Origin of the sequence: Actinosynnema sp. ALI-1.44, from assembly GCF_001984155.1 — a bacterium.
Lineage (GTDB): Bacteria > Actinomycetota > Actinomycetes > Mycobacteriales > Pseudonocardiaceae > Kibdelosporangium.
This window is the reverse complement of the sequence record NZ_MTQO01000043.1, coordinates 57,672-288,357: the sequence shown is the minus strand read 5'-3', so window position 1 is coordinate 288,357 and position 230,686 is coordinate 57,672. Positions and strand designations below refer to the sequence as shown.

Genomic DNA, 230,686 nt, shown 5'->3' with positions numbered 1-230,686 from the left:
CTGATCAGAGCCCACCCGTGTACCGGTACGGGGTAAACTGGGATGCCAGTGGGCGACGAGGGAGACAAAGGGACATGCGGGGATACACCGGAGACAAGGACGCGTTCCTGAAACGCCTGCGGCGCATCGAGGGCCAGGTTCGCGGGCTGCAGCGGATGGTCGAGAACGACGAGTACTGCATCGACGTGCTGACTCAGATCTCCGCCGCGACCAAGGCGCTGCAGGCCGTGTCGCTCGGCCTGATGGACGAGCACCTCAAGCACTGCGTCGCCGAGGCGATCGCACAGGGCGGCGAGGCCGCCGACGAGAAGGTCCGTGAGGCCAGCGAAGCCATCGCCCGCCTCGTGCGGTCCTGAATCCCGCCACGAAGGCGCGGTCACCCCGTGACCGCGCCTTCTCGCCGTCAGCCGAAAGCGTGGATGTCACGCGGTGAGCGCGGCAGCACCTCGTAGTGCGTGTCGAACTGCCCGCTCAACCCCGTCACCAGGACGACCTGGCCGAGCTTGAGCGGTCCGACGTCGATCCCGGTCTGGGTGTTGACGAAGATCTGCACCTCGCCGGAGCCGTCGTCGATCCAGAACTTGTAGCCGTACGGCAGGTCGCTGATCGGTGCCTGGCTGATCCGGCCCGCGACCCGCACCAGCACCCCTTCGGTCCGCTCACTGACCTTCCCGGTCCGCACCCACCGCGGGTCCACTTGCGGGCCGGTGCCGCCGAGGTCGACATCGGACGGGACAAGGACGAGGAACCCGGAGCTGTCCTTCAGCGTGCCGGTGACCCTGGCGCGCCTGCCGGGCTGGGCGCCGAGGTCGTCCGGGGTGCTGACGTAGATGCCCGCGCCCGCGTCCTGCAGGCCGAACCCCTTGTCGAAGAAGCTGGACTCGAACGCACCGGACGGCGTCGTCACGGTGCCGCTGACGGTCACGACCGTCCCCAAGGGCTGTGATCGTGCCTTCGAGATGGCAGACGTCTCCCCCGCTGCCGAGGCGGGCGGCGCGATCAGCGTGAACGTCATCAGAGTGGCGAACAACAGCGTACGCAAGGCCATCGCCCCACCCTATTGGAGTTCGCTAGGCCAGTGCGCGGAATTCGCCGGGGAAACCGGTCCAGCGCAACTCGGCGGGCAGGTGCCCCATGTCGTTGAACACGAGCAGGGATGTCGCGCGGTCGGGGCTGTAGCGGATGACGCTGAGCGCCGCGTTGGCGTGGTTGAGCGCGAGCCACCGCCACGCGGGCGCGTCCTGCGCCTGGTTGACCAGCCATCCTGCCAGGTAGTTGTGGGTGACGAGCAGTTCGTAGCGGTCCTGCTCGCCCTCGACCGGACCGGTGAACCGGGCGGTGGCCTCCCTGAGGAGCTTCGCGCCGCGCTGGCGTTCCAGGATGGTGAACTGGTCGAGAAAGCAGGACCACTGGTCGGCCGAGTCCTCAGGCAGTTCCGCGCGGTCCGGGAAGTACGGCAGGTAGTCGCCTGCCGCGTCGACGGCGTGCGTCGGCACGTCGTCGAGCTGCTCGGCCACCAGCTTCGCCGTCTGCTCCGTCCTGGCCAGCGGACCGTGGTGGATCGCGTCGAACGGCACCTGTTCGAGCCGGTGACCGAGCAGGACGGCCTGCCTGCTGCCCACGCCGGTCAACGCCGACTCGTCCGGGAGCGCTTCCCCGTGCCTGGTCAGAAAGAGGTAGCGGCTGCCCATGATGTCCTCCCAGATCGTGACGCCTGCGTTCTGGTGGACGTGTCGCCGGTGGATCGGTTGCCCAAGATCATCCGGGTGGGGTGTGACGGTGACCGCGTCCGGCGGCGTTCACGGCCGTTCGGACGATCTGAGCTGCGTGAGCGTGTACCCGTTGCCCGCCGGGTCCAGCGCCCTGGTGGCCTGCTTGAACAAGTACTCGGCGCGCGGGTAGGACAGCCTGCCGCGTCCGGTTTCCGGGCAGATGTCCTGCGGCGCGGGCATCCGCGCGGGGACAGGACGCCGGTCGGCCAGGAACACCGGGCCGCGTGCACGGCCGTCCGTCAACCGCACCAACAGTTTGGCTGTTTCCGACCGCCAGGTGACCCAGGTGTCCCCGGCACGGGCGCGACGGTCCTCCACGTCGATGTCCTCCACGTTCAACGACAACACCGTTGTCACCGCGGCACCGGATTCGTGCAGCAAGCGCCACAATGTCCGTTCACGTAACGCGGCGTCCAGGCTCCACACCAGGTCCAGCCGCAGCGGGTCCAGCGCGTCCTGCCGGGCAGGCGGTTCGGCACGCCGGTCCAGGCCGCTGTCCAGGTCCGGCACCGATGCCCACGCGGCGAACGACCGGATCGCCGACCGGTGCCGGTTCCACGTCCTGGCCGCCGCGCCGGGCCACGCCGCCGCGAAGACCCTGGCCACCTGGTCCGCGGTCAGCGACGCCAACGGCAACTGCTCCCCCAGCGCCCGGCACAGCCGTCGCACAGTCTGGCCGTACGACCGAAGTGTGGCAGTGTCCAAATCGGAGCGTTCGAGGAACTCCCGTGCCGCTTCGCCGAGCGTCGGTCCACTTGTCACCAGAACGATGGATGACGCGCGGCGCAACAGGAACGCGCGCTCGGCCGCGTTCCTGGTCAACGACGCGGCCCGTTCGTACTCCAGGCGGGCCTCGTCGTGCCGTCCGACCTGTTCGAGCAGGTCCCCGCGTACGCTGGGCAGCAGGTGGTAGTCGCGCAACGCGGAGTTGCCCACGAGACTGTCGACCAGGGCCAGTCCGGCTTGCGGGCCTTGGGCCTTGCCGACCGCCACCGCGCGGTTGAGCCGCACGACCGGTGTCGGCAGGAGCCGGTCCAGCGCCGTGTACAGGTTCGCGATCCTGGCCCAGTCGGTGTCGTCGGAAGTCCTGGCCTGGGCGTGGCAGATGGCGATCGCGGCTTGCAGGACGTACGGGCCCGGCGTGCCGCCGATGTCGCGTGCCCGCAGCATCGCGGTGAACCCGCGGCGGATCAGCACCGGGTCCCAGCGACCGCGGTCCTGCTCGTGCAACTGGATCGGCTCGCCGTTCGGGCCGGTGCGGGCCGCTTGGCGGGACGCCTGGATCTCCATCAGCGCGACCAGGCCGTGCACCTCGGCCTCCGTCGGTGCGAGCGTGGCCAGCATCCGCCCCAGCCGCAACGCTTCCAGGCACAGCCCCGGTCGCATCAGGTCGTCGCCGGACGTGGCCGAGTAGCCCTCGTTGAAGATCAGGTAGATCACTTCGAGGACCGCGGGGATGTCGGCGGACGGAGACCGTTCGCGCGCGGCCAGTGTCCGCTTGGCCACGGCGATGCGCTGGGTGACGTTGAGCTCGGTGGTCAGCAGCGCCCTGGCGATCTCCGCCGCGCTCAGGCCACCGAGCAACCGCAGTGTCAGCGCGGCGCGGTCGCGGGCGGGCAGGACGGGATCGCAGGTGATGAACATCAGCCGCAGGACGTCGTCGTCCTGCGGCTGTTCTTTCTCGTCGTAGTCCCTGGCCAGCTCGGCCTGCTTGCTGTCGGCCAGCTTCTCGCGCCGGATGTGGTCGACGGCGCGGCGTTTGGCGATGGCCATCAGCCAGGCGCCCGGATTGTCCGGGACGCCTGACCGTGGCCACTGCTCCAGTGCGGCGACCAGCGCGTCCTGTGCCAGTTCCTCGGCCAGTCCGACGTCGTGCACCATGCGGGTCAGCCCGCCGATGATCTTCGCGGCCTCGAGCTTCCAGACCGCGTCGATCGCCCGGTGGGCGTCGGTCACCCGAACACCTGGTGCACCCGGCTGACGCCGTTGCCGGTGATGGCGAAGAAGCGGCGGGCGACCTCGTTGAGCTCGTCCTGGTCACGCACGTCGACGAGGGCGAAGCCGCCGACGGTCTCCTTGGCCTCGGCGTACGGGCCGTCGGTCACGGTGATCTCGCCGTCGGTGTAGGTCATCTCCACCCCGGCCGGGTCGAGGCCGCCGCTGGCCACCAGGATCCCGGCCGCGGACAGCTCCGCCACGAACTTGCCCATCTCGGCGAACATCTTCTCGTCGGGCGTGGCCTGGCTGTCGTCCCGCATGGTCATCATCAGGTAGCGCATCGCTCGGTCCTTGTCTCGGTGTTCGGATCGATGTGGTGGTTCTGCCCGCACGTCGAACCGGACATGTGACAGGGAATGTACCCGTTCCCTGTCACATCGCCGCCGCTGAGCACGCTGGCCGTCGGGCCGCTCGGCTGGATCCAGATCGCCAACTTCGTCGTCGCCGGTGTGCTGTCCATCCTCGGCGCGATCGGACTGCGCCGGGTGCTCGGCCGCACTTGGGCTCCACGGTTGGTCCTCGTCAACGGCATCGGCATGGTCGCGGCCGGGGTGTTCACGATGGACAGCCAGCCCTACGCCCACATGGCGGCGGGCAAGATCACGTTCGGCTGCCTCATCGCGGCCTGCTACCTGCTCGGCAAGCGGTTCGGCTGGCGGTCGTGGGCCGCGGGCAGCGCGTTGCTCGTCGGCGATCTGTGGGCGATGAGCGGGGCGCCTGCCGGGTCGTTGACGCTGGCCGTGGGAGCGATTGCGGCGATGATGTGGATCTCTGTCGTGATCAACAGGTACCGTCAGGATCTCGCTGTGGCGGTCTGAGAGGGCGGTTGCGCATGGTCGAGATCATCGGAGCTGGTTTCGGTCGCACCGGCACGGCCTCGCTCAAACGGGCGCTGGAGCTGCTCGGGTTCGGCCCGTGCCACCACATGAGCGAGGTCCTCAAGCAGCCGAGGACCACAGTGGGGTGGACGGCCGCGCTCAACGGCGACCCCAGCGTGCTGCCCGAACTGCTGCGCGGCTACCGGGCCACACTGGACTTCCCCGCTTGTCTGCTGTGGCGCGAGCTGTCCGAGCTCTACCCCACGGCGAAGGTGCTGCTCAGCGTGCGCGACCCCCAGTCCTGGTACGACAGCGCCCGCGCGACGATCCTCAACCCGATCCGCGGTGAGAATATCGACGAGCAGCTCGCCGCGCTGCTGATGCCGTTCTCCGAGGCGATGGCGGGCCGCGGTTTCCGCCGTGACCTCGACGAAGCGGAGACCATCGCGGTGTTCAACCGGCACAACGAGGCCGTGCGGGCGGGCGTGGAGCCGTCCCGGCTGCTGGTCTACGAGGCGGGCGCGGGCTGGGAGCCGCTGTGCGCGTTCCTCGGCGTGGACGTCCCGGACGTGCCGTTCCCGCAGTCGAACGACTCGGCGTCGTTCCGGGAGAACGTCCGAAAGGTCCTCAGCGGCAGCGCTGAGGACCTGGCCAATTAGCCTGCGGCGGGCACGTACGCGCCCGTAGTGTGGTCTGGTGAGCGACGGTTCTCCCTTTCTCGAAACCTCCCCCAGCGCACGGCAGGCCAAATTCGCCGAACTGGTCGAGTCCGGTCCGGTCCACCACACGACGTTGTTCACCGGTGTTCCGGTGTGGCTGGTGACCGGGCACGCGGAGACACGGCAGCTGTTGACCCACCCGAACGTCGTCAAGTCCCTCACCGAGGTGCCGCACAGGGAGCACACCTCGGACGACCTGATCAGGGCCACGAACACGCACATGCTGGCGAGCAACCCGCCGGACCACACGCGGCTGCGCAAGCTGGTGTCCGCGGCGTTCACCCGCCGCCGGATCGACGAACTCGAACCGCGGATCAAACAGCTCAGCGCATCCCTGCTCGACGAGATGGCCACCCAGGGCGGACCGGTGGACCTGCTCGCCGGGTACGGCTACCCGCTGCCGATCACGGTGATCTGCGAGCTGATCGGTGTGCCGTCGATCCGGCGTGACGAATTCCGTGAGCTGTCGCAGATCGCGATGACCGGGCCGATGCGGACCGTCGAGGTCTACCTGGCCGCGGTCACCAAGCTGATCGAGCTGATCCGCACGATGATCGAGGTGAAGCGGGCCACCCCGGCAGACGACCTGTTGTCCGCCCTGATCGCGGTCCGCGACGACGGCGACAAGCTCACCGACGACGAGCTCACCTCCATGATCTACCTGCTGCTGATCGCGGGCCACGAGACGACCGTCAACCTGATCGTCAACGGCGTGTACACGCTGCTGAAGCACCCCGAGCAGCTAGCAGCCCTGCGCGCGGACCCGTCACTGGTCGCGTCGGCCGTCGAGGAACTGCTTCGCTACGACAGCCCGGTCATGGTGTCCATCCCGGCGGTGACCAACGGGCCCGTCGAGATCGGTGACGTGACGATCCCGCCTGGCTCGGTCGTGCTCGCCGCACTGGCGTCGGCCAACCGCGACCCGCACCGGTTCGCCGCACCGGACACAATGGACATCACGCGGCCGGACAACTCGCACGTGACGTTCGGGCACGGCATCCACCACTGCCTCGGCGCCCCGCTGGCCCGGCTGGAGGCCAGGATCGCGTTCACCGACCTGCTCGACCGGTTCCCGTCGTTGCGCCTGGCCGACCCCGCCGAGGAACCTGCCCGTTACCCCGGCCTGCTCCTCAACGGGATGGCGCGTCTGGACGTCCTCATCGATTGACCGCTTCGCCCGCGTCCTCGTCGAGGAAGCCGCCGGACTGGTGCTGCCACAGCCGCGCGTAGGTGCCGTTCAGCGCCAGCAACTCCGTGTGGCTGCCTTGCTCGACGATCTGGCCGCGGTCGAGCACGACCAGCTGGTCCATCTTGGCCACCGTGCTCAGCCGGTGCGCGACCACCAGTGCCGTCCGGCCTTCCATCACCTGCCAGAGCGCCTGCTGGACAAGGATTTCGCTCTCCGAGTCCAGTGCGCTCGTCGCCTCGTCGAGCAGCAGGATCGGCGCGTCGCGCAGGACGGCTCTGGCCAGTGCGACGCGCTGTCGTTGCCCGCCGGACAGTTTCACGCCGCGCTCACCGACGAGCGTGTCGAACCCGTCCGGCAGATCCGCCGCGAACTCCGTGACGTGCGCGATCTTCGCCGCGCGCAGGACGTCCTCCTCCGACGCACCGGGACGGGCGAAGGCGATGTTCTCCCGGAGTGTCCGGTGGAACATCGCTGGTTCCTGTGGCACGTAGGCGATCAGGCCGCGCAGGTCGGCCTGCCGCAGCGCGCTGATGTCCTGGCCGCCGATGGTGATGCGGCCGCTGTCGATGTCCATCAGGCGCAGCAACAGCTTGGTGAGCGTGCTCTTGCCCCCGCCGGACCGGCCGACCAGCCCGACCTTGGTGCCGCTCGGCACCGCCAGCGTCAACCCGGTGAACAGCTCCGACGTGCCCGAGTGCGCGAAGACCACGTTGTCGAACCGCACGTCGGCGGCGGTGGCCGGAGTTTCTCCGGGTTTTCCGGGTCGAGCACGGTCGGCGGCTCGAGCAGCAGCTCGGTGAACTGCGCCGCCTCGGTGAGCGAGCTCTCCAGTCTGCGGTAGATCTGGTTGAACTCGAACATGATCCGCGTGGCGTTGGCGAAGTACGCGAACGCCACCACGACCCCCTCGACACCGAGGTTGCCGAGCTTGACCGCGAGGTACAGGCCAAGGACGTTGGTCAGCACCGAGAGCGGCGCGGCGACGACGTCGATCCTGAGGTTGGCGTAGTCCCACGACCGGATCGCCAGCCGCCGGTGCTCCCGGACCCTGGCCTGGTGTTCGACGGCCTCGCTGTGCTCGGCGGCGAACGCCCGGACGGTCTCCATGTTCGTCAGGCTGTCGGCGATGTGGCCGGAGACCCGCGCGATCGCGGCTTCCCGCTTGTCCACAATCGCCTGCCGCCGCTTGACCAACGGTGTGACGACGAACCCGGTCACGGTGATCATGCCGATGAGGACCAGCACGAGAACAGGGTGGTAGTTCCACAACACGACGGACGCGAAGCCGAGCGGAACGAAGTTGGCGACGACGTTGAACGACATCGTGTCCGCGATGTCGGTGAACCGCCAGGCGAAGCTGTGCACCCGCTTGGTCAGCGAACCGGCGAAGTTGTCGTGGAAGAAAGCCGCGTCCTTGGCCAGCAACGCGTTCATCCCGAGCACACTGAGGTTCTCCCCGCCCAGCCCGTCCACCCGGCTCAGGCAGTGGATCCCGATTCGCCACACGAACTCGGCGAACACCAGCAACCCGGCGAAAACAACCACATAGGACAGGACATCCGTCCCACCGCCGGCCAGATGACCGGCCAACTGCGCCACCACCAAGGGCGCGACGTAGTAGAGACATGTGTTACCCAGAGCCGGCAGCAGCATCGCGGGAATCGAGAACCGCCGCAACCGGCTGAATTCCGACCAGTAGTACCGTATTGCCAGGAAAACCGCTTGTCGGCGCGCTGTCATCCTTCCCCTTCCAACAGCGAGCTGCCCATGCTGCCGGTAACGAAACGAAACAGCGACCGAATATCGGTGGCGCGTCAGGCCTGGCACAGCCGCAGTGCGGACGCGACCAGCGTCGCCATGCCGTCCCGCGCCGGCAACCGGCCCGCGGCCACGGCCTCGCCCGCGGCGTGGCCGAGCGCGATGACCGCCGTGGCGAGCCACCATGCCGACGACTCGCAGTGGAACTCCCCGGACGCCTGGCCACGGGTGATCACCTGCTCCAGGTAGTCGACCACCGGCACGTGCCGGCGCCGGTCGGCCGAAGGATCCGGCACGGCGAGCGCCGCCGAGTGCAGCAGCAGCGAATAGCGGCTGGTGGCGGCCCAGGTGGTGGCGAGAAGGCGGGCCAGCGCGTCCGACGCGGAGCCGTCCGCCAAGTCCACGGCCGCCATTTCGGCGACCGTCTCGGCGGAGATCGCGTCGACCACCGCACTGACCAGGCCCTCCCGGGACTTGAAGTGCGCGTACACCGTCTGCCTGCTGACCGCGGCCGCGTCGGCGATCTCCTCGACACTCGCGTTCGGTTGGCCCGCAAGGATTTCTTTGGCCGCCTTGAGGATCGAGCCCGCGCTCCGGTCGGCGTCGGAGCGCCGCCTGCGCCGAATTACCTCTGACACGTTGTCAAGCTTAACGCAGGCGGTTATGTTGGACAGCGTGTCAGAGTTAAACGTCTTCCGGCACGTCACGCCGGTTTCCCCGAACACCGCCACCGGACCGGTGGCGGCCGTCTACGACCAGGTCGATCGGGACTTCAGCACCATCGGCCCCGCGGTGATGATGCTGTCGCCCGCCCCCGAACTGCTGGCCCCGTGCTGGGCGCTGCTGCGCGAAGCACTCGTGTCCGGATCGGTTCCCCGGTGGCGCAAGGAAATCGTTGCCGTGTCGGTGTCCAGGACCAACGGATGCGAGTACGACATCGCTGGTCACACCGTGTTCCTGCACCTCGCCGGCGCACCGGCCGACGCGGTGGAACGCAACCAGGAACTCGTGCGTTGGGCGCAGCACGGTGGCCCGGCGCCGTTCAGCGTCGGCGACACGCCGGAGTACGTCGCAACAGCACTCGCCTTGCACTTCGTCAACCGGCTTGTCTCGATCCTGCTGGACCCCGGCCTGCGTCCTGGCGGGATGCGCGACGGCTCGGCGTTCGACGGAGCCCCCATCGCCCGTGCCATCCGTGCGGACCACGAACCCGGCGAGAGCCTCGCGCTGCTGGATTCCGTTCCCACAGAAGGCATTCCCACATGGGCAGGAGACAGTCCTGCCGGTCCCGCGTACGCCGCGCTGCGTGACGCGGCCCGGCGGGGCGGATTCCTGCTCTCGGAGCGAGCTCGGCAAACCGTCCAGGACGCGATCAGCCGTGGCGACACGACCCCGGTCGACGAGCCCGGTGCACGGCTGGCTGTCCTGGCCGGACTGGCCCCCGGCCGGATCACGGAGACCGACGTCAAAACCTGGCGCTCGGACAAGTACACGGACCATTGCCTGCTGCACCTGTTCGCGTACGGCGCCATCACCGCCATCGAGCGGATCGAACACACGCTCGCGTAGGAACACCGGTTGGGGCCGCATGCCGTGCGGCCCCAACCGGTCGGAGTCAGCTACCGACGTACAACAGCCGGTTCGACGAACCGCTGCCGACGTTGCTGAGCACGTTCTTCGTCGACGAGTTGACGATCAACTGCTTGGCCTGCGCCAAGGTCAGGTGCGGGTTGGCTGCCTTGGCGACGGCCACCGCTCCGGACGCCAGCGGTGCGGCGAACGACGTGCCATACCAGCCTGACTGCACAGCGGTGTCGCTGGACTTGCCCGCACCTGCCACGTTCGCGCCTGGGGCGAACGCGGTCACACAACTGCCGTAGCTGGAGGCGTTGGTGCCGGTGTTGCGGCTGTCCGTCCTGGTCGTGGCTCCCATGATGATCGCCCGGGAGTCCTTGGGCGAGTTCTGGCAGTCGCCCTTGTCGAAGTTGCCCGCGATCAGCACCACCAGCATGCCGTTGTCCACCATCTTCTTGGCGGCGGCGTCGAGCACGCGGTCGGTGCGCCCGCCCGAGCTCTGCAGGCTGACGTTCACCACCGACCCGGCCGGGGCGTTGAGCGCCGTCCAGTTCATGCCGTCGGCCATGTCCTCCGTGGTGCCGGAATTGTCGCACTTGAGCACCCGGACCGCCTTGATGGTGGCTTTCTTGGCCACCCCGTACGTCCTGCCCGCGATGTGGCTGGCGACGAACGTGCCGTGGCCCGCGCAGTCGGTGGTGCCGTTGCCGTCGCCGACTGTGTTGTACACGCTTTTGGCTCGGCCCTCGAACTCGCGGTGCGTCGTGCGCACTCCACTGTCCACGACGTACACGTCGACGCCCGCACCGCTGCCGGACGGGGCGAACGTGCCGTCGAGCGGCAGGTTCCGCTGGTCGATCCGGTCCAGCTGCCAAGGCGCGGCGGCGTGCGCCTCGGCCGGGGCGGCCTCCATCCGGTGCACCTGGTTCTGCTGGACGAACGCGACAGCGGGGTCGCGGCGCAGGCGCTCGACCTCGTCGCGGGACAAGTCGGCCGAGAACCCACCGATCGCGTCGAAACGTTTGCGGACCACCACGCCGGTGGGCATCTTCGACGCCAAGGAATGGCCGTCCTTGAGCACCACTATGTAGCGTGCGGTGTCGTCCGCAGTGACATCCGTTGCGGCGGCGGACCCGCCCGGTGCCAAGGTGACTCCCGTCGCCACGGCGAAAACAGCCGCCAACAGTCGCTTACGCATCTCCGGCTCCAATGGGTACAAACTGCAGGGGCCACTGAGCCTAGGGAGGTCGTTCACCCCGGAGAACGGCACGGTACCCGCACCGGCCAATTCCGTGGACGACCGGCCAATACTGTGGCTGAGCGAGAGGATGGACCGCCATGACCCGTGTCCGCAACCGCCTCGAAGACCGGGAGCTGGCCGGGATCCTGCGGTCGGGCCCGTTCGAACTGGCGCTGAGGACAGCGGTCCGGTCCAGCGGTCTGAGCCTGGACAGGCTGGCGTACCACCTGTCCGCCAGAGGCATCCAGGTCAGCGCGTCGAGCCTGAGCAACTGGCAGACCGGGCGCAGCCGCCCGGAGCGACCCGAATCGGTGCACGCGGTACACGCCATCGAGGAGATCCTCGGCCTCACCCCGGACGCACTCGTCCAACTCCTCGGGCCGCGCCGTCCACGCGGGCGCTGGCTGGGCCACGTCCCCGGCGCGGTGCCGCACGGCGCGATCTTCGACGACCACGACAGGCTGACCCGGATCCTGACGGACGCGGAACTGCTCGACCGGCAGCGGTGGTCCTGGCTCAACATCGAGGACCGGGTGGTGTTCGACAGCGCGGGCCTGATGCGCACGGTGGAAGTGCGCCTGACCCTGTCGGCATTGGTGGACGGCCTGGACCGGTGCGTGATCTTCTACCGCACCGAGGACGGCAACCAACCGGAGGTGTACCCCGGCGACGGCTGCCGCCTCGGTCGTACGAGGCTGGACGACGACGCCGGGTACCTGGTCGCGGAACTGCTGTTCGACCACGCGCTCAACCGGGGTGATGTGCACTTCCTGACGTTCGAGCAGCGGTTCACCCGCGACCTCCCACGCCCGGAGCCCGGCGACCACTACTACAAGGCGTTCCGCGCGCCATGCCGGAACTACCTGATGCGGGTCGTGTTCCACGCCGACGCGGTCCCCGTGCGGATGCACGCCTTCCAGAGCAGCAAGTGGGGCGTTGAGCCCACCGAGACCCGCCCTCTGCCGTGCCAGCGCAACCGCGTGGTGCACCTTTACGCTTCCGACGTCCGGCCGGGGATCGTCGGGGTGCAGTGGGAATGGTCGTGACGGGCGGTCATTCGAAGGCGCGCAGCTGTTTCTCGACCAAGTCGAGGAAGGTGTCCACCTCGTTCTCGTTGTAACCCCGCTTGCCCGTAGGCGGCCTACCGAACGCGACATTGTGCACATCGGTAGCCTTGAGCTTGGTTTTCGGGTTTCTCAGCTCAGTCGCCACGAATTCGAGGAACTCATCGACCTCCTCCTCGTTGTATCCCCTTTTGCCCAGACGAGCTTTGGCGAAGGTTGCGCTACGCACGGCTTCCGGGGCGACGTACTTGTACAGTCTCTGCGGAGTCGCCGGGCTCGGCCGTTGGGCATTGGCCGCAGGTGCTGTCCGCTCTGCGATGGGCGGTGGGGTCCAGTCGAGGACCGGGGGCTCCACCTCGGGCCAGCGCGGGCTGGTCAGCCACGCGCGGTTTCGGGCCAGTGGGAGTTCCCCCGCGGTATTGCGGTCGCGTTTCTGGGGCTGGGGCCGGGATTTCGCCCGCAGCGCCGCTCTGGTCAACCGGTACAGGGAATTGAGATCCCACAGTTGCGGCCCTTGCGGATCGCCCTGCTGCAGGAGTTTCACCAGTTCCCCGGTGAACGCGGTGTATTTCTCGCCGGGCGGCGCGAGGGCCCGTTTGTTCTCCGCGGACGCGGCGAGCAAGAACGTTCCCTCTGCCTCGGCTTCATCGGCCACCTCGGAGCCGGACATCGTTCCGAGCGCGCGCCCGCTGTAGCAGCAGTCGAGGATGACGATCCGCCGCCGGGCCGGGCTGTCGATGATGGCGTCACGGATCCAGTCGTACAGCGTGGCCGTGTGGAATCGTCCGGGAATCGACCCCGACAACGCCAGTTGGAGATTGGTGCGCCGGTCGAGCAGGCCGTGCCCCGAATAGTAGATCAGCAGGGTGTCGGCAGCGTCCTCCGCTGCCGTGTGGATGGGGTCGAGCATGTCCGAATGGGTTCTGGGGTTGTTGACAGCGCTGATGTTGCGCTGATCGACACCCCAGAGCTCACTGTCGGAAAAACAACGGACCAGCGCGTCGACATTGGCGGCGACCGCAGGCAGGTTCGGCAGGTGGTCGTACGAACTCGTACCCATTATGACGGCGCGGGAGGCGCGTGGATCAGGAAGAACGCGTGCACCACCGATGCCTGACACGCGCGACAGCCTAGCATCGCAAAGAGGTGGCCTGTGCGCACGCATTCCGTGCGCACAGGCACCTCGAACCGCGTTAACCGCCTGTGACAGTGAAGCTGGAACCCGGTTCCACCACCACGTTGCCCTGCGCCGAGTTCGTGATCGTCACGGAGTTCAGCGTGGCGCTTCCCCGTGCGCTGCCTTGGGCCAGGATTCCGGCTCCGTTGTTCGACTTGTCGATTCGGACGCCGGTGATGGCCACGTTCGGCATGGTTCCGCCGCCGCCCTTGAACTGGATGCCGTCGTAGGTCGAGTCCACGATTTCCGTGTCACGGATCGTCACGCCGGTGATATCCCTGTTCTGGGCGAAAAGGGTGATCGCACCGAACTTCTGGGCCTCTCCCCAGAAAGCTCCGCCCGTGCGGTACAGACCGTTGCCCGCGATCAGCGTCTGGCCGCTGAACGGCAGCGGATCGTGGTCTGTCGCCAGCATGATGCCCGGGTAGTTCATCGTGTCGTACACCAGGTTGTTCTCGATCTTGTTGGCGTAGCCGCCGTAGACGGCCACGCCGTTGGCACGCCACGGCAACTGGATCGTGTTGTTGACGAAGCTGTTGTCGTGTGCGATGTCCACCGCCGGGTCCTTGACGTACCTGTTGGCCCACACCGCCAGCGAGTCGTCTCCCGTCGTGCGGAACGAGGAGTTGAACACCTTGGAGTTGCGGGTTCCGTTGGTGAAGTTGATGCCGTCCGCGTAGGTGTCGCGGATCCGCATGCCGCTGAACTCCAGTCCGTCGGCCGGTCCCCACAGCTCGGGGATGTTGTCGAAGTCCCTGCCGACCCAGACACCCGCGTTGGCGTGCTCGATCCAGACGTTGCTGATCTTGGTCCCGGTGCCGAAGCGGCCGTTGAGGCCGACGCCGCCCTCGGCTCCACCGCCTCCCCTGATCCGGCCGGAGCCGAAGATCGCGATGTCCGAGATCTGCACGTTCCTGTCGATGTCGAAGCCGAAGTTGCCTTCGTGCGGGTGGTTGATCCCGCCCGCGTTCTGCGGCTCGATCAGCGAGTACAGCTGCGAGTGCCACATACCGGCACCCTTGATCGTCACGTTGCTGATGCCGACCTGGTTGTACTGGCCGCGGTTGAGCGGGTCGTCGGTCAGGATCTTCTGCTCCTGCCGCCACTGCCCCGCGGGGATCCACACGCAGTCGATCACACCGTTCTGGTCGTCGGTCACCGCGCGCTGGATCGCGGCCGCGTCGTCGATGCCGTCTCCCGCGATCGCGCCGTACGAGGTGATCGACGTGCACCCGGCGGGCTGGCTCGCGGGCGGCGCGACCTGCTCCAGGTCGATCATGTCGATCACGTAGAACGCCGCCGTGTCACCGGAGTCCCGTTGGAGCTTGAACTTCGTTCCCGGCGGGTATGAAGTGGACAGCAGCGCGTGCGACTCGTCGAACAGCCTGCGCGCGTCGGACTGCGGCGAGTTCGTCAGGCCCTCCGGGTCGTCGGTGGTCCCGTACAGCCAGCTGTGCTTCGACGAGAGCGACAGCTTCTGCGTGAAGGCCCCATTGACGTACAAGCTGATCGTCGCGTCGATCCCACCGCCGCCCGGCGCGTCCGGGATCGAGTTGCGGACCACGATCGAGTTCGCCGCGTTGGTCGACGTGAACTCGACGAACTGGCCGGTGTTGTTGAGCCGCACGGACTGGCGACCTGAGGACTCCGTGGCGAAGTTGGTGTGCCCGAACGTCCGCAGCGGGTCCGTCTGCAACAACACGCCCTGGTAGTTGGCGGCTTCCGCCTCGTATTCAACGTACGGCACCGCGGCGCCGCGCCCGACGACGATCGACTTGGACAACGAGTTGTTCGCCTCGTTGGTCTCGGCGACGACGCTGGTCGCGTCGGCGGTCGCGGTGATCGTGGCGCCGCCGTTGGTGGCGGTCCAACTACCCGAGACAGGCACGGTGACCGTCGCCCCTGCCGCGATCGACGCCGTGTTGGTGTTCAACGTCGTGCTGCCGACCGTCAGACGCGTCACCGTGGTCGCGCCAGTGGCGGTCGTCCCTCGGTTGTCGACCGTCACGGAGAACGTGACCTGCGCACCCACGGCAGGGTTGGGTGGGCTGGCGGTGATCGCGGTGATCCGCAGGTCAGGGCCTGGTGCCTGAGCCACGACGAGCTGCGACGGCGCCGTCAGGCTGTTGTTGTCGTTGTTCTGTTCAACAATTGCGTTCGTGGGGTCGACGACCGACGAGACGCTGTAGCTGCCCATCGGGCGCCTGCCGACGTCAACACTGACCGTGGCCGACGCACCCGCGGCGAGGCCTCCGACAGGGGCGCTGCCTGCGACAACACCAGCGATGCTGACGTTGACCGTGGTGGCGCCCGCTGCCGCCGGACCGGTGTTCCGAACAGTCGCGTGAACCGTGATCGCGTCGGTTTCCGACGGCGACGCGGGAGCCCAGGACAGCGCCGAGACCGTCAGGTCCGGGTTGGGCGAGGCCGTGCCCAGCACCTGCAGCTCACCGACTTGACCACCCGGTGCGCCGGTGTTGGCGGTGAACCGCAGCCGCAGATCCGCGACGCGGCCCGTCACCGGGATGGTCGCCGTGTTGCCGGACGACGGGTTGAACGCATACTGCGCCAAGGCTTTCAGCGAGGTGAACGAGGTCGCTGACTGCTCGCGGCCGAGGACTTCGAGCGTCTGGGTGCGCGGTCCCCAGACCGGATCCGGGTTCAGCTTGACGACCACCGAGCTGACGTCGGCGTTCGAGCCGAGCTTGACCGTCAGCGCGCCGTCGTACCCGGCGGACTCCCAGTACGTGCCGACGTTGTTGTCGTTGGCGTTGGCCGCGACGAAGCCGTGCACGGACGAGTTGGCCTCGATCGGTTTGCCCGCGGCCAGGTTGGCCTCTCCCCCGCCGGGCGGCGGGTCGCCGTCGGTGCCGTAGATCTCCAGCTCCGACAACTGCGCGGCAGGCCAGCCGGTGTTGCCCGTGACGTGCACGCGTACGTATCGGACAGTCGTGGCGTCGAAGTCGATGGTCACGGCGTTGGCCGAGGACGGCGTGAACAGACGGCTCGCCGATGGCGACAGCGTGGTGAAGCCGGTGCCGTCGCCACTGCCCTGCACACTGAGGGTCTGTGTGCGGGCGCCCCACGAGCTGGGGAGTCTGAGCACCACCTGGTTGACGCTGACGCTGGCGCCGAGGTCGATCCGCACCCACTGCGGAAGGGTGTTGTTCGTGCTCTCCCAATAGGTCTGGGTGTTTCCGTCGTTGACGGCGACTGCCGGGAACCCGCCTTGGGTCCCGCTCGCCGCGGCCAGCTTGCCGAGCGACAGGTTGGGGCCTGCGGCCGCTGCCGGGGTCGCGGCGATGCCCGCGGCCAGCAGTCCGGCCGCGAGGATGCCGCTGAGCAGGCGCAAGCGACGCTGCTTACGGTGCATGGTGTCCTCTGTTCTGTTGTGCGGGCAGGGTGATTCAGCGGGTGTCGAGGACACACCCGCCGCAAGGTTGGATCTTTGCGCGAAGTTCGTTCAGTTTTTGCAGGGTCGAGGTCACAGTTTTCAGACCGACCGGGGTTAAGTCAACGGTTCAGATCTGCCCGCGCAACCGCGACCAGGCGAGGACGAGTGCACGCGGTCGGAGACGCCGAGCTTGCCGAGGATGTGCCTCCGGCGCGAGCCCGCCGGGTACGCCAACGAGACTGCCTGCGCGGGCGCGGCCCGAGCGGGCCCGGTGACGTCGAACGTTCCCGGGATCAGGAACGCGGCGCTTTCGGCACATACGGCTCGGGTACGACCTCACTGGTTCCCGGGCACTACTTCTTGGCCGGAGGCACCAGGGAACTCCAGGTGAGGTCCGCCAGGGCACCGCCGGTGACGTGCAGGTAGGCGCGAGCACAGGCGTAGAACTCGTTACGCAGGCGCATGGCCTTCTTGTAGGCATCCACGAACGTCGCTTCGTCCTGGCCCTCGTCACGGAGGATGTGTTCGAGCTGCCAGACCTGTTCGTGCCACGCCCGGGCGGCCACGACCGTCGCCGGGTCGCCGAGCAGCAGCACGGTTTCCCACTTGAGGGCGCGTTCGGTCTCGGCCTCGGCGATCGCGTCGAACCCCGCGTCCACGTCGATGGGTGTTCCGGTGGGCAGCAGGTTCTTGGTCTCGGCGATCCGGCGGCATGATCGGACCATCTGCTTCACCGCGTTGGCGTACTCCGTGTACGCCTGCAAGCGTTTGTCATCCCACCGAGCTGTCTGCGCACGTCGCCAACGCGTCCGCTCGGTCAGTGTCGTGACGACGAACGTCGCACCCGCGCCGAGTAGAACACCCGCGATGGTCAGGATCTGAGCGACGACCGGGTTCATGCGTGCCAGTCTTTCACTTCCCCCGCAACGCCTCCGCTGTCGCGGTGCCGCTGATGTCGCCGACCGGGCCCTGGTACAGGATCTGCCCGCCGTGCCTGCCGGGGCCCGGTCCCAGGTCGATCAGCCAGTCCGCCTGCCGGATCACGTCGAGGTTGTGCTCGATGACGACAACGGTGTGCCCTCGATCGACGAGGTTGTCGAGCACGCCGAGCAAAGTGTCGATGTCGCTCAGGTGCAGCCCTGTCGTGGGCTCGTCGAGCACGTACAGCGTCGGGCTGACGGCCTCGCGCAACTCCTTGGCGATCTTGACGCGCTGGCACTCGCCACCTGACAACGTGCTCAGCGGCTGGCCGAGCCGCAGGTAGCCGAGGCCGACCTCGTCCAGGTGCCGCAACGCCTTGCTGATCCCCGCGTCCGGCAGCCGTTCGATGGCCGCGGCGATAGTGAGGTCGTCGACGTCGGCGATGGACAGCCCGTCGACCTTGTGTCGCAACACGTCCGGCGTGAACCGCCGTCCCTGGCACGTCTGGCACACCGTTTCCTGGCCGTCCATGAACGCCAGGTCGGTGTAGATGACGCCGAGCCCGTCGCAGTCGGGGCACGCGCCCTCGGAGTTGGCGCTGAACAGGCCGACCGAGACGTTGTTGCGGCGCGCGAACAGCTTCCGGATGGGCGTGGCGATGCCGGTGTACGTGATCGGTGTGGAGCGGCGGTTCGTGCTGACGGGTTTCTGGTCGATCACGACGGCGTCGTGCTGGGCGACGAGCTCGGCCGCGAGGCTCGACTTCCCCGAGCCCGCGACGCCGGTGAGCACGGTCATCACACCGGCCGGGACGTCCGCGGTGACGTTCTTGAGGTTGTTGCGGGTGGCGTTGGTGACCTTGATGGTCCCGCGCGCTGTGCGCGGACTGTCCTTGATGGACCGATCCTGGGCCAGTGCGGCGGCGGTGGGCGTGTCGGCCTCACGCAGTTCGGCGAACGTGCCCTGGAACACGAGTTCACCGCCCTGCTCACCCGCACGGGGCCCCACTTCGACGATCTGGTCGGCGATCGCCATCACCGCCGGGTCGTGCTCGACCACCAGCACGCTGTTTCCCTTGTCCCGCAGCTGGTTGAGCAGGGTCGTCATCGACGAGACGTCGTGCGGGTGCAGGCCGACGGTGGGCTCGTCGAACACGTACAGCATCTCGATCAGGCTGCTGCCCAGGTGTTTCACGGTCTTGATCCGCTGCGACTCGCCGCCGGACAGCGTCGTGGTGGGGCGGCCGAGGTGCAGGTAGCCGAGCCCGATCGTGACCATCGCGGCCAGCCTGTCCGTCAACGCCGCCACGACCGGCGCCACCTGCGCGTCGGTCACGTCCGCCACCAGGTCGGCCAGTTCGCTGATCTCCATGCGGGACATCTCGCCGATGGTGTGGCCGAGCACTGTCGCCGTCCGGGCGGCTTTGTTGAGCCGGTCGCCTTGGCAGTCCGCGCACACCTCGGACCGGGTGAACCGCGCGATGACTTCCTTCTTGCGGTCGGACAAGCTGTCAGAGGTGTGCAGGTAGATCCGTTCGAACCGTTCGACGATGCCCTCGTAGTCCTTGGGCGCCCTCTCGCCGAGGCGCGCGGCGTACTCGCCGCCGTACAGCAACGCGTCCCGCTCGGCCTGGGTCCAGTCACGCAACGGCGTGTCGGCGTCGAACGTGCCGATGTCGGCGTACTGGGCGTACCAGTAACCGCCGTTGCCCGCGCCGGGCAGCAGGATCGCGCCGTCCTTCAACGACTTGTCCAAGTCGACGAACCGGTCGACGGCACTGGCCACGACCTCGCCCAGCCCCGAGCACGTTTCGCACATGCCCGCCGGGTCGTTGAACGAGAAGTGGTTCGACTCGCCGACGTGTGGCGTGCTCACGCGGGAGAACAGCAGCCGCAGGTACGTCCACGCGTCGGTGATCGTGCCGACCGTCGAGCGGGCGTTGCCGCCGAGCCGCCGCTGGTCGATCACGACGACCGGGGACAGCCCGTCGATCTCGCCGACGTCGGGCCGCGACCACTTCGGCAGCCGGTTGCGCGTGAACGGCGGGAAGGTCTCGGTGAGCTGGTACCCGGCCTCGGCCGCGATGGTGTCGAACACCAGCGACGACTTGCCCGAGCCCGACAGTCCGACGAACACCACGACCTGCCCCCGGGGGACGTCGACGTCGAGCGACTTCAGGTTGTTGGTCCGGGCGCCCCGGATTCGGATGTCAGCCATGACTTCGACCGTACGAGCAGATGTGGCCGGAAACTGTCCGCGATTGATGCGACGATGGACCCATGGCCGATGTGATGCGCCGAGTCCTCGGGTTGCTGGCGGCGTTGCAGACAGGCAAGCCGTTCAGCGGTGACGAACTCGCGACCCGCCTCGACGTCACCCCGCGCACACTGCGGCGGGACGTCGACCGGCTGCGCGGGTACGGGTACCCGGTGGAAACCCAGCCTGGACCAGGGGGTTACTACCGGTTGGCGGCCGGGCGGGCCATGCCTCCCCTGCTGCTCGACGACGACGAGGCCATCGCGACCCTGCTGGGTCTGGCCACCCTCGCAGCCACCGGGAGCGCCAGCGAAGGCAGCGTGGACGACGCGGCGACCCGCGCGTACGGCAAGGTCGACCAGTTCCTGCCCAAACGCCTGCGGCCCCGCGCGGTGGCCCTGCGGGCGAGCCTGGAGACGTCCCCGATGCTCGCGCCGAGCACCAGCGCCGACACGATGAGCACCCTGGCCGAGGCGATCCACCACCGGCACGTCGTGACGTTCGACTACGTGGGCGCGACCGGGACCGCGACCGCGCGGCGGGTCGAGCCGCACCGCCAGATCCACCTGCACCTGCGCTGGTACCTGTTGGCGTGGGACGTCGAGAAGGACGACTGGCGGGTTTTCCGCACCGACCGCGTCACGGACCTCCGGCGGCTGAGTCAGCCCTTCGAGGTCCGCCCGCTGCCAGCGGACACCGGGATCGACTACCTCCGTCAGGGCCTGGCCAAGGAGAAGCAGCGAGTCGTGGTGACCGTGGACGCCCCGGCGACCGCCGTGGCCGACGCGTTCAAATATCAGGACGTGGAGCTCACCGCCATGGCCGGGAACAGAACGCGTGCCGTCCTGGTGCTCGACACATGGCAGTGGCTGCTGCAAAGCCTGGCGTTCCTCGACGCCGACTTCACCATCGACGAACCCGTCGAGTTCCGCGAGATGTGCCACCGGTTCGGCACACGCCTCACAAGGCTTTCCGATCGAACCACGTCACGGTAGCGCCGTTGTCGAACGACAGCCGCTCGGTCGGGACGAACTGCGTCGGCTGGAACTCACCACGCACCGCGGAGATACCCGCACCAGCTATCACCGGGTAGCTCTTGATCACCAACTGGTCGATCTCCGGCAGCAACGAAGCCGCCAGCTTGCCGCCGCCTGCCAGCCAGACGTCCAGACCGTCCTGCTGCTTGAGTTCACGAACCAACGGCAACGGATCACGCACCAACGTCACCGCCGGATCGTCGATCCTCTCCAACGACGTCGACACGACGTACTGCTTGACGTGCCCGTACGGACTGGCGATGCCGACGTCCAGCGCGGGCTGGTACGTGCCGAGGCCCATGACCAGGGTGTCGAAGGCCTGGTTGGGCAGTTCGTCGAAGCCGACGTGCTTGCGCACGTGGGTCGGCAGGGTCTCCGGGTAGTTCCGGCCCATCCAGGTCATGAACTCCTCGCTGACCGGGTAGAAGTCGATCTCGCCGTTCGGTCCGGCGATGTAGCCGTCCAGCGAGATACCGACGTAGTACACGAGCTTTCGCACATCGTCTCCTTGAAGTACTCTGTTCGAAGTGGTTCAACCATAGTACTTCACTTGAAGTGGTGTCAACGGAGGTTCGAGCATGCGGCAGAACCCGGAGCGGCGCGCGGCGTTGCTTGACGCGGCGATAGAGGTCCTGGCCAGGGAAGGTTCACGCGGTCTCACCCTGCGCGCGGTCGACAAGGAAGCGGCCGTCCCGATCGGCACGGCGTCCAACTACTTCGCCAGCCGGGACACCCTGCTCACCCAGGCAGGCGCCCGGGTCTACGAGCGACTCCTGCCGGACGAGGCATCGATGACACAGCAGATGACGTCCGTCGAAGACACAGCGGGGCTCGTCGCCCTGATGCACGAGACAGTCACCCGCGTCGCCGGCTTCCGCACCGGCTACCTCGCACTGCTGGAACTGCGCCTCGAAGCAACGCGCCGACCGGAGTTGCGCGAGGTACTCACCAAACGGGTACGCGCGGACATGGACGAGAACGTCGACCGACACCTCGCGTCCGACTTGCCCGGCGACGCCATCTCCGTGCGACTCCTGCAGCTGACCCTGAGCTGGCTGGTGCTCGAGCAGCTCACGTTGCCGGACATCATGACCGACGAGGAACGGCACAAGCTGGTCACCGAGGCCGTCATCCGACTCACCCGGCCACAGGACGAGTGATACCCGCGCATGTCGCGGGACGCAACGAATGCCACATTGGTTGCGTTCTTCGCAACGAAGGCCACATTGGTTGCCAACAAAGCGGCTGTGCGTTTCGGCGCGCGCCACCGTCCACAGTGCCGCCTGGACCGGGTGGAACTAACCGCCCATAAGGTACGTTCATCGGAACGAGAGGCCCGTACCCGATCGAGAGAGGATCATGGACCCCTCCCGAAGTACCAGCCGCGCACGCCCGGAGCGTGCGCGATGATCGTCTTGCTCGGCATTGTCGTCGTTGTCGCGTTGACGGTGCTGACCGGCTATTTCGTGGCCCAGGAATTCGGCTACATGGCCGTCGACCGTTCCCGGCTCAAGGCACGCGCCGCCCTGGGTGACGCCGGTGCCACGCGCGCCCTCGGCATCACCCGCCGTACGTCGTTCATGCTCTCCGGTGCCCAGCTGGGCATCACCGTCACCGGTCTGCTCGTCGGTTACGTCGCCGAGCCAATGATCGGCGCCGGTCTCGGTGATCTGCTTGGTGGCGTGGGAATCCCGCAGGGCGTGGGGATCGCTGTCGGCACTGTGCTCGCGCTGCTGTTCTCCACCGGTGTGCAGATGGTGTTCGGCGAGCTCGTCCCCAAGAACCTCGCGATCGCCAGGCCGGAGCCGGTCGCCCGCAGGCTCGCGTTGTCGACCGACGTGTACCTCAAGGGCTTCGGCTGGCTGATCCGGCTGTTCGACCACGCGTCGAACCTGCTGCTCAAGCTGCTGCGGATCAAACCGGTGCACGACGTGGAGCACGCGGCGACACCCCGGGACCTCGAGCACATCGTGGCGGCCTCCCGCGTCAGCGGGGACCTGCCCGCCGAGCTGTCCACATTGCTGGAGCGCACTCTCGATCTGCACGAACGCACGGCCGAACACGCGATGATTCCGCGTCCGTTGGTCACCACGGTCAACGCGAACGAGCCGGTCAGCCGCGCGGTGGAGCTGATGGCGTCCGGGTTCTCCCGGCTACCGGTGCTCGGCTCCGACGTGGACGACGTGATCGGCGTGATCTGCCTGCGTGACGTGCTCGACCTCGACGACCGGCTGGACATCGCCGTCCGCGACGCCGCACGGCCGGCCGTCATGGTGCCCGCCTCCTTGCCGCTGCCGACTGTCCTGGCGCAACTGCGGTCGGCCGGTGAGCAGTTCGCGTGTGTCGTCGACGAGTACGGCGGCTTGGCCGGGGTGATCACGACGGAGGACATCGCCGAGGAACTCGTCGGCGAGATCACCGACGAACACGACCCCGCTGACGACGGCGTCGCCCGACCGTCGGACGACGGTTGGCTGCTGTCCGGCACGGCCCACATCGACGAGGTGGCCCGCCTGATCGGCCACGACCTGCCCGACGGCGAATACGAGACGATCGCGGGCCTGGTGATCACCGTGCTCCAACGCCTGCCGAAACCCGGCGACATGGCCACTGTGGACCTCACCGACGACCGGCACATGACCGTGACGGTCAGGACCGTGGCCAGGCACGTGCCGGAAACCGTGCTGCTGAAGGTGATGTCATGAGCGGCCTGAGCACGTGGTTGGCGTTGCTGATCTCAGTCGGTGCCGTCGCGTTGAGCGCCTTCTTCGTAGCCGTGGAGTTCGCCCTGGTGGCGGCCAGGCAGTATCGGCTCGAGGAATCGGCCGGGTCGAGTTTGTCGGCTCGTGCGGCGTTGCGCAGTTCACGTGAGCTGTCGCTGGTACTGGCCGGGTCCCAGCTGGGCATCACGCTGTGCACGCTCGTGCTCGGCGCGGTGTCGAAACCGGCTGTGCACAACATGATGGCGCCGATGGTGATCGGCTTGGGACTGTCCGAGGTCACCGCGGACGTGATCTCCTTCGTCCTGGCTCTGGTCGTCGTCACGTTCGTGCACCTCGTCGTCGGGGAGATGGCGCCGAAATCGTGGGCCATCGCGCATCCTGAGCTGTCGGCGACCGTTCTCGCGTTGCCGATGCGGGTCTTCATGTGGCTGACGCGCCCGCTCCTGCTGGGGCTCAACAGCATGGCGAACTGGTTCCTGCGCCGGTTCGGCGTCGAGCCCGTCGACGAGGTCAGCGCGGGCCGCGGCCCGGACGACCTGCGCCAACTGCTCGACCACTCCGCGAAGGCGGGGGCGCTGGACGACTCGCGGCACGAGCAGCTGGCCACCGCGCTGGAGCTGAACTCACGGCCGTTGCGGGACATCGTGCGTCCCGACCCGACGTCCGTCGCGCCGGACGTGACCTGCGCGCAGATCAGGGCAGCGGCGCGGGCCAGCGGGCATCTCAGGCTGGTGGTCCAGTCCGAGGGACACCCGGTCGGTGTCGTGCACGTGCGTGACGCCCTGCTGCGGCCCGCCGCGACGACGGCTCAGGCGTTGATGCGGCCTGTGCTCACGCTGGACGCGCGGACGCCGATCTACGCGGCGCTCAGCACGATGCGGGAGACCCGCAACCACTTGGCGGTGGTCAAGGCGGACGACGGGATCGAGGGCATCGTCACGCTGGACGACGTGCTCAACCAGCTGCTTCCGGTGGCATGAGAACACACCCGACCGGGTTTCAACGTGCCAAGTGGACGATCATCCCGGATGATCGGCGGATACGTCGGCACGGTCGAAGGTCGGGAATGCGCTATGCGGTCCATGGTCCTGCTCGCCACCCTGTGTCTTGCCGTGCTGGGAGCCCCGGCCACCCAGGCGGCGACACCAGCCAAGATCGACATCAACGGTGACCAGGTCAAGCTGCGTTACGGCCCCGGCACGCAGTACGGCGTCACAGGCAGCGCGGCCAACGGGCAGAGCGTGGTCATCGCCTGCACGACCCGAGCCGAACCCGTCGCGGGCAAAAGGGGGGCGTCGAACGTCTGGAACAAGCTCGCCGACGGCTCATGGGTGGCGAACGCGTTCGTCACCAGCGGGAAGCCCGACGCGGCCGAACCCGAATGCGGCCCCACGGGCGCACGGCCCACCACGGACGACTACCCGTACCGCGGCCAAGCGGACACAGTCGACCGCTGGCGGATGTACGCGGGCCAGTGCACGTCGTGGGTCGCGTGGCGGATGGAGCAGCTGGCCGGCTACTTCCACAACAACGGCTGGCGCAACGGAATCCAGGGCTACTGGGGCAACGCGCACCTGTGGAACGACAACGCGGTCCGACTGGGCTACCGGGTCGACCGGACGCCGGAAGTCGGCGCCATCGCCCACTGGGAAGCCAGCGCCGGTGGCGCGTCCGACCTCGGACACGTCGCTTACATCACCGCGGTGAACAGTACAGCTGCCGATGGCACGACCGTGACAGTGCAGGAGTACAACTGGAGCGTGGACAGGGGTTTCGGCACCCGCGAGGTGCCGCTCGCCGCCATCAGCACGGTCATCCACTACGCCCCCGGCACATGATGTGGGTCAGGTCGTCCGGAAGTTCACCATCATCGCCATGTCCTCGTGTTCGAGGTTGTGGCAGTGGATCATGTACCGCCCCTTGAAGTGGGTGAACTTCACCAGCACCTCGACCACACCGAACGGCCGGACGTCCACTGTGTCCTTCCAGCCCGCGTCCCGCGGCTCCGGCGCGCCGCCGTTGCGCGACACCACCTGGAAGTGTCCAAGGTGGACGTGCACGGGGTGGTGGAAGTCGCTCGTGAACTTCCACAGCTCCACCGTGTCCATCCTGGGCTCGGCCTCGTAGGCCGACACGGTGAACCCGCGGCCGTTGATCGTCCAGTCGTGGTCCTGGTTGGTCGCTCCCCTGCGGAAGTCGAACGACCGCGTGGCAACCGCCTGCGACCGGTCGAGCTTCTCGAAGTGCGACAGCCGGTCCGGGATCGAGCTCCTGTCGGTCTCCTGCCTGGTCACCCGGAAGCGCATGACCTCGGCGGTCGAGTCCGCGCCCGCCACGTTGGCCAGGACCACCTCGGTGCCGACGTCGAACTTCGAGAAGTCGACGATCACGTCGTACCGTTCCGCCGGTGACATCGGCAGGGTCGTCATGTCCTGCGGCTTCTCCAGCAGGCCGCCGTCGCTGCCGATCTGGACGAACGGCGCGCCTTCCTTCGGCGCCCGGCTCAACGCCAGCTCCAGCCTGCGTGCGTTGCAGGCGTTGAGCAACCGCAGGCGGTACCGCGTGTTCGCCACGTCGTGCGTCGGCCACGGCGTGCCGTTGACCAGCATCACGTCGCCGAGCACGCCGTCCATGTAGTCGTCCTCCACTCCCGGCAACGACTTCAGCCTGCGGTCGAGCGCCGGGTAGTTGAACGAACCGTCCTCGTTGAACGACCGGTCGCAAATCATCAATGGGAGTTCCTTGTCCCCCTTGGGCAACGGCAGAGCGTCCTCCTCGGCGTCCCGCACGAGGAACATCCCCGCCAAACCGTGGTAGACCTGCGGGCCGGAGAAGTCCATCCGGTGGTCGTGGTACCACAGCGTGGCCGCGCGTTGCGGCAGGTCGTACACGTGGGTCTTGCTGACCTGGTGGAAGGTGTAGTCCTCCGGCTTGGCCATGTGCTCCGAGTGCCCGCCGTGCATCTCGTGCACCGGATATCCCCCGGGCAGGACCAGATCCGTGGGATATCCGTCCGAATCCGGGTCGGTCACGCCGCCGTGCAGGTGCGTGGACGTCGGCACCGGGAGCTCGTTCGAGATCCGCACGACCGCACGCCGGTCACGCCGGGTCTCGAACGTCGGCCCGGGGAACCGCCCGTCGAACCCCATCACCTGCGTCCTGCGACCGGGCAGGATCTCGACGTCGCCCAGGCGTTGCACCAGTTCGTAGTAGTCGGCGCCGCGGTCCGTGCGGACCGGCCGCACCACCGGCGGCACCGTCAGGGGCCGCTCGAACTTCGCGGGCAACGGCAGTTTGCTCGCCAGGACCTTGCCGGGCCCGGACAACACCTGCCCACCCGCGCGATTCCCGCAGCCCGCGATGCCCGTTGTCACGGCGACGAGGCCCGACGCACCGAGCAGGCCGAGGAACCGGCGGCGGCCGAGTTGTGGTGTGTCGCGCCGCTTCATTTCTTGGCCTTCTTCGTCTGGATCCTGGCTTCGCGCTTGTACGGGTCGTGCTTGTACATCACTGCCCACACCACGAGGCCGACGGACAAGCCGAAGATTCCGACGCCGATCATGATGTGCGGGCCGATCAACCGCAGGTACCCCAGCGTCTTCTGCGTCTCGATCAACAGGAACAGCACCACGATCCACCACGTGGGCCCGGAACTGCCCCGCGCGGGCCGCCACAGCAGGACGGCCGGGATCAACGCGAAGAACAGCAGGGTGCTCAGGATGATGTTCGCGTTGTTGTCGTGCCACTTCAGCAGCGCGACGTCGCCGGTGATGAACAGTGCGGCCAGCCCCACCTGGACCAGCATGTCGATCAGGAACGCGACGAGGAAAACCCGCAGCCACAGTATGATCTGCCGGTTCCACCGCTGGGACCTCGCGGTGATCCGCGATGTCGCCGCGGTACCGGACGGCGCCCCCTCCTCGGCATGGAGCACATCCTGTGCGCCTGGACGCTGCCTCATCTCATCCATCTCTTTCCGCTCCGATTCGGTCGTACCGACTGCGCGGTACGGCAACTCGTCCCACCCGGTTGCCGGGCCACCAGGCCCGGTCCCCCAAATCCATGGTCGTCGCCGGGACGAGCACGGTCCTGACCACGACCGTGTCGATGACGACGCCGAGCGCCACGACGAAGCCGATCTGCACCCAGGCGACCAGCGGCAGCGAGACGAGGACCGCGAAGGTCGCCGCCAGCACCACACCCGCCGAGGTGATCACGCCCCCTGTCGCCGCGAGCGCCTTGCGCATCCCGGCCGTCGTGCCGATCCCGCGGGCCTCCTCCTGGGCCCTTCCCATCAGGAAGATGTTGTAGTCCACTCCAAGCGCCACGAGGAACACGAACGCCTGCAACGGAAGCGTCGCGTCGACCCCGGCGAATCCGAACAGCTCCTGGAACACCACGGCGGACAGACCCAGTGTCGTGGCGAACGAGATCACCACCGTCGCGATCAGCACGAGCGGGGCGACGACCGCGCGCAGCAACACCATCAGCACGATCAAGATCGTCAACAGCACCAACGGGATGACGACCTTGGCGTCGTCGAGGTTGGACTCCGCGACGTCGATCAGGATGGCGCTGTGACCACCGACGAGCGCGTTCGCACCCCGCACCTGGTGCACCCGGTCCCGTAGCGAGTGCAGGGTGCCGGTCTCCTCCCGCGTGTCCGGCGCGAACCGCAACGTCGTGGTGATCTGGCCGATGGTGTCGTTCTTCCCGGTCACGACGGCGTTCGCCACGCCTGGCGTGTCCCGCACGACCCCGAGAACCGCGTCGAGTTGGCCGGTGTTGCTGATCACCTGCACCGGCCTGGTGATGCCAGGCGGGTAGTGCGCCAGCAACAACTCCTGTGCCTCAACGGCTTCCGGCTTGCCGGTGAAGCCGTCGACCTCCTTGAGGCCGAGGTTCATGGTGAACAGCCCCGCGGCGAGCGCGCCGAGCAGGACCAGGGTACCGATCCACGCCTTGCGCGGGCGGCGTTCGATGGCATCGCCGATGCGGTGCCACATCCGGTGTTCGTCCTTCGACTCCGGCTGCCCGCCGGGCCGTGGGATGGCAGGCCACATCACCCAGCGACCGCAGATGACCAGCACCGCGGGCAGCAACGTCATCGTGGCGAGCAAAGCGAAAGCGATGCCGCCGAACCCGACCGGCCCCAGCGCCCTGTTGGCGTTCATCGACGCGAACAGCAGGCACAGCAAAGCGATCCCCACGGTCGCCGCCGACGCGATGATCGCCGGCCCGCTGCGCCGCAGCGCGGCTTTCATGGCGTCGTGCCGATCCTCGTGCCTGCGTAGTTCCTCGCGGTATCTGGCGATCAGCAGCAACGCGTAGTCCGTTCCGGCGCCGTAGGTCAGGACCACGAGGACGAACGCACTTCCCGACGTGACTGTGAAACCGGTGTGCCGCGCGATCGCCGCCGCGACCGCCTGTCCGCCCTGCGCGGCGAACGCGACGCTGATCAACGGCGCGATCCACAGGACGGGACTGCGGTAGATGATCAGCAGCAGCAAGGCGACGACGGCGATCGTCGCCAGCAGCACAGTGGTGTGCAGACCTCCGAAGCTCTTCAACTGGTCGGCCAGGACGCCGCCGGGACCGCCGACCCTGACCGTCAGACCGTCCTTGCCCTGCCCGACCAGCTCACGGGTCTCGTCGACGGCTTTCCCGGTGTTCGCCCCTTCCTTGGCGGGGTCACCCGACGGCAGGGTGAAGCCGAAGACCAGGGCGGAGCCGTCGCCCGACGGGGTCACGGACGACGCGGTCCCGGCGTTCGCCGGATAGCGCCGCACGACCTCGGCCAAGTCCGTCTTCGCCTTCGCGGTGTCCTCGTCCCGGATACCGCCGGCGCGCTCGTACACGACGACGACGCGCTGGCCCGAACCCGTGGACAACTGCTTCTTGAGCTCCTCGACCTGTGTGGACTCCGCACCACGCGACAGGTAGCCGACGAGGCTGTTGTTGGTCGAGGAGAACAGCTTCGACGCCAACGGGAAGACAGCGACCATGATCAAGACCCACACCACGAGCACAACCCACTTGGCGACTCGGCCCGCGGGCAGAGCCAGTACAGCGCGCACGATTCGGGCTCCTGACGCTCAGCGACAGCGTGTCTGTCCTTGAGCCCCAAGCTTCCTTGTTCCCGGTCAGTCTCCGCGTCGTGCCTGGGCAGACAGTTCCGGCTGGTCCCGATCCGGGGGTGAACACCACCACCCCCGGCGGAGTACTCCCGGGGATGTAGTCGAGAAGTACTTCACCGGAAGGGTTAGCGGGCTACGTATCACACCCGCCGCAACAGCCATGCGCTAGTTTTGTGACCATGCGATCGATCCGGCTGACGCGAATGGACTGGCGTGATCCGGCGTTCGCAGCCGGGTTGACGTTGTTCCTCGTCATCGGTACTCCGCTCGTGCCTCGCGGCCAGGGGATCGAGATCCAGCTCGACCCGCTCGGGTACACGCTGTTGATCGTGTCCGGACTGACGCTCGCGTTCCGTCGCGTGGCTCCGACCGCGGTGCTCGCGGTGACCTCGCTCGCCACGATCGTCTACTACTACTTCGCCTATCCCGGATTCTTCCAACCGAGTGCGGCTTTGGTTTCTCTGTACACAGTGGCCGCTTTGGGCGCGCGCTGGACGGCGTTGGTCTCCGGTGCCGCGCTGTGCGCGGGCCTGCTGCTGATCAGCTTCCGCCCGGCGGGACTGCCGGACCGGCAGGCGTTCGACGGACCGCTGTGGGTGGGCGGCTGGTTCGCCGCGGTGATCGTCGCGGCGGAGACGGCACGGCAGCGCAAGGCGTACCTCAACGAGGTCGAACAGCGGGCGGTGGACGCGCTGCGCACCAAGGAGGAAGCCGCGAAACTCCGCGCCACCGAGGAGCGGCTGCGCATCGCCCGCGAGTTGCACGACAGCCTCACACACGCCATCTCACTGGTGAACGCCCAGATCAACGTGGCGGCGCACCTGTTCGACCGAGACCCGGACCGCTCCCGCACCGCCCTGTTCGCCGTGAAGGACGCCAGCAAGCAGGCCATGGGCGAACTCCGCTCGGCGCTGGAGGTGCTGCGCCACGACGACGAGCCGGAACGGCCGCACTCCCTGCGGCAACTGCCGGACTTGGTCAAGGCGAGCGAACAGCAGGGGGTGGCGGTGAAGGTGACCGTGTCCGGCGACAGCCCTGCGGTCTCTCAGCACGTCGATCTCGCCGCCTACCGGATCGTCCAGGAGTCGCTCACCAACGCCGCGCGGCACTCGCGAGCTTCCACCGTCTCGGTCGACGTGCGGTACGACTATGACAAGGTCACTGTGCGCATCGAAGACGACGGCGAAGCGGACTCGAGCAGCGTCGTGCGTGAGGGAGTGGGGATCAGGGGGATGCGGGAACGCGTCGCGGCACTGGGCGGCGAGTTCGAGGTGGGTCCCAGACCGACCCGCGGATTCGCGGTGAAGGCCGTCCTCCCCCTCGGTCGATCCGAAGACGACAACGGGGGAACGGCATGATCCGGGTTCTGCTGGTCGACGACCAGCCGTTGCTCAGAGCCAGCTTCCGCGCGCTGTTGGACAGCGAGCCCGACATCACCGTGGTCGGCGAGGCGGGCGACGGGAGAGCGGCGGTGGCGGCGGCCGCGCGGCTGCGGCCCGACGTGGCACTGGTCGACGTGCAGATGCCGGACGTCAACGGCATCGAGGCGACCAAGACGATCGCCGACGACCCCGACCTCGCAGGCATCCGCGTGATCATCCTGACCAACTACGCGCTCGACGAGTACGTGTTCGCCGCGCTGCGCGCGGGCGCGTCCGGTTTCCTCGTCAAGGACTGCGAACCCGACGAACTGCTGCGCGCGGTGCGCACAGTGGTCAACGGCGACGCCCTGCTGTCGCCGAAGATCACCAAGCGGCTGATCGCCGAGTTCGTCGCCCACCCGGCCACCCCGCGGCCGAACACCGACGCGAGCGTGCTGACCAAGCGGGAGACCGAGGTCGTGCGCCTCGTCGGAATGGGGATGTCCAATGACGAGATCGCCGCGCACATGGTGATCAGCCTGACCACGGCCAAGACCCACGTCAGCCGCGCGCTGAGCAAGACGAAAGCACGTGACCGGGCACAGTTGGTGGTCTTCGCGTACGAGAACGGGTTGGTGCGGCCACGGCAAAGGGACGACCGGAACACCCTGCCGTGACACTCCGGTCATGGCGTGACGGGACCGCCGTCACGGATGGCTTCCAACTGGCCCCTGGTGAACGCCCAGCTGGGTGGCCAGGTCTGTTCGGCGAACAGCCGCAGGGACTGGGGGACCTCGGATCCACGGGTCTGGGAGGGCACGGCCGTGATGTCGTCGAGAAGAAGGTGGACCAAGGTGGCGAGCCTGGTGGGCCAGTCGGTGCTGCCACGGCGCCAGGGGTAACCCTGGTGCTCCTGGTCAGGGGCCAGGTGGAGAGTGCCGGACTCGGTGCGCACCCACACGAGCGAGCCCACCACCAGTTCGGCGAGCGGGCTGGTGGTGGGCAGTCGCCTGGGGATCGTCGTCCACAGGGCGTCCGCGTCGTTGGTGCGGATGACCGGGGCGTGGGTCTCCGGGTCGACGTACACCTCGGTGGCGGACTCGTGCTTGTCGAGTAGTTCGACGGCCGCGGTCCGGGCGGCGGAGCGTAGGCGGCGGGCCCACTCGGCCGCGTGCGGCTGGGTGAGGTCGACCTGCTGCTGTGTGTGGAACGGAAGAAAGTCCCGGAGTGTCTCCTCGCGGAGTGTCCCACTGACGCACGAGGACGCTGACTGGTCGCCGCGGCCGAGGATGGCCAGCCAACCGGCCAGCGAGGTGGCAGCGTCCACGTCCGCCGGTTGCCTGCCCCGAATCATCTGGTCCAGTCGTGTCAACACGCGGTGCGCGGGGTGGTTCTCGTCGTACTCGGCCGCCATCCGCAACGGCAGTGACGGACCGTGGGCGTCCCTGTGGGCCGGGTTGGGGCGGATGTACTGCGGGCACAGGCACCGCTCGATGACCTTGTACGGCTTCGACGACCCTTCCCAGCCGTCGTGCGCGTCATGCCACACCTCACTGAGGACCGCCTTGCACCCCTGCGCCCAGTGCAGGTCTTCCTCGTGATGACACCCCAAGCACTCCCGACCACCAGTCATGGCTGCCGATCATAGGGGCGCCCCGGCCTGCCGCACCGGCGACCAAGAGCTCACGGCGAAGGCCGTTGCCGCGCGACCCGCTCCACTTCGGCCAAGTCGGCGACAGTGACCAGGCGCATCTCGGCGGCCCGACGAGCGACCGCGAACCGGATGTTCTGCAACCGCCCGTCGTGCTGCGCCAGATAAGGATCATCACGAGCCCCGAAGGCGATCGCCGAGATCACTCGGATCGCGTCGTCGACGCGTTGCGGCCGTTGTAGGTTCCAGGCGTAGCCGTGCCAGTGGACCACCCGCTCGTAGATCTCCCGGTTGGAAGGCGGACGCGGATAGTCGTCCTTGCCGACCAACCACGGCTCGGTCAGGGCCAACGCCACGTACCAGTCACGGCTTTCCCTGACCAACCCCGGCCCCGCGGCGGTGACCTGCCCGGTCGGATCACCGGGAACCAGTGGCAGCACGGTCTCCAGCGACACGTCCACGCTGATCAACGTGTCGGCGAAACCACCGGCGGTCTGCCTGCCGAGCAGGACGACCAACTGGTTCTCACCGTCGTCCAGCAACGCCGACATCGACTTCGTCAGGATGACCCGACGTGCACCACCGGGCGCGTCGAACAACCCGGACAGCTGCGCCTCACCGGAACCGAGCCACGTCAGCGTGACCGTGTCCGTGGCGACGACCAGCTCACCGACCAGCCGTGAGATGTGCGGCGCACAGTCGGGCAGCGTCAACGCCACACCGCCGGGCCGTAGCGCGTAGTGCGGAGCCCGCCCGAACAGCAGCGACTCCCCCGCTTTGAGCACCACCGAGGGGATCCCGGTGCCCCGGACCACCACGCTGGGCATCAGGGACACACCGGTGTGGCGCCGCGGTCCGGTCCGAGGGCCGCCCAGTCCTCGGCGAGCCCGGCCCGGTTGAGCCGGTCGCAGATCGCGCGGACGGCGTTGTCCGGGTCGAGATCCCAGATCCGCGCGGTGCCGTCGGCCGAGGCGCTGATCGCCCGCGTGCCGTCCGCGTCGAACGTGGTGTCGTTGATCGCGTCGTCGTGCCGGTCGAGCCGGGCGACCGGTTGACCGCCGGGGAATTCCCACAGCCGCAGCACGGTGTCCTGGCTCGCGGTCAGCATCGTCCGGCCATCCGGGGTCAACCGGATCCTCCGGACCGGTGAGTCGTGCCCGGTGATCAGGCCGACCTGTTCGCCGTCGGACACCCGCCACAGCCGGACCATCCGGTCGCCGCCCGCGGTCACCAGCGTCCGGCCGTCCGGGGTGAACGCCGTGTCCATCGCCAGCCTGTCGTGGCCGGGCAGGATCCGCATCGGCCCGCGCGGGTTCGCTGTGGGCAACAGACCGACCTTCCCGCCGGACAGCGTCAACGCCAGGACTTCGCCATCCGGGCTGTACTTCACCGACGTCGGGTAGTTCACCTCGACGACGAGCTCGTTGCGCGGTTCCTTCCTGGTCGGCCTGATGGCGGCCATCGTCAGGTCCTCGGCGTTGAGGAACACGACCTCGTCGCGGTCCTGGTCCTTGCTCGCCCCTGCCGGGGTCTTGCCCGCGACAGCGATCTCCTTGCCGTCCGGGCTGAACGCCAGTTCGGTGAATTCCGTCCCAGGACGGGAATACCGGCTCGTCTGCGCGCCGGTGGCCACGTCCCACGCGACCACGGCACCGTCCAGACCGACTGTGACGACACGGGACCCGTCCGGGCTGAACGCGGCGGACGCCGCCGTCCCGCCATGGGACCAGCGCTTGATCTGGTCGCCGGTCGTGCTGTCCCACAACCGGATCGCTCCGTCCGCCGCGGCCGTGACGAACAGCTTCCCGTGGGACGCGACCGCGACCATCGGGCTGTCACGCGGCCCGAGCGCGGTTCGTTGGAAGGCCCATACCGTGATCTGGCCCGCGGAGTCGGCACTGAGGAACGTGTGCCCGTCACCGCTCATCGCGAGGCCGAACGTGGTGACCGAGCCGGTGCCGAGTCCCAGCATCTCCTGCCCCGACGCGATGTCCCACGCGCGCAGCGTCGTCCCGACCCCGCCTGCCAGGACCGCCGTCCCGGCCGGGTCGAAGGTGACCGCGTTCAGGCCCGGCTCCGACGTTTCCTTGTCCAGTGAACGAGTCCACTTCGATGTGTCCCACAGCAACAGGTGCCGGTCCTGGGACACTGTGGCGAGCGCGGTCGACGCCCGGTTGAACGCCAGGCCGGTGACGTCGTCGGTGTTGCCGGTCAAGGTCGCCACGAGCACGCCGTCGCTCGTGCGGCGCACCTCGACGTTCTTCTCGTTGGTGGTCGCGATGAGCTTCCCGTCCGGGCTCTGGGCCATCGCGAGGGACGCGGGCGCGGGGAACCGCGCGGTCTCGGTGAGCTTGGCGGTGTCCCACACCGTGACGCCCTTCTCGGTGAACGCGGTGAAGGACGAGCCGTCGCGCACGATGTGCCCGTCGACCGCGCGGCTGGGCACGGTGAAGATCCGCTTGCGCTCCGGCACGTTCCACAGCGACACCTGGGCGCCCGTCGCGTTGGCCGCCAGGAGCAACCGGCCGTCCGCGGTCATCGACACGGAGCGGTACCAGCCGTCCCCGTCGTCCAGCATAGCCAGTTCCCGGTGCCCCGGCACGTCCCAGAGGCGCAGCGAGCCGTCTCGCCCGCCGCTCACCGCGACGTCGCCGTCGTCGCTGATCGCGATGCCCGTCACCGGTCCGTCGTGGCCGAGCATTCGCCCCCGGAAATGATCGGTCTGCACGCCGAGCACAGCACTCCGGCTTTCCACGGTGTGCTCGGCCTGCCACGAGCCCAGCGCCAGCAACCCGGTTCTGGCGTGGTCGATCCCCCTGGCCAGTTCGGACTCCGCGGCCAACTGCCGGGACAGGTTCAGCTGACGGCCGAGGTCGGCCCGGTCCCGTTCGTTGCTGGCGTCCTGCCGCAGCCGGGTCGCCACCACGACCGCGCCGACGGCCACCACCAGCAACACGCTCAACGCGGCCACCATGGTGCGCAGTCGGCGCGTACGTCGGCGCGCGGCGATCACACCGGCGTGTTCGGCGTTGTTCGACCTGTGCAGGAACTCCTGTTCGGCCGGTTGCAGACCGGTCCGGCCCTGCTCGAGCCACGCGTTGACCGTCGCGAGCCGGGCACCGCGGTAGAGGTCGTCGTCCTGCTGACCCGACTCGGTCCAGACACGCACCGCGTCGGTGAACCTCCGGTGCTGGACGAGCCCGGCGCGGTCCTCGTCGATCCAGTCCCGCAGCCGTGGCCACGCGGTGAGCAGGGCTTCGTGGCTGAGCCTCGCGCCCGTCGCGTCGACGGTGACCAGGCGCGCGGCGATCAACTGGTCCAGGACCGGACCGCCGATCTCACGCGGGTCGACCCTGCGCCGGGCGACCGCGCCGTCGTCGGACACGGTCACCAACCGCAACAGCACCGCACGCACTATCTCCCGGCTGCGTGGATCGAGCCGTGCGTAGATGTCCTCGGCGGTACGGGACACCGCGCCGTCGATTCCGCCCGCCCTGCGGTACGCGGCCAACGTCAGCGTGTCGCCTTCCCGGAAGTTCCACGCCTCACGCAAGGCGTGGGCCATCCTGGGCAGCGCGCCGGGGTCGTATCCGGATTCGCCGCGCACCCCCAGGTCGGCGATCAGCCGTTCCGGCAGGCCGGGTTCGATCTCCACGCCGAAGTCCCGCGCTGGCCGCACGATCGCCTGGCGCAGTTCGTTCGCGTCCATCGCGCCCAGCAGCACCGGTGCGGTGAACGCCGGGATCAGCGGCGCCAGGTCGATGCACCGGTCGACGAGGTCCGCCCGGACGGCCAGCACGACCAGTGCGGGCCGGGCGTTGGCCAGCGCGGTGGCGAACACCCGGCGTTGCTCGTCCGGCACGCCGTGGGTGAACAGTTCCTCGAACTGGTCGACCACGATCACCAGACGTTTGCGGTCCACGGCGCACAAAGCACCGAAATCGGACGGCTCCTGCCTGATTCGCGCGGCCAGCTCGGCCGGGTCGCCGCCGGTGTGCGGGGCGACGGCCGCCGCGAGCAGGCCGATCGGGTCCAGCCCCGGCGTGAGGACGGCGTGCGGCCAGTCGGTCAGCGTGGGCAGCAGACCTGCGTGCAGCACCGAGGACTTGCCCGCACCGGACGCCCCGACGAGCACGACGGGTTCGCCGCCGTCGAGCTGCTCGGCAAGCCGCACCAGCAGATCCGTCACCACGTGTGCGCGGCCGTGGAACAGCTCCGCGTCCCGCTCGTCGAACCCGACCAGACCGGGGTACGGGGCCGTGGCGGTGATCGGCAGTGTCGGCGTACGACGTGGTGCGCTGGACCGCAGGATCGCTTTGACCAGGTCGGCCTGGCCTTCGGTGGCGGGCGCGGCTCGTTCGGTGCCCCCGGCGTAGGCGGCGGTCCGCGCGGCCGTCATGAACTCGCTCGCGGTGGCGAACCTGCGGGCCGGGTCCTTGGCCATGCCACGCATGACCACGGTGTCGAGTTCACGGGTGATCGCCGGGACGAACACCGACGGCGCGGGCGGCGGTTGCAGCAGGTGCGCGGCGATCTTGGCGGCCGGGTCGGTGCCGGGGTGGGCCTGCCTGCCGGTCAGGCTCTCGAACAGCACGCAGGCCAGCGAGTACTGGTCGCTGCGGCTGTCGACCGGGCCTGCCGACAGCCGTTCCGGCGCCATGTAGTCCCAGGTGCCGATCAGGTCACCGGACCTGGTCAGCGCGGTCGCCTCCGGCGAGGTCTCCCGTGCGATGCCGAAATCGGCGAGGTAGGCGTGGTCGTCCCGGCCGAGCAGGATGTTGGACGGTTTCACGTCCCGGTGGACCAGGCCTTCGCGGTGCGCGGCGTCCAGCGCGGACGCCACCTGGCCGAGGATCCGGAACGCCCGGTCGGGGTCGATCGGGCCCGCGCCGAGCGCGCGCCGCAGGTCGGTGCCGTCGACCAGTGCCATGTCGATGAACAGGTCGCCGTCGATCTCGCCGAAGTCGTTGACCGGGATGACGTTCGGGTGGTCCATGGCCGCGACCAGCCGGGCCTCCCGTTTGAACCGGGCGCGGTAGTCCTGGTCGGTGACCGAACCGGGCAGTCGTTTCAGTGCGACGACGCGTTCGTGCACCGTGTCGTAGGCCCGGTGGACCACACCCATGCCGCCCCGGCCGAGCAGGCCCTCGATGCGATACGGCCCGAAGACCGGCAGATCCGTGGGTTCCGCGCTGAACGTGCCCGCCACCATGGGAGAAACCTACCGATCCGGCCACCGGGCCCGCGTGGGCATCTTTGCCGACAAGTGGCCACCGTCCGGGTCCGCGCCGATACTCAAGGGTGCTATGGGAATCGTTTACTCGAGCGTCGTGGACGCTCCACTCCAGGACGTGTTCGACTGGCACGCGCGGCCAGGCGCGCTCGTCCGGCTCAGCCCACCGTGGCAACCGATCGAAGTGATCCAGGAAGCCGACTCGCTGCGGGACGGCACCGCGATCTTCAAGATCCCGGGTGGTCTGCGCTGGCGGGCACAGCACCAGCCGAGCGAGTACCGGCCGCCCGAGCTGTTCGCCGACCGGCTCGAAGGTCCGTTGTCGCTGGTCATGTCGTGGCGGCACCGGCACGAGTTCACGGCGGAGGGCGCGGGCCGGACCCGGCTGACCGACCACGTGGACACGCTCGTGCCCAGGTTCCTGCTGCAGCCCATGTTCCGCTACCGGCACCGCAAGCTGGCCGAGGACCTGGCCATCCACGCCGAGCTGGGTTCGCCGCCGTTGACCGTCGCGGTGACCGGCCCGGACGGCCCGGTCGCGACGGCGTTCACCGCTTTGCTCACCACAGGCGGACATCGAGTGGTCCGTACGCCGACTGACGAGCGACTCGACGCGACCGTCCATGTGGCCGACGACGTGACACGGATCGAAGCCGGCGGCCGGACTGTGTCGGTGCGCAACGGCAGCAGGCGCGGTGGACCGACGTGGATCGCGCTCGACGACCTGTGCGACGTCTATCTGCGCGCGATCGCCGACGACAGCCTGTCCGGCCGCGTGAACGCCGTCGCGCCGGGAAACGGTGTCATAGAGCCGGTACGGCTTCTGGCGCGCGGCCACCGGTTCCGCCATCCGAACCCTCCCGCCAGATCCATTGTGGACAGAATGTCTCGGCGCGCTTCGGGCAGGTAGGGTGGTGCACGACCGCGACCGCGGCCCGCTGGCCGACACCGCCGGGGGATCCGGCACCCGGCTCCACCCGATCACGCTGGCGGTGTCCAAACAGCTGCTGCCGGTCAACGACAAGCCGACTACGTCGACGGCGACTCGGCGGCGCAGGGAGTGCGCATCGCGTGCATCGAGGAAGTGGCTCTGCGCATGGGTTTCATCGACGCCCACGCCTGCCACGCACTGGGCGGGCGACAGGCGAACTCGCGTTACGGCCAGTACGTGATGTTCATCGCCAAGGAGTTCACCGCGCGGCTGTGAGCACGTCGAGCAAAGCGTCCTTCATCGGCGCACGGCTACCGGCGACGAGGGTGAACAGCGCCTCACGGACCAGCCGCTGGCCATGCCCTCCGACGATGACACCGGACGCGCCCTCGGCCACGACCACCGCTCCGGCAGCGCGATACGCCAGGTCGGACGCGGCGGCCCGCGCGGCGAAGATGGACGTGGGGTCGGCCAGTCCCGCGTTCAGCCCGGCGCGCACACCGATGACCTGCTCGGACAGTGCGGCCGCGGCGTCGGCCCGGCCGTGCTCCTCGAGCAACCGGACACACCGCGACGCCAGCCCCGTGGGCATGGCACCGTTGAGCCGGGCACCCACGTGCTGCGTGGCGAGGAACTGCTCGACGGGAACTTCGGCGACCACCCGCGCGTCCGGAACGAACAGCTCGTCGAACTTCAGTCGCACGGTCGCGGTGGCCTGCAACGAAACCAGCTCGAACGGCCGCGTGTCGAGGCCTTTGGCGTCGACGAGGGCGTTGACGATGGTGTCGCCCGCGTTGCCGGACAGGTGAAGCACGTCGACGATCCCCCAGCCGCTGACGAACGGCGCGTCGCCGTCGAAGATCCAGCCGCCGTCCGCCCGGGTGGCGCGCAGCCGCGGCGGGTTGGCCAGCGCACCGGCGAACGCCACGCCGCTGCGCCGCCGCCCCGTGGTGAAGTCGTCCAGGTACTCCGACTGCAACGCCTTGTTCGTCGTGTTCGCCAGGCCGATGACGGCCGCGTGGTGCTGGATCCAGGTGAACGTCGTGGCCAGGCAGCCGCCTGCCAGTGCCTCGATCACGGCGACGATCGTGTCCAGGTCCAGCCCGGCGTCCGGCCGGACGACGCCGTACAGGCCCTCAGCCGCCAGCAGGCGGAAGTGGCTTTCCGGGATGACGCCGCTCTCGTCGACTCGACGTGCGTCCGGGAAGAGAACAGTGTCGGCGATCCAGTGCGCCCGCTCAACGAGGTCCGTCACGCCGCCAGCATACCGATTCGCGAGTTAGGCTGCCCTAACTTCAGTCGAACCGGCGGATCCCGCCCTCGGAGTTGATCACCTGACCGGTGATCCACTCGGCGTCGTCGCCGACCAGCCACGCGATCAGCCGCGCGGCGTCGTCGGGAGTGCCCCACCGGCCCCGGGGTGACCTGCGGTTGACGGCCTCGATGACCTCGGGCGTGGCGTACCCGGTGTCGACCGGCCCCGGGTTGACGGCGTTCAGCGTGATCGACTGGTCGGCGAGGTGGTCGGCCAGGGTTCGCGTGATCGACGCGAGCGCGCCCTTGGCCGCCGCGTACGCCACTTCACCGCGCATCGGCCCGAGGTCCTGCCCCGAAGTCATGAACACGACCCGGCCACCAGTGCGTCCGTCGTGCTGCGCGGCGAACGCCTGCGTCAACAGGATGGACGACCTGGTGTTGACGGCCCAGTGCTTGTCGAGCATCGCCGCGTCGAGCGTGCCCAGCGGGCCGTCGCTCCCGCTCAACGCGTGGTTGCACACAAGGATGTCCACCTGCCCCAACGCGGCGACAGCCGCGTCCATCAACCGCTGCGGTCCATCGGGATCGGCGAGGTCGACGGAAGCGTTCGCCGCTCCAGTGAACGGCAGCACGGCATCAGCGCCCCACGGCTGCTCGCTGTCGTGGGGCGTGTAGTGGTGCACGAACAGTTCCGCACCCAGCCCGGCCAGCCGCTGGGCAACCGCGTACCCGATCCCCGCACGACGACTGACACCGGTCACCAACGCCACGCGCCCCCGCAACATGGGCGTCAGCCTACTGTGCCGCGCACGACCGCAAGAAAACCACAAGGGTTCGGCCTGCGAGACCGGGCCGAAGTGTCTACGATGCCTGCCGACGGTGTCCCACGAGCAGGGGGAATGTGCATGCGGGGCTTGAACGCGGGATTGGGTGCTGTGCTGGTCGCGGCCGTGCTGGCCGGGTGCGGCGGCGGGGGTGATGATGCCCGAAAAGGACAGTCCACACCGGACGCTCCGGCCGAGCAGCCGACCAGCACACCGAAGAAGCCGGAACGCAAGGCGTTCGACCCGCCGAAGGTGTTCGAGAAGACCGAAGCGAAGTTCAAACTGTCGTCGTTCAACGACGAGCAGGTGCCGACAGTCACCCTGCACGACGGCAATCTCTACGGGCTCAATGACCAGGCCGTCGTCGCGATGGACGGGTTGACGGGCGACGTGATGTGGTCGGCGCCCGCGACGATCAAGGTGTCGACAGGCGCGGACCCCACGGCGCCGGTCGTCTACAAGGACCGCGTCTACGCGGCGATCAACGGGAGCAAGCCCGCGCAGGGCACCGCGCCGTCGGTCCCGCAGGTCGAAGTGATGGCGCTCGACCTCAAGACCGGCAAGGCCGACTGGAACACGGTCATCGACATCGACCTCGGCAACAAACTCAGCACGGGCAAGGGCAGGCCGACGGTCGCGGGCGTGACCGACACGTCCGTCGTGGTCAGCTACTTCGACGACTCCGCCTCACTGGGCCGCACGTTCGCGGTGGACGCGAACTCCCACCAGGTGCGCTGGACCAAGGACATGTTCCTGGCAGCGGAGGTCGACAGCGGCGTGGTCGTCGGCAGCGGTGGCAAGCCGCTGATCGGTGAGCAACGGACGACGGCCGGGCTCGCGGAGGCCGACGGCGCGCAGAAGTGGTCGATCGACACCGGCGGGTACCCGGCCAAGCTGATGCCGATCTCCCCGAAGGTCGTGGCCAGCAGCCTCAAGATCTACAGCAACGGCGACAACAAGTTCGACATCATCGACGTCACTACCGGGAAACCGCTGTACAGCAAGACCACCGAGGTGTCGAGCATGTCGTCCTACGAGGTGACGTGCTTCTACGACGACCAGTCGTTGGTCATCTGCGACGCACGCGGCGAGCGCACATTCGCCTATGACGCGAACTCGGTCGGCGCGACCCCGCTGTGGGAGATCACGAAAACCGCGAACCGCGTCGTGCCGAACCTGACCGCCGCCTACCACGGCATGGTGTACGGATTCGGTGCCAACGACCCGGTCGCCATCGACGGCAAAACCGGAAAGGACGCGCCGGACGCACCGGGGGCCGCCCCGGCGTTGGTCGACAAGTACCTCGCCGTCGACGTCAAGAAACAGCTCTCGTACAGGCCGATCAAATGAGTGACCGATTCGTGTCTTGATCGGCGCTGACGGTCAAACCCCTCCCGGCGACAGCCAACTGGCAGTCGCACCAAACGGGAGGGGTCATGAAGGCTACATCGAAGGCGCGATCCTCGGGCTGCTGGCCGTGTTCGCACTTCTCGTTGTCGTCATCGGATGACGTGCCGCCCTGAACCGGGGCGGCACGTCGACCACTCAGGTGACCTTGAATTCCTCGTCCTTGTACTCGATTCCCAGCGACGGAACGCTGACCGAACGATCGCCTTCGACGACCTCGCCCGCGACGACGGCGTCGTATCCGGCGGCACGCGCGACCTCCACCGTCTTGTCCGCGTCGTCCGCGGGGACGACGGCGACATACCCGAAGCCCATGTTGAGCGTGGCGTACGACTCCGCGGTCGACATTCCCGCTTCGTGTGCCAGGAACTCGAGCACCTCGGGTACCTCGGGCACGGTGTCGAGCACGTACCGGACGTTCGTCGAAGCCCGCATCATCTTGAGCAGTCCGTGGCCGGTGATCGGGTTGAGGAACGTCGGGCGCACCGGCGAGTCCAGCAGTGCGCGGACGAACGCCGGGTAGAGCACCGACGGGTCGAGCAGCGCGGCGCCGAGGTCACGGCCGCTGGGCAGCTTGGTCTGGTAACCGGACGGCAGCTTGCCCGCGATCCGCCTGGCCAGCGACGAGCCGTTGGTGTGCAGGCCCGAACTCGGCAGGACGACGATCCGGTCGCCGGGTGCCACGGTGTCGCCGAACACCGGTTCCCGACCTTCCGGCACCAGCGCCAGCGCGCTGCCCGCCAGTTCGATCCCCGCTCCGGTGAGCATTCCCGGCAGCGCGGGCGACTCGCCGCCGCCCCAGGTCGCGCCGGACAGCTCGCACGCCTTCTGCCAGCCGGCCAGCAGCTCCAGCGACTTGCGCTCGTCGGAGTACCAGGCCGCGTCGCCGGTGGCGAAGTACGCCGTGACCACCATCGGGTTCGCGCCGACCGAGATCACGTCGTTCACGATCGCCGCGACCGCGTCCACCGCGACGTCGGCGAACCGGCTCTGCCCCGTCTGCGCGAGGTAGTCCTCCGCGATGACCGACTTGGTGCCGAGTCCCTCGGTGACCGTCGCCAGGGTCAGGCCGCCCACCTTCAGCACGTACGCGGTCGAGCCCCGGGAGCCGCCGACCTCCTCGGCGCCGTGCGCGGCGAGCAGGCCGCTCGTGGCCGCCGCGCGGTGCACCGCGTCCCGCTTGACCTTGTCCAGGATGGAATAGTCGACGCCCGCGCGCTGGTACTCACCCAGGTTGGACACTCTTGTAACACCTCGTCGAGAAATCGGCTCGTGGCCCCGCCGGGGTTTCCGCAGGACCTGCTCACCCTAGTGCCCCGATGGGGTGATCGCCCCGCTGCCACCAGGCGTTTTGTCTCCGTGCCCCGAAGCAGTGACCGGTATCACCCGGTGACGGTGGCAAACTGATCGCTCCGTAATGCCTGCTTCGTCCATTCTGCCTAATCAGCCCGGCGTACCTTCGAACAAGTGGGTGCGAGCCGAAATCTTCTGAAACTCGTCGGTGCCTGTGCGGTCGCGGGTGGACTCGTCGCGGGAATTCTGGCGCCGGTGTCGATTGGCGCCGGATTGGTCGCCGCCGACGTGAGCGATTCGGTCATCAGGATCGTGCCCGCGTCGATTTCGAAACAACTGCCCGGCGTGACCACGCTCACCGACCGGGCCGGCACGCCGATCGCGACGGTCTTCGACCAGTACCGGATCCCGGTCGGCGCGGGCCAGGTCTCCACCGCCATGAAGAACGCCCTGGTGTCCATTGAGGACCGGCGGTTCTACCAGGAGCACGGGATCGACCCGCAGGGCGTGGCCCGCGCCGCGATCGCGGACGTGACCGGCGGCGACCGCCAGGGCGGCTCCACCATCACGCAGCAGCTGGTCAAGAACTACCTGATCAACGTGATCGACAAGGACAACCCGGTCGCGCAGTCGGCCGACCGGGCGGACACGATCACCCGCAAGCTGCGGGAGGCCCGGACCGCGATCGAGTTGGACAAGCACCTGTCCAAGGACGAGATCCTGACCGACTACCTGAACGTCGTCGAGTTCACCGGCAAGATCTACGGTGTCGAGGCCGCCGCCCGCGCCTACTTCGGCACCACCGCCGACAAGCTGACGGTTCCGCAGGCCGCGCTGCTCGCCGGGATGGTCAACAACCCGACGACGTTCAACCCGTACGCGCACCCGGTCGCCGCCCAGCGGCGCCGTGACCTGGTGATCGACTCGATGCTGGCCACCAAGGCGATCGACCAGCCGACCGCGGCGCGGGCAAAGGCCGAGCCGCTGGGGGTCAGCGGCCCGGCCGTGCCGTCGAGCACGTGCTTCAGCGCCCAGCCGGACGCCGGGTTCTTCTGCCAGTACGCGCTGAGCTACCTCCAGTCCGCCGGGGTCGCCAAGGACGAGCTGACCAACGGGGGACTGACCATCAAGACCACGATGGACAGTCAGGTCAGCGCGGCGGCCAAGGACGCGGTGAACGCCAACGTGCCCGTCACCCAGCCGGGAGTGGCCAACACGATGGCGATCGTCTCCCCCGGCACCACGTCACACGAGGTCCTCGCGCTCGTGGCCAACCGCGGTCTCGGCACGGACGCGGCGCAGGGCCAGACCACGCGCAACCTGGTGACCGAGGTGAGCGACCCGTTCGGCGCGGGTTCGGTGTTCAAGATCTTCACGGCGGCCGCGGCGCTGGAGTCGGGCACCGCGACGCTCGACACGCAACTGCCGAACCCGCCGAGCCAGTGCTTTCCCCTGTCCGGCAACCGGAAGTGCTACACCGTCCACAACGACGGCAGCTACGCGGACCCGATCACCTTGACCAACGGCCTGGCCACGTCGCCCAACACGGCGTTCGTCGGCCTGGAGCAGAACGTGGGCGTGCCGCAGGTGGTGGCGATGGCGTCCCGGCTCGGCCTGCGCTCGTCGATGCAGACCAACAACGTCGGTCAGAAGCCCGACGCGGGCTCGACCGATCCGCAGCACAGCCAGACGCAGACCCAGTACTTCCAGGACAAGCCGTCGTTCACGCTGGGTGACAGCCCGGTGAGCCCCTTGGAACTGGCCAACGTTCCCGCGACGCTGATGAGCGGCGGCGTGTGGTGCCCGCCGTCGCCGATCCTGTCGGTGACCGACGCGGCCGGAAACGCGGTGCCCGTCAACAACGCCCCCTGCGAGCAGGCCGTTACCAGTGACGTGGCGAGCACGTTGATGACCGGTCTCAGCCAGGACACCGTCAGCGGCACGACCGCGGCGTCCGCGCGTGCCGCGGGCTGGACCCGTCCGGACATCGGCAAGACGGGCACGACGCAGACCAACCAGTCGGTCGCGTTCGTCGGCGGCGTGGACGACTACGCCGTCTCGTCGCTGGTGTTCGCCGACGGCAACAAGCCAGGTCAGCTCTGCCCCGGCAACCCGGTCCACATCGGGTCCTGCGGGCACGGCGCGTTCGGCGGCACGGTCGCCGCGCCGCCCTACTTCACAGCGATGAAGTCGATACTGGGCGGTCGCTGACGTCGGCCTTCTCCCGGGAATCGGCGATGACCAGCCCGGAGAGCAGGCCGGACATTCCTCGGTGCGAACGCGGCCACACCAGGACGAAAGCGCCCGCCAGCAGCCCGAAGCCGATGGTCCCGAACACCGAATCGGTCGACGACAGCCCCATGCACGCGAAATAGCCCGCGCCGCCGGTGAGCAACGCGATCACCACTCGTGCGCCCGCAGGCCTGCCATCAGGCCGGATACGCCGCAACCGCACCGCGCGCTGTCCGATCGTCGCCGCTTGTCTGCCCAGTGACGGCAGCACCAGCAGCAGGAACGCCGGAAGCCACAACACGAGCGCACTGCCGAGCCAGTGCCGCTGGACCGATTGTCCATGGAAGACGTAGACGACGACGGCGTCCACCACGACGCTGATGAAGGTGCCCAGCAGGTACACCGACACCAGGTCCATCACCATCCCCAGCAGCCGCCGCCACGCGGTCACCGGGCGCGGCTCGGTCGGCGGCGCGCTCGGAGTCCGGCCCGCGAACGGCCTGAGCATCGGCGCGAGCAGCACGCCGACCGCTGTGCCCAGGGTGTTGGCGATCAGGTCGTCCACGTCGAATATCCGATAGGGACACGGGAACAGGAACCAGTTCCCGGTCAGCTGCGTCAGTTCCACCAGCAGGGAGACGCCGAAACCGATGGCGATCGAGGTGAGCACACCGCGGCCGAAGAACTGCCGCAGGTACATCCCGAGCGGCACGAACAAGGCGATGTTGAAAACGGACTGCTGGACAGCGGGATTGTGCAGATATCCCCGCAAACCCGGCACGCGTTGTTCGGTGCGGATGTCCACGATGAACTGCGTCACGTTGAGCTGTGGCGTGCGGAACGCCTCGTGTCGCGCGCACCAGGCGTCGGTCAGTTCGGGCAGCGGCAGCAGCGTGTAGGTGGCGATGGCCAGCGCGTAGATCACGAACCCGACGGCGAGCAGGATCCGGCCGAACCCCAGCTCACCCCGTCGCCGGTAGCTCACCACCACGAACGGCAACGACAGCAGGACGGCGAGGAAGCACCCGCCGACGATGGCGAGCACGGCCGGAATGATCTGCGACTCCACCCGCAAGGAGATACCGTCACAGCGTTGCGGTAGCAACTCGGACACGGTGTGTCGACGGACACGATACCGTTCGCGCGTGGTCTTCAGCGGATTCGTCACCAGCTGATCGGCCAGGAGGATGAACGACCGCGCGGACCCGCTGCCCGACCTCGACGTCGGCTGGCTGACCAGCCCATAGGCGACCGTAGGCGCGGGTGTGGACAATTCGATGACAACTCCTGTCCATCGAACACGGGGCATACTGTCCCTGATGAAGGGGACACTGCCTCTGTTCGCGAGCGACGACCTCGACGCGATACACGTGCACATGAACTCGTACCTCGAGCCGGGGTCGGTTCGGCTGCGCACCCCGCCGAGGTCGCCCGGATGGTTGCGGACGTCGTTGGTCGCGGGCCCGCCTGATCCCGCCGCCCGGTCCGGCATCACGATCTACCGGATGGACATCGACCCCGAGATCAGGATGAACGCGGTCGAGCTGTCCCACGCCTACACGCTCAGCATCCCGCTGGCCGGGCGCAACGAGGTCGTGCTCGACAACGAACCCGTCGGCCCGTCGTACATGGTGTGCTCACCCGGCGCGCAGGTGAACGCCATCTACGCCTGCAGCGCGCAGTTGCTGGTTCGAATAGGACAGTCCGCTGTCGACCAGGCCGTCCTCGCGAGGACGGCGGAGATGCCGCGCCGCCCGGTGCGGTTCGACGTCGCGCTGCGAGCCGACCGGCCGGACGCCGCGGCATGGCTGCGACTGGTGCGCGCGTTCGCCGACCGGTCCTTGTCCGGGCTGCTCGACAGCTCGCCCCTGGCGGCCGCGCACTTCCAGCAGATGCTCGTCCACGGTTTGCTGGACATCCAGCAGAACAACCTCACTGCGGCACTGGAGCACGACAGCGGTTCCCTGACCACACAGGCGTTGCAGCGAGCCGTCGAGTTCTGCCACCAGAACGCCCACCGTCCGATCACCGTCGCGGACATCGCGGCTGCGGCGCACACGACCGTCCGCACGCTCCAGCGGACATTCCGCGCCGAGTTCGACATGTCGCCGCTGACCTACCTGCGGCGCACGCGGTTGCGCCGCGTCCACGCCGATCTCACCGACATCCGGGCCGGGCACGCCACCGGCTCGGTCACCGAAGTCGCGCTGCGCTGGGGTTTCACCCACCTCGGCCGGTTCAGCCAGCTGTACCGGGCCGCGTACGGCGAAATGCCGTCCGAAACGGCCAGCGCGTAGTCGCCCACATTCGCCCGCACAGCAGACATCGTACGCCTCCATTCGGCGTCACCCGGGTGCGGACGAACGCGAGCTCACACAAGCCCTAACGGCGCAAGCGTGCACACGGCGTGAGAGAACACGTTACAGAACTGACGACTCCTCAGCGGTTTCCCCGGCCGGTCGCCACTACCGGAGCCCAGCACCAGACACAAGTTACTTCCGAGTAACTAGTGACTTCGTCGCGTCACGTACGTATAACTTGTTCTAATCCCCTCAACGGTGAGGACGCTCACATGAGTGATATTCCCATGCGCGACAACGGTTTCACTGGCATATCCCGCCGCGCATTCATTGCCGGAACTGGTTCTATCTTGGGCCTTTCGGCGCTGGCCGGGCGCGCTTCGGCCGCCCCCGTCCCTGCTCCTGTCCCCCCGGGCGCCCACGTCCCCGTGCTGATCATCGGCACCGGATACGGCGGCTCGGTCGCCGCGCTGCGGCTCGCCCAGGCAGGCGTCGACGTGCACATGCTCGAGATGGGCATGGCGTGGGACACCCCGGGCAGCGACGGCAAGATCTTCGCCAACACCACCACGCCGGACTACCGGTCCTACTGGCTGCGCACCAGGACCAAGCAGCCGCTGAGCAACTTCCTCGGCTTCCCGCTGGACAAGAACGTCCCCAAGCACACCGGGATCCTCGACGCCGAGGAGTTCGGCGGCATCACGGTCTACCAGGGCCGCGGCGTCGGCGGCGGATCGCTGGTCAACGGCGGGATGGCGGTCACGCCGATGCGCGAGCGGTTCGCCGCGATCCTGCCGTCGGTGAACGCCGACGAGATGTACGGCACGTACTACCCGCGGGCCAACGCCGGGCTCGGTGTGACCAATGTGGACCAGGCGTGGTGGAACAGCGTCGACTGCTACCAGTACGCCCGCGTCGGCCGCAAACACGCCCAGCGTTCGAACTTCTCGTTCGTGTTCGTGCCCAATGTGTACGACTGGGAGTACATGAGGCAGGAAGTGGCCGGGACAGTGCCCAAGTCCGCGATCGCGGGCGAGATCCTGTACGGCAACAACGCCGGCAAGAAAAGCCTGCAGAAAACCTATCTGGCGCAGGCGAAGGCGACCGGCCGGGTGGCCATCTCAGCCCTGCACAGGGTCACGTCCGTCACCGCGGCCAACGGCCGGTACGCCGTCGTGGTCGAACAACTCGACACCAGCGGCAACGTCACGGCGACCAAGACCATCACCGCGGACAAGGTCTTCTTCGCCGCGGGCAGCGTCGGCACCAGCAAGCTGTTGACCAAGCTCAAGGCAACAGGCGCGCTGCCCGGCCTGAACAACGAGATCGGCAAGGGCTGGGGTGACAACGGCAACGTGATGTGCGGCCGGGCCAATCACCTGTGGGACGCGACCGGCACCGTGCAGGCGTCCATCCCCACCGCGGGCATCGACAACTGGGACGCGGGCGGCGCGTTCGCCGAAGTGGCGCCGCTACCGACCGGGATCGAGACGTGGGCGTCGTTCTACCTGTCCATCACCAAGAACCCCCACCGCGCCCAGTTCACGTGGAACTCGACGGCCAACCGGGCCGAGCTGAACTGGCAGACGGCGTGGAAGCAGCCGTCCATCGACATGGCGAAGTCGATCTTCGACAAGATCAACGCCAAAGAGGGCACCATCTACCGGACGGACCTGTTCGGTACCTACAAGATGTGGGGCGACCACCTGACGTACCACCCGCTCGGCGGTGCTGTGCTGAACAAGGCGACCGACAACTACGGCCGCCTGCACGGGCACGCCAACCTGTACGTCATCGACGGCGCGCTGATTCCCGGCAACACCAGTGTAAACCCGTTCGTGACCATCACAGCCCTGGCCGAACGCAACATCGACACAATCATCCGCACCGACTTCTCATCGTGAGTGTTTGGCCGGTTCCAACCGGCCGAACACTCACGAGGTGTTGGGCAGTACGCACATCGCGTCGAGGCCGTGGACTCGGTTGAGTCTGCCGAACGCCAGCCATGATCCGATGCTCATGCTCAGCTCGACGATCTCGCGCTGGCTGTACCGCGCGGTCATCCGGCCCCAGAACTCGTCGTCGAGCCCGTGGTGGTCCAGCGCGTAGCGCTCGGCGTACTCCGCGGCCAGCTTGGCCCGTTCGTCGAGCGCTTCCGTTGTGCGCCAGTTGGTCACCGCGTCGGGGAACTCGTCCTCGACCTTCACGCCGTCGCGCTCGGTGCGCCAGTCGAGGCAGAACATGCACCCGTTGATCTGGGCGATCCGCAGCCGCGCGGCCTCGAACTCACGCAGCCCCAACGTGGTGTTGGCGTACACGGCGAGCGAGAAGTTCGCGGCGGCGGTGCCGATGCCGGGCACCATCTCGCCCCAGACGTACGCGATCGGGTCCTTGCCTTCGGGAATGTCGATGTTCATCGCCAACTCCTCCGCGCCGTCACCTGCGTCAAGGACACCATGACCCCGGCCAGCATATTAGAACACGTTTCAGTTTGTCACGTGCCTCGGCCGAGTTTACCGACGGCGGGACGCAGTGGCACGTCGATCGCGTCGTACAGCCCCGGCTCGGCACCGACCAGCCAGTCGATCGCACCGACGAGCCTGCCCACAGCGGTGGCGTTGCCCCCAGCGGAGGCATTGCCGTGCTCGTCGGACGCCGAGACCGTGACCTCGATGCGCGGGTTGCCTTCGATGATCACGCGGTGCGCGCCGTCGCCGGTCGGCGGCATCGGCCAGTCCGGCGCGCAGGACGGGTGGATCCGCGTGACGTGCTCGATCACGATCCGCGGCGCACCGCCCACGATGCCCTGCACCTCGAACCGGAGCGCGCCCTGCGTGCCCTTCTCGAACTCGCCCATCCGCTCGGTCGTGACGGTGTTCGCCAGTTCCCGCCGCGCCAGCGTCTCGCGGATCTCGTCCAGCTCCACTCCGAGCGCGCGGGCCATCAGCCGGATCTGGCCGCCCCACACCATGGTCGGGATGCCCGGGGCGACCATCGGCGGCGAATAGTCCATCGGCTGCCCCATTCCGACCAGCCAGCGGACCGAGTCGGGCTGGTCGTAGGTGGTGTAGTCGAAGATCTCCTGGCAGCGGATCACGTCGATGTCCGTGGCCACACCGCTGATCAGCAGCGGCAGGATGTCGTTGCCCCACCCCGGGTCCACGCCGGACACGAGCAGCGACCCACCGCCCTGCTTGACCGCGGCCAGCAATGGATCCCGCAACTCCGGCGGCGCGTTGCGCTGGTCGTACAACGCGTACACCGACGGTGTCACGACAACGGCACCGACGCGGATCGCCTTGATGATGTCGTCGACCGCCTCATTGGGCCTGACCTCGCCGGACGCCGCGTACACAACGGCTTTCGGGCTGCCAGCCAGCACCGCGTCCACGTCGTCGGTCGCGGTGATCCCGAGTTCGCGGTCCATACCCGCCAGGTCGCCCGCGTCCCGGCCGGACTTGTCCGCGCTGTGCACGATCACACCGGACAGCCGCAGCGCGGGGTGCGCCGTCACGGCACGGATCGAAGCACGGCCGATGTTCCCCGTACCCCAGACAACTGTGTCAATCGGTGGGTCAATCATGAGGACTGAGGCTAATCACAGGACGCGCCGTGGCGCCAGATCATCGCGGAGCGTACATGATGACCAGGACACCGACGACGCAGATGGCCGCCCCGGTGTAGTCCCACGCGTCGGGACGGAACTTGTCGACGACCACGCCCCACGCCAACGAGCCCGCGACGAACACCCCGCCGTACGCGGCCAGGATCCGGCCGAAGTTCGGATCCGGCTGGAACGTGGCCACGAACCCGTACACCCCCAGGGCGACGACGCCCGCCGCGATCCACAGTAGACCGCGGTGTTCCCTGACCCCCTGCCAGACCAGCCAGGCGCCGCCGATCTCCGCCAGCGCCGCGAGACCGAACAGGACCAACGACCGAATCACCGTCATGGCTTGACATCGTAGGTGTCGACGTAGGACCGCAACCGGCGCGAGTCCACCACTTCGATGCGACGGCGGCCGGTGCGGATCAGGCCCATCCGCCGCAGTTCGCGCAGCGACCGGGCCACCGATGCCTCCGATGTGGCCGCGAGACTGGCCAAATCGGGCTGCGAGATCGGCAGCACGTTCGTGTCGAGCTGGTCGCGCAGGCCGGCCAGCAGCCCGGCCAGCCGCGGCAGCACGGCCGGAACGGACGCGTCGACCAGTTGTTGGTTAGTCACGAGCAACCGATCGGCCAGCGCCTGTTCGAGATGGGCGTGCAACGCCGGGTCGGCGCGTGTCGCCGCCGTGAACTCGACGTTGTTGATCAACAGGGCCGTCACCGGGGACGCCGCGGACACGGCGGCCGTGCGCGGGGACGCGGTCAACGCGGCGATCTCACCCAGCAGCGCGCCGGGGCCACGCAACGCGAGCACCTTCTCCAGTCCGTTGCTGTAGCTTGTGACCACTTTGACCACTCCGGCCAGAACCACCACCAGGTGCCGGTCGCGCGCGCCCTGCTGGAGTATCCGGTCACCTGTTCCGTAACGCACCCTGGTGCCGACCTGGCCGAGCAGGTCTCGCTGTATCGTCGTCAGTCCCGACCAGAAACTCACCTCGCTGTTTCCTGTCACCTGACAAGGTGCCCGTCGCCGAGACCCGCTTGGCTGAGTTTGTCCACGATCACACGATATTGGGGAGCGCAACACCGATGACAGCCGACCGAGCGACCCGGTTCGCGGCGAGTTTTGTCGCATTGCTTGCCGCCCACCAGATCGCCGACTACTGGGTGCAGACCGACCACCAGGCGACGAACAAGGGGCGCCACGGCTCCCGCGCCGAGAACGCCGCGGGCCGCGCCGCGTGCGTGGCGCACGTCATTTCCTACTCGGCAGTCAGCACGGCGGCTGTCGCGGGGATCGGCAGAGCGCTGCGGCTCGGCGCGAGCTGGCGGGGAATCCTTGCCGGACAGGCGATCTCGGCCGTGAGCCACTACTGGGCCGATCGGCGGTTCCCGTTGCGCAGGCTGGCGGGCAGGATCGGCAAGCTGGACTACCACGACCGCGGTGGCAACGCGATGCTCGACCAGAGCTGGCACATCGGCTGGCTGACGCTGGCGGCGCTGGCAACGGCGGTCGTCGCGCCCTCCACAGTGGATCGATAGGCTGTTCACCGTCGGCATACCTACCGCGGCCTGCCACACCGCGACGGCACAGCTAGGTCGGATCGGTCGCCCGCGCGATGCGCAGCTCGATCTCATGCTCGTCGGGACAACGATTGCCGTCGACTGGGCACAGGGTTTCCTCATTGGTGGAGCAGCCGGGGAGCATGGCCTCGGCCTCTTCTACACACATGGTGCAAAGGCGCTGGACACTGAAATTGATCTCGCTTGTGACGGCTCCGCAGAACGCCTTCCCCCATGACGCGTCGCGGCAGCACACCAGGTGTGTGACCTCGTCCGGCTTGGCGATGAGCTGATACCCGCCTTCGGCATGGGCCTGTTGCCCAAGCGAGGTATCCGGGATCGGTGCCCGAGTGCTCATGCGACTAGCGTAGTCGCCGTGTGCCGACCAGACGCGTCAGATCGGTGAGCCCCCGGCCCAACGGCAGATCCACGCGGATGCCCGCGTACTCGTCTCCCCTGGTCCTGCCCCGGTTGACGATCGCGACCGGCTTGCCGGACTTCGCCGCGTACCGCACGAAGCGCAACCCCGACATGACCGTCAGCGACGACCCGAGGACGACGAGCGCCTTCGCCTCGTCGACCATGCGGTAGCACTGCTCCACTCTGTCCCTGGGCACGTTCTCCCCGAAGAACACCACGTCCGGCTTGAGCACCCCGGTCTCGCAGTCGGCGCACGCCACCAGCTGGAACTCGCGCACGTGCTCCTCGGCCAGGTCCACGTCGCCGTCGGGGTTGACGCGGATCGCGGTGGCGGTGAAGGACGGGTTGGCCGCGTGCAGCCGCCGGTCCAGATCCTCACGGGGGCTGGTCGCCCGGCAGTCCAGGCACACCACCCGGTCGAGGCTGCCGTGCAGCTCCACCACCTCGGGCGTGCCCGCCGCCTGGTGCAGGCCGTCGACGTTCTGGGTGATCACGCCCGCCACGTAGCCCTCGGCGCACAACGCGGCCACGGCACGGTGCCCGTCGTTCGGGTGCGCTCTGGCGATCGTGCGCCAGCCGACGTGGCTGCGCGCCCAGTAACGCCTGCGGCCTTCGACGCTGCCGACGAACTCGTCGTAGGTCATCGGGGCGGCACGCCGGAGGCTGCCGGACGCGCCGCGGTAGTCGGGGATGCCGGACTCTGTGGACAGTCCCGCGCCGCTGAGCACGGCGACCGAGCCCCCGGCGACCACGCCGGCCAGCTCGGTCAGGTCCGTCGTGGTCGGCAACGGGTCCCCCACCGGGTTGTAGCTCAACGTCGGTCGTGTCCGCACGGCATCCAGCCTACGTGGAAAAACCGGATGCGACCGCCGTGGCGGGGCTGTTAGCGTGCCCGGCGACTCGCATCCCAGGAGGTTCCATGCGCCGAGTGACGACAGGCCCCATCCTTCGTTGCTCGCACGCACACAAGGACCTCTCACCGCATGGGGACGCTCAACCTCGGCATCGTCGCACACGTCGACGCCGGTAAGACCAGTCTGACCGAACGCCTGCTGTTCGACGCGGGCGCGATCACCCACCTCGGTTCGGTCGACGGTGGTGACACCAGGACCGACGCGATGGACCTGGAACGCCGCCGCGGCATCACGATCCGCTCGGCCGTGGCCACCTTCGACGCCGCCGGGCACAAGGTGCACCTGATCGACACCCCCGGCCACACGGACTTCGTCGCCGAGGTGGAACGCGCCCTCGGCGTGCTCGACGGCGCGATCCTCGTACTGTCGGCCGTCGAAGGCGTCCAGCCGCACACCCGGGTGCTGATGCGGACGCTGCAGGCGCTCGGTGTGCCGACGCTGCTGTTCGTCAACAAGATCGACCGCCGCGGCGCGCGCCACAAGGACCTGCTCGACGACATCCGCCGGATGCTCAGCCCGTCCGCGGTCGCGGTGAACCACCCGGTCGCCCTGGGCACGGGGCAGGCGAGTGTCGAGCCGCTGGAGCCAGGCCCTGAGCTGGCCGAAGTGCTCGCCGACCGCAGCGACGACGTCCTGCAGTCCTATCTGGACGGCCTGGACCCGGACCTGCTGCACGACGAACTGGCGCGCCAGACCGCCGCTGGGCTGGTGCACCCGGTGTTCTTCGGCTCGGCCATCTCCGGCGCGGGCATCGACGCACTGCGCCGGGGCATCGTGGACCTGTTGCCCCCGGCCGAACCGGCGCCGGGGCCGTTGGACGGCACGGTGTTCGCCATCGAGCACGACGGAACCGGTCGCAGGTTCGCGGTGGCCAGGCTGTTCGCGGGGTCGTTGACCGTGCGCGACCGGATCACGTTCACCCGGCGGGACGCGTCCGGCACGACCGTCGTCGAGTCGGGGCGGGCCACGGAAGTGCGCGACGCGGACCGGCAGCAGGCCACGGTGCGAGCGGGCGGGATCGCCCGGATCGGCGGCATACCGGTGCTCCGGGTCGGCGACCGGTTGGGATCGACCACCTCGCCGCCCGCACCGGCACGGTTCCGGCCGCCGACATTGGAAGCCGTGGTCACCTCGCCTGACCGGGACCTGTACACCGGGTTGTCCGCGCTTGCCGACGAGGATCCGTTGATCAACGTCCGGCAGGGGCCGAGGCCCGGCAGCCTGGTCGTGTCGCTCTACGGCGAGGTCCAACGCGAGGTGATCGCGGCCCGGCTGGCCGAGGAGTTCGGGGTGCGCGCCGAGTTCTCGGCACCGCGGGTGGTCTGCGTCGAACGGCTCACCGGCACCGGGCACGCGGTGAAGGTGATGGGCGAGACGCCGTTCGTCGGCACCGTGGGCCTGCGGGTCGAACCCGGCGAGGTCGATTCGGGTGTGCGGTACCGGCTGGAGGCGGAACGGGGCTCGCTGCCCGCCGCGTTCATGACCGCCATCGAGGACACGGCCCGCGCCGCTCTCGCGTCCGGCCCGCAAGGCTGGCGGGTCGTGGACTGCCTGGTGACGCTCACGCACACCGGGTACTCCAGCCCGGTCTCGGTCGCCGGTGACTTCCGCGGGCTGACTCCTCTGGTGCTGATGGAGGCGCTGCGTGAGGCGGGCACGGTCGTGTGCGAACCGATGGAACACGTGGACCTCGACGTGCCGGTGGACGTCGTCAGCGCGGTGCTGAACCTGCTCGTCCGGTGCGGCGGGGTACCCGAGATGCCCGTGGTCCGCGGCGAGGAAGCCGGAGTGGCGGCCGTGGTGCCGTCCGGCAGCCTGCGCGAGATCGAGCAGGCACTGCCCGGCACGACCCGCGGGCTCGGCACGATGACCACGCGGTTCGCCGGTTATCGTAGTGTCGGGTGATGAACCAACTGGTGTCGGGAATGATCGTTCTGGTCGCCGGGGCGAACGGGGGAATCGGCTCCGGGATCACCCGCCGGTTCGCCGAACTCGGCGCGGAAGTCATCGCGCACACCACAGGCGCCGAGGTCGACGGCGTGGAAACGTTGACAGGCGATCTGACCGACGAGCAGGTGTGCCACGACCTGGTCCGCCAGGCGGCCGAGTGGAAGGGGCGCCTGGACGCGGTGGTCAACAGCGCCGGGATCCAGCCGGTGCAGTCACTCGACGGGATGACGGCGGCGCAGTGGCGCGAGGTCGTGGACACCAACCTGACGCTGGCGTTCAACTGCACGCAGGCAGCGGTGAACGTCATGCGCCACAGCGGAGGCGGCAGCATCACGCACATCGCGTCCATCGAAGGCAGCCGACCGGCAGCCGGGCACGGTCACTACAACGCGGCCAAGGCCGCGCTGATCATGCACGCCCGTTCGGCCGCACTGGAATACGGCAAGCTCGGCATCCGCGTCAACACTGTCTCCCCTGGACTGGTCGAACGACCCGGGATTGCCGAGCAGTGGCCGGAAGGTGTCAGCAGGTGGGAGAAGTCCGCGCCCTTGGGCAGGCTGGGAACACGGGAGGACATCGGCGAGGCTTGCGTTTTCCTTGCGTCGCCGATGGCTTCGTGGATCACCGGGCACGATCTCGTTGTGGACGGCGGAATGAGCACCAACCAGGGGTGGTGAACCCGGCTCAGCCCTTGGGCAGCCGCGCCACCACCCGCTCGGTCAGCTTCACCGTCTTGGCGCAGAGCTGGTCCTCGGTGATTTTCTCCTGGGTCTCCAGCGTGACCTTGACCGTCTCCTGCCATTCCTTGTTCCACGCCACGTCCTTCTCGTAGTCGCGGTACACGACCGTGATCTCGCAGAAGTCGTGCTGGTCGTCGCCGGACTTGCCGGTCTCCTGGTAGGCATCGCGCCCGCTGACCTTGAGGTACAGCGTGTCCTCGTCCGCCTCCTCGGCAGGCACGAGCGGGTAGTCGCGGTGGAATGCCACATCCGCTTCCACCGGGTCGTCACCCCACCAGCAGGCCCAGTTGCCGAGATCGGGCTCGGGCTGGAGCTTGTCCGCCTGGTACCCGGGGACGGCTGCGATCTCCGCGACCTCGCCGGGGGTCAGCATGTCGCAGGCTTTCATGCTGCCAAGGGAGTTCGGCGGGAACGCGTCCTTGCGTCGCGGTATCGTGCCACGGCTCAACGTGGCGTACGCGTCGTTGGCCATCGCCTCGGCGACGGCGCACAACGGCGCGGGCCTCTTTTTCTTGTGTGTCGCGGCGATCGTCAACATTTTCTCATCGGACAGCAAGATGGTCCGTTTGCACTCGTTGTTCTTCTCCGGCGGCCGCTCGATGTCGCTGAGCTTCCCCTTGACGTGCGGTTGGCTCGGGAATTCGTCCGGCAAGGTGAGCTCCACCCTGGCGTCGATCAGGTCCTGCTCGTCCCCGGACTGTCTGATCAGCACTCCGCAGCGCATGAAGGCGCCGTACTCGGAGTCCAGGGTGAAGATCGTGCCGAACCTGTTGGCCGAACCGATGTTGATGAGCGCACAGGGATCCGCGGTCCTCGGGTCGCCGACGTTTCCGGTCATCACCGCGGGCTCCGGCCTGTCGATGATGTAGACCGTCCCGGCCACGACGGCGGCGAGCGCGACCGCCGCCGCGCCGATCGCGATGACGCGTCTGCGTTTGATCATGCGCTTGCGCGGCAACGGCTGCAACGGTTCGGTGTCACCCGCGATCCCGTCGAGCATCGCCTTCACCGCACGGGCCGTCGGTCGCTTGGCCATGTCCTTGTGCAGCATCCGCTGCACCACGGGCTCCAGCGGACCGGCGTTTCGTAATGGTTCCAGCTCGCTGTTGGCAGCGCGGCGCATCTGTGCGAACGGCCCGTGCTCGCCGTTGCCGGTCGGTGAGATGCCCTCGATCGCGGCGAACAGGGTCGCGCCGAGCGAGTACACGTCCGACGCCGACGTCGCCTCGTGCCCGTCGACCACCTCCGGCGCGAGGTAGCCGGGTGTGCCGACCATCTGGCTGCCGCCGGTGGCCGTCACGTCCGCCCAGCGCGCGATGCCGAGGTCCGTCAGCTTGGCCACGCCCTTGTCGCTGACGAGCACGTTTCCCGGCTTGACGTCCCTGTGCACCATGTCCAGTTCGTGCATCGCCGCCAGCGCGTTCGCCAGCTGCGCGCCGATCCGCGCGACGGTCGCGGGCGGCAACGGGCCGGTCTCGTCGAGGATCGAGCTGAGGTTGCGGGACGGCATGTACTCCATCACCAGCCAGCGCCTGGCGTCGTCGACCACCGTGTCGAACACTGTTATGACGTTCGCGTGGTGCAGGCCTGCGCCGATCCTGGCCTCCCGGCGGATCTGCCCGTTGTCGCCGTCCTGGGACTGCTTCAGCGCGACGACTCTGCCGAGCTCGAGATCCGTTGCCCGCCAGACGATCCCCATCGCGCCGGAGCCGATCTGCTCGTCCAGTCGGTAACGCCCGGCAATCACGTGGTCACTCGACACCCGTGGAACTGTACCCGGCATCGAGCGGCGCCGAGGCCGATTCGCGGGCGAAACTCCCGGACGGACCAGGGGCACGGCCTCTGTCTACCGGGAACACCCCCGCGTGATCCTGGTCGGCGTGAAGGTACTTGTCAGTAGTTTCGCCGAATACGGCCACCTCTACCCGTTGATGCCGCTCGCCGAGGCGATGCGCGACGCCGGGCACAGCGTGACGTTCGCGACCGGTGACGAGTTCACGCCGTCGTTGCGGGAACTGGGGTTCCGGACCGTCACGGCGGTCGGTTCGATCAGCGAAGCGATCAATCGAACAGACCACGACGCGCGGACCCACACCACACAGGCGCAGACGGCGGTCTGGGCGGCGGCAGGCGGCGCGGCCGAACTGCCGTCGCCGGAGGTGATCGCGGAAGTCGCGGCCGTGTCCGGGTTCTTCACCGCGAACGCGTGCCGCGAGCTGCTGCCGGTCGTCGACGAGATCCGGCCGGATCTGGTGGTCTACGAGGACGCCAACATCGGCGCGGGCCTCGCCGGGGCGGCGCGGGGCGTGCCGTCCGTCGCGGTGTCGGCCATTCTGCTTGGCGCACCGGCCTTCCTGCACGCCGCGCTGGCCAAGCCGCTGACAGCACTGTGGACGGAAATAAGCTCGGCGGAGTTCCCCGCGCCGCAGTTGCGTGTGGACACCCGTCCGGCCGGGTTCGGTGACGACCTGGTCGACGTGGTGGCGCCACGGACGCCGATGCGCCCGGTTCCGTGGGGCCGAACCGGCCATGACCTGCCCGAATGGGTCACCGAGCAGCGCACCCGGCCGCTCGTCTACGTGACCATGGGGTCCGTGCCGTTCGCCGACCACGACCGGATCCGCGCGGCCGTCGGCGGCCTCGCCACCCTGCCGGTGGACGTGCTCGTCAGCGTGGGTGACAAGAACGACCCTGCCATGTGGACCGGTCTGCCCGACTCGGTCAAGGTCACCGGTTTCGTGCGGCAGGACCTGGTGTTGCCGCACGTGGACCTGGCGGTCCACCACGGCGGCAGCGGGACGACCACCGGGTGCCTGGCGCACGGCGTGCCCCAGCTTGCCCTGCCGTGGATGGCCGACCAGTTCCAGAACGCGCTCGCCATCGACCTCGCGTGCGTCGGTCAGTGCATCCAGTACGAGGAAGTGACCGCGCAGACCGTCGCGCACGCGGTCCGCGACCTGCTGGAAACCGAGTCGTACCGGTCGTCGGCGCGGAAACTGCGGGAAACGGTCGCGGCCATGCCGCCGCCCGCCGAGGTGGTGGCGCATCTGGAGACCCTGGTGTGACCCAGGATCACTGCCCAGCCCACGCCTCGCGTGAGTCCCACGCCTGGAGCCGCAGGCCGCTGGTGAACCGCCGGGGTTGCCCGGTCAGCGGGTCGTCGAACTCGAGCACCTTGGCCAGCAGCTGCAACGGCTTGGTGAAGTCGTCGAGCGCCTTCTCCCGCAGCTCCGGGTAGAAGTCGTCGCCGAGGATCGGCACGCCCAGCCCGTTCATGTGGACGCGCAACTGGTGCGTCCGGCCGGTCGCGGGAACCAGCCGGTAGCGGCCGAGCCCGTCGCGGTGGTCGGCGAGCTCCACCCGGGTCTCGGCGTTCGGTTCGCCCGGGACCTCTTGGGCGACAAGGACTCCCCGCTCCTTGACGATCCGGCTGCGCACGGTCGTCGGCAGGTCGAGCTCGGCGCGGTGGGCCGCGATGGCCTCGTATTCCTTGTGCACCTGGCGATGCCGGAACATCTCCTGGTACTTCCCGCGCATCGGGCGGGTGATCACGAACATCATCAGCCCGGCCGTGACCCGGTCGAGCCGGTGCGCGGGCGACAGGTCCGGCAGGTCGAGCTGACGGCGCAGCCGCACCAGCGCGGTCTCCTGGATGTGCCTGCCACGCGGGATCGCCGCGAGGAAGTGCGGTTTGTCCACCACCAGCAGGTGCTCGTCGCGATGGACCACGGTGACGTCGAACGGGACCGGGACTTCGTCGGGCAGGTCGCGGTGGAACCAGATGAACGAGCCCGGCACGAACGGTGCCCCGACCCCGAGTGGCCCGTCCGCCCCGAAGACGCGTTCCTCGCGCAGCATCTGCTCGATCCGTTCGGGCGCGACTCTGGGCAGCCGCTCCACGAGGTGCTCCAGCAGCGACCCCCACTCGCCGTCCTCCGGCATCCGCAGCCGGGCGGCGTCCAACCCGAACCGGGGCGGGATGGGAGACCGGAGCCGTCGACGCACAGCAGGACTCTAGTCGACCACCCGGTGTCCTGTTTGCCCGCTTGGTCATCCAAGACGGTCGTCCGTCTTGATTCCCTTGTGAGACAAAGCACTCCGCCAGCCGCGACCTAGTGTATGCAGTATACGTTCGCCTAGACTGGCGTCATGTACTCAGTCACCAACCCGGCCACGGGCGAGCTGATCGAACAGATCCCCAACTCGACCGACGAAGAGGTCGCGGCGGCGATCGAGAAAGTCCACCGCGGTTACACGTCGTGGCGCCGCCGCACCGTCGAGGAACGCGCGAACATCGTGCTGCGCGCGGCGGAGCTGTTCGCCGAACGAGCCGACGAGCTGGCCGCGACCATGACGCTGGAGATGGGCAAGCGGATCAACGAGGGCCGCGGCGAGATCGGCATCGTCGTGGACATCTTCACCTACTACGGCACCAACGGCCCAGCGCTGCTGGCCGAGGAGCCGCTGAAGGTCAAAGGCGGCGACGCGGTGATCCGCAAGGAGCCGATCGGCGCGCTGCTCGGCGTGATGCCGTGGAACTTCCCGTGCTACCAGGTCGCCCGGTTCGTGGCGCCGAACCTCGTGCTCGGCAACACCATCGTGCTCAAGCACGCGTCGATCTGCCCGCGGTCGGCCATGGCGATCGAGCAGGTCCTGCGGGACGCGGGTGTGCCGGACGACGCGTACGTCAACATCTTCGCGTCCAGCAGGCAGGTACCGGGCATCCTGGCCGACCCGCGCATCCAGGGCGTGTCGCTGACCGGCAGCGAGGCGGCCGGGGTGTCGGTCGCCGCGGAGGCGGGCCGCAACCTCAAGCGCTGCGTGCTGGAACTCGGCGGGTCGGACCCGCTGATCGTGCTGGACACCGACGACATGGACGAGACGGTCAAGGCCACGTCCACCGCGCGGATGCGCAACTGCGGGCAGTCCTGCAACGCGCCGAAACGGATGATCGTGCTGTCGGACATCTACGACGAGTTCGTCGACAAGTTCACCAAGCGCGTCGGCGACTACTTCCAGGCGGGCGACCCGGCCGACCCGAAGACGACGCTGCCGCCGCTGGCGTCGATCTCGGCGGCCGACGAGGTGGCCGGGCAGGTCGACAAGGCCGTCGAACAGGGCGCGACACTGCGCACCGGCGGCAAGCGGGTCGGCCCCGGCGCCTACCTGGAGGCGACCGTGCTGACCGACGTCACGCCCGAGATGGACGCGTACTACGAGGAGATCTTCGGCCCGGTCGCGTTGATCTTCAAGGCGGACACCGAGGACGAGGCGATCGCGATCGCCAACGACTCGCCGTTCGGCCTCGGCGCCGCCGTGTTCGGCACCGACCCCGAGCGCAACCGCGCGGTGGCCGACCGGATCGAGTCCGGCATGGTCTACCTCAACAGGTCCGGCGGGTCACAGGCCGACCTGCCCTTCGGCGGGATCAAGCGGTCCGGCATGGGCAGGGAACTCGGTGCGCTGGGCATCGAGGAGTTCATGAACAAGAAGTCGATCCGGCTCTGATTCCAGTTGGGGGCACCTACGTGCCGGTAAGTGCCCCCAACTGGTTGTCCTGTTACAGGGTGAGCGTCCAGGTGTCGATCGTGCCGACGTCCTGGCGTGCCACGTCCCGCACCTGGAGCTTCCAGGTGCCGTTGCGGACCTCGCCGGACACGTTGACCGTGTACGTCTGGTCGACGTTGTCCGCGCTGTCCGAAGTGCTGGAGTTCTTCAGCCGGTACGCCGAGCCGTCCGGAGCGACCAGGTCGATTTGCACGTCACCGCGGTAGGTGTGCTTGATGTGCACCTCGGCGGTACTGGTCGCCGACGCGTTGCCGGTGCACCCGGCGAACGTCACCGAGCTCGTCACCGTGGTCAGGTCGGGGATGGCCACGTCGGTGCCGTTGGTCTGCGGGGTGCAGGTCGGGGTCGAGCCGACCGTCCACTGGAAGTTCGTCGATCCCGAGCCGCCCGCGGTCGCGGTGGCGGTCGCCGTCACGGTGTACGTGCCCGCGGTGGTCGCCGTGCCGGTGATCAGGCCGGTGGACGACCCGATCGACAGGCCAGGAGGCAGTCCGTTCGCGGACCACGTGTACGGCGCGGTGCCACCGGAAGCCGACAGTTGCAGGTTCGCCGACCCGCCGACCGCGGTGTTCTGCGGACCCGGGTTGGTCACGGACACACCGGGGACGCCGCCGTTGACGCGCAGCAGCTTGTTCGGCGTGTTGGCGCCCGGGTTGGTGACCTTGTTCGGCGTGGCCGCGGCGGTGATCGCGGTGTGCACCTCGGCCGGGGTCTTGCTCGGGTTGTCCGCCAGGTACAGCGCGACCGCACCGGCCACGTGCGGCGAGGCCATCGAGGTGCCGCTCATCGTCGCCGACCCGGAGTTGTTGCTGTAGGACGCGGAGATGATGTCCTGGCCGGGCGCGAAGATGTCGCTGCAGGTGCCGTAGCTGGAGAACGACGCGCGGGCGTCGGTCCGCGCGGTCGCGGCGACGTTGATCGTCTCACGGACGCGTTGCGGCGAGTACTGGCACGAGTCGTCGTTGAAGTTGCCCGCGGCCACGGCGTACGAGATGCCCTTGCCGATCGACGCGCGCACGGCGTCGTCGAGCACGCGGCTCGGCTCGTTCTTCACGCCGGTGTAGAGGCTCATGTTCGCCACGGCGGGCAGGACGGCGTTCGCGGTCACCCAGTCGACGCCCGCGGCCTCGGTGGAGATCGACCCGCCGCCCTGGCAGTTGAGCACGCGGACGGCCTTCAGCTTGACCTTCTTGGCCAGGCCGAAGGTGTTACCGCCGATGGTGCCCGCGACGTGCGTGCCGTGGCCCTGGCAGTCCTTGCCCTGCTGGCCGTCGTTGAACGCGTCGAAGCCGAACGTCGCCCGGCCGCCGAAGTCGTTGTGGTTGTAGTTGATGCCGGTGTCGATGACGTACGCGGTGACGTTCGACGCCTCGGTGGAGTAGCTGTACTTCTGGTTCAGCGGGAGGTCCGCCTGGTCGACCCGGTCCAGGCCCCACGACGGCGGGTTGTTCTGGTCGGTCAGCAGACCGACCGTGCGGTCCTGCTCCACATAGGACACTGCCGGGTCGGCGGCGAGCCTGCGCGCCTGCGTCGCGGACATCGTGACCGAGAAACCCCTGAGCGCGGCCTGGTACACGAATCCGACCTTGCCGCCGTAGCGCGCGACCAGCCCGTCGGCAGCGCCACGGACAGCAGCGGTGTCCTTCAACACCACGACATAGCTGTCCTGGATCTTGTTGGGTGCGTTCTCGGCGATGATCTGCTGCGCCGCGGCGGCGTTCGTCGGTAAGACGGCGGCCAACACGGCGACGGCGGCGATCCCCGTGCCGAGAATTCTTCCTGGCATGGCTCTGAGACGCATGAAAGCTCCTTGCGCGCAGGGGCGCCGGAACTGCCAGCCCTCGATGGCGTTGTCCCGGCGGTGGAGTGAGCTCGTGCCGGAGCATCATCCGATCCGCAAGACCACGCCGACAACGTACTTTCGTACTGTGTTCGACGGTTTTGAGCCGAATGGCCGATTCGCCGGTTCATTGCCGGGGCATCAATCCCAGATGCCGGGGTCCACCTAGGACGCCGATGCGAATGCCCCGGGCCGGTGGGAAACCGGCCCGGGGCATCCGGGGGACTTTCGGACTATCCGGTCACGCCAGGTCGTACCGGTCCAGGTCCATCACCTTGGTCCACGCGGCGACGAAGTCGCGCACGAACTTCTCCTTGGCGTCGGCGCTGGCGTACACCTCGGCGACGGCACGCAGTTCGGAGTTCGAACCGAAGATCAGGTCGACCCGGGTGCCGGTCCACTTGACCTCGCCGGTGGTGCGGTCGCGGCCCTCGAACGTCTCCGCGTCCTCGGACGTCGGCTGCCACGCCGTGCCCATGTCCAGCAGGTTGACGAAGAAGTCGTTGGTCAGCGCGCCCGGCGTGTCGGTGAAAACGCCGTGTTTGGACTGCTGGTGGTTCGCACCCAGCACACGCAGACCACCCACGAGGACAGTCGTCTCCGGCGCGGTCAGGGTCAGCAGGTTCGCCCGGTCGATCAGCGAGTACTCCGACGGCAGCCGGTTGCCCTTGCCGCGGTAGTTGCGGAAGCCGTCCGTGGCGGGCTCCAGTGGCGCGAACGACTCGGCGTCCGTCTGCTCCTGCGAGGCGTCGGTGCGGCCGGGCGTGACCGGCACGGTGATCTCGTGCCCGGCGACCTTGGCGGCCTGCTCGACGGCGGCGGCACCACCGATCACGATCAGGTCGGCCAGCGAGACCTTCTTGCCGCCGGACTGGGCGCCGTTGAAGGACTCCTTGACGCCCTCGAGCGTGGTCAGCACCCGCGCGAGGTCGTCGGGCTGGTTGACCTCCCAGCCGCGCTGCGGTTCGAGGCGGATGCGGGCACCGTTGGCGCCACCGCGCTTGTCACTGCCGCGGAAGGTCGACGCCGACGCCCACGCGGTGGACACCAGCTCCGACACCGTCAGGCCCGACTCGAGAACCTTGGCCTTCAGGTCCGCCACGTCCTGCTCGGTGACCAGCTCGTGGTCGACGGCGGGCACGCGGTCCTGCCAGATCAGCTCCTCCTGCGGCACGAGCGGGCCGAGGTAGCGCTGGATCGGGCCCATGTCGCGGTGGGTCAGCTTGAACCAGGCGCGGGCGAACGCGTCCGCGAACTCGTCCGGGTTCTCGTAGAACCGGCGGGAGATCTGCTCGTACACCGGGTCGAAGCGCAGCGCCAGGTCGGTGGTGAGCATGGACGGCGTCTGGTTCAGCTTGCCCGTGTCCGGGTGCGGAATCGTGTTGCGCGCCTTGCCGTTCTTCGGCGTCCACTGGTTGGCACCGGCCGGGCTCTTGGTCAGCTCCCACTCGTACTCGAAGAGGTTGTGGAAGAACCAGTTGCTCCACTGGGTCGGGGTCGGCGTCCAGATGACCTCGAGACCGCTGGTGATCGCGTCGGCGCCCTTGCCGGAGCCGAAGCTGTTGCGCCAGCCGAGGCCCTGCTCCTCGATCGGGGCGCCCTCGGGCTCGGCGCCGACGTACTTGTCGGGGTCGGCCGCGCCGTGGGTCTTGCCGAAGCTGTGCCCGCCCGCGATGAGCGCGACGGTCTCCTCGTCGTTCATGGCCATCCGGCCGAACGTCTCGCGGATGTCACGCGCCGAGGCCAGCGGGTCCGGGTTGCCGTTCGGGCCCTCCGGGTTGACGTAGATCAGACCCATCTGGACGGCCGCGAGCGGGCCTTCCAGCTGCCGGTCACCGGTGTAGCGCTCGTCGCCGAGCCAGGTGCGCTCCGGGCCCCAGTAGACGTCCTCGTCCGGCTCCCACACGTCGGCGCGGCCACCGGCGAAGCCGAAGGTGGTGAAGCCCATGGTCTCCAGCGCGCGGTTGCCCGCGAAGATCATCAGGTCGGCCCACGAGATCTTGCTGCCGTACTTCTGCTTGACCGGCCACAGCAGGCGACGCGCCTTGTCCAGGTTCCCGTTGTCCGGCCAGCTGTTGAGCGGCGCGAACCGCTGCATGCCCGCACCGGCGCCGCCGCGGCCGTCCTCGACGCGGTACGTGCCCGCGCTGTGCCAAGCCATCCGGATCATGAAGGGGCCGTAGTGGCCGAAGTCGGCGGGCCACCACTCCTGCGAGGTGGTCAGCACCTGGTCGACGTCCCGCGCCAGCGCGTCGAGGTCGAGGGTGCTGAACGCGGCCTTGTAGTCGAAGTCGGCGTCCATCGGGTTGGACGGGGCGCTGTGCTTGCGCAGGATCGCGAGGTTGAGCCGGTTCGGCCACCAGTCACGGTTGCTGCCGCCCTCGGTGGGGTGGCTGAAACGCCCGGTGCTCACCGGGCACCCGCCCGCCTCCGGGACGTTCATCTCGCCGACTTTGGCGTCTGGGCTGTCAGACACGGGAATCCTTCCGGGTGTTCAGGAACTGGACGAGTTCGAGCAGTCGGGGCACAGGCCCCGGTAGACGACCTCGGCCTCGTCGATGACGAAACCGCGGGCGTCGGAGGCGGTCAGGCAGGGTGCGTGACCCACGGCGCAGTCGACGTCGGCGATGGCTCCGCACGAGCGGCAGACGACGTGATGGTGGTTGTCCCCTACCCGGGCCTCGTAACGTGCGACAGAGCCCGGTGGCTCGATGCGCCGGAGCAGACCCGCGGTAGTCAACGCGCGCAGCACATCGTAAACAGCCTGGTGGGACACACCGCCGAGCTCGTCACGCACGACACCTATGATCGAATCGGTGTCGGCGTGCGGGTGGTTGTGCACCGCGGACAGCACGGCTATCCGAGGGCGTGTCACACGCAACGCGGCGTCGCGCAACAGTCGCTCGAAGTCCGAAGTCGGGGGCACGTCCCAGAGTGTGCCCTGTTTTCTGGAATCATTCAAGATAAGGCCCGGGCGTTCCTGCGTGTCGCGCCAGTTGGGCCCCGCCGACGAGCCGATCGGCGATACGTTGTCGCCCGACACGAAGACAGCCGCGACCAGGGCAGGGCAGGGTTGCCTGGTGAGCAGACGACAGCGACGACAGCACCGCGTCGAGGACTTGACCGCACTCGCTGTGCCGGGGCAGCCGGCCCTGTCGCCGGACGGGGACCGATGCCTCTACGTCCTGCGCACCACGGACACCGAGGCCGACCGCGACGACCACTCGATCTGGCTCGTCGGCGCCCGGTCAGGGCCACGGCAGCTCACCCGGGGCCGCGCGGACACGGCGCCGATCGTGATCGACCGGCTGGACTACCAGGCCGACGGCGCCGGACTGCTGCGCACAGTCCGTCTGCACCTGCACATGCTGGACGTGACCACGGCCGACACACGCCAGGTGACCAGCGGGAACTGGCACGCGGGCACCCCGTCCTGGTCGCCGGACTCGACCCGGCTCGCGTTCAGCGCCGCGACCACGCCGGACGCGGACCTGACGCTCGTCACCCCCGTGCACGTCCGGGAGATCGGCGCTGAACCCGAGGTCGTCGGCCTGGCGAACGGATACGCGGGACCGGCCGTGTGGACGGCCGACGGCACGGCGCTGCTGGTCGTGGGCGCGCCCGGAATCCAGATCGGGCACATGGGGCTGTGGCGGATCCCGCTGGACGCCCGCCCGAGCGTGAACCTCGCGGAATCGTTGGACCGCAACGTGATGCCGGGCGGCCCGGGGTATCCGGGCGCGCTGCCCCAGCTTTCAGACGACGGCGAGACGGTGTACTTCTGCGTCCGTGCTCGACCTGGACGCGCCGATCACCGACGTGCTGCCGGAACCGAAGCTGGCCGACCCAGTCGCGAACAGCGGTGACACCATGCGACACCTGCTCACGCACACCAGCGGCATCGACGGCGACGTGTTCACCGACACCGGCCGCGGCGACGACTGCCTGGCGAAGTACGCCGAGGTACTGGCGGGCGAGGCGCAGAACCACCCGCTCGGCGCCACCTGGTCGTACTGCAACTCCGACAACCAGTTCCTGATCATGGAACCGGCCAAGGGCACGTGGTTGCCGGTGACGTTCTACGACCTCCCCACAGGCGAGCGGTACGTGCACCACGACGTCCGTGCCACACCGAAAGCGAGCTGACATGGACATGGTGTCCGACATCGAGGAACTGGTGACCTGCGAGTCGCCGTCGACCGACCTGGCCGCCGTCGCCGCCAGCGCGGACGTGGTCGCGCGAGTGGGCACGCGGCGGCTGGGCGTCGAGCCGGAGCGGATCGTGCTGGACGGGCGGACGCACCTGCGTTGGCGTTTCGGCGACGGCCCGGCTCGTGTGCTCGTGCTGGGTCACCACGACACGGTCTGGCCGTTGGGTACGTTGGCCACGCACCCGTTCGCCGTGACCGACGACGTGATGCGTGGACCGGGGTGTTTCGACATGAAAGCCGGTGTGGTGATGGCGTTCCACGCCATTGCCCGCCTCGCGGACCGGTCGGGGGTGACGGTGCTGATCACCGGCGACGAGGAGATCGGCTCGCCGAGCTCACGGGCGTTGATCGAGGCCGAGGCGCAAGGATGTGTCGCGGCGCTCGTGCTGGAGGCGTCCGCCGACGGCGGTGCGTTGAAGACCGCGCGCAAGGGTGGTTCGTGGTACACCGTGCGGGCGCACGGTCTGGCGGCGCACGCGGGGTTGGAGCCGGAGCGCGGTGTCAACGTGACCGTGGAGTTGGCGCACCAGATCCTGGCGATGACCGAGTTGGGCGACGACGCTTTGGGCACGACCGTCACGCCCACGCTGCTGTCGGCCGGGACGACGACCAACACTGTTCCGGCGGTGGGCGAGGTCATGGTGGACGCGCGGGCGCGGACTGTCGCCGAGCAGAAACGGGTCGACGCGGCGATGCGAGCGCTCGAGCCCGTGCTGGACGGCGCGAAACTGGAGATCCTCGGCGGGCCCAACCGCCCGCCGCTGGAGACCTCGGCGTCAGCTGACCTGTTCGCGCGTGCGTCCACAGTGGCCGCGAAACTCGGCTTGCCGCCGTTGACCAGCACGGCTGTCGGCGGCGCTTCGGACGGGAATTTCACCGCCGGGATGGGAATCCCGACCCTCGACGGGCTCGGCGCGGTCGGCGGCGGGGCCCACGCGGCTGACGAGCACGTGCTCGTGCCGGAACTGCCCGGCAGGACAGACCTCCTCGTCGCCCTGATCGCCGATCTGCTGGCGGGGACGGCGAAGTGACCGATCGGTTCGACAGCGAGGCCGCCGCACGGGCAGCACACGTGGTTGTCCGCGAACTCACCGACCTCGCCGACCTGGACGGCGTGTACCACCTGTTCGACGAGATCTGGCGGCCCGAGCCGTCGAACCCGCCGGTGACGACGGAACTGTTGCGCGCGATGGCCAAGGCGGGCAACTACGTCGCGGGGGCGTTCGACGGGACCAAAATGGTCGGGGCGTGCGTCGGTTTCCTCGGGATGACTGAGAAAGTCGTGCTGCACAGCCACGTCGCCGGTGTGTCGGGAGCCGTGGCGAGGCGCGGTGTCGGGTTCGCGTTGAAGCTGCACCAACGCTCATGGGCGTTGCACCGCGGGCTGACCGAGATCCACTGGACGTTCGACCCGCTGGTCAGCCGGAACGCGTACTTCAACATCGCCAAGCTGGGCGCGGCACCGGCCCAGTACCTGCCGAACTTCTACGGCGGCATGCGCGACGGGATCAACGGCAGCGACGAGAGCGACCGGTTGCTCGCGTGCTGGGATCTCCACTCCCCCATCACGACGGCCGACCACCCGGCCGATGCCGTGATCGCGCTGGACCGCTCGGACGACGACAGCCCGGTCATGGGCACGATGGACGGAACGCACCTGCTGGTGGCCGTACCGCGTGACATCGAGGCGTTGCGCATGAGCGATCCGGCCACCGCGGGCCGATGGCGGTTCGCCGTCCGTGACGTGCTGGGCACGTTGCTGGCGGAAGGAGCCCGGGTCACCGGGTTCGACCGCTCCGGGCGGTACCGGGTGACCAGAAAGGACGCCGCATGAAACTGGCGGGCGTCGAGCTCAGGCTGATCGGGATGCCCGACCAGGCCGAACTGGATCGGGTCACGTCCCAGGTGGACTGGCTGGCCGCCTGGCACAACACTGGACGCGATGACACAGCACGCCGACCTCAGCCGGGTTCTCGACGACCTGGGCACCACCCTGCTCGAACTGGTGCACGGCACCCCGGACCGGCCAGGGGGCATCAGCGGCGTCGTGATCCACGACCCGCTCGAAGCACCTGTGCCGACCGAGCACGCCATCGTGCTGGGCGTGGGCCTCGGTGACCCGGCGCAGGTAGTGGCGTTGCTCCGGTCGCTGGGTCGATCCCGTGCCTCGGCGCTGGTGCTGCGCGCGCCCGTGCACCGGACTCCGGAGCTCGCCGCGGCCGCCGAGCAGTCCGGTGTGGCCGTGCTGGCGTTGGCCAGGGGCGCGTCGTGGGCGCAACTGGCCGCGTTGCTGCGGTCGCTGCTTTCCGAAGGGGACGTCGGCGGCACGGAGACGCTCGGCGGACTGCCGTCCGGTGACTTGTTCGCCGTCGCCAACGCGGTCGCCGCGCTGATCGACGCCCCGCTCACCATCGAGGACCGCAGCTCCCGTGTCCTGGCGTTCTCCGGCCGCCAGGACGAGGCCGACCAGTCCCGGGTGGAGACGATCCTCGGGCGCCAGGTGCCCGAGAGGTACTCCCGGATGCTGACCGACACCGGTGTGTTCCGCGCGCTGTACACCAGCGACGATCCGGTGTACATCGCGCCGAGCGACGACGACCCGTCGGATTTCGTCGTCCCGCGCGTGGCGGTGCGCGTCCGCGCGGGTGACGAGTTCCTCGGGTCGATCTGGGCCGCGGTGCCCGGCCCGCTCAGCGCGGAACGGGCGCAGGCACTGCGCGACGGCGCGAAACTCGTTGCTTTGCACCTCCTGCGAATCCGTGCGGGCGCCGACGTGGAACGGCGGCTGCGCCGCGACTTGCTCGCCACCGCGGTGGAAGGCGGTGCCGGGGCCCACGAGGCGATGACCAGGCTCGGCCTCGCCGATCTGCCGGTGGCCGTGCTCGCCATGACAACTATCCAATCAGGACAGGCGATGGACGCCGGGCAGCTCAACGACCGCCAGCGGCTGACCGACGGCCTCGCCATGCACCTGAGCGCCGTGCACCCGCGTTGTGCGGTCGCACTGATCGGCGATGTCGCCTATGGACTGCTGCCCGTGACGGGCGCCAACGACGAACACGCGATCCGTGTGGCCACGGACTTCCTCGACCGTGTCGGGCACAGAATTCCTGTGTACATTGGAATCGGACCTATCGCCACGGACGTGACCGGACTGGCGCAGGCTCGCGCCAGCGCTGATCGCGCGGTCCAGGTACTGCGTACCGGCACAGCGACAGGCCGTAGAGTGGCTCGCCTCGCAGACGTGTATGTCGAGGCCCTTGTCATGGAACTACGTGATTTCGTCACCGCCCGGGGCGGACAGGTGACCGGACCAGTCGCGCACCTCGTGGCGTACGACGACAAACACAAAACGAACCTCGTGGAAACGTTGCGCGCCTGGCTCGACGCGTTCGGCGACGTCATCGCCGCCGCGGCCGCGGTTCACGTGCATCCCAACACGTTCCGCTACCGCCTGCGCAGGCTCACCGAGATCAGCGGGATCGACCTGGCCGATCCGGACGCCCGGTTCGCCGCCATGCTCCAGCTACGCGTCTTCCCGGTCCGGTGAGTCACCAGGTGAACGCGGTCGCGAACTTGAACAGCTGGTCCGCGTCGAACGGCGGGACGGCGAGCGGCTTCGGCGTGGTCCGCTCCCCCACGTTGGTGACCACCTGGATGTAGGTCCCGTCCGGTCGTTGCGCGCTCATGATGCTGCTCGGCGTCATGGCCGACGGACGGGCGTTGGGCCTGGCAGCGGCCTGCGTACCGTCCGAGAGGGTCCGGCGCACGCAGTTCGACTCGCTGACCACGCACGGACCGAAGACCTGGCCGTAGTAGTGCTCGAGGGCGGTACCTGGCGGGTTCTTGAGCACCCAGATCTGGATGGTCGCCGTGCCGTCGGCGTTCGTGAGCATCCCCTGTGCGGTGTAGTCGACCTCCCCCTTGGGCCCTGGGCTGCCGATGAACCTGAGCACGTCCCCTACCGGGTGCACGGGGTTGTCCCCCACGGTGAACCCGGCCGGGATCAGGTCGGCTTTCGCCGCTGCCAGCTGGCTGTCGAACTTGTGCGCTCGCGCGTCGGTGATCGGCTGGTACGGCGGCCCCTGCTCCTGCTTCGCCGTCGTCCCAGTCGACGTGGGGCGAGCGGCGGCCGGGTCCATCGGCAGGCTGTCGCTGACCTGGACGGTGGTGTAGAGCGCACCAGCCAGCAGGACGGCCGTCGCCCCGCTCACCCCCAGCACCGCACGCCGGTTGCGCTGCTGCGCCTTGGCCTTGCCGATGACCGACGACACGTCGATCTGCCGTGGTTCGGCCTCGTCGGCCAGCTGTTGCAGGCCGTTGGTCAGTCGCTGGTTGTCCATCACAGGTGCAACTCCTCGAGTGTGTCGGTGTCGAGCTGAGCCATGGCCTCGCGCAGGGCCGCCAGTCCACGAGCTGTCTGGCTTTTCACGGTTCCTTCGGAGCACCGCAGGATCCGCGCCGTCTCCGACACCGAGTACTGCGCCCAGTACCGGAGGACGACCGCCGCGCGCTGACGCGGCGCGACCCGCGCCAACGCAGCGCGGAGCACGTCGTTGCGGTGGGCCTGACCCACCCGCATCGCCGGGTCGGCGTCCGCCGACGGCCGATCCGGCACGACACCGTCCCGTGACTCGGAGCGGCGCCAGGCGCGGCGCCACTCGTTCAACCAGCACCTCAACAGGATCTTGCGGGCGTACGCGTCGACGGAGTCGGTGTCCCGCACCCGCGGCCAGACCCGGTACAGCCTGATCAAGCAGGTCTGCACCAGGTCGTTGGCGAAATGCCGGTCCCCGCACAACAAGTACGCCAACCCGGTCAGTGGCCCGTTCGACCGGGCCACGAACGCTTCGAAGCGACCATCGTCGTCGCTTCTGCTCGGCAGGCTCATACCCCTCATACACATCGATTCACGCGATGGTTGCACGCTCGCGCGCGGCGTTTTCCAGCACGGCGGGCAAGGGCTCGGTGTGCAGCAGCCCCAGACGCTGGGTCGCCCTGGTCAACGCCACGTACAGGTCCGCGGCACCGTGCGGCCGGGCGGCGAGGATCCGCTGCGGCTCGACCAGGACCACCGTGTCGAACTCCAGCCCTTTCGCCTGTCCGGGCGTCAGGATCGCGCGGCCGACATCCAGACCGTCGGGGCCGATCACCGCTACCGAGCCGCCGTCCGGCACCCGCGTCGCCTCGTCGATCGCGGCAGCGAGGCCCGCGGGGTCGACCAGCCGCGTCCACGGCTCGATCCCGTTGCGCCTGACCGGGACCGGCGGCCGCAGGATCGGGTTCACCTCGGCGAGGACGGCCGACGCGAGCCGCATGATCTCGGCAGGAGTGCGGTAGCAGATGGTCAGCTCCCGGTAGGTCCAGCGCCCGGGGACGTACCGGTCGATCATCGTCGCCCAGGACACGGCGCCTGCCGGTGACCGCCGCTGGGCGAGGTCGCCGACGATCGTCATGGACCGGCTGGGACAGCGGCGCATGATGATCCGCCAGTCCATTTCGGAGAGCTCCTGCGCCTCGTCGACCACGACGTGACCGTAGGTCCATTCGCGGTCGGCGGCGGCCCGTTCGGCGAGTTCGCGGTGGTCCCGTTCGTCGTGCCGCTCGGCCAGGCTCTCAGGGTCAAGCAGGTCTTCGGCGCGCAGCACGAACTCCTCGTCCTGCTCCTCGCGGTCGAGCTCCAACATCCGCATGACACGCCGGGCGTATTCGACGCCGTCCCGTTCTCGCCGCCGCACCGGGTAGGCGCCGAGGAACTCGGCGGCCTCGTCCAGCAGCGGGACGTCGGACACTGTCCACGCGTCCCCGACCGGCCGGTACAGCGCGGCCCGGTCGTCTTCGTCGTGGACGGCACAGGCCAGCCTCGTGCGTGAGCTGAACAGGTCGGCCAGCAGACGCTCCGGTGTCAGCAACGGCCACAGCTCGTCGACCGCCGCGCGCAGGCCCGCGTTGCCGGCCAGCTCGAAGCGGACGTCGGCGGTGAGGTCCTCGATGAGCCCGTCGACTTCGCCGGGCCGCAGCCAGTCGCCGCCGATCCGCTCGACGACCCGCCGCGTGAGCACGTCGATCACGGCTTCCCTGAACACACCCTGCGCCTGGTTGTGCGGCAGGCCGGTCGCCCGTGCCCGGTCCCGCGCGACGGTCGCCGTGTCCTGGTCGAGCCAGACCGAGCCGTCGTCGAGTTCGATCTCGTACGGCGTCTCCAGCGCGGCCTGCCGGTCGGCGACCGCAGCGGCCAGCACGTCGACCATGGCGAGGCTCCCCTTGACCCGCTTGGTGTCCGGCGGGTCCGCCGCGGTGACCGAAAGGCCCGGCATCAGCTCGCCGAGCGCGGTGAACACGACGTCGGTCTCCCCCAGCGACGGCAGGACGTCCCCGATGTACCGCAGAAAGCCCCGGTTGGGCCCCACGACGAGGACGCTCCAGCGTGAAAGGCGTTTGCGTTGCGTGTAGAGCAGATACGCGACCCGGTGCAGCGCCACGGCGGTCTTCCCCGTGCCAGGGCCGCCTTCGATCACCACGACGCCGCCCGGGTCGAGCCGGATGGCCTCGTCCTGTTCGGCCTGGATCGTCGCGACGATGTCGCTCATGGTGTCGCCGCGCGGGGCGTTCAACGCCGCGACGAGAGCGGAGTCGTGGCCTTCCATTCCGAACAGGTCGTCGTGGAACTCGACGAGATCACGGCCGCGCGTGTGGAAATGCCGCCGACGGGCCACACCTTCCGGGTTGACCGCGGTCGCGCAATAGAACGGCCTGGCCACGGGAGCACGCCAGTCCACGAGCAGCGGCGTGTAGTCGTTCTGCTCGTCGAACAGGCCGACTCGGCCGATGTACGCGCGCCGCCCGTCAGTGGCGTCGATCCGCCCGAAACAAAGGCCCCGGTCGGCCACACGCAGCCTGCTCGCGCGCACGGTGAGCGCACCGACCGCGACTTCCCGCTGGTAGCGCTCGGTCGAGGTGTCCATGAGGGCGGTGTGGAGTTCACTCGCGGCCATTTTCCGCTCGGCGTCTAGACGCTCGTAGAGAAATGCGATATGCTTTTTCTCGGAGGTCAGTTCCAGGTCACGATCGTTGTTTGACACGAACGCCTCGCATCCGATAGACTCACATCAGTAGCCACGGCGGGTCGCGTTTTCTTGCGGCACGCCGAATTTTTATTATTGCGCGCGTGTCAAGTGCCGTGCGGGCCACGCTCCCGGCAGTTCTCATTCACGGCAGGCGGCAGCGCGGGCACTCGGCCGTGCCGAGTGGAACCGCACCGCCTCGGTCAGTCGGCTGGGATCAGCCTGCCCCGCGTTGCTCCGCCAGTTCCTTGATGCCGGTCACGGTCGCGACCATGTTGGTTCGCAGGTTTTCCATCCGCGCCGCCACGATCTGACGTTCGTGGTCCGGGTTCTCGTCGATGACGTGGTTGAGCAGCGAGGGGCCGGGCCCGATCCGCACCCATTGCCGCAGGTGGGTTCCCGCGTCCGTAGGGGCGACCTCGAAGCGCCAGGTGGCGGCCGGGTTGTCGACGTCCTCGACGACGAACGTGATGCGTTCCCGCGGCACGTATTCGGTGATGGTGCAGACGGTCTGCCAGGTACCGACCTGCGGATGCTCGTTCGTGCCCTGGAAGCGGGCACCGACACGGGGTTGCGTGTCGGGGTCCAGCCAGCGCGCCGCTCGTAGCTCGGCGCTGAACCGGGTCGGCAAAGCGATGTCGCAGACCAGCGGCCATACGTCGGTCACGTCGGCGGCCACGAGCACCTCCGCCGCGACCGATGGGCCGTCGGCGTAACGCGGCAGAGTCTCATCCATCCGGCTCTCCTTCTCGTCGGTCGGCTGTCGGATCGGATGGTATTGGCGCGGACCGGTTCCAGGGCGTCGTCGCGGTCATTTCAGACCGGCGACGAAGGTGTCGATCAACCTCAACTGGAGCCGCGGGGTGCTCGGGTGCTCCGGCAGCAGACCCAGTATCTGCAACCCCAGCGCCATGGCCAGGAGTTGTTCCGCGATCAGCTCGTCGGCGACGGTCGTGCGCACATCGCCGTCCGCCCGGCCTTCTCTGATCAACACGACCAGTTTGTCGCGCCAGCGCTGCAGTTGCGCGTCGTTCGTGCGGGCCAGTTGGTCGTCGGTCACCGTGCGGCTCCAGAACGGCAGCACGATCCGGGCCTCCAGCACGGTGATCTCTTCGGACGGCACGAGTTCGACGAGGAAAGCCCGCAGTGCCGCCACTCCGCGCTTGCCCACCGTGGCGGCCCTGGTGCGTTCGTCGGTCTGTTCGGACACGTAGACGTACGCGGCCTCGATCAGCGCTTCCTTGTTGGGGAAGTACCGCGCCAGCGCGCCGTTGGCGTACCCGGCCCGCCGCGCGATCTCCCGCATCGTCGCGGCCTCCGCTCCCCCGGTGGCGATCAGCCGCCAGGTGACCTCGAGGATCTCGCGGCGCCGCTGCGCGTGGTTCACCAGCCTCGGCACAGTGAGTCACTTCCCGTTTGCGTATACGTCGGTAGACTATCCCGCACGTCCCGGGAAGCAGGCTAAGACATGACCCCTGAGGAATTCCGCGCAGCCGCGCACGAACTGGTCGACTGGATCGCCGACTACCGCGCCACGTTGGCGCAGCGGCCGGTCCAGGCCCAGGTGAGGCCGGGCGAGGTGGCCGGCAAGCTGCCGTCCGCGCCGCCGCGGGCGCCCGAGTCGTTCGACGCGGTCCTCAAGGACCTCGACGACATCGTCGTCCCCGGGCTCACGCTCAACCAGCACCCGAGGTACTTCGGCTGGTTCCCGTCCAACGCCTCGCTGAGTTCCGTTCTCGGCGACCTCGCGACGTCCGGCATCGGCGCGCTGGGCATCACCTGGCAGTCCGCGCCTGCGCTGACCGAGGTGGAGGAAGTCGTCGTCGAGTGGCTGCGGGAGTTGACCGGTCTGCCCGCGTCGTGGAAGGGCACGATCCAGGACACCGCCTCGACCGGTTCGCTCGTCGCCATGCTGGCGGCGCGGGAACGGGCGACCGGGTTCTCCGAGACGAGACGCGGCCTGCAGGCCGAGGCCGCACCGCTGACGGTGTACACGACCGAGCAGGCGCATTCGTCGGTCACCAAGGCGGTCGCGCTCGCCGGTTTCGGCAGCGGCAACCTCCGCATGGTCGAGACGGACCCGTACACGCGGGCCATGCGCCCGAAGGCGCTGGCTGACGCGATCGCCAAGGACATCGCCGCGGGTCACCGGCCCGCCGCGATCGTGGCCAGCGTCGGCACGACGGGCACGACCGCCGTCGACCCCCTCACCGAGATCGTCCCGATCGCCAGGGAACACGACATCTGGGTGCACGTCGATGCGGCGATGGCCGGATCGGCGCTGCTGCTGCCGGAGATGCGCTGGATGATCGACGGCCTCGCGGGCGCCGACTCGCTGGCGTGGAACCCGCACAAGTGGATGGGCACGGTCCTGGACTGCGCCTTGCTCTACGTCGCCGACCCCGAGCACCTCATCCGGGTGATGTCCACGAACCCGTCGTACCTTCGTTCCACTGTGGACGGATCGGTCACCCAGTACAAGGACTGGGGTATCGCGCTCGGTCGCCGGTTCCGGGCGTTGAAGCCGTGGTTCCAGCTGCGCCTCGACGGCGTCGCGGAGATCCAAACCCGGCTGCGCAGGGACCTGGCCAACGCGCGGTGGCTGGCCGAACAGGTGGAAGCCACGCCCGGCTGGCGGGTGCTCGCCCCGGTGCCCCTGCAGACCGTCTGCCTGCGGCACGAGCCGGAGGGAATGGACGCCGACGCCCTCGACGAGCACACCCTCGCCTGGGCCGATGCCGTCAACGCGTCCGGCGCGGCTTTCGTGACGCCGTCGAAGCTCGACGGGCGCTGGATGGTCCGTGTCTCCATCGGCGCACTGCCCACCGAACACAGCGATGTCGCCTTCGTCTGGGACGTCCTACGCCGGACCGCCGAGGACCGCTGACACCACGCTTGTCACCCCGCCGCCAGATCATATACGATCTGGGCTCACCATCAGCGTCAAGGCGGGAGCAAGAGTCATGGACGGCCAGCACTCGACGGCACCCCCGCCCCATGACCGGCCCAGCGGCCTGCCCAGCCGTCCCGGCAAGATCATCGCGGTGCACATCAGCTATGCGTCCCGGGCAACGCAGCGCGGCCGAACCCCTGATCAGCCGTCCTATTTCTTCAAACCGGCGAGCTCACTCGCCGGATCGGGCGGTGTGGTCGAACGGCCGCACGGCACCGAGCTGCTCGCCTTCGAGGGTGAGGTCGCGGTGGTGATCGGCACCCCGGCGCGCTGGGTGACGCCGGAGCGGGCCTGGGACCACGTCGCCGCGATCACCGCCGCCAACGACCTGGGCATATACGATCTGCGTGCGGTGGACCGCGGGTCGAACGTCCGGTCCAAAGGCGGCGACGGCTACACCCCGATCGGCCCGGAACTGATCGACGCGCGCGGCGTCGACCCCGCCGCGATCCGCGTGCGGACCTGGGTCAACGGCGAGCTCAGGCAGGACGACTGCACCGCCGGGATGATCTTCCCGCTGCCCCGGCTGATCGCCGACCTGTCCCAGCACCTCACCCTGGAGACCGGCGACATCGTCCTGACCGGTACACCCGCGGGTTCGACCGTGATCGTCCCCGGCGACGTGGTGGAAGTCGAAGTCGGTGTGCCGGGTGCGAGCAGCGGACGGCTCGTCACCACCGTCACCCAGGGCACCACACCGTTCTCGGACTTCGGCGCCCAGCCGCGGGTCGACGACACCCAGCGCGCCGAAGCCTGGGGATCGCGGGCGGCCGCGGGTCTGCCCGAACCGTTCACCCTCACCGACGAACTGCGCGAGCAGCTCCACCAGGCGCCGGTCGCGACCTTGTCCGCCCAACTGCGCAAGCGCGGCCTGGACAACGTCGTGGTCGAAGGTGTGCGGCCCAACCTCCCCGGCGCCAAGATCGTCGGCACCGCGAAGACTCTCCGGTTCATGCCGAACCGCGAGGACCTGGCCAAGAGCCACGGCGGCGGCTACAACGCCCAGAAGCGGACGTTCGACACCGTCGGCGCCGGTGAGGTCATCGTCATCGAGGCCCGCGGCGAGACCGGATCTGCCACCCTCGGAGACATCCTGGCGACACGGGCCGTGTCCCGTGGCGCCGCGGGCGTGGTCACGGACGGCGGCGTGCGCGACTACGACGCGGTCGCCGCGACCGGACTGCCGGTGTTCTCGCTGGGCGCGCACCCCGCTGTGCTCGGCCGCAGGCACGTGCCGTGGGACGTCGATGTCGCTGTCGCGTGCGGCGGGACGACCGTGCTGCCCGGTGACGTCATCGTCGGTGACTCCGACGGCGTCATCGTGATTCCCCCGCACCTCGCGGCCGAGGTCGCCGACGCCGCGCTGGCGCAGGAGAAAGAGGACCAGTGGGTGGCCGAGCAGGTCGCGCGGGGCAACGCGATCCAAGGACTGTTCCCACCGAACGCGGAATGGCGTGCGAAGTACGAGGAGACCCGATGACGGTCGAGATCCCCGCCCGGATCCAGCACTACATCGACGGGAAGTTCGTCGACTCGGTCGACGGTGACACGTTCGACGTGCTGAACCCGGTCACCAACGAGACCTATGTCCAAGCCGCCGCGGGCAAACAGGCGGACATCGACCGGGCGGTGGCCGCGGCACGACGCGCGTTCACCGACGGGCCGTGGCCGACGCTGCTGCCTCGCGAGCGTTCCCGTGTGCTGCACCGGATCGCCGACATCGTCGAGTCGCGCAACGCCAAGCTGGCGGAGTTGGAGAGCTTCGACTCCGGTCTGCCGATCTCGCAGGCGCTCGGCCAGGCCAAGCGCGCAGCGGAGAACTTCCGGTTCTTCGCGGATCTCGTTGTGGCGCAGGCGGACGACGCGTACAAGGTGCCCGGCCACCAGGTCAACTACGTCAACCGCAAGCCGATCGGCGTCGCCGGGCTGATCACGCCGTGGAACACGCCCTTCATGCTGGAGTCCTGGAAGCTCGGCCCCGCGCTGGCCACGGGCAACACGGTGGTGCTCAAGCCCGCCGAGTTCACCCCGCTGTCGGCGTCGCTGTGGGCGGGCATCTTCGAGGAGGCCGGGCTGCCGCACGGCGTGTTCAACCTGGTCAACGGCCTCGGCGAGGAGGCAGGCGACGCGCTGGTGAAACACCCGGACGTGCCGCTGATCTCGTTCACCGGCGAGAGCCGGACCGGTGAGATCATCTTCGCGAACGCGGCGCCGCACCTCAAAGGCCTGTCGATGGAACTCGGTGGCAAGTCCCCCGCGGTCGTCTTCGCCGACGCGGACCTGGACGCGGCGATCGACGCGACCATCTTCGGCGTGTTCTCCCTCAACGGCGAACGGTGCACGGCGGGCAGCCGCATCCTCGTTCAGCGCCCGGTGTACGACGAGTTCGTCGAACGCTACGCCGCGCAGGCGAAACGAGTCGTCGTCGGCGACCCGCAGGACCCCGCGACCGAGGTCGGCGCGCTGGTGCACCCCGAGCACCACGCCAAGGTGATGAGCTACATCGAGATCGGCAAGACCGAGGCCCGCCTGGTGGCAGGTGGCGGGCGGCCGGACAACCTGCCGGACGGCAACTACGTCGCGCCGACGGTGTTCGCCGACGTCAGGCCGGACGCCCGGATCTTCCAGGAGGAGATCTTCGGCCCGGTGGTCGCGATCACCCCGTTCGACACCGAGGAAGAGGCGTTGGCGCTGGCCAACAACACCAAGTACGGCCTGGCGGCCTACGTCTGGACCAACGACCTCAAGCGTGCGCACACGTTCGCGCAGTCGATCGAGGCAGGCATGGTCTGGCTCAACTCCAACAACGTCCGGGACCTGCGCACGCCGTTCGGCGGCGTGAAGGCGTCCGGGCTCGGCCACGAGGGCGGCTACCGGTCGATCGACTTCTACACCGACCAGCAGGCCGTGCACATCACCCTCGGCGCGCCGCGCAACCCCACGTTCGGCAAAGGAGCCTGACCATGAGCACACCACCGCCGCCGGACATCCTGCGTTGCGCCTACATGGAGCTCGTGGTCACCGACCTCGCGCGCTCACGCCACTTCTACGTGGACGTGCTGGGCCTGGTCGTGACCGAGGAGGACGAGACCACGGTCCACCTGCGCGGCCTTGAGGAGTTCATCCACCACAACCTCGTCCTGCGCCTCGGGCCGGTCGCCGCGGTCGCCGCGTTCTCCTACCGGGTGCGTGCCCCGGAGGACCTGGACAAGGCGGCGGAGTTCTTCACCGCGCTCGGCTGCCGCGTGGAGCGCCGCAAGGAGGGCTTCACCAAGGGAGTCGGCGACTCGGTGCGCGTGGAGGACCCGCTCGGGTTCCCGTACGAGTTCTTCCACGACGTCGAGCACGTCGAACGGCTGGCGTGGCGCTACGACCTGCACACGCCGGGCGCGATCGTCCGGCTCGACCACTTCAACCAGGTCACGCCGGACGTGCCGCGCGCGGTGAAGTACCTGGAGTCGTTGGCCTTCCGCGTCACAGAGGACATCAGGGACGACGAGGGCACGACCTACGCGGCCTGGCTGCGCCGAAAGTCCACTGTGCACGACACCGCGATGACCGGCGGCGACGGCCCCCGTATGCACCACGTCGCCTTCGCCACGCACGAGAAGCACAACATCCTGTCCATTTGCGACAAGCTCGGCGCGTTGCGCATGTCCGACTGCATCGAGCGCGGCCCCGGACGGCACGGCGTGTCCAACGCGTTCTACCTGTACCTTCGTGATCCCGACGGGCACCGCATCGAGATCTACACGCAGGATTACTACACCGGCGACCCCGACAACCCGGTCGTGACCTGGGACGTGCACGACAACCAGCGCCGCGACTGGTGGGGAACGCCTGTCGTGCCGTCGTGGTACACCGACGCGTCGGTCGTGCTCGACCTGGACGGCAACCCGCAGCCGGTTGTCGCGCGCACCGATTCCAGCGAAATGGAAGTGACCATCGGCGCCGACGGTTTCTCGTACACCCGCAAGGGCGACGAGGACTCGATGCCGGAGTGGAAACAAGGCGAGTTCAAACTCGGCAACCAGCTGTAAGGCGATCACGGTGGATCACACGACTATCAGCGCCATCGCGGACGAGTTGGCCGCGGCCGAGGCGTCACGCACGACCGTGCCGCTGCTGACCGGCCGGTACCCGGACATGACCATCGAGGACTCGTACGCGGTGCAGAACGAGTGGCGCAGGCGTGGCATCGCCGCCGGGCGCCGCCCGGTCGGCCGCAAGATCGGGCTGACGTCCAAGGTCATGCAGGCCGCGACGGGGATCACCGAGCCGGACTACGGTGCGATCTTCGCCGACATGGTGTACGAGAACGGCTCGGTCATCGAGCACAGCCGGTTCTCCAACGTACGCATCGAGGTCGAGCTGGCGTTCGTGCTCAAGGACGCGTTGGCGGGCCCGGATGTGACGGTGTTCGACGTGCTGCGGGCCACCGAGTACGTCGTGCCCGCGCTGGAGATCCTGTCGTCCCGGATCGAGATGGCCGGACGCACGATCGTCGACACGATCAGCGACAACGCGGCGATGGGTGGCATGGTGTACGGCGGCAACCCGGTCGCTGTGGACGCAGTGGACCTGCGCTGGGTGTCGGCCTTGTTGTACCGCAACGAGACCATCGAGGAGTCCGGTGTCGCCGCGGCGGTGCTGAACCACCCCGCCAACGGTGTCGCGTGGCTGGCGAACAAACTGGCCCAGCACGGCGACCGGCTGGAGCCGGGCGAGATCGTCCTGGCGGGCTCGTTCACCAGGCCGATGTGGGTACGCCCCGGTGACACGGTCATGGCCGACTACCGCGATCTGGGGGCCGTCACATGCCGGTTCGTCTAGCGCCGACGTTCCGTGACCGGCTGGCAGAGGCGTCACGGCCGCAGGTGGGGATGTGGGTGTGTTCGGGCAGTACGGTCGCGGCGGAGATCTGCGCCGGGTCGGGCCTGGACTGGTTGTTGCTCGACACCGAGCATTCACCGCTGAGCCTGGAAACCCTGCTGACGTTGTTGCAGACGGTGGCGGCCTATCCCGTCACGCCCATGGTTCGCGCTTCGGTCGGCGATCCCGTCGTGCTGAAACGGTTGCTGGACGTGGGCGCGCAGAACCTGTTGGTGCCCATGGTGGATTCGGCCGAACAGGCCGAGGAGATCGTACGGGCCGTGCGGTACCCACCGCGTGGGGTGCGCGGTGTCGGAAGCGCGTTGTCCCGGTCCGCGCGATGGAATCGCGTACCGGGTTACCTGGACAAGGCGGACGAGTTCGTCTCGCTGTTCGTGCAGATCGAGTCGGTGGCAGGCGTCGAAGCGGCGGCGGAGATCGCGGCCGTGGAAGGCGTGGACGGGGTGTTCGTCGGCCCGTCCGACCTCGCCGCCTCCATGGGCCTGCTCGGTCAGCAGACCCATCCCGAGGTGACCGACGCCGTGCTCCGCACGTTCGAAGCCGTGCGGAGCACGGGCAAACCTGTCGGTGTCAACGCCTTCGACCCCGTACAGGCCCAGCGTTATCTGGACGCGGGCGCGTCGTTCATCCTCGTCGGCGCGGACGTCACGTTGCTCGCCGCCGGATCGGACGGTCTCGCGAAACGATTCATCCCCGGCTGACCGGGCTGGGTGACAGGGCCAGGTGGCCGCGTACCCCGGATACGGCCAGCGCGATCCCGACCAGCAACAGGCACGTGACTCCGCTGATCGTCAGCGATGCCAGCGTCCCCGTCGAGGTCAAGTCAGCCAACTGGAACCCCGTAACGGCCGCCTCCGGCAGAATCAGGGCGACATGGATCGCCAAGGCGAGTTTGACGCACGGTGGTGCTGTGCGCACCAGCACCACCGCGCCGACGAGCGCGAAGGCCCAGCTCTCCATCGACCACGGATTCCACCACAGCCCGGCCACGTCAGCGACCACGAACCTGGCGTACAGGTTCCACGCGACCACCGTCGCCGCACCGATCCCCGCTGCCCACATCCACACTCTGGGCGAAGGCGCCGGTGCCTCCCGGTGGAACCCCGCGAACAGGCAGACAGTGGCGATCCACAGTGGTGCCGAAGCGGTCAGCTGCCACAGCGAGGCGGCCACACCCGAGCCGAGCGTCTCAATGAGCCTGATCAGCGTGGGCACGACCGCGACGACAGCCAATGCCTTCGCGCTCCCGCGCCAGCGCGTGAAGATCAACGCGAACGCACAGACAGCCGCGACCGCGGTGGCGAGGGTCCAGAAGTGGGACGCGGGCTGCATTCCGAAGGCCGGAACCGTCCGCGCGCTGATCGCACGGGCGATGTCACCGACCGACATCACGGCGTGCATGAGCAGGCCGAGCATGGCGACCAGCCGGATGGTTTCGCCCAACGCGACCGCGCGCGGTGGACCATCCGAACCGGACAGTCTGGTCCGGACCGCGAGCGCGGCGACGGACCCGGCCTCCGACCATCCCGGCCAGCCGTACTCCTGGTCGATGTCGTCCTGACGGCCGCTGATGAACGTGTCGACCATCTCGTCCGCGCGCTTCTCGCGGTACCACCGGGGCAGGACCTTGAGCAGCGCCCGGTAGCGTCGTTCCAGCCTGCTGGTCATCACAGCCCTCCCAGCTGCGGTGGCGCGAATCCCGTTGCCCTGAGCACGGAACTGGCCGCACGGACGTTGGCGGTCAACCTGTTCACCTCGGCGGCCAACGCCTGGATACCCGAGTCGGTGAGCCGGTAGTACCTGCGCAACCTGCCCTGGTGCACCTCCTCGCGATCACGTTCGGCGAAACCGTCGGCCACCAGCCTGTCCAGTACGCCGTACAGCGTGCCGACCCGCAACCGCACACGCCCTTCGGACATCGCCTCGACAGCCTGCACGATGGCATACCCGTGCAGCGGCCGCTCCGCCAACGCCGTCAGGACCAGGAATGCCTGCTCGGACATCGATCGACTACTCACGCCTCGAAGTATATCGCAAAGCGATATATAGCGCGATCACGTATATGGGATGATCGGATAGGTTGACGCAATGGCCGCATCGCGTCCCTTCACCCGTCGCACCCTGCTCGCGGTGGCGGCACTGATTCCCCTGGCCGCGTGCACATCACCAGGAACTCCAGCACCACCACCCTCGCCTCTGCCGTCGACCACGCCGCCCGTACCGGATGAACACCTGGTCGCCCTTGAGCGGAAATACGACGCCCGCCTGGGCGTCTTCGCGCTCAACACGAGCACGGGCGCCTCCCTCGCACACCGGGCCGACGAACGGTTCGCGTTCTGTTCCACGTTCAAGGGCCTCGCCGCGGCCGCGGTCCTGCACCGCAATCCGATGTCGCATTTGGACACGCTTGTCCGGTACGCCAAGCAGGACTTGCTCAAGAGCGGTGTCGTCACGAGCCAGCACGTGGCGACCGGGATGACGATCCGCGACCTGTGCGACGCGGCGGTCCGCCACAGCGACGGCACAGCGGGCAACCTCCTGCTCCGCGACCTCGGCGGCCCGCAGCAGCTGACGGAATACCTGCGTGGGCTTGGCGACACCGTCACGCGCATGGACCGGACCGAACCGGCGATCGTGGAGGCCACGCCGGGCGACCCCCGTGACACGTCCACGCCGCGCTCGTTGGGCACCTCCTACCAGAAGATCGTGCTCGGCGACGCCCTCACGGAGGACAAGCGCGCGTTCCTGCGTGACCTGATGGAACGCCCGGCGACCCAGGCCGGAGCGCAGCGCGTCCGGGCTGGTCTGCCGAAGGATTGGCGTGTGGCCGACAAAACCGGGACGGGTGACTACGGCACCCTCAACGACATCGCGCTGGTGTGGCCGCCGGGAAAGGCACCGCTGCTGATCGCGATCATGTCGAGCAAGGCGGCGAAGGACGCCAAGTACGACCACCAGCCCATGCTCGCCGAGGCGGCGTCCTACGCGGCGACCACGCTCACACGTTGATGGGCGTCCTCGAAGCACTGGGCAGGCTGGTGCCCGTGGTGCTGGCGTTCGGCGCGGGCGCGGTGTTCGCCCGTCGCAAGATCATCCAGGCTCAGGAATCCCGCGCCTTCACGGACTTCACGTTCCTGTTCGCGATCCCCTGCTACCTGTTCGGCAAGATCTACAGCAGCGACCTGCGCGCCCTGTTCGACTGGCACGCCATCGGCGCGTACGCGGTCAGCATGACCGTCGCGTGCGTCCTGGTGGGCGTGGCGACGAGGCTGCTCACCAGCGGCGGCGCCCGTGCGATCGCGTTGCGGATCATGGCCGCGGTGCAGGTGAACACCGCCTACTACGCCGTGCCCGTGTTCGTGATGCTGTTCGGTGACGCGGCGCCGATCTTCCCGATCCTGCTGCTGCAGGTGTGTCTGCTGTCGACGGTCGTCATCGCGATCATGGAGTTCGGCAGCCCCGGTGGGGACAGTGGAACCGCCCGCCGGTTGCTGCGGGCGGTCTGGGCGTCGCTCAACACTCCGCTGGTGCTGGCGTGCAACCTCGCGATCGTGGCGAACCTGGTGTCGGTCAAGGTGCCGTCGGTGGTGTTGGACGGGTTGTCGTTCGTGGGTGACGCCGCCGCCCCGGTCGCGTTGTTCGCCCTCGGCCTGTACCTCGGCGGCACGGGCGTGAGCATCCGCGGCACGACACGGACCGAGCTCGCGCTGATCGCGTTCAAGTGCTTGGCTTTCCCGTTGATGACGTACGCGCTGTGCCGGTTCGTCTTCGGTGTCGGCCAGCCGTGGCTGGCGTACCTCACGTTGATCGCCGCCATGCCCGCACCGCAGAACCTGTTCATCTTCGCCCAGCGGTACGACATCGACGTGGAGCTGTCCGCGTCAGTGGTGGTCAAGTCGTCCGCCGTCACGATCCTGCTGCTGCCGTTGTGGTTCCAGTTCGCCTGACGCGTTCTAGCGGATCGAGGCTGTGGTGACCCGGAAGACCTGGTTCGGAGTTGTCCCGCAGGACCAGCGGATGGCCAACGCCCCGTCGAGCGCGCTCATCTGATTGATGTCGAGACACTGCTCTGTGGACCGGTGCACAAGCTGGACGTCGACTTGTCCGGTGCCGTTCGGGGCGATTTCGACCGCCCGCCACAGCTGCGTCTCGGCAGCGCCGCACTCCCGTTGGACCACGAGGTACGCTCCGCCACTCCGGCGTTCGTCGGAACGTGCGTCGAGGCAAAGATTCGTCGCGGTGTTGCGGACACGGTGCGACGCCCCATCCCGATCGAACGTCCAACGGCTCGTGTTCAGCCCCTTGCACCGGAACTGCGACACGGGCGCCCCCGCAGCGGGCCGCGTTGCCCGACTTGCCAGGCATTTCCCGCTGTGCGACGCGACGATCTCCGTACTCGCCGTGCTCCATACCTAGACGTTCCTGCCCGGATGAGCACCTGCCACGAGCAGCGAACCGTCCCCGCTGAACGCCAGCGGACCGAGGTCGCGGATCGGCCCGGGGATCGCCAGCGGCGCGTCCGCGCCCTGTCTGATGGCCGATGTGGGCCACAGCCGTACCTTGCCGTCCCCCGCCGACGTCACCAGCAAAGGCGGGCCTGCCGGCGCGAAGAGCGCCGCTCGAACCTCACCCTGGTGCACGGCCAGGTCCACTGGAGTGCTGACGAGGCTCGGCGGATCGCCGAGCGCCCACACGCGGGCCGTGGCGTCCCGGCTGGCCGCCGCCATGGAGGTCCCGTCTGCGCTGAACGCGACCATCTGCACAGGACCTGCGCTGCTGGCGTCTGTGCTGCGGGTCGGATCGAGGTTGACCAGCGTCGTCATGATCGCGCCCCTGGCCTCCGCGGTGCTCGCCAGGTCGTAGGCCGCCACGGCCAGTTGCCCAGCCAGGTCGGGATCCGACATCCGCAACGCGATCGCGGTGCCGGCGATCTGGCGGGACAGACCGATGTCCCGCTGCCGCACGATGTCCTGCCGGGACACGACGGCGACCACTGTCATCACCGCGGCCAGCAGGACCAGGCAGCTCAGTACCGCGACCAGTTGGCGTAGCCGCTTGGTCCGTCGTGCCGCGGCACGACGCTCGGTGTGTTCGCGCCGCACGCTCGCCCGTACGAACTCGGCCGCCGCCTCAGGCGTTTCACCTGGTCGTTCCAGCACAGCCGCAAGGCGGTGCCCTCGGTAGAGGTCGGATTCGTGGCGCCCGTCGCGTTCCCATCCCTCGGCCGCCGCGACCAGCCGCTGTCCGGCCAGCAACCGGGCACGGTCCGCCTCGATCCAGGACGCCAACCGCGGCCACGCGCTCAGGATCGCCTCGTGTGCGAGCACCACAGTGGACTCGTTCACGGTCACCAGCCGGGCGTCGACCAACGCGGCCAGCACCGGATCCGCCGATTCCCCGACGAGCTTGGCGCGGTCGAGGTGCCTGCGGGTGTCGGCGGTGCCGTCGCCGAACTGGATCATCCGCAGCAACAGCACCCGCGCGGCCTCCTGCTGGTCGGCGCTGAGCCGCTGGTAGGCGCGTTCGGCGGTTTTGGCGATGGCGCCGGAGACGCCTCCGGTCAGCCGATACCCGGCGATCGTCAGCATCCGGCCGGTCCGGTGCCGCCACGTGGCCATCAGTGTGTGCGCCAACAGCGGCAACGCACCCGGCTGGTCGCGGCCGCCGAGCTCGCCGATGATCACGTCGGCGAGCCCGGTCTGCAGGTCGAGCCCGACCGCGGCGGCCGGTTTGCCCATCGCGGCGCGCAGTTGTCCCTCGGTCATCGGGCCGAGCAGCAGCTGTCCCTGCCGCAGTGCGCCGACCAGCTGCGGGTAGGACGCGCAATGCCCGTGGAAGTCAGCTCGCATGCCCAGCACGACGCGGTCCTGGGCGCACAACGTCTCGATGAACGCCCGGCGCCGCGTCTCGTCACGGCAGAGCGTGAAAACCTCCTCGAACTGGTCGACCACGATCAAGTCCGGTCGCCCGTCGAGGCATCGGGCCAGTTCGGCCTCTGGATGGGCGGTCGGGGTGATCACCGCGCACGTCCAGTCCGCCGAGCCGGGCAGCCTGCCGTCCGCCAACCCGGGCAGGAGCCCGGCCCTCAGCAACGAGGACTTGCCCGTGCCGGACGGCCCCGACACCAGCACCGGCCCGGTCGCTCCCGCCAGGAGGTCCAGAAGCTCGGCGATCGTCTCCTCCCGCCCGAAGAACCAGCGCGCCTGACCGGCCGTGAACGCCGCCAACCCGGGATAGGGGCACTCGTCAGTGCGATCAGCGTTCGGCGTGCTGCGGGGTGTGTCGAGCAGGTACCGACGGTCGGCCAACGCGTCCCGTGCCGCCAGCCATGGCGCCACCTCGACGCCGCACGCCGTGACCATGCGTTCGACGAAGTCCCCTGTGGGCAGCCGGTCGTTGTTCAGCGCTCTGTTCGCTGTGGACACCGGCATGCTCGTGCCACGCCGGACCGCCGCCGCCTCCAACTGGTGCAACGATCCGTGCCCCGCCCAACGCATGAGGCCGCGCAGGCTTTCCCGGAACTCGGCCTGGTCCTTGGCGGCCCACGGGTCGGGCTGGCACGTTCGTGCGGGTCTGGGCACCGGCTCACGGTAACGAGATTCCGCTGCTCACGGCCTGTCCCGTATACGGGAATCCACCGAAAGTGCCCGTCTGGTCACACGCTTGGAGCACAGCCGGGACGCCCCGGCACCCACCATCCAGGAAGGACCGCTACCGTGTCCGTGATCCACCGCATAGGCGCCGCCGCGCTCGTGTCCGGCGCGATGTTGCTTGGCTTGTCCGCCGCTCCCGCCACTGCGGGCACACTCGCCACCTGCAAGTCGCACTACGCCAACACCGCCGCATGGGCCGACTGCACCGGCGGCACCGAGAAGAGCCAGGCCCGGCTGAAGGTCAAGTGCTGGTCCGGCTGGAAGCACAGCGACTGGACCAGGATCGACCCCGGCAAGCGCAAGACCATCCGCTACGAGTGCAAGATGATGGTCCGCGACGCCAAGGCCGAGGTCCGCAAGTACTGACAGGTCAGCGTGATGCCCCGATCCCATGCGGGTCGGGGCATCACCCCTCCGGGTGAAACTCGCGCATCTGTGGTCAATGCCATTGTGAGCGGTCTCGGTCAGCTCGCCCGCGACTTGTACGTGCCGACGTGCCGCAGGGCGACCGCGGCGAGCACGGCAAGCACCAGCACACCGATGCCAGCGACCAGCGCGGCGACGTTGAGCCCGCTGATCGCGGCTTCTTTGGCTTGCCGCAGCGCGGTTTCCGGCAGGCTCCCGGCGTTCGAGATCGCACCGGCCAGGCTGTCGCGCACTGGTCCGGCCGCGTCGGCGGGGACTGCGGCGCGATAGGTCGCCGCGGCGACGCTGCCCAGGATCGCGACGCCGAGCGCGAGCCCCAGTTCCTGCACGGTCTCCGACAACGCCGACGCCGCACCGGCGCGTTCCGGCGGCGCGGCACCGACCACCAGGTCCGTGCCGAGCGCGGCGATCGTCCCCAGGCTCAGGTACACCGACGCGAATCCGGCGACCACGGGTACGACGTCGTCCGTTCCGTCGACCGTCGCGAGCAACAAGTAGCCCACAGTGGACAACGCGAGGACGGCGGCGGCGACGTAGGCGGGCCGGATCCGCCTGGCGACCAGCGGAGTGGCGATCGCGGCGACGAACATCGCCAGCGCGGGCGGGCCCATCAGCGCACCGGCGCGCAGCGGGGGCAGCGCCGCGATCTGCTGCAGGTACTGGGTGACCAGCAGCATCACGCCGCCCACGCCCGTCAGGCCGACGACCATGACGCCCAGTGCCGCGCTGAACGTACGACCGGCGAACAGGTCAACATCCAGCAACGGGTCGTCCTGACGGCGCTGCCGCCGTACGAACAACGTCCCGAAGACCACCCCGGCCACGAGCGGCACCACGGTCGACAGCCCGAACCCGCTCTCGGCCACGTGCTTGACCGCGTAGACCACGGGCAGCAGCGCGAGCAGGGACAGCACCACGCTGACCATGTCGATCCGGCCGCTGCGCGGTGCGTGGTGTTCCGGCAGGACCTTCGGCCCGACCAGCAGCACCACCACGACGATCGGGACGGCGACGAGGAACGCCGCGCCCCACCAGAAGTGCTCGACCAGCAGGCCGCCGACGACCGGACCGGCCGCCATCCCCAGCGCGAACGCCGTCACCCAGCCGCCGATCGCCACCGCGCGCCGCGCCGGGTCCGGGATCATCGTGCTGATCAGCGCCAACGTGGACGGCATCAGCGTGGCGGCGGCGATGCCGAGCGCCGCCCGCGCGCCGATCAGCACCCCGGCGCTGGGGGCGAACGCGGCGACCACCGAGACCACGCCGAAGCAGGCCGAGCCGATCATCAGCAGCCGCCGCCTGCCGATCCGGTCGCCGAGCGTGCCCATGGTGATCAGGAACCCGGCGATCAGGAAGCCGTACGCGTCCATGATCCACAGGACCTCGGTACCGGTCGGGGCCAGATCCGCCGCGAGGCTCGGCATCGTCAGGTACAGCACCGTGACGTCCAGGCCGAGCAACGCCGTGGGCAACGCCAGCACAGCCAGCCCGGCCCGTTCCTTTGTGCTCATGGCGGACACGCTGGTCCAGGCCGGTTCGGGCGTGCTGACGGGCGGCTGACGGTACGCTGATCCCATGCGTTACGGGGTGCTCGGGCCGCTCGTGGTCTGGGCGGCGGACGGCAGCGCCGTGCCGGTCCCCGAAGCGAAAGTCCGCGCGCTGCTGGCGCATCTGCTGCTGCACGGCGGCGGCCCGGTCTCCGCCGACCGGCTCGTGGCGGATCTCTGGGGCGATGCTGCCCCGCGCAGGCCGTTGAACGCGCTGCAGGCGAAGGTCTCGCAGCTGCGGCGTGTGCTCGGGCGTGACGAGGTCGTGCACCAGGCCGCCGGGTACCGGCTGCGGCTGACGGCGGACGACCTGGACGCGCACCGGTTCGAGCAGCTCGTCCGGCGGGCACGGGCGGCCGAGGACGCGCAGGGCAAGGCCACATTGCTGACGGACGCTCTCGCGCTGTGGCGTGCGGCGCCGTACCTGGACGTGTCGGACGCGGTGTTCGCGCGTGGTGAGATCGCCCGGCTGGAGGAGCTGCGGCTGAGTGTCCTGGAGGACCAGGCCGAGGCCAGGCTCCACCTGGGCGAGCACGCCGCCGTGGCAGCGGGACTGGCGGATCTCGTAGAGCGGCACCCGCTGCGGGAACGGTTGCGCACGACGCAGATGCGTGCGCTGTACCAGTCGGGCAGGCAAAGCGAGGCGCTGACGTGCTTCCAGGACCTCCGCTGCCGCTTGGACCGGGAACTCGGCGTGGCACCGGGCCCGGAGATCACCGCGCTGTACGACGCGATCCTCCGCCAGGAACCCCGGTTGGCGCCGGTGCGGCAGGACTTCCGGACGAACCTGCCCGCGGCGGTGACCACCCTGGTCGGCAGGCAGGACGCGATCGACGACGTGCGTTCGCTGATCGCCGGTGCGCGGGCCGTGACGCTGGTCGGGCCCGGCGGCGTCGGCAAGACCCGGCTCGCGGTGGCCGCCGCACAGGACCTCGTCCCGCAGTACCCGGACGGGGTGTGGCTGATGGAGTTCGCGGGCGTGAGCCGGCGGGCAGGAGACGAGGACATCGCGGAACGGATCATCGCCACGCTCGGCCTGTGCGACTCGGCCGCGCACACACCGGAACCGGTCGACAACGTCGGCTTCCTGTGTACGGCGATGGTTGGCAAGCGACCGCTGCTGGTGCTGGACAACTGTGAGCACGTCGTGGAACCGGTCGCCGGTGTCGTGAGCGCGTTGCTGGCCGCGGCGCCTGGCGTGCGGGTGCTGGTGACGAGTCACGAAGCGCTGGACATCCCAGGCGAGACCGTGCGTCCAGTACCGCCGTTGCCGGACTTCGCCGCTGTGGAACTGTTCGTCCAACGCGCGGCCGCGGCGGTGCCGGGTTTCGTGCTCGACGAGGACAACGCGGACGCGGTCGCCACGATCTGCCGTCGCCTCGACGGCATCCCGCTCGCGCTCGAACTCGTCGCCCCGCGCCTGCGGGTCCTCGGCCTGGACGAGCTGGTCGCGCGGCTGGACGACCGGTTCACCCTGCCGCTGGGCCGCGGCCGGGGCAGACCCGCACGGCAGCAGACGCTGCGGTCGATGATCGACTGGAGCTGGGAGCTGCTCAGCGAGGACGAACGGACCGTGCTGAGCGGCCTGGCGGTACACCCCGACGGGTGCACGCTGTCAAGCGCGACAACCGTGTGCGTAGGGCTCGGCGTGGCGGCGGACCAGGTTCTCGGTGTGGTGTCCAGGCTTGTGGACCGGTCGCTGGTGGTGCGCGACGGGCAGCGTTTCCGGCTGCTGGAGTCCGTCACGGCCTACTGCCTCGACCGGTTGCGGGAGGCCGGTGCCCTGGACGCCACGCGCGACGTGGTTGTTCGCTGTTACCTGGACGTGGCATCGGACGCGGACAAGCACCTGCGTGGCACGCGGCAGCCGCACTACTTGCGTTTGCTGGACACGGAAACGGTGAATCTGAGGAGCGCATTGGACCACGCGACCGCCGATCAAGCCCTGCGGCTGGTCAACGCGTTGGCGTGGTACTGGTTCCTGCGTGGACGCTTCCCCGAAGCCCGCAAGTCGCTGTCGAACGCGCTGTCCATGCCCGGCGGGGCCATCGTCGACCGGACGAGCGCGCAGGCGTGGCTGGCCGGGTTCGCCCTGCGCTCCGGAATGCCCGCCGAACCGCAGCCGCCGATCGAGAACCCGCGACTGCGGTGGTTCGTCGGCTCGGCACTGGGCGGACAGGAAGGGCGGCTGATGACGGCCGGCAGCCTGGCGGACGCCCGTGCGTCCGGTGACCGCTGGTGTGAGGCCGTCGCCCTGATCGACACCGGCGATCCCGGGCGTGCGCTGGAGTTGTTCGAGGAACTCGGCGACCACTGGGGCCGCCTGCGCGCGACCCGCTCCCAGCCGCACACCGGCGACCACGAGGCCGCACTGCGGATCGCCGAGGACCTCGGACTCTGGACGGAAGTGGTGGAAACCCTGTGCTGCCTTGGCGACGCGGCACCGGACCGGCCCGCGGCCCGCGAGTTCTACGACCGCGCGTTGCGCGTCTCGGTCGAGCACTCGTACGCGCGCGGCGAATCACTCGCCCGGACGGGCCTTACCCGGCTGAGCCATTAGGCTGAGCTTGTGCCCCTTGTCGAGATCACCTACGCGTCACACGTCCCCGAGGCCACCCTCCGCGAACTCGGCTCGGTACTCCCCCATCTCGTTTCGCTCGCGGTCGAGTGCCCGGAAGAGCCCTACGACGGGGATCTCCAACCGGGTGACGTCGAACTGCGCTTCCGCGAACTCGGCCGGTTCGACCGCAGCGGCCTGGACGTCGTCGTCGAGGTGCGCTCGAAGTTCTTCGAAAGCCGGGCAGCCGACCGCCAGGACCGCGTGGACCGGCTGCACGCGAGCATCGCCGAGGCCACCGGGCTCGAGGAGTTCGGCGTCTACCTCTCCCTTCCCGTCGCCGCGTGGTCGCAGGGCCCAGAAGGCTGAACCAATCGGCACCGGCAGGCGTATCACAGTGCATGCCAAGACTTAGACGGACAGGCCTCGCGTTCGCCGTGGCCGCCCTGCTGCCCGCCATGGTCTCACCTGCCAGCGCCGACGAACCCGACGCGAACCGGCACGGCGTCCCGGTGGACCAACTCCGGGTCACCACGTCCGAAGTCGCCACCGGCCTGGTCCGGCCGGTCGCCATGACCAGCACGAACGATCGCGACGGCCGGATGCTGATCGCCGAGAAACGCGGCACCGTGCGTGCCTTCCACCCCCAGGACGGCCTGGCCGCCGACCCGGTGCTGGACATCAGCGACCGCGTGAACAGCACCGCCAACGAACGCGGCCTGCTCGGCATCGTGCCCGCACGGGACTTCGCGCGGACATCCCGGGTGTACGTGGCGTACTCGCGCCTGCCGGACGGCGCGTTGACGCTGTCCCGGATCAAACTGGGTGACCCGGCCAGCGAACAGGTCCTCATCACGCAGGACCACGCGAAGTTCAGCAACCACAACGGCGGCCAGCTCGCGTTCGGCCACGACGGCTACCTGTACTGGAGCCTCGGTGACGGCGGCAGCGCGGGCGACCCGGACGCGAACGCGATGAACCTGGGCACGTTGCTCGGCAAGATCCTGCGCATCGACGTCAACCACGCGTGCGGCGACCTGCCGTACTGCGTACCCAAGTCCAACCCGTTCGTCTCGACACCCGGTGCACGACCGGAGATCTGGGCCTACGGCCTGCGCAACCCGTGGCGGTTCTCGTTCGACGCGCTCGACGGTTCACTGTGGATCGCCGACGTCGGCCAAGGCGCGTACGAGGAAGTCAACCACACCAAGGGGTTCCGCGGCGGGCTGAACTTCGGCTGGTCCTGCATGGAGGGTCCGGCGGTGTTCAACGCCGAACGCTGCACACCGGGAGCCGAGTACCAGGCCCCGGTTTTCCACTACCAGACCAGGGTGGACGGGTGTGCCGTGATCGGCGGCCACGTCTACCGCGGCCACCAGCACGCCCGCCTGGCCTTCGGCACCTACGTGGCGGCCGACTACTGCTCGGCAGCCGCGTTCGCCGTGCGCAAGAACCGCGACGGCACGTACAGCAACGCCAAGATCGGGCAGTTCCCCGCCCAGGTCAGCACGTTCGGCGTGGACCGGGCCGGTGAGCTCTACGTGGCGACCGACCGGGCCGGACAGCTGTTCCGGGTCGGCTTCGAACGCGCGAGCTGACTCGAGTGACCCTGGACCCGGACGAACCCGGGTCCAGGACCGCGTCGTCGGCAGGTCACGGTCAAGCGCGCAGCGCCTTGGCGACCTCGGCACGCAGGACCGGCACGACCTCAGCGGCGAACCATGGATTCCTGCTCTGCCAGCGGAAGTTCAGCGGCGACGGGTGCACGAGCGGGATCAGCTCGGGCAGGTAGTCCCGATAGGACCGGACAGTCTCGGTCAGCGACGACTTGGCGCGGCCCTTGAGGTACCGCTTCTGCGCGTAACCGCCGATCAGCAGCGTGAGCCGGACGTCGGTGAGCCCGGCCAGTATCCGCGGGTGCCACTTCGGCGCGAAGTCCGCGCGCGGCGGCAGGTCCCCGCTCGCGGCCTTGCCGGGGAAGTAGAAGTCCATCGGCAGGATCGCGAACCGGTTCGGGTCGTAGAACTGCTCGTCGGTGACGCCGAGCCAGCCCCGCAACCGGTCACCGCTCGGGTCGTCGAACGGGACGCCGCTCTCCTGGGCGCGGCGGCCCGGGGCCTGGCCGATGATCGCGATGCGCGCTCCCGGCGCGGCCGCGTAGACCGGTTGCCAGCCCTGCTCGGTGGCCCACGCGTTGTCGGCCATGATCTCGGCGCGGATGTCGGCAAGGCTCATGGTTGTTCCTTGGTACGGCGCAGCAACCAGTCGGGATCCGTGTGGATCAGCGCGTACCGGACCGCGCCTTGTCTGCCGTGCAAGGTGAACAGGATGCGCCTGGCGGTCCGGTCGTGTTCCTCCCACCAGCCGATGTCCGCGATGCTCTTGTCCGCGTCCTCGTACGTCAGGTGGTCGAGATCGTGGTCCGGCACGGGCACCGCGAGCCGGTTCTCCCCCGCCTGGGGCAGTCCGCGCGGGACTGCCCATGACCTGAGCACGCCGTTCTCCTCCAGGCGCAGGTCGAAGTGCGGCCGCGGTTTGCGGTGGTCGTGCAGCACGAACGCGGGGTGGTCCACGGTCCTACTATGGACCACTTCCGCGCAACCGGCCGGACGGTGATCGGGACAGACTCGCCGCCTACGGCCGGGCAGGATCCGACCGGGTTCACAATGCGTGCCGCAACGCCTCCGCGCGGTCCGTGCGCTCCCACGGCAGATCCAGGTCCGTGCGGCCGAAGTGGCCGTACGCCGCGGTCGGCGCGTAGATCGGCCGCAGCAGGTCCAGGTCACGGATGATCGCGGCCGGACGCAGGTCGAAGACCTGGGAAATCGCTTCCTGGATCTTCGTCGGGTCGACCACCTCGGTCCCGAAGGTCTCCACGAACAGACCCACCGGGGCCGCCTTGCCGATCGCGTAGGCCACCTGGACCTCCGCCCGGCTCGCGAGCCCGGCGGCGACGACGTTCTTGGCCACCCAGCGCATCGCGTACGCGGCCGACCTGTCCACCTTGGACGGGTCCTTGCCGGAGAACGCGCCACCACCGTGCCGCGCCATGCCGCCGTAGGTGTCCACGATGATCTTGCGGCCGGTCAGGCCCGCGTCACCCATCGGACCACCGGTGACGAACCGGCCGGTCGGGTTCACCAGCAGCCGCACGTCCGACGTGTCGATGTCCAATGTGGACAGTTCCGGTGCGACGGCGTGCTCGAGCACGTCCGGTGCGAGCAGCTTGTCCAGGTCGATGCCGTCGGCATGCTGCGAGGACACCACGATCGTGTCCAGCCGCACCGGCTGGTCACCCGCGTACTCGACAGTGACCTGGGTCTTGCCGTCCGGCCGCAGATACGGCACGAGCCCGGTCTTGCGCACGTTCGTCAGCCGACGCGACAGCCTGTGCGCCACCATGATCGGCAACGGCATCAGCTCCGGCGTCTCCGAGCACGCGTAGCCGAACATCAGGCCCTGGTCGCCGGCGCCCTGCCGGTCGATGTCGTTCTCCGCCGCGTCCACACGGGACTCGTACGCGTTGTCGACGCCCTGCGCGATGTCCGTCGACTGCGCGCCGATCGCCACGTTCACGCCGCAGGAGTTCCCGTCGAACCCCTTCGCCGACGAGTCGTAGCCGATGTCCAGGATCCGCTGGCGCACGATGCCGGGGATGTCGGCGTACGCGTTGGTGGTGACCTCCCCGGCCACGTGCACCTGGCCGGTGGTCACCAGTGTCTCGACGGCCACCCGGCTCGCCGGGTCGTCGGTGAGCAACGCGTCCAGGACGGAGTCGCTGATCGCGTCGCAGATCTTGTCCGGGTGTCCCTCGGTGACGGACTCGCTCGTGAACAGCCTCGATCGCATGGCACTTCCTCGGGTGTCGAAGTCACTGCGACCAGGTTGGCTCAACGCTCTCTCAAGCCGTACTCATGTACCTGGCCAGCGGCAACAGCACGGTGAACCGGGTGTCGCCGGGCCGTGAGCTGACGTCGATGGACCCGTTGTGGTGCTGGGTGATGATGTTGCGGCTCAGGTACAGGCCGAGCCCCGTCCCCCTGCCGATGTCCTTGGTCGTGAAGAACGGCTGGAACAGCGACGGCAGCACGTCCTGCGCGATGCCCGGCCCGCTGTCGCGGATCTCCACCACCGCGTTGCCCCCTTCGACCCGGGTGCTCACCCGCAGCTCGCCCTCACCGCCCATGGCGTGGATCGCGTTGTCGATCAGGTTGCTCCACACCTGGTTGAGTTCGCCGGGACGCACCGCCACCAGCGGCAAGTCCCCGTAGTCGCGCCGGATCCTGATCCCGTTCAGGTTCGGCGCCAGCATGGCCAGGGTCGCCTCGAGCCCTTCGACGAGGTCGATGTCCTGGACGGGCGCGCGGTCCAGGTTGGTGTACGACCTCGCCGTCGCGACCAGGGCCTCGATCCGTTGTCCCGCTTCGGACACGTCCGCCACGAGCGAGCGGGTGTGCAGGGAGAAGCACAGGCACGCGACAGCGACGGGCAGCACCTCGGCACGGACACCCGCGGCGAACTCGCCGAGCAGCGCGGGGTGGACGCCGTGGTCGGCGAGGATCGTCGCGAACTCGCCCGCCCGGTCCACGTTTCGCGGCTCGAACCAGTCGATCAGGTCGTCGGCCACCTCGGCGGCGTCGAGAGCGTCCCGCGGGCGGATGACACCTTCGCCCGCGGTGACTCGTGCCGTGAAGTCGTCGAGCAGCGCGCGTTCGCCCGGGGTCGCGTGGGCTCCCCACTCGTTCGCCCACGCGGCGAGGTCGGGCACGGTCAGTTCGAGTTCACCGGCGGAACGGACAACGGCGGCGGTCGGGTTGTTGAGCTCGTGCGCCAGCCCCGCGGTGAGCTTCCCGACCCCCTCCAGCGTCGCGCGTCGTCCTGCCTGGGTCTCCTGCGAGTGGATCCGCCACGCGAGCACCGGGACCATCACCCGGCACACCTGCGGGCAGCGGACCAGCATCCGCAGGAACGTCTCCTTGTCGTACGAGATCAGCTCCGTGTCGCCGACGGCGGTGGCTTTCGCCACGTAGTCACCGCCCGCCAGCATCGGCAGCTCGCCCGTGAACTGGTGCGCCGCACGGGGTTTCGCGCCAGGACCCCGCACCGCGTGCGGGTCCGCCGCGATGGTGGCCGAGTGCCTGCTGAGCACGTGCTCCCAGCCGTCGAGCACCTGCGTGATGAGCAGTTCTCCGGCGAGCAGGACGTAGAAGTGCGTCGCTACCTGGCCGTCGTCGAACAGCACCTCGCCGTCGCGCAGCCGCAGCGGCGTGCCCGCGCGTGCCAGCCACGCGAGCTGGTCGTCGTCCAGTTCGGCGAACAGTTCGACGTCCCTGAGCCGGTCGACGGACACGTCCGTCCCCTTCACGCGTGCGGCCGGAGGCGCATTCCGTCGATCTGCTGCAGGTGCTCCTGCCGTCGCAGCGTCCAGTAGGCGTGCGCGGCGGACACCAGGCTCACGTGGTGGTGCCAGCCCGCGTACGAACGGCCCTCGAAGTGCCGCAGGCCGAACTCGTCCTGCAGCCGCACCATGTCGGTGCCCGCCTGCGGGCTCAGCTTGACCAGGCTGATCAGCTCGGGCAGCCGGGTGGCGTTGAGGTTGGTGATCCACACCGCGTTGAGCCTGCGGCCACCGCCCGACCACTCGGCCAGCACCCGGCGGGCACCGCCGTGCGGACGGCCCGGCATCAGGTGCAGCGGCCCGGACACCGATCCGGTGGACACGGGCGAGATCGCGTACTGCGAGCTGACCAGCCTGCCGTCGGTGCGGTCACGCCAGTTGAGTGTGATCCGGCCCTGCTTGGCCGACCGGATCGCCAGCTCGCCCGCGCTGAACACCCGGCCGTGCGGCACGCGGGTCATCGCGGGCAGGACCGGCGTGTTCTCCGGAACCCTGATCACGTAGGGAAGTCCGCGCTCCTCGAGGCCGCGCAGCAACGGCTGGGTCAGGCGCTGGTCGCGGGCGTGCACCATGATCGGCGGCGCGGTGAAGCCCCAGTCCATGACCATCTCGTCGATCGCGTCGAGCATGTACTGCCAACGGGGGCGGTGGCGTTCGTCCTCGGGCAGCCGGACGCGGCCGCGCCGCAGCGGGTCGTTGTCCCAGCTCTCCGGCAGCAGCAGCCGCCAGTTCGCCGCGCAGGAGGCGTCCTCGCCCACCATGAACAGCGCCACCCCCAGCTGGCAGTTCAGCGTCCGCTGCGCGGATGTCGCGTACTGCTTGGTGACACCGACCGAGCTGCCGCCGTTCTTGGGGAAGACGGCTTCCTCGATGATCCACGCCCTCGGCCGCAGCGCCGCGGCGACGTGGTGGGCCAGCACGCGCCGGACCGGCTCCCACCGCCACGGGCTCTGGTTGACGAACTGCTGCAGGCACTGGTCGGCGCGCCAGCCGACCACGTGGTCGGAGATGCGCCTGATCGACTTGCGGCCGGGCACGGTCAGCAGCCCGCGCATGTACACCTCACCCCACCGGCGCTGGTCCGAACGGGTCAGCGAGCTGAACAGCTCCTGGCAGAAGCCGGACAACTCGTCCGCCTTGTCCAGTCCGGGAAATTCGGTATCCGCAAACGTGGTCATCACGCCCCCAGCCGATCGATGTCAACACCATTTTGGTCATATTCACTAGTACTCATGACTCATTCCGTTGAACACATGGAGCTAACGAAGAAACCGCCCATATCATCCGGAAAATGAGCGCACGAAACCGTCACGCGTCACTGAAGCCCCGACACGATCGACGTGTGAAGAAATGAAAAGAAGCCCAGAAAAACTATCGAAGACCAGACTGTTCGACTTCATCCTCCTCCGGTGCGCCGTGCCACATCAATCGCGTTCCGATCATGACCGCGTACGGGGCGTAACGGACCCGCGTGTCCTGGAAAGCAGCCCAGGCCTGGTACGGATCCCGCTCGGCCGGGAGGCCCGCGGTCGTCGCCAGCTCCACCGTGTCGCCGAATGAGCATTCCTCGCGGCCGTGCAGGCTCACGGTCAGCTCGGGCACGACGACCCCGATTCGTTCTGCAAGTTGTTGCAGACACGCGGTGCCGGAATCGAGCAGGGCCCGGGTGTGCGGCGGCGCCCATTTCGGGGCGACCGCGTCGACCAGCGCCGCCGCGTCCATCACGATCATCGCCGCGTGCGGCCACCACAGATCACCGGACGGCCGGTGGTACACCAGTCCCGGGTAACAGATGTGGCTGCCGTGGACGTCGGCCAGCCAGTCCGCCCATTCGGCGAAGTGGCTGTCGAGGTTGTCGCGCGACCCCGACCGCAGGTATTCCGCGAGCACCCGGTCCCCGTCCGGGATCCGCGACGCCTGCGCGGCCAACCGGTTCACGAACCGCTCACGCCTGCTGTACGCGTCGACGAACCGGACCACGTGCGCGAGGAACACGGCGATCACGACAGTGACCGAGACCGCCGCGAACACCGCGAGCACACCGGCCGTCCCGGCCAGCTTGAACTCGAAGAACCGGATCATCGCGTCCGCGTCGAACGCCACGCCCGCGGCCAGCGCCAGCAACGCGAAGCCCAGCCCCAGCCCCAGCAACCAGCCGATCATCATCAGCAACAGGCTGACCGGGGCGCAGAAGTCCATCACCGACTCACACGCCCGGCGCGGCAACCGCCGGGCGATGGCCATCCCCACCGCCGCGGCCATCCGCGCCGTCCAACGGGCCATCCGCGACGACGTCTGTCGTGGGATCAGCACGGTCCGCAGCACGCTCGCCCACACCACCACCAGGACGAGTACGCCGCCCAACGCGGCAAGCACGCTCATATCGCCGCGCCTATCGACACTGCACCCATCGACATGTCCTCCCCGACCGCTGAACCGCATCACCGCGATGCTGACCATGAGCATGGGCCTCCCGCGCGACGGGCGGATAGAGCGCGGTTGTGGTGGTACCCCGAGTACCAGGCTGAGCGGTTCGCCCCGATAGCCCGATTCGTCCGTTCGGGTGTCATCTGCCGCTGAAAACACGGTTATCCCGATCACCGTCCCGCACGATCGACTACGCCCCTACGATGAGTCGGGTGTCCCGAGAGCTGCCGACCAGCGACCCGCACGACGTGCCGTCGCCTGGTCGGGCGCGTTGAAGCGAACGGGACGGCCCGGTGACGACGGACAGCAACAGACGCGAACTCGCGGGCTTCCTGCGCACCAGGCGTGAACGGATCACACCGAAGGAAGTCGGGCTGCCCGCGGGGCCCCGGCGCCGCACCACGGGACTGCGCCGCGAGGAAGTCGCCGTGCTCGCCGGGCTGAGCCCCACCTGGTACACGTACCTCGAGCAGGGCCGCGACATCCACCCGTCGCCCGAGGTGCTCGACAGCCTCGCGCGGGTGCTGAGCCTGAGCGAGGACGAACGCAGGTACATGCACCGGCTGGCCCACGGCCGGACCACGCCGCCGGAACCGCTGAAGGGCGAGATATCCGCCGAGGACCTCGTCCAGCGACTGGTGAAATCGTCGCAGGACACCCCGTACCCGGTGTACGGCGCCAACCTCTACTGCGATGTCATCGCGTGGAACCGCGCCGCGGCCGAGTGGTACACCGATTTCGGCGTCCTGCCGGTCGCCGAGCGCAACATGATGCGCTGGTTGTTCAGCCCGGAAGGCAAGAAGCGCATCGAGGACTGGGAGAACGACGTCGCCGACGTGGTGGCCAGGTGGCGGTCGCTGATCGCGCCGTGGGGCGGCGAGAACCGGCTGAAGGCCCTCGTGGACGACCTCAAGCGGGACCCGGACTTCCAGCGCCTGTGGGACGGGCACGACGTGCGGGAACTGCGCACCAAGGTCCGCAGGTTCCGGCACCCCCGGCTGGGCATCCAGCCGATGCGGGTGATCGTGGTGCAGGCCGCCGAATTCGCCCCCTGCCTGGTCGCCTTCCACGTTCCGGCGCAGCCAGCCGACGATTCGACACTGGGCGACCTCGGGCACGGTGACCCGGCAGGTGACGGATTCCGTTAGTTCTTTGTTGACCGAACTAGCGTTCTACGCAATGGTTTGTGACACGGTTCAGTGACACCAGTACGGTGGCATTCTCCGTAACATGGATTCTCAGCATAGCAGTGTCTTCGAAACGAGGGGAAAGCACACTCCCGCGGGTACGCCGAACGCCACGGGGGCGCCTAGTTTGGGGAAGGGTTGCCATGTCACATATGTCGGTGCACGACGGCAGGCGAGAGCCGGTCGCGATTATCGGGGCAGGCTGCCGATTACCAGGCGCTCCCACAGTCGAAGCTTTCTGGGAGATCCTCGGCGCGGGCGGGGACACCGTCGCGGTGATGTCACCCGAGCGCCGTGCCCTGGATTCGCGGAAAGCCGTCACCGACCGCGCGCACCGGCAGCCCGATGACCGGGAAGGCGGATTCGTCGACGGAATCGACGCCTTCGACGCGCACTTCTTCGAAATGTCGCCGTACGAGGCGGTCCGCCTCGACCCGCAGCAGCGACTGCTCCTCGAGACCGTCTGGGAGGCCGTCGAGGACGCCGGGCTCACACCGGAGCAGCTCGCGGGCAGCATGACCGGCGCGTACACCTGCTGTTTCGTCTCGCACTACTGGGAACTGCTCACCACCACGGGCATGACCGACATGCACGCCCTGCTGGGCGCCTCCCGCTACTCGGTGGCCGCGGGCCGGATCGCGCACCTGCTCGACCTGCGCGGGCCCGCTCTGGGGACGGAAGCCACCTGCGCGTCTTCGCTCGCCGCGGTGCACCTGGCCACGCAGGCCATCCAGAACGGCGAGATCGAGATGGCCATCGTCGGCGGGGTCAACCTGCTGCTGTGCCGTGAACTGGACATAGGTGCCGCGGAGGCCGGGCTGCTCTCCCCCACCGGGCGTTGCCGGTTCGGTGACGAGTCGGCCGACGGGTTCGTCCGCGCCGAGGGGGCGGTCACGGTCGTGCTGAAGCCGTTGTCCCGAGCTGTCGCGGACGGCGACCGGATCTACGCCACGATCCTCGGCAGTTCGCTGACCAACAACGGCAGGCAGGGTCAGTCGCTGACCGACACGGGGACCGGCGGCCAGGAGGACATGCTGCGGGCCGCGTACCGCGCCGCCGGTGCCGACTCCGCCGACCTGGACTACGTCGAGGCGCACGGACCCGGCACGACCGAAGGCGACACCGCCGAACTCGGTGCGCTGAGCAGGTTCCTGCGCGCCAGCTTCCAGAAAGCCGGGCGGCCGCTCGACCAACGGTGCGTGGTGGGGTCGGTCAAGTCGAACATCGGGCACACCGAGGTCGCGGCCGGGCTGGCCGGACTGCTCAAGACCACGCTGGCGTTGCACAACCGGGTCATCCCCAGCACGTTGCACGTGCGGACGCCGCACAGCGTGCTGCGTGAAGACGACTGTCCTGTCGAGCTGGCGCTCGACAGGCGGCCGTGGCCCGAGCGCGGACGTCCCGCGTTGGCCGGTGTCACCGCTCTCGGCACGTACGGGATGAACGCGCACGTCGTCCTGTCCGAGGCGCCGCCGCCGCACCGCACCAACCCCTCTCCGGGGCACCACGACGAGCAGCCGCTGATTCTGCCCCTCATATTGCCGCTGTCCGCCCGTGACCCGAACGCGTTGCGGCAACTGGCGTCCGCGTACGCGGACACAGTGGACAAAGCCGAAAGCCCGGCGGACGTCTGCTTCAGCGCGGGAACCCGCCGCGCCGCGCACAACGTTCGGCTGGCGGTGTCCGGCGCCAACCCGACGGCGCTGGCCGAGCAGCTGCGGGACTTCGGCTCCGGTGGCCGGGCGACGTTCCCCGTCGGCAAGGACACCCGGCTGACCGGCGCGCCGCGAGTCGTGTTCGTCTTCCCCGGCCAGGGTTCGCAGTGGACGGGCATGGGCCGGGAGCTCATGGCGGCCAGCCCGGTGTTCGCCGAGCGGATGGCCGAGTGCGACCTGGCCGTCTACGAGGAGCTCGGCTGGTCGGTGATCGACCGGCTGCGCGACGACGAGCCGATGACCACTTTGGACGTCATTCAGCCGTCGCTGTGGGCGATGCAGGTCTGTGTCGCGGCGGTGTGGCGGTCGTGGGGGATCGAGCCGGACCTGGTGATCGGGCACAGCATGGGCGAGTACGGCGCCGCGACCACGGCCGGTGCGCTGTCCGTGCGCGACGCTGCCGCCGTGGCCTGCCGCCGCAGCGTGCTGATGGCCGGCTTCCCCGGCGAGGGCGCGATGTGGTCGGTGCAGCTGACCGAGGCGCAGGCGCAGGCGGCGATCGGCGACCACACCGACGTGGTCAGCGTCGGCGCGGTGAACAGCGACCATTCGACGATGCTGTCGGGTGACGCCGAGACACTGCTGCGGATCGTCGAACCGCTCAAGGCACGCGGGGTGTTCTGCCGTCAGGTCAGGGCCAGGTTCGCCTCGCACTCCCCGCACGTCGAGCCCTTGCTGCCGGAGGTGGTGGCGGCGCTGGGGAGCATCCGGCCGACGGCGGGTCAGGTCGCGATGCACTCGACCGCGCTGGACCGCCGTGTCGACGGCGCTGAGCTGGGCGCGGCGTACTGGGGCACGAACCTGCGCAGCCCGGTCCGCTTCGCCGACGCTGTCCGCGGCGCACTGGAAGAACACGCCAACACGATCTTCATCGAGGTCAGCGCGCACCCGGTGCTGACAACGTCCATCGAGGACATGGTCGAGGCGGTCGGCGCCGACGCCGTCGCCTTGCCGTCGTTGCACCGGGACTCGGCGGAGGTGTCGTCGCTGCACGCCACGCTCAGCGTCGCGTACACACGCGGGTGTGACCCGGACTGGCGGCGGGTCAACCAGAACGGCCGATACGTGCCGCTGCCGTCGTACCCGTGGCAGCGCAGCCGGTACTGGGCCGACCCGACGCAGCAGGAACAGGTGGCGGCGGTCGCCGTGTCGCCCGTTCGGGACGGGGCTCGGACGGTCGATTCGCTCACCATGGACATGCGGTTGCAGGTGGCCGCGGTGCTGTCGATGTCACCCGACCTGATCGACCCGACCGCGCCGTTGTCGTTCTCCGGGATGGACTCCTTGTTGGCCGCGAAGCTGCGGTCGCGGATGAAGCAGGAACTCGACCTGCACATCCCGATGCGTGACTTCCTGTCCAGCCGTTCACTGAGCGACCTCGCCACCCAGGCCCACCGCGCCGCCGGTCAGGGCTCGTAGGGCGCGATGGTGAACGTTCCCGCGTACATCCATTCGCGGAACACCTCAGGGGTCATCCGGGCCCAGGTCGGCGGACGCTCGACCTGGGCCCGGCCCAGCCTGCGGCCGAGCGCGACCAGATCGTTGCCGACCGGGCGTCGGGCCTGGTCGTACGCGGCGAGCGCCTGCTGCCATGTCTCGCTTCGGCGGCAGGCGTGCTCCAACGCCAACGCGTCCTGGAGCGCCTTGGTCGCCCCGGCCCCGGTGTGCGGCCGGGTGATCGTGGCCGCGTCGCCGATCACCAGCACGTTGCCCGCCACGTACGACGATATGGTCGAGTCGTACACCGGTTGCACGGACACCGCAGGCCTCGGTGTCCGCCGGACGACTTCGGCCCAGTACGGCGGGAAGTCGTCCATGCCGCGGACCAGCTCGTCGAACAGGTCGTCGCCGACACCGCCCGGTGGCAGCGACGTGGGCGCGTCGAACCGGTCGCCCCACGGGACTTTCCCGTACACGCCCCAGTTGACTCTGCGGCGGCCGGGCGCCGGATCGGGGATCAGGTAGCACACGCCATGGCCACGCGGCAGTCCGATCCAGACCAGTCCGCGCTCCAGTTCCGGTGGTGTGCCGCCGTCCAGCAACGATTCGGGGTAGGTTCCGCGCCACAACACGTAGTCCGCAAACGTGGGTGTCGTGGACGGGTCGACTCTGGCTCTGGTCATGGCCCGGTATCCGTCTGCTCCGACGACGATGTCGTACCGCTCGCGGCCCGCGTCGCTCACCACCGTGACCCCGTCAGTGTCGTCGACGATGTCAGCAACCGCGGACGAGTCACGGTAAACCCGGTCTGGGACCCGTTCACGCAGCGTGCGCCACAGCACGCCCCAGTTGTTCAGCGCCGCTTGGAAGGAATGGTGGCAGATCTCGCGCTGGCCGCTGGGCTCGGTCGGGTCCCGGACGTAGCAAATCCGTTCGACGCAGCTGTGCACCGGCATGTCCGCGTCGACGTACCCGGCCGCGACGAGCTCTTCCCGCAGTGGTACCGGGATGGCGACACCGAAGCCTCTGTCCCGCAGTTCGCTGGCACTGCGCTCGTACACCGTGACGTCGCACCCGGCACGAGCCAGTGCGATCGCCGCCGCGCACCCGGCGATGCTGCCCCCGACGATCCCGACCCGGCTGCCTTCGACGATCGTCACCGCTCGACACTCCCCTGACCCGTCACCTGGCGGCGCAACGCCAGCATGGTGATGTCGTCGGACTGCTCGGCGGACCCGACGTGCCTGCGCAGTCGTTCGTCGACCCGGTCGAGCAGCGCGTCCGCGGACACCGCGGGCCGGGTGACCACGTCGAGCATCCGGTCGGTGCCGAACTGGCCGCCACCCGCGTCACGGGCCTCGACCACGCCGTCGGTGTAGACGAAAAGCCGGTCACCCGGCAGCAATCGCGTCTGCCGGACCTCGAAGCGGCTGTCGGCCATCATCCCGACGGCCGGACCGGTCGGCTCCAGCGGGCAGCGGCCACCCGACGCCCTGATGATCACCGGCGGGTTGTGGCCGCCGTTGATGTAGCACAACATCCCGGTCCCCGGGTCGAGCACACCGAAGAACAACGTGGCGAAATAGCCCTGCTGAAGGTGGTTCCTGGTCAGGTAGCGGTTGGTTCCGGTGACCGCCCGGTGCAACGGGTCGCCGGTGTCGGTGTGCTGCGCGGTGTGCCGCAACAAGGTCCGGATCAACGCCATGAACAACGCCGCGCCGATCCCCTTGTCGCACACGTCGGCCACGACGACACCGAGGCGTTCGCCGTCCAGCAGTTCGAACCCGTCGTAGAAGTCACCGGCGACCTGTTTGGCCGGGCGGAACCGGGCAGCCAGTTCCCAGCCCGCCGGGCTGGGCAGTGCGTCCGGCAGGAAGCCCGTCTGGATGTCCCGCGCGATGCTCAGGTCACGTTCGTACTCCCGCAGGCTGGCCATGGCCGCCATCTCCTCGACCGCCCTGGTGAGCCTGCCGCGCTCACGGCACGACGACAGCCGCGTGCGCAGGAGGTCGGGCAGGAACGGCGGGAGCACGTAGTCGAACCCGCCGCGCACGCACGACTGGAGTTCGTCCAGGTCGTCCCCGGGGAACACGACGACGGTCGGCGATCCGGCGGGTCCGGCGAGGCGCTGGCTGAGCAACGCCACCCGGTGCAGCCCGAACGACGCCGAGACCAGCACCAGGTCGGGCGGCGGCCCGGTCCGGCCAGCCGGTGTGTCGATGTCCGCGTGGCTCACGGCGAAACCGTCGTGGCGCAGCGCCCTGTCCAGCTCCTCGGTGCACGTGGCCGGGTCAGCGACCAGCAGCGCGGTGGCGGTCATCGGTTCCTCCGTCTGGGGCGTCTGCCGGTCGCCGCACCAGCAAGGTGTTGCGGTTGCGGCCGTCGAAGTAGTCGTAGGCGAAGTGGTCGATACCGGTGAAGGCGATGAACAACCCGTATCCACCTTCGTGCATGGTCTCCGGGACACCTCCCGGGCAGTGGCCGCGGGGATCGAACGGCGGCGCGTTGTCCTGGATGTGCAGCCACGCCCAGTCGTCGTCGACGCCGCCTTCGATGTCCACCACTCCGCGCCGCCCGTGGTAGCCGTGCTCGGCGATGTTCGTGGTGATCTCGTCCGCCGCCAGCCGCAGCCGGTACGCCTGGCGCCGCGACAGCCGTCCCATCCCCGCGATGGTGTCGACCAGGTCGGCGACGACCGCGCCCATCCCGTGGTCGCCGAAGAGCCGGAACCGGTCGGTGTTCCTCACGGCCGCGCTCCCGCTTCGAGCATGGTCAGGCTGCGGTCGAAGCCCGTGAGCCTGATCGTCTCGGCCACTTCGGGCCTGGTGCCGACCAACTCGATGGCGACACCGCTGCCCGCCCGCTGGTGGGCGTACACCAGGCACCGCAACCCGGCCGAGGACATGTAGGACAAGTCGGCCATCTGCAGCACGAGTCTGCGCGCGGCGGGCAGGACCGCCTGGGTGATCATCTCGTGGAACCGGGGCGCCGAGCGGGAATCCAGCTCGCCGGACAGCCGGAACGTCACAACACCCTGCGCGGACTGCACTGTGGCCTGGAAGCTCATCGTGTTCCTCTCCTCGCCGGAACCAGTTCGACGCGGACGGTCAGGTCCTCGTCGGAGTCCGGTAGTTTCACGGTCATCGACTCGGGGTCGAACGCGGCGTGCGGGCGCCCGTCGACCTCCACTGTGTCCAGTCGCACCCGGCCCGCGGGCAACGCGTCGGGCGCGACACGCAGCACGCGGTCGCGGAAACCGTCCGCCCGTGGCCGGTACCAGAGGCTGAGCGGCTCGCCACGGATCAGCAGGCGGCCGTAGACCGTCGCGAGGTAGCACAGTTCGGCCGAGTGGTACATGCTCATCGAGTGGCTGCCCTTGAGGCGCTCGTTGCCCAGCAGGTACGGCGTTCCGGCGGCGAGGACGTTGAAGTACACGCCGCCTTCGTCGTGGTCGAGGAAGAACGCGTTGTAGAACGCGGCTGATTCGCGTGCCTGCCGCAGGAACTCCTCGTCGTCGGTGTTCGCGGCCAGGATCAGGTACGCGAGGATCGCTTGTTCCTGCTGCCACCACGCTTTGCGGTCGTGCCACACGAACCGGTGCGACTCCTGGCCCTGCGCCAGCGTCCGTTCGACGACGTCGTACCAGCCGAGCCTGCGGCGGTCCGCGCCGACGGCGGGCATCGCCCGGCCGATCCGTTCGGCCAGGTCCCGATAGGACTTCTTGGGGTGGACGGCGTTCACCCGCATCAGGTTCCACGCGACCTTCAGGTTGTGGCCGACCACGGCCCTGTCCTGCTGCCAGCCCCAGGTGTGGTCGGGCGCCCAGTCGGCTTGGAAACGCTCCCGCAGCCAGACGTTCGCCGGGTCGGGGAAGTGCGCGGCGACCAGGTCGAAGCACTCGGCCAGCATGTCGGCGTGCCGCTGTTCGCCGGTGGCCAGCAACAGGTTGATCAGGTACGCCGGGGCGTGCTCGCCGATGGAGTGCCAGTTCTTGCGCGCCCGGTTCGGGCCGAGCGACTCGTGGTGCGGGCTGAGCAGGATCGGGTCGATGTGCGAGAAGAACCCGCCGTGCTCCCGGTCGCGGAAGAACTTGCCGAACAGCCGGAGGGTGGCGTCGATGTCGTCGCCGATCCGGGGGTCGCCGGTCACCCGGTAGGTCTGGGTCGGCCCGACCAGCCCGAAGATCTGCTCGTAGATGGGGATCGCGTCGTAGTCGTCGCCGAACTCGGACGTGAACAGCTTGCGCTCCTGGCAACCGCGGACGTCGATCCCGTGGTACCAGTACACGACGTCGTTGTCCCGGTCGACGAACCGCATGTGGGCACGCAGGTACTCGGTGCCGCGCTCGGCCACGTCCAGGTGGTCCTCGTTGCCGGTCAACAGGTACGACGACGCCATGCCGTAGACCAGGCGTGAGATCGTGTCGGTCTCCTGGACGTGGTGGTCGCTCTTGTCCCCGCCGAGCCGCAGCATCGTCCGGTAGTCGGCGTAGTCGACCGGCGTGCTGTCGCCGAACTGGGCACGCCGGTAGAACCGGGCGAGCTCGCCGATCTGGCGAACCCACCAGTCCGGCTCCTCCGGCGCGTACTCCCCCGCCGCGCGCCCGGCGAACACCAGCCGCTTGGCCTCGAACGAGCCGTCCGGGTAGTGGATCCCGTAGGCGAACACCAGGCGGCCCGGCACGAGCAGCTCGGCGAGGTGGGTGGTCGCGTCCAGATGCGGGTCACCGAGGTTGCGCGGGAACTCCGCGGACGTGGTGGACGTCAGAGTCACACGGACCGCGTCGCCGCCGCTGGTGCGCAGGTCGACCAGGCTCCGGTCCCGGTGGTGCGCGGTGACGTAACCCGCGACCAGGTCGGAGAACGTGAAGCCCGGCGACACGCGCTGCACCACTTCCGGCTTGGCGGCGCGGAACGGGCGTTCGTCGGCACGAGCGGCGATCAGGTCGATGATGGTCCTGGCGAAGAGGTGGCAGTGGTCGGCGGTGCGGGAGGTCACCAGGTCGTCGTCCACGACCACGTCCTGGTCGGTGTACTGGGCGCCCATGTTGCGCACGTCGCCGACCATGTTGTTGTGGCACGTCACCCGGCGGCCACGGACCACCTCCGGGATCGGCGAGGCGAGCCACATGCCGTGGCAGCTGATGCCTTTCAGCACCGACTTCATCCCGAACGCCCGGCGCAGCAGCTTGACCGCCGGGGCGGGATCGTCGACGTCCTCGGTGTACCGCAACCGGTCCGCGACCAGTCCGGACGGGACGATCAGCGCGTCGTATCCGGCCAGCCGCTCGTCGTCGACGTCGCCGACGTCCGTGTCCACGGTGAACGGCAGGCGCGATTCCTGGCCGGTGAAGGTCAGCGACCGCTGCTCCCACAGCCGGGTGAGGAAGTCCACCCGGGCGCCTTCCTCGGCGAACCGGCGTTCCAGGTAGGCCATCTCGGTTTCCGCGTACCCGCTTTCCAGCAGGATCGCGATCCGCCGCCCGGTCAGACTCACTTCGGACCTCCCGTGATCAGGTCGACGAGGAACGGCCCGGAGGCGGCCAGCATCCGGCGCACGGCGGGCCGCACCTGTGCCGGTTTCTCCACGCGGGTCGCGTCGACACCCAACGACCGGGCCAGTTCGGTGAACCCGATCTCCGGGTGGGACAGGTCGTACGCCGCGGGATGCCTGCGCGGCGCGGCACCGCGTTCCCGCCAGTACTGTTCGATGTTGTGGTCGAGCAGTTCGTAACGGTGGTTGTCGCAGACGACGAACTTCGCGGGGACGTTGTACCGCGCGGCCGTCCACAGCGCCTGGATCGTGTACATGCTGCCGCCGTCGCCGGTGAACGCGACCACGTCCGCGCCCGGCCGGGCGAGCTGGATGCCGATCGCGCCGGGGATGCCGACACCGAGCGACCCGCCCCTGGTCTGGAAGTAGCTGCCGGGCCGCCGTGGCGGCAGGTGCCGCACCAGCGCCGGTGACGAGGTCAGCGCCTCGTCGAACAGCACCAGCCGATCGCTCGCCTGGTCAGCCAGTTCGGCTGCGAACAGCTCCATCAGGTCGTCCGGATCGGGCCGCGGCGGCTGCCACGTCCAGACCCACGGGGTGTGCTCGCCCAGCCCCTCCGCGATGGCAGTGAGCGTGGGTTTGGGGTCGGCGGCGATCGCGGTGCGCACCGGGAAGTTCTTGGCGAGTTCGTGCGGGTCCGCGTCGATCTGGACAACGGTCGCGCCGGGGGCGAACGGATTGGTCAGGTACGGGAAGACCTCGGGGAAGATGGCCGTCCCGACGATCAGCACCAGATCCGCGTCACCGACGACGTTCGCGCTGACATGGCCGAACATGTGACCGAGTTGCCCGCGGAACAACGGGTGCGTCGCGTCCATGTTCACCTCGGAGCAGTCCACGCCCCACACCGGGGCGTTCATCTGCTCCGCGAGCCTGGTCAGGTCGTTCTGCGCGCCGGACACCGCGATCCCATCGCCCATCAGGATGATCGGCCGCCGGGCGGCGCGCACCGCGGCGACCACTTCGTCCACAGCGGACTGCGGCGGAGCGGTGGCCGTGACCGGGATCGTGCTCGGCACAACGGGTTCGGTGCACATCGCGTCCAGCACGTCCATGGGCAGCGCAACGAACACCGGACCACGCGGTGGTGTCATCGCGACCTTGACCGCGCGGCGCAGGACTCGCAGCAACGACCCGGGGTGGGTGACGCGGGTGGCGTGTTTGGTGACCGGTGCCGCCATCGCCACCAGGTCAGCGGCCATCTGGGCGTCCATGGCGTCGTAGCGCACACCGGCGTCGCCCGCGAGCACCAGCAACGGCGAATGTCCGCGCTTCGCCTGGTACAGCATGCCGATCGCGTTGCCGAGCCCGACCGACGAGTGCAGTTGCACGGCCGCGGGCTTCGCGGTCGCGCGGGCGTGGCCGTCGGCCATCGCCACGGCGGCGCTTTCGTGCAGCGCCAGGACGTACTCGAATCCCCGCAGGTCCTCGAGCACGTCGAGCACGCCCTGTTCGACCGTGCCGGGATTGCCGAACATCCTGGTTATCCCGTCGGCCGCGAACTGTTCGAAGATGGCGGCTTTTCCCGGTCTGCTCACCACCGGCGATCACCACCCGAACCGGCGGAGCCCGGATTCCAGCACCTCGACCAGTTTCCGGCCGGCCAGAAAGGAGTCCGGAGTGGACCGCGCGGTGATGAACGGGTAGTCGACGAGAACCGAGGTGTCCCTGCCGACATTGCCGTGGAAGAATCCGTCCGGGGCGGTCGCGTCCCGCAGGATGTATTCCAGCGGATACGGCGGCGGGCCGATCACGAAATCGGTGCCGAGAAATCCGGTGCCGTCTTTGTAGTCGTACTCCTTGGGGTGCCCGGTGACGTGCTTGGAGCGCAGGATGCTGCGCCGGTCGTCCCAGTCGCGCGCGAACGCCAGGCAGGCGACGCCGTAACACTCCGCGACGATCGGCTTGTCCGCGCGGACGAACGCGAGCACCAGATCGTGCACCCGCCCGTTGTTGGCGAGGTCCACGATCGGCCCGCTGCCGCCGACGATCACCAACGCGTCGTACCCGGCGATGTCCTCGTCCACTTCGGCCAGGTCACGGTGGTACCGCTCCAGCTCCCGCAGGTGGTCGGGGTCGCTGAGGTACGGCCGCTCCGGCAGCCACCGCCCGAGGCTCACGGGCTGGTCGAGCCTGGTCGACTCGTCGAGGCGCCTGGCCGCGACGGCGACCTCGGGCGTGGTCACAGCGCGTCCCAGCGGCGGGTCGACGTAACCGGGGTCGAGACTCGGCGGCAGCGCGTGCGGACGTTTGCCTGTCGGGGTGGCGAACACCGAGTGATATCCCCATTCGTCGCACGCCGCCAGGGGGCCGAGCAGCTCCTCGCCCCAGTACCCGTATTCCGACAGAATGAAGAGTATCTTTTTCGACATCGGCGTCTCCCCGGTTCGAAACGTCACCCTCGTGCACCGTCGAGTGAACCCGCGCCCGGTACGCGGAACAAGAAAACCGACGCTGTTTCGCCCTACTCCGACAAGTCACCAAGGCGACACCCGGCGTGAATGCCATACTCCGTCAAGTAGGCCGGGCCGAACTGCCGGAACACCAGTAGATCACCCGGGCACTACGTCACGTGGCCCGGCGAAACAGCGTGCACGAGAAGCACAATCTCCTGGTGCCGCGTTCCCGCGGACAATCGCGTCAAGGCATCGGAGTCATCATGCCCGAATCCCACCGGCCGACCATGCTGGCGGTAGACGACGACCCGCACGTGCTCCGGGCGATCCGCCGCGACCTGAGCCGGGCCTACCAGGACAAGTACCGTGTGCTGGCGTCCACCTCGGCGGCCGAGGGGCTGCGGATACTGGACAAGCTGCGTGACCGCGGCGAGGAACCGGCACTGCTGCTGGTCGACCAGCGGATGCCGGAGATGACCGGCATCCAGTTCCTCGACCACTCACTCGACCGCTTCCCCCTGGCACGCAGGGTTCTGCTGACCGCGTACGCCGACACGGCAGTGGCGATCGACGCGATCAACCGCGTCCGCCTGCACCACTACCTGGTCAAACCGTGGGAGCCGCCGGAGGAGCGGTTGTACCCGGTGGTCGACGACCTGCTGTCGGACTGGCAGGCCTCGTACCAACCGCCCTACGGCGGCATCCGCATCGCGGGCCACAGGTTCGCCCCGGCGACCCACCGGGTGCGGGACTTCCTGACCCGGCTGCAGCAACCGTTCCGGTTCATGGACGTGAGCCGCGTGGCGATGCCCGAACTGGACGGGGTGGACCCGGCCGACCTGCCGGTGGTGCTGATGCCCGACGGGACCGTGCTGACCCAGCCGAGCTACGAGGAACTGGTGGACGCGCTCGGGCTGACGGTGTCCACGTCCCGGCCGCACTACGACGTGGCGATCGTCGGTGGCGGACCCACGGGGCTGGCGACAGCGGTGTACAGCTCGTCGGAGGGCCTTTCGACGTTGCTGCTCGACGCGTACGTGCCCGGCGGGCAGGCCGGGACGTCGAGCCGGATCGAGAACTACCTCGGGTTCCCCGCGGGCGTCAGCGGTGCCGAGCTGACCCGGCGCGCGGTGGCCCAGGCCCGCAGGTTCGGCACGGACATCTTGTCACCGGTCGCCGCGGTGTCCTTGCGTCGCGCGGGGCGGGCCAGGGTGCTTGCCCTGTCGGACGGCCGCGAGGTGAGCGCCGGGTGCGTGTTGCTGTCGACCGGTCTGTCGTATCGGCGACTGGACGCGCACGGCGCCGAGCAGTTCGAGGGCGCGGGGATCTACTACGGCGCGACGGCGGCGGAAACGACGTCCTGCGTGGACCAGCACGTGTGGATCGTCGGCGGCGCGAACTCGGCGGGCCAAGCCGCGATGCACTTCGCACAGCACGCGTCCCGGGTGACGATGCTGGTACGCGCGGACAGTTTGCAGCGAAGCATGTCGCAGTACCTGATCGACGAGATCGAACGGCACCCGAACATCAGGGTGCGGTTGAACACCCGGCTGGTGGCGGCCGAAGGCGGCGACAGGCTGGCGTGCGTGACGCTGCACAACGTGCTGACCGACCAGTTCACCACCGAGCCGGCCGAGTTCCTCTTCACCTTCATCGGCGCGACTCCGCGTACGCAGTGGCTGGACGGTGCCGTGATGCGTGACAGCAACGGCTTCCTGCTGACCGGGCCCGACACGTACCCCGGCAACGTGCTCCCGGCGGGATGGGACCTGCAACGCCACCCCCTCCCGCTGGAGACGAGCATTCCCGGGGTCTTCGCGGCCGGGGACGCCAGGGCGAACTCGATCAAACGGATCGCGTCGGGGGTGGGTGAGGGGGCGATGGCCGCGGCGCTGATCCACCAGTACCGAGCCGAGAGCTGACTTTCATCGTGTTCAAGTTTCACCTGGGGTCATGAACGGAGAGGAGTTTGGGCGCAGCATTGTTGCGCGGATGGACAGTTTTTCGGATAGTCACCGCCACGGTCACTAGGCTCTGGTTCGCGACACGTCGCTGAAACCAGTCCGATACGCTCCACAGGTTCAACTATGGAGGCTTAGGTGGTCCGCACTGTCAAGAGAGTGGCACTGGCACTGGTGGCCAGTATCGCCATGGTCGGCGTAGTCCCGGCCGGCACAGCGTTCGCGATGAACGAGGTGAACTGCGCGAACAACAATGATTTTCTCTGGGTTTCCGTGCATTGGGCCAGCGGCCCCAACGTCACCTATTGTTTCGCCAACGCCGGCACGGTGAACATGCGCGACAAGTGGGGCAGGCCAGGGTGGCTCGTCAGGTTCTGGACGGGGAACAACACCGTCCAGTGGCACGGCGATGGGCGTTGGCAGCCGAGTTCGGCAGTGGGCAAGTGGACCACGTACGAATTCCCGAACCACCCCGGAGGGGTGCAGATGGATTCGATCAGCATCCTCTGATCACCCCATGAACACCATAGCGACGTTGCGCTCGATCACGTTTGTCTCGACAACGGCATAGCCCGTTCCCCCATCGGCGTGTTGTGTGCTGGATTCACCAGCAGACGACACGCCGAATTTTCGTGCCCGGTCACCGGTGTCGCCCAGTCGGTCGACCGCACACTGGATCCGCGCCAGGGTGGACACCGGAACATTCCTCTTACGCGCGGCGCCCGCCGACAGCCACAGTGTCCCAGTCCGAGTTCACAGGACGGGGAGGAAGCCTTGGAGCATCGAACCGGGCGCCGCGGGACAGTCGTGTTCCTCGCGGTCGCAGTGGGAGTACTGGTAGCCGCGACAGCGTTGTTCGTCGTGCTCTACGTGCAGAAGCAGACGGACATCGGCAAGGTGTCGGACCAGATCGGCACGAGCGAGGTCTCGCTGGCCGACCGGACCACGCGACTGGCGAGAGCCAAGTCCGCGGTGGCGGACCTGGACACCGAGCGGACACAGCTGAACACCACGAACACCAAGCTGCGCTCGTGTTCCGACGCCGCCAGGAACTCCGTCGCCGCCGCGCAACGGTCGGACAAGACGGCGTTCGAGGCCGCGATGGCCAAGGCCTTCATCCACTGCCGGAGGTGACGTCGTGAACACGTTGAGATACGAAATGAACTCCAACCCCTACGGCCCCGCCCCGGCTTTCCAGCCACCGCTCGTGCCGCCACCTGCGCCCGTCCGCAACAGCCGTACGGCGGTGACCACACTGATCGTGCTGGCGTCGTTGTTGCTGGTGTCGACCGGCGTTTTCGTGACACTGTTCCTGATGGCGTCGAACGATCACATCGATACCGTTGCGCGGCTTGACAACCGGCAACAGGAACTCACCGAGATGGACGGCAGGCTGGCGTCGGCGGAGGCCGCGCGCAAGCAGGCCGACGAGCGCAACACCAGGCTGAAGGCGAGCAACGCGACCATGTCCAGCTGCGTGAAGGCGATGCAGCACTACCTGTGGGACGGTCTCGCCGACGAGCAGCGGACCGCCGCCGCCCGTGACTTGCTCACCAAATGCAGGTAGGCGTTCCCCGTCTGTCGCCGTGCAATAGGGTTGCCGCGCAACGACTGGGAGGGCCCCAGGCCCAACGCAGGCCACGTGGCAGCCAACCGCACCTCAGGGGAACGTGGCGCGAACCAGCCACCGGTACGCACCGAACTGAACGGTGCCAGCCCAAGGTGACCAAGCGTCGAAATGTCGGGGAGGCGGAACTGTCATGACAAGCCCCCTCGGAGGGCCCGCACGGAAGAGGGTGCACTAGTGACCGACACGGTCGTGGTGGACACGGCGCCGGAGCTCTTCGGGCCGTACCGGATCGAGGAGCTGCTGGGCCGTGGCGGCATGGGCGAGGTGCACCGCGCCTTCGACACCGTGCACGAGCGGCACGTGGCGCTGAAACGCCTGCCGCTGCTGGCCGGCCGGGAGTTCGAGAACCGGTTCCGGCGCGAGGCCAGGATCGCCGAGCAGTTGCGCGCGCCGCACGTCGTGCCGGTGCACGCGCACGGCGAGATCGACGGGCGGCTGTACCTGGACATGCGGCTGATCGACGGGCCGGACCTCAAGCGTCTGCTGGCTGACGGCCCGTTGGCCGCGGAACGGACCGTCGAGGTCCTCGCCCAGGTGGGCAGCGCGCTCGACGCCGCGCACACGAACTCCGTGCTGCACAGGGATGTCAAGCCCGCCAACATCCTGCTGGACGCCGACGGTACCGCCTACCTCGCCGACTTCGGCATCGCCCGGCTGCACACGCCGGATGTCACCCGGCTGACCGCGACCGGCGAAGCCGTCGGCACGCTCGACTACATGGCGCCGGAACGCCTGACCGAGCGCGAGGCGGGGCCTGCCTCGGACGTGTATTCGTTGGCGTGCGTGCTGTTCCAGTGCCTGACCGGGCGGGTTCCCTTCCCGGCGGCCGACTCGGTCGGCAAGCTCACCGCGCAGCTCAACGACCCGCCACCGGCGGCGTCGCTGTTCGACCGCTGGATCCCGCCCGCGATCGACCTGGTCATCCAGACCGGAATGGACAAGGATCCGCGCCGCCGCTACCCGAGCGCGGGCGAGTTGATGGCCGCGGCGGCGGCGGTCCTCACCGAGGCGCCCGCGAGCGCGCCGCCGGACCTGCCGAGCACCGACGACCACGGCCAGGCCTACTTCGTGCGGCTGCTGGCCGCCGTCGGCGACACGCGGGACAGCACCGCACCAGCGCCCGCTGTCGGCACCGTGGACACGGGTGGCCGGGACACCACCGACGTGATCACCGACCACTGCCCGTACCCGGGTCTGCGGAGCTTCGACACCGGTGACGGCCAGTGGTTCTTCGGCCGGGAACAGTCCACGCGGGACCTGTTCGCCCGGTTGTCCCGGCAGCGGGCCGCCTCCGGGCCGCTGATGGTGGTCGGTGCGTCAGGCGCGGGCAAATCGTCCCTGCTGCGGGCCGGTCTGCTCGCGGCGCACGCGGGCAACGCGGCGCCGCAGCTCGCCATGACTCCCGGTGAACGGCCGATCGGCACGCTGGCCGCGCGCCTGGCGCCGTTCCTGCGTGCCGACCCGAACCGCCTGGCCTGGCAGATCTACGAGCAGCCAGCGTCGTTCGGCGCGATGTGCCGAGCGGCTGTCGCCCACGCGGACGCGCCGATGCTGATCGTGGTCGACCAAGCCGAGGAGTTGTTCACGCAGTGCGCTGATCCCCGTGAGCGGGAGGCGTTCGTGACCGCCCTCGCCCACGCGTGGCCGGCACGGGTCGTCGTCGCGACGCGGGCCGATTTCGTGGAGCACTTCATCTCACTCGAGGCTCTGAAGCCGTCACTGGACGCGCCGTTCGTGCTGGGGCCGATGACCGCAAAGGAACTGGCGCGCGTGGTCACCGGTCCCGCCGAGGCCGCGGGACTGGAGCTGGAGCCCGGCCTCGTCGACCGGCTGATCACCGACGTCGGCGCGGGCGACGATCTCGGCGCGTTGCCACGGCTCGCCCACGCACTGCGGGAAACCTGGCGCAACAGGCAGGGCAACCGGTTGACGCTCGCGGGCTACCAGCAGACCGGCGGCGTCGACCGCGCTGTGGCGTTGACCGCGGACAGCATGTACGCGCGGCTCAACGAATACGACCGGCACGCACTGCGCGCCGCGGTGCTGCGGATGGTCACTCTGCTGGACGGCGGCGGCATCGCCCGGCGCTGGGCGCGCCGCGCGGAGGTGCCCAACCGTGTCGTGGAGAGCCTTGTCGCCGCACGGCTCGTCACGATCGACCGTGACCACGTCCAACTGGCCCACGACGCGCTGCTGACCGCGTGGCCGCGATTACGCGAGTGGGTGGCCGAGGACAGGCAGGGCCTGCTCGTGCGCCAGCAGCTCGGGGTTGCTGTCGCCGGTTGGCAGACCAGCGGCCGGGACCGGTCCGACGTCTACCGCGGCGCACGGCTCGCCGCCGCGACGGAATGGGCGGCAGGGCGAACCGACCTCACGCCTGACGAGCGCATGTTCTTGCGTGCCAGTGACCGGGAACGGCGTCGCCGGACCCGGCGGCTGCAGGGCCTGTCGGCGGGGCTGGCTGTCCTGCTCGTCGCCGCGCTCGTCGCGGGCGCGCTGGCCCTGATCGCGCGCAACGAGGCCGAGCAGGGCCGCCAGGACGCGTTGTCGCGGCAGAAGGCGGCCGAGTCCCGCGCCGAGGCCGAGGTCAATCCCGTCGGCGCCCTGCGCAAGGCGGTCGAGGGCTGGCACGCCAATCCCACCACGGAGGCACGCGGTGCGTTGCTGTCCGCGCCGCTGATCACGTACCCGTCCGCGTTCTCGTCCGGACTGTCCAACGTGTCCACGGTGGACGTCAGCCCGGACGGCGGGCTGATCGCGATCGGCTCGGGCGACGGCAAGTTCGTCCTGTGGGACACCAGGGCCCGCAAGGCCGTGGACACCGGCATCACCGTGCGGGGGTTCGTCTCGGTGGTGCGCTTCTCGCCCGACGGGAAGCTGCTGGCCACTTCGGACATCGACCGAGACGGCGACGTCGGCAGCAGTTCGGTGCGAACCTGGGACGTGGCCTCCGGCAAGCAGGTGGCCCGGCTGACCGGTGACCTGCCCGCGATCGGGCAACTCGCCTGGCGGCCGGACGGGAAGGCGATCGCCGCCCTGTCGCTGCACCAGGACGACACGCGGGGCGTCGCCGAGTGGGATCCCAGGACAGGCAAGCTGCTCAGGCCACTGGCCAAGGGCGTCGTCAACCCGTCCAGCATCTCCTACAGCACGACCGGCGACCGGCTGGCCATCGGCCGCGGTGACGGCAGCGTCGAATTGTGGGACACGGCCACGGCGACTCAGGTCAGCCGTCGCACCGAGCACGCCGACGCCACGACCAAACGCGGCCCCAACGGGCTCATGCCCGTCCAGGTGGCGTTCTCGGGTGAGCTGCTGGCCAGTTCCAGCGTGCTGGACAACACGATCCGGTTGTGGGATCCGCGGACCGGCGCGTCCGTCCGGACGTTCCGCGATGTCCGGATCCACGAAGGCTCGGCAGGCGCCGCGGGACCGAGCGCGTTGATGTTCGCGCCGGACGGTATGACGTTGTACACCAACAGCGACCTGAACTCGATCACGACGTGGGATCCCGCCGACGGCACGTTCCTCCGCAACCTGCCACAAGGCCCGCGTACAGGCACCACGACAGGCCTGAGCGTCGTCGCGATCGCCGTCACCAAGGACGGCCGGACGCGGGTCGCCGCGAACAGCGACGGCACCGTACAGCGCTGGCACACCAACACGAACTGGTACACCGATCCCCGTGCCTCCGTGATGAGCCTGGCGTTCCGCCCGGACGGCAAGGAGGTCACGGCTGGTGACGCCGAGAGCGGGTTGTACACGTGGAACGCTGACTCCGGTACGCGGGTCAGCGGGACAACGGAGCAAAGCGGTGGTGTCCTCGCGATCGCCTACACGCCGGACGGCAGGCGGATCACCGGTGCGGGCAACGCCACCTTCACCGTGACCTCGCCGGAACGCGGCACGAAACCGCGCACGGTTTCCCTGCCGGGCCGGGTGTTCGTCGGCCGGGGCGCCATGACGGTGTCACCGGACGGGCGGTGGCTCGCCGCCACACACCAGCCGCCTGGCGCGGTGCAGGACTACAAGATCACCGTCTGGGACACCGAGACCCTCACCGAGCGCACCACACTGGACATGGGCAAACATTGGCCGCTGGACCTGACTTTCTCGCCCGGCGGTGACCGGCTGCTCGCGTTGACCAGTTCCGCGGGCGCCGGAGTCACCGGCACCGATCCGGACGGCAGCACAGCGGCGAGCATGGTGACGTGGCGTACGCCCGACTTCACCGGCGAAACCCGCAAGCCACTCGGTGACGACACACTCAACACCGTCGCCTACACACCGGACGGCAAATCCCTGATCACCGCCGGTATCAGCGGTCTGATCCAGATCCGTGACCCCGACACCGGTGCGATCCGCAAGGAGTTCGGCCAGCACCCGTCCATGGTGCGGCGGATCGCGATCTCACCCGACGGCCGCACGCTCGCGTCGGTGACCGCCGAGGACTCCACGGTCAGGCTGTGGGACCTCGCGGGTCACGGTCTCGTGGCGGACCTCAACGCCCACCTCGGCCCGCTCAACGACATCGCGTTCTCCCCGGACGGAACGCGGCTGGCCAGCGGCGGCACGGACACCAACGTCGCGGTGTGGCGCCTGGACCCGGCGGAAGCCAACCGCCAGGTGTGCGCGAGCCTCGCCGACGCGGCACCGGACGACCTGGGCGGCACCGGCTGCGGCTGACGTATCCTCGACCCTCGGCAAGACGTTTGGTCTACGAGGGGCGGGATGCTGCAAGCCACGGTGCGTGGGAGCGATCTGCATCCCGTACGCGTCGATTCCGGTGAACGCCTGGTGTTCGGACGCGACCCGCACGGCGGTCCCCAGCGGCCCGGCCGTGTCGCGCTGCGGCTGCCGGGGTGTGCTCCGCACGTCTCCGGTCTGCTCGCGGAGCTCGTGGTCGGCCGGGAAGCCGCGATGCTGCGCTGGCTGGGCGCGGGCGAAGGCCGGCTGTCCAGCCTGCTGGACGCACCGGGCGGGGCGCGCCGGGTGACGCTCGTACGTGGCATGTCCGCGATGCTCGACCTCGGCAAGAACGAACTCGTCGTGCTGGCGGGCAAGCAAGTCGGCCAGGACCTGTACGCCGACTTGCCGCTGACGTTCGCCATCACCGCACGGGGAGCGAGCGCGGACGAGTCGGTCACCCCGGGCCGGGACACCGAGCACAAGCCGCACATCCGCAAGGGACAGCTGGCGAGGTACTCCAAGGAGTGGTACGTCGCGCTGGCGCTGGCCGAGCCGTGGCTGGCCGGGAACGACGACTCGCCGTTCCCGCCGACCAACCGCCTGATCTACGAACGCATCCGCGCGTGGCGTGCGGGCAACGCGTGGAATCTCGACCGCCCGCAGCGCGTCGACGACGCGATCCGCACCATCTCCCGTGTGGTGTTCGGCGAACTGGCCGACCCCTACTCCGAGGCGCGTGACGGCCGCATCCAGAACCCGCGGTTCGCGATCGGCAAACGCATCGCCGAATACCGCCTGGTCACCGCCGACGACCTCGCCGAGGTCCACACCACCCGCCCTGGACCGTGACGCCGGTCAGGACCTGCCCAGCATGGTCTCGAACACGCCCGCCACGCTGTGCGTCGGTTTCGCGACCTCGAGGCGCCTGCGCACCAGCTTCAGTGTGGGCAGGACGAAGCCCGGGTCCACGCCCGCGTCGTGGCTCGCGGTTTCGATGTACCGCAGGGCGTGCAGGTTGATCTCCAGGCTGGAGTCGCCGCCCGTGTAGTCCTTCGCCTCGATCTCCTTGGACAGCGCGGGCAGGAACGCCAGCATCCCGTTGAGCCACTGCACCGCCAGGCCGAGGAACTCGGTCGGCTTCACGTTCGCCGAGTCCAGCAGGGCCGCGCCGTGCATGTAACCGAACAGGGTGCCGTAGGCCGCGCTGAGCAGGCCCATGCTGAACAGTTCCGCCACTCCCGGGTCGGCGGCGAGGTAACGGGTGGTGCCGAGGATTTCCAGTTCGGTGCCGTAGCGCTCGAAGGCTTTCGCCGAGCCGCTGTAGAGGACCTGGGCGTCCAGCGTGCCGATGGCTTGGGGGACGGCCATCACCGCCGCGTCCAGGTAGTCCGCGCCGTGACCGGTCACCCATTCGGCCAGTTTCCGGATGTCGTCGGGGGTGCTGGAGCTGACGTTGAGCAGGGTCCGCCCGCGCAGATCGCCGACCGCCGGTTCAAGCAGTGCGCGAGCTGCGGCATGGTCGAGCACCACGGTCAGCACCAGGGGGCTGGCGGCCACCGCCTCCGCCACTGATCCGGCGACCGTCGCGCCCTTGGCCGCCAGCGGCGCGGCCTTCTCCGGGCTGCGGTTCCACACGGTGGTCGGGTGGCCGTTCGCGAGGAACGCCGCGGCGAGTGCGGCGCCGAGCCTGCCGACGCCGATCACGCTGACTGGTGTCTTGTCGTTCGTCATGTGATCAAGGTGCCTGCCTGCGCTTTCGGTTCACTGGCGGTCGGCCGACAGCGGGTACGGTTGTCCCGTGCGATTCGGGGTGCTCGGTCCGTTGGCCGTGTGGACGACGGCCGGTGACCAGGTGCCAGTGCCGGAGGCGAAGGTCCGGGCTTTGCTGGCCGCGCTGCTTGCCCGCGAGGGTGCCGTGGTGTCACCGGATCGGCTGGTGCTGGATCTCTGGGGCGACGACCTGCCCTCGAACCCGCTGGGCGCGTTGCAGACCAAGGTGTCCCGGCTGCGCCGGGCGATCGGGCCTGACCTGGTCGAATCAGGCCCAGCGGGATATCGGCTGGATGCCGGTTCCGACGCGGCTGAGTTCGTCGGCCTGCTGGCTGCCGCTGCCGGGGCGCCGCCGCGAGTCCGGGTGGGCATGCTGACCTCGGCGTTGGGGTTGTGGCGTGGACAGGCGTTCGCCGAGTTCGCCGACGAGGACTACGCCCGTCCGGCCGTCCTCCGGCTGGAGGAGCAGCGGCTGGCGGCCGAGGAGCTACTCGCGGAAACACGGCTGACGCTGGGCGAGGTCAACGCGGCGCTCGCTGGGCTGAGCGACCTGGCCGAACGGCATCCGTTGCGTGAGCGGTTGCGTGCGCTACACCTGCGTGCGCTGTACCTGGCCGGGCGGCAGGCGGAAGCGCTGGCCGGGTATGCCGAGCTACGGCAACGGCTCGCGGACGAACTCGGCGCGGACCCCGGCCCGGAGCTGACAGCGCTGCACGAGTCGATGCTGCGCCAGGATCCAGGGCTGCGAGTTGCCGCGGCACGGCCCCGTACCAACCTGCCCGCTGCGCTCACTCCCCTGGTCGGCCGCACGGACGCGGTCGATGCGACGCGCTCGCTCCTGACGAGGTACCGGCTGGTCACGTTGACCGGGCCGGGTGGTGTGGGCAAGACCAGCCTGGCGCTCGCCGTGGCTGAGGAGGCGCCGTTCCCGGACGGGGTGTGGCTGGTCGACCTCGCCGCGGCCACGGCAGCTGATGTCGCCGAGTCGGTGGCACGTGTGCTGCATGTCCGTGAGGAAACTGGTGGTGAGCTGGCCGGGCACCTCGCGGCGGCGTTGCGGGGTCAACGGCTGCTGCTGGTGCTGGACAACTGCGAGCACGTGCTCACCCCGCTCGCCGACCTGGTGGCGCACTTGCTGCGTTCAGCGCCTGACCTGCGGGTTCTCGCCACCAGCCGGGAACCGCTCGGAGTCACCGGGGAACGGGTCCAAGCCGTGCCGCCGCTGTCCCCGGCGGACGCTGTCCATCTGCTCACCGCACGAGCCGAGGCCGCGGGCGCCGACCTGAGCACGGCTGATCAAGACGTCCTGACCAGCTTGTGCCTCCGGTTGGACGGACTGCCGCTGGCGCTGGAACTGGCCGCGCCCCGGCTGCGGCTGCTCGGCCCGCCTGAGCTGCTGTCCCGGATGGACGACCGGTTCCGGGTGCTCACCACGGGTGCCAGGATCGCGCCGCCGCGCCAGCGCACGCTGCGCGCGGTGATCGACTGGAGCTGGGAGCTGCTCACCGAGCCCGAGCGGATCCTGTTGCGCCGCTTGGCCGTACACGCTGAGGGCAGCACACTGGCAGCAGTGGAGGCGGTCTCGGCCGACGCGCTGCTCCCGGCCGGGGACGTGCTCGACGTGCTGTCCCGTCTGGTCGACCGGTCCCTGGTGGTGATCGCCGACGGGCCGCGTTACCGCCTGCTGGAGTCCATCGGGGACTACGCCCGCGCCCGTCTCACCGAGGCGAATGAGGTGGCGGACCTGCAGGCCCGGCACCTGGCCCACTACCTTGCTCTCGCCGAACAGGCCCGTCTGCGTGACGCGGCGGCGCAGACGTGGTTGCCCCGCCTGGACAGCGAGTCGGCGAACCTGAGCCAGGCGTTGGACACAGCGGTGAGCACGACCGATGTCGACAGCGCGCTGCGGCTGGTTCGGGCGCTGGTCTGGTACTGGTTCCTGCGCGGCAGGCTGAGCGAGGCCGAACGTCAACTGCGCCGTGCCCTCTGCCTGCCCGGTGAGCACCCGCTGCGCGACTCGGTGTCCGCCTGGCTGACCGGGTTCGCGCTGCTCCGCCGGGGCGGAACGGATGAGCGGGCCCGGATCTCGGCGACCGACCGGTCGACGTCGGATCCCGACGCGGCCTGGTTCCTCGGCGTCTGCCTGTTCGTCACCGGTGGCGACCTGGCCGCCAGCGCCACCCGGCTGTCCTCAGTAGACACAGCGGATCCCTGGCTGCGAGCGGCGAACCTGGCGGTCACGGCGTTCCAGTCCATCATGCGCGGCGAACTCGCCGAAGCCGACGACGAGGCAACCGAGTCCCTGGCGGTGTTCGAGGAACTCGGTGACGCGTGGGGCCGTTCGCAGGCGACCCACGTCCTGGCGACGCTGGCGGAGATCACCGGCGACTACCCGAAGGCGGTCTCGTTGCGCGAAGCGGCCCTGGCGGAAGCCCACAAGCACGAACTCTGGCTGGACGTCGCCGACCAGCTGACCGGCCTGGCCAGGCTCGACCTGTTGTCCGGCAACCACCCCCTGGCCGAATCCCGCCACAGGCAAGCCCGCCGCATCGCTGCGGAACACGGCTACCACGCCGGAATCGTGCACGCCGACCTCGGCCTCGCACTGGGCGCGCGCCGCACGGGTGACCTGGCAGAGGCGGAAACGCTGCTGCGGCAGATCCTGTCCTGGCACGAACAGGTGCGGTACGCGCCGGGAGTAGCGTTGGCCACGGCGGAAATGGGATTCATCGCGGAACTGCGGGGCAACGCGGACGAAGCACTGTCCTGGCACACGGAATCACTGACCACCGCGGAAGCCAGCGGTGATCCGCGCTCGATCGCACTGGCCAGGGAAGGCCTCGCGGGCGCGCACTCCCTGGCCGGGAGCCACGACAAGGCAACCGCTCTACTCGCTGAGGCCGCCGCCGCACGTGCGGCCGTCGGCGCTCCTCTGCCGCCCGGAGAACGCGCAGACGTCGACCGCATCACCGCACGCCTGCGCGAGTCATGACCATGGATGCGAGCGAGGACTTCCTGCGCACGTACCACGACCGGATACCTGGATCGATGGCACGCGGTACTCTCGCGCACCCCACGTCCGATGGGCGAACGAGTTACGAATTCCTCGCCGGTCATGTCGCGGGGGCCAGCCGTGTACTCGACCTGGGATGTGCCGACGGCACACTACTGGCGCTGCTTGCCCGCAACGGAGCAACCAGGCTGGCGGGAGTGGACCTGTCGGAAAGTGAACTCGCTCTGGCGCGCGAGCGACCCGAACTGCTCGACGCGGACCTGCGCCTGGGACGCGCACAGCAACTGCCGTTCACCGACGACTCGTTCCACGCAGTCGTGTCTCACATGGCGTTGATGCTGATGTCCGATGTCGAGCAGGTCATTGCCGAGGCGGCACGGGTGTTGGAGCCCGGCGGCAGGTTCGCGGTCGCGGTGGGCGCCGGTGTGGTGCCGGGCGGCTGGCTCGACCTTTTCCTGTCGCTCGCACGACCGGTCTTCACGGCGTTGCCGCCTGACCGGCGCCTCCCGCGGATGGGCGACCGCCGCGCACGCAGCCGAGAAGGGCTCATCGAGTTGCTGACGCCGGTCGGTTTCGACACGGTGTCCTTCGAGGAGATCACACTTGAGCTCGACGGTACGCCCGAACAGATGTGGGAAGCCGCCGTGCCGAGCTACTACGACATGGCAATGCTCGACGACGAGCAGGTCACGCGGCTGCGCGAGCAGTTCATCGCCGAAGCCTCGGCTGTGCCCCGGATCGGGGGCGGATCACGCATCCTGGTGGCCACGACTCGGCTCAGGAATCCGGAAACCACAGGCTGATCTCGACGTCGTCGACCTGAAACACCTGCTGCCCGCTGAGCTACTCGACATACGTCGTCACGCCAGCAGACAACGCGTCCAGCGACTGACGGAGTCGTTCGGCCAGGTCGGAGCGGAGCAAGGAGGCTGCTTCGGCCGGTTCGACGAACTCGAACTCGCTGATTTCGGGGTCGATCACTCGGAGATCAGCGCATTGCCGATCTGTGAGAGTTCCGCCATCGAAGACGAACAAGAGCTGATCGTCCCACGGGTCATGCGGTGGAACCCATGCCACGACCAACGCGCGCCCGACATCGACAGCCAGGCCGAGCTCCTCCATGAGCTCACGCTCAGCCGCCTCACGCGGTGGCTCGTTGGCTTCCGCCATCCCGCCAGGAAGGTCCCAGTGCTCCTTGTAAGTCGGGTTCACCAGCAGGACACGGCCTACGGTATCGCGGATCAGGACGTCCGCGGCGACGCGTTTGCGCGCCTGTCTGGCGTTTCCCTCGGCCAGGTACGCGTAACGGTCGGAATCGTCAGTCACACCGGCCACTCGACAGTACTTTCTTCCTCGACTACAGCGGGATTGACAAGCGCAAGGAAGCCGGTGACATCAGGTCCGTTGGACGCGGTCCGGAGCGCGAGAGCCAAGTCGTTGATCCGTCGAGTGACTCGCGCGGAGCTCAACGAGCGAGTCATGACGCAGATCTCCTGGCCGAGTGCGGCGGCTTCCTCCACACGGCCGGCCCGCAGGAGAACGCCGGCAAGGGTCAGTTGCCCGAACGCGCGGCTGCGTACCCGATCTTCCGACCTCAGCCGTACCACTTCCCTCGCTCGAAGCTCCGCTTCCGAGTACTCGGCGAGCTGCATGAAGCATAGCGAGGCCTCGCTGGCCAACGACGCCTCGTCAAACACCGCTATCCAGTCCGCACGACCGTTGCCACGGGCCTGATGAAGGGTGTTCTCTGCCAGCGTCATGGCATTGACGCAGTTGGTGCGATCAACCTGGATGGCAAACGCGCGGGCTCGCATGGCGTGCAAAACCTGAATCGTGTATCTGCAGGTCCTGACGGCTGAGCACTACATCTACGCTACAAACCGACACCAATGAGCCCATGGTCCACCGGCCGGGCTTCCTGCTGACTTGAGTCCAGCAGGCTCGAAGCCCGAGAGGGCGACATCGAGTTCCGGGTTCCGACTGGATCAGTGGGTGTTTCTCCGCGGCCGACCAGCAGCGGGCTGGCGAACGAGCCACGCCGGTACACTCGTGGCTGACGATTCCACAGGTGGAACCTGGTGTTGCCCGCCTGATGGGCACACGGACGATGGGCGGGTCCAATGCACGAGAGGGCCGAGCAGATAGGCCACCGGATTCGTGTGCTCCGGAAGTGGCGCCAGATGAAGCTCGCCGAGGTCGCAGGACTTTCCGGGGTGTCGGTCTCGTGGTTGAGCATGGTTGAGCGTGGGCAACGTGCGGTCAAGGACCGCCAGAGGCTGGAAGGTATCGCGCGGGCATTGCGCGTCCAGCCCGAAGATCTCGACCCGCGAGAGCACTACCCAGTCGCACCGACGAGCGCTGCCGCCAACCCCGCACTGTTGTCCGTCGAGGCTGTCCTGACCGAATGGTGGCCTGGTGAAGTACCTGACGACTACCCGGCACGTGAATGGGTCAACGTCCGACGCGATCTCACTTTGCTGAATCAGAAGCTACGCCCCGGATCGGACTACGACGCACAGGCGGATGTCCTTCCCGCGTTGATCCATGACCTGTTGATCCACGCGTCAACCGACGATCACCGCAAGGATGCCTACGTTGGCCTGATCTCGGCGTATCACGCCGCAGGCAACGTGGCCTCTCGTTGGGGAGCGAAGCAGCTCGGCTATGTCGCGGCGGAACGAGTTCAGGCCGCAGCGGAAGCCCTGCAGGCGCCGGACTGGCTCGGCGTCTCGGCGTGGACTCGGGCGCAGTTCGTTTCGTCGATGTCGCGTAAACGCCAGTATTCGCTGGCGGTCGCCGCAGCGGAAATGACTGACGCCCGGTTGGAGTCTCGCGGAATGGGACACTTGACCGCCGCCTTGGCCGCCGCGTCGCAGGGTGATGCGGCTACTGCGAAAACCCATCTGCGCGAAGCGAAACACATCGCCGACAAGGTCGGACTCGCCAACAGCCAATGGGGCGGGGCCACCATGAACTTCGGGCACGCCAACGTGGGCATCTGGCATGTCGGCATCGGTGTCGAGTTGGGCTGGGGTGCGCAAGTCGCCGAGGTCGCCAAGGATGTTCCCTGGCAGGCCATACCGACGTCCCGGCAGGGTGCCTACTGGATGGATCTCGGACGCGGCCTGCTCCAGGAGAAGCGAAGCAGGGAAGAGGGTCTGCGCGCCATCCTCAAGGCAGAGAAACTCACTCCCCAGCAAGTTCGCACGAACACACTGGTGCGTGAAGCGGCGCTGGACATGTTCATGACGGCACAACGCAACGCGGGTAACCGCGAATTGCGATCACTGCTGACAAGACTGGGCGCTAACCCGATCGTGTGATCATCGGTGATTACATTGATCGTGAAAAAGACCGCAAGGCTACTCGTAGCGTCATCTCCGGCAGTGCTTGGCGGCGAGGCCGTCGGGTGGCCACGTGGAAACCGCTGACTCACCGGTCCTGATCACACCATCACAGATAGCCGCCAAACGGGTAACCTGTGGGGTATATCTCCGCGAATGAGGTGCTGTCATGACAGCTGGAGACGACGCGGTCAGCGACATGGGCCGCCGACTGCGGCAGCTTCGTCTCGCCAGGAAGAAGTCCCTCGAAGTGATTGGCGGGCTCGCTGGGATTTCGGCGTCTCATCTCTCCCGTTTGGAGTCCGGCCAACGCGCGCTTGACCGACGATCACTGATCAAGAGCCTCGCTGATGCGCTGGAAGTCGCGCCCAGTGAGATCACCGGTAGCGCGATGCCGGGTGATCTCCCCGAGGATCGCTGGCTTGACGGTGTGCGCGTTGCTCTGTTGGCGATCAGCGTCGGCGAACCGCAAGGGCAGATCCTCCCGGTTGAGGCATTGACGCAGCGGGTCGAAGACGTGCTCAAGGCGCAGCGTGACTGCCAGTACGCAGCGGTGGGTGAGCGCCTGCCGGGGCTGATCCGGGACCTGCATTCGACCATGGACACCGGGCGCGACAAGGGCGAGTTGCTGAAGTTACTTGCGCTCACCCACGTGCAGGGGACGCAAGCTTGGTTGATGGATGTCGGCGCGTCGCTGGACCTCGGATGGCAGGCCGCGGCATTGGCCAAGCAAGCAGCCGAACAACTGGACAACGACCAACTCTCCTTGGCCGTGACCGCTTTCGGCACGTCCTTCGGGCTCATGGGCGCGGGCGCGTTCGACCTTGCCGAACGCACACTGTCCGCGCCGAACCCGGGCACAGACACATCCGAGGCAATGCAGGTGTCAGGCATGCTCGCGTTGACGTCATCGTTGCTGGCAGCGGCCAAGGGCGATCAGGCTGAGCGCGCGGCCGCACTCGAACACGCAGCGGACCTGGCCCAGCACACCGGCGAAGGCAACGCGTTGTGGTTCGGGTTCGGCCCGAGCAACGTCGGCGTGTGGAAGATGTCGGTCGCGTTGGAGGCAGGCGAACATGCCGAAGCCGCCAAGATCGCGACCACCGTGAATCCGGCCGCGCTGCCCTCACCCACCCGGCGCGCGGCCTACTGGCGAGAATACGGGCGTGCACTGGCCCGTCTGCCCCGTCGCCAGGATGAGGCGGTAATGATGCTTCGCCGAGCCGAACAGATATCACCGGCGAGGATTCAACGGCACCCGTTCATGCGATCGGTCCTCGCCGAACTGCTGGTGAAGGCGAAACGGGACGCCGTCGGGCGGGAACTCCGGGGCATGGCCTATCGAGCTGGATTGCCCGTGTAACCCGATCAGGTGACCTTGTCACAGTGACAAGATCGTGCCGTCGGCGTTTTCTAGCGTTCCACACGTGACCATTCAGACATGCCCGCAGCACCGTGACAGCTCATACAATGGACCACCGGCGGTCGACGGCGAGGCCGCCGGGTGATCACGTGGAAACCACCGGGATCGTGTTGTGGGGGACCAATCCGGAACGCGGCGTGTACTACGCCGCACGGCTGCATGTGGTGTCACGGCAGTGTCCGTGGACCGCCTTGTGCGGGCTGCCGGTCGAGCAAGTGTGGGAGCAACGGCCGATCACATCGCACCGCCTGTGCCCCGAGTGCTGCCTGCTCGCGATCGCCTGGATGTTTCCCGCGGCCGACCAGCAACTCCCGGTGCTCGACCTCGCCGACCGGACGCAACCCACTACGCCACAATCCACTACGGACTCGAAACGCGACATCATGCCCATCACCGAGTATCCAGCGCTCGCGCTGAAGGAGCCCGTATGAGCGGCAATCTGGAGTTGAACTACTTCGGCCGCAAGCTCGCGCGGGTGTTGAAGAAGCTGCGTGAGCAGAATAGGTTGACCCAGGAACAGGCGAGCGAGCGGGTATTCCTGGACCCCAAGAAGCTCAGTCGGCTTGAACGCCGCCAGTTGCCCACCTACCACGAGCTGATCATCCTGCTGGACGCGTACGGCGTTCCGAGCTGTGACTACACGCCCTACGCCGAACTGTGGAAGCAGGCGAAGCAACGGCCATGGTGGCACGAGTTCAACCTCGACGACGTTCGCTACATCCGGCTGGAGGACTACGCCAGCCGCAAGGTCGAATACCAACTCAGCCGGATCCCCGCCCTCCTGCAAACCGAGACCTACGCACGCACCACCATCGCGGAACAGCGTCCGTTCCCGGTGGCCAAGCGGGTGCCTTTCCTGATGCGCCAGCAAGAACGCCTCACCACACCACCAGTGCTGGAGTTCCACGCCCTGATCCACGAATCCGTACTGCGGCAGGGGCTCGACCGCACCCAGCTGGCCAAGCTGGTCACGTGCGCCGAGCTGCCGAATGTCAGCCTCCAGATCGTGCCGACCGCATGTGCGGATCCGGAACTCACCAGCTCGGTCAGCCTGCTGTCATTCGACGACCTCGACGAGCCCGACAGCGTGTTCACCGACTCAGTGATCGGTCTGCAGGAAAGCCACGATCCGAGGCATACCGGCAAAATCAAACGCCTTCTCGACCACGTTGCCCGGCAAGCCATGAGCCCCGAGGCGTCACTCGCGCAGATCCGAGCAGTCCTGGCCCCACCGGCCAGGTCTAGGAAGCAGGAAAGCCCTGACTGACCTCGACGACGATCCCGTCCGGGTCCCGGACCCACACCGTCCGCCACCCGGGAACGAACTCGTCGAACCCCAGCGGCCCCCAAGTGACCTCGGCGTCCAGCCCGGCAACCACCGCGTCGACGTCGTCGACCTGGAAAGCCAGGTGACGGACAACGCCCGCCGCGCCAGGTCCGTCCCGCGAACCGGACACCGCCAACCCATCGACCGCGGGGAACAGCTCCAGGTGCACGGATCCGTTGCCGATGAACACGATGTCGCCGAACGCGGCAACACGGCTGAACCCGAACTGCCGGTAGAACGCCTCGGTGCGCCCGACATCCACACAGTTCAACGCCACATGGGACCACCGCATCAGCCCACCGCCTTGATCAGATCCGCTGCCCGCGCGGCGATCATCAGCACCGTCGCGTGCGGATTGCACGACGGCAAGGCGGGCATCACACTGGCGTCGGCTACCCTCAGTCCGGCAACTCCATGCACCCGCAGGGAAGGGTCCACAACGGACAGATCGTCGATGCCCATCCGGCACGACCCGGCGTGGTGGTGGTAGCTGTCGGCGTGTTCCCGCACGAAGTCCACCAGCGCCTGGTCCCCGTAGACGTTGGCGCCCGGCACGACTTCCAGCTTGTTCCAGTCGGAGAATGCCCTTGTCGCGACCACTGCACGCGCCAGGCGCACCGCGTAGACCAGCCGGTCGACGTCGGCGCGGTCGCTCAGGTAGTTGGGGTGCACCAGCGGCTTCCCGAGCGGATCGGCCGTTCCCAGCCGTATCCACCCCCGTGACACGGGCCGGACCACACCTGGCAGGACGCTCACCGAGTTCGGGTGCCCCGGGTAGAACGGCGCATGGACGAACGCCAACTGGATGTCGGGAGAAGGCAGACCCGCCTGGGAAACGGCGAACAACGCACTCTCCGAGAAGTTGTGCACAGGTGCAGGCACCTGCGCATGAGCCTCCGTCATCACGCCGGTCAGCACATGGTTGTGGAAGTTCTTCCCCACGCCCGGCAACGGTGCCGTGACCGGGATGTCGAACTCCGCCAACTCACCCGGATGCCCGATTCCCGACAGCATCAGCAGCTTCGGTGACTCGATCGCTCCGGCGGCGAGGATCACCTCGGCACGCGCGTGGGCGCGTACCGTCTCCGACCGCCAGCGGTACTCGACGCCTGTGCATTCGTGCCGATCGATCAGCAGGCGAATCGCCTGGGCACTACTTCGTACCGTGAGATTCGGCCGGTCCAGCACTGGGTCCAGGTAGGCCGCTCGCGCGCCGTGGCGCCTGCCGTCCCTGATGTCGAGGCGGTGCCAGCCCACCCCGGCCAGTTCGCTGGTGTTGAAGTCGTCGATCTCCTTGTACCCCAACTCCAGGCACGCCTCGATGAACGCCTGCGAGGCAGGGTTGCCCGAATCGCCCGCGTGGGTGGCGGGCGGTTCGAGCGAGTCGAAGTACGGCAGGACGTCCTGGTAGGACCATCCCGCCGCGCCTTGGTACGCCCAGTTGTCGAAGTCCGAGGGGTGGCCACGGACGTGCATCATGGCGTACAGGTTGCTGGACCCACCGAGCCCGCGGCCACGCGGTTCCACTGTGGACTTGCTGAGTAGGCCGGACTGTGGGACGGTCCGGTATCCCCAGTCGGCTTCCCCGCCGTGCAGCCGCAGCCACCCGGCGGGATCCGTGACGTCGGCGGGCAGGTCCGCGCCGCCTGCCTCCAGCAGGAGCACACTGGCGCCGTCGGCGGACAACCGGTTCGCCAACACGCTCCCTGCCGCTCCGGCGCCGACGATGATGTAGTCGAACTCCGTCATGACGTCAGCACCTGGAACGGGACCGTGTCGTGCACGTTGCTCATGTACGCGATTCGGCCGTCCTCGACCCGGAAGTAGTTCATCACGTCCGCTTCGATGCCGTCTCCGCTCGTGGTCGTCGCGGTGATCCGGGAAACCACCACGCCTTCCTGCCCGTCGACGAGAATCCGGCGCGGTGCGTTGCGGAACAACGAGTACCTGTCGCCGAAGCCGCTCATCATGGTCCGCAGGGTCTCCCTGCCCTCGATGTGCCCGGCGAGTTGCTCGTCCATCACCATGCGCTCGGCGAACAGGTCGCACCAGCTGTCCCAGTCCCCCGCGTTGGCGTACTCGTAGTACTTCACCAGTACGTCCTTCGTGTTCACGACTGCTCCCTCGGCACGAGGCCGTTGACCACGTATGACTTGATCCGCGGCCCGTTCCGCCCGGCCACGACGACCCACGTCTGGTCGGCGTCGAAGTCGAGCCGGGCACTTCGCGGCTCCGGCGGGGTCCAGACCGACGCCTGCCAGTTGACTCGTACCAGCACAGTCGCCCGATCGCCATCGATGCTGGCGGACACGTCGGTCACTACGTGCAGTTCGTCGAAGAACTTGTTCGTCACGGTCTTGTACCACTCGCCGAATCCGGCGTGGCCTCGTGCGGTTGTCTCCGGGAACCGCATTTCCAGTCCGTCGTCGACCAGCATGCCCTTGACGGTCTCGACCTCGTCGTGCCGGTCGAGCGCCAGGTACCAGTCGTCCACCAGCTTCCTGATCGACTCGTCGGTGATCCGGTCGGTCATCACGCCACCTTCCCGATGGGACTTCGTCCGGTCGCGGATCCGTTGACCGCGAACGCTTGTCTAGTGTCGAACCAAAACGGCGATGAGGAGGAACCATGCACCCGGTGTTGCGCAAGCAGTTGGACTGCCTGGCAGGCGGCGATCTCGACGCCCTGCTGGACAACTACGCGCCCGACGCGACTCTGGTCCGGTTCGACCACGTGGCGAGCGGGATCGAGGAGGTGCGGGCGACCATGCGCGGCTACCTCGCGGCCAGGCCGGAACTGGTGGAACTGAGCCAGTACGCCGAAAGCGGCGACACAGTGTTCTACCGCGCCACCATGGAGGTCGGCGGGCAGCGCCGGGACACGTTCGGCACGCTCGTCATCAAGGACGGCAAGATCTGGCGGCAGACCGCCGGGTTCACCGCGTGAACGCCCCACGGGGAACGCCTGCGAGGCCGTTCCCCGTGGATTTCCCGGCGGCCTACCGGGTCGTCACCTTCCCCGCGCGCTGGGGTCGGGCGGGTGCCGAACCGAGTCGGTTCTCGGCGACGGCGAGACCCAACAGGACGATGACTGCCCCGGCGGCCATGCTCCAGGTGACCGGTTCCGACAGCGTCAGAACGCCGATCACGACAGCGGCCACCGGCACCAGGTAGTTCACGGCGGACGCGGTGGTGGCGCCGTGATCGCGGATCAGCCGGAAGTACAACACGTAACCCGCCCCTGTCGCGACCGTGCCGAGCAGCACGATACTCACTACGACCGGCCACGTGAACGTCGGCGTGTGCCATTCGAACAGGGGCGTGACCAACGCCTGCAACACAGTCGCCGCCATGACCTGCGCGGCGGCCAGCGCTAGCGGGGCGATGTCCAGTCCGGACAGCACTTTCCTGATGTACACGGCCTGAGCCGCGTAACACGCCGCCGCGCCGAGCACGGCGACCTGTCCACCCAGTGTCCCCGGCGCGGCACCCCACGGCGCCACCACCAGCACCACGCCGACGAACCCGATGAGCAACCCGAAGGTCTTGCGCACGGTCGCACGTTCGGACGGCAGGGTCATAGTCGCGAACGCCAGGGTGATCAACGGCATCGCGCCGATGAGCACACCCGCCATGCCCGCGCTCGTGTGCTGCTGTCCCCAGGCGAGCAGTAAGAACGGCGCGACGAGGCCGAGTATCGCGGCCATGGTGATGTGAGCCCAGACCACGCCGAACGCGGGCAGCCTGATCCCGCGCAGCCGGACGACCGCCACCAGCACGACCGCGCCGAGCACCAGCCGTGCCAGCACGAGCTGGCTGGGGGTCAGGCCGTTGAGCGACAGGGTGATGAACGTGTGGCTGCCGCCCCAGATCAGGCCGAGCGCCAGGAACAGCACCATGTCAGACCGCCACCAGTTGCGGGATGCTGGCCAGGCCGCTGGCGAGCGCCTCTGCCGAGAGGGTGTCGTCACGCAGCCGCCCGGCGAAGTACTGCTCGTAGGCGGCCATGTCGAAGTTCCCGTGGCCGGACAGCCCGAACAGGATCGTCCTGGCGACGCCTTCCTCACGGCAGCGCAGCGCCTCGTCGACAGCGGCCCGGACGGCGTGCGTCGACTCGGGCGCGGGCACTATCCCCTCCGAACGGGCGAACATCACCCCGGCCTGGAAACACTCGGTCTGGCGCAGCGCGACGGCTTCCATCAGCCCGTCCTCCACGGCCCGGCTGACCAGTGGCGCGATGTTGTGCGCGCGCAGCCCGCCTGCGTGCACAGCGGGCGGGATGAACCGGTGGCCGAGGGTGTGGGTGCGGAACAGCGGCGTGAGCTGGCGTGTGTCGGCGTAGTCGTAGGCGATCCGGCCCTGGGTGAGCGTCGGGCAGGCCACGGGCTCGGCCGCGATCAGCCGCACATCCTTGCCTGTGCGCTGCTTCTCACGCAAGAACGGCAGCGACAGCCCGGCCAGGTTGCTGCCGCCGCCCGCGCAGCCGATCACGATGTCGGGGTAGTCGTCGGCGAGGTCCATCTGCTTGATGGCTTCCTGGCCGATGACCGACTGGTGCGCGCAGACGTGGTTGAGGGCGCTGCCGCGGGCGTAGCCGCTGCTGCCGTCGGCGAAAACCGCCTGGAGCGCCTCGGATTTCGCGACGCCGAGGCTGCCGGGGTGGTCGGGGTTCTCCGCCAGGATCGCCCGGCCCGCCGCGGTCTCGGCGCTCGGGCTCGGCGTGCACTCGGTGCCGAACGCCTCCATGATCGACCGCCGGTACGGCTTCTGCTGGTAGCTGACCTTCACCATGTAGACCTTCGCGGTCATGTCGAACAGCGCGGCGGCGAACGCGATCGCGCTGCCCCACTGGCCCGCGCCGGTCTCGACCACCAGCCGCTGCCGTCCGGCCAGCTTGTTGTAGTACACCTGCGGAACGGCCGAGTTCGGTTTGAAGCTGCCGGTCGGCGCGACGCCCTCGTACTTGTAGTAGATGCGGGCGGGCGTGCCGAGTGCCTTCTCGAGCCTGCGCGCCCGGAACATCGGCGTCGGGCGCCACTGGCGGTAGATCTCGCGCACCGCTTCGGGGATCTCGAACTCGGGCGCGGTGCTCAGCTCCTGCTCGACCAACGGTTCCGGCATGGTGCGCGCGAGATCGTCCCGTTTGAGCGGTGCGGCGGTCGCCGGGTCGAGAATCGGTGCCATTCCGGGTAAGTCCGCGGCACCGTTCTGCCACGTCCACGGAATGTCGTCCTCGCGGAGCTGGAACTTGATCTGCTCACCCATGTCGTCGTCTCCCGCATTCGGCCTTGGTGTCAGTGATCTGCGCGCCATACCAGTGAACGCACGCACGGGACAGACCGGCAATGCGGTGCACCCACATCGCTCTCACTTGACCAACTCGGTGCCACCCAACGACAAACGGCCGCCGTCTACACCGGCCGGACACGTGTCGACAAGCCCGTGACCACCTCGGCGAGCACACTCAGTCAAGTCGCCCACCATTCGATATGATCCACGTCACAACCGAGAATACCGGGGTGAGCCGGGGGTTTGTACATCGCATCGACGCCACATTCGACTCGGGCCGAGGGAGTTTTCCTTTTCCTCCCAGCGAATTGGCGGGAACACGACACGGGAGCCGACCATGCCTTCTCAGAAGTTCCTCGCGCGGCTGAAGGAGCGGATCGCCGAACGGCCGGGCGCGCCCGCGCTCCGCTGGAGGGACGTGACCATAACCTATTCCGATCTCGCCCGGATGGTCGACGACGCCACGGCCGAGCTGGCTTCGTCAGGTCTCCAGCGCGGTGAGCGGGTCGCGGTGTCCGCGGACAAGTCACCGGAGCTGGTGGTCCTGCTGATCGCCCTGTGGCGCGCGGGTCACACGGTCGTACTGCCGTCCCGCGACCTGGGCAGCGCGGCGTTGGCCATGCTCGCCAACGCAGCGGGTGTGTCACGGCTGGTCACGCCGAGCCCTGTGCTGAGCGAGCCCACCCGGCCCGAAGGCGTGTACCACGCACCGCCCGCCGGGGACTCGCTGCTGATCCTCACCACGTCCGGGTCGACCGGTGTGCCCAAGCTCGTTCCGCTGTCACCACGCGGTGTGGACAACTTCTTCGACTGGGCAGCGACCGCGTTCGACATCCGGCCGGGGGCACGGGTGTTGTCCTACGCGCCGCTGAACTTCGATCTCTCGCTGTTGGACGTGTGGGCGTCGCTGGCCGGGGGCGCGACCGTGACACTCGTCGAACCCCAGTTCGCCACCGACGGGAGCTACCTCGCGCACCTGGTCGACAGCCACCGGATCACCGTCGTGCAGGCCGTGCCGATGGTCTACCGGTTGCTGGCCGACCTCAGCATCGGCCCCGTCTGGTTCCCCGACGTCCAGCACGTGGTGGTGACCGGTGACTCCGCGCCGCCGCGGCTGCTGCCCGAGCTGGCGCGGATGTTCCCCGCCGCCCGCCGTTACAACCTCTACGGCTGTACCGAGACCAACGACTCGACCATGTACGAGATCACCGACGCGGCCGAGCGGCAGCTGCCGATCGGTTCCCCGCTTCCCGGCGTCGACACGCGCGTCATCACCTGCGACGGTGACCTGCTCGACGGCCCCGGCTCGGGTGAGCTGTGGGTGTCCACGCCGTTCCAGGCCAGCGGCTACCTCGACCCGAACGTCACCCGGGACCGATTCGTCCCCCACGGCGACACCGTGTTCTACCGGACCGGCGACGTCGTGCACCGGGACGAGCACGGGGTACTCACCCTCGAAGGCCGCGCCGACTTCCACGTGAAGGTCCGCGGCGCCCGCACCAACATGGCCGAGGTCGAGCACGTCATCCAGCGCCACCCGGACGTCGCGGAGGTCGCGGTCGTCGCCGTGCCCGACGACCTGGCGGGCAACGTGCTGCACGCGGTCGTCAGCCGCAGGGAGGGATCCGCGCTCAACAGCCTCAAGCTGCGCCAGCTGTGCATGGAGGGCCTTGCCAGGACAGCCATCCCCACCACGATCACGATCGTCGACGAGGCGCTGCCGAAGACGTCGACCGGCAAGGTCGACCGCACGGCCGTGAAAACCCGTTACACAGAAAGGATCTGACATGCCGCCGACCGAAGAGATCAAGGAATGGGTGCTGCGCAACTTCGCACCCGACGTCACCCCGGCCGACCTGCCGGACGACTACGACCTGATCGCCAGCGGGCTGATCACCAGCCTCAGTCTCGTCCGCCTGGTCAGCGGGCTGTCCGCCGAGTTCGGTGTCGACATCGACGCCGCCGACCTGCGCCCGGACTACTTCCGGTCGGTCGCCTCGATCGCCGAGTTCCTCGGCGCCGCGCCGCAGCCGCAGGCCTAGGTTTACACCTTTCCCTTTTCTCACCCGCTTTTCCCAGTGGGTGACGCACGCCCAAAACAGATCGGAGAACAACGATGTTCATTCGCACCAGGGAAACCGTCAAGAGGGTCGACTGGGGAAACGGTGACAGCTACCGGCTGCTCGTCGCCGACGACGGCATGGGATTCACCGTCTGCCACACCGTCGTGCACGCGGGCACCAGCTCGAAGCTGCAGTACCGCAAGCACCTGGAAGCCTGCTACTGCATCTCCGGGAAAGGCGAGGTGGTCACGAGCGACGGCGTGACGCACCCGATCGAACCGGGGGTGTTATACGCGCTCGACCAGCACGACGCACACACCCTGACCGCAGCTGCATCGGAGGACCTGCACCTGATCAGCGTGTTCAACCCGCCGTTGTCCGGCGAGGAAAAGCACTCCCTCTGCCAGGACGGCTATTCCTGCTACTGAACCCCTCGTGAGTGGTTGTCGGGGTCAGGACCCCGGTAACCACTCACGATGTCCCACCTGCGGAAGGAGGTATTTCATGCGCTCGGAGGAGTGGTACGAGCGGATGGCTGAGCTCGGTGAGAAGCTCGGCACCGGTGTGACGGCCGACGACCAGTCGGCCGAGTTCTCCCACGAGAAATGGCATCTCATCGCCGCGACCGGCCTTTTCGGACTGCCGTTCACCAGCGACCGGAGGCGCTGCGACCAGACGCTGCCCCAGCTCACCGCGGCACTGGAGGGCCTCGGTCACGGCAGCGACGACGCGAGCCTCGGGTTCAGCGTGGCCACCCAGCTGGCCAGTTGCGCGGTTCCCCTGGCCCGGTTCGGCTCCCCTGCCTTGCGGGAACGCTACGAACACGCCGTCACCACGGGACGGATCATCGGCGCCCACGCGATCACCGAGCCGCAGGCCGGGTCGGACGCCCTCGCGATGAGCACGACAGCCGTAGCGGACAACGACCATTACGTCCTCAACGGACGCAAAGCGTTCATCTCCAACGGACCCATCGCCGACCTGGTCGTGGTGTACACAGTGACCGGACAACCTGGCACTTTCACCGGGCTGACGGCGTTCGCTGTTCCGCGTGACACCAAGGGGTTCACGCTGAGCGAGCCGCTGGGAAAGATGGGCCTGCGGTGCTCACCGCTGGGCACGGCGGAGCTGAACGACGTGCGTGTCCCGGCCGATCACGTCGTCGGTCAGGTCGGTGGCGGCTCGTGGCTGCTGTCGCACGTGATGGCGCGCGAGATCCTGTTCATCGCTGCCGGGCAGGTCGGCCAGATGCGGCGCCGGTTGGCCGCGTGCGCGCGCCGCGCCCGCGGTCGTGTCCAGTTCGGACAGCCGATCGGCGCGTTCCAGGCAGTCGCCCACAAGATCGTCGACATGCGGATCAGTGTCGAGACCGCCCGGAAATGGCTGCACGACACCACCGCCAGGATGGTCGCGGGCGAGGACGTCACCGCACGCGTGGCGATGACCAAGATCGTGGTGAGCGAGGCCAACGTGGCCACCGCGCGGACCGCCGTGCAGGTGTTCGGCGGCGCCGGATACCTGTCGTCCACCGGGATCGAGCGCGGCCTGCGTGACGCGATCGCCGGGACCATCTACTCCGGGACCTCGGAGATCCAGCGCAACAAGGTCGCCGCCGTCATGGGCATCGGTTCCACGGATCTGGGCGAGAACGGAGGATCGTCGTGGTGACCCACCCCACCGAGTTCCTGGACTACCGCGACCAACGCGTCCAGGACTTCGTCGCCAAGGCCATCGGCGACGCCACAACGCGCAAAGACCGGGCCGTCCGGCTGTTCTACGCGGTTCGCGACGGCCTGCACTACGAAGTCAGCGGTCAGGATCTGTCCAGGGAGGGCCTGCGGGCCAGTGCGATCGCCGCCCGTGGACAGGGATTCTGCGCGCACAAGTCGATCCTGTACGCGGCGGCGGTCCGTGCCGTCGGGATCCCCAGCAGGATCGTCGTCAGCGAGGTCCGCAACCACCTGGCGTCTCCGGCGCTCAAGGCGCTGGTCGGCGGCGACACGTTCGTGCACTGGCTGACGTCGATCCAGCTCGGCGGGCGGTGGCTGTACGTCACCCCGGTGTTCAACAAGGTGCTGTGCCGGCTGTACCGGATGCCACCGCTGGAGTTCGACGGCGAGTCCGACGCGCGCCTGCACCCGTTCACCGGCGGGGAACAGATGGAGTTCCTCACCGAGCACGGACACTTCGACGATGTCGACTACGACCGGTTGATCGGTCTGATGCGGTCACGCCACCCCGGCATGTTCACCGACGGCCCCAACGGCGCTGTCGTGCCCGACGCCGGGGCCCTGGCCGCACAGGCCACCGAGAGCTGATCGCCCGTCGCGTCCCGCCGAGAGTGGAGCAAGAGGCAGCCGGAATAGCTTTCGTTTCAGGCGTTCCCCCACTGTCCCTGTCACACAGACCCACGCGATCGGTTACGGCGCGATTGGGCCAGGAGGCGTACATGTCCGGAAACACCCACCAGGCGAAGGCGGTCATCGTCGGCGCGGGCCCGGTCGCGTGCTTGGTCGCGATCGAACTGCGCAGGCGTGCCTTCCAGGTCGAACTCTTCGAGCGTGGAACCGACTTCCGTGGTCCGCACCACGGCAAGGGCCACTCCTTCAACCTGACCCTGACCCGCCGCGGCCTGAAGTCGCTCGAACCGCACCTCATCGAGGTCCTCTACCAGAACGGGGTGCCCTTACCGCAACGAGTCATCCACCACGCGGACGGAACGCTGTCCTACCAACGGTACGGCACAGCGGACGACCACCACCTGCTGTCCATCCCCCGTGGACTGCTGCACCGCACGCTGATGGACGAGGCCGAGAAGGCGGGCGCGCGGATCCACTTCGAGCACGAGTGCATCCGCGCGGATCCCGCCACCGCGACGGCGACGTTCGCCACCAGCTCGAACGGCATCCGGGAGAGCCGCGGCGACGTCCTGATCGGCTGCGACGGCGCCAACAGCATCGTCCGGCAGGAGATGTCACGCCGCGGCGCGCGGATGAGCATCTCGCAGGAGTACATCACCGACGGGTTCGCCGAGCTGAAGATGCCGCCGTCGGCGGATGGCGGTTACGCGCTGCTCCAGGCGTTGCGTGACCCCAGCAGGCCCGACAGCGAGATCCACGGCCTGCACGTGTGGCCACGCGGCGACTTCGTCCTGCTGTCACAACCCAATGTGGACCGCAGCTACACCACGGGCCTGTTCATGCCGCTCACGTCCGACGACCCCGAGCAGCCGACGTGGGCCAAGCTCAGGACCGAGGCGGACGTGCGGGCGTTGTTCGCGGAGCACTTCCCCGACATCGTCGAGTTCCTGCCGCAGCTGACCAAGGACGTGCTGGCCGCGCCGCCGTCGTCGTTGAAGACCATCAAGTGCTTCCCGTACCACCACGAGCTCGCGGTGCTCATCGGCGACTCGGCGCACACGATGGTGCCGTTCTACGGCCAGGGCATCAACTGCAGCTTCGAGGACGTCCGCACGTTCTTCGAGATCCTGGACAAGCGGCTGGCCAGGCACGACCTCGAGACCGCGGTCCGCACGGCACTCGCGGACTTCACCGACGCCCGCAAGGCACCCGGTGACGCGATCGCGGACCTGTCGCTGGCGATGCGGGCCGAGCTGAAGTCCCACACCGACGACACCGGCTTCCACGCCCGCAACAAGCTGGAGAAGCAGCTGCACCTGCGGCACCCGGGCGACTTCATCCCGCTGTACCACATGGTCGCGTTCACCACCATCCCGTACAACGAGGTGGTCTCCAAGCACGAACAGCAGCGGGGCATCGTGGACGACCTGTGCAGCAGGATGGACGTCCACACCGAGGCGCACAAGATACTGGACGCCTACCCGGCCGAGTGTGCCACGGCGGGCTCGCGGCTGGGTCAGACATCTACTTTGGACCTGGCACTCGACCAGCAGAAGTACCTGCTCGACACGGTGTCGGCCCGGTTGTTGCGCTACCAGGAGGACTTGGCGACGGGCAAGTACCCCGCGTCCTACCTGCACAACTCCGACGACGCGGACGGCAGGCTGATCGGCGCGTTGTTGCGTGAGGACGACGTTCCCCAGCACGGCACCAGCCTCGAGGTGCTGCTCTCGGAGATCTTCGACAAGGCGATGACCAACGGGATGATCCACCCGCATCCCGGGTTCATGGCGCACGTCCCGTCCGGCGGGCTGTTCCAGGCCGCGGTCGGTGAGTTCATCTCCCGCACCCTCAACCGGTTCCCCGGCGCGTGGGCGGCGTCTCCCGGGTTCACCCAGATCGAGACGAACGTGATCAGGTGGTTCTGCTCGATGCTCGGCTACGGCGCGGGTTCGTTCGGCTACCTGACCACGGGCGGGTCGATCGCGAACTTCATGGCGTTGCGTTGTGCTCTGGCGCAGGCCGGTGAAGCGGCACAGCAACGGGCGACCGTGTACGTGTCCAGCCAGGGCCACTTCTCAGTCGCCAAGGCGGCCCGGATGGTCGGGATACCCGGTGACCGGGTGCGCAGCATCGGCGTCAACCGTGACTACAGCATCGACGTCGACGAGTTGCGGCGCGCGGTCAACCACGACATCGACCGCGGGTACGTCCCGGCCTGCGTCGTCGGCACCGCGGGCACCACCAACACGGGCGCGGTCGACGACCTGGCCCAGCTGGCGGACTTCTGCGCCCGCTACAACATCTGGATGCACGCCGACGCGTGCTTCGGCGGGTTCTTCCGGCTCACCGGCAGGGGCAAGGCGCTGCTGGCGGGCAGCGGAGAGGCGGACTCGATCGCGGTGGACGCGCACAAGTCGCTGTTCCTGCCGCACGGCATCTCCGCGCTGCTGGTCAAGGACCAGTCACAGCTCAAGGCGGCGTTCGAGATCGGCAGCGCCGCGTACGTCCCCGAGCTGTCCAATGACGACAACTTCGTCGACTTCTGCAACTACGGCCCGGAGCTCACCCGCGAGGCACGCGGCCTCACCGCGTGGCTGCCGATCAAACTGCACGGCATCAAGGCGTTCGAACGCTGCCTGGACGAGAAGCTCGACCTGGCCGAGGACCTGGCCGACCGGCTGGCGCAGCTGGACGGCATCAAGGTGGTCGACCGGGGCGAGCCGCACCTGCCGACCGTCGGGTTCGGTGCCCGCTCGGCCGACCGCGCCGAGCAGGCGCGCCGCAACGAACGGCTGGCCGAGCTGATCAACTCGCGCGGCAGCGTCTACCTGTCCACCACCACGTTGCCCGAGGAGGGCCTGGTCGTCCGGTCGTGCATCATGCACCACCAGACCGACAAGGTCGTGATCGACCAGCTCCTCGAAGACGTCACGTGGTCCCTCGGCAAGCTCTGAGAAGGATTCGACATGTCTCCCGTGAGCACCACACCTGACCGGCTGCCACCGGCACCGGCCGAAACCCCCGAACAGCAGCGCGCGAACTTCTTCGCCGACCCGTTCGGCTACGTGGAGAAGCAGTCCGCCGAGCACGGCACGATCTTCGCCATCGACCTCGGTTCGCTCGGCAACGAGGACGCCGTGGACGTCGAGATCAGCGGCCAGTGGGTGTTCGTGTCCCGGCCGCACCAGATCCGCGCGATGTACAGCGCGGTGCGGACCACCAGCGGCGCCGAGGCCAACCAGGTCTTCTTCGGCACCATGGAGGAGTCGGTGGGCTACATCGACGGCAAGGCACACCGCAGACGCCGCGCGCAGCTGCACCCGGCGTTCAGCGGCGGCAAGGACTACATCGCGATCATCCAGGAGGCCGTGGACCGCCACTTCGCGGCGTGGCCGCGCGGCAGGGCTTTCCCGGTGTACGAGGAGCTGCAGAAGCTCACGTCCGAGGTGATCGTGGAGGTCGTGTGCGGCAACTTCTCGGCCGAGGACCGCGCGGTGCTCTGCGAGATGCTGCCGCGCACGGAGAACGCCAAGTACACAGTGGACCAGGTGACCACGGCGGACAAGGAGATCCGCGCGTTCGTCGAGCAGCGGATCCCCGGTCACCTGGCCAAGTCCGACGCGATCGGCCAGGACGACGTGTTCGCGGCCCTGCTGCGGCACGCGGCCGAAGGAGACGAGTCGCTGACCGACGAGGTCGTGCGTGACGAGGTGTTCAGCTTGCTGTACACCGGTTTCTCCACCACGGCCAACACGCTGTCGTGGGTGTTCGCCGAGATCACCCGCAGGCCCGAGGTGCTGGCCAGGCTGCGCGCCGAGGTCGGCGGCCGGTTCCGCGAGCGTCCGCTGTCGCGTGACGAGTTCGGCGACCTGGACTACCTGGACGCCACGATCTCCGAGACGCTCCGGCTGCACCCGGTCTCCGCGCTGAACGGCGTCCGGCTGCTGAAGGAACCGTTGCGGATCGACGAGTACGTCATTCCGGCAGGTTCGATCCTGGTGCACTGCGCCTATTTGTCCCAGCGCAGCGCCGAGGTGTACGAGCGGCCGGAGGAATTCCTGCCGGAACGGTTCGTCGGCAACCAGGTCGACCCGTACGTGTTCGGCGCTTTCGGTGGCGGGCAACGGACTTGCGTCGGCCGCGGGTACGCGCGTGCTGAGATGAAGATGATACTGGCCATGGCGATCGCCGGGCTGGACTGGGAACTCAGCGAAACTCCCCTTCCCGCCGCGAAACAGCAGGGCATTTTCATGGGCCCCGAGGATCACGCGGTCATCACACTTCTTCCGAGGGGCTGAACCATGCTTGTGCCCGTACACGAAGAGTTCCTGGCCGACGCCCTGACTCCGGTGACCGTCTTCGAGCGGTTGTGCCGTGAGGACGAGCCCGGCTTCCTGTTGGAAAGCGTTCCGGTGACCGGAGATGTCGGGAGGTACTCGTACGTCGGGCACCGCCCGCGCCCGCTCACCCTCCCGGCGGGCGACCCGCTCGCCACTCTGCGATCGCTCGCCGCACAACAGGTCGCTCCGGTTCCTGGTCTGCCGCCGTTCCTCGGCGGCGCGGTCGGGTACCTCGGTTGGGAGACCGCCCGGCACTTCGAGCGGCTCCCCGAGGCGGACGGCCCGGCGCCCGGTCTGCCGGAGGCGGCGTTCCTCAGCGTCGAGGACCTCGCCGTCTTCGACCACGCCACCCGCAGGCTGATCCTGGTGACCGCGCACCGCCCGGCCGTCGAGTCCTATCAGGACGCACTGGACCGGATCGCGGTGATGCGGGAGAAGATCAGCAGCCCGGCCGAACACCGCCCGGTGGTCTCGCTCTGCCGGGCGGACGGGGACCTGCTGGACGGCTGGCAGTCCAACGTGACGCAGGACGAGTTCGAGGCACGGGTCGAACGGGCCCGCGAGTACATCGCGGCGGGCGACGCGTTCCAGATCGTGCTGTCCCAGCGGTTCAGCAAGCCGCTGACCGCCACACCCCTCGACCTGTACCGGCACCTACGGGCGATCAACCCGTCACCGTACATGTACCACCTAAGCCTGGGCGGCGGACGGCACGTCGTCGGTTGCTCGCCCGAACTGCTGGTCAAGACGACTGGCAGGCGGATCGAGACCAGGCCGTTGGCCGGGACACGGGCCCGCGGCCAGGACCTGGACACGGACCTCGCGCTGGAACAGGAACTCCTCGCCGACGAGAAGGAATGCGCGGAGCACGTCATGCTCGTCGACCTCGGCCGCCACGACCTGGGCCGGGTCGCCGTGCCGGGCAGCGTGCGGGTGGAGAAGCTGATGGAGATCGAGCGCTTCTCCCACGTGATGCACATCTCGTCCACTGTGGCCGGTGAGCTGACCGATGAGGCGGACGGGCTTGACGCGCTGCGGTCGACGTTCCCCGCGGGCACGCTCAGCGGCGCGCCGAAGATCAGGGCGATGGAGATCATCGCCGAGCTGGAGCCGGAGCGGCGGGGCGTGTACGGCGGCGCACTGGGGTTCGTCGGCTACGACGGCGCGGCGGACCTGGCGATCGCGTTGCGCACGATCGTCGTGGCGGACGGCAAGGTGCACGTCCAGTCCGGTGCGGGCGTGGTCGCCGACTCCGACGCGACCGCCGAGTACCGCGAAACGCTGCACAAAGCCCGCGCCATGTTCACCGCCGTCCGACAAGCGGAGGCAGTTCAATGAGCACACCCACGGTCGCGGTCATCGACAACTACGACTCGTTCACCTACAACCTCGTGCACTACCTCGCCGAACTGGGTGCCGATCCACGCGTGTTCCGCAACGACGAGACCACGATCGACGAACTGGCCGGGCACGACCTGCTGGTCATCTCCCCCGGCCCGTGCACCCCGACCGAGGCGGGCATCTCGATGGACGCCGTCAAGTCGTTGAGCGGAGCCGTGCCGATCCTCGGCGTGTGCCTGGGCCACCAGAGCATCGGTGCGGCGTTCGGCGCGGACGTCGTACGGACCGCGCCGGTGCACGGCAAGACCGCGCGGATCACCCACGACGACACCGGTGTCCTGTCCGGCCTGCCGGACCCGTTCACCGCGACCCGCTACCACTCGCTGGTGGTCGACCCGGCGTCGTTCCCGCCGGAGCTCGTGCCCAACGCGTGGGTGGACGGCCTGGTGATGGGCCTGCGGCACCGCGAGCACCCGACGTTCGGCGTGCAGTTCCACCCGGAGTCGGTGCTCAGCACGGAAGGCAAGCAACTCATCGCGAACTTCCTGGAGTGCGCCAATGATTGACCTGATCAGACGGGTGTCCCGCGGGGAGACCCTGAGCGAGGCCGAAGCGGCGCACGCCATGCGCACGATCATGTGCGGCGCCGCGGGCCCGGCCCGGATCGCCGGGCTGGCGATGGCGATGGCCGTCCGCGGCGAGACCGTCGACGAGATCGTGGGCATGGCCAGGACGGCACGGGAGATGGCCCGGCCGGTGCCGTTCGGCTCGGACGTCCTGGACACCTGCGGGACCGGCGGCGACAGGCTGAACACGTTCAACATCTCCACGGCGTCGGCGATCGTCGCGGCCGCGTGTGGCGTGCGGGTGGCCAAGCACGGCAACCGCAGCGCGTCCTCCGGCTGCGGCAGCGCGGACGTGCTGGAGGAGTTGGGTGTGCGGATCGAGCTGACGCCGGAGGAAGCGGGCCGGTGTCTGGCCGAGGCGGGCATCGTGTTCCTGTTCGCGCCGTCGTTCCACCCCGCGTTCCGGCACGCCGCCGGACCGCGCAAGGAGCTGGGCATCCGGACTGTGTTCAATCTCCTCGGGCCGTTGTGCAACCCCGCCCATGCTCGTTACCAAGCGCTGGGTGTGCCCAATGCCGATGCCGTCGTGCCGATGGCCGAGGTGCTGTCCCGGTTGGGGGTGACCAGGGCGCTGGTGTTCCACTCCGAGGACGGCATGGACGAGCTCAGCCTCGGCGCGCCGGCAGGCGTGGTGGAAATGGCCGACGGCGTGCGGCACTCGTACCGGTTCGACCCCGCCGACCTCGGCCTGGCACGGGCGTCCGTCGCCGAGCTCGCCGGTGGGGACCGGGTCGAGAACGCCGCCATCATCCGCCGCGTTTTCGCCGGTGAGACCGGGCCGAAGCGGGACATCGTGCTGCTCAACGCGGCCGCCGCGCTCCGGATCACCGGGCGGGCCGTCGACTGGCAGGACGGTCTGGCTCAAGCCGCGCGGGCGATCGACAGCGGCGCGGTCACGGCTCTGCTGAACCGGTGGATCGCTGTTTCGCAGGACCGGGTGGCGGTGCCCTCATGACCATGACCAGGTCCACGATGCTCACCAAGCTGATCCAGACGGCGAACGAGCAGACCGCACGACGCCGTTCCGTCCGGCCGTTCTCCGAGTTGGTCGCGCTGGCGTCGACCGCACCGGCACCCCGCGATTTCGCCGCCGCCTTGCGGGAGCCGGGACTGAGCGTGATCGCCGAGATGAAGCCACGCAGCCCCTCGAAAGGGCCGCTGACAGACGACTACCGGCCCGCCGAACGCGCACGGGCGTACAACAGCGGCGGCGCGGCCGCGATCTCGGTGCTGACCCACGAGGACGGTTTCGGCGGCAGTCCCGACCACCTGCCGATCGCCCGCTCGGCAGGCGAAGTTCCCGTCCTGCGCAAGGACTTCATCGACGACGAGTACCAGATCGTCGAGGCACGTGCGCTGGGCGCGGACGCGTTGCTGCTGATCGTGGCGTCGCTGGCACCGGACCGGTTGGCCGAGCTGCTCGCGTACACCAGAGGCCTCGGCATGGAGGCCCTCGTCGAAGTGCACGACGAGGCCGAGGTCGACGTGGCCCTGGCGGCGGGCGCGGCCGTGATCGGCGTGAACCACCGGGACCTGCGGGACTTCCGGATCGACATGACGCTCACCGCGCGGCTGCGCCACCGGGTCGGATCCGGTCGGCTGCTGGTCGGCGAGAGCGGGATCAACACAGCCAAGGACGCGGCCGCCCTGCGCGAGGCAGGGGCCGCGGCGGTACTCGTCGGCGAGGTCCTGATGCGGGCCGCCGACCCGGAGGCGAAGGTCAGGGAGCTGAGCAACGCATGAGCGAACGCACCAGGTTCGGCCGGTTCGGCGGGCAGTACGTCCCCGAGACGCTGATGGCCGCGCTCGACGAGCTGCAGACGGCATGGCTGCAGTTGCGTGCGGACAACGGTTTCCTCAGCGAGCTGCGGGCGCGCCAGGCGACGTTCGTCGGCAGGCCGACACCGCTGTACCACGCCGAACGGCTGACCGAGCACTTCGGCGGCGCGACCATCCACTTCAAACGCGAGGATCTCTGCCACACCGGCGCGCACAAGCTGAACAACGCGTTGGGACAGGCGGTCCTGGCGCGCCGGATGGGCAAGAGACGGATCATCGCCGAGACCGGCGCGGGTCAGCACGGCGTGGCGACAGCGACCGTGTGCGCCCGGTTCGGCCTGCCGTGCACTGTCTACATGGGAGCCGAGGACATGCGGCGCCAGGAGGTGAACGTCCGCAGGATGCGGATGCTCGGCGCGGAGGTCCGGCCGGTCACCTCCGGCACGGCCACGCTGAAGGACGCGACGTCGGAGGCGATCCGCGACTGGGTGACCAATGTCCGCGACACGCATTACATCATCGGCTCGGTCGTCGGCCCCGCGCCGTACCCGGAGATGGTCCGCGAGTTGCAGCGGGTGATCGGCGACGAGGCCCGCGAGCAGTACCTGGCCGCGGAGAACACGTTGCCCGACACCGTGGTCGCCTGTGTCGGCGGCGGGTCGAACTCGATCGGAATGTTCGCCGGGTTCGTCGACGACCCGAGCGTCGACCTCGTCGGCGTCGAGGCAGGCGGCCTCGGCGTGGAGACGGGACAGCACGCGGCGGCGACCGTCGGTGGCCAGGCGGGTGTGCTGCACGGCAGCTTCAGCTACATCCTGCAGGACCGGCAGGGTCAGGTGCTCCCGACGCACTCGATCGCCGCCGGTCTGGACTACCCCGGCGTCGGCCCGGAGCACGCCATGCTCGCCGAACTGGGCCGAGCGTCCTATGTGGCCGTGAACGACGACGAGGCCGTCGCCGCCTTCAAGCTCTGCACCCGGCTGGAGGGCATCATGCCCGCGCTGGAGACGTCGCACGCGATCCACCACGTCGGTGAGCTCGCCCGTGAGATGGGTCCGGGCGCTCGGATCCTGCTGTGTTTCTCCGGTCGCGGCGACAAGGACATGCACACCATCGAGTCGGTGTCCCCGACCGACATGCCGGTGATCGGAGGTCCGCTGTGACACTGCTGCTGAACCAAGGTGAGCTCGCGCTCATCCCCTACCTGATGGCCGGTCACCCGGACATGGCCACCACCAGGGAGATCGGCCGCAAACTGGTCAACAGCGGCATCGCCGCGCTGGAACTCGGCATTCCCTACAGCGATCCGCTGGCCGACGGCCCGGTCATCCAACGCGCGGGCCAACGGGCGCTGGCCGCCGGAGCCACCACCGAGGCGTGCCTGGAGGCCGCCGCCGACATCGCCGGTGAACAGGCGGCGCCCGTGCTGCTGATGACGTACGTCAACCCGGTCCTCGCCTACGGACCAGAGCGGTTCGCCCGTGACGCGGCACAGGCAGGCGTGACGGGCGTGATCATCCCGGATGTCCCGGTGGAGGAGTCCGCCGAGATCGCGAAGACCATGACCGGCGCGGGACTGGAAACGGTGTTCCTGGTGGCGCCGACCAGTCCGGACGACCGGATCGCGGCGGCGTGCGACGCGTCGACGGGGTTCGTCTACTGCGTGACGGTCACCGGGATCACCGGCAGCCGATCCGTACTGCCCACGGACGTCAACGCACTGCTCGCCAAGGTCCGCACCCACACCGATCTCCCTGTCGCGGCGGGCTTCGGCATCTCCAGTGCCGAGCAGGTCTCGCTGCTCCGGGGGCACGCCGACGCCGCCATCGTCGGCAGCGCCATCGTCAACGAACTCGACGCCGGACGGGATCCCGGCCCGCTCGTGAGGGAGCTGTTGTCAGCATGCAAATGATCGACATCCAGCCACACCGGCTGGGCACGCCCATCCTGCCCGTCCCGTCCACGCAGACCCGGACGCACCTGCCGCCGTCGACCTGGCACCCGGACTCGTGGCGGTCCCGGCCGATCACCCAGCAGCCGGACTGGCCCGACCCCGTCCAGGTGGAACGCGTCACCGAGGAGATCGCCCTGCAGCCGCCGCTGGTGCTGCCGGACGAGATCGGCACGCTGCAACGGTCCCTCGCCGCCGCGGCGGAAGGCAACGCTTTCCTGTTGCAAGCGGGCGACTGCGCCGAGCGGTTCTCCTCCTGCACCGAGCACGGCGTACGCAGCAAGCTGCGGGTGATCCTGCAACTGGCGATCCTGCTGACGTACGGCTCCGGCCTGCCGGTGGTGAAGGTCGGCCGGATCGGCGGCCAGTTCGCCAAGCCGCGCAGCAAACCCACCGAGGTCATCGACGGCATCGAGTTGCCCGCGTACCGCGGGGACATCGTCAACTCCCCCGAGCCGACACCGGAAGCACGCCGCCCGGACGTGGAACGCCTGATGCGGGCGTACCACCACTCGTCGGCGACGCTGAACGTCCTGCGTGCCCTGACCACGAAGGGGTTCGCCGACCTGGAGCAGGTGCACGAGTGGAACACGGAGTTCGTCCGGCGCAGCCCGGCAGGCCAGCACTACGAGCAGGTGGCCGACAACATCACGTGGGCGCTGCGGTTCATGCAGGCGTGCGGTATGAATGGCACGCAGTCCTTGCGGCAGGTGCATTTCTACACCTCGCACGAGGCATTGTTGCCGCACTACGAGCAGGCGCTGACCCGGTACGACAAGAACACCGGCGCCTGGTTCGACACCAGCGCGCACATGGTGTGGATCGGTGACCGCACCCGGCAGCTGGACGGCGCGCACGTGGAGTTCCTGTCCGGGATCGCCAACCCGATCGGGCTGAAGGTCGGCCCGACCACCACACCGTGTGGACTGCGTGATCTCGTCGAGCGGCTGGACCCGGACCACGTGCCCGGCAGGCTCGTGCTGATCTCACGGATGGGCGCCGACCGCGTCACGGACCTGCTGCCGCCGTTGCTCCGAGCTGTCCGGTCCACCGGCCGCTCGGTCGTGTGGGCGTGCGACCCGATGCACGGCAACACGTTCGTGTCCAAGAGCGGCTACAAGACACGGTCGCTGTGCGACATCACCCGTGAGGTCGTCGGGTTCTTCGAAGCCCACAAGCAGGAAGGCGTGCACCCCGGCGGCCTCCACCTGGAACTGACGGGCGACAACGTGACGGAATGCCTCGGCGGTGCGGAGGAAGTCCTCGACACCCACCTGTGCACCCGGTACGAGACGGCCTGCGACCCACGGCTGAACGCGAGCCAGTCCATCGAACTGGCCTTCCGCGTGGCGAACATGCTGCGCGAGCACAGGGGATCGTGACTTCCCGAAGTAGCCCGACCGACTTCCCGAAGTGCCGGGGGTGGTGGCGTGACAGCGGGAAACGCCGCCACCCCGGCGATACCGTTGCTTAGATCTCGCTGAAGCGGGCGGCACAGGGAAACCAGTCGAGGCCGCGACCGCTGCACCGCTAGAGGAGGACCTGTGACCAGCACACAACAGCCGCCTGCCGAGGTAGTGCCCGGCGCACCGGAGAAATGGGCGCGGGAGGGCACGCCCACCACACCGGAAGGCTGGATCGCCAGGGCGAAAGAGCTGCGTGACATCTACGCACTGGACGACGCGGCCCGAGACCGCGCGAACAAGACACCGTACGACGAGATCGCGCTGCTGAAGGCATCCGGCCTCAACAGGCTCTTCGGCCCGAAGGAACTGGGTGGCGGCGCGGGCGAATGGCCGTTGGCGTACAAGGTGATCAGGGAGGTGTCCAGGGGAGACGGATCAATTGGACACCTGCTCGGTTACCACTACATGTGGTTCAACGTGCCCCGCATGGCCGGAACCCCGGAGCAGATCACCAGGATCGAAGCGGAGGCGACCCGCAACAACTGGGTGATGGCAGGCGCGATCAACGCGCGCGACAACGACGTGGTAGTCCGTGACGAGGGCGACTACCTGGTCTTCAACGGCAAGAAGAACTTCGCCACCGGCGTGAAGATCTCGGACGTGACGATCCTCGAAGGAGTGCTGGAGGGAACGGACATCCACGTGGTGGCCCCGGTCCCGACGAACCAGCCGGGCATGATCCCCCATGACAACTGGGACAACATGGGCCAGCGCCTGACCGAGAGCGGAAGCACGACGATCAAGGACGTCCGAGTCCCCTGGAAGGACGCGATCGGCTTCACGGCGGACAAGAAGTTCCACGAGCGCGCCTACGCGACCATGAACGTCCCACTGGGACAGCTGGTGTTCGGCGCGATCTGGCTGGGCATAGCGGCCCAGGCGCTCGACGAGACAGCGGTCTACGCACACAAACACGGCAAGGGCTGGGGTGGCTACGACCGCCTCGTCGACGAACCCCGAGTCCTCGACGTCCTGGGAGACCTGACAGCCAAGCTGTGGGCAGCGGATGCCCTGGTGGACCAGGTGGCTCAGGAAGGCCTCGAACTGCACCGGAACCCGGACGCGGTGACACCCCGCAGCCGAGGCGAGTACAAGATCCGAAGCGCGTCGGTGAAGATCATCGCGGACGCGACAGCACTGGAGATCACGTCAAGGATCTTCGAGATCACCGGAGCAAGGTCCACATCGGAGAAGTTCCGCTTCGACCGCTTCTGGCGCAACGCGCGTACGCACACCCTGCACGACCCGGTGTTCTACCAGAAGCAGGAAATCGGAAACTTCCTCCTGCACGACGAGATCCCCAAACCAGGCTGGTACAGCTGACCCACCACCCCTCGTGAGTGTTTGTCCGGGTTGGAACCCGGACAAACACTCACGAGGGTACTTTGGGGGTTTGGCGGTTGTGGGGTGTCAGCCAGCCGGACAGGTCCGGGCCACCGGGGATGATCCGAGAAGGATTGATCTCGGTGTGCACGCGGTGGTAGTGCAGCTTGATCTCTTCGAAGTCCACTGTCTCGCCGAAACCGGGAGTCTGGAACAGATCGCGCGCGTAGGCCCACAGCACGGGCATCTCGGTCAACTTGGACCGGTTGCACTTGAAGTGCCCGTGGTACACCACGTCGAACCGGACCAGCACCGTGAACAACCGGATATCGGCTTCGGTGATCTGAGAGCCCACGAGGTAACGCTGCCCAGCCAACCGAGAGTTCAACTCGTCGAGAGCAGCGAACAGCAACCCGTACGCCTTGTCGTACTCGGCCTGCGAAGTCGCGAAACCGCACGTGTAAACCCCGTAGTTCACATCATGGGCCAACCGCCGGTTCACCGCGTCGATCTCGTCCCGCAACTCCAAGGGATACAGATCAGGAGCGCCGGCACGAGCATAGGCACCCCACCGGGTAGCGAGATCGACCGTGATGAACTCGTGGTCGTTGGTCACCAGCTTGCCCGAAGGCACATCCACCACAGCGGGCACGCTGTAGCCGTCGTGGTCGGCACCAGCCGCCAGATAGGCCTCACTGAGGTACCGAATCCCCAGCACGGGATCACCACCGGGAAAGCCCCACCCGTGCTCGTCCTGGATCGGATCGGCGTAGGCCACCGAAACGACGTCCTCCAAACCGAGCAGCCGCAGGACCACCAACACCCGGCTGGCCCATGGACAGGCCCGGCTGACCACGATCCGGTAGCGGCCCGGCTCGACCGGCCACTCGACTCCCCCACCCACCGTGAACGCGCTCATAACACCAGTATCCCGTGAAGCACCGCCCCGCACGTGCCTGACTTTCCGAAGTACACAGTCAAAACACCGGGAAACACCCGGCGAGGAGCAAGCCGGGTTGATCCTGGGGTGGGCACATCACCCGGGCAAGGAAGGACGGATCCATGGCAGAGGTCACCACGCTGACCCTCAACGACGGGGTGCGGATCCCGCAGCTCGGTTTCGGCGTCTTCCAGATCCCGCCCGACGAGGTCGTCAAGGCGACCCGGACCGCGATCGACGCGGGCTACCGGCTGATCGACACCGCGACCGCCTACGACAACGAGGAAGGCGTCGGCCAGGCCGTCGCCGAATGCGGTGTCCCCCGCGAAGACCTGTTCATCACCACCAAGGTGTGGAACGACGACCAGGGCTACGACGAGACGCTCCGGGCGTTCGACGTGAGCATGGCCAAGCTCGGACTGGACTACCTGGACCTCTACCTGATCCACTGGCCGCGGCCGAGGCTCGACAAGTACGTCGCGACCTGGCGGGCGTTCGAGAAGCTCCAGTCCGACGGCCGGGTCCGGTCGATCGGCGTGTCCAACTTCGCGCCGGAGCAGATCGACCGGCTGGCGAACGAGTGCGCTGTCGTCCCGTCGGTCAACCAGGTCGAACTGCACCCGGGCCACCCCCAGCACGACCTGCACGCGTACCACATCGCCAGGGGCGTCGTGACGCAGGCGTGGAGCCCCATCGGCCGCAACCAGGGCCTGCTCGAGCACGAGAAGGTCACCGCGATCGCCGAGGCGCACGGCAAAACTCCCGCCCAGGTCGTGCTGCGCTGGCACATCCAGCGCGGGGTCGTGGCCATCCCCAAGTCGGTCCGAGCCGATCGGATCCGGGCCAACATCGAGGTGTTCGACTTCGAGCTGACGCCGTCCGATGTGGACGTGATCGGGCACATCGGCACCGCGCAGAAGGTCGGCCCGGACCCCGCGCTCTTCTTCGACCTCTCCTGACCCCCACGCAGTCCGCGCACGAGGAGGAACCATGTCCGAACAGGACAAGAACGTCGCTGTCTACCGCAGGCTGATCGACGAGTGCTTCAACAAGGGCGACCTCGACGCGGTCGACGCCATCGCCGCGCCGCACTTCGTCGAGCACGAGGTCCAGGCCGAGGGCGTCGGCCCGGACGTGCTCAAGGCGGCGATCACGTTCCTGCGCACGGCCATGCCGGACCTGCGCTTCGAGATCGAGGACATGGCCGTCGTCGGCGACCGGATCTGGTCCCGGATCGAGGCGACCGGCACGCACAACGGCCCGATCTTCGGCCTGCCCGCCACCGGCAACCCCGTCCGGATGGGGTTCATGGACGTCTCCCGCTTCGAGAACGGCCAGATCGTCGAGCACTGGGGCATCCCGGACAACCTCGCGATGCTGCTGCAGATGGGCATCGTCACGCTCCCCCAGCCAGAACCCGCGGCCGACTAGGAACCCACCATGACCGAGCAGATCGAAACCGTCGACCTGGCGTTGGAAGCAAGCCAACTGCCCGGCGTCTTCGCCCGCGCCTTCAACTCCGGCAGCAGCACGGCCGTCGAGCGGCTGTTCGACCAGGACGCGATCTTCATCGCCGAGCCGGGTTTCGCGCTGTCCGGCGCCGAACTCGGCCGCAGCGTCGAGGAGTCGGTGGCCAGGGGTGTGCCGCTGCGGGCCACCCCGAGGCACACCTACGTCACCGGCGACATCGCACTGTTGATCGTGGACTGGGCGATGGACGGCACCGGCCCGGACGGCACGCCGGTCAACGTGCGCGGCACCAGCACCGACGTCGCACGCCGGGGACCCGACGGTGTGTGGCGGTACCTGATCGACAGTCCGAACGGGACCGCGTGATGTCGCTGGCGCTGGTGGCCATGGCGTTGAGCGCGTTCGTCATGGGCACCGCCGAGTTCGTGATCACGGGACTGCTGCCCGAGGTCGCGGTCGGGCTGGAGGTCAGCATCCCCACCGCGGGCCTGCTGATCTCCGGCTACGCGCTGGCGGTGGTGATCGGTGGCCCGCTGTGCATCGCGGCGGGCACCCGGTTGCCGCACCGGGCGATGCTGCTGATGTCCATGGGCTTGTTCGTGCTCGGCAACCTGGTCTGCGCGGTCGCTCCTGGTTACGCGGTGCTGATGGCCGGGCGGGTGCTCGCCGCGTTCGGGCAGGCGGCGTTCCTCGGGATCGGCTCGGTCGTCGCGGCCAACCTCGTCGAACCGCGGCTGCGGTCCCGTGCGATCGCGATGGTCTTCACCGGGATCACGGTCGCCAACGTGTTCGGCTCCCCCCTTGGCACGCTGGTCGGGCAGAACCTCGGCTGGCGCGCCACCTTCTGGATCATCACCGCGATCGCGCTGGCCACCACCGGCGCGGTCGCGGCGCTCGTGCCCGCGCAGCCCAAGCCCACCGGCGGCGGGTTGCGCGGCGAACTCGCGGTGTTCGGCCTGCCACAAGTCTGGCTGACACTGGCGATCACCACGCTCGGGATGGGCGCGCTGTTCGCGTCTTTCAGTTACGTCGCGCCGCTGTTGACCCAGGTAACGGGGTACTCCTCGGGTGCGCTGACCCTGCTGCTCGCGCTCTACGGCGTCGGGCTCGTCGCGGGCAACCTGCTTGGCGGCTGGTTCGCCGACCGGGCACAGCTGGCGACGCTGTTCGGCGGGCTGGCGGCGTTGACCGTGGTGTTGACCGCGTTCGCGGCCTTCGCCGACGCCAAGATCCCCGCGACGATCCTGCTGGTGCTGATGGGCGCGGCCGGTTTCGCGCTGGTGCCCGCGTTCATGACACGACTGATCGACAAGGCGGACGGCGCGCCGACGCTGGCCGCGGCGGCAGGCGGTTCGGCGGCCAACCTCGGCACGTCGATCGGCGCTTACGCCGGCGGCCTGACGATCAGCGCGGGCATGGGCTACACGGCACCGACTGTGCTCGGTGCCGTGATGGCGGCGCTGGGCCTCGGTGTCGCGGTGTTCGCCGCGGCCGTGGAACGGCGAAAGCAGCCCACCCCGGCATAATCCCCACCCCCGTTGCTTGGCAACCAATGTGGCCTTCGTTGCGAAAAACGCAACGAAGGCCACATTGGTTGCACAAAAAAGTGGGGTGGGTGGGGGAGAGTGGGGCGAGAGATTCCGGTCATAGCGTGGCTCGCAGATGGCGGCGACCGCCCGAATGCCGTCGCCGATCGGCTGACGAAGGAGCCAGCATGTCCTCTTTACCCGCCGCACCCGCGACGACACGGTTGCCGACCCTGACCGGGATGCGGTTCTTCGCGGCGATCCTGGTGTTCGTCTGCCACGCGTTCGGATCGAGGATCTTCCTCGACGACGGCGTGAACGACGTGCTGTCCGACAAGGTGTCCCGGCTGGGCTGGGTGGGTGTCTCGTTCTTCTTCATCCTCAGCGGTTTCGTGCTCACCTGGACCGCGCGGCCCGGCGACACGGTCCGGCGGTTCTGGCGCCGCAGGATGGTCAAGATCTTCCCCAACCACCTGGCCACGTGGGCGGTCGCGACGATCTTCATGGTCGTGGCTGGCACCGCGACGTTCCTGAGCATCGGGCCGTCGGCGTTGCTGATCCAGGCTTGGTTCCCGGTGGAGACCATCACCTACAGCCCGAACGACCCGGCCTGGTCGCTGTGCGCCGAGCTGGTGTTCTACCTGTCGTTCCCCTGGTTGCTCAAGGCGGCCAACAAGATCCGCGCCGAGCGGCTGTGGCTGGCCGCCGGGGTCACGTTCGCCGTGCTCGCGCTGGTTCCGTTGCTGGCCAAGGTGATGCCCGACGCGCCGGAGATCTCCTACTACCCCGGTGTGTCCTGGTACGAGTACTGGTTCGTGTACTGCCTGCCCATCGCGCGGGTCCCCGAGTTCGTGCTCGGCATCCTGATGGCGCGGATCGTGATGACCGGGCGGTGGATCCCGGTGCGGCTCAACGTCGCGATGCTGACGCTGATCCCGGGTTTCGCGTTGATGGTGGTCATCCCGGACGTGTTCGGGCTGGTGGCGCCGACCGCGATCCCGCTGGCGCTGATCGTGGCGGCAGGCGCGACCGCGGACATCGAGGGCCTGCGGTCGCCGTTCCGCGGCCGGATCGCGGTGTGGCTCGGTGAGATCTCGTTCGCGTTCTACATGGTGCACATGCTTGTGCTGCAGAAGGGGCCGCTGTCGGCGGGCACCCAGTCCTACGGTGCAGTCGAAGCACTCGGCCTGGTCGCGCTGAGCCTCGTCATCGCGGTCTTCATCGCCTGGCTGCTGTTCCGGTTCGTCGAGGCGCCCGCGATGCGGCGGTGGAGCCGACCGAAAACCAAGGCGGGTAAGGAGAGGAAGGAGGTGGCCGCTACGAGCTGACCAGACCCCCTCAGCCGAAGAACCGTGTGCGGCGGCTGCCGTACACGGTTCTTTCCCGGTCAGCTCAGTGGTCGTGCGGTTCCGGCCGCAGCGGCGCGACAGCGGCCGAGATCTGTGCCAGTCGGGTGCCCTGCCAGCGGGCGTGGCTCAGGTGGTCCTCCAGCTTCACCGTGGCGACGTCACCGGAGACGTACCCGATGCCGTACGGGTTACCACCGGCGGTGTGGGTGATGTCGTAGTCGACGTATCCGGTCGGGACGACGATGCAGCCCCAGTGGCACGCCACGTTGTACAGCGAGAGGAGCGTGGCTTCCTGGCCGCCGTGCAGTTCGTAGCTGCTGGTGAAGCCGATCAACGGCTTGCCTGCCATGTGCCCGGCCTGCCACAGTCCGCCCGTGGTGTCGATGAACGACTTCAGCTGGGCGCTGACGTTGCCGAACCGGGTCGGCGAGCCGAGCGCGAAGCCGTCCGCCCAGATCAGGTCGTCGAGCGTGGCGACCGGGACGTCGGCGGTGGCGTCGAGGTGCGCGCGCCACTCCTGGTTTTTGTCGATCGCGGAGTCCGGCGCTGTCTCGGCGACCCGGCGCAGGCGCACCTCGGCGCCGGCGTCCTTCGCCCCCTGAGCGATGGCCTCCGCGGAAGCGTGCACGTTGCCCGTCGCCGAGTAGTACACGACCGCGATCCGAGAACTCATGACCCAAACCCCTAGCACAGTAGACACAACAGGTAATGCCGAAACGGTAGCGAGCGATCACCGGGCGGCGCTCGGTACGAACGAGAAACGCGTCGGATCTCGTTAAGTGCGCGAACAACGTCAACTGCGCCTACCTGCGGCGACCGGCGAGCGGACACGATCGAACCGCACGTCCCACCCGGAAGGATGGAGAAACCCCGTGGTCAACGACAACCGGCTCACCCGTGACGACTTCGTCGGCACCCTGTTCGGGGCGGCTGCCTTCCAGGTGCTCAACGCGGGCAACGACCTGGGTCTGTTCAAACTGCTCAACGAGCGGCCAGGGCTGACCGCCGACGAGATCAGCGAGGCGCTCGGGCTGCTGCGCCGCCCGGTCGACGTGCTGCTGCTCGGCGCGACCGCGTTGAAGCTCACCACGATGGAAGACGGCGGCTACCGCAACGCGGAGCTGATCGACACGATGTTCGCCACGGACGAGTGGGAGATCATCACGGACCTGATCACCTTCGAGGCGAAGTTCGTCTACGCGCCCCAAGGCGACCTGGTGGAGTCCTTGCGGCACAACACGAACGTCGGCCTACGCCACTTCGAAGGCGAAGGAACGGACCTCTACCACCGGCTGCCCGCCACCCCGCACCTGGAGCAGCTGTTCTACCAGTGCATGCGGTCGTGGTCGCGGCTGTCCAACCCGATCCTGGTGGCGAAGGCCGACCTGACTGGTGTCCGGCGTGTGCTCGACGTGGGTGGCGGCGACGGCGTGAACGCGATCGAACTGGCGAAGGTCAACCCGGGCGTGGACTTCACCGTGCTCGACCTGCCCGGCGCGGTGGCGATCGCGAAGAAGAAGATCGCCGACAACGGCCTGACCGACCGGATCGAGGTGGCCGAAGGCGACATCTTCGCCGACACGTACCCGAAGGGCTACGACGCGGTGCTGTTCGCCAACCAGCTGGTGATCTGGTCGCCGGAGGAGAACCTGTCGCTGCTGCGCAAGGCCCACGACGCCCTGGACGACGGCGGCCGGGTGCTGATCTTCAACGTGATGTCCGACGACACCGGCGACGGTCCGTTGTACGCGGCGCTGGACAACCTGTACTTCACCACGATCACGGCCGACGGCAGCACGATCTACCCGTGGGGGCAGTACGAGCGTTGGCTGACCGAGGTCGGCTTCACCCAGGTCGAGCGGCTCCCCGGCGACACCTGGACCCCGCACGGCGTCATCAGCGGGATCAAGTAATCAGGCGACGTGTTCGTCAGGTCCCGCACCCTTGGCGCGGCGCACAGGCGGCCAGTCCACCGACGGCTGTGGGTGGACCCGGTCGCCTTCGCCACGACGCCGCACGGCCGCGACCAGCTGACGCAGCCAGCCTGATCTGGGCGCGCGGTGTTTCCCGGGGCGTGCGCGTGCCGGTGGCGGTGCCGTCTCGACCGCGGTGAGAATCGGCCGGACCACACCGTCGACCACCCTGCTTCTGTCCGAAAGGGACGGCCTAGGTGGACAGATCCAGCCGGTGTCGACCCGTCCCTTGCAGTCGACCGGCACCGGCCAGTAGTCGCGCTGGGTCGGCACGGGACTGTGCCAGACGACCTCGTGGAAGAACCACGACGAGACGATCAGGGCGAGCGGGTGCGGTGATCGCGCCAGCGTCTCCTTCAGGTCCTGCGCCTCGACGAGCCGGAAGGTGTCGTTGATCGACGGCGCGGTGACGCCGTGCTCGTCGAAACTGATCTCCCCGGCGTGCAGCGCGACACGCACCCGCACGCTCGCCAGCCTGCTGTGCCGTCCGTTGTAGTCGTCGATCTCACGGGCGAGGTGGCCGAGCAGGACGGTCAGAACCGTGCTTTTTGGCACGTGCGGCGGAATGAGCAGGAGCATCCCGTCGCCGCGGTCCTCGTGGTGGCACTCCGGCCAGGCGATGTGGCTGCGCTGGACCGCCCGCCGGACAGCCGCGTTCAGGCCTGACCGCATCGTCAGGTGGTGCCGGTTGGTGCGGCGTGGGTCGGTGAACCGTTCCATGTCGACGACGACGATGGTGCGGTGGACAGCCGGACTGTGGTGTTCCACGGGTTGTGCCTGCCTTCCGGCGATTCTCCTTGCGGGTCAAGCGGTCTGGATGTCGTGCGGGACGTCGAGGTACCGGGTGGCGAAGTCCACCGCGCGTTCGGGTTTGCCGACGACGTCGCCTTCGATGTGCCGGCAGCCGAACTCGCGGGCCTTGCCCTCCTGGGCGGTCGAGTCGACGGCCTGCACAGTGACCTCGGCTTCGAGCTTGTGCGCCAGCTCGATCAACGACTTGATCACCGACGTCGCCGATCGGATGGGGTGGGTGGTCAGTTCCGGCGCGAGCTCGGGCGGGATCACCATGCCGCCGAGGTAGAGCTGCGGAACGAGGTTGATGTGCCGGACGTCCACACCGAACCCGTTGAGCACCAGCCCGACTCCCGTACTCGCGATGGTCACGACCTGCTGGCACCTCCTGCCCGCACGCACGAGGCTGGACTCGTGGAAGCCCAGCTGCAGGAGTTTCGTCGGGAACGAGTGCGCCCGCAGCGCATCGGAGAGGTGCTCGGCGAGCGCGTCGTTGAGCACGAGTCCCTTCGGCAGGTCGATCCGCAGGAACGGGGCCTGGTCGCCGAACAGGCGGTACCACTCCGCGATCTGCCCGGCCGCCTGTCGGATCATCCAGACGCTGATCCGCATCGACCAGTCCATGTCGGTGGCCAGCCGCAGCACGTCGCTGAGCGGGACCGGCCACTGTTGGGGACGCCGCCAGTCCGGGGTGGCGTGCGCCCCGACGATCTCCCCCGTCTCGGCCGACGCGATGGGCGCGTGCGTGAACCACACCTCGCCGGTCTCCAGTGCTCTGGGCAGCCGCGTCAGCGCGAGATTGCGGTCCCGTTCCCATCGCCACTCGACCGATTCGGGGTCGTGGAACGCGACCGCGTCACTTGTGTCCACCGTCGCGGCGTCGAGCGACTGGTACACCCATCGCAGCAACACGGCCGGGTCCGTGTCGCGGGAACGTGTCTGCGCCGCCCCGACCACGGGGGTGACGGCGACGGGTTTGTCGTTGCCGACCTGCAGCGGCCCGCCGAGCAGCGCCACCAGCCGTTTGATCATGTCGCCCGCGCTGGCCCAGCCGGCCGGGTCGGCGATCAGGAAACCGAGGGTGTGATCGTCCAGTTGGGCGACGAGTTCGGCGCTGTCGGCGCCGGACTGGGCCCTGGCGGCGAGGATTCGGCCCGCTCTGGCGCCCGCCGCGGCACCGAGGCGCTTGGTGATCGCGGACAGCCCGTCGAGGCGGATGGCGTAGACGCCCACACCCAGGGCCGCCCGCCTGTCGGCGAGCAGGTCCTTCAACCGCCGCAGGAAGCTGCGCTGATCGGGCAGTTCGGTGACGTCGTCGCGCTCGGCCCTGTGGTCCAGCCATCTTCGGATCTGCATCGAGTCGATGGCGTTGACCATGACGACGTGGATGTCGTGCTCCGGGGAGCGGTCGTCGACGCACAACGAGACCCAGATCCGGCGACCGGTGAACGCGGTGAGCTGCACCTGCCGCGGGCCGGTTCCCGCGGGTGGCTGGCCGGGCCGCCGGTAGAGCGACCGGATCACGTCACGGTCCTGCGCGGTGTGGGCGAACGTGGCCAGTTCCAGTCCACGCAGGTGGTCCCCGGCGCGGCCGAGCAGCTCCTGCAGCGACCGGTTCGAATGGGTGATCCGGCCGCCCGAGTCCAGCACTCCCATCGCCACCGGCGACTCGCGGAAGATCTCCCGGAAGTGCCTCGCGTCCCGCAGCGCGTCGAACTGGCGCTCGGCCCAGGCGTTGTCCAGCGCGGTGAGCATGGTCGTCTGTTCCTGGAGCGCGCGGTTACGCACTCCCGCCGCGTATCCCTCGGAGAACTCCGCGATGACACCCAGCCACCGGTCGCCGGTGGCGAGTGTGCTCAGGAAGTCCCCCAGCAGGCGCACGCTGGCGCCGAAGGACGGCGTGGTGACCATGAACTCCTGGGCGAGCCGAGACCCGATCTCGCCGGGCGACACCGTCGCCAGGCCGGGCGAGAGCACGTGCAGCGAGAGGTTCTGCACCAGCCGCGCCAGTTCCGCCGTGGGGTCCGACGGCAGGTAGCTCCTGTCGGCGAGCGCCACCTCCCACCTGGCGACGACGACCTCTAAGCCCGCGGGGGTGGAAACCCGGCCGGGGCCGGGGTCAGCGGTGTCCGCGTCGTCGAAAGGGGACGCCCACCCCGCCCGCCTCGCCAGCTTCTGGACGAACGCCCTGCGGTAGTCGGGGTCCTCGTGCGGGTTGGGCTCGGCCCAGATCATGTCCCGGACGCCGGTCAGCCGCCGGTCGAGCTCCTGCTCGCTGATGCGCGGCGCCCGGAAGGGCAATCGGGACAGCCAGCGGCGAATCCTTGCGGTCATCCGGCATCCTCTCCGTCCGAACTGTCGTCATCATCCGTGTCACGCACCGGGGGACGGGGAGGGCTTCGGTCCGCGGGTGGATCGTGGTCGAGACGATGCCGGAGTTTCCGGCGCGCTTCGTAGAGGTACTGGCGCACGGTCGCCGGTGTGCAGCCGATTCGCTCCGCTATTTCTCTCGGAGTGAGCCCTTCATACGCCGAACTGATGATCACCTCCCGTTCCCTTGGTGGGAGGCGGCTCACCTCGTCCAAGGTCGCGTTCAGCTCGACTCGTGCCTCGGCATTGCTGTTGGATGGACGCGGCTGGTGAGCTTCCGGTGAGAAATCGGTCAAGATCTCAGGTTTTCTCTTGCGCCGCCGGAACCGGTCGAGCAGCATTTTTTCCGTCGCCGTGCGGACATAGGCTTCGAGCCGATCCCTGGAAACGAGGTCATCCCACCGCCGCATCACCTTGAACATGACCTCGTCCGCGATTTCGTTGGCGTCGGCGACAGTGCCGCGGCGATAACGGACGTACTGGTATGACAATTCCCAGAGCAGTGGGTACTTGTCGTCGAAGTCATCCGGAACAGAGTCACGCCCGGACACGCCCGGCCCGTCGGGCTCATCGGTCACGCTCCGCCGCCCCGACCACGGTCCATCCCCGTCTACCCCTCGTGATGATCTGCCTGTGCCAAGGCACCACGACGATGCCCTCAGCAGGTATCACGCCACCGGGCCGCGACCATAGGTACGAATTCACTCGAAAGAGTGGGTGCCCATGTTCGGCGTGTGACTCTCCCGCTCGGGGACCGTGCTCCTTCAGCGGATCTCAGCGCCGTCGTGTCCCAGTAGCATTTCAGGTGCCGGAAGGAGCCGCCGTTGCCTGATGCCACAGCCGACCGACGGACAGACCCGCGGCAACCCAACATCGCGCGCGTATACGACCACATTCTCGGTGGAAGCCTGCACAACGCACATGATCGGACGTTTGCCGCCGACCTGGCGGCCGCCTTTCCGGCGCTGACCGGAATCATCCGAGCACAACGCTGTTTTCAACGGCGCGCGGTGGAATGGATGCTGGGCAACGGCGTCGACCAGTTCATCGATCTCGGCTCCGGACTGCCGACCGCGGACCACGTCCACCACGTCGCCGGCGACGCCCGGGTCGTCTACGTCGACATGGACTCCGAAACTGTCGAGGACGCCGGGATGATCCTGCACAGCGTCCCCGACGCGGCCGCGATCCGGGCGGACATCCAGCAGCCCGGCGAAATACTCGCCCACACCGAAACCCGGCGCCTGATCGACACCGGGAGGCCGGTGGGGATCCTGGCCATCGGCATCCTCGATTTCCTGCCCCCACCGCGCACGGCCATCGCGCCGCTCACCGGCTTGCGAAACGCGTTCGAGCGGGATGTGTACGTCGCGGCCACGCTGCTCACCGACCAGCCCCCGCTCGACCCCGACCAACTGGGGCTGGCGGCCGCGCTGCTGTTGCGGGCAATCGCCACTCCCATCACAGCGCGACCGCCGGGAACATTGCGGGCATGGCTCGGCGAATCCGGATTCCAGGAAGCCGAGTACGGTTCCATCCCGGAGCGGCAGGAGGAGCCGTTGCCCGCGGCGGAGACATTCATCGGCCGCGGCGGCGCGATTCCACCGGGGTGAAACCGCGCCACGGTCCAGGTTAGGCGGGAGTGCTGAACGTGCCGTACTCGCTGCCGAAGAACACGAGCGGACGCGCGCCGTCGCCGAGGTCGGCGTGGTGCACCCTGGCGACGACGATGACGTGGTCCCCGGCGAGGTGCTCGGCGAACAGCGAGCACTCCAGCCACGCCACCGAGCCCGGCAGCACGGGCATCCCGCCCGGCGACGCGGACCAGTCCAGCCCGCGGAACTTGTCCCCGCCCTTGGCCGCCACCTGCGCGGACACCTTGCGCTGGTCGTCGCCGAGGATGTTGAGGCAGTACCGGCCGGACGTGCGCACGACCGGCCAGCTCGTGCTCGTGTGTGCCACGCAGAACGCGACGAGCGGTGGATCCAGGGACACCGACGTGAACGAGTTGACCGCGAGCCCGACCGGACGGCCGGTGCGCGGGTCCAGTCCGGTGATCGCGACGACGCCGGTGGCGAACCGGCCGAGGATGTCCCGCAGCCGCCGTGCGTCCAACATTTCCTCTGTGGCCTGGTCGGTCATGACAGTTCCGCCTCTCCGGAATTTCGGCGCTTGGTCACCTTGGGCTGGCACCGTTCAGTTCGGTGCGTACTGGTGGTTGGTTTGCGCCACGTTCCCCTGAGGTGCGGTTGGGTGCCACGCGGCCTGCGTCCGATCTTGGGGTTGACACAGAGGGTGTCATGGCTGGTCACCTTTCGTAGTGGTCACGCCGCGCGCCGTTCGCGCACCGGCTGGGACAGCTGCGTCCGGCTCAGTTCCGCGGCGTACAGAGCGATGAGTTCGTGCAGGCGGTAGCGGACGTTGCCGCGTTCGTCCACGCCGGCGATGTCGACGACCCGTCGGTCGACGAGGAGGTCGAGCAGCCGCTCCGACTCGTGCACAGTCCGCGCCGAACCGGCGCTCGCCTCGTACACGTCAAAACCTTCGCGGGGCAGAGTGCTCAGCGAGTACCACATGTGTTTCGCCGCGTCCGGCATGCCGGTTGTCGCGGACTTCAGACTGGCTCGGATGTCGAGCGTGCCGTGGGAGAACTCGTCCAGCCGCCGCCGTGGATCACGCAGCCGCGACGCGAGGTGCCGGAGGCTCAGGTGCGGCCGGGCGACCAGGCGGGCGGCCGCGGCCCGCACCGGCAGGGGCAGGTGTCCGGCCAGGCGCAGGATCTCCCGCATCGCCTCCGGTTCGACGAGCGCGCGGTGCGCGCCGACGATCCCGGTGAACATCTCGACGGCTTCCGACTCGGTCAGCGCACCGACCTCGACCGGGTACACCCCGGCCAGCTCCGTGACGGTGGTACGGCTGGTCATCAGCACCGCCGAGCCAGGCCCGCCCGGCAGCAGCGGCCGCACCTGGTGCGCGTCCACCACGTCGTCGAGCACGACCAGCACCCGGCGGGTGGCCAGCAGGCTGCGGTACATCGCTGTCCGCTCGTCCGGGTCGGCGGGGATGCGCGCGTCCGAGACACCCAGTGCCCGCAGGAAACCACACGCGATGTCGCCGATCCCGGCCTCACCCAGTTCGGCGTAGAGCTGCCCGTCCGGGAACCGGTCACGCAGCTGGTGCGCCACGTGCGTGGCCAATGTGGACTTCCCGGCGCCGCACCTGCCCAGCAACGCGACGATTCGCACACCGGCCGTGTCGTCCGCGGTCAGCACGCGGCGGATCTCGTCGGTGTGCTCCGGGCGTTCGACGAAGTCCGGCGCGTCGGCGAGCAGTTGCGCCGGAACACGAACGGCCGCGGTGGCAACCACGGCCCGTTGCGGCGGTTCCCCGTTGAGGATCCTGTCGTGCAGTTCCTGGAGTTTGCGGCCGGGTTCGACACCGAGTTCGTCGACCATCACCGCACGCCCCGCCCGGTACACCGCCAGCGCATCGGCTCGGCGGTCGTCGCGGTGCAACGCGAGCATCAGCTGCCAGCGCAACCGCTCGCGCAACGGGTGCTGTTCGACCAGCGCGGTCAGTTCGTCGACCAGGTGGGCGTCCATTCCGGACGCGAGTTCCAGTTCCACGCAGTCCTCGAGCACCGAGAGCATCCGCTCGTCCCACTTGGCCGCGACCGCTCGCACGACCGGGCTGTCCACCTCCGCGAGCACGGGACCGCGGAACAGGCGCAACGCCTTGCGGTACACGGCGATCGCCTCGCGGTGGTCCCCGGCGTCAGCGATCGCCCGCGCCTCGCGGACCCACGTCTCGAACACGCCCGTGTCGATCTTGTCGGCGGCCAGCCGGAGCGAGTAGCCGGACGCGGTCGTCTCGATCAGCCCGCTGCCGGCGCCCGCGGCCACGAACGCCCGCCGAAGCCGCCAGACGCACGTCTGGATCTGTTCCGACGCGGTCTTCGGGGCGCACCCGCTCCAGACGGCTTCAATCAACCGCCCCACCGACACGGTCTTGTTGACCTCCAACAACAGCACCGCGAGCACGGTCAGCTGACGGTTCCTGCCGAGCGAGACCGGCTCCCAGTCAACCGACACGCCGAGCGGCCCGAGCACACGAAACCACATGAGGTGTCCCCCAATCTTGTCCCGGTTTCCTCGATACCGGAAACGCTAACGGACAATTGCGGATCGCCGGGTGGCACACAGGATTCAAAACACCTCCCACCTGCGGTTGCCGCCTCGTCGAAGGGTGTGCGATAAGTGACTGGACAACGGTGTGTGAAAAGTCTTCGCACGTATCGCGCGCCGCGACTTGACCAAGTGCGGGCCGATCACGCGTATCCGGGCATGCACGCAGGTCAGCCGTGGTTCGCTCGGCTCATGACCACCCCACCGGGCTGGGGGCTGCTGCTCGACAGGGACAGCCGTGAACCCATGTACCAGCAGCTCTACACGCAGCTGCGGGACCTCATCGTGGTGCGACGGCAATTCGCACCGGGTACCAGATTGCCCGCGTCGAGAACCCTGGCCGACGAATTGGGAATATCCCGCAATACCGTCTTGTTGGCGTATCAACGCCTGCGGCAGGACAATTGCATCGACGGCGCGCCGGGAGCGGGCACAGTGGTCCTCCCGCCGCCGCGGGCACTGGTGCCGCCACCCGCTCCAGGACGTTGTGACGCGTTGTCCGGCCGCGCGCGAACGGCCATCGCGAACGGCCCGGGCCACCTGATCGACCGCAGCGCGTGCAACCGGCCGTTCGCCGTCGGCATGCCTCCGCTGGACGTGTTCCCGTCGTCGTTGTGGGGGAAGCTGACGGCGAACAGGCTGCGCAAACCACCCGTGCGGCTGCTCAGCGGCTGCGAGACGCTGGGCTTCGCCCCGTTGCGGGAGGCGATCGCGGCGTATCTGGGTCTCATGCGCGGAGTGCGGTGCCGTGCCGAACAAGTCGTGGTCACTCGTGGCGCGGAACACGCGCTGGATCTGGTGGTCCGTTCGCTGCTGGAACCGGGCGACGCCGTCTGGCTGGAGGAACCCGGCACCATCGAAGCCCGTGCGGTGGCGACGTGGCACGGGCAGCGCGTCTGCCCGGTGCCGGTGGACGACGAAGGCATCGTCGTGGACGCCGGTCCCGACGCGCGAATGGCCATCGTGTCCCCGGCGCGGCAACTGCCGCTGGGAACAGTCATGTCCGAGCGGCGGCGCAAGGGTTTGCTCGACTGGGCATCGCGGACCGGTTCGTGGGTCGTGGAGTTGGACACCGAGGCGCCGTTCCTGGCGCCGGACGCGGCGCCGCCGTTGCAGACCGAGGACGCGCACGGACAGGTCATCCACGTCGGCACGTTCCGCAACCTGTTGTTCCCCGAGATCCGTGCCGGGTACTGCGTGCTGCCGGAGTCGTTGGTCGACCCGATCAGCGCGGTGCTGTGGCAGTCGGGCAGCGGGGTGTCCTCGCTGATCCAGCACGTGCTCGCGGATTTCGTGAACTACCAGTACTTTCCGCGTTATCTGCGTCGGGTGCGGGACGTGTGCGCGAGCCGCCGCGCAGCGCTGGTCGCCGCGCTGGGGCAGTACGGGGCCGACTGGCTGACCGTGCGGGCCGACTCGGCGGGCGGGAGTTTCCTGGCGTGTCTCACCGACCACCCGATCGACGAGCAGACGCTCACCGAGCGTGCCGCACCCGCTTCGCTGTCCCTGCACAGCGTCGACCGTTACTACGTGGGCCAAGGCGAGCTCAGCGGAGTCGTGCTCGGCTACGCGGCGGTCGGCGAGGCCGCGATCGTGCCCGCCGTGCAGCGCCTGGTCGACGTACTTCGTTAGCTTGCCGATCTTGGCACCCTCCGAGGGCCGCCGTTGGCACTATGTCCGCCGGACAGCTGGTCATACGGTGCTCTCATGGACATCCGGGATGACGACGCCGAGCAGCTGCGCGAGTGGTCCGCCCAGTCCGGTCCGCGCGCGAACCGGGCGGCGATGGTGCTGATGGCCGCCGACGGCATGCCGCTCACCGAGGTCGCACGTCGCCTGCGGACCACTCGGTCGACCGTGACGGCCTGGTGCAACCGTTACCGCGACGAAGGCGTGGACGGCTTGCGCGACCGGCCACGGCAAGGCCGTCCACGCGTGATCCACGACGTGGAACTGGTGCTGCGCACCCTGATCACGTCGCCGAACGGCCAGGCGTGGCGCCGCTGGTCGACCCGTTCCCTGGCAGGGGAGGTCGGCACGTCCAACGGCAGCGTGGCGCGTGTGTGGCGCCGCTGGAGGTACCGGTCGGACGCGCCGGGCGAGTTCCAGTTGCCGCTCACCCCGCCGATCCCGGCGCGCATCGTGGACGTCGTCGGCATCCACACCGGCAGGCACCGGCTGGTGGCCGTGCGGACCACCGGCGACCCCACTGTCCCGAGTAGACGATTACCGGTCGTGCGTACCGACGCGGCGGCGACGTTCGTCGCGCGTGTCCTGGCCCGGCACGGTTCGGCGCTCCACCTGATCGGTGCCGACGCGGAGGTGTACGAGGAGCCGGAGGTCCGCGCCCTGCTCGACGCCAACCCACGGCTGCGCGCGCACGTCGTGACGCCGGACTTCGACTGGCTCGACGTCACAACCCTCGCGCTGGGCATCGCGAAGGCGACGCCGTCACCACGTCACCAGCACGCCGTGGTCGCCACGGTCTGCCAGTTCGTCGATGCTCTGCGTCGCCGGACCACACCCGTGACCTGGGTCCAGGACACGGCTTGCGCGATTCCTGCGCGGCGGAGCGCTTGAATCGGGCAGGATCTCTACCATGGAGTTCTTCTGCTACCACCGCGACCGGCGCGACTCGTTGGCTCTGCGTGAGGAGCTGTTGGAAGCGCACTGGTCCTACATGGACGAGTACGCCAAGGAGATGATCGCCCGCGGGCCGACCTTCCTCGACGACGACACGTTGACCGGCAGCGTGCACATCCTCGACCTCCCCGACGCCACGGCAGCGAGGGCGTTCGCGTTCGACGAGCCGTGCTACCAGGCCGGTGCGTACCGGGACGTGATGATCCGCCGGTGGCGCAACCTGCTGGGACGCACGATGTGGGACTTCCACGGCGGCCGCGACGGAGGCGACCGGTACGCGGTGATCGGCCTCGGCGCGGGCGAACCCGTCGACGAGACCCCGCCGGCCGACCAGGAGGAGCTGATCGCCTACGGGCCGCTGCTGGCCGACGACGGCGTCACCTGGCTGGGTACGGCGGTGCTGCTGCGGGCATCAGGTCCGGAGGAAGCACGCTCCGTCCTGACGCACGACCGCTACGCCGACGTGGAAGTGCACAACTGGGCGTTCGGCGGCCGGGAGTAGTTCCAGCCGCGATGGCAGTGCGCTTGACAGTCAAGCGCACTGGACGCGGTTGTTCCCCGTCCAGAACTTCTCCAGCCACATCGCTCCGCCGGTGCCCCACTTGCTGTAGACAGGGTGCACCCCGGCGTTGGCGAAACACTGCTCGTAACTCGAATGCCGCGCGCGAGAAATCCACCGGGACAATGCCCCTCGACGCAACGGCCCGCCACTCAGGGCAACGTCGACGACTAACAGTCCGGTTTCTCCCACACCGACACGTGCTTGACACTCTCATGGGTGAACGGGTGCCTGGTCCAGCCGCCCCAGCGGTTGTACAGCCGCAGACCGGCGAGCTGGGCCATCAGGTCGAGTTCGGCGGGCCACACGTACCGGAACGGGATCGAGTGGTTCTCACCGCGGCCGTTCTCGATCTCGATGTAGGTCGACGTCATCGACTGGGTGGACATGTCGTAGACGTCGAACGCCCACTGCGTCCCGCTGGAGTACAGGGGCACGATCTTGTGGCCGGGCGGGAGCTTGCGCACCTCGGGCACTTCGACCTCGACCACGAACTTGCCGCCGGGCTGCAGGTGCGCGGCGACGTTGCGGAAGCACGCCACCTGCGTCTCCTGCGAGGTCAGGTACGTGATCGTGTTGAACACGCTGTACACCAGGGTGAACGTGTCCGGCACCTGGGCTGTGGCGAAGTCGCCGATGGTCACGTCGATCGCCGAACCGCCCGGCTTGGCGTGCAGTCTCGCCACCATGGCCCGCGACAAGTCGATGCCCCGCACCTTCACCCCGCGCCGCGACAACGGCAACGCGATTCTGCCGGTGCCGATTCCCAGCTCCAGAGCGGTTCCCGTGCCCGTCAGCTCGGCGAGCACGTCGACCGCGGTGTCCACGATGCCGGGCAGGAACATGTCCGAGGACGACTCGTCGTACCTCCGCGCCACGCGCTCGCTGAAGTACCCGTCTTCACCAGTCACCCCCGCACACTACCGTCGCGTCCAGAAAGGACGCGGAGCGACACGGTCTAGTGGATCTGTTGACCGAGCAACGCGATCGCGGAGCGGACCGCGACCTCGGTGATGTCGGTGGGTTTCCCGCCATCCTCGAGCGTGCTCGCGAACAGCTCGCGCAGCCCGCCCAGCAGGATGATCGCTTCCTCGCGGGTGACCGGGCGGATCCCGGCGACGCGCAACTCCTCGGTGTCGCAGAGCTTCAGCACCATCTCGACGAACGCGTCCATCATGCCGCGCAACAGCGGACGGGTGACGGTGCCGAGCGCGGGCAGGTCGCGGATCCAGCTGAGGGTGATCGTCGGCGCCGACTCCGCGCACGCGATCCACGCCTCGACGGCCGTGCGGATCTGGTCCTGCCACGGCGCCTTCGGGTCGACCGCGGCGGTGATCCGGCGGATCATCTCGGCGTTCGCCTCCACGAACAGCGCGGCGAAGCACTCCTCCCGGCTCGCGAAGTGCTCGTAGAAGGTCCGTCGCGACGTACGGGCGTGACGCACGATGTCGGCGATCGTCGTGTTGTGGTAGCCGTTCTGCTCGATCGACGTGGCCATCCCGTCAAGCAGGCGCCTGCGGAAGGTGTCCTCGGCTGTCGTCGTCACCAGAGTCACGGTATACGCCTCCGTCCGGTCACCCCTTGCGACCAGATGGTACGTCAGCGTACCGTCTCCATGGTACGGTCACGTACCACGGTGGGAAGGACAACGGTGATGCTTCCTCCAGGCCCGAGGACGCCGAGTCTCGTACAGGGCGCCTACGCGCTTCTCATGCCACAGCGCGGCATGAGACGACTGCGCAGGCGCTACGGCGACGCGTTCACGGTCAAGCTGCCGATCTTCGGCCGTGCCATGGTGGTCAGCGACCCGGCCCAGGTCAAGCAGATCTTCCTGACCAGCACGGACGTCCTGGAGAACATCGAACCCAACCTGGGCAGGGTCCTCGGCCCCGGCTCGCTGTTCGCGCTGCACGGCGAGAACCACCAGAAGCAGCGGAAACTGCTCGTACCGCCGTTCCACGGCCGCAGGCTCGCCGCCTACGAGCAGATCATCGAGGACGAGACCGTCCGGGAACTGGCGTCATGGCCGGAGAACACACCGTTCCCCGTGCAGCCGTCGATGATGCGGATAACCCTCAACGCCATCCTGCGCGCGGTCTTCGGCGCCGAGGGCTCCGAGTTCGACGAGCTGCGCGACCTGCTGCCGCCCTTCGTCGAGCTCGGCTCACGGCTGGCCACGCTGCCCCTCCCGCAGGACTCGTGGTGGAGCCCGTGGCACAGGTTCCGGCGGATGCGAAGCCGGTACGACGACATCATGGCCCGGCTGATCGCCAAGGCCGACCACCTCGACCAGCGTGACGACGTGCTCGCGATGCTGCTGCAGAGCCGCTACGACGACGGCTCGCCGATGAACCACAGCGACATCGCCGACCAGCTGCTTGCCCTGCTCACCGCCGGGCACGAGACCACCGCGACCACGCTCGCGTGGACCGTCGAGCGCCTGCGCCGCCACCCCGGGGTCCTGCACGACCTCGTCGACGAGGTGGACGCGGGCGGGAAGGCGCTGCGGGAGGCCACGATCCTGGAGGTCCAGCGAATCCGGCCAGTGATCGACATGATCGGCCGCCAGGTGCGGTCCGACCGCATGGACCTGGGCCCGTGGACGCTGTCGCGCAACGACCGGGTGCTCGTCAGCATCGCACTGCTGCACGACGACCCGTCCGTCTTCCCGGACCCGCGTGCCTTCCGGCCGTCGCGCTTCCTGGACACCAAACCGGACTTCTACGCGTGGATCCCGTTCGGCGGCGGCACCAGGCGGTGCATCGGCGCGACCTTCGCGAACATGGAGATGAACGTCGTCCTGCGCACGATGCTGCGCGACTTCACGATGCTGTCCACGAACGAGCCGGACGAGCGGTGGCACAACCGGGGCGTCGCCAACGCGCCCAAGCACGGCGGTGTCGCGGTCGTGCGGCGCCGGACCCGTTCGTCCACCGGGTCGACGCCGGTAACGACCGCAGGAGCCCAGTCATGAAGCCAGTCACCAAGATCGCGGACGTCGGACGGGGCATCTCCCTCGCCTACGAGCAGTTCGGCGACGAGGGCGCGGAGCCGTTGGTCCTCGTCGCGGGCCTCGGCCAGCAGCTGCACACGTGGCCGGTGTCGCTGTGCGAGCGTCTCGCCGACCGCGGCTACCGGGTGACCAGGTTCGACAACCGGGACGTCGGCGAGTCGACCCACATCCGCTTCCGGCCGCCGCACCCGGTGTCGATGTTCCTGGGCAAGTTCGACCCGCGGCAGTACGACCTCACCGACATGGCGGACGACACCGTCGGCCTGCTCGACGCCCTCGGCTACGACTCCGCCCACCTGGTCGGCGCCTCGATGGGAGGGATGATCGCGCAGACAGTCGCAGCGCTGCACCCGCAGCGGGTGCGCACGCTCGTGTCGATCATGTCGACGACCGGCGCCCGCCGGGTCGGCAGGCCCGCGCTGACCACGTGGCGGCTGATGGCAGCACGGCCGCCGCGCACCCGCCAGCAGGCCGTCGACCAGGCGGTGCGGATCTTCCGGCACATCGGCGCGCACGGCTTCCCCTTCGACGAGGCGTACGTCCGCGACGAGGCCGGGATCGCGTGGGACCGCGACCCGTCCACCGGCGGCACTGTCCGGCAGCTGGCCGCGATCTTCAAGTCCGGCAACCGCACCAGGCAGCTGCGTTCCGTCGTTGCCCCTACGCTGGTGATCCACGGCGACCGTGACCGGATGGTCAACCCGACCGGCGGCGCGGCCACCGCCAGGGCGATCACCGGCGCCCGCCTGGAGACCATCCGTGGCTTCGCCCACGACTTCCCGGCGGGAGTGTGGCCGGTGCTGATCGACCTCATCGCCCGGCACACGGCAAGGAGGACCGATGCCTCAGCTCCCTAAGCTCTCCGGACGTCCTGTGATGATCACCGGGGCCGCGTCGGGGATCGGCCGCAGCCTCGCGCAGCGGCTGTCCCGGCTCGGCTCGCCCGTCGCCATCGCCGACGTCAACGAGACCGAGCTGGAGAAGACGGCGGCATCGCTGTCCGGGCAGGTGCTCACCCGTGTTCTGGACGTGAGCGACGCCGACGACCAGCTGAAGTTCGCCGACGAGGTGCGTGCGTGGCTGCCCGGCCCGCTGGCCGCGGTGTTCAACAACGCCGGAGTGAGCATCTCCACCAGCGTGCTCGACACGGTCGTGGAAGACGACACATGGCTGCACGACATCAACTTCCACGGTGTCGTCAACGGGACGCGGGCGTTCCTGCCGATCCTCGTCGCGCAGAACTCCGGCGTCGTGGTCAACACGTCCAGCGTGTTCGGCCTGCTCGGCATGCCCAACCAGAGCGCGTACTGCGCCGCGAAGTTCGCCGTGCGCGGGTTCACCGACTCGCTGCGCCAGGAACTGCGGGGCACCGGGGTCAGCGCGGTCAACGTGCACCCCGGCGGGATCAAGACCAACATCGTCCGCAACGGCCGGTACCGCAAGGACCCGGAGAACCGCGGCCGCACCCACGAGCAGATGGCCGACCAGTTCGACGCCATCGCGATGACCACGCCGGACAAGGCGGCCGAGATCATCCACCACGGCGTCGAGCGCGGCAAGGCCCGCATCCTGGTCGGGCCGGACGCGTACGTGTTCGACGCCCTCGCCCGGATCACACCGACGCACTACTACTCCGTGATGCTGCGGCTGCAGTCCGGGCTCCGGTCCCGGCAGAAGGGAACCCCATGACCGAGCACGTCGACGTGTTGATCATCGGCGCCGGCCTGTCCGGCATCGGTGCGGCACACCACATCCACTCGGCCTTCCCGCGCCGGACGTACGCGATCCTGGAGGCGCGCGAGGCGATCGGCGGGACGTGGGACCTGTTCCGGTACCCGGGGGTGCGCTCGGACTCCGACATGCACACCCTCGGCTACCGGTTCCGGCCGTGGACGCAGGCGAAGTCGATCGCCGACGGCCCGTCGATCCTCTCGTACATCAAGGAGACGGCGGCCGACGCGGGCATCGACCGGCACATCCGGTTCGGGCACAAGGTCGTCGAAGCATCGTGGTCCACGAAGGACTCGAAGTGGACGGTTCGGGCCGAGCACGACGGCAAGCCGGTCGAACTGACGGCGTCGTTCCTGTACTCCTGCGCGGGGTACTACCACTACGACGCCGGGCACACCCCTGACTTCCCCGGCATCGAGCGGTTCGGCGGGACGGTGGTGCACCCGCAGCACTGGCCCGAGGACCTGGACTACAAGGACAAGAAGGTCGTCGTGATCGGCAGCGGCGCGACGGCGGTGACTCTCGTGCCCGCGATGGCCCCGGACGCGGCGCACGTGACGATGCTGCAACGCTCCCCCACCTACATCGCGACGCTGCCGGGCGAGGACGCGGTCGCCAACGGTTTGCGGCGGGTGCTCGGTGACCGGGCCGCGTACATGATCTCGCGGTGGAAGAACGTCATCCTGCACACGGCCGTGTACCAGATCAGCCGTCGCCGTCCGAAGATCGTGAAGGCGGCACTGCGCAAGATGACCGCGCGCCAGCTGCCCGAGGGCTACGACATCGACACCCACTTCAAACCGCGCTACCAGCCGTGGGACCAGCGGCTCTGCCTGGTGCCGGACGGTGACCTGTTCCGCGCGATCAGGCGTGGCCAGGCTTCCGTGGTCACCGACCACGTCAAGGAGTTCACCGAGACGGGCATCCGGCTGGAGTCGGGCGCGACGCTCGACGCGGACATCGTGGTCACCGCGACGGGTCTGCGGCTGCTGGCGTTCGGCGGCATGCGGATCGTCGTCGACGGCACCGAGGTCCACCTGCCGGACACCATGGCGTACAAGGGCATGATGCTGTCCGGCATCCCGAACTTCGTGTTCACGATCGGCTACACGAACGCCTCGTGGACCCTCAAGGCCGACCTCGTCGCCGAGTACACGGTCCGGCTCATGCGGCACATGGACGAGCACGGCTACGTCCAGTGCGCCCCGGCCAACGACGACCCTTCCGTGACCACTCAGCCGCTGCTGGACTTCCAAGCAGGGTACGTGCTCCGCTCGATGCACGAGTTCCCCAAGGCGGGTTCCCGCGCGCCATGGCAGCTTGGCATGAGCTACGCCCACGACGTGGTCAAACTCCGCTACGGCAACGTCGACGACGGCGTGATGCGGTTCTCCCACGGCAGGAAGCTCAAGTCGGTCAACGAGGTGGTGACGTCGGCTCGGTCGGCGTGACCCGGTTGCGCACGGCCAGCTTGTCGGCGAGGTTCTGAGCGAGCGCCACGGTGTTGTCCCGCAGGACACGCGCGTTCTCCGGGGTCGGCAGTTCCTTGTCGGTACGAGGCGGGTTCGGGCTTGCCTTGACGTGCAGCAGGACTTCGAGGTTGTCGACCCGGAAACGCACCACCACCCAGTCGAAGTAGCGCCGGAACTCCTGGGTCGTCAGGTTGTCCGACACGTCCAGCCGCGTCAGGCCGGGCGACGGGATCTCCAACGGGCCGAACCGGCCGGTCAGGCGGCTGCGCATGGTGAGCTCGACGTCGACGTCGACGTCCTGCGGTCCGCCGAACTTGCACAGCCGCACCGGGTCGTCGTCCTCGTAGGTGCTCCGGTCGTCCACTGGCGTGCCGGGCGTGATCAGGCGGTCCGCCAGAGCGCGGTCGAGCGCCGAGCACGGCGGCGGCTGGCGGTACCCGTCACCGGTGCGCCACGGGTTGGGCGTCGTGTCCCGGTCGCCGCCGTTGACCACCAGCAGGACACCCAACGCCACCTCGGCGACGACGAGCAGCCCGACCGCGACGAGCGTCCACCACTGACGGCGTGCCATGCGCGCATTGGACCAGATCCACCGGTCCCCCGGAACCGCCTATGTGGCCGCTAAGGTTGCGAGTGTGGAACCGGCAGCCGTCGATCGAGCCGTCGAGGCGTTCACCGAGGCGAGGCCGCGCCTGTTCGGCATCGCCTACCGGATGCTGGGCAGCGCGGTCGACGCCGACGACCTCCTGCAGGACGTCTGGCTGCGCTGGCAGACCTACGACCACTCGAAAGTGGACAACTCGACAGCGTTCCTGGCGACGGTGACCACCAGGCTGGCGATCAACGCGACGCAGAGCGCGCGTGCGCGGCACGAGACGTACACCGGGCAGTGGCTGCCCGAGCCGGTCGACACCGCGGCCGACCCCCAGCTGGGTGCGGAGCGCGAGGCGGCGCTCGAGTTCGCCGTGTTGATGTTGCTGGAGAAGCTCCCGGCCACCGAGCGGGCCGCGTACGTGCTGCGTGAGGCGTTCGACTACCCGTACGCGCAGATCGCCGAGATCGTCCAGGTGAACGAGGTCGCCGCACGGCAGCTCGTCAGCCGCGCCCGTAAACACCTGGCGGCCGAGCGGCGCACGCCCGCGACCCCCGCTGACCAGCGGCGGCTGCTGACGGCGTTCGTCGCGGCGGCGAAGTCCGGCGACCTGGCCACCTTGGAGGAACTGCTCGCCGCGGACGTGGTCAGCTACTCCGACGGCGGCGGCGTGGCGCGCGCGTCCAAGATCCCCGTGGTGGGCCGCGAGCGGGTGTCGAAGTACGTCAGGGCGTTCGCCGACCGGTTCTGGGTGGGCGTCGACGTCGACTGGGTGGACGCCAACGGCCAGACAGCCGCGTTGCTCACAGTGGACGGTGAGCGCTACGGGATGGTGACGGTCGCCGTGTCCGACGAGGGCATCGACCGGGTGCTGTGGCTGCTGAACCCCGGAAAGCTCGGCGCGATCCAGGCAAACGCAACGAATGCCGCCTTGGTTGCACCCGACGCGAGCGCGGCCCGGCCTCCCTGCCGTGAGGGCCGCGTTAGGGGCGTCTGATGCCGGAAAGGTGGCCTTCACGGCACAGCTGGGGGCTGGCGACGTATCCGGCGAGCAGGCCGAGCGCGCCGTCGATGGCACGCGTGTGCACGTCCACCGACCCGGCGGCGCGGGCGAGGACGTAGCCGCCTTGCAGCACGGCGACCAGCGCGGTCGCCGTGGCACGGGCGTTCACGCGGTCGTTCGACGCCTCGGCGAGGAGTTCGGCGAGGCGGTCGGTCAACCAGGTGAACGTCTCCTCCACCGGCCTGCGCAGCCGCGGGTCGGCCATGACGTCGGGGTCCTGCGTGAGGCCGCCGATCGGGCAGCCCTTGAGCACCTCGCGTTCGAGGCGGAAGTACGCCGTGATCCGGTCCATCGCCGTGCCTGGCCCGGCGAAAGCCGCATCGGCCCGAGCACGCAGCTCTTCGGCGCTGCGGTCGATCGCGGCAAGGGCGAGGTCGGACTTGCCCGCGAAGTGGTGGTACATACTGCCCTGTCCGACACCCGAACGGGCTTGGATCGCCTTCGGACTGGTGCCCACGTAGCCGCGTTCCCACAGCAGCTCACGGGCACTTTCGATGAGCCGTTCCCTGGTGTCCACCCGACCAAGCGTACATACCAGTAGGTACAACGCCGGAGCCTGCCGGAGCGAGAACAGCGGGATGCTGGAAAGGTGGGGGCACGGGGTCGACGATTCGGGAGGACAGGACATGGACCAGGTCGAGTACGACCTCATCGTGCTGGGCGCGGGACCTGTCGGCGAGAACGTCGCCGACCGCGCCGTGCAGGGCGGGCTGACCGTGGCGCTGGTCGAGCACGAGTTGGTCGGTGGCGAGTGCTCGTACTGGGCGTGCATGCCCTCGAAGGCCCTGTTGCGCTCGGCGCAGGCGATACGAGCGGCCAAGCAGGTGGACGGCGCCGCGCAGGCCGTCACCGGCAGCCTCGACGTGGCGGCGGTCTTGCAGCGCCGCAACTCGTTCACCCACAACTGGAAGGACGACAGCCAAGCCGACTGGGTGGCAAGCGCGGGCATCACGCTGGTCCGCGGCGTCGGCAGGCTGAACGGACCCAAGCGCGTCACCGTGACAGCCTCGGACGGCACAGAGACAGCATTGACGGCGAAGCACGCGGTCGCGGTCGCCACAGGCACCGACGCGTTCATCCCGGACATCGAGGGCCTGCGCGCGGCACAGCCGTGGACCAGCCGCGAAGCGACAAGCGCGCAGGAGGTCCCCGAGAGCCTGGCCATCATCGGCGGCGGCGTCGTCGCGACGGAGATGGCAACGGCGTATGCCGGATTCGGCACGCGGGTCACGCTCATCTCGCGAGGTGGCCTGCTGTCCGGAATGGAACCGTTCGCGGGCGAAATGGTCACCGCAGCACTGCGTGAGCAGGGCGCAACCGTGCTGCTCGACACCGAGACCAGGAAAGTCCGGCGAACCGACACCGGAGTCGAGATGGAACTCGGCGACGGCTCGGTGATCAAGGCCAGCGAAGTACTCGCGGCCACCGGCCGCGCCCCCCGAACCGGCGACATAGGACTGGACACGATCGGCCTCAAGCCAGGCAGCTGGCTGAAGACCGACGACACCCTGCAGGTGGAGGGCCACGACTGGCTGTACGCGGTCGGCGACGTCAACCACCGCGCACTGCTCACCCACCAGGGCAAGTACCAGGCACGCATGGTGGGTGACCTCGTCGCGGCCCGGGTCTCAGGCGCGCCTGTGTCCACAGAGGCGTGGGGCGCACACGTCGCAACCGCCGACCACGAAGCAGTGCCGCAGGTGACCTTCACCGAGCCCGAGGTCGCCTCGGTCGGCCTGACCGCGGAAGCCGCGAACAAAGCCGGATACACCACCAGCGTGGTGGACTACGAGCTCGGTAACGTCGCAGGCGCAAGCCTTTACGCGGATGGGTACACCGGCAAGGCCCGGATGGTCGTCGACAAGAACCGGTCGGTCGTGCTCGGTGTGACGTTCGTCGGGCCGGACGTGAGCGACCTGCTGCACGCGGCGACGGTCGCGGTGGCCGGTCAGGTCCCGATCACGCGGCTGTGGCACGCGGTTCCGGCGTACCCGACCGTCAGCGAGATCTGGCTGCGGCTGCTCGAGACCTACCGGGACCAGCAGTCCTGACATGGTGGGGGCATAGCCGACAATTCGATCTTCGCCGCTCGTCTGTCAGACTTCACAGGTGCGGAATTCGGCGGGGGTGCTCGACAGGCTGAGCGGCACGCTGGTGCGTGGGCAGGTAGGTGCACGGCAGCAGGTCTGGCCGTTCGGGCTGGTGACGGCGGGGTTCGGGATCGTGGCGCTGTTGTCGGCGGTGCGGGTGGCGTTGCCGAGCTGGGCCAGGCCCGCCGCGCACGTGGTCGACCACTTCGGACGGTTGCACGTCGCGTTGTTCGCGATCGCCCTGCTCGTACTGGCATGCGGATTGTTGCGGCGCAGGAAGGTCGCGTACTGGCTCGCGCTCGTGCTGGCGGCGTGCGGTGTGCTCGCCGTCGGACGCAGTGTGCTGGCGATCCTGTTGGTGGTGGGCGGAGTCACACTTGTCGTGCGGCGTTCGGCGTTCCCGGCTGTTCCTGCCCCCGCGAGGATTCGCGGTGCGGCCATCGCCGGTTTGACCACGCTGGCCGTCGGCGGGCTCTACGACGCGGCCGTCCACGGCCATCACGAACTCCAGGTCGACGGCGGATCCTTGCTGGCGCTGGGGGTCAGCGTCGCGTTGATCGTGCTGCTGGCACCCGCGCCTGCGCCGAAGCCAGGCGACGAGGCCACCCGGGAGCGAGTCAAGAACCTGGTCGAACACCCGTCCGCGGACACGTTGGCGCCGTTCATGTTGCGCCGTGACAAGGCGTACGTGTTCAGCCGGGACGGACAGGCGGTGCTCGGGTACCGGGTGCTGTTCGGGGTCGCTGTGGCGGGCGGCGATCCGGTTGGTTCGCCCGGCTCGTTCGCGGACGCCGTCGACGAGTTCGTCCGGACCTGCGACCGCGCGGGCTGGCGGATCGCGGTCCTCGGCATGCGGGACGAACTCGCCCCGCTGTGGCAGCGGCACGGTCTGCGCACGCTGGGCATCGGGGACGAGGTCGTGCTGGACGTGACCGCTTTCTCCCTGTCCGGGCGGGAAATGCGCAACGTCAGGCAGGCGGTGCGACGCACGCACAACGCGGGCGTGACCACGAGCGTGGTGCGTGAAGGGGACCTGTCGGAGAGCGTGCGTGCCGAGCTGACCGCCGTGTCGACGGGGTGGCTCAACGGGTCACGGGAACGCGGGTTCTCGATGATCCTCGACGAACTGCTGACCGGTTCGCACCCGGACTGCGTGGTGGTGATCGCGCGTGACGCCGAGGGCCGCGCGGTCGGGTTCCAGCGGTACGCGCCGTGCGGACCGGCGCTGTCGTTGGACTCGATGCGGCGCGATCGTGGTGGCCCCAACGGGTTGAACGAGCGAATGATCGTGGACCTGGTGGCGTACGCACAGGCCGGTGGTGTGCGCGCGGTTTCGCTGAACTTCGCCGCGTTCCGCACGCTGATCGACGCGGGCGACGAACGCACCGGCGCGGCCAGGCTCGGCTACCGGGTGATGCACCTGCTCGACCCGTTGATCCAGGTCGAGTCGCTGTACCGGTTCAACGCCAAGTTCCGGCCCGGCTACCTCGCGCGCGGGATCGCGTTCCCGTCGCTGGCCGCCATCCCGATCGTCGCCGCGGCGATGATCGGGATGGAGTTCAGCCACATCAGGAGTCCAGCAGGTCCTCGATCCTGATCGGGATGTGCCGGACGCGGATGCCGGTCGCGTTGTGGATGGCGTTCGCGACGGCCGCCGCCACACCGACGACCCCGATCTCCCCGACGCCCTTGGCACCGAGGTCGCTGTGCAGCGTGTCCGGGTACTGGACGAAGTGCACACCGATGTCCGGGATGTCCGCGTTGACCGGAACGAGGTAGCCGGCCAGGTCGGCGTTGGCGAACCGGCCGCTGGGCTCGATCTCGATCCCCTCGTGCAACGCTGCCGAAACGCCCCAGATCATGCCGCCGCTCAGCTGGCTGCGCGCGGTCTTCTCGTTGATGATCCGGCCAGCGTCGAACACCCCGAGCATCCGCGTCACGCGGGCCTCACGGGTCAACTTGTGCACCTTGACCTCGACGAACTGGGCGCCGAAGGAGCTGAACGAGTGCTTGGTCAACTCCTCGCCCGGCGCCGACGACCCGGTCGCGGTCAACTCGGTGCGCCCGGTGGCCCGCAGCAGTTCGCCGAACGTCATCGACCGGCCGTCCGCGAGCACCCGGCCGCCCTCGTACGTCACCTCGAGGCCCTCGAACGGCGCACCGGCCGAGGTCGCGAGCTTCACGAGCTGGTCGATCAGCTCGACGGCAGCGACCATGGTCGCGCTGCCCGCGCTGGCGGTCGCGGTCGAACCACCCGACAGCCCGCCGGGCGGCAGCGCCGAGTCACCCAGCACCGGGGTCACCCGGTCCGGCGCGATGTCCAGCGACTCGGCGCCGACCAGCGCGAGCACGGTCAGCAGGCCGGTCCCGGGGTCGGCACCACCGGTGCCGACCTCGGCGGTGTCGTCGGCCTTGAACGTGGCGCGGACGGTGGCCGGGAACCGCAAGCCCGGGAACATCGCCGTGGCGGTGCCCATCCCCACCAGCCAGTCGCCGTCCTCGTGACCGTGGGGCGACCGGTTGGCCCAGCCGAACCGCATCGCGCCGATCTGGTAGCACTCGTCGAGGTGCTTGCTGGACCACAGCAGGTCCTTGCCCGGCGGCGCGGTCGAGTTGTTGCGCAGCCGGAGCTCGATCGGGTCCATGTTCAGCGCGATCGCCAGCTCGTCCATCGCGCTTTCCAGCGCGAACGAGCCGGGCGCCTCCCCCGGCGCACGCATGTACGTGACCGGCGGGATGTTCAACGGCACCATCTTCTGGCTGATGTGGAGGTTCTTCGTGGCATACCACTCACGGGACGTGCCGTGTGAGGTCGGCTCGACGAACGAACGGTCCATCCCGGTGCTGGAGACCGAGTCGTGCCGCAGGGCGATGAGCTTGCCGTCCTTGTCCGCGCCCAACGCGATCCGCTGGGCGGTCGCGGCACGACCGGCCGTCGCGGTGAAGACCTGCTCCCTGCTCATCACGACCTTGACCGGCCGGTCCAGCGCCCGCGCCGCCGCTGCGGCGAGGAACCCCGCGGCCGAGGTCCTGGCCTTGCCGCCGAACGCCCCGCCGACGAACGGGTTGATGCACCGGACCTGCGAGCGGTCGACGCCGAGCGCCGTCGAGAGCTCTTCCGCCTGCAGGTGGGCGGCCTGGTTTCCGCTGTAGATGGTCAACCCGGCCGCGTCCCACCTGGCGACGGCCGAATGCGGCTCCATCGGCGTGTGGTGCTGCGTCGCGGTGAAGTACGTGTTGTCGACGACGACCGGGCTGGCCGCCAACGCGTCCTCAATAGACTCGACGCCGTCGGCGAGCACGCTCATCTCGTTGGGCGCTCCGCCCCGGATCTCCGGCGGTTCCTCGGCGGTGGCCAGCCCGTCGGTGAACGACGTCACCGCGGGCTTCTCGTCGTAGGTGACCTCGACGGTCATCGCCGCGTCCCTGGCCTGCTCGTACGTCTCGGCGACGACGACGCCGATCGGCTGGCCGTAGTACGCGACCTCTTTGGTCTGCAACGGCACCCACGTCTCGCCGAACACCGAGCTGACGGCCTTGTCCAGCTTGAGCACGTCGAACGGCGTGTACACACCGACCACACCGGGCGCACTCTTGGCCGCCGTGACGTCCATGGCCGTGATCTCGCCGTTGGCGACCGTGCTGAGCACGATGTAGCCGTGCAGCGTGTCGGGGAAGAGGTTGTCCGCACCGTACTTCGCCTGGCCGGTGACTTTGAGCGGGCCGTCGATCCGGCTGGTCATGCGCGACTCCCCTCGATCAGCGCGCGGACAACGGTCCGCTTCAGCAAGGACGGCTTGAAAGCGTTCGCCGACAGTGGCTTCGCGCCGTCCGCAGCGATCGACGCGGCCTGCTCGAACGTCCGCACGGTGGCAGGCTCGCCTCGCAACGCGTCTTCCACCGCGGCCAGCCGCCACGGCTTGGTGGCCACACCACCCGCGGCGACACGGGCGTCCACGATCCGGCCGTCCTGGATGTCCAGTGCGACGGCGGCCGAGCACAGCGCGAACTCGTAGGACTGCCGGTCCCGGACCTTGACGTACGTCGAATGCCGCGCCCAGTCCAGTTTCGGCACGAAGACCTCGGTGATCAGCTCACCGGGACGCAGGTCGTTCTCGACCTCGGGCGTCTCACCGGGGACGCGGTAGAAGCCGTCGAGCTTGACCGTGCGGGTGCCGGTGGAACTGGCCAGGGTGATCTGCGCGTCCAACGCGACGAGGGCAACGGCCACGTCACTGGCGTGCGTGGCGACACAGGCATCGCTCGTGCCGAGGATGGCGTGCATCCGGTTGTCGCCCGTGATGGCCGAGCACCCGCTGCCCGGCTTTCGCTTGTTGCATGGCGTGTTCACGTCACGGAAGTAGCCACACCTGGTGCGCTGCATCAGGTTTCCGCCGATGCTCGCCATGTTGCGCAGCTGCTGCGACGCGCTCTGCAGCAGGGCACTGGAGATGACCGGGTACACGCCGGGGTGGTGGGCGATGTCGTTCATCCGCTCCAGCGCGCCGAACCGGAGGCCGTCGCTGGTGTCGATGCCGCGCAACGGCAGCTCGTTGATGTCCAGGACGCGCTGCGGCGTGAGGACGTTGAGTTTCATCAGGTCGACGAGCGTGGTGCCGCCCGCCAGGAAGGTGCCCTGTTCGGACAGCGCCGCTTCGACGCTGTCGGGCGCGGTGAGCTCAAACGGTCGCATCGGTCCGCCTCGCCTGCTCGACGGCCGCGACGATGTTCGGGTAGGCGGAGCACCGGCAGATGTTGCCGGACATGAACTCCCGGACATCCGCGACGTCCTGCTCGACCGCGGCGACGGCCGACATGATCTGGCCGGAGGTGCAGAACCCGCACTGCAGCGCGTCCTGGTCGACGAACGCGCGCTGGACGGGGTGCAGCTCGTCGCCGTCGGCAAGGCCTTCGACAGTGGTGACCGGCTTGCGCACGGTGGCGGCGAGGGTCAGGCACGACAGCACTGGCCGTCCGTCCACATGGACCGTACACGCGCCGCACTGGCCGCGGTCACAGCCCTTCTTGGGGCCGGTGATCCCGAGCCGTTCCCGCAACGCGTCGAGCAGTGTCACACCAGGCTCGACAGTGAGCTGCTCCAGCTTGCCGTTGACTTCTAGGGTGATGTCCACCAGTTCTCATTCCCGCGGAGAAACCACCGCTGGGCGGTGTGTGCGATGATGGTCAGGAGCGAACCGGATATCTATCCGCAAGAACCGACGCTACCGGATTCTTATCCGCTTCGCAACGCTGAAGTCACACCAGGTCCGCCCTGGTCATGCATTAGGTTCTTGAAGTGGATCCAGTCGAACCGGACGTGCCGGGAGGAGCGATGACCACGGGATCCGTGAGCCCCCGGCGGGCGGACACGCGACGCAACAACGAACGCATCATAGCCGCGGCGAAGCACCTGCTGGCATGCGACGAAGGTCTGGCGTACAACGCGATCGCCAAGAAGGCCGACGTCGGAGTCGGCACGGTCTACCGGCATTTCCCCACGCCGGAGTCACTTGTGATCGCCGTTTACCAGAGCGAGGTGCGCACCCTCGTCGACGTTGTTCCCACGCTGCTCGACAAGAACTCGCCAGAAGAAGCGTTCCGCCTGTGGACCGGCTACTTCGCCTCGTACATGATGACCAAGCGTGGCCTCGGCCCAGCCCTGCACGCGGCGACGAAGAACAACGAGGACCTCATCACCCAGGCGTTCGACGCCATGCTGAACGCGGTGACCACGCTGGTATCCGCGAACATAGAAGCTGGAGCCGCCCGGGCCGATCTCAATCCGAAGACCGTTCTGCGGGTCCTGGGGTGCACGATGCTGCTCGACAAGAACGGCGACTGGCGTACCGAGGCCGAGGAAGTCTTCGACTTGCTGTGGAAGGGCCTCCGCGCAACCTGAGGCAGTCCCGTAGCCGGACGACCGCAGGTCGATTCGCAACGGCCCGCGCGCAAGCGCAGGGCAGGCGGCCCTGCGCGCCAGCGCAGAAGTTCGTGGCTTGCGCGCTAGCGCAGAGTGGTGCTTCGGGGGTGTCTCCTGCCCGTCGGCCTGGGCGAAGCCAACCACGGGCTGTCAGGAGGTCCGCCTACAAGAAGAGCCACAGCGACAGCCATACGGACCTCTTGACTGTCCGTGGTTCCCTGGGGCAGGTCGACGGGCAGGGGACACCCGCGCCCTGAAACCCCGGGTCACGAAAAGTGTGCGCCGGGAGCAACACGGCGCGAAGACCTCCTGCTCAGAGGTCTGCTCCCGGCGAGGGACCCCGTCTTTGTCTTTTCGTCTTTCGTCTTTCAAACCCGGGATCTCCATTGCGGGTCTGGTGACCACGCCTTACTCCTGGTCAAGGCTTGGGATCCTGCGGGGGAAAGATAGCCCCTCGCCGGGTGGCAGACCTCAAAGCAGGAGATGGGGTGGGTGTACTCCCTGCCCATAGTCGAGATCCTGTTGTGTGTATCCGAGGCGAGGGCGCCTCCTGCCCGTCGACCTGCCCCAGGGAACCACGGTCTATCAAGAGGATCGGTATGGCTGTCGCTGGGGCTCTTCGGGCAGGCCGACCTCTTGACAGCCCGTGGTTGGCTTCGCCCAGGCCGACGGGCAGGAGACACCCCCGAAGCCCCCATCTGCGCTTGCGCGCAGGGCCGCCCACTTCTGCGCTTGCGCGCAAGCCGCCTGCATAGCGCATGCTCGCGAACCGCCTGCAAGGCGCATGCTCGCGAACCCGTTGCAGGCCGCCCTGCACTCCCTTCCCCCGCGAACCGTTGCAGGCCGCCCTGCACTCCCCCGCACGCCGCCGCAGCGGCAACCACGACTCAGACCGGCTGCGCCGCCGCCCTGTCAGCTCTGTCCTTCTCCGGCCAAGCTGGCTGACGTGGGTCAACACGGAACCTCAACCGGCACACGACGGCGTCACTCCTCCGGCGGCGTAACGCGTGTGCGACCACCGCGCCGCGCTGGTTCTGCAGGATCCGTTGCCAGAAGTGTTCCGGCTCGACCTCGGCGATCAGGACGAACACCTGCTTCTCCGTCACGTTCCGCAGGTACTGCACCAGTGGGTCGCCCAGTCTGCGTCGTTCGCCATGCAGCAACACCAGGTCTACGCCTGGGTTCCAGCGGTCCCATGCCGCCACCAGGTCGTTGGCTGACTCGTCCGGGTCCGTGACGTGTACGGCCACGACGCGGTCGCCCAGTGACAAGGCTGCCGCGATCGCGTCGCGGGTCAGCCGGGACACCGTGCCGATCGGGACCACCACGAGTGCGGAGTTGGGGCGTGGTGGCACCGGGGTCCGGCCCAGTTCCAGCCGGTCGCCGATGCGGCGGTAAGCGCGGTTCACCCATTCCATCAGCATCACGATCACCGGCAACGCCACCACGATCAGCCAGCCGCCCTCGCCGAACTTGCTCGTCGTCACCACGACGGCCGCGATCGCGGTCAGCAACGCCCCGAAGCCGTTCAGCGCTGCCCGCCTTCGCCAGCCTGGGTTCCTGGTCGCGCGCCAGTGCCGGATCATTCCGAACTGCGACAACGTGAAGCCGACGAACACCCCGATCGCGAACAGCGGTACCAGCACATTCATCTCACCGCCCGCCGCGACGAGCAGGATCGCGGATGTCAGCGTGAGGAAACCTATGCCGTACGTGTGCACCTGCCGTTCCGCGCGCAGCGCGAACAAGTGCGGCAGGTTGTTGTCCTTGGCCAGCAGTTGGGCCAGGACCGGCAGGCCGCCGAAGGACGTGTTGGCCGCGAGCGCGAGCAGGACGACCGTGGCGAACTGGACGACGTAGAACCCGAACCCGCTGCCGATGGACGCCTCGGTCACCTGCGACAACACGGTCACCCCGTCGGCGGGGTGGATGCTGAACTTCTGCACCAGCACCGCGATCCCCAGCAGCATCACCGCCAACAGCAGCCCGAGCGCCACCTCGGCGTTCTGCGCTCGTTTGCGCGCGGTCGGCGGAACGAAGGCACCGCGTTGGCGATCGCCTCCACGCCGGTCAGCGCCGCGCAGCCGTTGGCGAACGCCTTCAACAGCACCAGCACGCCGACGGTCTGCAGTTGCTGTGCCCCAGCCGAATGCTCGGACACCGCCGCGTTGTCACGGATCAGCCCCACGATGACCACCAGCACGATCGATCCGATGTAGATGATCGTCGGCACGATGAACGCCCGCCCGCTGTGGGCGATCCCGCGCAGGTTCACGGCGGTGATCACGACGAGAACACCGAGGCACAACCACACCGTGTACGGCAACAGCTCGGGGAACGCCGACGTCAGCGCGGCGACACCAGCGGCGACCGACACTGCCACGTTGAGCACGTAGTCGATCACCAGTGACGCTGCTGCCACCAGGGATGCCCGCCGCCCCAGGTACTTCTTCGACACGCCATACGCCCCGCCGCCTTCGGGGAAGGCGGCGATCACCTGCCGGTAGGACAACGTCAGCACGCCGAGCAGGACGGCGATCGCGATCGTCACAGGCACCGTGAACCCGAGCCCGGCGCCACCGGCCACGGCCAGGACGATGACGATGGCCTCCGGGCCGTATGCCACGGAGGCCATCGCGTCGAGCGACAGCGCGGCCAGGCCGCCGACGACCGTTAATCGGTGTTTCTCGGCCGTCTTCACCGGTTCACCAACACGTTCGTGACCGCGTCAGCCGCGGCGCGCTGGTGCGGGATCTCGACGAGCGCGGGCTGTTGGATCCACCTGATGGCGGCACCGGCGGCGGTCGCGATCACCGCGGTGCCTGCGAGGACGACCGCCGACTGGAAGCTGAGGCCCGACAATTCAAGCTCACCACCGTGTCCGATGACGAAGCTCGCGTAGAGCAACCAGCTCTGCAGCCCGGCGAGCAACGCACCGGCCCCTGTGGTCACGGCCGACACAACCGCGACCACGAGCACGGGCGCGCTCAACGGATCAACCAGGCCGCCCACCGCCGAAACGACGGCCGCGACGATTCCACCTGCGAAGCCGAGCCCGGCGCCGTAGAGCGCGCCGAGCCTGGGCCACCGCCTGACAGTCGTCCTCATGGCGCAAGTAGATCGTGCCGGACGCGGGCCAGAACCATTGCTTGACGCGACCTTGACGCCGTCGGCAGCCGAAATTGACGAGGTCCGCCCTTAGGCTGGACCAATGCGCGACAGCTTCCGCAACCGTCTCGACGACCTCGTGGCGTCCCTGGTGAACATGAGCGACCTCGCCGCGGCCGCGATGCGGGACGCCACCACGGCTTTGCTGACCAACGACCTCAGCACCGCCGAACGGGTCATCGCCGACGACCGGATCGTCGACTTGGCCCGCTCGGCCTGCGAGTCGGACGCGCACCTGCTGCTGGCGTTGCAGGCACCGGTCGCCGGTGACCTCAGGCTGGTGATCGCGGCGATGCACTCGGCGGAAAGCCTGGAGCGGATGGGCGATCTGGCGCAGCACATCGCCGAGACCGTCCGCAGGCGGTCCCCCCGCGAAGTGCTGCCACCGGTGTTGCGCCCGCGGTTCGCGCAGATGGCCGACATCGCGGTGAATCTCGCGCACGACGCGGCAGAGACGTTGCGGACACGCAGTTCCGGGCTCGTCGGCGCCGTCAGCGCCGCCGACGAGGAACTGGACGACCTGCACAGGTCGTTGTTCGCCGTACTGGAGTACCAGGACTGGTCGTACGGTGTCGGCGCCGCCGTGGACGCGGTGCGGCTAAGCCAGTGCTACGAACGGTTCGGCGACCACGCACTGTCCATTGTGCGCAGGGCAACGTTCGTCGAGACCGGGGTCATGGCGAGCTAGTGCTGCGGCCAGACCCCTATCCCATGCACCTGCATGAAACGCAACGAATGCCACATTGGTTGCGTTTTTGGCAACGAAGGCCACATTGGTTGCCAAAAGCTAGAGCATCCCCGCCGCGCGGAACAGCCGGTCGTAGATCTCGCGGATCGTCTTCTCCTTGCGCCGGTTGTAGTCCATGACGTGTCCGCCGCCCGGGACGGCGGCCCGCTTCGCCTCCTCGTAGAGCGCGAGGTCGTCGGGGTGGGCACGCAGCCAGTCGCGGAACATCCTGTGCCGGACGGTCTCCGGGCAGTCCGGGCCGAACACGTGGAGGTTGACGCGGGGGTCGGTGAGCCGGAGGCACCGGTGCTCGTGCCACGACGGTTCGCGGATTACGAGGTGGTAGCCGAGTCGTTCCAGCGGAGGCAGGTACGCGTCCTCGTCACGGGGGTCCGCGACGGTGAGGTCGATGTCGATGACGTCCTTCGCGGCGAGACCTTCGACGGACGTGGACCCGACGTGGTCCAGGTCGAGCACCGCGTCCCCGAGCGCCGCGCGGATCCCAGCGGCCAGGGTCTCGTAGCGGCGGGGCCACTCCGGGTTGTAGGAACTGATCACGACCGTCTCGGGCGGCGGTGGGCCGTTGACCCACGGGTTCTCGTTCGGATCAGGGTCGTGGTGCTGGGTTATCTGCTCATTGGTGGGCATTAGACCCAACTTACCAGCGGCTCACACCAGCCGGTAGCCCATCCCCGGCTCGGTGATCAGGTGCCGCGGCCGCGCGGGTTCCGGTTCGAGCTTGCGCCGCAGTTGTCCGATGTAGACGCGCAGGTAGTGCCCGTCGGCCTGGTGCCCCGGCCCCCAGACCTCGTCGAGCAACTGGCGTTGGCTGACCAGCCTGCCCCGGTTGCGGGCGAGCATGTCCAACACGCCCCACTCGGTCGGGGTGAGGTGCAGTTCGACGCTGTCGCGCCAGATCCGCTTCGCGGTCAGGTCCACCGTGAAGGTTCCGGTGTCGACGAGTGCCTGCTGCGCCAGCGCGGCGGCAGTGGACGACCGGCGGGTCGCCGCGCGGATCCTGGCCAGCAGCTCGTCCATCCCGAACGGCTTGGTGACGTAGTCGTCGGCGCCCGCGTCCAGCGCGACGATCTTGCTGTGCGGGTCGCGGCGAGCCGACAGGACCACGATGGGCGTACGGCTCCAGCCGCGCAGCGCGGTGATCACGTCGACGCCGTCGATGTCCGGCAGGCACAGGTCCAGCAGGATCAGGTCAGGTTTGTTCCCGGCTGCGGCGCGCAACGCACCGGCGCCGTCGTGCGCGGTCGTCACCTGGTACCCGCGCGTGACGAGGTTGATCCGCAGAGCGCGTGCGATCTGCGGATCGTCGTCCACCACAAGGATCTTGCCGATAACCGCAGAATGCCCCGGGTGTTCACGCATCTGAACACCGCTGACGGCGTTTTGACACGCCCCGCCGTCGCGTTGACGGGATCCTGATGGGTCCGGCGATGTCCCGAACGTCCGATCCGCCCGGATAGCCCCAGGTCGGCACTGGTAGAACTACCGCGTGCGTGACTTCGTCAAAGGTATGGGCATGTTCGCCCAAGGGCTGGGCATTCTGCTGCGGAAGCCGAAACTGCTGCTGCTCGGCGCCATTCCCGCGGTCCTGACCACCCTGCTGCTGCTCGGCGGGATGATCGCACTGGTGGTGTGGATCGGCGACCTGTCGGCCTGGGTCACGCCGTTCGCCGACGACTGGTCGGACACGTGGCGCACGACGATCCGGGTCGCCGCGGCCGTGGTGCTGTTCGCCGCGTCGCTGTCCATCGGCCTGATCCTGTTCTCCGCGTTGACGCTGGCCATCGGCGCGCCGTTCTACGAGTACATCGCCGAGAAGGTCGAGGACGACCTCGGCGGCGTGCCCGGCGCGGTCGACCTGCCGTGGTACCGGCTGCTGGGGATGGGCATCCGCGACGGCCTCATCCTCGTGCTCTGGTCGTTGATGTACGCGATCCCGCTGTTCTTCGCCGGGTTCATCCCGATTGTCGGCCAGTTCGTCGTGCCTGTCCTGCTCGCGCTGGTCAGCGCCTGGTTCCTGGCGCTGGAACTGGTCGCGGTGCCGTTCTACCGGCGCGGGATGGCGCTCAAACAACGCCGGGCCCACGTGCGCAAGCGCCGTGGACTCATGCTGGGCCTCGGGCTGCCCGCGTCGTTGCTGTGTGCCATCCCGCTGCTCGCGATCATCGTCATGCCGGTCGCGTTCGTCGGCGGCGTGCTCGTCGCCCGCGAAGTCCTCCAGGACTCCCGCGAGTCACAACCGGTTTAGGGACACCTCCACCCGCAGTTCGTCCGACGGCACGACATCGAGCCTGCCGATGTTGCCCGCCGCACGCAGATCCGGCCCGATCGACGTGACCACGTCCAGTTGGTCGGCCGGAGCGTGCACACGGACCGTGTCGACCTCGGCGCGCATGGACAACTTCGCAGCGGATTTCTCCCTGCGCACCACCGTGATCACCGAGCTGGCCAGGTCGAGCGCCGCACCGTCCGTGGACATGCCGCGAGGCGTGGGCCACGGCGCGGTGTGCACGGAATCCGTGTGCCACCACGACCATGCCTCTTCCGCGCTGTACGGCAGGAACGGCGCGAACAGCCGCAGGATCGTGTCCAGGGCCGTGCGCAACGCCAGCCGAGCGGACTGGGCGCTGCCTTCGCTGACGTCGCCGTACGCGCGTTGCTTGACCAGTTCGAGGTAGTCGTCGCAGAACACCCAGAAGAACCGCTCGGTGCGCTCCAGCGCGGTCGTGTACTCGAACGCTTCCAACGCGTCCGTTGCCTGGCGCACGACATCGTCCAGGGCGGCGAGCATGGCCTGGTCGAGCGGGTCCGTGACGGCCGCGTCGGGGTCGGGTGATGGGAAGCCGAGCACGAACTTGGCCGCGTTGAGCAGTTTCGTGGCCAGCCGCCTGCCGATCTTCATCTGGGACTGGTCGAACGCGGTGTCGGTGCCGGGCCGTCCGCTGGCGGCCCAGTAGCGGACCGCGTCCGGGCTGTACTGGACGAGCAGGTCCACCGGGGTGACCACGTTGCCCTTGGACTTGCTCATCTTCTTGCGGTCCGGGTCGAGGATCCAGCCCGACAGCGCGGTGTGCCGCCACGGCAGCGTGCCGGAGTCCAGTTCGGCACGCAGGATCGTGGCGAACAGCCACGTCCGGATGATGTCGTGAGCCTGCGGGCGCAGATCCATCGGGTACGTTTGCGCGTACAGCTCAGGATCCTCCTCCCAGCCGCACACGATCTGCGGCGTGAGCGACGACGTCGCCCACGTGTCCATCACGTCGGTCTCGCCGACGAATCCACCGGGTTCGCCGCGCTGGTCGGCCGTGTACCCGTCGGGCACGTTCGTGGACGGGTCGACCGGCAGCGCGTCCTCGCTCGGCAGGATCAGCTCGCCGGGTTCGCCGTTGGCGTCCACCGCGTACCAGACCGGGAACGGGACGCCGAAGTAGCGCTGGCGGGAGATCAGCCAGTCGCCGTTGAGGCCGCGGACCCAGTCGTCGTACCGGACCTTGAGGTTCGCCGGGTGCCAACGCAGTTCCTCGCCCCGGCGCAGCAGCGCGTCCTGGTGCGCGACCGACCGGATGAACCACTGCTTGCTGGCGACGATCTCCAGCGGCTTGTCGCCCTTCTCGTAGAACTTCACCGGCCGGACAACCGGACGCGGGTCGCCGTCCAGATCACCGGATTCGCGCAGCATCCCGACAACTCGTTCGCGCGCGGTGTGCACGGTCGCGCCCACGAGTTGGTCGTACGCCTCGCGGTCGATGCCTTCGGGACCGTCGGGCAGGATGCGCCCGTCACGGCCGATCACCGTGCGGTTGGGCAGTTTCAGCTCACGCCACCAGCGCACGTCGGTCAGATCGCCGAAGGTGCAGCACATCGCGATGCCCGCGCCACGGTCGCGTTCCGCGGCCTCGTGTGCCAGAACGGGAACCGTCATGCCGAACACCGGCGTGGTCACGGTCGTGCCGAACAGGTGTTGGTAACGCTCGTCTTCGGGGTGCGCGATCAACGCGACGCACGCGGGCAACAGCTCCGGCCGCGTCGTCTCGATGTGGATCCGCTCCCCTGTCGGACCGTGGAACGCGATGCGGTGCCACGCGCCCGGGTGATCACGGTCCTCGAGCTCCGCCTGCGCCACGGCTGTACGGAAACCGACATCCCACAACGTCGGCGCCTCGGCCTGGTACGCCTCCCCAGCGCGTAGTTGGCGCAGGAAAGCGCGTTGGGACACGCGCTGCGAATGACGGCCGATCGTGGTGTACGTCCGGGTCCAGTCGACCGACAGCCCGAGTTGGCGCCACAGGCCCTCGAAGACCTTCTCGTCCTCGACCGTGAGCCGCTCGCACAACTCGACGAAGTTGCGCCGCGAGATGTCCACGACCTTCTTGTTCCCCGGCTCCGGCGCCTGGTACCCCGGGTCGTAGGGCAACGACGGGTCACACCGGACACCGAAGTAGTTCTGCACGCGCCGCTCGGTCGGCAGGCCGTTGTCGTCCCACCCCATCGGGTAGAACACGTGCTTGCCGCGCATCCGCTGGTAGCGGGCGACGATGTCGGTGTGCGTGTAGGAGAACACGTGCCCGACGTGCAGTGACCCGCTGACCGTCGGAGGTGGCGTGTCGATCGAGAATACGGCCGCGCGGTCGCCCGGGGCGCTGAACCTGTACAGCCCGGTCGTTTCCCACTGCGCTGCCCATTTCTCGGCCAGACCGTCCAACGACGGTCGATCTGGGACACCCATTGTCGTTCTGCCACCTTTGTGTCGCCGATGTGCGAAAGAAGAACCCCAGGTTAGCGGCCGGGGCTCAGCTCGCCGACCGGGTTTTCGCCGCGCGGCTCGACCCACACCAGGTGGACCTCGGTGTCGCTGCCGAACTCCATCAGGTACAGCACCTCATCCGGGGTGTCCATGCTCATCCGCATCCCGCCTTCCAGCGAGAAGAGCTCGGTGCGGTTGTCGAAGGCCAGGCCCCACGCGATCACGCGACCGTCGTGCTCCTGCACCACCGCGAACAGTCGTGGCGCCAGGTGTCGAACGCTCGCGATCGCTGATGTCATTGGTAGTCTCCATTCATGAAGATGCGGCTGACTCATGCCAAGAATAATGCTGGAGTCCTTGCATCGCAGAAGAAGTCGCCCGAACGAGTGACGCTTACGAGCGCTCATAATCTGGAGGACATGATGCGACCAACCGTGCGCAGCCGCCGCCTCGGTGCCCGACTGGGTACTTACCGGCGACAGAGCGGCTTGTCCGGCACCGACCTGGCCGCGCAGCTCGGCATGCACCAGGCGACCTGGTCGAAGATCGAATCGGGCAAGACCAAGATCTCGCCACCCGCGCTGGCCCTCGCCGTGGACACGCTGCACATCCCCACCGGGGTCGCCGACCAACTGGAAGCCCTGCGCCGCAAGGCCGATGAGCCCGGCTGGTGGCAGGACTACGGCGACATCCTGTCCGAAGCCGTGCAGATGCTCATCGAACTGGAGGCGGACGCTTCGTGGATCCGCACGTACGAGGGCGAGGTCATCCCGGGCCTGCTCCAGACCCATGACTACGCCGAGCGCGTCATCACCGCGGTTGCTCCCCATATCCGGGTGGCCGACATCGACCGGTACCTCGAACTGCGCATGAAACGCCAGAAGCGGCTCAGCGAAGGAATGCGGCTCACCGCGATCGTGGGAGAAGCGGCCATCCGCCAGCAGGTCGGCGGCCCAGCCATCATGTACGACCAACTACGCCACATCGTCCGCGTGGTCCGCGAACACGACGTCACGGTGCAGGTCGTGCCGTTCACCGCCGACGCCCACGCCGCACTCGGCGACTCGTTCGTGGTCATCCAGTGGCCCGACGAGGCCGATCCGGAAGCCGTTTACGTCGACGGCGTGACATCCTGGACTGTGCACGAGCGCGATGGCGTCATTCGCAGTTACCTCCACGCGTTCGCGTCCGTGCAAAGCCAGGCATTGACTCCGCGGAAATCACTGGACCTCATCCACGACGTGATCAAGGAGTTGCGATGAACACAGCCTTCACTTGGCGCAAAAGCAGTCACAGCACCGGCACTGGTAACTGTGTCGAGGTAGCACCGACACTCGAAGGCGTGCTTGTCCGGCACAGCAAGCACCCTGAAGCAGGCACAATCGCCTTCTCCGCCCCGGCTTGGACAACGTTCCTGAGCGACGCCCGCAACGGCTTCACCGCCACGAACGGGGTCGCCACCATCACCAGGATCGGCATCGACACCCTCGTCACATCCCTCGCCACCGGAGTCGAGCTTCGCTTCGACGAGGGCGAGTGGTCGGCCTTCCTCGCCGGAACCGCCGACGGCGAGTTCGACTATCCCGAGCTGCTCGCCGCCAACCTGTAGGGCCGCCCCGCTTCAAAAAGAACCGCCGTTCTGCTAGCGCGAACTCAAGCAGAACGACGGTTCTTTTGCACGGAGGTGCGATGCCCCTCTCAGGTCGCCCTTGCCTGGCTGCTCCACCACGCCCCGAACGTGCTGCTGATTCCGGGCACCGCCAACGCACACCACCTCGCCGTCAACCTCGCCGCCACCGACACCCGGTTCGACGCCGCCACTCTCGCGAGGCTGGACGCGATCGAGTCCCGCTCCAGCACCGTCCCGCTCACCCAAGAATGATCACGAAGGCCACCGTCCACCGCGCCACCGGCGGTCCAGTGGGCGTCAGCTGAACGCGGCGAGATAGTTCGTGACGGCCTGGAGGTCGCCTGCGTCGGAGATCAGCCCGATATAGCCGTCGGGACGGATCAGGACGAGAGTTCCGCTGGAGGGGGCATAAGCTGCAGCGAGGTTGCCTGCGGTGTCCGCGATCTCGCCTTCGCCGACCGGCGCCGCGACGACGTGGAGCACCCGATGTCCGGTGCCCGGCAGCGTCGTCGCCTGCCGGGCGCCGAAGTCGATGAGGGTGAAACGGCCCCAGTACCTGACCGCGCTGGGCGCCTCGCTCGCCGGGTTCCTCGCCATCACGGCGGCCGTGTTCTCGGGGCTGCGTGCCTCCACCGGCCTGTCACCCGCCCAGTTCCGTGAACAGGTCATGGGCGGCGAGTTGCTCCCTCAAACGCGAGCCATCTACCAGCGGGCCGCGGCCCGCGGCGAGATCGACCCGGAACGCATCCCACCAGCGGTCCTCGCCCTGCCGTTCGACCTGCTACGACACGATCTGCTCATGAGCCTCGACGCCCCCAGCGCCGAACGTGTCCACTCCATCGTCGATGAGGTGTTCCTGCCCCTCTTGCGGACCCACCGCGAGAGCTGACACCCCTTTTACCCAACCGGTTCGCCGGGCGTCACAACCCCTGCGCCGCCTTGATCTTGCGCCAGCCACCGGCGCGGTTGTTCGCGATGATGTGCTTGAGGTACTGAGTGAGCGCCGCGACCTGGATCGGCTCGCCCTCGTGGTAGGAGATCATCCGGCCGGTCTTGTTCTGGTGTCCGGCTGTGACGATGCCCTCCGGGTCGGGAACGATGCCTCCGTCGTAGAGGAACACGTTCACGTGGTTCTTGGCGGCCAGCAGCGCGCAGACGTTGCCGTCGAGCACGAAGTACGGCTGGACCGTCCGCTTGATCGTCTCGACGACCTCGGGGTCGGCGGCATGCGCGATGTCGCGCACCTGGCGGCAGATCTCCTGCTGCCACTCCGGCAGCTTGTCGATGTAGTCGTCGACGCGTGGGTCCTTCTCGTAACTCACGATCAGCAGTCTCCGCCATGCCCGCCCACGGGGGCAACCACACAGAACTCAACACCGCCGTGCGCAGGTGTGCTCACACTTGATCGGTGATGTTTGTTTTTCTTGACTAACGCGCAGCTTCGCGCACAGAATCGAACATCCCCGCCGAGCCACCCGAGGAGCGCATTCGATGAAGCGTCGTGGTTTCCTGGCCGCCAGTCTGTTGACCCCGCTGGGCGCGATGGTCGCCACCGGCCAGGCGCACGCCGCCGCGGGACATGTGTTCTCGTTCGCACCGGACGGATCGGCGTTCCTGTTGGACGGCAAGCCGTTCCAGATCCGCGGCGGCGAGATGCACCCGGTGCGCATCCCCCGGCAGTATTGGCGGCACCGCGTGCAGATGGCCAAGGCGATGGGCCTGAACACCATCGGCGTGTACCTGATGTGGAACTACCTCGAGGAGCGGCCGGGCCACTTCGACCTGACCACCGACCGCCGCGACTTCGCCGCCTTCCTGCGCATCTGCCAGGAGGAGGGCATGTGGGTCCTGCTGCGCCCGGGGCCGTACGTGTGCGCCGAGTGGGATCTCGGCGGCCTTCCCGCGTGGCTGCTGGCCAACGACCCCGTGGCGTTGCGGACGAGCAAGGACTCGCGGTACATGGCCGCTGTGCGCCGGTACGTCAAGGCCATCGCGCCCGTGGTCAAGCCGTTGATGGCCGACAACGGCGGGCCCGTGCTGATGGTCCAGGTCGAGAACGAGTTCGGGTCGTACGGCAACGAGACGCCGCACCTCACCGACATCCGCCGGATGTGGCTGGACGAGGGCATCACCGGCCCGTTCTACACCCAGGACGGCCTCGGCCAGGTCCAGGCCAACCGCACGGTCGTGCCCGGCGGCGCGATCGGGCTGTCCGGCGGCAACGCCGCGGACATCGCGAAGTGCCGCGAGTCGTTCCCGAAGGTGCCCGCGCTGTCCGGCGAGCTCTACCCCGGCTGGCTCACGCACTGGGGCGAGCCCGCGATGGCCGGGCCGACGAACATCACCGGCACGCTGCGCGGCCTGATGGACAGCGGTCTGTCGTTCAACATCTACGTCCTGCACGGCGGCACGAACTTCGGCTACTGGGCAGGCGCGAACGCGAGCAACGACGGCAGCAACTACCAGCCGGACGTCACCACCTACGACTACGGCGCGCCGATCACCGAGCAGGGCGCACCGGCCGCGCTGTACCCGGCGTACCGGGACCTGATCAGCAGCTACGTCGGCACGCTGCCGCCGATCCCCGCGCCCATCGCCACCATCGCGCAGGACGGCCCGACGCCCGTGCCCTACGCGTCGTTGTGGGACAACCTGCCCGCGCCGCTGTCCACTCAGGACGTCAAGCCGATGGAGGCCTACGGCCAGAACAGCGGGTTCATGCTGTACCGCAAGGCAGTGGCCAACGGTGGCGCGCTGAAGATCACCGCTGTGCACGACTACGCCACGGTGTACGCCAACGGCAAGTACCAGGGCGGGATCTCACGCACGGCCGTACCGGCCAGCTACGCCGGTCCGCTGAAGGTGACCACCGGGGATTCGCTGACCCTGCCGACCAGCCCTGGAACGGTGGACATCCTGGTCGAGGGCCTCGGGCGGATCAACTTCGGGCACGGGCTGGTCGACCGCAAGGGCATCACCAAGCAGGTGTCGGTGGCCGGGACCCAGCTCACCGGTTGGCAGACCTATCCCCTGCCGGTCGACGAGGCCTACGTGTCAGGACTGAAACCGGTCATCACCGCACCGGACCGGCCGGGCATCTTCTTCAAGGCCACGCTCACGTTGTCCACTGTGGGCGACACGTACCTCGACATGTCCGGCTGGACGCACGGCCTCGTCTGGGTCAACGGCAACAACCTTGGCCGCTACTGGAAGATCGGGCCGCAGCAGAACCTGTACTGCCCGGGGACATGGCTGCGCAAGGGCGCCAACGAGATCGTGGTATTGGACCTGCACCAGCTGGAACCGAAGCCGATCCCGTTGCGGCACACCTTGAGCAACAACTGCGTGCTGGTCAACCGGCGCAGCGGCAAGGCTCTCGACGTCCCCGGCGGGTCGACGACGCAGGGAACGCAGCTGATCCAGTACGCCCAGCACGGTGGCGGGAACCAGCAGTGGCACCTCGGTGACCTCGGCAACGGTGTCTCGACCATCACCAGCGCCGCGACGGGCCTGGTCGTCGACGTGGCCGACAACTCGACGGCCGACGGCGCCAAGATCATCCAGTGGTCCGCCAACGGCGGCGTCAACCAGCAGTGGCGCCTGGTGGACGCGGGCAGCGGTCACGTGAAGATCGTCAGCGCGCGCAGCGGCAAACTGCTGAGCGTGGCCGGTGACTCCACTGCGGACAGCGCGCCGATCGTGCAGCAGAGCGACACCGGCAGCACGAGCCAGCACTGGAAGGTCACCCGGGTCTGATCTGTCACGCTGTGAGCTGAACCTGTTTCGCGGCAGGGTTGTGGCGAGCAGTCTGGCGGTATGGATCTCGGTTTTCGCGGCGCGGTGGTCGACTTCTACCACCGGTACCGGCGTGGCTATCCCCCAGCGGCGATCGACAAGCTGGTGGCGGCGTTCGGGTTGACCACCGATGACGTCGTGGTCGATCTCGGGTGCGGCACCGGCCAGTTGAGCTTGCCCGTCGCCCGGCGCGTGCGATCCGTCGTCGCCGTGGATCCCGAGCCGGACATGCTGGTCCGCGCCCGGTCCGCCGCGCGTGAACAGGACGTGGCCAACGTCAGCTGGATGCTCGGGTCCGACGCCGACATACCCGCCCTGGGCGCTGTGCTCGGTGACCGCGCCCTCGGCGCGGTCACCATCGGCCAAGCCCTGCACTGGATGGACCACGAGCAGCTGTTCCAGGACCTGGCGCCCCTCATCCGGCCGGGTGGCGGTGTGGCCGTGTTGGCCAACGGGACGCCGCTGTGGCAGCAGGACACGGCATGGTCGTACGCGTTGCGCGATTGCATGGAGCAATGGCTGGACACGAAACTCGGCCGCACCTGCGGCACCGACGAAGCCAGCCAACTGCGGTACGGCGACAGCTTGACGGCAGCGGGCTACGACGTCTCCGCCACCACTGTCGACTACACCGACGAGCTCAGCACGGACCAGATCATCGGCGGTGTGTATTCGGCGTTGCCCGTCGACCGCCTTCCCGCCCCGGAGCAACGGGAGCCGTTCGCCGAGCGGCTGCGCGACGCACTCCAACCGCACCAGCCCTTCACCGAGGAGGTCCGGGTGTCGATCCTGGTCGGCCGCGTGCCGACCTGTGAGTAACACCGGGGCCGGGCAAGATTCACCGCATGACCGCTCCGTCGTCCGCGTGGGCCCCGCTGCGTCGTGGCGCGTACCGCGCGCTGTGGCTGGCCCAGTTCGCCTCGAACATCGGCACGTGGGCGCAGACAGTCGGCGCCCAGTGGCTGATGGGCGACCTTGGCGGCACGGCGCTGCAGGTCGCACTCGTCCAGGCGGCGACGACACTGCCGGTGTTCCTGCTGGTCGTGCCGTCGGGAGCGCTCGGTGACATCCTCGACCGGCGCAAGGTGCTGCTGGTCGGCCAAGCGCTGATGCTCGTCGGCGCGGCCGGGCTGATGGTGCTGACAGCGACCGACGTCACCACGCCGACGATCCTGCTGGCGCTGATCGCGTTGATGGGCGTCGGGCAGGCCGCCTCGATGCCGTCGTTCCAGGCGATCCAGCCGGAACTGGTGCCGCGCGAGGAGATCCCGCAGGCCGCGCTGCTCAACGGCGTCAACATGAACGTCGGCAGGGCGATCGGGCCCGCGTTGGGTGGCGTGCTGATCGCGGCGGCGGGCCCGGAGGCGACCTTCGCCTTCAACACCGTGTCGTTCATCGGCGTGCTGCTGGTCCTGGGCTTCTGGCGGCGGCCGTCCGACGAGCGGCCGTTGGGCGCTGAGCACGTCCTCACGGCGGTACGCAGCGGCGCGCGGTACGTCCGCAGCTCTCCGCTGTACGCACGCGTGCTGGTGCGGTGCGTGCTGTTTGTCGGATTCGCCAGCGGCTTGTGGGCACTGCTGCCCGCGATCGCCCGCGGTCCACTCGGGCTCGGCGCGGGCGGGTACGGCGTGTTGCTCGGCAGCGTGGGCGCCGGGGCGATCGGTGGGGCGTTCGTCGTGCCGAAGCTGCTGCGTGCGCTCGGGAAGAACACTGTGATCACCGGCGCGACCTTCGCCTACGCGGTCGCGACGGCAGTCGCGGGATTCACCGGCTCGCTCGTTGTCGCCGTCGTGGCGATGCTCGTCGCGGGCGCGGGCTGGATCGCGGTGCTGTCCACCTTGAACGCGACCGCCCAGGTGCTGCTGCCCGCGTGGACCAGGGCACGTGCGTTGGCGTACTACCAGCTGATGCTGATGGGCGGCCAAGCCCTCGGCGCGGTGCTCTGGGGCACGGTCGCCAACGTGCTCGACCTGGGCCTGGCGATGGCGATCCCGGCGGTGGCGATGGTGTTGACCGCGTTCTACGCGATGCGCAAGCTGCCGCTCACCGAACGCCAGCTGGACGTCACCCCGGCCGCGGTCTGGGACGAGCCGCCCGAGGGACCGGAACACACCGACGGGCCGGTCCTGGTCACCGTGGAGTGGCACGTGACCGAGGAGGACGTGCCCGCGTTCACCGAGGCGATGCTGAAACTCGGCCGGTCCCGGCGGCGGACCGGGGCGACCATGTGGGGACTGTTCCGCGACTCCGAGGCACCGGACGTGTTCCTGGAGACGTTCGTCCTGGCGACCTGGCAGGAACACCTCCGGCAGCATCACGAACGAGGCACTGCCGTAGACCTCGCCGTCTACACCGCCGCCAGGTCACTGGCCGCCGAACCACCCGCGGTCCGACACATGGTCTGGGCCTACTAGGCCATCACCGGGATCCCAGTCGCCGAGATCCCGCCGGGTGGTTGTGCTGGGCTGTGCCTCGTGGGGTGAACATGAACCCATCTATGAAGGTCGTTCCGCCGCAACGGGCCGCCAGCAGTTGTGGCTCCGTGTGGTCTGGCGGCCAGCCAGTACCCGCGTTCGTTCCGCCGAGGACCATGGACGGCGGTCCGAACTCGGCGAGAACATCGCTGTGGCTTCGGTCGTGGGCACACCACGGTTCGATCGTGTCTCGAAGGCGGTCGTACTGGACTGGCGTCAGTGCGTGGTCCAGGTCAAGCCAGGTACACAGGTGAGCGATCTCGGCATAGACCGACGACGGCACCGGACACGGCACCTACAAGCTCAGTTCCTGCGTGCGTGCGGCGATCGACACCTACCTCATCACCCTCCGCACACCAGCCCGCGACACACACTGCCCCGCCGAATGGCCAACCACAGGTGACGCTGGGGCGGCTCGCCCGACCGCACTGCCGGGGATTCACCGCCGGTAAGGCGCCGGTAGATCCGGCCAGACCGGGGTGAGGCGACATGACAAGGGCACCCCACCCCTACTGCCCAGGCCGTCGCCACGCGCTACGAGGTCACAATGACCGTCACGGCGATCAACGCGTGGCCACGACTCCGAGACACGACTTAGTTCAGGAACTTCGGGTCCGCCGGGGGCAACGGGGTGTCCGGCAGGCCCTTGTGCAGCGGTTTCATCGCCTCGAACCAGGTGCGCGCGGGCACCTTGCCGCCGTAGATGTTTCCCTTCGCGCACAGGAACGGGCGCTCGCCGTCGCAGATCGGCTTCGGCGTGTCGCCGTCGCTGAAGACCAGCACCGCGCCGGACAGCTGCGGAGTGGCACCGACGAACCCTGCCGACTGGTGGATCTGGGTGGTGCCGGTCTTGCCGATCATCTGCTTGGTCCAGCCCGCGTTGCGGGCCGGGATCGACGCCGTGCCCTCGGTGGTGTCCTTGCTCATCGCCTGGGCGAGGCTGCGGGCCAGGCCAGGCTCGACTGCCTGCTCACAACCCGGTTCGTTGATCGCGACCGACTTGCCGTCCCGGTCGAGGATCTGGTCGATCGGACTCGGCGGGCACCACTTGCCCTCGCTGACGATCGTGGCGCCGACGTTGGCCAGCTCCAGCACGCTGGTGACGGTGACACCGAGCGTGAACGACCCGATCTTGCCGTCCTTGACCCACTGCTCCTGGTTGATCCGCAGCGACGCGTCCTTGGCGTTGGGGTCCGGCTTCTCGCCGCCGCGGTTGACCAGCTGCATGCTCTCCCGCATGCCGAGCTTGACCGACATGTCGACGACCTTGTCCAGGCCCGCGTCCTCTTCCAGCTTCACGAACGCGGTGTTCGGCGAGTGCGCCAGCGCGCCCTGCAGCGTCATGGTGGTGTCACCACCGGCGGAGTCGTTGCTGACTGTGTAGGGCTTGTTGCCGTTGCCCTTGTAGACCGATGACGTGTACGAGGCCGGGACGGGCATGGACTTGTTCACGCCCGCGACGCCACGGTCCAGCGCGGCCGCGGCGGTGAAGATCTTGTAGATCGATCCGGCGCCGAACCGGGTGATGGTGCTGGGCAGGCGGTACGCGGTCTGCCCCTTGCTCGCGTCGACACCGAAGTCGCGGTTGGCCGCGAGCGCGCGGACCGCGTGCTTGTCGGCGCCCGGCTCGACGACCGCCATCACGTTGGCGATTCCCTTGGTGTCCTTGGAGACCTGGTTCTCCGCGGCGCGCTTGGCCGCTTCGGTCGCCGCCGGGTCCATGGTCGTCTTGATCACGTACCCGCCGCGCTTGAGCTGGTCCTTGGTTATCCCGGCTTTGGCCAGGTAGTCCAGCACGTAACCGCAGAAGAAGCCGGTGGTGGTGCCGCCGTCGAGGTTGCCGCAGTCGTTGGAGCGGGTGTTGAGCGGCTGCGCGAGTCCGACGTCCTCGTTCTTGGCCTTGTCGGCGACCTCCTTGCCCTCCTTGAGGAAGCCGGTCTCCAGCATGCGGTCGATCACGAGGTTGCGCCGCTTCTTGGCCTCGACCGGGTCCTTGAGCAACGTGGTCGGCTTGTTGACCATCGCGGCGAGGAACGCCGACTGGGCGAGGGTGAGCTTGTCCGGTGTGGTGCCGAAGTACGTCCGCGCCGCGGCCTTGATGCCGTAGACGTTGCCGCCGAACGGCACGAGATTGAGGTAGCGGACGAGAATGTCGTCCTTGCTCATCTGCCGCTCGATCTCGACGGCGAGCTTGGCCTCGCGGATCTTGCGTGCGGGGCTGTGCGCCATGGCCGCCTTGCGCTCGGCGTCGTCCTTGGCCAGCACGAAGCCCAGGTAGTTCTTGACGTACTGCTGGGTGAGCGTCGAGCCACCACCGGCGGACTCACCGGCGAAGAACCCGCCGACCGCCTTGAGGCTGCGCTGCGCGTCCAGGCCGTTGTGCTGGTAGAACCGGTGGTCCTCGATGGCGACGATCGCGTCACGCATGTGCTTGGGGATCTCCTGCGGCGTGGAGATCTCCCGGTCCTGGTCGTACAGATACGCGATCGGCTGGCCGTTGCGGTCCAGAATCGTGCTGCCCAGCGGCATCTGCGCCGACACCAACTCGGCGGGCACGGCCGCGATGGTGTCACTCACCCGGTTCGCGGCCACCCCCACCCCGCCCACGTACGGGAACAGGATGGCCGCTAACACCACACCCGCCGTCAAACACAACGCCACCAGCTTGCCAAGCGCCTTCGCCTTGGAGGCGACCACACCAAACCCCTTACTTCACCTGACTACAAGATCCCTACCTATCTGACGCACAAGGGCGGGGGAAAGTTGCTTGACACTTCACCGTGACACGGGTCACCCGCCGACGAAGCCGGGCGATCACCGGACCTCATCGAAGTGGGCGGCCACCACGTCGTCGGTCACCTCGGCGAGGGTGCCCGGTGACCAGCGGGGGTTGCGGTCCTTGTCGATGATCTGGGCACGGATGCCCTCGGTGAGGTCGTGTCCGCGCAGGCAGGCGGCCGACACGCGGTACTCCTGCGCGAGGACGGTCTCCAGGTCCGGCAGGGTCGCGGCGGAGCGCAGCGCCCGCAACGTCACCTTGACCGCGGTCGGCGACTTGCTCTCGATCTCCTTGGCCGCGCTGCTGCCCTGTTCACCGCTGGCGCGCAACCGATCGAGGATCTCCTCGACGGTCTCGGCCGCGTAGCAGGTGTCGATCCAGTCGGTCTGCCGGGACAACGGCCGGTCCGCGGGCAGTTCGGCGACCGCGCGCACGGCCTCCCCCGCTTCCCGCTGCGCCAGCAGTTCGAGCATCTGCGGAATGCGCGCACTGGGCACGTAGAAGTCGGCCAGGCCACAGTGGATCGCGTCACCGGCGTTGAGCTGCGCGGCGGTCAGGGCGATGTGCGTGCCGAGCTGCCCCGGGGTGCGGGACAGCAGGTAAGTGCCGCCGACATCGGGCACAAGGCCGATGCCGACCTCGGGCATCGCGATCCTGGAGCGTTCGGTGACCACGCGTATGGAGCCATGCGCGGACACGCCGACACCGCCACCCATCACCACACCGTCCATCACCGCGACGTACGGTTTCGGGTACCGGGTGATGTGCGCGTTCAATTTGTATTCGTCGGCCCAGAAATCCAGTGAGGCCGTGCCGCCGGAGCGGGCGTCCTCGTAGATCGAGCGGATGTCGCCGCCCGCGCAGAGCCCCCGGTCACCGGCTCCGGTGATCACGACCGCGCGGACGCCCGCGTCGGTCTCCCACTCGGTCAGCGCCGCGTCGATGGTCCTGACCATGTCGTGGGTGAGCGCGTTGATGGCTTGCGGCCGGTTCAGCGTGATCCTGGCCAGCCCGTCGCGGACATCGACGAGTACCTCGGTCATGACAGTTCCGCCTCCCCGAAATTTCGACGCCTGGTCACCTTCGGCTGGCACCGTTTGGTTCGGTGCGTACCGGTGGCTGGTTTACACCACGTTCCCCTGAGGCGCGGTTGGCTGCCACGCGGCCTGCGTTGGCACAGCGCACCGCGGACCTGTGGATACCGTAAAGTAGGACGTCCGACTATGTCGACTGTGAGGTATCTCCCCCGGAACCACACCCGGGACCATGGGTGGCGCGCTAGGATCGGGGGGCTGGTGGTCCGCCGTGCTCCGGTTTTCCGGCCAGGGCGCGGTGGGGTAAGAGGGAACCCGGTGGAAATCCGGGACTGCCCCGCAGCGGTGAGCGGGAACGACCGCCGTCAGAAGCACTGGGCGCGAGCCTGGGAAGCGACGGCCAGTAGGTCCGGGTGCGAGCCCGGGTGCCCGCGAGTCCGAAGACCTGCCATCGGTACGCGCACCGCCTGGTGCGCGTGGTCCTGGGCCTCTCGGGCGGGCTCACGCGACGAGGCTGCTTTTCGCGCGCACTGCCCTGGGGTTCCTGAGCTCGCGAGGAGAGAGCTGTGCCGATCGGGTCGACAGTGCTGGGGTATCCGCGGATAGGTCCGCGACGTGAACTCAAACGCGCGCTGGAGAAGTACTGGTCAGGCGGCATCGACGCCGCGCAGGTGCGGCAGGTCGCCCGTGACCTGCGCCGGGCCACGTGGGCCGAACTGGCCGCCGCGGGGCTGGACTCGGTGCCCTCCAACACGTTCTCCTACTACGACCAGGTGCTCGACACCATCCAGCTGTTCGACGCCATCCCCCAGCGGTACCGCGATCTCGGCCTCAACGGCATGGACACGTACTTCGCCATGGCACGGGGGCACGACGCCGTCCCGGCGATGGAGATGACCAAGTGGTTCGACACCAACTACCACTACCTCGTGCCGGAACTCGGCCCGGAGACGAGGTTCGACCTGGCCGGGGACAAACCGATCGCCGAGTACCAGGACGCACGCGCACAGGGTGTCGAGACCCGGCCGGTGCTGATCGGGCCGGTGACGTTCCTGCTGCTGGCCAAGGCGGAGGCGGGCGCACCGCCGGGGTTCACGCCGCTGGACCTGCTCGAACCGCTGCTCGATCGCTACGCCGACCTGATCAGCAGGCTGGGCGCGGCCGGTGCGGCGTGGGTGCAACTGGACGAACCGGCGTTCTGCGCGGACCGCACCGACGGTGAACTGGCCGCGCTCGGCCGCGCCTACGACCGGCTGAGCCAGCTTCCCGGTCGGCCGAACCTCCTGGTGACCGGCTACTTCGGGGATTTCGGCCCGGCGCTGCCGGTGCTGGCGGGCACCGCGGTGGAAGCCGTCGGGATCGACCTGGTGGCCGGGCGCGCGGCGGCCGACCGGATCCCGCACATCCCGGCCCTGCGCACCAAGACCCTGGTGGCGGGAGTGGTCGAGGGCCGCAACATCTGGCGGACGGACCTCAGTGCCGCGGCCGAACTGTGCGCCCAGCTCAAGCAGTCAGTCAACGAACTGGCGGTGTCGACGTCCTGTTCGCTGCTGCACGTGCCGTACGACCTGGACGCGGAGACCTCCCTGGCGCCCGACGTGGCCGCCAGGCTGGCGTTCGCACGGCAGAAGGTCGACGAGGTCGTCCTCTTGGGCAAGGCACTGGCAAGCGGCGATGCTCGTCTCATCGCCACCACCGGTGCGGCGGCCGGTGTCCACCGGGACGAGCAGGTGCGTGCCCGCGTCGCGGCACTGACGCCGGAGCACCGGCTGCGTGTTCCGTATGCCGAACGTGCCGAGGCGCAGGGGGCGAAGTTGGGCCTGCCGCCGTTGGCGACCACGACGATCGGGTCGTTCCCGCAGACCACGGACGTTCGCAGGGCCAGGGCGGATCTGCGAGCGGGCAGGCTGGACGACGCGGGCTACGCCGAGCGGATGCGTGCCGAGGTCGAGCGGGTCATCCGGTTGCAGGAGGAGATCGGACTCGACGTGCTCGTGCACGGCGAACCCGAGCGCAACGACATGGTGCAGTACTTCGGGGAGTTGCTGGACGGCTTCGCGTTCACCGAGCACGGGTGGGTCCAGTCGTACGGGTCGCGGTGTGTTCGGCCGCCGATCCTGCACGGTGACGTCTCCCGGCCGGTGCCGATGACCGTCGAGTGGAGCACCTACGCGCAGTCGCTGACCAGCAAGCCGGTCAAGGGAATGCTCACCGGCCCGGTGACCATCCTGGCGTGGTCGTTCGTCCGCGACGACCAGCCGTTGGGTGTCACGGCCGACCAGGTCGCGCTGGCGTTGCGGGACGAGATCACGGATCTGGAGGCGGCGGGCATCGGCATCATCCAGGTCGACGAGCCCGCGTTGCGCGAACTGCTGCCGTTGCGCGCGGAGGACCGCAAGGCCTACCTGGACTGGGCGGTCGGTTCGTTCCGGCTGGCCACCTCCGGTGCGGCAGCGGGCACGCAGATCCACACGCACCTGTGTTACTCGGAGTTCGGTGACGTGATCGAGGCCATCCACGGACTGGACGCCGACGTCACCACGATCGAAGCGGCCAGGTCCAAAATGGAGGTTCTGGCCGACCTCTCGTCGATCGGCTACAGCCGCGGAGTCGGGCCGGGCATCTACGACATCCACTCGCCGCGCGTACCCAGCACGGACGAGATGGTCGCGCTGCTCACCGAAGCCGTGCGGGCGGTGCCCGCCGAGCGGGTGTGGTCAAACCCGGACTGCGGCCTGAAGACCCGTGGCTACGCCGAAGTCGACCCGGCGCTACGCAATTTGGTCGAGGCGACCAGGCGGGTACGCGCCGAACTGTAGGCGGAGGCGGAGGGCCGACCGCGCGCAGTGACGGCGCCTGACATCCTTTTCGAAGGAAGTGACCTCGTTGCCGACGCCCGTTCGGCACCGAGGTCAACGCCGGAGTACCAAGCCAAGTCCGCAGTTGTCCCGACAACGCGAGTAGTCCACGCGTTTCGCTGGTACATAACGAATCCGAACAACCCGGCCACCGGATACGTAGGCCCACTACTGTATGGTCGATGACCCCACCGACCACGTTCCTGGCAACCATTCCCAGCCCGCCGCAGGGCGTGTGGGAGATCGGGCCGATCCCGATCCGCGCCTACGCGCTGCTCGTCATCGCCGGGATCTTCGTCGCTGCCCGGTGGGGCCAGAAGCGCCTGTCGGCCAGGGGCGGCGCACCGGGAACGGTGGTCGACGTCGCCGTGTACGCCGTGCCGTTCGGCATTGTCGGCGGCCGGTTGTACCACGTGATCACCGACTACCACCTGTACTTCGGCGCGGGCAAGGACCCGGTCCGCGCGTTGTACATCTGGGAGGGCGGTCTCGGTATCTGGGGCGCGATCGCCCTCGGCGCGGTCGGCGCGTGGATCGGCTGCAGGCGCAAAGGCCTGCCGCTGCCGGTGTTCGCCGACGCGGTCGCGCCCGGCATCGCCGTCGCGCACGCGATCGCCCGGATCGGCAACTACTTCAACCAGGAGCTGTACGGCTCGCACACGACGTTGCCATGGGGCTTGGAGATCTACCAGCGCGTGAACGCCAACGGCGAGGTGGACGCGCTCAACGGCGTCTCCAACGGCATCCCGCTGCCGGACAGTCCGGTGCACCCGGTGTTCCTGTACGAACTGCTGTGGCTGCTCGGTGTCGCCGCGCTGGTGGTGTACCTGGACCGCAAGCTCAACCTCGGCCACGGCCGGGCGTTCGCCCTGTACGTCGCGGGGTACACCCTGGGCCGGACGTGGATCGAGCTGATGCGCACCGACCCCGCGACGCTGGTGTTCGGCGTCCGCGTGAACGTGTGGGTCTCGATACTGGTGTTCGCCGGCGGGCTCGCCTACTTCGTCTGGGGCCGAAGGAAAGGCTCTCGCGAGGTCCTCGAAAAAACGGACGAGCCCGCCACACCGACCGGGAACGTGGTATGAATCGTTCGCAGGAAACCTGGGCAGCGGGGGAAGTCCGGTGAGAGTCCGGCGCTGACCCGCAACGGTGTGCCACGACGAGTGGCGAGCCCGACCACCCGCTGCCTTGGCGTGTTCGTCCCATCCCCGTCGTGGTTCGCGGGCCGGGCGCCGGGGCGGAAACCCCCGGCTCTGGTGCCGTGCTCCGGAGAAAGGCTCCTGACGCACATGAGATTCCGATCCTTGGCCGTCGCAGTGCTGTGCGCGACGGCCGCTGTTGCCGCCGCCCCAGGTGTTGCCACCGCCCACGATCACCGGACCACGAACCGCGCCGACGCGGCCGCGGGCTGGCTGGCCCGTCAACTGGTCGACGGCGAACGGTTCGAAGTGGACTTCGGTGGTACGAAGTACCCCGACCAGGGACTGACCATCGACGCGATCTTCGCGTTCGCGTCGGCCGGTGTGTCCGGCACCAACGGCGGCAAGGCCATCACCTGGCTGGCCAAGCCGGAGATCCTCGGCGGCTACATCGGCAACGGCACGACCGAGGCCTACGCGGGCGCCACCGCGAAGGTGTCACTGGCCGCACAGGTGCGCGGTCTGGACCCGGCGTCGTTCGGCGGCGTCGACCTGCTGACGCGGCTGCGTGGCCTGCTCACGCCGTCCGGCCGGTTCTCCGACCGCTCCGAATTCGGTGACTACAGCAACGCGTTCACGCAGTCGCTGGCGATCATCACGCTCAAGCGCACACCCGGCGGTGTTCCCGCATCAGCAGTGGATTTCGCGGTCGGCACCCAGTGCCCCGACGGCGGTTACCCGATCGCCTTCGGCACACCGGTCTGCCAGAGCGACACGGACGCGACCGCGATGGTCACCCAGGCACTGCTGGCCACCGGCCGCACCACCGACGCACAGGAAGGCCTGTCCTGGCTGATCAGCAAGCAGCAGGCCAACGGCGGCATCTCCGCGCGGTCGGGTGACCCGGCCGTGCGGCCGAACACCAACACCACCGGCCTCGCCGCGCAAGCGCTCAAGGCAGGCAACCGGCCGCTGGCGTTCCACAAGGCCAAGCAGTTCATCCTGAGCGTCCAGGTCGACTGCTCCGGCCCGGTCGAGAACCGCGGAGCGATCCCCTACGACGCCACCGGCTACAACCCCTCGACTGTCGTGCGCGCCACGGCACAGGCGGTTCTCGGCCTGGGTGGCCCGAGCCTGGCGGCGCTGAGCGCGGCCGGTTCCCAGCCCGCCGCACCCGTGCTGTCCTGCCCGGCATGACCGGGGTCGCCTGAAAACAGCTCGGGGCCTTTCGCACGCGGAAGGCCCCGAGCTTTTTGATGCCCTGCTACAGGGGGTAGGAGATCATCCGATCCTTCACCTGCCCACCGAAACTCACCGGCTTGTCTGACACATTCCACCCCACGAGGTGGTCCGATCCGTCGCTCACCAGCAACTCGTGGATCACCTTCGTCATCGGCCCCGGGTGTTCACGCCAGTTGTCGTAATCGTTGTACGCGATCGACCAGGCATCCGGATCAGGCGAATCGGTGACCCACCAGAACGTCCCACCCGCACCGTCGGCTCCCCACGGATACAGCCCACCGGGCTCAGGGAACAGCCGATAGGCCGTGCCCTCGAGATACCCGGTGTCCTCGTCCGCGAAGATCTCCATGAGTTCGAGGTTGTCCCGTTTCGATTTCGCGAGCCCCTCGCGGCTCTGCGCGGGATTGTCCACCCCGATGCTGCCCCGGAAGCCGCCTGCCGGGAATCGGGTCAGCAGCTCCTTGTAGTCAGCGGGGAGCCGGAGACCCAACTCGCGTTCGACGGCCTCCCACGCCACCTCCGGCTCGAAATCCCCGGCACGCCACCCGACGAGCAGGCAGATCTCGTCGACATAGGATCGTCGTGCGCCAGCCATGCGTTCTCCCGGTCACTTCTTCTTGGCTTTCCGGAACGATTCACATCGTTCCTTCGGCGCGGGGTTGCCTCCGGGCACGTTGTGGATGGTGGCGAAGCACCACACCCCGTTCGAGGCGATCGCCTCGATGAAGACCCACTCCGGTTTGGCGGCGGTGTTGCTGGGGTACTGCGCGTGGGCCTCGTAGACCACCCACACGTCCTTCCCCAGCCTGTCCAGCATACCGGCGACCGCGTTCTCCATCATCTTCACATCTGACAGATTGACTTTCCGGTACTGGGTGACGATGTTGTCCACCTTCATGGAGCCCCCGAGCCGGTCGGCGACCAGGTGCCCCTTCTGGACGTACTCACCGTCCAGCTGCGCCCACGCCGCCGCGTCCCCCTCCGGATGCCCCACGGGCCTCGCCGGTTCCGCATTGGGGTCGCGCTGGTGGGTCTTGTTCGCGCACACGATGCCACCGGTGGCCCGCTGAGCGCTTTCGCCGAGCCATGTGAAGTTCTCCATGGGATAGTTCACCGCTTTGTTGACAATCCCGTCGCCGCCGAACCCCCTACCGGCGAAGCAATCATCGACCTTGCGTTTCCTCTTGGCGTCCTTGAGCTTGTCCTTCGGTTCCTTCGGCTGGACACTCGGCTGATTCCTGTGCTCGGCTTCTTCCTTCTCGCGGAGCTCCTTCTTGTCCTTGGGTTTGCACGACGCCCCGCGGCTGCCCTTGCAGTCCTTGATCTGCTTGATCAGGTCGCGCAGTTCGTTGACGATGCGGCGAGCCGCCAGCTTGACGTCCTTGAAGGTGCGGATGCCCTTCACGATCCGGACGGTGGCCTTGACGGCGTCCGGGATCTGAGTGATGAACCGGGCGAGCTTGAGGATGGGCAACGCGTTGATGACAGTCAACACGCAGGAGATGAAATCCCCTTCCGTGAAGCACTTCTTGGCGTCTTCGTAGCCGATCAGGTCGAGCAGGAGTTGCCCGCCCTCGTCGATGATGAACTTCTTCAGATCCTTGTTCGCCTCGCCGCGCGCTCTGGTGTACTCGTCGACCGCGCCCTGGCCTTTCTCCGCACGCAGGTCGTTCTCCTCTTCAGGAGTCAGCGCGGGAACCTCGCTGTCGTCGTTGATGGCCTGCTCGGCCGCCTTGCGCTCCGCTTCTTCCTCGGCCCTGCGGAGTTCCTCCTGGACCGCGGCGAGGTAGGCCTGGACCTCCTTGGCGTCCTCCTCGGCGTTCTTGGCCCTCTCCTCGACGCTGTCGGCGTACTTGTCGGCCTGGTCGGCGGCCGACTCGGCGTCCTTCGCGTGCTGGTCCGCGCGGGCCGCCGCCTGCCTCGCCTCCTCGGCGTCCTTCTCGGCCTGTGCCGCCGCCTTTCCCGCAGCCTCCGCGTCCTTCTGTGCGCGGTCGGCTGCGGCGCTGGCCTCGTTGGCCGCACGGGTGGCGTCGTCCGCCGCCCGGCGCGCCGCCGCCGCGTCAGCCTCGGCCTGGTCCGCCGCGCGTCCGGCGAGCGCCGCATCGGCGGCGGCCTGATCAGCGGCGGCACGAGCCGCCATCGCATCGGCCTGTGCCGAGGCGTCCACGGCTTCAGCCGCCGCGGCGGCTTTGCGTGCTGCCGCCGCGTCGATGGCGGCCTCCGCGGCTGACCTCTGCGCGTCTGCCGCAGCCTTGCCCGCCTCCGCCGCGAACGTGGCCGCTGCCGCCGCCGCGTCGTAGGCCGGTTTCACCTGCTCCGCCGCGCTCTTCGCCGCCTCGGCGGCGTCCTTCGCCTTCTGGTTGGCGTCGGCCGCGGCCTGTTGCGCGGCCTTGACCTGGGTGTCGCCGATGTCCTTTGCCCGGTTGGCCACCATCTGCACGAAGTCGGCGTCGATGTCCGAGCCCGCGAACGGGTTGGTCAGCGTGATCGCGGTGTTGGCCGGGGCGGCGATGCCCGACGCGGCCTGAGTGGTCGCCGCCGCCGCACGGGTGGCGATGCCCGCCTGAGTGGCCGCGGTCGCCGCTTCCTCGGCCGCGGCGTTGGCCTCCTGCCGGGTGCGGTCGGCTGCCTCAAGGGACTTCGCCGATTCCACCACCGCCTGCTGCGCCAGATCCATGGCCTTGCGCGCGTTCTCCGCGGCACGGGCCTCCGCGGCGGTCGCGGTCTCCGCGCTCGCCCTGGCCCGCATCGCCTCGGCGTGCACGGCGGCGGCTTCCCGTTCCGCACGGTTGGCCGCGTCGTTCGCCCGTGCCGCAGCGGCTTGCGCCTGGTTCGCGGCCGAACGCGACATCTCCGCCGCGTGCTCGGCTTCACGGGCCGCCGCGCGCGCCTCCGATGCTGCGGACTGCGCGCGATCCGCGTGGGCACGAGACCTGCTCGCCGCACCTTCCGCCTCGGTCGCCGCGGCTCGCGCCCGCACCGCGGCCTGCCCGGCCTCCTCGGCGTGCTGGTGTGCCGTCTGCGCCGCACCCCGCGCGGTGTTCGCCTCGGCACGCGCCTGATTGGCCGCGTCCCGAGCCTTGATCTTGTCTTCCTGGAGGACCTCCGAGGAATTCGCGGCCCGCTCAGCCAGCTGCGCGAGGAACTGTGCCTTCTTCTCCGCGGTGTCAGCCGATCGCCGGACCTGTTCGGCCTCCTCGCGTGCCTGATGGGCCTTGCCCTCCTCCACGGCCGCGTTGCGGTCGATGTCCCCGGCGATCTGCTCCTGGCGCCGGGCTTCCTTGGCCGCGTCGGCGGCGATCTGCTCCTGCTCCTGTGCCGCGCCTCGCTTGTTCGCCGCGATCAGCGCCTGCGCCTCGGCTTCCTCGCGCTTCCGGCGGGCGATCTCCGCCTCCTGCTTGGCCTTGTCGCGTTCCGCGGCCGCTTCGCGCTGCTTGGCCTCGGCCTCCTGGCGTTTCTGGTTCGCGACGTCTCGCCACTGTTCGGCTTCCCGGCGTTTCTGGTTCGCGATGTCCCGCTCACGCTCGGCGTCGGCACGCGCCTGCTTGACGTTCGCCGCGTGCACCTGCGCCCTGGCCAACGCGGCCTCAGCGTCCTGCCTTGCCTGCTTGGCCTGCCGTGCCGCCTCGGCCGCCGCGTTGGCCTGCTCGCGCGCGGCCTTCGCCAACTGCTCGGCCTGGTTCCTGTGCGCCTCGGCGTTGGCCCGCCAGCGCTTGGCGTTCTCCTCGCGCTTCTTGGCCTTGTCGGCGGCGTCGGTGGCGGCGGCGTCCGCCGCGATCGCGTCCACCGCGTGCACCGCGGACTCCGAAGCCTGCTTCGCCGCCTGTGCGGCAGCCGCCATGCCCTGGACGACCTTGACCCACTCGGTGCCATGCGGCATCCCGTTCTCCACCAGGATGTTGGCCTGTACCGTGGCGCCCGCCGCCGCGGTCTCGGCCTCCCTGGCGTCGGCGATCACGTACTGCAGTTGCTGGGCCGCCCTGTCCTTGGCCCGCTGGTAGAGCTCGGGGTGGTATTGGCCACTCGCCTGGTCCGCGGCCAGCACGCGGGCGGCTTCCCTCGACGCGTCCGCGGCGCCCATCATGTCGTTGGCGACCCGCTCCAACGCCCGCACGCCGTCGGCGTGGGCGACAAGGATGTTGCGACGCGCCCTCATCGCCCGCGCGACCCGTTGTGCCAACTCCGACGCGGCCTCGTTTTCCTTACGCAGCCTCTCCAGTTCTGCGAGATGCGCGTCCCGCGCCTCGGCGTCGAGCTTGGCCGCGACCAGATAGCCGGTCTTGAGGAACTCCTCGATCGCGGCGTCCCCGGCGGCCAGTGCCGCCTTCGCGGCCTTGGCGACCTCCGGGGTTCCGCGGTCGGCCGCCACCTGGACGTGCGCCCGGCGCTTGGCCCTGATCTCCTTCTCGTAGGCCCCGTTGCGGCGGTCCTGCTCCGCGGCGATATCCCGGCCGTAGGCCAGGAAGTTCTCGCGTTCGCGGGCATCGCCCTTCAACGCGTTGGTGACGGCGGCGTTGAACGCGGGGCCGCCCGTTCCCACGAGCGCTTGGATGAGCGCGCGGTTGTGCGCGTCGCTCTGTTCCCTGCGCTGTTTCGCTTTGTTCTTCGCGTCCTGATGGCCGTGGGCGAAGAAGTCCTCGACCGCTTTCTTGTCCCCGGCTTCGGCCTTCCGCAGGGTTTCCCTCGCCGCGTCGCGGACCTCCTCGTCCTCGTCGAACGCGGCGATGTCGGCGAGCAGGTCGCGCTGCAACTGGTCGAGGATGGCCTGGTCCTCGGGATCCAGCCCCGAGTCGGCCCGCGGCTGTTGTTGCGCCTTTGCCTGCTGCGCCGACGAAACCTGCACGGGCGCGTACGTCGCCGCCGTCGCCTCGGCTCCCTCGCTCGCTGTGGTGGCGAGGAGCGCGGCGGCAACGGTGAACACCACCGCCCTGCGCCATCCGATCGGTAGCGTCCGTCTGGAACGCCGACGTAATTTAGACATGGTTCGGCCACACCCCGAATTCGCGAAGAAACAAGAAAGGTGAAATGAAATGCGCTGAGGTCAGGAACCGGTGGTCATCCGGTCATAACCGTCCCGCGCTTCATCACCGACAACACCCCAGTGCTGTATCTGATTGTCGGCGAATGTCGTTTCGGTCGTCCACGTGCCGCGCTGCTTTTCCGCGGTTGAGCCGATGTTCAGCCACACGGGATCGAACTGGGTCTTGGCTCGCTCTATCACTGTTTGCCAGTACCGCGCCTGCTCGGCACAGAGCTGCCGCTCGTTTTCCCAGGAGTTACGGGCGGCGTCGGCTTTCTGCTGGGTGGTCGCCCACGCCTGGGCAGCCACGGCACGGGCCTTTTCGGCTGCCTCTCCGCTCGTCGCGAGAGCCTCCCGCTCCGCCTCCTGCGCATCGGCGATCAACTGCGGAATCGTGGCGTGGTAGAACACGCCCGCCTCCTGGCTCCGCAGGCGGAAGATCTCCACGTCCAGCCCCGCGGCGGCCATCCAGTCGCTGGCGTAGAACTCCCGGATGTCGGCGTCGATGCCGCCGTTGCGCAACGCGTGCTCGGCCGCGAGCCGCACCTGCTGACCAGGGTCGGACTTCGACAGCAGGAGCACGAAGTCCCGATCCGCCTGCGCGATCGCCTGCTTGTGCTCCTCGTCGGCTTCCCGTGCCGCGTTGTCCTTCGCCTTGGCCTCCTCGAACCCCGTCCGAGCGAACCAGTCCCGGTCGCCGTCGGAGCCCTTGAGCGCCTTGTCCGCGCCCGCGTGCACGAGCGGGGCGTAGGAGGCGCTGTAGGTGTCGAAGACCCGCTGGGCGAAGTCCCGGTTGCGGGCGTTGTTCTGCCTGGCTCGCTCCCGCGCCTTGGCGAAGCCGCGTAACACGAACTCACGCAGGGCGGCCTCGCCGTCGGGTGACCGCATCGCCTGCCACGCGGAAGCGCGAACCAGAGTTTGCGCGTGATGCAACGCGACCTGCCGCACCATCGGATACCACGGCGATTGCTCTATTCCGACCGCCTGCATTACGCCAAAATCAGTAGCGCTAATTGGTTCCGCCGCCGCGATACCACTACCTGTCATCGCGATAGCCGCCACCAATGCGCTACCAGTGATCGCTGCTCCCCAACGCACCGAATACCCCCACCCGGTCGAATAGTGTCGTGTTGCGCACATAACATTCCAACTATGACACAGTTCCCAAGCCGGACATGCGCGCGTGACCTAGGTCACACAAGAACGGAGCCGCAGATCACGACAATGTCACGTTACAATCACGGAACAGTGACCGCCTTGACCGGTTTTTCAGAACCGGTCAAGGATTCTGAGGCGCGCGACTGGGGTTAATTGCGCCTTCCCACGGATTTTCACCATCAAAGGAATCCACTTGACCAGATCCGAACGAGCCAGTAGACCGAGCAGGGGCAGGCGCGGGGGTATACGCGCGGTGGTCGTGGCAGGCGCCGCGGCGGCCACAATCGCAGGCCTCGTTCCGGCGACTGCCCACGCCGCACCCGAAAACCCGCCCACCGCAACGGATCCACGAGCGGTGGTCGGCGTTCCCAAGACCGATCCCGGCACGCACGCCAGGAACGCGGCCGTCCAGTCCACTGACGACGAGAAGATCGCGGCAGCGGCGCTGCTCGGCGTCAACCCCGGACCGGAACTGATGATCCTGTCCGACCGCGACTTCACCGTCGCCATGTACCGCATCGCGGACGACCAGGACAAGCCCCGTCCGTTGGAACCGGGCAACCGCACCGTGAAGAACGCGGCCCTCAAGGCGCTCGACGAGGGTGACGCCGCGTGCACCGCGTTCATCAAGACCGGGATGAAGGTGGCGCACGACGAGGACATCGCGCTGGACCGGGAATGGCGCGGCCAGCAGGAAGCGGAACGCGCGGCCAAGGCGATCGCCGCGGGCATGCTCTCCATCCCGGTCAGCGGCACGGATCTGTCGAAGTCCGTGTCCGACTTCATCGCCTTCCTCGACCTCAACGCCCACGCGCACAAGGACATGCTGGTCAAGGAGAAGGCGAAGCAGGCGCTGCGGGGCACCCCGGACGAGCAGTGGACCTTCCTGACGTCCGGGCTCGGCGCCGCGCACACCGCCGACGTCAAACGGATCACCGACGAGAACACCGCCATCGGCGAGGCCGAAAGGCAGGCCGCGAAAGCCCGTGCGGCGAAGGCGAACGCGGCGTGGCAGGCGCTCGGCGTCGTCGCGGACGACAGGCTGGTCAACCTACCGGACCGGTCCTTCGTGTTCGAGATCTCCAACCGCGCCCCGCAGGACACCGAGGTGTTCGGCGCGGCCGAGGAGGCGCTCTACGGCGAGGCGGCGGAGTGGAAGCACTTCATCGACGTCGGCGCCGAGGCAGCCCACCTGCGCGACGTCGAGAACACGCTCAAGAAGCGGGATGAGGCGCGCAAGCGCCAGATCCTCGAGATCCGCACGCGGGCGGCGAACAGCCTCGCCCACCCCGCGCTGGTCGCCGCCGCCGACAAGGCGCTCGCCGGTACACCGGCCGACCGGGTGCGCTTCCTGCTCAGCGGGAAGGACGAGAACCTCACCCAGACCCTGCGAACCCAGGCGTTCGACGACTTCTACCTCGGCGACGGCGATGGGCAGGCCGTCCTCCGCGCCTGGACGCCGGGGCAACGTCCGGAACTGGTCTGGAAGGTGGAGCCGGGGCTCTCGGACCCCAGCTGCCACTCGTTCGCCTCCACCACCCGGCCGAACCACTTCCTGCGCATCGTCAACAACAGGATCAGCGTGGATCCCACCGATGGCAGCCGGGCCTTCGCCGCCACGGTGACCTGGTGTGCGCGGAGAATCAACTCCGGCATCGGATTCCACAACGCACAGGGCAGGGTCGACCTGGCGGTCAACGCGCCTGCCGGTGTAGGTGACGTGTGGCACGTGGAGGCGCCGCAGCCGCCGCTGCCCATCGAGCGCCGCTACAACGCCGATGCCGCCGCTCGCGGCAGGCTCGGTACGGCGACCGGTGCCGCACTGATCAACGACAACGGCACAGGCTACCGCCCGTACCAGAACGGTCGGCTCTACCAGGCCTTCCGGCCAGGAAGCAATGAGCTCACCACGTCGGTCGTAGCGGGCGAGATCCTCTCGAAGTTCGCCTCATCGGGCTACGAGAACGGGGTGCTGGGGTACCCGATCGAGGATGAGCGTCCCCTCAGCCAGACAAGTGGTCGTGTCCAGCGGTTCACCAGCGGGGCGGTGTACATCGTGCCGAACGTCGGCACGTTCGCTGTCCACGGCGAGATCTACAAGAAGTACGCCACGACCAACTACGAGAACGGTTTCCTGAGCTACCCGACCTCGGACACCACTCGTCTTCCGGACGGGACCGGTTGGGCTACCACCTTCTCCGGCAACGGCGGCGCGATCTACCACCACCCGAGTATCGGCGCGAAGATCATCTACGGGAACATCCGCGCCAGGTGGAACCAGCTCGGTGCGGAGAAGTCCTGGCTCGGCTACCCCACGAGCGACGAGTTCGATCTGCCGAAGGGGCGCCGCAACACCTTCCAGAACGGTCGCATCGACTTCAGCAACGACGGCGGCGGCACCTTCGACTACAAGACTGTCGCGATCGAGCCGAAGGCCATCGCGATCAAGGGCGTCGGATCCCAGAGCTGCATCCAGATCGCCGGTGTCGGCCAGGACGCACTCAGGGACGGCGCGGGGGCAGAGCTGTGGCAATGCGTGCCTGGGGCCGTGAAGCAGATCTGGGACGTCGTCCCGCTCGGAGACAACAAGTACAACCTCAAGAACCGCAACTCCGGTAAGTGCCTGGACGTCTACAACAGCAACCTCGACAACAACGGCCTGATCATGCAGCACTCCTGTCACAACGGTCTCAACCAGCAATGGGAACTGACCACCGACAACACCGGTGAGAACTACGCGCTCCGCGCTGTGCACTCCGCCAAGGTAGCCGACGGAAGGGGACGCCCCCCGTTCAACGGCAAGCCGGTCGGGCAATGGGCCGACAGCGGCACCAACAGCCAACGCTGGACCATCATTCCCCAGTAAATCCCGAGCAGTAGATCCGAGATCTGACGACACCGACGCCGGCCGCTGGAGTTTCAGTGGTCGGCGTCCCGGTATGAAAGCAGAAGTAGAACGACAATGAGACCAAGACTGAGACATGTCCTTCGCGGTGTTGTCCTGAGTTCCGTCTTAGCCATGTCGCTTGGCGTGGTGAACGTCGATGTCGCCCTGGCGGCGGGACCGTCCACCGAAGTCGAGAAAGGCACCGCCGCGGCACTGCTGGGAGTCACCGCGGGGCAAGACCTCCTGGATCTGTCCGATCGGGACTTCACCTCCGCGATGTACCGCATCGCCGACGAGCAGGACAAACCCCGCCCGACCGAGCCGGAACACCAGAAAGTCAAGCAGGCCGCGATCGACGCGCTGACAGTGCAGAGCGACCCGGCCTGCACCCCGTGCACCACCTACATCAAAACCGGAATGGCGGCGGCACACCAGGAAGACGTCACCATCGTCAACGACCGGCGTCAGCAGCAGGAAAAGGAGCGCAAGACCAAGGCCGAAGCGGCAAAGGCGATCGGCCTGACCGAGGACAGGTACACCCCCGAACTCGGTCGTTCGGTCCACGACTTCATCGTCTTCATCGACCTCAACGCCGACAACCACAAGGACATCGCAGTACGCAACGCCGCACGCGCAGCCCTGCAAGGCAGCGACGAGAAGCAATGGTCCTTCCTGGCCGTGGAGATCTTCACCGCGCACAAGGACGACGTCGCACGGTTGATCCAAGAGGACAACGCCAAGACCGAAGCCGAGAAAGCCGCAGCCATCGCTGAGGAGAAGAAGGCCGCAGCGGCATATCAGGCTCTTGGGGTCATCGCCGACGACAAGATGCGCAAACTCAACGACGACGACTTCTGCCGCACCATCTACAGACTCGCACCCAAAGACAGTGAAGTGTTCATCGCGGCACGCGACGCGGTACTGAGCCTCGAACCCACCGACCGGACCAAATTCATCGAAACCGGCGCCGCCGACGCCCGCCAGCGCGACATCGACAACGAACTACGACGACGCGACCAGGAACGCGTCAAACAGATCACCGCCATCCGAGACGCGGCCGTGCGGGCCGTGTTCCGCACGGAACTGGTCAACGCCGCCAACGCCGCACTGGCAGGCGGCCCGATCAGCCGGGAGAGGTTCCTGCGAACCGGTCAGCACCAGCACGACATCCAGACCATCAGAGGCACGTCGGAGACCCTGGACATGGATGTCTACCTCGCCGACGAAGGCTCCGGAGCACTGGCACTGACGAAGTGGAAGCCGGGCACCAACCCGAAGCTGTCCTGGAAAGTCGAGCCGGGTCTCGCCGACCCCAGCTGCCTTTCGTTCCAGTCGGTGACCCGGCCCAACCACTACATCCGGTGGCTCAGAGCGCAAAGTCAGTTCGTCATGGCGCGTGCCGACGTTGCCCCAGTCGACGGCACCGACGAGTTCCGCACGACAGCGACCTGGTGCGCGAACTTCAACGGCACCAACAGGCACAACGTGTTGTCCCCCACCATGCGAGGTGTGGCCATGGGGCTCTACGTACCGGGAGTCCGGGTCGACAACAGCCTGCGTGCGGCGGCGACATGGACTGCCGAAGCCCCGCAGCCGCCATCGCCGATCGACAGGGCCTACAACGAGAATTCCGCGACACGAGCGATGGTCGGGAAGCCCGTCGCCGAAGCGGTGTTCGACGCGGAAGCCAACGGGTACCGCGAATACGAACAGGGCGTACTGCACCTCAGACACGACAACCCCAGAAAAGACGCCCGCGTGTTCGTTGTTTCAGGAAAGGTCTACCAGAAGTACCGATCACTGGGCGGCCCCACCGGAACGCTGGCTCATCCAACGGGCCCTGAGACCGACTTCGGCAACAAGATCGGTCAAGTGCAACGGTTCTTCGGAGGGGCGGTGTACAACGTCGTGACTCCCGCCGACGCCACGCACGTCGGCACCTATGGCGTCGTCGGGCACACCTACGCGAAGTACGTCGAGGTCGGTTCGGAGAACGGGGTCCTGGGGTATCCCACGTCGGACATCAAACAGCTCCCGGACGGGATCGGCTGGGCCACCACCTTCTCCGGCAACGGCGGCGCGATCTACCACCACCCAAGTATCGGCGCGAAAGTCATCTACGGGAACATCCGCTGGAGGTGGAACCAGCTCGGTGCGGAGAAGTCCTGGCTCGGCTACCCCACGAGCGACGAGTTCGATCTGCCGAAGGGCCGCCGCAACACCTTCCAGAACGGTCGCATCGACTTCAGCAACGACGGCGGCGGCACCATAGAGTACAAGACTGTCCCCATCGCACCGAGGGCCATCGCGATCAAGGGCGTCGAATCGCATAGCTGCATCCAGATCGCCGGTGTCGGCCAGGACGCGCTCAGAGACGGCGCGGGGGCAGAGCTGTGGCAATGCGTCCCCGGAGCACCGAAACAGATCTGGGACGTCATCCCGGTCGGGGACAACAAGTACCAACTCAAGAACCGCAACTCCGGCAAGTGCCTGGACGTCTACAACAGCAACCTCGACAACAACGGCCTGATCATGCAGCACTCCTGTCACAACGGTCTCAACCAGCAATGGGAACTGACCACCGACAACACCGGTGGCAACTACGCGCTCCGCGCTGTGCACTCCGCCAAGACAGCTGACGGACGAGGAAGCGCCCCGTTCAACGGCAAGCCGGTCGCGCAGTGGGCCGACAGCGGCACCAACAGCCAACGCTGGACCGTCGTCCCCCAGTAGGACCCGAAGTCTCACGACATCGACGCCGGCCGCTGGAGTTTCAGTGGTCGGCGTCTCAGTGTAGGAGCAGAAAGAATGAGACCAAGACCGAGACATGTCCTTCGCGGTGTTGTCCTGAGTTCAGTCTTAGCCTTGACCATAGGCGTGGTGAATGTCGATGTGGCCGTAGCCGCGGGGCCGTCCACCGAGGTCGAGAAAGGCACCGCCGCGGCGCTGCTGGGAGTCACCGCGGGGCAAGACCTCCTGGATCTGTCCGATCGGGACTTCACCTCCGCGATGTACCGCATCGCCGACGAGCAGGACAAACCCCGCCCGACCGAGCCGGAACACCAGAAAGTCAAGCAGGCCGCGATCGACGCGTTGACGGTGCTGAACGATCCGGCCTGTGCCCCGTGCACCACCTACATCAAGACCGGAATGGCGGCGGCACACCAGGAAGACGTCACCATCGTCAACGGCAGGCGTCAGCAGCAGGAGACCGAACGCAAGACCAAAGTCGAAGCGGCAAGGACGATCGGCCTGACCGAGGACAAGTACGCCCCCGAACTGGGCCGAACGGTACACGACTTCATCGTCTTCATCGACCTCAACGCCGACAACCACAAGGACATCGCAGTACACGCCGCCGCGCAAGCAGCTCTGCGAGGCAGCGCCGAGAAACAGTGGTCGTTCCTGGCCGTGGAGATCTTCACCGCCCACAAGGACGACGTCGCGAGGCTCACCCAAGAAGACACCGAGAAGACCCAAGCCGAGAAAGATCGCATCATCGCTGAGGAGAAGAAGGCCACAGCGGCGTACCAATCACTCGGCATCGTCGCCGACGACAAGATGCGCAAACTCAACGACGACGACTTCTGCCGCACCATCTACAGACTCGCACCCAAAGACAGTGAAGTGTTCATCGCGGCACGCGACGCAGTACTGAGCCTCGAACCCACCGACCGGACCAAGTTCATCGAAACCGGCGCCGCCGACGCCCGCCAGCGCGACATCGACAACGAACTACGACGACGCGACCAGGAACGCGTCAAACAGATCACCGCCATCCGAGACGCGGCCAAGCGAAGCTTCATGCATCCGGATCTGGTGGACGCCGCCAACGTCGCACTGGCGGGCACCTCGATCGACCGGGAGCGGTTCCTGCGCGTCGGCCAGTACCAGCGCCAGGCCCAGTCTTTGCGTGTCGACGCGTGGCAAGGCTTCGAGTTCTACCTCACCGAACAGAACGGCGACGCGGTCATGGCACCGTGGAAGCCCGGCAACCACCCAGAACAGTCCTGGAAGATCGAACCAGGACTCGGCGCACCCGAGTGTTTCTCGTTCCAGTCCGTCAGCCGCCCCAACCACTACCTGCACTGGCGCTCCGCAACCGAGCCGGTGATTCACCGTCGCATGTACGCCCATGTCGACCCGACCGACGGCACACCTGAGTTCGCAGCCGACGCGACTTGGTGCGTGAGTGGCGGCGCCGAGCAGATCGCCATCCATCCGCTCAAGGGGTCCAGCGCCTACCTGTACGTGACTGGTGCGCTCGACGACCCGAGCCTCGTCAGGGGACCCGCCTGGCACGTCGAGGCCCCGAATCCGCCGTTGCCGATGGACCGGCGCTACAGCGCGGACAAGAACCTGCGTGACAACCTCGGCAAACCGATCGGCGACGCGGTACTGGACGCGAACAACCTCGGCTACAAGGAGTACGAGAAGGGCAGGCTCTACCTGACCGCTGGAGACTACGGCACCTACAAACGGGTCGCGGTCCAAGTGGTCTACAACGGCCCGATCCTCGACAAACTCCTTTCGCTGGGCGGTCCGAACCCGCTCGGTGGCGTCTTCTCCGACCAGGTCCCGACCAAGGACGGCAAAGGCCAGGTGGTGCGGATCGCGAAACCCACCTCCGGCGGGCAGAACCTCTACATCATGTGGAGTCCGTCGACGGGCGCGCACATCATCTACGGCACTGTCGGCGACCTCTGGACGTCCTCCGGCGCGGAAACCGGTCCGTACGGCTACCCGCTCGCCGATCCGCTCCCCTACGGCACCGCCGGGATCGTCTACCAGCGCTATGTCAGCGGCAGCATCTACTACGTGCCCAACAGCGGGATCCGGCAGGTCACGGGCGAGATCCACAAGAAGTTCGCGGCTGTGGGCTTCGAGGCGGGCATGGGTGTTCCGCTGACCGACGAAACCAAACTGGACTACGTCTGGCGGCAGACCTTCGAGAAGGGGCGAATCGACAAGAACACCGTCGGCGCTTTCACCGTCGCCTACAGCACCGTCACCATCCCGCACCGCGCGATCCAGTTCAAGGGCGTCCAGTCCGGGCGGTGCGTCCAGATGGCGGGCACCCAGATCGGGGCGGCAGCCGAACTGCGGGACTGTTCCTCCGCGCCCAGTCAGGTCTTCGACGTGATCAGCCGGAGCGACAACAAGTACGTGCTGAAGAACCGCGAGTCCGGGAAGTGCCTTGTCCACCTCGGCAGCGCGGAGGCCCCGCCGATCCTCAGCCAGGACGGCTTGTGCACCTACACGTGGGAGTTCACCACCGCTGCCGACAACACCCTTGCCCTGCGTGACAGAACAGGGTTGGTGATCGAAGCCAAGGGCAGCG

The 230,686-nt window shown here is 68.4% G+C and carries 199 protein-coding genes, 3 pseudogenes and 2 riboswitches (2 of these 204 only partly in view); of the genes and pseudogenes, 107 read left to right on the top strand and 95 right to left on the bottom strand.

Annotation, left to right across the window (positions count from 1 at the left end):
* Both ALI144C_RS18485 and ALI144C_RS18480 read left to right on the top strand, forming a co-directional pair.
* A protein-coding gene (locus ALI144C_RS18485; protein ID WP_076988347.1) for a heavy metal translocating P-type ATPase crosses the window boundary here: on the top strand, positions 1-4 show its final stretch. 2,237 nt of this gene lie to the left of the window's left edge; 4 of the gene's 2,241 nt are visible here — the last part of the coding sequence; the start codon falls outside the window, past its left edge; its stop codon occupies positions 2-4.
* Between the two features lie 70 nt (positions 5-74).
* Complete coding sequence (locus ALI144C_RS18480) at positions 75-356, top strand: metal-sensitive transcriptional regulator (RefSeq protein WP_076988346.1); 282 nt, start codon at positions 75-77, stop codon at positions 354-356.
* Positions 357-403: 47 nt separating this feature from the next.
* On the opposite strand, the gene ALI144C_RS18475 is transcribed toward ALI144C_RS18480, so the two are convergent.
* The 4 genes from ALI144C_RS18475 to ALI144C_RS18460 all read right to left on the bottom strand — a co-directional run bounded on the left by ALI144C_RS18475 (position 404) and on the right by ALI144C_RS18460 (position 4,051).
* On the bottom strand, positions 404-1,048 hold the full coding sequence (locus ALI144C_RS18475; protein ID WP_076988345.1) for an OB-fold nucleic acid binding domain-containing protein: 645 nt from the start codon (positions 1,046-1,048) through the stop codon (positions 404-406).
* Between the two features lie 22 nt (positions 1,049-1,070).
* Positions 1,071-1,691 carry a histidine phosphatase family protein gene (locus ALI144C_RS18470; RefSeq protein ID WP_143230709.1) on the bottom strand — a complete coding sequence of 207 codons (621 nt, stop codon included), beginning with the start codon at positions 1,689-1,691 and terminating at the stop codon, positions 1,071-1,073.
* Positions 1,692-1,799: 108 nt separating this feature from the next.
* Complete coding sequence (locus ALI144C_RS18465; RefSeq protein WP_076988343.1) at positions 1,800-3,728, bottom strand: DUF6596 domain-containing protein; 1,929 nt, start codon at positions 3,726-3,728, stop codon at positions 1,800-1,802.
* A complete protein-coding gene (locus ALI144C_RS18460; protein ID WP_076988342.1) occupies positions 3,725-4,051 on the bottom strand; it encodes a YciI family protein in 327 nt (108 codons plus the stop codon). Before ALI144C_RS18460 ends, ALI144C_RS18465 begins: the two co-directional genes overlap by 4 nt.
* A gap of 75 nt (positions 4,052-4,126) precedes the next feature.
* Here ALI144C_RS18460 and ALI144C_RS18455 point away from each other — a divergent pair, with 75 nt between their 5' ends.
* From ALI144C_RS18455 to ALI144C_RS18445, 3 genes are read left to right on the top strand one after another with little or no spacing between them, the layout of a single operon-like run.
* The gene (locus ALI144C_RS18455; RefSeq protein ID WP_076988341.1) at positions 4,127-4,588 is read left to right on the top strand and encodes a DUF998 domain-containing protein; all 462 of its coding nucleotides are present in this window, start codon (positions 4,127-4,129) and stop codon (positions 4,586-4,588) included.
* Positions 4,589-4,602: 14 nt separating this feature from the next.
* Positions 4,603-5,247 carry a sulfotransferase family protein gene (locus tag ALI144C_RS18450; RefSeq protein WP_076988340.1) on the top strand — a complete coding sequence of 215 codons (645 nt, stop codon included), beginning with the start codon at positions 4,603-4,605 and terminating at the stop codon, positions 5,245-5,247.
* A gap of 37 nt (positions 5,248-5,284) precedes the next feature.
* Positions 5,285-6,475: a cytochrome P450 family protein gene (locus tag ALI144C_RS18445; protein WP_202818985.1), complete on the top strand. Its 1,191-nt coding sequence runs from the start codon at positions 5,285-5,287 to the stop codon at positions 6,473-6,475.
* Here ALI144C_RS18445 and ALI144C_RS57555 read toward each other — a convergent pair.
* From ALI144C_RS57555 to ALI144C_RS18435, 3 genes are all read right to left on the bottom strand, one after another.
* Positions 6,465-7,220 carry an ABC transporter ATP-binding protein gene (locus ALI144C_RS57555; RefSeq protein ID WP_237774204.1) on the bottom strand — a complete coding sequence of 252 codons (756 nt, stop codon included), beginning with the start codon at positions 7,218-7,220 and terminating at the stop codon, positions 6,465-6,467. The two genes, ALI144C_RS18445 and ALI144C_RS57555, sit on opposite strands and share 11 nt — an antisense overlap.
* Complete coding sequence (locus ALI144C_RS57550) at positions 7,160-8,149, bottom strand: ABC transporter transmembrane domain-containing protein (RefSeq protein ID WP_237774203.1); 990 nt, start codon at positions 8,147-8,149, stop codon at positions 7,160-7,162. The genes ALI144C_RS57555 and ALI144C_RS57550 overlap by 61 nt, the downstream gene beginning before the upstream one ends.
* Before the next feature lie 161 nt (positions 8,150-8,310).
* Complete coding sequence (locus tag ALI144C_RS18435; protein WP_076988338.1) at positions 8,311-8,892, bottom strand: TetR/AcrR family transcriptional regulator; 582 nt, start codon at positions 8,890-8,892, stop codon at positions 8,311-8,313.
* Positions 8,893-8,929: 37 nt separating this feature from the next.
* Between ALI144C_RS18435 and ALI144C_RS18430 the strand changes: the two genes are divergently transcribed.
* Positions 8,930-9,823, top strand: a complete 894-nt coding sequence (locus ALI144C_RS18430) for a carboxymuconolactone decarboxylase family protein (protein ID WP_168211282.1) — start codon at positions 8,930-8,932, stop codon at positions 9,821-9,823.
* 46 nt (positions 9,824-9,869) lie between these two features.
* Here ALI144C_RS18430 and ALI144C_RS18425 read toward each other — a convergent pair whose 3' ends face one another.
* Complete coding sequence (locus ALI144C_RS18425) at positions 9,870-11,027, bottom strand: S8 family peptidase (RefSeq protein ID WP_083753150.1); 1,158 nt, start codon at positions 11,025-11,027, stop codon at positions 9,870-9,872.
* Between the two features lie 140 nt (positions 11,028-11,167).
* On the opposite strand from ALI144C_RS18425, the gene ALI144C_RS18420 reads away from it, so the two are divergent.
* A complete protein-coding gene (locus tag ALI144C_RS18420; protein WP_076988336.1) occupies positions 11,168-12,115 on the top strand; it encodes a helix-turn-helix domain-containing protein in 948 nt (315 codons plus the stop codon).
* Between the two features lie 7 nt (positions 12,116-12,122).
* Here ALI144C_RS18420 and ALI144C_RS18415 read toward each other — a convergent pair whose 3' ends face one another.
* From ALI144C_RS18415 to ALI144C_RS18400, 4 genes are all read right to left on the bottom strand, one after another.
* Positions 12,123-13,298 (bottom strand): caspase, EACC1-associated type, encoded by a 1,176-nt coding sequence (locus tag ALI144C_RS18415; protein WP_083753149.1) that lies wholly within the window; start codon positions 13,296-13,298, stop codon positions 12,123-12,125.
* A gap of 28 nt (positions 13,299-13,326) precedes the next feature.
* Positions 13,327-16,683, bottom strand: coding sequence for a CARDB domain-containing protein (locus ALI144C_RS18410; RefSeq protein WP_076988334.1), 3,357 nt, complete (start codon positions 16,681-16,683; stop codon positions 13,327-13,329).
* Positions 16,684-17,057: 374 nt separating this feature from the next.
* A complete protein-coding gene (locus ALI144C_RS18405) occupies positions 17,058-17,603 on the bottom strand; it encodes a hypothetical protein (protein ID WP_076988333.1) in 546 nt (181 codons plus the stop codon).
* Positions 17,604-17,616: 13 nt separating this feature from the next.
* Positions 17,617-19,842 carry an ATP-binding cassette domain-containing protein gene (locus ALI144C_RS18400; protein WP_076988332.1) on the bottom strand — a complete coding sequence of 742 codons (2,226 nt, stop codon included), beginning with the start codon at positions 19,840-19,842 and terminating at the stop codon, positions 17,617-17,619.
* Between the two features lie 62 nt (positions 19,843-19,904).
* Here ALI144C_RS18400 and ALI144C_RS18395 point away from each other — a divergent pair, with 62 nt between their 5' ends.
* On the top strand, positions 19,905-20,876 hold the full coding sequence (locus tag ALI144C_RS18395; RefSeq protein WP_076988331.1) for a helix-turn-helix transcriptional regulator: 972 nt from the start codon (positions 19,905-19,907) through the stop codon (positions 20,874-20,876).
* On the opposite strand, the gene ALI144C_RS18390 is transcribed toward ALI144C_RS18395, so the two are convergent.
* Positions 20,842-21,417: a dihydrofolate reductase family protein gene (locus ALI144C_RS18390; protein ID WP_076988330.1), complete on the bottom strand. Its 576-nt coding sequence runs from the start codon at positions 21,415-21,417 to the stop codon at positions 20,842-20,844. The two genes, ALI144C_RS18395 and ALI144C_RS18390, sit on opposite strands and share 35 nt — an antisense overlap.
* Positions 21,418-21,496: 79 nt before the next feature.
* Here ALI144C_RS18390 and ALI144C_RS18385 point away from each other — a divergent pair, with 79 nt between their 5' ends.
* From ALI144C_RS18385 to ALI144C_RS18370, 4 genes are all read left to right on the top strand, one after another.
* A complete protein-coding gene (locus tag ALI144C_RS18385; RefSeq protein ID WP_076988329.1) occupies positions 21,497-22,078 on the top strand; it encodes a TetR/AcrR family transcriptional regulator in 582 nt (193 codons plus the stop codon).
* A gap of 246 nt (positions 22,079-22,324) precedes the next feature.
* Positions 22,325-23,623, top strand: a complete 1,299-nt coding sequence (locus ALI144C_RS18380) for a hemolysin family protein (protein ID WP_076988328.1) — start codon at positions 22,325-22,327, stop codon at positions 23,621-23,623.
* Positions 23,620-24,621 carry a hemolysin family protein gene (locus ALI144C_RS18375; protein WP_076988327.1) on the top strand — a complete coding sequence of 334 codons (1,002 nt, stop codon included), beginning with the start codon at positions 23,620-23,622 and terminating at the stop codon, positions 24,619-24,621. The genes ALI144C_RS18380 and ALI144C_RS18375 overlap by 4 nt, the downstream gene beginning before the upstream one ends.
* A gap of 48 nt (positions 24,622-24,669) precedes the next feature.
* Positions 24,670-25,479, top strand: coding sequence for a CHAP domain-containing protein (locus ALI144C_RS18370; RefSeq protein WP_076988326.1), 810 nt, complete (start codon positions 24,670-24,672; stop codon positions 25,477-25,479).
* 6 nt (positions 25,480-25,485) lie between these two features.
* Here the strand turns inward: ALI144C_RS18370 and ALI144C_RS18365 are convergent, their stop codons facing one another.
* The 3 genes from ALI144C_RS18365 to ALI144C_RS18355 are packed head-to-tail and all read right to left on the bottom strand — an operon-like array spanning position 25,486 to position 29,718.
* Positions 25,486-27,090, bottom strand: coding sequence for a multicopper oxidase family protein (locus tag ALI144C_RS18365; protein ID WP_076988325.1), 1,605 nt, complete (start codon positions 27,088-27,090; stop codon positions 25,486-25,488).
* On the bottom strand, positions 27,087-27,602 hold the full coding sequence (locus tag ALI144C_RS18360) for a hypothetical protein (protein WP_083753148.1): 516 nt from the start codon (positions 27,600-27,602) through the stop codon (positions 27,087-27,089). The genes ALI144C_RS18365 and ALI144C_RS18360 overlap by 4 nt, the downstream gene beginning before the upstream one ends.
* A 1-nt stretch (position 27,603) precedes the next feature.
* Positions 27,604-29,718 carry an MMPL family transporter gene (locus ALI144C_RS18355; protein ID WP_083753147.1) on the bottom strand — a complete coding sequence of 705 codons (2,115 nt, stop codon included), beginning with the start codon at positions 29,716-29,718 and terminating at the stop codon, positions 27,604-27,606.
* A 239-nt stretch (positions 29,719-29,957) separates the two neighbouring features.
* Between ALI144C_RS18355 and ALI144C_RS18350 the strand changes: the two genes are divergently transcribed.
* Complete coding sequence (locus ALI144C_RS18350; protein WP_076988408.1) at positions 29,958-31,136, top strand: sensor histidine kinase; 1,179 nt, start codon at positions 29,958-29,960, stop codon at positions 31,134-31,136.
* The gene (locus ALI144C_RS18345; RefSeq protein ID WP_076988323.1) at positions 31,133-31,816 is read left to right on the top strand and encodes a response regulator; all 684 of its coding nucleotides are present in this window, start codon (positions 31,133-31,135) and stop codon (positions 31,814-31,816) included. The genes ALI144C_RS18350 and ALI144C_RS18345 overlap by 4 nt, the downstream gene beginning before the upstream one ends.
* An 8-nt stretch (positions 31,817-31,824) precedes the next feature.
* Here ALI144C_RS18345 and ALI144C_RS18340 read toward each other — a convergent pair whose 3' ends face one another.
* From ALI144C_RS18340 to ALI144C_RS18330, 3 genes are read right to left on the bottom strand one after another with little or no spacing between them, the layout of a single operon-like run.
* Positions 31,825-32,772, bottom strand: coding sequence for a hypothetical protein (locus ALI144C_RS18340; protein ID WP_143230708.1), 948 nt, complete (start codon positions 32,770-32,772; stop codon positions 31,825-31,827).
* 50 nt (positions 32,773-32,822) lie between these two features.
* Positions 32,823-33,617 carry a hypothetical protein gene (locus ALI144C_RS18335; protein WP_237774202.1) on the bottom strand — a complete coding sequence of 265 codons (795 nt, stop codon included), beginning with the start codon at positions 33,615-33,617 and terminating at the stop codon, positions 32,823-32,825.
* Positions 33,617-38,002, bottom strand: a complete 4,386-nt coding sequence (locus ALI144C_RS18330) for a WD40 repeat domain-containing serine/threonine protein kinase (protein ID WP_076988321.1) — start codon at positions 38,000-38,002, stop codon at positions 33,617-33,619. Before ALI144C_RS18330 ends, ALI144C_RS18335 begins: the two co-directional genes overlap by 1 nt.
* Positions 38,003-38,120: 118 nt before the next feature.
* Here ALI144C_RS18330 and ALI144C_RS18325 point away from each other — a divergent pair, with 118 nt between their 5' ends.
* The 3 genes and pseudogenes from ALI144C_RS18325 to ALI144C_RS57540 form a co-directional block, all read left to right on the top strand.
* Complete coding sequence (locus ALI144C_RS18325) at positions 38,121-38,933, top strand: SRPBCC family protein (protein ID WP_202818984.1); 813 nt, start codon at positions 38,121-38,123, stop codon at positions 38,931-38,933.
* Between the two features lie 28 nt (positions 38,934-38,961).
* Positions 38,962-39,051 (top strand): annotated as a pseudogene (locus tag ALI144C_RS59075) (sugar phosphate nucleotidyltransferase); the annotation flags it as partial.
* 29 nt (positions 39,052-39,080) lie between these two features.
* Positions 39,081-39,230: pseudogene (locus ALI144C_RS57540) on the top strand (glucose-1-phosphate thymidylyltransferase); the annotation flags it as partial.
* On the opposite strand, the gene ALI144C_RS18315 reads toward ALI144C_RS57540, so the two are convergent.
* Positions 39,214-40,209 carry an acyl-CoA dehydrogenase family protein gene (locus ALI144C_RS18315; protein ID WP_076988319.1) on the bottom strand — a complete coding sequence of 332 codons (996 nt, stop codon included), beginning with the start codon at positions 40,207-40,209 and terminating at the stop codon, positions 39,214-39,216. The pseudogene ALI144C_RS57540 and the gene ALI144C_RS18315 overlap by 17 nt on opposite strands.
* Before the next feature lie 40 nt (positions 40,210-40,249).
* Entirely contained in the window at positions 40,250-40,996 is a 747-nt protein-coding gene (locus tag ALI144C_RS18310) for an SDR family oxidoreductase (protein WP_076988318.1), read from the bottom strand.
* 120 nt (positions 40,997-41,116) lie between these two features.
* Here ALI144C_RS18310 and ALI144C_RS18305 point away from each other — a divergent pair, with 120 nt between their 5' ends.
* Positions 41,117-42,385: an outer membrane protein assembly factor BamB family protein gene (locus ALI144C_RS18305; RefSeq protein WP_076988317.1), complete on the top strand. Its 1,269-nt coding sequence runs from the start codon at positions 41,117-41,119 to the stop codon at positions 42,383-42,385.
* A 195-nt stretch (positions 42,386-42,580) separates the two neighbouring features.
* Here the strand turns inward: ALI144C_RS18305 and ALI144C_RS18300 are convergent, their stop codons facing one another.
* Entirely contained in the window at positions 42,581-43,684 is a 1,104-nt protein-coding gene (locus ALI144C_RS18300) for an AIR synthase-related protein (RefSeq protein WP_076988316.1), read from the bottom strand.
* 225 nt (positions 43,685-43,909) lie between these two features.
* Between ALI144C_RS18300 and ALI144C_RS18295 the strand changes: the two genes are divergently transcribed.
* On the top strand, positions 43,910-45,946 hold the full coding sequence (locus ALI144C_RS18295; RefSeq protein ID WP_076988315.1) for a transglycosylase domain-containing protein: 2,037 nt from the start codon (positions 43,910-43,912) through the stop codon (positions 45,944-45,946).
* Here ALI144C_RS18295 and ALI144C_RS18290 read toward each other — a convergent pair.
* Positions 45,912-47,240 carry a VanZ family protein gene (locus ALI144C_RS18290; RefSeq protein ID WP_237774201.1) on the bottom strand — a complete coding sequence of 443 codons (1,329 nt, stop codon included), beginning with the start codon at positions 47,238-47,240 and terminating at the stop codon, positions 45,912-45,914. The genes ALI144C_RS18295 and ALI144C_RS18290 overlap by 35 nt on opposite strands.
* A 46-nt stretch (positions 47,241-47,286) precedes the next feature.
* Between ALI144C_RS18290 and ALI144C_RS18285 the strand changes: the two genes are divergently transcribed.
* Both ALI144C_RS18285 and ALI144C_RS18280 read left to right on the top strand, forming a co-directional pair.
* On the top strand, positions 47,287-48,264 hold the full coding sequence (locus tag ALI144C_RS18285; protein ID WP_076988314.1) for a helix-turn-helix transcriptional regulator: 978 nt from the start codon (positions 47,287-47,289) through the stop codon (positions 48,262-48,264).
* A 353-nt stretch (positions 48,265-48,617) separates the two neighbouring features.
* Positions 48,618-50,171, top strand: coding sequence for a GMC oxidoreductase (locus tag ALI144C_RS18280; protein WP_202818982.1), 1,554 nt, complete (start codon positions 48,618-48,620; stop codon positions 50,169-50,171).
* Positions 50,172-50,201: 30 nt separating this feature from the next.
* Here the strand turns inward: ALI144C_RS18280 and ALI144C_RS18275 are convergent, their stop codons facing one another.
* From ALI144C_RS18275 to ALI144C_RS54420, 4 genes are all read right to left on the bottom strand, one after another.
* Positions 50,202-50,684: a carboxymuconolactone decarboxylase family protein gene (locus tag ALI144C_RS18275; protein ID WP_076988312.1), complete on the bottom strand. Its 483-nt coding sequence runs from the start codon at positions 50,682-50,684 to the stop codon at positions 50,202-50,204.
* A gap of 77 nt (positions 50,685-50,761) precedes the next feature.
* On the bottom strand, positions 50,762-51,850 hold the full coding sequence (locus ALI144C_RS18270) for an NAD(P)H-dependent amine dehydrogenase family protein (protein WP_076988311.1): 1,089 nt from the start codon (positions 51,848-51,850) through the stop codon (positions 50,762-50,764).
* A 40-nt stretch (positions 51,851-51,890) separates the two neighbouring features.
* Complete coding sequence (locus tag ALI144C_RS18265; protein WP_076988310.1) at positions 51,891-52,220, bottom strand: YnfA family protein; 330 nt, start codon at positions 52,218-52,220, stop codon at positions 51,891-51,893.
* Entirely contained in the window at positions 52,217-52,867 is a 651-nt protein-coding gene (locus tag ALI144C_RS54420; protein ID WP_076988309.1) for a Crp/Fnr family transcriptional regulator, read from the bottom strand. Before ALI144C_RS54420 ends, ALI144C_RS18265 begins: the two co-directional genes overlap by 4 nt.
* A gap of 95 nt (positions 52,868-52,962) precedes the next feature.
* Here ALI144C_RS54420 and ALI144C_RS18255 point away from each other — a divergent pair, with 95 nt between their 5' ends.
* Positions 52,963-53,415, top strand: coding sequence for a DUF3307 domain-containing protein (locus tag ALI144C_RS18255; RefSeq protein WP_076988308.1), 453 nt, complete (start codon positions 52,963-52,965; stop codon positions 53,413-53,415).
* A 52-nt stretch (positions 53,416-53,467) separates the two neighbouring features.
* Here the strand turns inward: ALI144C_RS18255 and ALI144C_RS18250 are convergent, their stop codons facing one another.
* Both ALI144C_RS18250 and ALI144C_RS18245 read right to left on the bottom strand, forming a co-directional pair.
* Complete coding sequence (locus ALI144C_RS18250; protein WP_076988307.1) at positions 53,468-53,794, bottom strand: hypothetical protein; 327 nt, start codon at positions 53,792-53,794, stop codon at positions 53,468-53,470.
* 4 nt (positions 53,795-53,798) lie between these two features.
* On the bottom strand, positions 53,799-54,689 hold the full coding sequence (locus ALI144C_RS18245) for an NAD-dependent protein deacetylase (RefSeq protein ID WP_076988306.1): 891 nt from the start codon (positions 54,687-54,689) through the stop codon (positions 53,799-53,801).
* 150 nt (positions 54,690-54,839) lie between these two features.
* Here ALI144C_RS18245 and ALI144C_RS18240 point away from each other — a divergent pair, with 150 nt between their 5' ends.
* Both ALI144C_RS18240 and ALI144C_RS18235 read left to right on the top strand, forming a co-directional pair.
* Positions 54,840-56,675, top strand: a complete 1,836-nt coding sequence (locus ALI144C_RS18240) for an elongation factor G (protein ID WP_076988305.1) — start codon at positions 54,840-54,842, stop codon at positions 56,673-56,675.
* Entirely contained in the window at positions 56,675-57,397 is a 723-nt protein-coding gene (locus ALI144C_RS18235) for an SDR family NAD(P)-dependent oxidoreductase (protein WP_076988304.1), read from the top strand. The genes ALI144C_RS18240 and ALI144C_RS18235 overlap by 1 nt, the downstream gene beginning before the upstream one ends.
* Before the next feature lie 7 nt (positions 57,398-57,404).
* On the opposite strand, the gene ALI144C_RS18230 is transcribed toward ALI144C_RS18235, so the two are convergent.
* Positions 57,405-59,222: a serine/threonine-protein kinase gene (locus ALI144C_RS18230; RefSeq protein WP_168211281.1), complete on the bottom strand. Its 1,818-nt coding sequence runs from the start codon at positions 59,220-59,222 to the stop codon at positions 57,405-57,407.
* A 118-nt stretch (positions 59,223-59,340) separates the two neighbouring features.
* Here ALI144C_RS18230 and ALI144C_RS18225 point away from each other — a divergent pair, with 118 nt between their 5' ends.
* Complete coding sequence (locus ALI144C_RS18225) at positions 59,341-60,525, top strand: glycosyltransferase (protein ID WP_076988404.1); 1,185 nt, start codon at positions 59,341-59,343, stop codon at positions 60,523-60,525.
* Positions 60,526-60,532: 7 nt separating this feature from the next.
* Here ALI144C_RS18225 and ALI144C_RS18220 read toward each other — a convergent pair whose 3' ends face one another.
* A complete protein-coding gene (locus ALI144C_RS18220; protein ID WP_076988303.1) occupies positions 60,533-61,465 on the bottom strand; it encodes an RluA family pseudouridine synthase in 933 nt (310 codons plus the stop codon).
* 144 nt (positions 61,466-61,609) lie between these two features.
* Between ALI144C_RS18220 and ALI144C_RS18215 the strand changes: the two genes are divergently transcribed.
* Positions 61,610-62,968: an NAD-dependent succinate-semialdehyde dehydrogenase gene (locus ALI144C_RS18215; protein ID WP_076988302.1), complete on the top strand. Its 1,359-nt coding sequence runs from the start codon at positions 61,610-61,612 to the stop codon at positions 62,966-62,968.
* A gap of 52 nt (positions 62,969-63,020) precedes the next feature.
* On the opposite strand, the gene ALI144C_RS18210 is transcribed toward ALI144C_RS18215, so the two are convergent.
* The 3 genes from ALI144C_RS18210 to ALI144C_RS18200 form a co-directional block, all read right to left on the bottom strand.
* The gene (locus ALI144C_RS18210) at positions 63,021-64,829 is read right to left on the bottom strand and encodes a S8 family peptidase (protein ID WP_076988301.1); all 1,809 of its coding nucleotides are present in this window, start codon (positions 64,827-64,829) and stop codon (positions 63,021-63,023) included.
* A 280-nt stretch (positions 64,830-65,109) separates the two neighbouring features.
* Positions 65,110-67,344, bottom strand: coding sequence for a catalase/peroxidase HPI (gene katG, locus ALI144C_RS18205; RefSeq protein ID WP_076988300.1), 2,235 nt, complete (start codon positions 67,342-67,344; stop codon positions 65,110-65,112).
* An 18-nt stretch (positions 67,345-67,362) separates the two neighbouring features.
* Complete coding sequence (locus tag ALI144C_RS18200) at positions 67,363-67,794, bottom strand: Fur family transcriptional regulator (RefSeq protein WP_076988299.1); 432 nt, start codon at positions 67,792-67,794, stop codon at positions 67,363-67,365.
* A 154-nt stretch (positions 67,795-67,948) separates the two neighbouring features.
* On the opposite strand from ALI144C_RS18200, the gene ALI144C_RS18195 reads away from it, so the two are divergent.
* The 5 genes from ALI144C_RS18195 to ALI144C_RS18175 all read left to right on the top strand — a co-directional run bounded on the left by ALI144C_RS18195 (position 67,949) and on the right by ALI144C_RS18175 (position 72,629).
* Positions 67,949-68,734: a TolB family protein gene (locus ALI144C_RS18195; protein ID WP_083753170.1), complete on the top strand. Its 786-nt coding sequence runs from the start codon at positions 67,949-67,951 to the stop codon at positions 68,732-68,734.
* The gene (locus ALI144C_RS18190; RefSeq protein ID WP_076988297.1) at positions 68,658-69,014 is read left to right on the top strand and encodes a serine hydrolase; all 357 of its coding nucleotides are present in this window, start codon (positions 68,658-68,660) and stop codon (positions 69,012-69,014) included. Before ALI144C_RS18195 ends, ALI144C_RS18190 begins: the two co-directional genes overlap by 77 nt.
* A 7-nt stretch (positions 69,015-69,021) precedes the next feature.
* Complete coding sequence (locus ALI144C_RS18185; protein WP_202818992.1) at positions 69,022-70,110, top strand: M20/M25/M40 family metallo-hydrolase; 1,089 nt, start codon at positions 69,022-69,024, stop codon at positions 70,108-70,110.
* Positions 70,107-70,913, top strand: coding sequence for a GNAT family N-acetyltransferase (locus ALI144C_RS18180; protein ID WP_076988295.1), 807 nt, complete (start codon positions 70,107-70,109; stop codon positions 70,911-70,913). The genes ALI144C_RS18185 and ALI144C_RS18180 overlap by 4 nt, the downstream gene beginning before the upstream one ends.
* Positions 70,914-71,021: 108 nt before the next feature.
* Entirely contained in the window at positions 71,022-72,629 is a 1,608-nt protein-coding gene (locus tag ALI144C_RS18175) for a PucR family transcriptional regulator (protein WP_076988294.1), read from the top strand.
* Between the two features lies 1 nt (position 72,630).
* Here the strand turns inward: ALI144C_RS18175 and ALI144C_RS18170 are convergent, their stop codons facing one another.
* The 5 genes from ALI144C_RS18170 to ALI144C_RS18150 all read right to left on the bottom strand — a co-directional run bounded on the left by ALI144C_RS18170 (position 72,631) and on the right by ALI144C_RS18150 (position 77,542).
* Positions 72,631-73,422, bottom strand: a complete 792-nt coding sequence (locus ALI144C_RS18170) for a hypothetical protein (protein WP_076988293.1) — start codon at positions 73,420-73,422, stop codon at positions 72,631-72,633.
* Positions 73,422-73,970: a SigE family RNA polymerase sigma factor gene (locus tag ALI144C_RS18165; protein ID WP_083753139.1), complete on the bottom strand. Its 549-nt coding sequence runs from the start codon at positions 73,968-73,970 to the stop codon at positions 73,422-73,424. The genes ALI144C_RS18170 and ALI144C_RS18165 overlap by 1 nt, the downstream gene beginning before the upstream one ends.
* Positions 73,971-73,989: 19 nt before the next feature.
* Positions 73,990-76,044 carry a UvrD-helicase domain-containing protein gene (locus ALI144C_RS18160; protein ID WP_237774200.1) on the bottom strand — a complete coding sequence of 685 codons (2,055 nt, stop codon included), beginning with the start codon at positions 76,042-76,044 and terminating at the stop codon, positions 73,990-73,992.
* Positions 76,045-76,360: 316 nt separating this feature from the next.
* Positions 76,361-76,879 carry an SRPBCC family protein gene (locus ALI144C_RS18155; RefSeq protein WP_076988291.1) on the bottom strand — a complete coding sequence of 173 codons (519 nt, stop codon included), beginning with the start codon at positions 76,877-76,879 and terminating at the stop codon, positions 76,361-76,363.
* 75 nt (positions 76,880-76,954) lie between these two features.
* Positions 76,955-77,542, bottom strand: coding sequence for a TetR/AcrR family transcriptional regulator (locus tag ALI144C_RS18150; protein WP_076988290.1), 588 nt, complete (start codon positions 77,540-77,542; stop codon positions 76,955-76,957).
* Positions 77,543-77,611: 69 nt separating this feature from the next.
* On the opposite strand from ALI144C_RS18150, the gene ALI144C_RS18145 reads away from it, so the two are divergent.
* The 6 genes from ALI144C_RS18145 (at position 77,612) to ALI144C_RS18120 (ending at position 84,690) form a co-directional block, all read left to right on the top strand.
* Positions 77,612-79,030 carry a pyridoxal phosphate-dependent decarboxylase family protein gene (locus ALI144C_RS18145; protein WP_076988289.1) on the top strand — a complete coding sequence of 473 codons (1,419 nt, stop codon included), beginning with the start codon at positions 77,612-77,614 and terminating at the stop codon, positions 79,028-79,030.
* A gap of 76 nt (positions 79,031-79,106) precedes the next feature.
* Positions 79,107-80,576, top strand: coding sequence for a fumarylacetoacetate hydrolase family protein (locus tag ALI144C_RS18140; RefSeq protein WP_076988288.1), 1,470 nt, complete (start codon positions 79,107-79,109; stop codon positions 80,574-80,576).
* On the top strand, positions 80,573-82,057 hold the full coding sequence (gene hpaE / locus ALI144C_RS18135) for a 5-carboxymethyl-2-hydroxymuconate semialdehyde dehydrogenase (RefSeq protein ID WP_193441197.1): 1,485 nt from the start codon (positions 80,573-80,575) through the stop codon (positions 82,055-82,057). Before ALI144C_RS18140 ends, hpaE begins: the two co-directional genes overlap by 4 nt.
* Before the next feature lie 2 nt (positions 82,058-82,059).
* Positions 82,060-83,136 carry a 3,4-dihydroxyphenylacetate 2,3-dioxygenase gene (gene hpaD / locus ALI144C_RS18130; protein ID WP_076988286.1) on the top strand — a complete coding sequence of 359 codons (1,077 nt, stop codon included), beginning with the start codon at positions 82,060-82,062 and terminating at the stop codon, positions 83,134-83,136.
* A 10-nt stretch (positions 83,137-83,146) separates the two neighbouring features.
* Complete coding sequence (gene hpaH, locus ALI144C_RS18125) at positions 83,147-83,929, top strand: 2-oxo-hept-4-ene-1,7-dioate hydratase (protein ID WP_076988285.1); 783 nt, start codon at positions 83,147-83,149, stop codon at positions 83,927-83,929.
* The gene (locus tag ALI144C_RS18120) at positions 83,914-84,690 is read left to right on the top strand and encodes an aldolase/citrate lyase family protein (protein WP_076988284.1); all 777 of its coding nucleotides are present in this window, start codon (positions 83,914-83,916) and stop codon (positions 84,688-84,690) included. Before hpaH ends, ALI144C_RS18120 begins: the two co-directional genes overlap by 16 nt.
* On the opposite strand, the gene ALI144C_RS18115 is transcribed toward ALI144C_RS18120, so the two are convergent.
* Together ALI144C_RS18115 and ALI144C_RS18110 are read right to left on the bottom strand one after the other, a co-directional pair.
* The gene (locus ALI144C_RS18115) at positions 84,677-85,657 is read right to left on the bottom strand and encodes a hypothetical protein (protein ID WP_076988283.1); all 981 of its coding nucleotides are present in this window, start codon (positions 85,655-85,657) and stop codon (positions 84,677-84,679) included. The two genes, ALI144C_RS18120 and ALI144C_RS18115, sit on opposite strands and share 14 nt — an antisense overlap.
* A complete protein-coding gene (locus ALI144C_RS18110; protein WP_330359595.1) occupies positions 85,657-86,007 on the bottom strand; it encodes a PadR family transcriptional regulator in 351 nt (116 codons plus the stop codon). Before ALI144C_RS18110 ends, ALI144C_RS18115 begins: the two co-directional genes overlap by 1 nt.
* Positions 86,008-86,077: 70 nt before the next feature.
* Between ALI144C_RS18110 and bla the strand changes: the two genes are divergently transcribed.
* Both bla and ALI144C_RS18100 read left to right on the top strand, forming a co-directional pair.
* Positions 86,078-86,998: a class A beta-lactamase gene (gene bla, locus ALI144C_RS18105; protein WP_076988281.1), complete on the top strand. Its 921-nt coding sequence runs from the start codon at positions 86,078-86,080 to the stop codon at positions 86,996-86,998.
* Positions 86,998-87,936 (top strand): AEC family transporter, encoded by a 939-nt coding sequence (locus tag ALI144C_RS18100; RefSeq protein WP_076988280.1) that lies wholly within the window; start codon positions 86,998-87,000, stop codon positions 87,934-87,936. Before bla ends, ALI144C_RS18100 begins: the two co-directional genes overlap by 1 nt.
* A gap of 6 nt (positions 87,937-87,942) precedes the next feature.
* On the opposite strand, the gene ALI144C_RS18095 is transcribed toward ALI144C_RS18100, so the two are convergent.
* Entirely contained in the window at positions 87,943-88,377 is a 435-nt protein-coding gene (locus ALI144C_RS18095; RefSeq protein ID WP_083753138.1) for an RICIN domain-containing protein, read from the bottom strand.
* Between the two features lie 24 nt (positions 88,378-88,401).
* Entirely contained in the window at positions 88,402-90,570 is a 2,169-nt protein-coding gene (locus tag ALI144C_RS18090; RefSeq protein ID WP_076988278.1) for an NACHT and WD repeat domain-containing protein, read from the bottom strand.
* 135 nt (positions 90,571-90,705) lie between these two features.
* Here ALI144C_RS18090 and ALI144C_RS18085 point away from each other — a divergent pair, with 135 nt between their 5' ends.
* Complete coding sequence (locus ALI144C_RS18085) at positions 90,706-91,008, top strand: hypothetical protein (protein ID WP_076988277.1); 303 nt, start codon at positions 90,706-90,708, stop codon at positions 91,006-91,008.
* A gap of 98 nt (positions 91,009-91,106) precedes the next feature.
* Here ALI144C_RS18085 and ALI144C_RS18080 read toward each other — a convergent pair whose 3' ends face one another.
* On the bottom strand, positions 91,107-92,579 hold the full coding sequence (locus tag ALI144C_RS18080) for an MFS transporter (protein ID WP_076988402.1): 1,473 nt from the start codon (positions 92,577-92,579) through the stop codon (positions 91,107-91,109).
* Between the two features lie 64 nt (positions 92,580-92,643).
* Between ALI144C_RS18080 and ALI144C_RS18075 the strand changes: the two genes are divergently transcribed.
* Genes ALI144C_RS18075 through ALI144C_RS18065 form a run of 3 tightly spaced genes read left to right on the top strand, consistent with a single transcriptional unit; the run spans position 92,644 to position 96,770 of the window.
* Positions 92,644-95,175: an ATP-binding protein gene (locus ALI144C_RS18075; protein WP_076988276.1), complete on the top strand. Its 2,532-nt coding sequence runs from the start codon at positions 92,644-92,646 to the stop codon at positions 95,173-95,175.
* A gap of 9 nt (positions 95,176-95,184) precedes the next feature.
* On the top strand, positions 95,185-95,541 hold the full coding sequence (locus ALI144C_RS18070; protein WP_076988275.1) for a hypothetical protein: 357 nt from the start codon (positions 95,185-95,187) through the stop codon (positions 95,539-95,541).
* Between the two features lie 32 nt (positions 95,542-95,573).
* The gene (locus ALI144C_RS18065) at positions 95,574-96,770 is read left to right on the top strand and encodes a PQQ-dependent sugar dehydrogenase (protein WP_076988274.1); all 1,197 of its coding nucleotides are present in this window, start codon (positions 95,574-95,576) and stop codon (positions 96,768-96,770) included.
* 61 nt (positions 96,771-96,831) lie between these two features.
* Here the strand turns inward: ALI144C_RS18065 and ALI144C_RS18060 are convergent, their stop codons facing one another.
* From ALI144C_RS18060 to ALI144C_RS18035, 6 genes are all read right to left on the bottom strand, one after another.
* On the bottom strand, positions 96,832-97,407 hold the full coding sequence (locus tag ALI144C_RS18060; RefSeq protein ID WP_076988273.1) for a uracil-DNA glycosylase family protein: 576 nt from the start codon (positions 97,405-97,407) through the stop codon (positions 96,832-96,834).
* On the bottom strand, positions 97,404-97,745 hold the full coding sequence (locus ALI144C_RS18055) for a DNA polymerase ligase N-terminal domain-containing protein (protein WP_168211280.1): 342 nt from the start codon (positions 97,743-97,745) through the stop codon (positions 97,404-97,406). Before ALI144C_RS18055 ends, ALI144C_RS18060 begins: the two co-directional genes overlap by 4 nt.
* An 88-nt stretch (positions 97,746-97,833) precedes the next feature.
* Positions 97,834-99,021, bottom strand: a complete 1,188-nt coding sequence (gene metK / locus ALI144C_RS18050) for a methionine adenosyltransferase (protein WP_076988271.1) — start codon at positions 99,019-99,021, stop codon at positions 97,834-97,836.
* Between the two features lie 52 nt (positions 99,022-99,073).
* On the bottom strand, positions 99,074-100,522 hold the full coding sequence (locus ALI144C_RS18045; protein ID WP_168211279.1) for an ATP-binding protein: 1,449 nt from the start codon (positions 100,520-100,522) through the stop codon (positions 99,074-99,076).
* 11 nt (positions 100,523-100,533) lie between these two features.
* Entirely contained in the window at positions 100,534-101,748 is a 1,215-nt protein-coding gene (locus tag ALI144C_RS18040; protein ID WP_076988269.1) for an IS701 family transposase, read from the bottom strand.
* 193 nt (positions 101,749-101,941) lie between these two features.
* Positions 101,942-102,952 (bottom strand): hypothetical protein, encoded by a 1,011-nt coding sequence (locus tag ALI144C_RS18035; RefSeq protein ID WP_076988268.1) that lies wholly within the window; start codon positions 102,950-102,952, stop codon positions 101,942-101,944.
* Between the two features lie 338 nt (positions 102,953-103,290).
* Here ALI144C_RS18035 and ALI144C_RS18030 point away from each other — a divergent pair, with 338 nt between their 5' ends.
* The gene (locus ALI144C_RS18030; RefSeq protein WP_076988267.1) at positions 103,291-104,145 is read left to right on the top strand and encodes a helix-turn-helix transcriptional regulator; all 855 of its coding nucleotides are present in this window, start codon (positions 103,291-103,293) and stop codon (positions 104,143-104,145) included.
* Between the two features lie 182 nt (positions 104,146-104,327).
* Positions 104,328-107,318 carry an acyltransferase domain-containing protein gene (locus ALI144C_RS18025; RefSeq protein WP_083753136.1) on the top strand — a complete coding sequence of 997 codons (2,991 nt, stop codon included), beginning with the start codon at positions 104,328-104,330 and terminating at the stop codon, positions 107,316-107,318.
* On the opposite strand, the gene ALI144C_RS18020 is transcribed toward ALI144C_RS18025, so the two are convergent.
* From ALI144C_RS18020 to ALI144C_RS17985, 7 genes are read right to left on the bottom strand one after another with little or no spacing between them, the layout of a single operon-like run.
* Positions 107,306-108,499 carry an FAD-dependent monooxygenase gene (locus ALI144C_RS18020; RefSeq protein ID WP_076988265.1) on the bottom strand — a complete coding sequence of 398 codons (1,194 nt, stop codon included), beginning with the start codon at positions 108,497-108,499 and terminating at the stop codon, positions 107,306-107,308. The two genes, ALI144C_RS18025 and ALI144C_RS18020, sit on opposite strands and share 13 nt — an antisense overlap.
* Positions 108,496-109,659 (bottom strand): PP2C family protein-serine/threonine phosphatase, encoded by a 1,164-nt coding sequence (locus ALI144C_RS18015; RefSeq protein ID WP_076988264.1) that lies wholly within the window; start codon positions 109,657-109,659, stop codon positions 108,496-108,498. Before ALI144C_RS18015 ends, ALI144C_RS18020 begins: the two co-directional genes overlap by 4 nt.
* Entirely contained in the window at positions 109,631-110,086 is a 456-nt protein-coding gene (locus ALI144C_RS18010; protein ID WP_083753135.1) for an ATP-binding protein, read from the bottom strand. Before ALI144C_RS18010 ends, ALI144C_RS18015 begins: the two co-directional genes overlap by 29 nt.
* A complete protein-coding gene (locus tag ALI144C_RS18005; RefSeq protein ID WP_076988263.1) occupies positions 110,083-110,406 on the bottom strand; it encodes an STAS domain-containing protein in 324 nt (107 codons plus the stop codon). The genes ALI144C_RS18010 and ALI144C_RS18005 overlap by 4 nt, the downstream gene beginning before the upstream one ends.
* Positions 110,403-112,835: a DJ-1/PfpI family protein gene (locus ALI144C_RS18000; protein WP_237774199.1), complete on the bottom strand. Its 2,433-nt coding sequence runs from the start codon at positions 112,833-112,835 to the stop codon at positions 110,403-110,405. Before ALI144C_RS18000 ends, ALI144C_RS18005 begins: the two co-directional genes overlap by 4 nt.
* A complete protein-coding gene (locus ALI144C_RS17990; RefSeq protein ID WP_237774198.1) occupies positions 112,832-114,430 on the bottom strand; it encodes a thiamine pyrophosphate-binding protein in 1,599 nt (532 codons plus the stop codon). The genes ALI144C_RS18000 and ALI144C_RS17990 overlap by 4 nt, the downstream gene beginning before the upstream one ends.
* Positions 114,431-114,439: 9 nt before the next feature.
* On the bottom strand, positions 114,440-115,264 hold the full coding sequence (locus tag ALI144C_RS17985) for a type 1 glutamine amidotransferase domain-containing protein (protein ID WP_076988261.1): 825 nt from the start codon (positions 115,262-115,264) through the stop codon (positions 114,440-114,442).
* Positions 115,265-115,551: 287 nt separating this feature from the next.
* Between ALI144C_RS17985 and ALI144C_RS17980 the strand changes: the two genes are divergently transcribed.
* Positions 115,552-117,210, top strand: coding sequence for an FAD-dependent oxidoreductase (locus tag ALI144C_RS17980; RefSeq protein WP_076988260.1), 1,659 nt, complete (start codon positions 115,552-115,554; stop codon positions 117,208-117,210).
* Positions 117,211-117,387: 177 nt separating this feature from the next.
* Positions 117,388-117,759 (top strand): hypothetical protein, encoded by a 372-nt coding sequence (locus ALI144C_RS17975; RefSeq protein WP_076988259.1) that lies wholly within the window; start codon positions 117,388-117,390, stop codon positions 117,757-117,759.
* On the opposite strand, the gene ALI144C_RS17970 is transcribed toward ALI144C_RS17975, so the two are convergent.
* Positions 117,760-117,945 carry a hypothetical protein gene (locus ALI144C_RS17970; RefSeq protein ID WP_076988258.1) on the bottom strand — a complete coding sequence of 62 codons (186 nt, stop codon included), beginning with the start codon at positions 117,943-117,945 and terminating at the stop codon, positions 117,760-117,762.
* A 78-nt stretch (positions 117,946-118,023) separates the two neighbouring features.
* Between ALI144C_RS17970 and ALI144C_RS17965 the strand changes: the two genes are divergently transcribed.
* From ALI144C_RS17965 to ALI144C_RS17950, 4 genes are all read left to right on the top strand, one after another.
* Positions 118,024-118,383: a hypothetical protein gene (locus ALI144C_RS17965; protein ID WP_143230704.1), complete on the top strand. Its 360-nt coding sequence runs from the start codon at positions 118,024-118,026 to the stop codon at positions 118,381-118,383.
* Positions 118,384-118,387: 4 nt separating this feature from the next.
* Positions 118,388-118,816: a hypothetical protein gene (locus ALI144C_RS17960; RefSeq protein ID WP_143230703.1), complete on the top strand. Its 429-nt coding sequence runs from the start codon at positions 118,388-118,390 to the stop codon at positions 118,814-118,816.
* Positions 118,817-119,053: 237 nt separating this feature from the next.
* On the top strand, positions 119,054-123,565 hold the full coding sequence (locus tag ALI144C_RS17955; protein WP_076988255.1) for a WD40 repeat domain-containing serine/threonine protein kinase: 4,512 nt from the start codon (positions 119,054-119,056) through the stop codon (positions 123,563-123,565).
* A 45-nt stretch (positions 123,566-123,610) separates the two neighbouring features.
* Positions 123,611-124,417 carry a hypothetical protein gene (locus ALI144C_RS17950; protein WP_076988254.1) on the top strand — a complete coding sequence of 269 codons (807 nt, stop codon included), beginning with the start codon at positions 123,611-123,613 and terminating at the stop codon, positions 124,415-124,417.
* Positions 124,418-124,423: 6 nt separating this feature from the next.
* Here the strand turns inward: ALI144C_RS17950 and ALI144C_RS17945 are convergent, their stop codons facing one another.
* Positions 124,424-125,299: an NAD(P)-dependent oxidoreductase gene (locus ALI144C_RS17945; RefSeq protein ID WP_076988253.1), complete on the bottom strand. Its 876-nt coding sequence runs from the start codon at positions 125,297-125,299 to the stop codon at positions 124,424-124,426.
* Positions 125,300-125,366: 67 nt separating this feature from the next.
* Here ALI144C_RS17945 and ALI144C_RS17940 point away from each other — a divergent pair, with 67 nt between their 5' ends.
* Both ALI144C_RS17940 and ALI144C_RS17935 read left to right on the top strand, forming a co-directional pair.
* Positions 125,367-128,330 carry an ATP-binding protein gene (locus ALI144C_RS17940; RefSeq protein WP_076988252.1) on the top strand — a complete coding sequence of 988 codons (2,964 nt, stop codon included), beginning with the start codon at positions 125,367-125,369 and terminating at the stop codon, positions 128,328-128,330.
* Positions 128,327-129,154: a class I SAM-dependent methyltransferase gene (locus ALI144C_RS17935; RefSeq protein ID WP_076988251.1), complete on the top strand. Its 828-nt coding sequence runs from the start codon at positions 128,327-128,329 to the stop codon at positions 129,152-129,154. Before ALI144C_RS17940 ends, ALI144C_RS17935 begins: the two co-directional genes overlap by 4 nt.
* A gap of 40 nt (positions 129,155-129,194) precedes the next feature.
* On the opposite strand, the gene ALI144C_RS17930 is transcribed toward ALI144C_RS17935, so the two are convergent.
* The gene (locus ALI144C_RS17930) at positions 129,195-129,677 is read right to left on the bottom strand and encodes an NUDIX domain-containing protein (RefSeq protein WP_237774197.1); all 483 of its coding nucleotides are present in this window, start codon (positions 129,675-129,677) and stop codon (positions 129,195-129,197) included.
* Entirely contained in the window at positions 129,674-130,165 is a 492-nt protein-coding gene (locus ALI144C_RS17925) for a hypothetical protein (protein WP_076988249.1), read from the bottom strand. The genes ALI144C_RS17930 and ALI144C_RS17925 overlap by 4 nt, the downstream gene beginning before the upstream one ends.
* A gap of 306 nt (positions 130,166-130,471) precedes the next feature.
* Here ALI144C_RS17925 and ALI144C_RS17920 point away from each other — a divergent pair, with 306 nt between their 5' ends.
* The 4 genes from ALI144C_RS17920 (at position 130,472) to ALI144C_RS17905 (ending at position 134,385) form a co-directional block, all read left to right on the top strand.
* Entirely contained in the window at positions 130,472-131,674 is a 1,203-nt protein-coding gene (locus ALI144C_RS17920; protein ID WP_076988248.1) for a helix-turn-helix domain-containing protein, read from the top strand.
* A 190-nt stretch (positions 131,675-131,864) separates the two neighbouring features.
* A complete protein-coding gene (locus ALI144C_RS17915; protein ID WP_083753133.1) occupies positions 131,865-133,058 on the top strand; it encodes a helix-turn-helix domain-containing protein in 1,194 nt (397 codons plus the stop codon).
* Between the two features lie 149 nt (positions 133,059-133,207).
* Positions 133,208-133,549 (top strand): hypothetical protein, encoded by a 342-nt coding sequence (locus ALI144C_RS17910; protein ID WP_143230702.1) that lies wholly within the window; start codon positions 133,208-133,210, stop codon positions 133,547-133,549.
* The gene (locus ALI144C_RS17905) at positions 133,546-134,385 is read left to right on the top strand and encodes a helix-turn-helix domain-containing protein (RefSeq protein ID WP_076988246.1); all 840 of its coding nucleotides are present in this window, start codon (positions 133,546-133,548) and stop codon (positions 134,383-134,385) included. Before ALI144C_RS17910 ends, ALI144C_RS17905 begins: the two co-directional genes overlap by 4 nt.
* Here ALI144C_RS17905 and ALI144C_RS17900 read toward each other — a convergent pair.
* Genes ALI144C_RS17900 through ALI144C_RS17885 form a run of 4 tightly spaced genes read right to left on the bottom strand, consistent with a single transcriptional unit; the run spans position 134,360 to position 136,978 of the window.
* On the bottom strand, positions 134,360-134,737 hold the full coding sequence (locus ALI144C_RS17900; protein WP_076988245.1) for a VOC family protein: 378 nt from the start codon (positions 134,735-134,737) through the stop codon (positions 134,360-134,362). The genes ALI144C_RS17905 and ALI144C_RS17900 overlap by 26 nt on opposite strands.
* A complete protein-coding gene (locus tag ALI144C_RS17895) occupies positions 134,737-136,194 on the bottom strand; it encodes a GMC family oxidoreductase (protein WP_076988244.1) in 1,458 nt (485 codons plus the stop codon). The genes ALI144C_RS17900 and ALI144C_RS17895 overlap by 1 nt, the downstream gene beginning before the upstream one ends.
* Positions 136,191-136,559 carry a nuclear transport factor 2 family protein gene (locus ALI144C_RS17890; protein ID WP_076988243.1) on the bottom strand — a complete coding sequence of 123 codons (369 nt, stop codon included), beginning with the start codon at positions 136,557-136,559 and terminating at the stop codon, positions 136,191-136,193. Before ALI144C_RS17890 ends, ALI144C_RS17895 begins: the two co-directional genes overlap by 4 nt.
* A complete protein-coding gene (locus ALI144C_RS17885) occupies positions 136,556-136,978 on the bottom strand; it encodes a nuclear transport factor 2 family protein (protein ID WP_076988242.1) in 423 nt (140 codons plus the stop codon). Before ALI144C_RS17885 ends, ALI144C_RS17890 begins: the two co-directional genes overlap by 4 nt.
* A gap of 95 nt (positions 136,979-137,073) precedes the next feature.
* Here ALI144C_RS17885 and ALI144C_RS17880 point away from each other — a divergent pair, with 95 nt between their 5' ends.
* The gene (locus ALI144C_RS17880; RefSeq protein ID WP_076988241.1) at positions 137,074-137,391 is read left to right on the top strand and encodes a nuclear transport factor 2 family protein; all 318 of its coding nucleotides are present in this window, start codon (positions 137,074-137,076) and stop codon (positions 137,389-137,391) included.
* Positions 137,392-137,443: 52 nt separating this feature from the next.
* Here the strand turns inward: ALI144C_RS17880 and ALI144C_RS17875 are convergent, their stop codons facing one another.
* Both ALI144C_RS17875 and ALI144C_RS17870 read right to left on the bottom strand, forming a co-directional pair.
* On the bottom strand, positions 137,444-138,343 hold the full coding sequence (locus tag ALI144C_RS17875; RefSeq protein ID WP_076988240.1) for a DMT family transporter: 900 nt from the start codon (positions 138,341-138,343) through the stop codon (positions 137,444-137,446).
* Between the two features lies 1 nt (position 138,344).
* Positions 138,345-139,709 carry a TrpB-like pyridoxal phosphate-dependent enzyme gene (locus tag ALI144C_RS17870; RefSeq protein WP_076988239.1) on the bottom strand — a complete coding sequence of 455 codons (1,365 nt, stop codon included), beginning with the start codon at positions 139,707-139,709 and terminating at the stop codon, positions 138,345-138,347.
* 361 nt (positions 139,710-140,070) lie between these two features.
* On the opposite strand from ALI144C_RS17870, the gene ALI144C_RS17865 reads away from it, so the two are divergent.
* From ALI144C_RS17865 to ALI144C_RS17795, 15 genes are all read left to right on the top strand, one after another.
* Positions 140,071-141,519 (top strand): AMP-binding protein, encoded by a 1,449-nt coding sequence (locus tag ALI144C_RS17865; protein ID WP_076988238.1) that lies wholly within the window; start codon positions 140,071-140,073, stop codon positions 141,517-141,519.
* 1 nt (position 141,520) lies between these two features.
* Entirely contained in the window at positions 141,521-141,775 is a 255-nt protein-coding gene (locus ALI144C_RS17860) for an acyl carrier protein (protein ID WP_076988237.1), read from the top strand.
* A 74-nt stretch (positions 141,776-141,849) separates the two neighbouring features.
* The gene (locus ALI144C_RS17855) at positions 141,850-142,224 is read left to right on the top strand and encodes an ectoine synthase (RefSeq protein ID WP_076988236.1); all 375 of its coding nucleotides are present in this window, start codon (positions 141,850-141,852) and stop codon (positions 142,222-142,224) included.
* 76 nt (positions 142,225-142,300) lie between these two features.
* On the top strand, positions 142,301-143,464 hold the full coding sequence (locus ALI144C_RS17850; RefSeq protein WP_076988235.1) for an acyl-CoA dehydrogenase family protein: 1,164 nt from the start codon (positions 142,301-142,303) through the stop codon (positions 143,462-143,464).
* Positions 143,461-144,114 (top strand): transglutaminase-like domain-containing protein, encoded by a 654-nt coding sequence (locus ALI144C_RS17845; RefSeq protein WP_237774195.1) that lies wholly within the window; start codon positions 143,461-143,463, stop codon positions 144,112-144,114. Before ALI144C_RS17850 ends, ALI144C_RS17845 begins: the two co-directional genes overlap by 4 nt.
* A 131-nt stretch (positions 144,115-144,245) precedes the next feature.
* On the top strand, positions 144,246-147,113 hold the full coding sequence (locus ALI144C_RS53350) for an aminotransferase class V-fold PLP-dependent enzyme (protein ID WP_083753132.1): 2,868 nt from the start codon (positions 144,246-144,248) through the stop codon (positions 147,111-147,113).
* Between the two features lie 21 nt (positions 147,114-147,134).
* A complete protein-coding gene (locus tag ALI144C_RS53345) occupies positions 147,135-148,457 on the top strand; it encodes a cytochrome P450 (RefSeq protein WP_083753131.1) in 1,323 nt (440 codons plus the stop codon).
* 3 nt (positions 148,458-148,460) lie between these two features.
* Positions 148,461-149,837 (top strand): anthranilate synthase component I family protein, encoded by a 1,377-nt coding sequence (locus tag ALI144C_RS53340; RefSeq protein WP_083753130.1) that lies wholly within the window; start codon positions 148,461-148,463, stop codon positions 149,835-149,837.
* Positions 149,834-150,406: an anthranilate synthase component II gene (locus ALI144C_RS17825; protein ID WP_076988233.1), complete on the top strand. Its 573-nt coding sequence runs from the start codon at positions 149,834-149,836 to the stop codon at positions 150,404-150,406. The genes ALI144C_RS53340 and ALI144C_RS17825 overlap by 4 nt, the downstream gene beginning before the upstream one ends.
* The gene (trpD, locus tag ALI144C_RS17820) at positions 150,399-151,421 is read left to right on the top strand and encodes an anthranilate phosphoribosyltransferase (RefSeq protein WP_076988232.1); all 1,023 of its coding nucleotides are present in this window, start codon (positions 150,399-150,401) and stop codon (positions 151,419-151,421) included. The genes ALI144C_RS17825 and trpD overlap by 8 nt, the downstream gene beginning before the upstream one ends.
* Positions 151,418-152,209, top strand: coding sequence for an indole-3-glycerol phosphate synthase TrpC (gene trpC / locus ALI144C_RS17815; RefSeq protein WP_202818981.1), 792 nt, complete (start codon positions 151,418-151,420; stop codon positions 152,207-152,209). The genes trpD and trpC overlap by 4 nt, the downstream gene beginning before the upstream one ends.
* Positions 152,206-153,408, top strand: coding sequence for a tryptophan synthase subunit beta (trpB, locus tag ALI144C_RS17810; RefSeq protein WP_076988231.1), 1,203 nt, complete (start codon positions 152,206-152,208; stop codon positions 153,406-153,408). Before trpC ends, trpB begins: the two co-directional genes overlap by 4 nt.
* Positions 153,405-154,157, top strand: a complete 753-nt coding sequence (gene trpA, locus ALI144C_RS17805; protein WP_076988230.1) for a tryptophan synthase subunit alpha — start codon at positions 153,405-153,407, stop codon at positions 154,155-154,157. Before trpB ends, trpA begins: the two co-directional genes overlap by 4 nt.
* Positions 154,148-155,578: a class II 3-deoxy-7-phosphoheptulonate synthase gene (locus tag ALI144C_RS17800; RefSeq protein WP_143230700.1), complete on the top strand. Its 1,431-nt coding sequence runs from the start codon at positions 154,148-154,150 to the stop codon at positions 155,576-155,578. The genes trpA and ALI144C_RS17800 overlap by 10 nt, the downstream gene beginning before the upstream one ends.
* A gap of 162 nt (positions 155,579-155,740) precedes the next feature.
* A complete protein-coding gene (locus tag ALI144C_RS17795; RefSeq protein WP_330359594.1) occupies positions 155,741-156,985 on the top strand; it encodes an acyl-CoA dehydrogenase family protein in 1,245 nt (414 codons plus the stop codon).
* Between the two features lie 49 nt (positions 156,986-157,034).
* On the opposite strand, the gene ALI144C_RS17790 is transcribed toward ALI144C_RS17795, so the two are convergent.
* Positions 157,035-157,904: a glutathione S-transferase C-terminal domain-containing protein gene (locus ALI144C_RS17790; RefSeq protein WP_076988229.1), complete on the bottom strand. Its 870-nt coding sequence runs from the start codon at positions 157,902-157,904 to the stop codon at positions 157,035-157,037.
* A gap of 143 nt (positions 157,905-158,047) precedes the next feature.
* Here ALI144C_RS17790 and ALI144C_RS17785 point away from each other — a divergent pair, with 143 nt between their 5' ends.
* The 5 genes from ALI144C_RS17785 (at position 158,048) to ALI144C_RS17765 (ending at position 162,249) form a co-directional block, all read left to right on the top strand.
* Complete coding sequence (locus ALI144C_RS17785) at positions 158,048-158,884, top strand: aldo/keto reductase (protein WP_076988228.1); 837 nt, start codon at positions 158,048-158,050, stop codon at positions 158,882-158,884.
* Between the two features lie 31 nt (positions 158,885-158,915).
* Entirely contained in the window at positions 158,916-159,356 is a 441-nt protein-coding gene (locus tag ALI144C_RS17780; protein ID WP_076988227.1) for an ester cyclase, read from the top strand.
* A gap of 9 nt (positions 159,357-159,365) precedes the next feature.
* Complete coding sequence (locus ALI144C_RS17775; protein ID WP_076988226.1) at positions 159,366-159,761, top strand: YybH family protein; 396 nt, start codon at positions 159,366-159,368, stop codon at positions 159,759-159,761.
* A complete protein-coding gene (locus tag ALI144C_RS17770) occupies positions 159,761-160,921 on the top strand; it encodes an MFS transporter (protein ID WP_076988225.1) in 1,161 nt (386 codons plus the stop codon). The genes ALI144C_RS17775 and ALI144C_RS17770 overlap by 1 nt, the downstream gene beginning before the upstream one ends.
* A 188-nt stretch (positions 160,922-161,109) precedes the next feature.
* The gene (locus tag ALI144C_RS17765; RefSeq protein WP_076988224.1) at positions 161,110-162,249 is read left to right on the top strand and encodes an acyltransferase family protein; all 1,140 of its coding nucleotides are present in this window, start codon (positions 161,110-161,112) and stop codon (positions 162,247-162,249) included.
* A 64-nt stretch (positions 162,250-162,313) separates the two neighbouring features.
* On the opposite strand, the gene wrbA is transcribed toward ALI144C_RS17765, so the two are convergent.
* Positions 162,314-162,943, bottom strand: coding sequence for an NAD(P)H:quinone oxidoreductase (wrbA, locus tag ALI144C_RS17760; protein ID WP_076988223.1), 630 nt, complete (start codon positions 162,941-162,943; stop codon positions 162,314-162,316).
* 199 nt (positions 162,944-163,142) lie between these two features.
* Between wrbA and ALI144C_RS17755 the strand changes: the two genes are divergently transcribed.
* Entirely contained in the window at positions 163,143-164,183 is a 1,041-nt protein-coding gene (locus ALI144C_RS17755) for a methyltransferase (protein WP_076988222.1), read from the top strand.
* On the opposite strand, the gene ALI144C_RS17750 is transcribed toward ALI144C_RS17755, so the two are convergent.
* The 3 genes from ALI144C_RS17750 to ALI144C_RS17740 are packed head-to-tail and all read right to left on the bottom strand — an operon-like array spanning position 164,184 to position 167,983.
* Positions 164,184-165,011, bottom strand: a complete 828-nt coding sequence (locus ALI144C_RS17750) for a hypothetical protein (protein ID WP_076988221.1) — start codon at positions 165,009-165,011, stop codon at positions 164,184-164,186. It lies immediately after the preceding gene.
* A 36-nt stretch (positions 165,012-165,047) separates the two neighbouring features.
* Positions 165,048-167,369 (bottom strand): EAL domain-containing protein, encoded by a 2,322-nt coding sequence (locus ALI144C_RS17745; RefSeq protein ID WP_143230699.1) that lies wholly within the window; start codon positions 167,367-167,369, stop codon positions 165,048-165,050.
* Entirely contained in the window at positions 167,366-167,983 is a 618-nt protein-coding gene (locus ALI144C_RS17740; RefSeq protein WP_076988219.1) for an RNA polymerase sigma factor, read from the bottom strand. Before ALI144C_RS17740 ends, ALI144C_RS17745 begins: the two co-directional genes overlap by 4 nt.
* A gap of 246 nt (positions 167,984-168,229) precedes the next feature.
* On the opposite strand from ALI144C_RS17740, the gene ALI144C_RS17735 reads away from it, so the two are divergent.
* Positions 168,230-169,018, top strand: a complete 789-nt coding sequence (locus tag ALI144C_RS17735) for an SAM-dependent methyltransferase (RefSeq protein ID WP_076988218.1) — start codon at positions 168,230-168,232, stop codon at positions 169,016-169,018.
* Between the two features lie 19 nt (positions 169,019-169,037).
* Here ALI144C_RS17735 and ALI144C_RS17730 read toward each other — a convergent pair whose 3' ends face one another.
* Positions 169,038-169,547: a flavin reductase family protein gene (locus ALI144C_RS17730; RefSeq protein WP_076988217.1), complete on the bottom strand. Its 510-nt coding sequence runs from the start codon at positions 169,545-169,547 to the stop codon at positions 169,038-169,040.
* A 182-nt stretch (positions 169,548-169,729) separates the two neighbouring features.
* On the bottom strand, positions 169,730-171,526 hold the full coding sequence (locus ALI144C_RS17725; RefSeq protein WP_076988216.1) for an AfsR/SARP family transcriptional regulator: 1,797 nt from the start codon (positions 171,524-171,526) through the stop codon (positions 169,730-169,732).
* A gap of 255 nt (positions 171,527-171,781) precedes the next feature.
* Between ALI144C_RS17725 and ALI144C_RS58685 the strand changes: the two genes are divergently transcribed.
* The 3 genes from ALI144C_RS58685 (at position 171,782) to ALI144C_RS17710 (ending at position 174,734) form a co-directional block, all read left to right on the top strand.
* Positions 171,782-173,221 carry an aminotransferase-like domain-containing protein gene (locus ALI144C_RS58685; protein WP_076988215.1) on the top strand — a complete coding sequence of 480 codons (1,440 nt, stop codon included), beginning with the start codon at positions 171,782-171,784 and terminating at the stop codon, positions 173,219-173,221.
* Between the two features lie 75 nt (positions 173,222-173,296).
* A complete protein-coding gene (locus ALI144C_RS17715) occupies positions 173,297-174,169 on the top strand; it encodes a helix-turn-helix domain-containing protein (protein ID WP_076988214.1) in 873 nt (290 codons plus the stop codon).
* Positions 174,170-174,188: 19 nt separating this feature from the next.
* Entirely contained in the window at positions 174,189-174,734 is a 546-nt protein-coding gene (locus ALI144C_RS17710; protein WP_076988213.1) for a YciI family protein, read from the top strand.
* A 227-nt stretch (positions 174,735-174,961) separates the two neighbouring features.
* Here ALI144C_RS17710 and ALI144C_RS17705 read toward each other — a convergent pair whose 3' ends face one another.
* On the bottom strand, positions 174,962-175,702 hold the full coding sequence (locus ALI144C_RS17705; RefSeq protein ID WP_076988212.1) for a class I SAM-dependent DNA methyltransferase: 741 nt from the start codon (positions 175,700-175,702) through the stop codon (positions 174,962-174,964).
* Between the two features lie 47 nt (positions 175,703-175,749).
* Entirely contained in the window at positions 175,750-176,337 is a 588-nt protein-coding gene (locus ALI144C_RS17700; protein WP_076988211.1) for a TetR/AcrR family transcriptional regulator, read from the bottom strand.
* Positions 176,338-176,445: 108 nt separating this feature from the next.
* Between ALI144C_RS17700 and ALI144C_RS17695 the strand changes: the two genes are divergently transcribed.
* The 4 genes from ALI144C_RS17695 to ALI144C_RS17680 are packed head-to-tail and all read left to right on the top strand — an operon-like array spanning position 176,446 to position 180,986.
* A complete protein-coding gene (locus ALI144C_RS17695; protein ID WP_202818980.1) occupies positions 176,446-177,765 on the top strand; it encodes a cytochrome P450 in 1,320 nt (439 codons plus the stop codon).
* Positions 177,762-178,661 carry an alpha/beta fold hydrolase gene (locus tag ALI144C_RS17690; RefSeq protein ID WP_076988209.1) on the top strand — a complete coding sequence of 300 codons (900 nt, stop codon included), beginning with the start codon at positions 177,762-177,764 and terminating at the stop codon, positions 178,659-178,661. Before ALI144C_RS17695 ends, ALI144C_RS17690 begins: the two co-directional genes overlap by 4 nt.
* Positions 178,645-179,493 carry an SDR family NAD(P)-dependent oxidoreductase gene (locus ALI144C_RS17685; RefSeq protein WP_076988208.1) on the top strand — a complete coding sequence of 283 codons (849 nt, stop codon included), beginning with the start codon at positions 178,645-178,647 and terminating at the stop codon, positions 179,491-179,493. Before ALI144C_RS17690 ends, ALI144C_RS17685 begins: the two co-directional genes overlap by 17 nt.
* Complete coding sequence (locus tag ALI144C_RS17680) at positions 179,490-180,986, top strand: flavin-containing monooxygenase (protein ID WP_076988207.1); 1,497 nt, start codon at positions 179,490-179,492, stop codon at positions 180,984-180,986. Before ALI144C_RS17685 ends, ALI144C_RS17680 begins: the two co-directional genes overlap by 4 nt.
* Here ALI144C_RS17680 and ALI144C_RS17675 read toward each other — a convergent pair.
* Positions 180,952-181,578, bottom strand: coding sequence for a hypothetical protein (locus tag ALI144C_RS17675; protein WP_076988206.1), 627 nt, complete (start codon positions 181,576-181,578; stop codon positions 180,952-180,954). The genes ALI144C_RS17680 and ALI144C_RS17675 overlap by 35 nt on opposite strands.
* A 64-nt stretch (positions 181,579-181,642) precedes the next feature.
* Between ALI144C_RS17675 and ALI144C_RS17670 the strand changes: the two genes are divergently transcribed.
* A complete protein-coding gene (locus ALI144C_RS17670; RefSeq protein WP_237774194.1) occupies positions 181,643-182,596 on the top strand; it encodes an RNA polymerase sigma-70 factor in 954 nt (317 codons plus the stop codon).
* Here the strand turns inward: ALI144C_RS17670 and ALI144C_RS17665 are convergent.
* Positions 182,583-183,179, bottom strand: a complete 597-nt coding sequence (locus ALI144C_RS17665; protein WP_193441196.1) for a TetR/AcrR family transcriptional regulator — start codon at positions 183,177-183,179, stop codon at positions 182,583-182,585. The two genes, ALI144C_RS17670 and ALI144C_RS17665, sit on opposite strands and share 14 nt — an antisense overlap.
* Positions 183,180-183,288: 109 nt before the next feature.
* Between ALI144C_RS17665 and ALI144C_RS17660 the strand changes: the two genes are divergently transcribed.
* The gene (locus ALI144C_RS17660) at positions 183,289-184,713 is read left to right on the top strand and encodes a dihydrolipoyl dehydrogenase family protein (protein ID WP_076988205.1); all 1,425 of its coding nucleotides are present in this window, start codon (positions 183,289-183,291) and stop codon (positions 184,711-184,713) included.
* A gap of 58 nt (positions 184,714-184,771) precedes the next feature.
* Positions 184,772-186,349: a phosphatidylglycerol lysyltransferase domain-containing protein gene (locus tag ALI144C_RS17655; RefSeq protein ID WP_143230697.1), complete on the top strand. Its 1,578-nt coding sequence runs from the start codon at positions 184,772-184,774 to the stop codon at positions 186,347-186,349.
* On the opposite strand, the gene ALI144C_RS17650 is transcribed toward ALI144C_RS17655, so the two are convergent.
* From ALI144C_RS17650 to ALI144C_RS17640, 3 genes are read right to left on the bottom strand one after another with little or no spacing between them, the layout of a single operon-like run.
* Positions 186,321-188,495 carry a xanthine dehydrogenase family protein molybdopterin-binding subunit gene (locus ALI144C_RS17650; protein WP_076988203.1) on the bottom strand — a complete coding sequence of 725 codons (2,175 nt, stop codon included), beginning with the start codon at positions 188,493-188,495 and terminating at the stop codon, positions 186,321-186,323. The two genes, ALI144C_RS17655 and ALI144C_RS17650, sit on opposite strands and share 29 nt — an antisense overlap.
* Positions 188,492-189,445 carry an FAD binding domain-containing protein gene (locus ALI144C_RS17645; protein WP_076988202.1) on the bottom strand — a complete coding sequence of 318 codons (954 nt, stop codon included), beginning with the start codon at positions 189,443-189,445 and terminating at the stop codon, positions 188,492-188,494. The genes ALI144C_RS17650 and ALI144C_RS17645 overlap by 4 nt, the downstream gene beginning before the upstream one ends.
* Positions 189,432-189,884 (bottom strand): (2Fe-2S)-binding protein, encoded by a 453-nt coding sequence (locus tag ALI144C_RS17640; protein ID WP_076988201.1) that lies wholly within the window; start codon positions 189,882-189,884, stop codon positions 189,432-189,434. Before ALI144C_RS17640 ends, ALI144C_RS17645 begins: the two co-directional genes overlap by 14 nt.
* A 200-nt stretch (positions 189,885-190,084) precedes the next feature.
* Between ALI144C_RS17640 and ALI144C_RS17635 the strand changes: the two genes are divergently transcribed.
* Entirely contained in the window at positions 190,085-190,651 is a 567-nt protein-coding gene (locus ALI144C_RS17635; RefSeq protein ID WP_076988200.1) for a TetR/AcrR family transcriptional regulator, read from the top strand.
* A 908-nt stretch (positions 190,652-191,559) separates the two neighbouring features.
* On the opposite strand, the gene ALI144C_RS58420 is transcribed toward ALI144C_RS17635, so the two are convergent.
* Genes ALI144C_RS58420 through ALI144C_RS17625 form a run of 3 tightly spaced genes read right to left on the bottom strand, consistent with a single transcriptional unit; the run spans position 191,560 to position 193,780 of the window.
* The gene (locus ALI144C_RS58420) at positions 191,560-192,669 is read right to left on the bottom strand and encodes an amino acid permease (RefSeq protein WP_269086685.1); all 1,110 of its coding nucleotides are present in this window, start codon (positions 192,667-192,669) and stop codon (positions 191,560-191,562) included.
* Positions 192,642-193,373, bottom strand: coding sequence for an APC family permease (locus tag ALI144C_RS58415; RefSeq protein WP_269086684.1), 732 nt, complete (start codon positions 193,371-193,373; stop codon positions 192,642-192,644). Before ALI144C_RS58415 ends, ALI144C_RS58420 begins: the two co-directional genes overlap by 28 nt.
* Entirely contained in the window at positions 193,370-193,780 is a 411-nt protein-coding gene (locus tag ALI144C_RS17625; RefSeq protein WP_076988199.1) for a hypothetical protein, read from the bottom strand. The genes ALI144C_RS58415 and ALI144C_RS17625 overlap by 4 nt, the downstream gene beginning before the upstream one ends.
* Before the next feature lie 103 nt (positions 193,781-193,883).
* On the opposite strand from ALI144C_RS17625, the gene phoU reads away from it, so the two are divergent.
* Complete coding sequence (gene phoU / locus ALI144C_RS17620; protein WP_076988198.1) at positions 193,884-194,528, top strand: phosphate signaling complex protein PhoU; 645 nt, start codon at positions 193,884-193,886, stop codon at positions 194,526-194,528.
* A gap of 99 nt (positions 194,529-194,627) precedes the next feature.
* Here phoU and ALI144C_RS17615 read toward each other — a convergent pair whose 3' ends face one another.
* The gene (locus ALI144C_RS17615; RefSeq protein ID WP_076988197.1) at positions 194,628-195,215 is read right to left on the bottom strand and encodes a GrpB family protein; all 588 of its coding nucleotides are present in this window, start codon (positions 195,213-195,215) and stop codon (positions 194,628-194,630) included.
* Positions 195,216-195,236: 21 nt separating this feature from the next.
* A complete protein-coding gene (locus ALI144C_RS17610) occupies positions 195,237-195,947 on the bottom strand; it encodes a response regulator (protein ID WP_076988196.1) in 711 nt (236 codons plus the stop codon).
* Between the two features lie 127 nt (positions 195,948-196,074).
* On the opposite strand from ALI144C_RS17610, the gene ALI144C_RS17605 reads away from it, so the two are divergent.
* Positions 196,075-196,833, top strand: a complete 759-nt coding sequence (locus ALI144C_RS17605; RefSeq protein WP_076988195.1) for an EI24 domain-containing protein — start codon at positions 196,075-196,077, stop codon at positions 196,831-196,833.
* Here ALI144C_RS17605 and valS read toward each other — a convergent pair.
* Positions 196,819-199,311 carry a valine--tRNA ligase gene (gene valS / locus ALI144C_RS17600; RefSeq protein WP_076988194.1) on the bottom strand — a complete coding sequence of 831 codons (2,493 nt, stop codon included), beginning with the start codon at positions 199,309-199,311 and terminating at the stop codon, positions 196,819-196,821. The two genes, ALI144C_RS17605 and valS, sit on opposite strands and share 15 nt — an antisense overlap.
* A 50-nt stretch (positions 199,312-199,361) precedes the next feature.
* On the bottom strand, positions 199,362-199,628 hold the full coding sequence (locus ALI144C_RS17595; protein ID WP_076988193.1) for a hypothetical protein: 267 nt from the start codon (positions 199,626-199,628) through the stop codon (positions 199,362-199,364).
* 120 nt (positions 199,629-199,748) lie between these two features.
* Here ALI144C_RS17595 and ALI144C_RS17590 point away from each other — a divergent pair, with 120 nt between their 5' ends.
* From ALI144C_RS17590 to ALI144C_RS17580, 3 genes are all read left to right on the top strand, one after another.
* A complete protein-coding gene (locus tag ALI144C_RS17590; protein WP_076988192.1) occupies positions 199,749-200,591 on the top strand; it encodes a helix-turn-helix domain-containing protein in 843 nt (280 codons plus the stop codon).
* Positions 200,588-200,938, top strand: coding sequence for a DUF397 domain-containing protein (locus tag ALI144C_RS17585; RefSeq protein ID WP_076988191.1), 351 nt, complete (start codon positions 200,588-200,590; stop codon positions 200,936-200,938). The genes ALI144C_RS17590 and ALI144C_RS17585 overlap by 4 nt, the downstream gene beginning before the upstream one ends.
* A gap of 75 nt (positions 200,939-201,013) precedes the next feature.
* On the top strand, positions 201,014-201,211 hold the full coding sequence (locus ALI144C_RS17580) for an aldo/keto reductase (RefSeq protein WP_330359593.1): 198 nt from the start codon (positions 201,014-201,016) through the stop codon (positions 201,209-201,211).
* 45 nt (positions 201,212-201,256) lie between these two features.
* Here ALI144C_RS17580 and ALI144C_RS53335 read toward each other — a convergent pair whose 3' ends face one another.
* Positions 201,257-201,442: a hypothetical protein gene (locus ALI144C_RS53335; RefSeq protein ID WP_083753121.1), complete on the bottom strand. Its 186-nt coding sequence runs from the start codon at positions 201,440-201,442 to the stop codon at positions 201,257-201,259.
* Between the two features lie 10 nt (positions 201,443-201,452).
* On the opposite strand from ALI144C_RS53335, the gene ALI144C_RS17570 reads away from it, so the two are divergent.
* On the top strand, positions 201,453-201,848 hold the full coding sequence (locus tag ALI144C_RS17570; RefSeq protein ID WP_237774193.1) for a TetR-like C-terminal domain-containing protein: 396 nt from the start codon (positions 201,453-201,455) through the stop codon (positions 201,846-201,848).
* Between the two features lie 31 nt (positions 201,849-201,879).
* On the opposite strand, the gene ALI144C_RS17565 is transcribed toward ALI144C_RS17570, so the two are convergent.
* Positions 201,880-202,281: a DUF1801 domain-containing protein gene (locus ALI144C_RS17565; RefSeq protein ID WP_076988188.1), complete on the bottom strand. Its 402-nt coding sequence runs from the start codon at positions 202,279-202,281 to the stop codon at positions 201,880-201,882.
* A gap of 169 nt (positions 202,282-202,450) precedes the next feature.
* On the opposite strand from ALI144C_RS17565, the gene ALI144C_RS17560 reads away from it, so the two are divergent.
* The 4 genes and pseudogenes from ALI144C_RS17560 to ALI144C_RS59070 form a co-directional block, all read left to right on the top strand.
* Complete coding sequence (locus ALI144C_RS17560) at positions 202,451-204,715, top strand: beta-galactosidase (RefSeq protein WP_076988187.1); 2,265 nt, start codon at positions 202,451-202,453, stop codon at positions 204,713-204,715.
* Positions 204,716-204,775: 60 nt separating this feature from the next.
* Positions 204,776-205,573: a class I SAM-dependent methyltransferase gene (locus ALI144C_RS17555; RefSeq protein WP_076988186.1), complete on the top strand. Its 798-nt coding sequence runs from the start codon at positions 204,776-204,778 to the stop codon at positions 205,571-205,573.
* Between the two features lie 26 nt (positions 205,574-205,599).
* On the top strand, positions 205,600-207,168 hold the full coding sequence (locus ALI144C_RS17550) for an MFS transporter (protein ID WP_076988185.1): 1,569 nt from the start codon (positions 205,600-205,602) through the stop codon (positions 207,166-207,168).
* 341 nt (positions 207,169-207,509) lie between these two features.
* Positions 207,510-207,680, top strand: a pseudogene (locus ALI144C_RS59070) (alpha/beta hydrolase); the annotation flags it as partial.
* A 142-nt stretch (positions 207,681-207,822) separates the two neighbouring features.
* On the opposite strand, the gene ALI144C_RS17540 reads toward ALI144C_RS59070, so the two are convergent.
* Positions 207,823-209,925: a transglycosylase domain-containing protein gene (locus tag ALI144C_RS17540; RefSeq protein WP_076988184.1), complete on the bottom strand. Its 2,103-nt coding sequence runs from the start codon at positions 209,923-209,925 to the stop codon at positions 207,823-207,825.
* Between the two features lie 117 nt (positions 209,926-210,042).
* On the bottom strand, positions 210,043-211,050 hold the full coding sequence (locus ALI144C_RS17535) for an enoyl-CoA hydratase/isomerase family protein (protein WP_076988183.1): 1,008 nt from the start codon (positions 211,048-211,050) through the stop codon (positions 210,043-210,045).
* A gap of 236 nt (positions 211,051-211,286) precedes the next feature.
* A riboswitch (cobalamin riboswitch) is annotated at positions 211,287-211,508 on the top strand.
* A 99-nt stretch (positions 211,509-211,607) separates the two neighbouring features.
* On the opposite strand from ALI144C_RS17535, the gene metE reads away from it, so the two are divergent.
* From metE to ALI144C_RS17520, 3 genes are all read left to right on the top strand, one after another.
* Positions 211,608-213,860, top strand: a complete 2,253-nt coding sequence (gene metE / locus ALI144C_RS17530; RefSeq protein WP_076988182.1) for a 5-methyltetrahydropteroyltriglutamate--homocysteine S-methyltransferase — start codon at positions 211,608-211,610, stop codon at positions 213,858-213,860.
* Between the two features lie 221 nt (positions 213,861-214,081).
* On the top strand, positions 214,082-214,984 hold the full coding sequence (gene lgt / locus ALI144C_RS17525; protein WP_076988181.1) for a prolipoprotein diacylglyceryl transferase: 903 nt from the start codon (positions 214,082-214,084) through the stop codon (positions 214,982-214,984).
* A riboswitch (cobalamin riboswitch) is annotated at positions 214,960-215,101 on the top strand. Its footprint overlaps the gene before it by 25 nt.
* Positions 215,102-215,188: 87 nt before the next feature.
* Positions 215,189-216,235, top strand: a complete 1,047-nt coding sequence (locus ALI144C_RS17520; protein WP_076988180.1) for a terpene cyclase/mutase family protein — start codon at positions 215,189-215,191, stop codon at positions 216,233-216,235.
* Positions 216,236-216,302: 67 nt separating this feature from the next.
* Here ALI144C_RS17520 and ALI144C_RS17515 read toward each other — a convergent pair whose 3' ends face one another.
* The 3 genes from ALI144C_RS17515 to ALI144C_RS17505 all read right to left on the bottom strand — a co-directional run bounded on the left by ALI144C_RS17515 (position 216,303) and on the right by ALI144C_RS17505 (position 222,251).
* Entirely contained in the window at positions 216,303-216,875 is a 573-nt protein-coding gene (locus tag ALI144C_RS17515) for an SMI1/KNR4 family protein (protein WP_076988179.1), read from the bottom strand.
* Positions 216,876-216,887: 12 nt separating this feature from the next.
* Complete coding sequence (locus tag ALI144C_RS17510; protein WP_237774192.1) at positions 216,888-221,204, bottom strand: DNA/RNA non-specific endonuclease; 4,317 nt, start codon at positions 221,202-221,204, stop codon at positions 216,888-216,890.
* 117 nt (positions 221,205-221,321) lie between these two features.
* On the bottom strand, positions 221,322-222,251 hold the full coding sequence (locus tag ALI144C_RS17505) for a hypothetical protein (protein ID WP_237774191.1): 930 nt from the start codon (positions 222,249-222,251) through the stop codon (positions 221,322-221,324).
* A gap of 562 nt (positions 222,252-222,813) precedes the next feature.
* On the opposite strand from ALI144C_RS17505, the gene ALI144C_RS17500 reads away from it, so the two are divergent.
* The 3 genes from ALI144C_RS17500 to ALI144C_RS17490 all read left to right on the top strand — a co-directional run.
* Positions 222,814-225,324, top strand: a complete 2,511-nt coding sequence (locus ALI144C_RS17500) for an RICIN domain-containing protein (protein ID WP_076988177.1) — start codon at positions 222,814-222,816, stop codon at positions 225,322-225,324.
* 153 nt (positions 225,325-225,477) lie between these two features.
* A complete protein-coding gene (locus tag ALI144C_RS17495) occupies positions 225,478-228,078 on the top strand; it encodes an RICIN domain-containing protein (RefSeq protein WP_076988176.1) in 2,601 nt (866 codons plus the stop codon).
* 147 nt (positions 228,079-228,225) lie between these two features.
* On the top strand, positions 228,226-230,686 hold the 5' portion of the coding sequence (locus ALI144C_RS17490) for an AbfB domain-containing protein (protein ID WP_168211278.1). 83 nt of this gene lie beyond the right edge of the window; only the first 2,461 of its 2,544 coding nucleotides appear in the window; it begins with the start codon at positions 228,226-228,228; its stop codon lies off the right edge, out of view.

Excerpts from the sequence above, each read along its gene's own strand:
- ALI144C_RS18480 (WP_076988346.1), top strand. The coding sequence starts at position 75 with ATGCGGGGATACACCGGAGACAAGGACGCGTTCCTGAAACGCCTGCGG.
- ALI144C_RS18475 (WP_076988345.1), bottom strand. The coding sequence starts at position 1,048 with ATGGCCTTGCGTACGCTGTTGTTCGCCACTCTGATGACGTTCACGCTG.
- ALI144C_RS18470 (WP_143230709.1), bottom strand. The coding sequence starts at position 1,691 with ATGGGCAGCCGCTACCTCTTTCTGACCAGGCACGGGGAAGCGCTCCCG.
- ALI144C_RS18460 (WP_076988342.1), bottom strand. The coding sequence starts at position 4,051 with ATGCGCTACCTGATGATGACCATGCGGGACGACAGCCAGGCCACGCCC.
- ALI144C_RS18455 (WP_076988341.1), top strand. The coding sequence starts at position 4,127 with ATGTACCCGTTCCCTGTCACATCGCCGCCGCTGAGCACGCTGGCCGTC.
- ALI144C_RS18450 (WP_076988340.1), top strand. The coding sequence starts at position 4,603 with ATGGTCGAGATCATCGGAGCTGGTTTCGGTCGCACCGGCACGGCCTCG.
- ALI144C_RS57550 (WP_237774203.1), bottom strand. The coding sequence starts at position 8,149 with ATGCTGCTGCCGGCTCTGGGTAACACATGTCTCTACTACGTCGCGCCC.
- ALI144C_RS18425 (WP_083753150.1), bottom strand. The coding sequence starts at position 11,027 with ATGCGTAAGCGACTGTTGGCGGCTGTTTTCGCCGTGGCGACGGGAGTC.
- ALI144C_RS18420 (WP_076988336.1), top strand. The coding sequence starts at position 11,168 with ATGACCCGTGTCCGCAACCGCCTCGAAGACCGGGAGCTGGCCGGGATC.
- ALI144C_RS18415 (WP_083753149.1), bottom strand. The coding sequence starts at position 13,298 with ATGCGTGCGCACAGGCCACCTCTTTGCGATGCTAGGCTGTCGCGCGTG.
- ALI144C_RS18410 (WP_076988334.1), bottom strand. The coding sequence starts at position 16,683 with ATGCACCGTAAGCAGCGTCGCTTGCGCCTGCTCAGCGGCATCCTCGCG.
- ALI144C_RS18405 (WP_076988333.1), bottom strand. The coding sequence starts at position 17,603 with ATGAACCCGGTCGTCGCTCAGATCCTGACCATCGCGGGTGTTCTACTC.
- ALI144C_RS18400 (WP_076988332.1), bottom strand. The coding sequence starts at position 19,842 with ATGGCTGACATCCGAATCCGGGGCGCCCGGACCAACAACCTGAAGTCG.
- ALI144C_RS18395 (WP_076988331.1), top strand. The coding sequence starts at position 19,905 with ATGGCCGATGTGATGCGCCGAGTCCTCGGGTTGCTGGCGGCGTTGCAG.
- ALI144C_RS18385 (WP_076988329.1), top strand. The coding sequence starts at position 21,497 with ATGCGGCAGAACCCGGAGCGGCGCGCGGCGTTGCTTGACGCGGCGATA.
- ALI144C_RS18380 (WP_076988328.1), top strand. The coding sequence starts at position 22,325 with ATGATCGTCTTGCTCGGCATTGTCGTCGTTGTCGCGTTGACGGTGCTG.
- ALI144C_RS18375 (WP_076988327.1), top strand. The coding sequence starts at position 23,620 with ATGAGCGGCCTGAGCACGTGGTTGGCGTTGCTGATCTCAGTCGGTGCC.
- ALI144C_RS18370 (WP_076988326.1), top strand. The coding sequence starts at position 24,670 with ATGATCGGCGGATACGTCGGCACGGTCGAAGGTCGGGAATGCGCTATG.
- ALI144C_RS18365 (WP_076988325.1), bottom strand. The coding sequence starts at position 27,090 with ATGAAGCGGCGCGACACACCACAACTCGGCCGCCGCCGGTTCCTCGGC.
- ALI144C_RS18360 (WP_083753148.1), bottom strand. The coding sequence starts at position 27,602 with ATGAGGCAGCGTCCAGGCGCACAGGATGTGCTCCATGCCGAGGAGGGG.
- ALI144C_RS18350 (WP_076988408.1), top strand. The coding sequence starts at position 29,958 with ATGCGATCGATCCGGCTGACGCGAATGGACTGGCGTGATCCGGCGTTC.
- ALI144C_RS18345 (WP_076988323.1), top strand. The coding sequence starts at position 31,133 with ATGATCCGGGTTCTGCTGGTCGACGACCAGCCGTTGCTCAGAGCCAGC.
- ALI144C_RS18340 (WP_143230708.1), bottom strand. The coding sequence starts at position 32,772 with ATGACTGGTGGTCGGGAGTGCTTGGGGTGTCATCACGAGGAAGACCTG.
- ALI144C_RS18335 (WP_237774202.1), bottom strand. The coding sequence starts at position 33,617 with ATGCCCAGCGTGGTGGTCCGGGGCACCGGGATCCCCTCGGTGGTGCTC.
- ALI144C_RS18330 (WP_076988321.1), bottom strand. The coding sequence starts at position 38,002 with ATGGTGGCGGGCACGTTCAGCGCGGAACCCACGGATCTGCCGGTCTTC.
- ALI144C_RS18310 (WP_076988318.1), bottom strand. The coding sequence starts at position 40,996 with ATGTTGCGGGGGCGCGTGGCGTTGGTGACCGGTGTCAGTCGTCGTGCG.
- ALI144C_RS18305 (WP_076988317.1), top strand. The coding sequence starts at position 41,117 with ATGCGGGGCTTGAACGCGGGATTGGGTGCTGTGCTGGTCGCGGCCGTG.
- ALI144C_RS18285 (WP_076988314.1), top strand. The coding sequence starts at position 47,287 with ATGAAGGGGACACTGCCTCTGTTCGCGAGCGACGACCTCGACGCGATA.
- ALI144C_RS18275 (WP_076988312.1), bottom strand. The coding sequence starts at position 50,684 with ATGAACATCGACATTCCCGAAGGCAAGGACCCGATCGCGTACGTCTGG.
- ALI144C_RS18270 (WP_076988311.1), bottom strand. The coding sequence starts at position 51,850 with ATGATTGACCCACCGATTGACACAGTTGTCTGGGGTACGGGGAACATC.
- ALI144C_RS18265 (WP_076988310.1), bottom strand. The coding sequence starts at position 52,220 with ATGACGGTGATTCGGTCGTTGGTCCTGTTCGGTCTCGCGGCGCTGGCG.
- ALI144C_RS18255 (WP_076988308.1), top strand. The coding sequence starts at position 52,963 with ATGACAGCCGACCGAGCGACCCGGTTCGCGGCGAGTTTTGTCGCATTG.
- ALI144C_RS18250 (WP_076988307.1), bottom strand. The coding sequence starts at position 53,794 with ATGAGCACTCGGGCACCGATCCCGGATACCTCGCTTGGGCAACAGGCC.
- ALI144C_RS18240 (WP_076988305.1), top strand. The coding sequence starts at position 54,840 with ATGGGGACGCTCAACCTCGGCATCGTCGCACACGTCGACGCCGGTAAG.
- ALI144C_RS18235 (WP_076988304.1), top strand. The coding sequence starts at position 56,675 with ATGAACCAACTGGTGTCGGGAATGATCGTTCTGGTCGCCGGGGCGAAC.
- ALI144C_RS18215 (WP_076988302.1), top strand. The coding sequence starts at position 61,610 with ATGTACTCAGTCACCAACCCGGCCACGGGCGAGCTGATCGAACAGATC.
- ALI144C_RS18210 (WP_076988301.1), bottom strand. The coding sequence starts at position 64,829 with ATGCGTCTCAGAGCCATGCCAGGAAGAATTCTCGGCACGGGGATCGCC.
- ALI144C_RS18185 (WP_202818992.1), top strand. The coding sequence starts at position 69,022 with ATGGTGTCCGACATCGAGGAACTGGTGACCTGCGAGTCGCCGTCGACC.
- ALI144C_RS18175 (WP_076988294.1), top strand. The coding sequence starts at position 71,022 with ATGACACAGCACGCCGACCTCAGCCGGGTTCTCGACGACCTGGGCACC.
- ALI144C_RS18170 (WP_076988293.1), bottom strand. The coding sequence starts at position 73,422 with ATGGACAACCAGCGACTGACCAACGGCCTGCAACAGCTGGCCGACGAG.
- ALI144C_RS18165 (WP_083753139.1), bottom strand. The coding sequence starts at position 73,970 with ATGAGCCTGCCGAGCAGAAGCGACGACGATGGTCGCTTCGAAGCGTTC.
- ALI144C_RS18160 (WP_237774200.1), bottom strand. The coding sequence starts at position 76,044 with ATGGACACCTCGACCGAGCGCTACCAGCGGGAAGTCGCGGTCGGTGCG.
- ALI144C_RS18155 (WP_076988291.1), bottom strand. The coding sequence starts at position 76,879 with ATGGATGAGACTCTGCCGCGTTACGCCGACGGCCCATCGGTCGCGGCG.
- ALI144C_RS18145 (WP_076988289.1), top strand. The coding sequence starts at position 77,612 with ATGACCCCTGAGGAATTCCGCGCAGCCGCGCACGAACTGGTCGACTGG.
- ALI144C_RS18140 (WP_076988288.1), top strand. The coding sequence starts at position 79,107 with ATGGACGGCCAGCACTCGACGGCACCCCCGCCCCATGACCGGCCCAGC.
- hpaE (WP_193441197.1), top strand. The coding sequence starts at position 80,573 with ATGACGGTCGAGATCCCCGCCCGGATCCAGCACTACATCGACGGGAAG.
- hpaD (WP_076988286.1), top strand. The coding sequence starts at position 82,060 with ATGAGCACACCACCGCCGCCGGACATCCTGCGTTGCGCCTACATGGAG.
- ALI144C_RS18120 (WP_076988284.1), top strand. The coding sequence starts at position 83,914 with ATGCCGGTTCGTCTAGCGCCGACGTTCCGTGACCGGCTGGCAGAGGCG.
- ALI144C_RS18115 (WP_076988283.1), bottom strand. The coding sequence starts at position 85,657 with ATGACCAGCAGGCTGGAACGACGCTACCGGGCGCTGCTCAAGGTCCTG.
- bla (WP_076988281.1), top strand. The coding sequence starts at position 86,078 with ATGGCCGCATCGCGTCCCTTCACCCGTCGCACCCTGCTCGCGGTGGCG.
- ALI144C_RS18100 (WP_076988280.1), top strand. The coding sequence starts at position 86,998 with ATGGGCGTCCTCGAAGCACTGGGCAGGCTGGTGCCCGTGGTGCTGGCG.
- ALI144C_RS18080 (WP_076988402.1), bottom strand. The coding sequence starts at position 92,579 with ATGAGCACAAAGGAACGGGCCGGGCTGGCTGTGCTGGCGTTGCCCACG.
- ALI144C_RS18075 (WP_076988276.1), top strand. The coding sequence starts at position 92,644 with ATGCGTTACGGGGTGCTCGGGCCGCTCGTGGTCTGGGCGGCGGACGGC.
- ALI144C_RS18065 (WP_076988274.1), top strand. The coding sequence starts at position 95,574 with ATGCCAAGACTTAGACGGACAGGCCTCGCGTTCGCCGTGGCCGCCCTG.
- ALI144C_RS18060 (WP_076988273.1), bottom strand. The coding sequence starts at position 97,407 with ATGAGCCTTGCCGACATCCGCGCCGAGATCATGGCCGACAACGCGTGG.
- metK (WP_076988271.1), bottom strand. The coding sequence starts at position 99,021 with ATGCGATCGAGGCTGTTCACGAGCGAGTCCGTCACCGAGGGACACCCG.
- ALI144C_RS18040 (WP_076988269.1), bottom strand. The coding sequence starts at position 101,748 with ATGACCACGTTTGCGGATACCGAATTTCCCGGACTGGACAAGGCGGAC.
- ALI144C_RS18035 (WP_076988268.1), bottom strand. The coding sequence starts at position 102,952 with ATGAGCGTGCTTGCCGCGTTGGGCGGCGTACTCGTCCTGGTGGTGGTG.
- ALI144C_RS18025 (WP_083753136.1), top strand. The coding sequence starts at position 104,328 with ATGTCACATATGTCGGTGCACGACGGCAGGCGAGAGCCGGTCGCGATT.
- ALI144C_RS18015 (WP_076988264.1), bottom strand. The coding sequence starts at position 109,659 with ATGACCGCCACCGCGCTGCTGGTCGCTGACCCGGCCACGTGCACCGAG.
- ALI144C_RS18005 (WP_076988263.1), bottom strand. The coding sequence starts at position 110,406 with ATGAGCTTCCAGGCCACAGTGCAGTCCGCGCAGGGTGTTGTGACGTTC.
- ALI144C_RS17985 (WP_076988261.1), bottom strand. The coding sequence starts at position 115,264 with ATGTCGAAAAAGATACTCTTCATTCTGTCGGAATACGGGTACTGGGGC.
- ALI144C_RS17980 (WP_076988260.1), top strand. The coding sequence starts at position 115,552 with ATGCCCGAATCCCACCGGCCGACCATGCTGGCGGTAGACGACGACCCG.
- ALI144C_RS17950 (WP_076988254.1), top strand. The coding sequence starts at position 123,611 with ATGCTGCAAGCCACGGTGCGTGGGAGCGATCTGCATCCCGTACGCGTC.
- ALI144C_RS17945 (WP_076988253.1), bottom strand. The coding sequence starts at position 125,299 with ATGACGAACGACAAGACACCAGTCAGCGTGATCGGCGTCGGCAGGCTC.
- ALI144C_RS17935 (WP_076988251.1), top strand. The coding sequence starts at position 128,327 with ATGACCATGGATGCGAGCGAGGACTTCCTGCGCACGTACCACGACCGG.
- ALI144C_RS17925 (WP_076988249.1), bottom strand. The coding sequence starts at position 130,165 with ATGCGAGCCCGCGCGTTTGCCATCCAGGTTGATCGCACCAACTGCGTC.
- ALI144C_RS17920 (WP_076988248.1), top strand. The coding sequence starts at position 130,472 with ATGCACGAGAGGGCCGAGCAGATAGGCCACCGGATTCGTGTGCTCCGG.
- ALI144C_RS17915 (WP_083753133.1), top strand. The coding sequence starts at position 131,865 with ATGACAGCTGGAGACGACGCGGTCAGCGACATGGGCCGCCGACTGCGG.
- ALI144C_RS17905 (WP_076988246.1), top strand. The coding sequence starts at position 133,546 with ATGAGCGGCAATCTGGAGTTGAACTACTTCGGCCGCAAGCTCGCGCGG.
- ALI144C_RS17900 (WP_076988245.1), bottom strand. The coding sequence starts at position 134,737 with ATGCGGTGGTCCCATGTGGCGTTGAACTGTGTGGATGTCGGGCGCACC.
- ALI144C_RS17895 (WP_076988244.1), bottom strand. The coding sequence starts at position 136,194 with ATGACGGAGTTCGACTACATCATCGTCGGCGCCGGAGCGGCAGGGAGC.
- ALI144C_RS17885 (WP_076988242.1), bottom strand. The coding sequence starts at position 136,978 with ATGACCGACCGGATCACCGACGAGTCGATCAGGAAGCTGGTGGACGAC.
- ALI144C_RS17880 (WP_076988241.1), top strand. The coding sequence starts at position 137,074 with ATGCACCCGGTGTTGCGCAAGCAGTTGGACTGCCTGGCAGGCGGCGAT.
- ALI144C_RS17875 (WP_076988240.1), bottom strand. The coding sequence starts at position 138,343 with ATGGTGCTGTTCCTGGCGCTCGGCCTGATCTGGGGCGGCAGCCACACG.
- ALI144C_RS17870 (WP_076988239.1), bottom strand. The coding sequence starts at position 139,709 with ATGGGTGAGCAGATCAAGTTCCAGCTCCGCGAGGACGACATTCCGTGG.
- ALI144C_RS17865 (WP_076988238.1), top strand. The coding sequence starts at position 140,071 with ATGCCTTCTCAGAAGTTCCTCGCGCGGCTGAAGGAGCGGATCGCCGAA.
- ALI144C_RS17860 (WP_076988237.1), top strand. The coding sequence starts at position 141,521 with ATGCCGCCGACCGAAGAGATCAAGGAATGGGTGCTGCGCAACTTCGCA.
- ALI144C_RS17855 (WP_076988236.1), top strand. The coding sequence starts at position 141,850 with ATGTTCATTCGCACCAGGGAAACCGTCAAGAGGGTCGACTGGGGAAAC.
- ALI144C_RS17850 (WP_076988235.1), top strand. The coding sequence starts at position 142,301 with ATGCGCTCGGAGGAGTGGTACGAGCGGATGGCTGAGCTCGGTGAGAAG.
- ALI144C_RS53350 (WP_083753132.1), top strand. The coding sequence starts at position 144,246 with ATGTCCGGAAACACCCACCAGGCGAAGGCGGTCATCGTCGGCGCGGGC.
- ALI144C_RS53340 (WP_083753130.1), top strand. The coding sequence starts at position 148,461 with ATGCTTGTGCCCGTACACGAAGAGTTCCTGGCCGACGCCCTGACTCCG.
- ALI144C_RS17825 (WP_076988233.1), top strand. The coding sequence starts at position 149,834 with ATGAGCACACCCACGGTCGCGGTCATCGACAACTACGACTCGTTCACC.
- trpD (WP_076988232.1), top strand. The coding sequence starts at position 150,399 with ATGATTGACCTGATCAGACGGGTGTCCCGCGGGGAGACCCTGAGCGAG.
- trpC (WP_202818981.1), top strand. The coding sequence starts at position 151,418 with ATGACCATGACCAGGTCCACGATGCTCACCAAGCTGATCCAGACGGCG.
- trpB (WP_076988231.1), top strand. The coding sequence starts at position 152,206 with ATGAGCGAACGCACCAGGTTCGGCCGGTTCGGCGGGCAGTACGTCCCC.
- ALI144C_RS17800 (WP_143230700.1), top strand. The coding sequence starts at position 154,148 with ATGCAAATGATCGACATCCAGCCACACCGGCTGGGCACGCCCATCCTG.
- ALI144C_RS17790 (WP_076988229.1), bottom strand. The coding sequence starts at position 157,904 with ATGAGCGCGTTCACGGTGGGTGGGGGAGTCGAGTGGCCGGTCGAGCCG.
- ALI144C_RS17785 (WP_076988228.1), top strand. The coding sequence starts at position 158,048 with ATGGCAGAGGTCACCACGCTGACCCTCAACGACGGGGTGCGGATCCCG.
- ALI144C_RS17780 (WP_076988227.1), top strand. The coding sequence starts at position 158,916 with ATGTCCGAACAGGACAAGAACGTCGCTGTCTACCGCAGGCTGATCGAC.
- ALI144C_RS17775 (WP_076988226.1), top strand. The coding sequence starts at position 159,366 with ATGACCGAGCAGATCGAAACCGTCGACCTGGCGTTGGAAGCAAGCCAA.
- ALI144C_RS17770 (WP_076988225.1), top strand. The coding sequence starts at position 159,761 with ATGTCGCTGGCGCTGGTGGCCATGGCGTTGAGCGCGTTCGTCATGGGC.
- ALI144C_RS17765 (WP_076988224.1), top strand. The coding sequence starts at position 161,110 with ATGTCCTCTTTACCCGCCGCACCCGCGACGACACGGTTGCCGACCCTG.
- wrbA (WP_076988223.1), bottom strand. The coding sequence starts at position 162,943 with ATGAGTTCTCGGATCGCGGTCGTGTACTACTCGGCGACGGGCAACGTG.
- ALI144C_RS17745 (WP_143230699.1), bottom strand. The coding sequence starts at position 167,369 with ATGACCGCAAGGATTCGCCGCTGGCTGTCCCGATTGCCCTTCCGGGCG.
- ALI144C_RS17730 (WP_076988217.1), bottom strand. The coding sequence starts at position 169,547 with ATGACCGACCAGGCCACAGAGGAAATGTTGGACGCACGGCGGCTGCGG.
- ALI144C_RS17725 (WP_076988216.1), bottom strand. The coding sequence starts at position 171,526 with ATGTGGTTTCGTGTGCTCGGGCCGCTCGGCGTGTCGGTTGACTGGGAG.
- ALI144C_RS58685 (WP_076988215.1), top strand. The coding sequence starts at position 171,782 with ATGACCACCCCACCGGGCTGGGGGCTGCTGCTCGACAGGGACAGCCGT.
- ALI144C_RS17715 (WP_076988214.1), top strand. The coding sequence starts at position 173,297 with ATGGACATCCGGGATGACGACGCCGAGCAGCTGCGCGAGTGGTCCGCC.
- ALI144C_RS17710 (WP_076988213.1), top strand. The coding sequence starts at position 174,189 with ATGGAGTTCTTCTGCTACCACCGCGACCGGCGCGACTCGTTGGCTCTG.
- ALI144C_RS17695 (WP_202818980.1), top strand. The coding sequence starts at position 176,446 with ATGCTTCCTCCAGGCCCGAGGACGCCGAGTCTCGTACAGGGCGCCTAC.
- ALI144C_RS17690 (WP_076988209.1), top strand. The coding sequence starts at position 177,762 with ATGAAGCCAGTCACCAAGATCGCGGACGTCGGACGGGGCATCTCCCTC.
- ALI144C_RS17685 (WP_076988208.1), top strand. The coding sequence starts at position 178,645 with ATGCCTCAGCTCCCTAAGCTCTCCGGACGTCCTGTGATGATCACCGGG.
- ALI144C_RS17680 (WP_076988207.1), top strand. The coding sequence starts at position 179,490 with ATGACCGAGCACGTCGACGTGTTGATCATCGGCGCCGGCCTGTCCGGC.
- ALI144C_RS17675 (WP_076988206.1), bottom strand. The coding sequence starts at position 181,578 with ATGGCACGCCGTCAGTGGTGGACGCTCGTCGCGGTCGGGCTGCTCGTC.
- ALI144C_RS17660 (WP_076988205.1), top strand. The coding sequence starts at position 183,289 with ATGGACCAGGTCGAGTACGACCTCATCGTGCTGGGCGCGGGACCTGTC.
- ALI144C_RS17650 (WP_076988203.1), bottom strand. The coding sequence starts at position 188,495 with ATGACCAGCCGGATCGACGGCCCGCTCAAAGTCACCGGCCAGGCGAAG.
- ALI144C_RS17645 (WP_076988202.1), bottom strand. The coding sequence starts at position 189,445 with ATGCGACCGTTTGAGCTCACCGCGCCCGACAGCGTCGAAGCGGCGCTG.
- ALI144C_RS17635 (WP_076988200.1), top strand. The coding sequence starts at position 190,085 with ATGACCACGGGATCCGTGAGCCCCCGGCGGGCGGACACGCGACGCAAC.
- ALI144C_RS17625 (WP_076988199.1), bottom strand. The coding sequence starts at position 193,780 with ATGAGGACGACTGTCAGGCGGTGGCCCAGGCTCGGCGCGCTCTACGGC.
- phoU (WP_076988198.1), top strand. The coding sequence starts at position 193,884 with ATGCGCGACAGCTTCCGCAACCGTCTCGACGACCTCGTGGCGTCCCTG.
- ALI144C_RS17615 (WP_076988197.1), bottom strand. The coding sequence starts at position 195,215 with ATGCCCACCAATGAGCAGATAACCCAGCACCACGACCCTGATCCGAAC.
- ALI144C_RS17610 (WP_076988196.1), bottom strand. The coding sequence starts at position 195,947 with ATGCGTGAACACCCGGGGCATTCTGCGGTTATCGGCAAGATCCTTGTG.
- valS (WP_076988194.1), bottom strand. The coding sequence starts at position 199,311 with ATGGGTGTCCCAGATCGACCGTCGTTGGACGGTCTGGCCGAGAAATGG.
- ALI144C_RS17595 (WP_076988193.1), bottom strand. The coding sequence starts at position 199,628 with ATGACATCAGCGATCGCGAGCGTTCGACACCTGGCGCCACGACTGTTC.
- ALI144C_RS17590 (WP_076988192.1), top strand. The coding sequence starts at position 199,749 with ATGATGCGACCAACCGTGCGCAGCCGCCGCCTCGGTGCCCGACTGGGT.
- ALI144C_RS17585 (WP_076988191.1), top strand. The coding sequence starts at position 200,588 with ATGAACACAGCCTTCACTTGGCGCAAAAGCAGTCACAGCACCGGCACT.
- ALI144C_RS17560 (WP_076988187.1), top strand. The coding sequence starts at position 202,451 with ATGAAGCGTCGTGGTTTCCTGGCCGCCAGTCTGTTGACCCCGCTGGGC.
- ALI144C_RS17555 (WP_076988186.1), top strand. The coding sequence starts at position 204,776 with ATGGATCTCGGTTTTCGCGGCGCGGTGGTCGACTTCTACCACCGGTAC.
- ALI144C_RS17550 (WP_076988185.1), top strand. The coding sequence starts at position 205,600 with ATGACCGCTCCGTCGTCCGCGTGGGCCCCGCTGCGTCGTGGCGCGTAC.
- ALI144C_RS17535 (WP_076988183.1), bottom strand. The coding sequence starts at position 211,050 with ATGACCGAGGTACTCGTCGATGTCCGCGACGGGCTGGCCAGGATCACG.
- lgt (WP_076988181.1), top strand. The coding sequence starts at position 214,082 with ATGACCCCACCGACCACGTTCCTGGCAACCATTCCCAGCCCGCCGCAG.
- ALI144C_RS17520 (WP_076988180.1), top strand. The coding sequence starts at position 215,189 with ATGAGATTCCGATCCTTGGCCGTCGCAGTGCTGTGCGCGACGGCCGCT.
- ALI144C_RS17515 (WP_076988179.1), bottom strand. The coding sequence starts at position 216,875 with ATGGCTGGCGCACGACGATCCTATGTCGACGAGATCTGCCTGCTCGTC.
- ALI144C_RS17505 (WP_237774191.1), bottom strand. The coding sequence starts at position 222,251 with ATGGTGCGGCAGGTCGCGTTGCATCACGCGCAAACTCTGGTTCGCGCT.
- ALI144C_RS17495 (WP_076988176.1), top strand. The coding sequence starts at position 225,478 with ATGTCGCTTGGCGTGGTGAACGTCGATGTCGCCCTGGCGGCGGGACCG.